Raw genomic sequence first — 230,097 nt, 5'->3', positions numbered from 1 at the left:
GGATGCCTCGTTTCGGCGGGGCATCCGATCTGGAGACGATGATGGTTCTCAAACGATCTCTGTTGTTGCCGTTAGGCCTCTTTCTCACCGCCGCGCTGGCGCTTCTCATCACGGTGCTGTTGCTGGTGCCCGAGCCGAAACAGAACGCGGCGCGGGTGCCGATCGGCGGGCCGTTCCAGTTGACCTCGCAAGAGGGCAAGCCGTTCTCGGACGAGGATTTGAAGGGCAAGCCCTTCGCGATCTTCTTCGGGTTCACCCATTGCCCGGAGGTCTGCCCGACCACGCTCTACGACCTGACCCAGGATCTCGAATCCCTGGGCAAGGATGCGGACAAGATGAGGGTGGTCTTCGTCACCGTCGATCCGGCGCAAGACACGCCGGAGCTGATGAAGACCTATCTCTCCTCCTTCGATCCGCGCATCGTCGGGCTGACCGGCTCGGATGAGGAGATCGCGGCGGTGGCGAAGGCCTACAAGGTCTATTACCGCAAGGTCCCGACCGATTCCGGTTACACCATGGACCACACGGCGACGATCTTCCTGATGGACAGTAAGGGCGACTTCTACGGCGCGTCGAACTTTCAGGAATCGGAGGATGTCCGGCGCGGAAAGCTGAAGCAGCTCATCAAGAACGGGTGAGTCCCAACCCAGCGTCATTCCGGGGCCGCGCAGCGGAGCCCGGAACCCAGAGCCGCTGAGGTGGGCGGATAGAGGACCACGGAGGCCGCCGCCTCTTATCCGGCTCCGTTGGCGTTTATGGGTTCCGGGCTCTCGCATGCTCGCCCCGGAATGACGGAGAACACCGACATGAAAAAGCCCCGGCCTTTGCGACCGGGGCTTTTCCTTTTTCGAGCCTCTGGAAGGCTTCGTTATGTCAGTAATTATAGGCCCGCTCACCATGGCTGGCGAGGTCGAGGCCTTCGCGCTCGGCTTCCTGCGTCACGCGCAAGCCCACGATCACATCGACGATCTTGAACAGGATGGCCGAGCCGATGCCGGTCCAGGCAATGGTGATCACCACCGCGATGAATTGCGTCCAGACCTGGCCGCCGATCGAGTATTCGCCCGCGCCGAGGCCGCCGAGGGAGGGGGCAGCGACGATGCCGGTGCCGATGGCGCCGACGATGCCGCCGACGCCGTGGATGCCGAACACATCGAGGGCGTCGTCATAGCCGAGCGCGTTCTTCACGGCCGTCACCGCGAAGTAGCAGACGACGCCCGCCACGAGGCCGAGCACGATGGAGCCCATCGGGCCGGAAAGACCGGCGGCGGGGGTGATCGCGACGAGGCCCGCCACCGCGCCGGAGGCGAGACCGAGAAGCGAACCCTTCCCCTTGCCGAGTGCTTCGACGGCCATCCAGGCGAGACCGGCGGCGGCAGGCGCAAGGATGGTGTTGATCACGGCGAGCGCCGCCGTGCCGGTGGCCTCCAGGTTCGAGCCCGCGTTGAAGCCGAACCAGCCGACCCAGAGCAGGCACGCGCCGACGAAGGTCAGTGTCAGCGAGTGCGGAGCCAAAAGGTCCCGGCCGTAGCCGATGCGCTTGCCGATCAGGAGTGCGCCCACAAGGCCGGCGACGCCGGAATTGATGTGGACCACCGTGCCGCCGGCAAAATCAAGCGCGCCGAGGCCGAAGAGATAGCCTTCCGAGAACCACACCATGTGGGCGACGGGGAAGTAGACGAAGGTGACCCACAACGCCGTGAACAGAAGCACCGCGCCGAACTTGATGCGTTCGGCGAAGGCGCCGACGATCAGGGCGGGCGTGATGGCCGCGAAGGTGAGCTGGAACGCCAGGAAGGCGAGTTCGGGAATCGCCACGCCCTTGGTGAAGGTGTCGGCGGTCGTCTCCGTCGTCACGCCGGCGAGGAAGGCCTTGGAGAAGCCGCCGATGAATGCGCCGACGCTGCCCGGACCGGCGGTGAAGGCGAGTGAATAGCCGTAAAAGACCCAGATGATCGCCACCAGACAGAAGATGGCGAGAACCTGGGTCAGCAGGGAGAGCATGTTCTTGGTGCGGACGAGGCCGCCATAGAACAGGGCGAGGCCCGGGATGGTCATGAGGATCACGAGGATGGTGGAGGTCAGCATCCAGGTGGTGTCGCCCTTGTTGACGGTCGCAGCGGCGGCGCCTTGCGCCAAAGCGGGGGTGAGGGCGATCAGGCTCAAACCCAATCCCCCCAAGGCGGTCGTGACACGGGTACGAAGATTCATCGGACTAAAACTCCGGAAAGACGAGGGAAGGGGTTGATCAGAGGGCGTCGACATCGGTCTCGCCCGTGCGGATGCGAACCGCCTTTTCCAGCGACAGGACGAAGATCTTGCCGTCGCCGATCTGGCCGGTGCGGGCCGCCGCCGTGATTGCATCGATCACCTGCGGAACCAGATCGGACGCGACCGCTACTTCGATTTTCAGTTTCGGCAGGAAGCTCACGGCATATTCGGCGCCGCGATAGATCTCGGTATGACCCTTCTGCCGTCCGTACCCCTTCACCTCGGTCACGGTGAGGCCGTGCACGCCGAGCGCGGTCAGCGCATCGCGGACCTCCTCGAGCTTGAACGGCTTGATGACCGCCATCACGATTTTCATGGGTTGAGCCCCCTTTGAGACGTTGCCTGGACAGGAACGTAATCCGGCCCGGAGCAACGAGTTCCACATGAACCCGCCCGGCTGGTGCGAGTGTCGGGAAGGGTAAGCAAAAGATGTGCCAAGACTTGTCTGGACGCGATTCAACATTCGCTGCCTCTTGAATGGGCAGCCGGGATTCAGCCAGAAAAGGCGCAAATGCCTAAAAATAGGGCAGGTTAATCTCGCGGCTCATCGCGCCTTCCCGTCAGGCGGCGTACGTCGCCTCAAAGCGCACTGGTTAGCGGGTTGCAGCATCCACACCCGCCTTACGGCGCGATCGACCGATCTCCGGCGGCGCAGTCCATTTTTTGCAATAACGTTCGTTGTGGCTTGGCAACAGAGCGAATTATTTGCATTCCGTAATGACAGGTGTCCTAGCGTCACAACAGCTTCGCCACGTATCCGCGTCTCCCGCTGCGGCGAGATCCGCAGCGCTGTGATTCGTTGGAGACCCTCCCAATGCCGACCTGGCGTTTTGCCCTGCTATCGACGACTGCTGCCCGCACCACGCTCGCCACAACCGTGGCCGCATTGCTCGCGATCTCCGCAACGCCTGCGGCTGCGCAGTTCGCCGGTACCAATGGGTCGAACGGTGCGAGCGCAACCCCCGGTGTCGCCGGGGCCGGTGGGGCCAGCGGAGCCTCAGGGGATGGGAGCCTCAGCGACGGCGTGGGCGGCGTCGGTGCCCATAACGGTATCGGCTCAGCCGGATCGGGTCCGGAGGGTGGACCGTCAGGGACCTCCGGTTCGGGACGCGGTGCGGGCGGAGGCCCCGACAGCGGCGGAGCTGGAGCGACGACATCGAGCGATAGTGGTGCGTATGGCGGCGGTGGCGGCGGCGGCGGAGGCCGGGGCGCGGCCATCACAACGGATTTCAACAATACGTCCACCATTGTCGGCGGCAATGGCGGCAACGGTGGCAACGGCTCCAGTTCTGGTAGCTGGGCCGGCGGTGGCGGCGGCGGCGGCGGCGGCAATGGCGTCGTTCTGGTCGCTCCCGTGCTGATCAACTCCGGCACGATCAGGGGTGGCAACGGCGGCAGCGGCGGCGTCGGAACGGGCGGCAATTATAGCCCGACAATAGATGACGGAGCAGGAGGAGCCGGCGGCAGCGGCATCCTGGTTCAGACAGGCGGCCCGGCCGCGCGCATCGAGAACAGCGGCACGATCGAAGGCGGCAACGGCGGCAACGCGACTTCGGTGCGAGGGCAAGGTGGTGTCGGCATCAAGGGCCGAGACCTCACCATCATCAACAGCGGGACGATCAACGGCGGCGGGACGGCCAATGCCATCGTTTTCACCGGAGGCGCGAACCGTCTCGAGCTTCAGGCTGGCTCCAGCATCACCGGCAATGCCGTGGTGCAAAGCGGCACGGGCGTTTTGGCGCTCGGCGGAGCGGCCAACAGCTCGTTCAACGTCTCGGCCCTTCAACCGGGCTCGCAATACCAAGGCTTCACGTCGCTCGAGAAGGCGGGCACGAGCACCTGGACGCTGACGGGCGCGACGACCAAGGCAACCCCTTGGACCCTCAGCGAGGGAACGCTGTCGGTTTCGGCCGACAACAATCTCGGCACGGGCGCGCTGACCTTCAACGGCGGCACGCTTCAAGTGACGGGTACCGGCTTCTCCTCGACCGCGCGCGCCATCAATTTGGGCGCGAACGGCGGCAGCTTCGAGATCGTCGATGCCAATCACACCCTCACCGTCAGTCAAGGCATCTCCGGCAGCGGTAGACTGACGAAGACAGGCCTCGGCACGTTGGCGCTGTCGGGTGCGAACAACTATTCCGGCGGCACGACCATTTCGGCCGGCACCCTCGTCGGGGATTCGACCAGTCTGAAGGGACCCATCGTCAACAATGGGGCCCTCGTCTTCAAGCAATCCATCGACGGAACATTCGCGGACAACATCAGCGGTAGCGGATCTCTGACCAAGGCCGGCACCGGGACCCTCACGCTCACCGGCATCAATACCTATACGGGCGGAACCAACGTGAATCGCGGCACGCTCGTGATCGCCGGCCCCGGTGCGCTGGCCAGCGGCCCCGTGACATTCAACGGTGGCGTCCTGCGCTTCTCTTATACCGGCGCGCTCGACCGGCCCATTGACGTCGGTGGGAGCGGTTTCACCGCCGATACCAACGGCAACAATCAGACGATGCAGGCCCCGCTCAGCGGCGGCGGCACGTTTACCAAGACGGGATCCGGCCTGCTCAACCTCACTGGCACAAGCACGCTCTCCGGCCAGACCACTGTCGAGGCTGGCCGGCTGGCCGTGAACGGGTCGCTGGCGAGTTCCGTGGTGACGACGCAAAGCGGGGCCACGCTCTCGGGTTCGGGTACCATCGGCGGCCTGTTCGCCCAGGGCGGCGCGACGGTTGCGCCGGGCAATTCCATCGGGACGCTCCACGTCGCGGGCAATATCGGCTTCGCAGCCGGTTCGGTTTATCAGGTTGAGGTGAACGCCGCCGGCCAATCCGACCGTATCGAGGCGACCGGTACGGCAACCCTCTCGGGCGGCACCGTGCAGGTGCTGGCAGAGAGCGGAAACTATAGCCCCTCGACCACCTACCAGATCCTGAGCGCGACGGGCGGGGTCAACGGGACTTTCGCCGACGTCAATACGGACCTGGCGTTTCTGACCCCCTCGCTCGGCTACCAGGCCAATGCGGTGATTCTGACGCTGGTGCGCAAGACGGATCCAACAGTTCCTCCCAAGCCTGATCCTACGCCTACACCTACGCCTACGCCCGTCGCGTTCAATTCGGTGGCCGTGACAGCCAACCAATGGAATACGGCGAATGGGCTCGAAGCGTTGGGCGGTGGCAACCCTCTCTTCGGTGCGGTTCTGGGGACCAATGCCTCCGGTGCCCGCCAGGCCTTCGACGCGCTCTCGGGCGAGGCACACGCCAGCGCGGCCACGACGGCCTATGGCGATGCGGCGCTGGTGCGCAACGCGCTCCTGAGCCGGCTGCGCAATGCCTCGGATTCTCAGCCGGGCGGGATTGCCCTGTGGGGTGACGGCTTCGGCTCCTGGGGCAAGCTCGGTTCGAATGGGAACGCAGCCGGTCTCGACACGTCCACGGGCGGATTCATCATTGGCGCCGACGCGTCGATCAATTCCGCCTACCGGGTCGGCATCGCCGGCGGCTTCACCCGCACGACCTTCGACATCACCGGTCGCGCGTCATCGGGCGCGAACGAGAGCGTGTTCGGCGCGGCCTACGGTTCCGCCCAATGGGATGCGATCCGGGTCAGGCTCGGCGCAGCTTACGCCTCGCATGACATCGACCTGAACCGAACCGTCGTCTTCCCCGGCTTCCGAGATGCTGTGTCGACCTCGTACGGTGGATCGACGATGCAGGCCTTCGGAGAGGTCGGGTATCGTTTCGCCTGGGGCGGGTTCCAGGTTGAGCCCTTCGCCGGAGCCTCCATCCTGCGCCTGCACACTGACCGCTTCCAGGAGAATGGCGGCGCGGCCGCGCTGACCGGATACGGCCGGACTTATGATCTGGCGACGACAACCCTGGGCGTCCGGGCAGAGGCGCGCCTGAGCGACGACATCCCGCTGACCCTTCGCGGCATGCTGGGCTGGCGCGCCGCTTATGGCGATGTGGCGCCCAGCGCCCTTCAGGCCTTCGCGGGCGGAACCTCGGCCTTCGCCGTGTCGGGCGTGCCGGTGGACCGCAATGCGCTGGTCGCGGAAGCGGGCCTCGATTGGCAGGCGACCTCCAACCTCAGCCTCGGCGTCGCCTATACGGGCCAGATCGGATCGCAGGCGCAGGATCACGCCGTGAAGGGGAACCTCACCTGGAAGTTCTAGAGCATGATCAGAACAAGCGGAAACCGGTTGTTCGCCTGGATCATGCGGCAATAAGGGATCGAGAGCTTGATCATGTTTCAAAGAGACATGACCATGCTCTCGTCTGGAATCAGGCAGAACGGTCGCGGATCAAACCTTCCTGCGCCACCGAGGCGACGAGGGTGCCGTCCTGCTTGAAGATCAGCCCGCGCGAGAAGCCGCGCGCGCCCGAGGCGTTCGGCGTGTCCTGAGCGTAGAGCAGCCATTCATCCGCCCGGAAGGGGCGGTGGAACCACAAGGCATGGTCGAGGCTCGCCGCCTGAATCACCGGCTCGAACACGGTTCGGCCATGGGGCATGAGCGAGGTGTCGAGCAGGGTCATGTCCGTGGCGTAGGCGAGCACGCATTGGTGGATGGCCGGAATGTCGGGCAGCCGACCCGTGGTGCGGATCCAGACATGGAAATTCGGGGCCATCGGATCACGCGACATATAGCGGTTGATCTCGACAGGGCGCAGCTCGATGGGGCGCTCGCGCTGGTAATAGGTGCGCATCGGCTCCGGCATCTTCGGTAGAAGATCGGCCTTCACCTCTTCTTCCGTCGGCAACTCGTCCGGGCCGGGGACCTTCGGCATCGGGGCCTGATGGTCGAAACCGGGCTCGTCGATCTGATAGGAGGCCGACATGGAGAAGATCGCCTGCCCGTGCTGGATCGCCACCACCCGCCGCGTGGTGAAGCTGCGCCCGTCGCGGATGCGGTCGACCTCGTAGATGATCGGCACCTTGGGGTCGCCCGGCAGCATGAAATAGCCGTGCAGCGAATGGGGATGCCGTCCCTCGACGGTGCGGCTCGCGGCGACCAGCGCCTGCCCGATCACCTGTCCGCCGAACACCCGCTGCCAGCCACTCTTCGGACTTTGCCCGCGAAACAGGTTCACCTCGAGCTGTTCGAGATCGAGAATCGACAGAAGGTTCGCGACGGCGCTGGACATGGGTTTCAGATCCTCCCAAGAAACGTCATCCATCGAAGAGCTGGGCCGCGAGGTCAAGCTTGACGCTGGCCGGTCGATCGCTGACACCCATCTTGTACCCTAGATTCCCCTCAGGCGGTGGATGTCGAGGAGAGAAAGCCATGAGCGTAGAACGCCCCCGCATCGTCATCGCAGGAGGTGGCCTCGCCGGCCTGTCGCTGGCCCTGGCCCTCAAGCGCGCCCTGACCGACGGCCTCGACGTCATCATGGCCGATCCGGCCCTCAAGCGCGACCCGCACGGCGACCTGCGCGCCTATGCCATCGCCGCCGCCGCGCGCCGGATGCTCGAAACGTTGAAGGTCTGGGATCAGGTCGCCGACAAGGCGCAGCCGATCCTCGACATGGTCATCACCGACAGCCGCCTGAACGATCCGGTCCGGCCGACCTTCCTGACCTTCGAGGGCGAGGTGGCCGAGGGCGAGGCCTTCGCCCACATGGTCACGGCGGGCGATCTCACCGCCGCCCTGATCGAGGCCTGCAAAGACTCGGGCGTCATCCTCAGAGCGGAAGGCGTGACAGGATTTGCGGCGCAAAGCGCGCGCATCGACGTGACGTTCAGCAACGGCGAGAGCGTTCCCGCGGCCCTTCTGGTCGCCGCCGACGGCGCGCGCTCGCGCCTGCGCGAACAGGCGGGCATCGGCTGGATCTCCTGGCCGTATCACCAGTCCGGCATCGTTGCGACCATCGCCCATGAGCGCGATCACGAGGGCAGGGCGGTCGAGCACTTCTTGCCTTCCGGCCCCTTCGCCATCCTGCCCCTGAAATCCGAAACCCTGCCCGACGGCACGGTCAAGCATCGTTCCTCCATCGTCTGGAGCGAAAAGACCGCCAATGTCCCGGCGCTGCTCGAATCCGATCCGGAGGATCGGCTCGTCGAGCTGGAGCGCCGCTTCGGGCTGCAGCTCGGGCGGATTTCCTTCGAGACCAGGCCGCAGGCCTTTCCGCTTTCCTTCGGCGTGGCGCGCTCCTTCGTGGCTGAGCGCATCGCGCTCCTGGGTGACGCGGCGCATGTCATCCACCCGATTGCCGGGCAGGGCCTTAATCTCGGCCTGCACGACGCGGCGGCTCTGGCCGAGACCATCGCCGATGCGCTGCGCCTCGGCATGGATCCCGGCGGGGCGGATGTGCTGGAGGGTTATGAGCGCGCGCGGCGCGCCGACATCACCGCCATGGGCGTCATGACCGATGGGCTGAACCGGCTGTTTTCCAACGATCTCCTGCCCGTGCGCCTGATCCGCGATCTGGGCTTGGGCCTCGTCGACCGGATGCCGGGCCTGAAGCGCTTCTTCATCCGCGAGGCGGCCGGGCTGACGGAGCGGGACGCGCCGCGGTTGCTGAAGGGCGAGGCGCTGTAGGCCCCCATGAAACAGGGTTCCCCGCAGACCCTGCTTTAGGCGAAGTAGACCTTCCGGCCGGGGGATGTAATCTTGTCCATCGGGGTCATGGATCGGATGGCGGGTTCCGCGGCGGGAGAGAAAAGACCGATGACGGGCGATTCGATGCGCTTCACCTCGGATGGGACCCCGTGATCGGCAATCTCTGCCCCCGAGAGCGAGGCCGTACCAGCCCCTCGGCTCCGGCAGGATCAGGCTCGTGGGGGGCGGTTCCTTGAGCGATCCGCGTTATCGGCCTCGGCGGCCTCGGCGGCCTCGCACGGCTCTCGTCATGCTCGCGGCGGGGGCGTGGCTCTCGGGAACCTCGGCGATCGGCGCCCATGATTGGTATCCCCCGTGGTGCTGCGACGACAAGGATTGCCGCGCGCTTTCGGAGGAAAAGGGCGAGACGGTTCGGGAGGCTCCCGACGGCTGGCACCTGTGGGATGGGCGGATCGCCGCGCGCGGGTCGGCGAAGCTGTCGCCGGACAGGAAGTTCCATCTTTGCGAGGAAGCGACCACCAGCGCCATCATCTGCTTCTTCGTGCCGCCAGGTTCGTCGTGAATCGCGTGGGTTAAGCAACGCCCGACCGCTCAAAAAAATGGCCGGAGCGAAGCCCGGCCATTCCAAATCGTGAAAAAAAAGCCTCAGCCCTTCTTCTTCGCCCGCTCGATGCCCTCGAGGATCAGGCGCTTGGCCTCGTCCGCATCGCCCCAGCGGATGATCTTGACCCACTTGCCGGGCTCCAGATCCTTGTAATGCTGGAAGAAGTGCTCGATCTGCTTGAGGGTGATCTCCGGCAGATCGGTATAGGTCTTCACCCGGTCGTAGCGCTGGGTGATGTGGGCTGAGGGGACGGCGATGATCTTCTCGTCCTCGCCCGCATTGTCTTCCATCACCAGCACGCCGACGGGGCGCACGCTCATGACCGCGCCCGCAATGATAGCGCGGGTGTTGGCGACCAGCACGTCGCAGGGGTCGCCGTCGCCGGACAGGGTGTGCGGGATGAAGCCGTAATTCCCCGGATAGCGCATGGCGGTGTAAAGGAAGCGGTCGACGAAGAGGGTGCCGGCATCCTTGTCCATCTCGTATTTGATGGGCTCGCCGCCGATCGGCACTTCGATGACGACGTTCACGTCGTCCGGCGGGTTCTTTCCAATCGCGATCGCATCAAGGCGCATAAACGTAGTCTCCGAAAAGTAGGCAAAAAAGGTCGCCGCTTCCCTAGCGCATGATCCGCTGAAGTGGCAACGGTTCGGCGGTCGGATCATGCGCAGATTCAAGCGTTTAGGGCGGGCCTCGGCGACAGGGGCCGAAAAGGCCTTTAGCGGAAGAGATAGGCGATTTTTGCCAACAATACGCCGCCGATGCGCTCTTCCACCCGCGCGACGCCCTGGCCGCCCAAACCCTCGTAGAAGGCACAGGCGCGCTCGTTGTCGGCGAGCGCCCATAGCACGATACCGTTCATTTCCCGGGCGCGCAGATCGTTGCATACGGCCTTGAAGAGCCGGCGGCCGAAGCCGAGGCCCTGATATTCCGGCAGCAGATAAAGCTCGTCGATTTCGCCTGCGGCCGGCAACGCCCGGTCGCGACAGCGCCCGTAGGAGGCATAGCCCGCGATGCCCTGCCCGATGTCCAGAACCGCCAGCGGGCGGCCCCGCGAGAGGGTGGAGCGCCACCAGCGCGTTCCCCGTCTTGCCAGCATCTTCTCCAGCGCGACGCCGGGAATGATACCCTGATAGGCTTCGCGCCAGGCGGCATCGAAGACCTTGGACAGGGCAGCGGCATCCTCCGTCTTGGCGTGACGGATACTGACGAGAAGGTCGCTCATGGCTCGGTCGGGTTCTCCGAAAAGACGGCATGGGCGCTTCGTGCGGACATGAAGCGGTGACGTTGCCGCCTCCGATCCGACGAAGCGTAACCATTGAAACAGAAGGCATTGCCCTGCGCAGCTGGCAAAATGACGCAAAGGCCGACGGGGCTGTGACGTCGTCCATTCAGTGTACGCGCGCGGCTCCTCTGGATGTTCTTCTTAATCCAGAGTTCCCACCCGGCCTCCTCGAAGTGCGCGAATGCACTTCCATAACGTTATACTGAGACTAGATACGTCATAACGATGAAAATCGATTTCCTAACCTCGATCTTTGGAAACACGCCCATGACCCGGCATATCATTAATGAAGACAACGCGATCAATGTGACTGGCGCCCCCGGCTTCTCGCTTCCCAATGGTGACGAGATCGTGATCTCGCGGTGGGGCTACATCACGGCGACCGGATCCTCGGCCAACGGAATCATGGCGGCCGGCAAGGCGTCGATTACCGTTTACGGTGCCGTCGGCAGCATCGACGACACGGCCATCTCCGCGGTGAACGGCCCGACGACGACGACGATCGGATCGGGTGGAATCGTCTATGGCAGCCTCTATGGCATGGCCCTCGGCAATGGGTCCGCCACCGTCCAGAACGGTGGAACCATCGCGAATGGGAAGAATTGGGGATGCGCCATCCTTTACAGCTCGCCCAGCTCGGCTGAGGGCCTCACGGTATTCAATTCCGGCGAGATCCTGGGCGCCACCGGCTCGGGCAATGGCGTCGGGGCGATCTGGGCCGAGGGGTTTGGCGCCGACACGGTCGTCAACACCGGCAGGATCCGCGGCAACGTTTCGCTCGGGGACGGCAACGATCTCTATTTCGGCAAGGGCGGAACCGTCGAAGGCATCATCGATCTCGGCTTCGGCGACAACCAGGCCTATGGCGGCGCGGGTTCGGAAACCTTTACCGCCTTGACCGGCAACGACACCATCGATGGCGGCGACGGCATCGACACCTTCACCATCTCTGAGGTCGCGCTGACGCTCGACCTGTCCGTGACCGGCCCTCAGAATACCGGCCTCGGCATGGACGTGATCCGCAACATCGAAAACATCGTGAGCGGTATCGGTTCGGACAAGCTGACTGGCAACGCGCTCGCCAACGTCTTCGATTCCAAAAGCGGCTTTGACACGCTCGATGGCGGCGGCGGCGACGACCAGCTGTTTGGCGGAACGGGCGATGACAAGCTCTTCGGCGGCGAGGGTAACGATACGCTCGATGGTGGGCAGGGGAATGATACCGTCGATGGCGGCGCGGGCTACGACACCGTGACCTTCCGCGACGCGGAAACGCTCAACCGGGCGGTGACGCTCGATCTGTCCAACCCGTCCTCGCCCGGCAACACCTATGGCGCCGACACTTACATCAACGTCGAGGCCTTCCTCGGAACCAAGCTCGGCGACACCTTCACCGGCGATGCGCTTGGCAATCTCTTCGATGGGGCGGCCGGCAATGACACGCTCAGAGGCGGCGGCGGCGACGACACGCTCATCGGCGGCGCGGGCGCGGACCGCATGGAGGGCGGCGTCGGCAATGACAAGTTCTATGTCGACAATGCCGGAGATGTCGTTGTCGAAATTGCGGGCGGTGGTGTGGACGAGGTCGTCGCCAGCATCAGCTATGCTCTGACCGACCAGGTGGAAAACCTGAGCGCGGCCGCGACCGGTGCGCTGACCCTCACGGGCAACGGGCTCGACAACAATATCAAGGGCAACGCCGCCAACAATGTTCTCAACGGCGGCGCAGGGGCCGACACCCTCGATGGCGGCGCGGGCGCAGACCACATGCTCGGCGGTTCGGGCAACGATACCTACCACGTGGACAATACCGGCGACGTCGTGACGGAGGTGGCCGCTGGCGATGGCCTCGATACGGTCATCGCGAGCGTCAGTTTCACGCTCGGCGCTTTCGTCGAGAACCTGACAGGTTCAGGCGCGTCGTCTCTGACCCTGACGGGCAACACGCTCGACAACGTGATCACGGGTGGTTCCGGCCATGACACGCTCTACGGCGGGCAGGGTAAGGACACGCTGACCGGCGGCGCGGGCAAGGACACCTTCGTGTTCGACACCAGAATCGACAAGACAAAGACGCAGGTCGATCTGATCACCGATTTCAACGTCAAGGACGACGGCATCTGGCTCGACAACGCGATCTTCAGGGCGCTCGGCAAGAAGGGCACTCCCGCCAATCCGGTTCAACTGAAGAAGGACGCCTTCTGGATCGGCGCGAAGGCGCACGACAAGAGTGACCGCATCATCTACGACCTCAAGAAAGGCGCGCTCTATTACGATTCCGACGGCTCCGGCAAAGCCGCCGCGATCCTGATCGCAACCTTGCCGAAGGGCCTCAAGACGCTGTCGGAGAAAGATTTCTTCGTGATCTAGAAGTTGAAGAAAGGCGCCGCAATCCGGCCCGAAGAATGGCTGCGGGCCGCATCCTTTGGACAATGCCGGAAGGATCAACCTGCCGTGGCGCATCGAGCCGCGGCTAAGTCACTTCTTTGTTCTCCGAAGGTTAGCGCAATTTTAAATTGCAGATCGCATTAGGGGAGGATCGTTCGCCTCTCGGTTAACCAACAGTCGAGCAAACGGATTGACGGAATGTTGTTGCAATTCATAGTTTGTTCAGCAATATTATTACGAAGCGTAATGTCGTAGGAGGTCCCTATGCTCAGTGATTTTCCTCAAGCCGTTCCCGGTGATGGTGAAGGCCCGCCGAACACAGCTCCCACCCAGGTCGCCTTAACTAACACCTCGGTCGTGGAAAACGTGCCTGTCGGCACGATCATTGGCTATTTTTCGGCCAAGGATAAGGAACAGCCACTCTCCAAGCTCGTATTCAGTCTGGTTGAATCCAATCCCATTCTTGAGATCGGCGGGAACGGGGCCACCGGTTACTACCTATACGTGAAAGACAATAACTATCTCGATTATGAGTCGCCATATCTGCCGTTTCACACGATCGACATTACAGTCGAATGCAGCGACGGGCTGGCTTCGACGCTGAAGAGGTTCTCGATTCAGATTCTCAACGCCAACGAACGCCCGACAGATATTCTGCTGAGCAATTTTTCGGTTGTAGAGCTCGCTTCGAATGGAGCGGTCGTTGCAGACCTTTTCGCTGTCGATCCCGAGGGGGCAAAGGACATTGCCGATATTTCGGTCGTCGATGTCGCAAATAGCGCCTTCGACGTGACAAAGGTTTGGAACGAGCTTGGCTTCTGGGACTTCCAGCTGGTCGTAAGGGATCGATCCAAGCTCGATTATGAGAAACTTCCCGGCGGCAAGATAAAAGTCAAACTCGTTGCCACCGACAAGGGCGGTCTCTCTTTCGAGAAAGAGGTTACCATCGATGTCATCGATCTTCCGGAGCCTCCTCGTGATATTCGCCTGAGCGCCACTCAGGTTCGGGAGGGGGCAAGCGGACAGTTCGTCGGCGAACTGAGCGCGGAGGCGGACTTCGGGGATGAATTCATTTTCACCCTGAAAGATGCCGCAACCAGTCCCTTCTATATCTCTTCCTATTACGACTCCGCGCTCGGAAAAACAGTTTATCAACTTTTCCTCAGGGACGGCAGCAAGATCGACTATGAAACCACGCCGGGCCATAAGATCGACATCACGGTTCTCTGCCAGAAGACGAGCGGGGGGATCGCCGTCGAGCAAAAGATCACGCTCGATATCGTCGATGTGGATGAGGCTCCGAGCCTTCAGATCACGGGCGACGAGCTGCTCAAAGACTCACCCAATGGAACGATGATCGGTACCGTCAGTGCCATCGATCCCGAGGGCGGCATCGTCAATTTTGTAATTCTCGGTGCCTATGCGGACGCTTTCAATGTCGTCCTGAACGAAGAAACCGGACAATTCGAATTGCGGGTCGAGGACGCCAGCCTGATCGACTATAGTCTCGACTTCATCGACCTTATGATTGTCGCTTCAGACCTTCAAAATCATAAAACCGAGAGATACGTCACCGTAAAAATCGTTTCCGCGACGGACGGGCCATACAATATCTCCCTGTCGAACAACACGGTCGATGAGCAGGCTCCGAACCAGACGGTCGTTGGCGTCGTCAGCGCCATGGATCGCCAGGGGGACGCGATCACCTATTCCGTCGCGGGAGCGATGGCGAACGTGTTCGAGGTGGTAAAAAACCCCACAACGGGCTTGTACGAGTTGCGCGTCAAGGACGGCAGCAAGATCGACTACGAAACAGCCGATCGTCTCCCCGTGACGATCGTCGCCGACGACGGACATGGTCACGTGAGCCGGAAGGATTTCGAGATCATCGTCAACGACGTCAACGAGGCTCCCGAGAATCTCCGTTTCATTGGCGGCGAGTTTCTGAAGGGCTCGTCGGACGGAACCGTCATCGGCATCGTCAGTGCCAAGGACCCCGAAGGGGATCCGATCACCTACACCCTCTCCGGTGCCTTGGCGGACGCGTTCAAGGTGGAGTACAATGCGGCAACGCGCGCGTTCCAGCTGAAGCTGGTGAACGCGGGGCTGATCGATTACAACTCCATCACGACGATCAACCTGACCTTGTCCGCCAATGACGGGCACGGGCATATCGTCGAAAAGCCGATCGTGCTCACCACCGTCACGCCGAATGGAGCGCCCTATAATATCTCCTTGTCGGACGATAAGGTCGCTCATCACGCCGCCGATTTCACGCTCGTCGGCGTCGTCAGCGCTATCGATCCCGAAGGGGACGACATCACTTACTCGATCGCCGGCGGAACGCTGCCGGACGCGTTTTGGATCGTCAAGAACGAGGCCTGGAATCGATACGAGTTGCGTGTCAAAGACGGCAGCAAGATCGACTATGACACGGTCTATCTCCACCAGGCCGTCGTAACGATCCTCGCCGATGACGGACACGGCCATGTCAGCCAGAAGAATTTTACGATCGGGATCGAGAAACCCGGATCGGGTGGCCCGACGGACGCTGTCTTTTCGGATGGCGGCTTTGTCGCGGAGCTTTCATCGAGCGGAACCTATGTCGGCACGCTTTCCGCGGCTGGCGCGGGAATGAGTGGTGCGCTGACATACACCCTGCTTGAGGGGACTGATGCGTTTGAACTGGATCCGACAGCGAACAACGTTCTTCTCGTGAAGAACGGCGTGAAGCTCGATTACGAGTTCGGCAGCGAGTATGCGATCAAGGTCCTGGTGAAGGACTCGGCTGGCCGTGAGCTTGTCGTGTCGACGAAGGTCGATATCCTGAACCTGTCGACGGAGATCATGCGGGTTGGCGCCGCGACGGACGACAAGATCAAGGCGACGGGCGGCAAGGATGTTCTGATCGGCGGCGAAGGCAACGACACGCTCTGGGGCGGCCTGGGTAACGATAAGTTGACGGGCGGCGGCGGCAAGGACGTGTTTGTTTTCGACACGAAGCCGAGCGACAAGAACATCGATACGATCACGGACTTCAACAAGGCGGACGACATGATCCACCTGCAGAAGGCGGGTGCGTTCACGCTGCTGACGAGGGGTGCGCTGAGTGCGGCGCAGTTCCATGTGGGAGCGGAGGCGACGGACGAGTTCCAGCGGATCATTTACGACGATACGACCGGCTTCCTGTATTACGACGCGGACGGCAGCGGCACGGATGCGAAGGCGGTTCAGTTCGCGATCCTGCAGAAGGCGCCCGATCTGTCTCACACCAACTTCCTGGTGATCTGACGCCTCGCGAGGCAATCCGCCAACAAGGCTGAGCCTGCAAAGACACCCGCGCTCACATAGCAGCGCGGGTGTTTTGCGTTGGGTCCTCATGAAAATGCTCGGCGTTAGGACGCGTGAAAAGCACGTGAGAATTAAGAAAGAGCAGCGGACGACAAACCTTGGTATGGCTCGAACGGTCGACCCGAAAGCTATTCCGGCAGGGTCTCAAAATCTCGGGCGTCATTATCACGCTTGAAGAAAAGGCTGTCCGAGCAGCCTTCTCGTGCAGTGTGCTTTGCTCCCTGCGCCGCTTCGACTGGCGTATTCCGGGCGCCGAAAGTCGTGCCAGTGGTGAGGTCGCAATTCTGGGGATGGCGCGGCGGATGTGGCCCCGACGCGAAGGGGCCTGCGAAAGGTCAAGAATGTCATGCGTACTGAAAACGAAAACCGATAGAGAGCAAGTCGATTTTCCTATTGTTCGAGTTGAAGCGCGGCTTATAACTTCCATGTACGTGATATAAATTGGTTAATTTGCGTTAAATACACGCGGTTTTGTTAACAAAAATGGGAATTTGATTCATCGTGACCCAATCATTGCATCAATATCTATAACGTAACCGCAAAATAACACTTCGCGATCTCAACGGCGGGAGTTCCTTCGGCTCTTGATTGTTACGATATGACATTGTATTTTTGCCATGAAATACCGTCCGGTGTGGACTTAGTCGCGAGAGGGGAATCGCCATGGCCTTGTTTCCGTATGTTTGGGCAAGCACAAGATTCGTTACGGATTACAGCGAAAAGACCGCCAGGATAACGGCGCTCAAGGACGGAAGGATGCTGGTCGCGAGTCAGCAGTCATATTTCTTCCTGAATGCGGACGGCACGTTTACGTCCACCCCATGGAAAAACCTCGGAAAGAATATCGAAACCGCTGCGCTCGATGGCGGTGGTTTCGCTGCGACCTGGACCGATACTTCGGGCAAAAGGAAGGGCGCCATTTTCGATTCCTCCGGGAATGCAACCTCCTTCGAGGCGACTGCCGGCCAGATCACGGGACTTACCGGCGGCGGCTTCACGATCAATGACTATTCTGCCGGCAGTCGCGTGATCTCGTATTATGATAACTCGGGGGTTCTCCAGAATCCGGGCGCGCCTCCGGCGACGGTAGGATTTATAAAGGCACCGATCATCGATACGAAGAATGGCGGCATTGCCTATCTCGCGGCCGGGAACTCGGCTGAAGGTTCGGGGACCCACATATACTTCACCAGTCCCCTCGGGACCCAAGTCTCCGCACCGAGGCTGTTGCCTCTTGCCGTTTATGACTACGAAGGCGCGGGCTTCACGCAGTTGTCCAATGGAAAATTCGCAGTTTTCAACCAGGGCAAGGTCATCATCTTGTCCTCAACTGGCGATGTGCTGACCCAGATTAATATGGCGCATGCGAGTACCGACATTACCACCAACAAAATCGTGGAGCTCGACAATGGGAACTTCGCGGTCCTCTACTCGATCCGGAGCTCCAAGGTCGTAGAAGGCGAAACCTATTACGCGTGGTACACGCAAAGCTTCGATTCGAATGGTGCGAAGGTCACCGAGAATGCCCTCGTAGCCGAGGCTCCGCGAAAGTTCGCGGGGAACCTGTCATCCCTCCACGACGGGCGATATACCGTTGATTGGATCGACTTTGATTCCAAATTCACTTACTGGGACAATGTACGCGTCTATGACGGGCGGCAGAGTCCGGTGAAATGGACCTCGGGTGCAGGCGACCCGAAGGACATGCAATATGCCGGGACCAGGTACAACGATACGCTGGATGGCGGCGATGGCAGTGACTCGCTCTATGGCGGCGAGGGCGATGACCTGCTCATATCGGGTTCTCGCGATTTCGCGGACCTCTATCACGGTGGCGAAGGTAAGGACTGGGTTCTCTACAACTGGGCGAACGTCGTTGGCGGCAAAGGATTGGTGATCAACGCCAACGACACATCCAAAAGTTCGAACGAGGCGCATAGCGACATCTATGTGGAAATCGAAGCGATCAATGGAAGTGCCGGCGCCGACACGATGTACGCGAGCACGACCATCAAAGAGATGGCCGGCGGCGCTGGCAACGACGTCATGTACGGAAGCACCGAGGCGGATACGCTCGACGGTCGGGAGGACGACGACTTCATCGACGGCGGCCAGGGTGCCGACTACCTCTATGGCGGGAGCGGTTCCGACACGCTGAAGGGCGGCGAGGGCGGCGACTATCTCAACGGAGGGGCCGGCGTTGACATTGTCAGCTATGCGGGCTCCGCGAACAAAGTCGATGCCTTCCTGGAACAGGACCCGTTTTCCGGCAAGACGAACACTTTCGATGCCCTGGGCGACACCTACGTTGAGATCGAGGGGCTGATCGGAACGGATAAGGCCGACCGCCTGGGCGGAAACTCTCTAGACAATACGCTCAATGGCGGTGCGGGTGCCGATACGCTTTACGGCGGCGCGGGCAACGACACCTATGTCATCGACGATGTCGGAGATCTCATCGTCGACAGCAGCGGCACCAGCGACACGGCCATTCTCGAGGGCGCGAAGTTTCCGGGTTTTTATACGATCAATAACGGTCTCGGCCTTGAGAACGTCATCCTCGGCGCGGGCACCGTTGCCATGCGGGTCGAGGGAAATACCCTCAACAATTACATTCGCGGCAACGATTACGCCAACACGCTTGAGGGCGGTGACGGGAACGACACCCTGGACAGCGGCGGTATCGGCAGCTCGCCGGGTGGGCAGGACATTCTCGATGGCGGCATCGGGGACGACAAATACTATGTCCGCGATTCCAAGGTCAAAATCGTCGACAGCGGCGGCGCCCAGGATTGGGTCTACATCACCAGAGGCTTGTCCTACACACTTGAAGGAGGCCTTGGCATCGAGCATCTGTCCGCTGACGGCTATTCGGTCGCCTCGGATGGGGACAAAGGCCCTGCCCTCGGAGTGGGTCTGACCGGAAACAAGCTCAATCAGACTCTCCACGGATCCGCTTACGACGACACGCTCGATGGCGGCGGCGGCAACGATTCGCTGGACGGCGGCCAGGGCAGCGATGTCTACATTATCCGCGACAGCGTTTCCTCCGTTAAAATCAACGAATTGGACGACCCTGATCCGGGGTGGGGACTCGATACGGTCCGTCTCATCAACATAAAGGATGCCAGCTATACGCTGGGCAACGGCTTTGAGACGCTCGAGGCCGGCGATGGAACCGGTCCGATCGCGCTCATCGGCAATTACCATAACAATCTCATCGTCGGTAATGAGAAGCAAAACACGCTCGACGGTGCTGGTGGCCAGGACACGCTGCGAGGCGGCGCCGGCAACGACACCTACATCGTCTACGATCGGCTGAGTTCCACGCTGGAGGAGAGCACCCTGGAGAGCGGCGGCCGCGACACGGTCAAGCTTGCCGCGAACGGCCTCTGGGATCCGGACACCAACGACTTTTCCTACGAGTTGCAGCGCGGATTCGAGGTGCTGGACGCCAGCGCTGTGAAGGTGGGGTTGGAGCTCTACGGTGTCTACGGCCAGGACGATGAGATCATCGGCACCCAGTTTGACGATTACATCGCTGGCTATACCGGCCAAGACACTTTGAGGGGCGGCAACGGGAACGATACCTACGTCGTCGAGGATGAGCGCGCACGTGTCTTCGAGAATGCGGGCGAAGGATACGACACCGTCATGGTTTGGGGGAATGGGTTCACCCTCGACGGTGGTTCCTCGGTCGAGGAGCTCACCTCCATATGGGCCTCCCATAGCGTCAACGTTAAGGGCAACGAACTCGCCCAGCGCATCGTCGGCAGCGATTATGCCGACACGATCGAAGGCGGTGGCGGCGCCGACATTCTCAGGGGTGGTAAGGGCGGTGACACCTACATCATCACCGACTCACGCGAAACCATCGAAGAGACGGACACCAGCAATCCGGCCGATATCGACACCGTCGAACTGAAGACCACTGCCTATACGCTTGCCGGGGCGGCGCGGGTCGAAGTCATCAAGGTTCATGCGGACTACATGGACACCGCGGTGTCCATCGTCGGCAGCGATTACGCCAACACGATCTACGGCAGCAACAAGAACGACATCATCAACGGCGGCAAGGGCGCCGACGAGATGCGGGGCGGCCTCGGAGACGACACCTATTATGTCGACGACCCGAATGATGTCATCATCGATGACCAGGGCTCGAACACGGTCATCGCATCCGTCGATTACAAGCTGACCAACAAGGTGACGGCGGGAACCCTCAAGGCCGATACCAACGTCACGGCCGGACTCAAGCTCACCGGCAACGGAAACGAGGATTACGTCATCGGCAGCAAGTTCGACGACGAGCTCGATGGCGGGGCCGGCGCTGTCGCCCACACCCTGATCGGCGGCGATGGTGGCGACACCTATATCGTGCGCGCCAACACCGCGAAGATCGAGGAGAAGGAAACGGGAACCGGCATCGACATCGCCAAGGTAACTCTCGCGGAGTACACGCTTGGTGGCACGGTGGCGATCGAGAGAATCGAGGCGGATGGCCGTACGGGAACAAAGGAATTCAAGCTCACGGGCAACGAATTCGCTCAGGAAATCAGCGGATTGAAGGGTAACGATACGCTCGATGGCGGTGTCAACCGCGCTGATATCACCGCCGGCGACACGCTGATCGGCGGTGACGGCAACGATACCTACTACATCCGGAATCTGCACGATCGGGTGACCGAGCTTGATGGATTGAAGGGTGGTTTCGACACGGCCATCGTGCTGGTCGACGGCTACGATATCTCCACGTTGAAGAACGTCGAGCGTATCATCTTCCGCGACAGCGAGGGGCACGATACGATCAAGACAGGCCCCGGCGACGATGTCATCGACCCGGATCACGACGCCACGATGGATGGCGGTGACGGCAACGACACCTACTACATCCGTCATAAAGGCGACGCGATCATCGAGACCACGGATGTCAGCGGCGGTTTCGACAAGGCCATCGTCTTTATCGAGAAGTTCCAACTGCAGGACACGGTCGGTGTCGAGCAGCTCGAGGTTGGCGGGGACGTCACCTTCGGCGTGCATTTGATCGGCAACAACCTGACCAACACCATCATCGGCGGCCAGGGTGACGATACGCTTGATGGCGGTGGCGTCTTCGGTCACGACGGAGCTCCCGGCACCGGCCCGGCAGGCAAGGACATTCTTCGCGGCGGCCTCGGCGATGATCTGTACATCATCAGCGATCCGACCACGGTGATCCTCGATGAGACCAATGGTCTCGATCATGGCAGGGATACCATTCGCCTCGTCAACACGGCACTCCCCACCTACACGCTCCTCGAGAACTTCGAGAATCTGCAGGCGGGCGCCGGCACGGGCGCGATCGAACTGATCGGCAACGGCGCGAGCAACGAGATCGTCGGCAACGAATTCGCCAACAAGCTCATCGGGCTCGGCGGAGACGATACGCTGGATGGCGGCATCGGCGGCAGCGACGCCGATACGCTCCAGGGCGGCATCGGCAACGACACCTATTTCATCCGCCACGAGAACGACCTGATCCAGGAGAGCCTCGACAAGGCGGACGGCACGCGTGACGTCGCCGAGGTGTATCTCCGCAAGTACAGGATCGCGGATGACCTCGGCATCGAGGTGCTCAAGGCAGGCAACATCAGCTTCGCACCGGATCCCCTCGATCCGGAATCCGACGGTGAGCCTGTCGGCGTGCACCTGATCGCGGGCGCGCACACCCAGACCATCGAGGGTGGAAATTGGAATGACATCCTCGATAGCGGCGCCCATGTCGATCCGCTGGCTGGCGTTACGCTCATCGGCGGCGGCGGCAACGATAAATACTACCTCCGCAGCGCATTGGACGATGTCGGACTCGACACCGGCGGGTGGGACATCGCCTACCTTGATAAGAGCAACTATAGCGAGACGGGGCTTGCAGATTTCATCGCGCATCTCCAGGCGCAAGGCATCGATGATATCCGCTATTTCTCCAGCAACAGCGCTCCGACGGGTATTGAGTTTTCGGATGGCGGTTCTGTAGCGGAGCTTTCGTCGAGTGGGACATATGTCGGGACGCTTGCGGCAGTGGACCCGGATACGGGCGACACGTTCACCTACACGCTTCTCAAAGGCGGGGATGCGTTTGAACTGGATCCGACAGCGAACAACGTTCTTCTCGTGAAGAACGGTGTGAAGCTCGATTACGAGTTTGGCAGCGAGTACGAGATCGAGATCCTGGTGAAGGACTCGGCAGGCCATGAGCTTGTCGTGTCGAGGAAGGTCGATATCCTGAACCTGTCGACGGAGATCATGCGGGTCGGCGCCGCGACGGACGACAAGATCAAGGCGACGGGCGGCAAGGATGTTCTGATCGGCGGCGAAGGCAACGACACGCTTTGGGGCGGCCTGGGTAACGATAAGTTGACGGGCGGCGGCGGCAAGGACGTGTTTGTTTTCGACACGAAGCCGAGCGACAAGAACATCGATACGATCACGGACTTCAACAAGGCCGACGACATGATCCACCTGCAGAAGGTGGGTGCGTTCACGCTGTTGACGAAGGGTGCGCTGAGTGCGGCGCAGTTCCATGTGGGAGCGGAGGCGACGGACGAGTTCCAGCGGATCATTTACGACGATACGACCGGCTTCCTGTATTACGACGCGGACGGCAGCGGCACGGATGCGAAGGCGGTTCAGTTCGCGATCCTGCAGAAGGCGCCCGATCTGTCTCACACCAATTTCCTGGTGATCTGACGCCTCGCGAGGCGATCCGCCAACAAGGCTGAGCCTGCAAAGACACCCGCGCTCACACAGCAGCGCGGGTGTTTTTCTTTGCGCTTTTCCAATTCAGCTCAGGAGTCTCTCCGACCCCGACTCGCTTGCATCGGCATACGACCTGCGACGTTACACGGAAGGCTCCACGCTTGGCGGCTTCCCGAAGTGGCAGTCCCTGCAAGAAGGCGAGATAGGACCCTGGCGGGACCAGCTTGAAATGGCGCTGCGCAAAACCTCACTCGGAGCTTGGCCCTGGCTGCCACGCAACGAGGGCCCATACCGGTCCGCGGCAATCGCCCCTTCGAAAGACAACTCACGAAGCGTCACGGCCTGAAATAGGACGAACTCCGATAACGTCAGTTCATGCGATATGCTGTTGCACACGGATTATAACGATGTTACGTTGCGGAGCGACAAACCACTCTATGCCTTTCGGGGGTTCTCCATGGCACGTGCATTAACGATCATCGCCTACACCGGATTCACCAATCTTGACCCTTCGGACCCACTTTGGAACAAGACGGTGAATCTGACGGAGAATCTGGAGGACAATCAAATCGTCGGGATTATCGATGGTTTTGACGTCGATCCGAATACCCTGAAATTCGAATTCCTCTATCCCACCGGCTCCCAGCCAGACCTCCCGGGCGATGCGGATGGCCGTTACAAAATCGATACGGCCGTGATCGGTGGGGTCACGAAATGGGTTGTCAAAGTCGCGGCGGGCGGCAAGGTCAACTTCAACTACGAAGACATTACGCTTCACGAAATCCGGTTCAAGGCCACGGACAAGACAACCGGCGTCTTGAAGCATGACGGAACGTACTACTTTACGATTTCGGACGTTAACGAGGCACCCGACAGTCTCACTGCCAAGAATGCGGCGGGCGGAACAAATCTTGCGTTGGACGAAAATTTGGGCGCCAACATATTCGTTGCAGATCTCTTCTCAACGGATCCGGACAGACTCGTGTCGGGCGGTGACGGCGATACCTTCTCGTACTCGATCGTTGGAAATCCGGGCAATCTGTTCAAGCTCGATGGAACCGGCAAGAAAATTCTGACGACGGGCAGTCTTGATTTCGAGGATTACGGCCTCCCGGGAAATCTCCTGAAGTCGGACGATGGCGGCCTAAGCAGGTATTACGAAGTTAAAGTGCGCGTCACTGACGGCGGCGGCGCTGTCGGGACTACGCCCTTGTTCCTGGAAAAGACTTTCAAGGTCTTCGTCAACGATAAGAATGACACGGTCAACACGCCGCCGACGAATGTGAAGTTGAACGGCGGAACGACCGCGCAGGTGGACGAGAACTCCGGGTTCAATGTGACTGTCGGGACCGTTACGGCGGACGACGACGGCGGACCGACCCATCTTCGCTACTTCATGAACGATACCCGCTTCGACATCGATGCGACGACCGGCCGAATCTTCGTCAAGAACGGGGCCAACCTCAACTTCGAGGCCGCGAACCAGTTCACGGTCGCGGTCACGGTCAAGGACCTGGATGGCGGCACTGGCGCAAATTCGGTAACCCAGAACTTCACGATCAACCTCAAAGACGTGAACGAAGCGCCGACGGACGTGACGTTCTCCAACGCTCAGACGATCCAGGCGGGATCGACGGCAATCAACTCGCAGGTTGTTCTGGCAACGGCGGTGGATCCGGATGGGCCTGCCAGCGGCTTCCGCAACAACCGCTACAAGTTTGAGAACGGCGGGGTGACGGACGGGATCTTCACGATTGATGCCGCGACGGGCCAGATCACGACCAACACGAATATCACCAACGCGCATGTGGGTTCGTATGGCCTGAAGGTCATTGCCTATGACGGCGCCCTCGTGTCCCCGACCAAGACCTTTAACGTCACCGTCGCGGCGGCAGCCAACACGGCGCCGACGAACGTGAAGTTGAACGGCGGAACGACCGCGCAGGTGGACGAGAACTCGGGGTTCAATGTGACTGTCGGGACCGTTACGGCGGACGACGACGGCGGACCGACCCATCTTCGCTACTTCATGAACGATACCCGCTTCGACATCGATGCGATGACCGGCCGGATCTTCGTCAAGAACGGGGCCAACCTCAACTTCGAGGCCACGAATCAATTCGCAGTCGCGGTCACGGTCAAAGACCTGGACGGCGGCGCTGGCGCAATGTCGACAACCCAGAACTTCACGATCAACCTCAAAGACGTGAACGAAGCGCCGACGGACGTGACGTTCTCCAGCCCGCATGTGATTCAAGCGGGATCGACGGCAATCAACTCGCAGGTGGTTCTGGCAACGGCTGTGGATCCGGATGGGCCCGCCAGCGGCTTCCGCAACAACCTCTACAAGTTCGAGAACGGGGGGGTGACGGACGGGATCTTCACGATCAACGCCACGACGGGCCAGATCACGACGAACACGAATATCACCAACGCGCATGTGGGCTCGTATGACCTGAAGGTCATTGCCTATGACGGCACCCTCGTGTCCCCGACCAAGACCTATAACGTCAATGTCGTGAGCGGAAATAAGCCGGCCCTGTCGATTGTGGCGACGGATGCGGACAAGTTCGAGGGCGACTCGGGCACGACTGAATTCCTCTTTACGGTCACTCGCAGCAGCGGAACTGGCGCTTCGAGCGTCACCTGGACGGTGGAAGGAACCGGTACGCATCCGGCCACACCTGGGGTGGATTTTGCGACGTTCACGGGCACGGTGAACTTTGCCGACGGCGAAACGTCCCAGGTCATCAAGGTCAAGGTCATCGGCGACACGGAATACGAGGGTGGTTTTGACGAAACGTTCCTTGTCCGGCTGAGCAACGCCACCAATGCAGACATCGCCGTTGCAACCGCCAACGGCACGATCCGCAACGACGACATCGATCCTGCGGCCTCGGTCATTTCCATCGCGGCCACCGATGCCGTGAAATACGAGGGCGACACGGGCTTCACGGACTTCACCTTCACAGTGACGCGGACGAACGCGACGGCGGCGGCGAGCGTGAATTGGGCAATCACCGGAGCCGTGGACGCCGCCGACGTTGAGAAGATGAGCGACGTCGTCAATTTCGCGGCCAACCAAACGACCGCCACCATCACCGTCAAGGTCAAGGGTGACAAGCTTATCGAGTCGGACGAGGCGTTCACTGTCACGCTCTCCAATGCGCTCGGGGCTCAGATCAACCCCACGAAGATCTCCGCTAACGGCAAGATCCTGAACGACGACTTCGAGACGACGCCGATCCCGAACCGCGCGCCGACCGACATCACGCTAAGCAAGTACAGCGTGGCGGAGTTGAGCGCGGCGGGCACCAGCGTCGGTTCCCTCTCGGCGCTGGACCCGGATGGCAACACGGCCTTCTCGTATAAACTCCTCAGCAGCGCCGACGATCGTTTCGAGATCGTCGGCAACGCGCTCAAGGTGAAGAAGGGCATCAAGCTCGACTTCGAGCAGGCCACGTCTCATCAGATCACGGTCGAAGCGAAGGACGGCGGCGGTCTGACCTTCACGAAGACCATGACCATCAGCGTGACGGACGTGAATCCCGAGATCACGGCCGGCAGCGCCGAGGATGACAAGATCGTCGGCGGCGTCGGTAAGGACAACCTTGGCGGCGGCCTCGGCAACGATACGCTGTCCGGTGGTCTCGGCAACGACACCCTGAGCGGCGGCGCGGGCAAGGATGTCTTCGTGTTCGACACCAAGTTGGACAAGAAGAAGAACCTCGACAAGATCACCGATTATGTCGTGAAAGATGACAGCATCTATCTCGACAATGCGATCTTCAAGAAGCTCGGCAAGAAGGGTACGCCCGACAAGCCGGTCAAGATGAACAAGGCCTTCTTCACGATTGGTGACGCCGCCAAGGACAAGGATGATTACATCATCTACAATGCCAAGAAGGGCGTCCTCTACTACGATGCGGATGGTGACGGCGCCGGCAAGGCAGTCGAAATCGCCACCCTCAAGAAGAACCTCAAGATGACGGCCGCTGAATTCTTCGTCATCTAAATCGCCCAACATTCAAAGCCCGGCCCCGGCAGCACAACTGCCGGGGCTTTTTTTTATTGCGCAGGCTACGCCGCAAGCGACGCAGGACGTGAGAGGGAATCTTCGCTTGTTGTCCTTCGCATTCGATGCCATTGCGACGGCGGTATCCTGCTTCCTCGTAGGGGGCAGGTTCTCTGTTGGACGGATGATCGCCTCAGCATTAATGGCGATCATCCGGCGCATGGCGTTTGAGTCGTAACCTTGACAGCCAGAACGGCTTTGGCGGAAGCCTTCGAGGAGAGCGGGAACGGCCAGGATGTCGCCGTTCCGGGCCGTCGCTCAGGACGCGCCGCAAGGGCCGACCCGGAGCGTCGGCGGCCGTAGGAACTCCGGTGGTCAGGCTGCTGCGGAAGCGCCCCGGAGCTCGGTCTAGGCCTCTTTTCCGTGCGGCCTGCCGGTGGGTGCTGTCGGGCATCGGGGACTGATTGTGGCCGGTCAGGTCGTCGAACGCCCGCTCCGAAACCTCGGCCTTGGCCGACGACGGAAGCGCTTGTGCAGCACCTTCCACCTCCCATGCCTGCCCGGGCAGATCGCGGTGCGGCTCTAAACCGGCTTCATCAGCACGACCTTGCGGGTAACGCCCGGCAGCGGGTCGTGTTCGATTTCGGTCCAGAGCGCGTCCTCGCCCGCTGCGGCGACGACTTCATGGGAGGCGAGAAGCTGGCACTGGGCGGTTTTCGTCGCTTGCTCGATGCGGGATGCGATGTTGACATTCTCCCCGAGCACGGTGAACTCGCGCCGGTCGTCGTCACCCACGACGCCGCAGAACACCTCGCCGGTATGGATGCCGACGCCGATCCGCAGCGGCGGATTGAAGCCGCGCTTGGCGTTCCAGCGTGCGATGAGATGCAGCAAGGTCCGGCCACAGGCGAGCGCGCGGGCGCTGTCGTCCGGGCCCGCATTCGGGACGCCGAACAGGATCAGCGCGCCATCGCCGATGAACTTGTCGATGATTCCGCCATGTTGCGCGGCCGCGCGGATGACGCGGCGGCGGAAGGACGACACGAAAACCGCGAGGCGGCTCGGGTCCATGCTCTCGCCAAGGCTCGAGGAGGCGCGGATATCGACGAAGAGAAGCGTGACCGGAATGCGCCGCCCCGCGCGCAGCGACGCGAAGGCTTGCTCGGAGAGAATCGGGGCGAGTTCGCGCGGGACATAGCGCGTGAGATTGGCGCGCAGTGTCGTCTCCCGCACCGCGCGTTCCAGCATGAGACGTCCCTGGCGCGCGACGAGGATCAGGATCAGCGCGGCGGCGAACACCATCACAACGCGGACTGTGTTGGCCTGCCAACCGAACTGACCCGAGAAATCCGCGATATTCTGGCTGACCTCGAAAGGATTCAAATACCGGCTGCCCAGCGTCAGAATTCCGAGCCCCCCGACATAGAGGAGCGCCACATAGGCCTGGAGGCGCGGGCTGTAGTGGATCGCCACCGCGGCCATGGTGATCGGGATCACCCAGATGCCGGGAGAGACGGCGAAGAACCCGCCGGGAATGCCCAGAATGACGTGGCTGTAGCCGAGATTGCCGAAAATGAGCACGGCGTCGAGGGTCGCGGTCACTCCCGGAAGCCAGGTCACGGCCAGGCGGCGCGAGGCGAGCCAGGCCCCTGCGAGACCCACAGCGCCGAGAAGGGTCAGCGTCATCTGGGCGGAGCGGATCTGGTGGGTTGCGAGCAGATCGTCCTGGGGCACGCCATCGGTTGCGACCAGAACGGCGATCAACAGAATCCCGGCGACGACGACCCGTGCCAACCCCGCGCGCCGCAAGGCAGCCACATCCGCCTCGCGGATAAGCTGTTGGGTGGTGCCGCTCAGGGACGGCGTGGTTCGCAGATTGAGGAACCAGGTCCAGAGGGCGGAAATTCGGCGGCGAAGAAACACGGGCTTTTTATCGCTTTGCGGCAGGGTTAAGAGCCTCTTCTCGATCGGCGACAGGCCCCGAATCGATCAGGCAAAGGCCATGTCACGCGATTTCGGCAGAAGAGTGCTCACGAGAGGAATGAATCGACAATGGCCACGGCGCAGCAAGCCATCGAAATCTACGTGGATGCGGATGCCTGCCCGGTCAAAGCGGAAATCTACCGCGTGGCAGAAAGACATTCCTTGAAGGTGTTCGTGGTCGCCAACAGCTTCATCAACGTGCCGCAGACGCCGCTGGTCGAGCGGGTGCTGGTGAGCGCCGCATTCGACGCGGCGGATGACTGGATCGCGGAGCGGGCGCGGCGGGGCGCCATCGTGATCACGGCCGATATTCCTCTGGCCCATCGCTGCGTGACGGCGGGCTCGGACGTGATCGGCCCGACAGGGCGGCCCTTCACCGAGGCGTCCATCGGCATGGCGCTCGCCACCCGAAATCTCATGGAGGATCTGCGCGCCATGGGCGACGTGTCCGGCGGGCCCAAGCCGTTCTCGGCCAAGGACCGCTCGACGTTCCTGTCGGCGCTCGATCTCGCGATCGTGCGTCTCAAGCGGGGGGGATTTCCTTCAACCGCGCCTTGAAGGCAGGCAGCGTTTCGGGCGTCAGCGGTCCGATATGCTTGTGTCGGATCAGGCCGTCCGGGCCGACGATGAAGGTTTCCGGCACCCCGTAGACGCCCCAATCGATGGAGACGCGGCCGTTGGAATCGGCGCCGACGGCGGCAAAGGGATTGCCGAGCGCGCCGAGGAAACGGCGGGCATTGTCGGGGTTGTCCTTCTGGTTGATGCCGACGACCCGGATCGAGGGGTCCTTCGCCAGTTCGACCAAAAGCGGATGTTCCTGACGGCAGGGCGCGCACCAGGACGCCCAGACATTTACCACCGTGACCTTGCCCTTCAAATCCTCGTTCGAGAGCCCCGGAACGGGCTTGCCGCCGGCGACAAGGCCCTCGAGGGGCGCAAGGGCGAAGGCGGGAACCGGCTTGCCGATGAGCGCGGAGGGAACCTGGGAAGGATCGCCGCCGCCGAGGCGAAAGACGAAGAGCGCGGCGAGGCCAACGAAGACCGCCCCCGGCAGCAGGAAGAGAAGGCGGCTGCGCGACTTCTCCCTCTCGCCGGCGGGGAGTGGGTCGGGGTAAGGGGAAGCATCCGCAGCTTGAGAGGGTGACTTGTCCGGCAAAACCGCCCCCTCACCCGGCGCTTTGCGCCGACCTCTCCCCATCGGGGCGAGGTGAAGCCTTGGGCCGCGATCTGCGGTTCACGCCCCGCGCTTCGAGCGCTTCGAGCGCGCGTGCTTGGGTCCGATGGTCGAGAACCGCGCGCAAGGCCAGCCCTCCCACCACGAAGGCGGTCACGGCATAGGCGGCGGCGATGAAGAAGGTGTGGGTGCTCATCAGGCGGCCTGTGCGTCGAGGCGCTCGGCCTCAAGAATCGTCAGCGTGCGCACCCGGCGGCGCAGGATTTCAGTGCGCATGCCCGACAGATGCAGCGCCACCCCGACGAGGGTGAAGGCCACGGCCATCACGAGCAAGGGCACGAGCATGGAGGGATGGATCGTCGGCCCGCCGAGGCGAAACACGGAAGCCGGCTGGTGCAGGGTATTCCACCAATCGACGGAAAACTTCACGATCGGCACGTTGACCGCGCCGACGAGGGTGAGAATCGACACCGCCCGCGCCGCCCGGTTCGGCTCCTCGATGGCGCGCCAGAGGGCCAGAATGCCGGCATAAATGAGAAACATCACCAGCATGGAGGTCAACCGGGCATCCCATTGCCAATAGGTGCCCCACATGGGCTTGCCCCAGAGCGAACCGGTGACGAGGCAGATCAGCGTGAACGCGGCGCCGATGGGCGCTGCCGCCTTCTGCGACACATCCGCCAGCGGATGCCGCCAGACCAGGGTGCCCAGCGCCGACACGGCCATGAGGGAGTAGAAAAACAGGGACAGCCACGCCGCGGGCACGTGGATATACATGATCTTGACCGTCTCGCCCTGTTGGTAATCGGCGGGAGCGACGAACCAGACCATGTAGAGGCCGGCTACGAGAAGAAGCGCCGCCAAGCCGGACACCCACGGCAAAAGCGCGCGGGACAGGCTCATGAAACGGGTCGGGTTCGCAAGATCGCGGATCATAGGCACGGTGTAACGGCCCAGCGCGCAGCCTGCAACGAGAGGATTGCCGCAATTGCGAGCTTGTGATCGGGAGGGACAAGCCCGGGGATGACAGCGCCAAGGCAACGCGCGCCACCACGATTGCGAGGATCGCCTTTAATCGGCCATGCCGGAGAGGCTATAACCTTCGCATCAATGTTGCGGAGACCGTCATGCGCGCCCTGAGCTTAAGCCTGTTCACCCTCGCGGCGTTCGCGTGCAACGCTTCGGCACAGGCGCAAGACATCTCGCTGCGCCTCCCCATCGCCTGCGAGGTCGGGCGCACCTGTTTCGTCCAGCATTATGTGGACCGGGATCCCTCGCCCGCGGCGCAGGATTACCACTGCGGCGCGCGCACATACGACACCCATGACGGCACCGATATCCGCCTGACCAGCATGGCTGCGCAGCGGGCCGGCATCGATGTCCTGGCGGCGGCGGACGGCATTGTGTTGCGCACCCGCGAGGGCGTGCCCGACATCTCGGTCAATCTGACAGATCGCGAGAAGGTCTCGCAGATCGGCTGCGGCAACGCGGCGGTCATCGATCACGGCAATGGGTGGCACACGGCCTATTGCCACATGGCAAAGGGCAGCCTCACGGTGCGCTCGGGTCAAGCGGTCAAGGCCGGCGAGAAGATTGGGCAGGTCGGCCTTTCCGGGCTGACGGAATTCCCGCACCTGCATTTCACCGTGCTCAAGGACAACAAGGCGGTGGACCCCTTCGCCTACAATGCGCCGGAAAAATCCTGCGGCGGTGGCACCGCGCTTTGGGACGACACCGCCCGGCGAGCGCTGCCCTACGAGGCGACGAATGTGCTGAACAAGGGCTTCGCTCCCGGTCCGGTGACGATGGAGGGCATCGAATCAGGCGCAGCCGAACGGGACATCCCGACGACGCGCGCACCCGCTCTCGTCGCCTTCGTGCGCGCGATCGGCCTGAAACGGGGCGACGAGCAGATTTTGGGCCTGTTCGATCCGGACGGCAAAGCGCTGGCGCAGAACAAAGCCGACCCGCTCGACGGCGACAAGGCGCAATGGTTCGTGTTCTCCGGCGTCAAACAGCCGGAGGGCGGCTTTCGCCCCGGCCTGTACCGCGCGGTCTATCGCGTGATGCGCGACGGCAAACCGGCCATCGAGCAGGCTTTTGGGATTGCGTTGAGGCCTTGAGCCCTGTCATTCCGGTCGCCTTTGGGCGAGCCCGGAACCCTTGACCGCCGACCGTCCAGAACGATCATCCTTGATGCGTCTTCTCCGGAACCACTGGTGGCTATGGGCTCCGGGCTCTCGCTATCGCTCGCCCCGGAATGACGGGGTTATGATTCCCCCGACCTGAGCGCCGCCGCCGCGCCGACCGTGCCGACGACGGCGGCGATGAGCGAAAGGGCGACGAGGATCAGGAACGGGGTCGCAAACGGCACTGTTCCACCCAAAGCCGCATTGGCTGCCGACACGCCGAAGATCAGGGTCGGGATCATGAAGGGCAGGACGAGGATCGCCAGAATCAATCCGCCCCGCCGCAAGCTCGCGGTGAGCGCGGCCCCGATGGCTCCAATGAAGGTGAGCGCGGGCGTTCCGACGAGCAACGTCACGACCATGGCGAGCATGGCGTCGGGCGTCAGAGCCACCAGAAGGCCGAGGAAGGGCGCGGCGATGGCGAGCGGCAGCCCCGTTACGAGCCAATGGGCCGCCACCTTGGCGAGCACGACGACCTCCATCGGAACAGGGGCCAGACGCAGCAAATCGAGCGAGCCATCCTCCTGGTCGGCCTGAAACAGCCGGTCGAGGCCGATCAGGGTGGCGAGCAAAGCCGCGATCCACAGGATCGCCGGGCCGATCCGCGACAGCAGATTGAGGTCGGGCCCGAGCGCGAAGGGCATCAGGGTGACGATGGTCAGGAAGAAGATGAGCCCCATCATGCCCGACCCACCGACGCGGGCGGCGAGCTTCAGATCGCGGATCAGAAGGGCGCGGAAGGACCGAATCATGAGCCTTCTCCCGCGAGGGAGGACGGAACGGGCGCACGTTCGATTCGAATTTCCTTCGCATCCTTCAAGGCGAGTGGCGCGTGGGTCGTGGCGACGATGATCCCGCCGTCCGCGCGGTGGCGCTCCATGAGCCCGAACAGCATGTCTTGGGAGGCGGCATCGAGGGCGGAGGTCGGCTCGTCGAGGAGCCAGAGCGGCCGATGCGCCACGAGCAAACGGGCGAGAGCGATTCGCCGGCGCTGTCCGGCAGAGAGGTAGCCCACCGGCAACGCCGCCGCATGCGCAAGCCCAACGGCTTCCAGCGCGGCGTGAGCCGGCAGCGCCGGATCGCCAAGGAAATCGCGAGCGAAGGTGAGGTTTTCCTCTGTCGTCAGCGCGGCCTTCAGCGCATCTCGATGGCCGATGTAATGCAGGCATTCCGGCAGGCTCCGGTCCCCGGACCTCGAGAGGCGGACCGTGCCAGAGGCGGGCTCGAGCCGTCCGGCCAGAATGTCCAGAAGCGACGACTTTCCGGCCCCGTTGCGGCCCGTCACCACAAGGGCGTCGCCGGGCGCGAGCGCGAACGAGACCGCATTGAAAATGCGGCGCTCGCCCCGGTCGCAAGCCAAATTCTGAACATCCAGACGCAAACGTGAATCCCTTGCCTTCAAACTACCCCAGAATGGTTCTAATCCGTGTAGCGGGGTCCTAGGAAATGATCTATATCACCCTCGGCTGCGCCGCGCGCCAAGGCGTCCAATCCGTCTCGCGCGCTTCTCCCCTGTCCGGGCGCCCCCGGAGCGGCGCGCGCATATCGCGCTTTCGGCCGAACAAACCGTTCGTAACCCAAATGCACGCGAGGATTCGCCGTGACGCTCTCAAACAGCTTTAACGCTCGCCAGACCCTCAAGGTCGGCGACAAGACCTACACCTATTACTCCCTCGTCGAGGCCGAGAAGAACGGCCTGACCGGAGCCTCGAAGCTGCCCTTCTCCATGAAGGTGCTGCTCGAGAACCTGCTCCGCTTCGAGGATGGCCGCACGGTCACCAAGGCCGATATCGAGGCGGTGGCCGCCTGGGTCGACAACAAGGGCAAGGACGAGAAGGAAATCGCCTATCGCCCCGCCCGCGTCCTGATGCAGGACTTCACCGGCGTGCCTGCGGTAGTGGATCTCGCCGCCATGCGCGACGCCATGAAGAACCTCGGCGGCGATCCGGAGAAGATTAACCCGCTCGTCCCCGTCGATCTCGTCATCGACCATTCGGTGATCGTCGACGAGTTCGGCACGCCGAAGGCCTTCGGCCATAATGTCGAGCTGGAATATCAACGCAACGGCGAGCGCTACCGCTTCCTCAAATGGGGCCAATCGGCGTTCGAAAACTTCTCCGTCGTGCCCCCCGGCACCGGTATCTGCCATCAGGTGAACCTCGAGTTCCTGTCGCAGACCATCTGGACCCGCAAGGAGAAGGACGGCACGGAAGTCGCCTATCCGGACACCCTCGTCGGCACCGATTCGCACACCACCATGGTCAACGGCCTCGCTGTTCTGGGCTGGGGCGTCGGCGGCATCGAGGCTGAAGCGGCCATGCTCGGCCAGCCGGTCTCCATGCTCATCCCCGAGGTCATCGGCATGAAGCTCACGGGCAAGCTCCGTGAGGGCGTGACCGCCACCGACCTCGTGCTCACCGTCACGCAGATGCTGCGCAAGAAGGGTGTGGTCGGCAAGTTCGTCGAGTTCTTCGGCCCCGGCCTCAATGACATGACGGTGGCAGACCGTGCCACCATCGGCAACATGGCCCCCGAATACGGCGCGACCTGCGGCTTCTTCCCCGTAGATACCCGCACCATCGACTACCTCAAGACCACCAGCCGCACGGATGACCGCATCGCCCTCGTCGAGGCTTACGCCAAGGCGCAAGGCATGTGGCGCACGGCCGACATGGCGGACCCGGTCTTCACCGACATGCTCGAACTCAACCTCGCCGACGTCGTGCCTTCGCTGGCTGGTCCGAAGCGTCCGCAGGATCGCGTCACCCTCGACACTTCGAAGCCCGAATTCGAGGCTGCGATGGAGAAGGAGTTCCGCAAGGCCGGCGAGCTCGCCAAGCGCGTCAAGGTTGAAGGTGCGAATTTCGATCTCGGCCACGGCGACGTGGTGATCGCGGCGATCACGTCCTGCACCAACACCTCGAACCCGAGCGTGATGATCGGCGCGGGCCTTCTTGCCCGCAATGCGGTCGCGAAGGGCCTCAAGACCAAGCCGTGGGTGAAGACTTCGCTCGCGCCCGGATCGCAGATCGTTGAAGAGTACTTCAAGAAGGCCGGTCTGCAGGACGATCTCGACGCGCTCGGCTTCAATCTCGTCGGTTTCGGCTGCACCACCTGCATCGGCAATTCGGGTCCGCTGCCGGAGAACATCTCCAAGGCGATTAACGACAACGATCTCGTCGCCGCCTCGGTCTTGTCGGGCAACCGGAACTTCGAAGGCCGCGTGAACCCGGACGTGCGGGCGAACTACCTCGCCTCGCCGCCGCTGGTCGTCGCCTACGCGCTCGCGGGCTCGCTCCAGGTCGACCTGACCAAGGAGCCGCTCGGAACGGGTTCGGACGGCAAGCCGGTGTACCTGAAGGACATCTGGCCGTCCTCGGCGGAAGTGCAGGAGTTCATCGACCGCACGGTCACGAACGAGCTGTTCAAGAGCCGCTACGCGGACGTGTTCACGGGCGACGAAAACTGGAAGAAGGTCACGGTGAAGCCGGGCCTGACCTTCGAGTGGGACATGGGTTCGACCTATGTGCAGAACCCGCCCTATTTCGAAGGCATGACGAAAGAGCCGAAGCCCGTCACGGATATCGTGAACGCGCGCATCCTCGGCCTCTTCCTCGACTCGATCACCACCGACCACATCTCGCCCGCGGGCAACATCCGCGCCAACTCGCCGGCTGGTGAATACCTGCAGGCCCATCAGGTCCGCGTCGCCGACTTCAATCAGTACGGCACCCGTCGCGGCAACCATCAGGTCATGATGCGCGGCACCTTCGCCAATATCCGCATCAAGAACCAGATGGTGAAGGACGAAAGCGCCAACGTGGTCGAGGGCGGCTACGCCATCCACCAACCGTCCGGCGAGCGCATGTGGATCTACGACGCCGCCATGCGCTACCAGAAGGAAGGCGTGCCGCTGGTCGTTCTCGCCGGCAAGGAATACGGCACCGGCTCGTCCCGCGACTGGGCGGCCAAGGGCACGAACCTCCTGGGTGTGCGCGCCGTGATCGCCGAGAGCTTCGAGCGCATCCACCGCTCGAACCTCGTCGGCATGGGCGTGGTGCCGTTCGTGTTCGAGGGCGACACTTCGTGGCAGTCCCTCGGCCTGAAAGGCAACGAGCAGGTCACGATCAAGGGCCTCGCCGGAGACCTGAAGCCCCGCCAGCGTATGGAAGCCGAAATCACCTCGGCCGACGGCAAGGTGCAGAAGGTGCCGCTGATCTGCCGCATCGATACGCTCGACGAACTGGAATACTTCCGCAACGGCGGCATTCTCCAGTACGTCCTGCGCCAGCTTGCGGCGTAAGACCCGACCAACAAAACGCCCGCTCCTCGGTGACGAGGAGCGGGCGGATCGGATAATCACAACGGGGCGTTCCAGCGATGGAGCGCCCCGTTTGTTTTGCTTAAATGACGAAGAAGCTAGCTGCTGTCAGAAGGGCTTGGTGGACAACGTGCCCGGTGGGTCGACATCCCTAAGACCTCGGCAACGGCGCCGTATTCGCGGAGTGCATTCGCGAGGTTGCGTGGGATTGCGGATCTATCGGATTCGAGCGGGATCATGGGGCCCCACGCCTAGGCCGCGATCGGCGCGACCGAAGGCTTTGCCGATTTCCGGCTGCCCTCGAAGGTGCGCGCCCGAAAGCCCGAAAGGAGCCGCCGTCATTGCCGGCCGCTGCGCAAGGTCCCTTACCGTCTCAAGATTGTGTTGTCAGGGATCAGGGGCTCCGATCAACCCAACAAAAAAGCCCCGGCAGGTTCGCTGCCGGGGCCCAAGATCGAGATAATCAGCCGCCTTAGATGACGACGAATTCGGCTGCCGTCAGAGCGGCGACCCGCGCCTTATCGCGCTTGGATCGTTTTCTAAGCCTCTTCCGCCTTCTTGCTCGCGTCATACCGCATCAACAGCGGCGTTTGCGCGATTGCGAAGACGATCGTCAGCGGCATGATACCCATAACCTTGAAGCTGACCCAGAAATCCGTGGTCTGGGTGCGCCAGACGATTTCGTTCAACGCGGCGAGCACGAAGAAGAACGCGGCCCAGCGAAGCGTGAGCTTGCGCCAACCCTCGTCGGTGAGTTCGAACACGCTATCGAGGACGATCTGGAGCAGGGGCTTGCGGAAATAGAGGCCACCGAGGAGCAGCACGCCGAACAGCGTGTTCACGATGGTGGGCTTGAGCTTGATGAAGATGTCGTTCTGCAAGGCAAGCGTCAGCCCGCCGAACACCACCACCACCACGCCCGACACCATAGGCATGATCGGCAATTTGCGGATCAGCGCGTAGTTGATGGCGAGCGCTGCGACCGTCGCCACGATGAAGAGCGCGGTCGCCGCATAGATGCGTTGGTTGTCCGCATAGCCGAACTTGTCCGCATAAGCATTGGCGAAGAAGAACAGGGCCAGCGGCCCGAGTTCGAGCGCGAGCTTGAGAAGGGGAGGGAGGCGCTTTTGATCGGTCATGCAGTCTCTTCTAACCCGGCAATGGCGCGGGCGAAATCCCTTGCCGCGAAGGGCTCCAGGTCTTCAACGCCCTCGCCAACACCGATGAAGTGGACAGGGAGCCCGAATTTCGCGGCGAGCGCCACGAGAATGCCGCCGCGCGCGGTGCCGTCGAGCTTGGTCATGACGAGGCCGGTGACGCCTGCGGCTTTCTGAAACAGCTCCACCTGGCTCATGGCGTTCTGGCCGACCGTGGCGTCGAGCACGAGAAGCGTGGCATGGGGCGCGATGGCGTCGAATTTCTTGATCACGCGGACGATCTTTTCGAGCTCCGACATGAGCCCGGCCTTGTTCTGCAACCGGCCTGCCGTGTCGATGAGCAGCACGTCGGAGCCATTCGCTTTCGCCTCCTGCAAGGCATCGTAGGCGAGGCCCGCCGCGTCGGAGCCCTGCTCGCGGGCGAGCACCGGCGCGCCGACGCGCTCACCCCAGACTTTCAGTTGCTCGATGGCGGCGGCGCGGAAAGTGTCGCCGGCGGCGAGCATCACGCTCAAGCCTTGGGCGCGGAATTTTTGCGCGAGCTTGCCGATGGTCGTGGTTTTCCCCGCGCCGTTGACGCCCACCATCAGGATGACGAAGGGCTTCTTCGAGCGATCGAGTGTCAGGGGCAGGGCCACGGGGGCGAGGGTCTTTTCCACCTCGCTCGCGAGAATGGCCTTCACCTCCTCGGGCGCGATTTCCTTGTTGTAGCGACCCGACGAGATCGCTTGCGTGATCTGCATGGCGGTCTGGACACCGAGATCGGCCTGGACCAGGGCGTCTTCGAGGTCTTCCAGCGTCGCCGCGTCGAGCTTGCGCTTGGTGAACAGGCTCGTGACGCTCTCCGACAGGGAGGAGGAGGTGCGGCGCATCCCCTGCGTGAGACGCTGCCACCAGCCGCGCGGCTCGGCAGGCGCGACTTCGGGTGCGGCGTTTTCGACCGGCTGCAGATCCGCGCCTGCCAGCTCCTCGGGGAGCTTTTGGTAGGGCGCCAGATCCGGAGACGCGGACGCGACCGTCGGCGGGACGGCGACAAGCTCCTCGGCCGCATTGGCGAGCGGAACCTCGGGCAGGGGCGCGGCGTCAGTCGATGGTTCCGCCTGACGCCCGAAGAGGCGGGACAGGAATCCGGGCTTGTCAGGCTTCGTCTCTGTCATGGGGTCTCGTCATGCCTCTTGCTTTGCTCGTCGAGCCTCGATAGCCGAGGCCTCATGAATGCGGAAGAGATAGTGTCGAAGTTGCTGTATCGCGATGCCCTGATGCTCGTGATCAACAAGCCTGCCGGTTTGCCGGTGCATCCGGGCCCGAAAGGTGGCGAGACCCTGACCCACCACCTCGATGCCTTGCGCTTCGGCCTGCCCCGGCGGCCGGAAGCCGCGCACCGGCTCGACAAGGACACTTCCGGCTGCCTGATCCTCGGCCGCCACGCCAAGGCGCTCGCGCGCCTGAACGAAATGTTCAAGCGTAACGAAATCGACAAGGTCTATTGGGCCGTGGTCGAGGGCGGGCCGGACGGTGACGAGGGCGAGATCGATCTGCCGCTCGCCCCGAAATCCCCCGATCGGGGCTGGTGGATGAAGGTCGATCCGAAGGGGCAGCCTTCCTTGACCAAGTGGCGGGTGTTGGGGCGAAGCCTCACCGCTAGCGGGCAGGGCGCTGGAAGCGCTGCGATGCCCTCTCCCCCCTTGTGGAGGAGAGCTGGAGAGGGGAGTGAGAGTGCGACCTCTCAGAATGGAGCGCCGACACCCCCACCCTTAACCCCTCCCGGCGACGGGGAGGGGAATCGGTCGCGCCTCACGCTGCTCGAACTGCGCCCCATCACGGGCCGAACCCATCAGCTTCGCGTCCATTGCGCCGCGTCCGGCTTCCCGATCCTGGGCGATCCGATCTACGGCACGGCCCCGCGCTTCGGCGGTCCCGGCCTGCACCTCCACGCTCGCGCGGTGACGGTGCCGCTCTATCCGAAGAAAGCGCCGATCACGGTGGAAGCGCCGGTGCCGGAGCATATGCGCGAGCGGGTTCAGGCCTGCGGCGTGACCCTCGGCGTCATCCCGGACGGCGTGGCCGATCCGGGATCGTCTGGAGGTTAAAAGCGGGTTCCGCTCAAGCGGGCCCCGGAATGGCGGCTTCGCTAGGCTGCCACCAGATCCCGCCCGTCATGCCCGGCAATCGTGACCGGGCGGATCTCGCCCGGCTCGACCGGCGAGGAAAAGCGCACCAGCGTAAAGCCTTCCGTCCGGCCGACGCCGCCGCGCTCGGTCAGCACGTTGCGGGGTTGGCCGACTTCCGCGTCGAGATGTTTCAGGAGAGCAATCTCGCCGCGTTCGCGTAAGCGGCGGGCGCGGTCCTTCACCACGTCGCGGGCCACTTGCGGCATGCGCGCGGCGGGCGTGCCGGGGCGGGGCGAGAAGGGGAAGACGTGCAGATGCGTCAGGCCGCATTCCTCGACGATGGCGAGGGAGCGGGAGAACATCTCCTCGGTTTCCGTCGGAAAGCCCGCGATGATGTCGGCTCCGAACACCATGTCGGTGCGAAGCTTTCGAACCGTGTCACAGAAGCGGATGGCGTCGGCGCGGGAATGGCGGCGCTTCATGCGCTTCAAAATCATGTCGTCGCCCGCCTGCAATGAGAGATGCAGATGCGGCATCAGGCGATGGTCGTTGGCGATGGCGTCGAGAAGGTCGTCATCCGCCTCGACGGAATCGATGGAGGAGATGCGTAAGCGTTCCAGCTCCGGCACATGGCGCAAAAGGCTTTTCACCAGCGCGCCGAGTCTCGGCGCACCGGGCAGATCCGCGCCGTAGCTGGTGATGTCGACGCCGGTCAGCACCACCTCGCGCGAGCCGTGCTCGACAAGGGTGCGCACCTGCTCGACCACCGCGCCCATGGGCACCGAGCGCGAATTGCCGCGCCCGTAAGGGATGATGCAGAAGGTGCAGCGATGATCGCAGCCGTTCTGCACCTGCACGAAGGCGCGCGTGTGGCCGCGCAGGCCGTCGATCAGGTGCATGGCGGTTTCCTTCACCGCCATGATGTCGTTGACGAGAATTTTTTCTGACGCGACGGTGCCGAAATCCCGCAATCCCGACCAGGTCTCGGCCTTCATCTTTTCGTGGTTGCCAACGACCTGCGCCACTTCCGGCATGGAGGCGAAGGTTTCCGGCTCGACCTGAGCCGCGCAGCCGGTGACGACGATGCGGGCGTCGGGCTTTTCGCGCGCGATGCGGCGGATCGATTGGCGCGCCTGGCGGGTCGCTTCCGCCGTCACGGCGCAGGTGTTGACGATGATGACATCGCCAAGCCCCGCCTCCTCGGCGTGACGCTGCATCGTCTCCGACTCGACGATATTGAGCCGGCAGCCGAAGGTGACGACCTCGACCGCCATCAGGCCGCGCCGGCAAACAGGGCGGGCGAGAACACGCCCTCGTGCTCGAATTCGGTCGGCCCGGTCATGAGCACATGGCCGTCACTTTCCCGCCATTCGATCAGAAGATCGCCGCCGGGAAGCGAGAGCGTCGCCTTGCGGCCGGTCAGCCCTTTTCGCGATGCCGCGACAAGCGTGGCGCAGGCGGCCGAACCGCAGGCGCGGGTCAGCCCCGCGCCGCGCTCCCAGACGCGCAGGAGAATGTGGTCAGGGCTGATGATTTGCGCGAGCGAGATATTGGCCTTTTCCGGGAACATGGCGTCGTGTTCGAACACGCGGCCAATGCGCGGCAGGTCGTAGGCCGTCGCGTCCTTGACCCAGAAAATGATGTGCGGGTTGCCCATGCTGACGGCGGAGGGCTTCGTCAGCTCCGGCGCATCGGCCATGCGGGTATCGATGTCGATGGCGCGGGTGTCGGATTGCGGATCGCGCAAGGGGATGTCGGTCCAGGCGAGGCCGGGAGACCCCATATCGACGGTGAACACCGTCTCGGAGACGCGCTCGACGGGCAGAAGCCCGGCCTTGGTTTCGAGAACGAGCCCCTTCGCCGAGGGGCGGCGCATCACCGGGTCGGCCACCATGGCCCAGGCGACGCAGCGGGTGCCGTTGCCGCAGGCGCCGGATTCGGAGCCGTCGGTGTTGTAGATCCGCATGGAGGCGTCGGTCCCCGGCGTGACGGGGTCATGCAGCACCATCAACTGGTCGAAATGCGAGCACGGATCGGCCGCGATGGCGCGCGCTTCCACGGCGCTCACGCGCAACGGCGTGCCGCGCAGATCGAGCACGGTGATCTCGTTGCCGAGACCGTTCATTTTGAGGAAACGGCGGTTCGCAAGGGCGCTCATGGGGCCGTATATGGCTCAAAATTCGCCAAATCGCGAGGGGGAAAGGACGTAGTTCGCCGCGAGCGTCCTCCACAGATCCGTTTGAGGCATCTCGCCGCTGTCAAAAAAGCCTCCTATGCTGTTCTCCAACACCGTCTTTTTTGATTCGCGGGTGAGGCATCTTTTCATGCGGCTGCGCTCTTCTTCTCTGGTTGTTCTCCTCGCCCTCTCGACCGGCTCGGCTTTCGCGCAGACGCCGCCCGCGGTGGAATCCGCGCCGCTGGCCGCGCCGGCCACACCGGCTCCGGCACCCGCCGCAGCCCCGGCTCAGGCGGCAACACCCCCGGCAACGCCCGCCCCGGCGGCTGAGCATCCCGCGCAACAGCCTCCCGTGACCCAGGCGCAGACGCCTCCGAGTCCTGCGCCGGCCGCACCCGCCGCTCCGGCCCAGCCCCAGCCGCCCGTCACCGCGCAGCCCACGCCCGCCCCGGCGGCTCCCGCGAGCCCGGCTCCTGCTCCCGTTACGGCTGCGCCTTCAACCCTGTTTCCGGGCCCGGGCGATCCGACCAATGTGGAGGAGGGCGTGCTCGTCGCGAAGCCGTCGGCGATCCTGTCCGGCACCGTGACCTGGGAGGAGGGCTTCAACACGTTGAAGAACGCCTTCCGCAAGATCGAGGATGAGCTGAAGAAGGCGGGCGTCGCGCCCAGCGGACGACCGGTGACGGTCTTCGTCCACACGGATGACAAGGGTTTCCGCTTCGACGCGATGATTCCGGTCGCGCAAGTCCCCGAGGGCAAGAGCGAGCTGACGCCTGACATCAAGTTCGGCAAGACCCCCGAGGGCAAGGCCTTCCGCTTCGTGCACAAGGATGCCTACGAGGAGATCGACGGCACCTACGAGACGATCACGGCCTATCTCGACGCCAAGGACATCGTGTCGAAGGACGCCTTCATCGAGGAATATGTGAGCGAGCTCACCGATTCCGCGGACACCAACCTGGAAGTGAACATCTACGTTCAGCCCAAGGAGTGAGACCAGGCCTCGCCGGGGCGCAGGGGCTTGAATCGGCCGCTTGAGAGACCCGCTTCCCGCAACGCGGCCGCCAGGGCTTCCGGTGGCTCCTCGACGCCCTCGTCGGTGAGGCGGAACGTGCCCCAATGGTGGCCCAGCGCCTGCTCGGCTCCGAGGATCTCAAAGGCGCGCACCGCATCTTCCGGGTTCATGTGCTGCGGCTGCATGAACCAGCGCGGCTCGTAGGCTCCGATGGGGAGATGCGCGAGACGCGGAGCGCCGAAAAGCTGCCGCACGTCGCGAAAAATCTGCCCGTCGCCGAAGCCCGTATCGCCCACATGGTAAATGACGCCGGAGGGCGTGGTGAGCACATAGGCGCACCAGAGCGCCATGCGCCGGTCGCGCAAGCCCCGCGCGGACCAGTGATAAGCGGGGGTGAAATGAGCGCGGACGCCGTTCCCGAGATCGACCGACTGTCCCCAATCCCCGGTTTCGACCTGCATCTCCGGATGGCGGGCGCGGATGATTGTGTCGTTCCCGAGCGGGGCGATGAGGCGCGGCCGGTGCTTTTTCCAGATCCGCTTTAAGGCCGCGAGGTCGAGATGGTCGTAATGGTTATGGGTGATCAGCACCGCATGGATCGGCGGCAGATCGTCGAGCGCGATGCCGGGCGGGTTGACCCGCTTCGGTCCGGCGAAGGAGAGCGGGCTTGCGCGTTTGGAAAACACCGGATCGGTGAGAATGTTGAGCCCGGCCACCTGGATCAGGAACGAGGCATGGCCGATGAGCACACTGCGCAGGCCCGATACCTCGGCCGGGGGCTTGTCCTGGAACGGGCTCGGAAAGTTTTGAGGCCAGGGCGTCGGCTTGCGCTCCTGCTGCCAGCGCAGGACCTCCTCGGGGCGCTTGTCCACCCCTTGCGCGCGGGAAAAGAACCGCATTCCGTCGAAATGGTCTGAGACTGGGCCCTTGTAATAGGGATTACTCGCGCGGGGGCGGCTGAGGGCTCTGAGGATGATGCTCTTCATGAAAAGGCAGGGTCCAAGCGAAGTTCTAAGCGTGGGGATTCAGGGGCGCTTCGACAAGGTGCTGGCAATTCATTCTCGTGTCATTGTTGCAAATCGAACCGTGGCCGGGCGACCCAGATCGGCGTTCCGGGACACGGCTGTTATATCGCCCACGAAGTGAGCTGAGTTCGGGTCCAGATTTCGGGCAGAGGCACGGTCTCGTTCGCCCTTTCCTTGACTTTGCCGTGTTTCTCTCTTACGTCCTGCCCTCAAATCTGTAGAGCGAGCCCTTTGAGCCGCCGACCAGCCCGAGAGGCTGGAGGTCAACGTCCGACAGCGCGATGCGCCCTCGGGCGCTCTTGGTCTTTGCTCTCTGTAGAGGAAATGGTGACGGATGTCGGACGACACGTTGCGGATTGAGGATGCGGTCAACGAGACCTGCCCGTGGTCGGGAAAGCCGATCGCGGCGGATTCGCTCACCCTCTATCGCGGCGCGGTCGTCGGCTTCTGCAATCCGGGTTGCCGCGACAAGTTCAGGGCCGCCGTTGACCATTTTGAGGGCGCGTTCACCCAGCGTGGCGTGCCGCCGATCGCGAAGGGAATTGAATAAGCATGTTCGACGGCCTTTCCGACAAACTTTCCGGCATTCTCAACTCTCTCACGCGCCGCGGCGCGCTGACGGAGGAGGATGTCAATGCCGCGCTTCGCGAAGTCCGCCGCGCCCTGCTCGAGGCCGACGTTGCGCTCGAGGTCGTGCGCTCGTTCACCGACAAGGTGCGCGCCCGCGCGGTCGGCGCGGAGGTCATCAAGTCGGTCTCCCCCGGCCAGCAGGTGGTCAAGATCGTCCACGACCAGCTCGTCGAGATGCTGGGCGCGGATGCGGAAGTCATCGACCTCAATGCCGCCCCGCCCGTCGCCATCCTCATGGTGGGCTTGCAGGGTTCGGGTAAGACGACGACCACCGCCAAGATCGCCAAGCGTCTGACCGACCGCGAGAAGCGGAAGGTCCTGCTTGCTTCCCTTGATACCCGCCGCCCGGCGGCCATGGAGCAGCTCGCGGTTCTGGGCAAACAGGTCGGCGTCGACACGCTGCCGATCGTCGCCGGACAATCCGCCGTGCAGATCGCCCGGCGCGCCATGGAAGCCGCGCGGCTCGGCGGCTACGACGTGGTCATGCTCGACACGGCGGGCCGCGTCACGGTCGATGAAGGCTTGATGCTGGAGGCCGCCGAGGTCAAGGCGGCCACCGACCCGCACGAGGTTCTGCTCGTCGCCGATGCGCTCACCGGCCAGGACGCGGTCAACACCGCGCGCGCCTTCGATCAGCGCCTCGGCGTCACCGGCATCGTGCTGACCCGCATGGACGGCGATGCGCGCGGCGGTGCGGCGCTCTCCATGCGCGCCGTCACGGGTAAGCCGATCAAGCTCATCGGCACGGGTGAAAAGGTCGATGCGCTGGAGGAATTCCATCCCTCGCGCGTCGCCAGCCGCATCCTCGGCATGGGCGACATCGTCTCCCTCGTCGAGAAGGCCGCGGAAAACTTCGACCAGGAGAAGGCGCTTCGCATCGCCGAGAAGATGCGCAAGGGCAAGTTCGACCTGGAGGATCTGCGCGATCAGCTGGCGCAGATGGAAAAGATCGGCGGCATCGGCGGCATGCTCGGCATGCTGCCCGGCATCGCCAAGATGAAGTCGCAGTTGGAAAACGCCAATCTCGATGACCGGGTCATCAAGCGCCAGCGCGCGATCATCGATTCCATGACCGTGCAAGAGCGCCGCAATCCCGACGTGCTGAAAGCGTCGCGCAAAAAGCGCATCGCGGCGGGCTCCGGCACCAAGGTCGAGGACGTCAACAAGCTTCTGAAAATGCATCGCCAGATGGCCGACGTCATGAAGATGATGGGTGGCGGCAAGGGCAAGGGCATGGCTGGCGCGCTCGGCAAGATGTTCGGTCTCGGTGGCGGCATGGGCGGCATGCCCCAGCCGACGCCGGAGCAGATCGAAGCGATGCAGAAGCAGATGGGCGGCGGCGGTGGCGGCCTTCCCCCGATGCCGGCGGGCCTCGGCGGCAAGGGCTCAGGGCTGCCCGGACTTCCGGGCCTTGGCGGACCGAAGATCCCCGGGTTGCCGGGCCTCGGCGGCTTCCCGTTCGGTAAGAAGAAGTAGGGTCGCCATGTCCGCTGTCATGTCCGCTGTGAACGATCAGGAAGATGCCGTCGGCGCCGAGTTGCAGCGTCTGCGCGCCTCCATCGACAACATTGATGCCGTGCTCATCCATACCCTGGCCGAGCGCTTCAAATTCACGCAAAAGGTGGGGGAGCATAAGGCCAGGCACGGCTTGCCTCCCGCCGATCCGATCCGCGAAGCGGCGCAAATCAAACGCCTGCGCTCTCTCGCTGAAACCGCGAAGCTCGATCCGGACTTCGCCGAGAAATTCCTGACTTTCATCGTCACGGAAGTTATCCGCCACCACGAAGCCATCGGCATGGCTGGCGGACAGAAACGTTAAACCTAGGAGAAACCCATGTCCCTCAAGATCCGTCTGACCCGTGGTGGCGCGAAGAAGCGCCCCTACTACCGCATCGTCGTCGCCGACGCCCGTTCGCCGCGCGATGGCCGTTTCATCGAGAAGGTCGGCACCTACGACCCGATGAAGCCGAAGGATGATGCCGGCCGCGTCGTTCTCGATGTCGAGAAGATCAAGACCTGGCTCGCCAAGGGCGCTCAGCCGACCGACCGCGTGCTGCGTTTCATCGACGCCGCCGGCCTCCTGAAGCGCACCCCGCGCAACAACCCCGAGAAGGCCGTTCCGGGCAAGAAGGCCCAGGAGCGCGCCGAGGCGAAGGCTGCTGCCGCCGCTGCTCCCGCTGAAGGCGAGGCTGCGTAAGATCGGATGAAGGGGCGGGGCCAGTACAAAAACCTCTCTCACGGGGAGAGGTCGACGCGCGAAAGCGCGGCGGGTGAGGGGCGTGCCCCCTCCGGACAGCCCTCCCCCCTCACCCGGACCTCCGGTCCGGCCTCTCCCGTCGGGAGAGGTGAAGCCACACGCGAGGATCTCGTCCTCGTCGGCGAATTCGGTCGCGCCCATGGCCTCAAAGGCGAGGTGCGGCTGAAATCCTATACGGCCGATCCGGCAGCGATTGCGGATTACAACCCGCTCACCGCCGCCGATGGCCGCTCGCTGTCCCTCAAGAATGCCCGTCAGGCTCCGGGCGGCGCCGCCGACATGCTCGTTGTGCGCGTCGAAGGCGTGTCCTCGCGCGAGGGGGCGGAGGCTCTCAATCGCGTCCAGCTTTATCTCGAGCGCGCCAAGCTTCCCGAACCTGACGAGGAAGACGAATTTCTGCTGGCCGATCTCATCGGCTTGCCCGTTCAGAATGAAACCGGCACCGTTCTCGGCACCATCATCGACGTGCCGAATTACGGCGGCGGCGATCTTTTGGAAATCGCCCCGGCGCTGACGGGCCCGACGGCGTTCCTGCCGTTCACCAAAGCGTTCGTGCCGGTTGTCGAGATCGCGCAAAAGCGCATCGTCATCGCGCCGCCGGAGGATTTCTTCGCGCCGGCGAAGGCCGCCCCTGAGGATGAATCGTGACCTTCGACGCCACGATCCTGACCCTTTACCCGGACATGTTTCCCGGCCCGCTCGGCCTGTCGCTTTCCGGCGACGCGCTGTCGCGTGGCGTGTGGAGCCTCGAGGCCAGAAACATCCGCGATCATGGGCTCGGCCGACACAAGAATGTCGATGACACGCCGGCAGGCGGAGGCGTCGGCATGGTGCTTCGCTGCGACGTGCTGGCGGCGGCCATCGACGCGTCCGTGCCGGCGGACGATCCGCGCCCGAAACTGCTCATGAGCCCGCGCGGCAAACCTCTCACGCAGGCCCGCGTGCGCGAGCTGGCGGCGGGCCCGGGAATCGTCATCGTCTGCGGCCGGTTCGAGGGCGTGGACGAGCGGGTGATCGAGGGCAGGGGCCTCGAAGAGGTCTCCATCGGCGATTATGTGCTTTCCGGCGGTGAGATGGCCGCGATGGTCGTACTCGATGCCTGCGTGCGCTTGCTCCCCGGCGTCATGGGCAAGGAAGCCTCCGGCCAGGAGGAGAGCTTCGAGACCAACCGCCTCGAATATCCGCACTACACGCGGCCCCGCGAGTGGGAGGGCCGCCCGATCCCCGACGTGCTGCTCGGCGGCAATCACGCCACCATCGAGAAATGGCGGCGCGCGGAATCGGATCGGATCACGCGGGAAAGACGGCCGGATCTGCTGGAACGATAGCGGCTCCGTTCGACATCATCGGGATGTCTCTTCGAGCCTCGTTCCATAGGACCTGAGATATTTCATCCCGGTATCGCACATGATGGTGACGATGGTGGCGTCAGGTCCCATCTGTTCGGCCAGCCGCAAAGCAGCGATGACATTGGCACCGGTGGAGGCACCCGCAAACAGGCCCTCTTCGCGCGCCAGCCGAAAAGCCATGGCGATGGCCTCTTCGGTGGAAACCCGTTCAATCCGGTTGGCGATGCCATCCTGCCAGAGCGGGACCACATAACCCGCACCGATGCCGTCGATCTTGTGGGCTCCCGGCGGGCCGCCCGACAGAACCGGCGATTCGGAGGGCTCCACGGCAACGATGTCGATCCGTTCGTCCCGGCGGCGCAGGGCCTCCGCGATTCCCCGTAGGGACGCCGCCGTTCCCACGCTCTGAACGAAGCCGTCGATCCGACCGCCCGTCTGAGCCCAGATTTCCTCCGCCATGCCGTGATAGGCGGCGAGCTGGTCTCTGTTCTTCATCTGGTCGGTCCAGAAGGAGCCGGTTTCTTCCGCGATGATGCGGGCGGCCTCGATCATACCCCGCGTCAGCTTCTCCGTCATGCGCCCGCCGTCGCTTGGCACGATGTGAAGCCTCGCTCCCAGGATGCTCATATGATCGAGCTTTTCCCGGGCGAAGGCATCCGACGTCACGATATGAAGCGGGTATCCCTTCACTGCGCAGATGAGAGACAGGGACACGCCCGTACTGCCGCCCGTGTACTCGACGACGGAGCCGCCCGGCGCGAGGCGTCCATCCGCCTCCGCCGCTTCGATCATGGCAAACGCCATGCGGTCTTTCATGCTGCCGGTGGGGTTCTCGTTTTCCAGCTTCAGCAGGATGCGGGAGCCGTTCGCGGGCACGATGTTGCGCAACGCCGTCAGAGACGTGTTGCCGATGCATTGAAGAATGTCCCGCCGCGATTCGCTCATGATGGCTGTGCCTTTTCCCGATGCGGCGCCCTGCTGTCACCGGCCGCCGGACTCCTCTCCCGAGAAGTCGCCACTCGCCTATTCCTCCCGCCCGTAAACAGCAATCCGTACATGCCGAGAGCGATGAACGCGATCGCGATCAACTGATAGGGTTGAATGGCTTCATTCAAGAACAGGACGGCAAAACCCATCGTCACAGCCGGTGAAGGTACGGTGATAGAACTGGCGAGCGATACGTCGATGTATTTCACGGCGTAGAACCAGACGATCAGCTCCAGATAATAGACAAGCCCCATGAAGAACGCGAACTTTTGAAATTCGGGATTTGTCAGGTCACTGAAAAGCACGTCCGCGCGTCCGAGCACGATATGGAGGGCAAGGAGCAAGGCCGTCGAAATCAGCACCCGTGAAAACGTCACCTGGCTCGGCGTGATCGACGTCGTGACCAGTAATTCCTTCAGGATGACATGCGCCACGCTCCACAGGAACGGAATGCCGAGCGCAAAAACCGACCAGAACGAGAAGTTCCCGATTAGCCATGTGCCGTTCGTGGTCAGATAATAGAGCGTTAGGATGATCAGAGCGGTAAAAGCCAATTCCGCCACGCTCTTTCTCCTGCCGAGGAACAGGGTCTCCCAGAGGATGGCGAAGAGCGGGTAGGCCTGAATGGCGATCGCCGCGCTGACAGCGCCCGCCTTTTCGACCGCCAGGACATACATGTAGGTCGACAGCCCGAAAATCGCGCCGGTAACCAAGGTGATCGCGAGCGTGCGCCGCCTCCTGAAGGGCGACGGGCACTGCGGCGCGGAAACGCTCCTTCCGGCCGAACGCCGTTCGTGAAGGAGCAACGGAAATGAACAGAGGAGCTGCCAGAACGAAAGGCAGCAGGCGAAGCTCAAAGCGTCGAAATTGTCCGGGCGGCCGTTCGATATGACTGGCATGACCCCAAGAATGGCCAGACAGACGAAAGACAGCCCAATGCCGAGACTGGGGCTCCTGCTTGCCATCGGAAAGATTTCTCCCTGCGGGCGCGTGGGCCAAACCCGGGCTGTCATGCGCAACGGCGTACCTGCGCGGTCAAACGGTTACCCTTTTGCCACGCTATAGCAATAGAACGGACGTCCTTTTAACAGGCAATGAAGGATCGCTTTTGTCTGGCTTAGCGCCCCGTGGCGATGCGTCGGGGATTCCCTCTCCTCCCTCGACAACCCCACAAAAACCCTGTATAGCCGCCGCCTCAACTTAAAACAGGACGCCGAAATCCAGTAAGGCTCAGGCAGCGCCCGAGACCTTGCAACGGCAGGAGTATAGACATGAATATCATTCAGACGCTCGAAAAAGAGCAGATCGAAAAGCTCGGCAAGACCATTCCGGATTTCCAGCCCGGCGACACCGTCATCGTCAACGTGAAGGTGAAGGAAGGCGACCGTAGCCGCGTGCAGGCCTATGAAGGCGTTTGCATCGCCCGTTCCGGCGCCGGCTTCCAGGAGAGCTTCACGGTCCGCAAGATCTCTTACGGCGAAGGCGTCGAGCGCGTGTTCCCGGTCTATTCGCCGATGATCGATTCCATCAAGGTCGTGCGCCGTGGCGCCGTTCGCCGCGCCAAGCTGTATTACTTGCGCGACCGTCGCGGCAAGTCGGCTCGTATCGCCGAGCGCACCGACCGCCAGCAGGACAAGTCTGCCGCTAAGTAAGCGGCACCGCATATCCTGCGAAGGTTTGAAAAGCGCGGTCCCGGCCGCGCTTTTTTGCTGTCTGGCCCAAATGTGGAGCGTAACAATTTTATTGCGCCACGTTACCTGTCAGCTATGCGATACTTTCAAAGCTCTGCGCTCTCGGGACACCTTTTCCTCGTGAGCGAGTCCCGCTAAACACCAAGTCGAACCCTCTATCGGTGGAACAGGAACAATGGCCAAAGCCCGCACCCTCTATGACAAGATCTGGGACGACCACGTCGTCGATCAGCAGGATGATGGGACGTGCCTCCTCTACATTGACCGCCACCTCGTGCATGAAGTGACGAGCCCGCAGGCCTTCGAGGGTCTGCGCAATACCGGCCGCAAGGTGCGCCAGCCGCAGAAGACGCTGGCCGTGGTCGATCACAACGTGCCGACGACGGACCGCTCCAAGGGCATCGACGATCCCGAATCCGCGACGCAGGTCGAAACCTTGGCCCAGAACGCCAAGGAATTCGGCGTCGAGTATTACAACGAACTCGATACCCGTCAGGGCATCGTGCACGTGGTCGGCCCGGAGCAAGGCTTCACCCTGCCTGGCATGACCATCGTCTGCGGCGACAGCCACACCTCGACCCACGGCGCGTTCGGCTCGCTGGCGCACGGCATCGGCACATCGGAAGTCGAGCACGTGCTCGCGACCCAGACGCTGATCCAGAAGAAGGCCAAGAATTTCCGCGTCACCGTCGACGGCAAGCTGCCCGAAGGCGTGACGGCGAAGGACATCATCCTCGCCATCATCGGTGAGACCGGCACCGCCGGCGGCACCGGCCACGTGATGGAATATGCGGGCGAAGCCATCCGCTCGCTGTCCATGGAAGGCCGCATGACGGTCTGCAACATGGCCATCGAAGGCGGCGCGCGCGCGGGCATGGTCGCTCCCGACGAGAAGACCTATGCCTACCTGAAGGACCGCCCCAAGGCCCCGAAGGGCGCGGCATGGGACGAGGCCGTGCGCTATTGGGATTCCTTGCGCACCGACGAAGGCGCGTTCTTCGACACCGAGCTCAGGCTCGATGCGGCGAACCTGCCGCCCATCGTGACCTGGGGCACGAGCCCGGAAGACGTCATCTCGGTGGCCGGCGCGGTGCCGAACCCGGACGACATCAAGGACGAGAACAAGCGTATCTCCAAGTGGCGCGCGCTGGAATATATGGGCCTCAAGCCCGGCACCAAGATCACCGACATCACGCTTGACCGCGTCTTCATCGGTTCCTGCACCAACGGCCGCATCGAAGACCTGCGCGCCGTGGCCAAGGTCGTGGAAGGCCGCCAGGTCCATCAGGCGGTGAACGCCATGATCGTGCCCGGCTCCGGCATCGTGAAGATGCAGGCCGAGGCCGAGGGTCTCGACAAGATCTTCAAGGCCGCCGGCTTCGACTGGCGTGAGCCCGGCTGCTCCATGTGCCTGGCCATGAACGCCGACCGCCTGAGCCCGCAGGAGCGCTGCGCCTCGACCTCGAACCGTAACTTCGAGGGCCGCCAGGGCTTCAAGGGCCGCACGCACCTCGTCTCCCCCGCCATGGCGGCGGCGGCGGCGATAGCGGGCCGGTTTGTCGACATTCGCCAATGGGCCTGAGGTGACCGAAACGCCGCAGGATCGCGAACGGGAATCCCGCGAGGCGCTGGAACGCGTCCAGCGGGATTCCGAGACCCTCGGCACCTCGTCCCTGTCCCGCACGAGCAACCGGCTGCGGGATCACTTTTCGGCAAAGGACGCCATCGGCGACGCGGAAGGCGGCGGCACCGACCCCATCGAATTGTGGGGCCGCCGCATCGGTCGCGCGTTGTCGGTGATCGGCTTCGTGGTCCTGGCCTATTGGCTTGCGGTGCAGCTTCGTCTCCTGTGATTCCATGACCGATCTGGCAAACCTGCAAGCTCCGTCCCTGGCGGATTTCGAGATTCTTGCGGACGCCGCCTTCCGGCGCCTGCCGGAAGAGTTTCGCGCGCTTTGCGAAGGCGTTGTCATCAAGATCGACGATTTTCCCGACGACGAGACATTGCGCGAGATGGAGTGCGAAACGCCGTTCGATCTGCTCGGCCTGTTTCGCGGCGTCGGCCTCGCGCAAACCGGCGGCATCATGCACACGGGCCAGTTTCCCAATATGGTCTGGCTCTATCGCCGTCCGATCCTCGATTACTGGGCCGAGCACGAGGATAGCCTCGGCGCGCTCGTCACCCATGTTCTGGTGCATGAGATCGGCCATCATTTCGGCCTTTCTGATGAGGACATGGAAGCCATCGAAGCCGCAGCGGGGTAATTCGCGACCAACGCCGCCGTAAAGCATGAAGGCCCCGGCAGTTTTGCTGCCGGGGCCTTCCATCGATTTGTCGTGGCGGAATGATCCGCGCTTAGATGACCATGAAGTCGGCGGCGGTCATCTTGAGGTTCTTGGAGATCGTGGCGAAGGCGACAGCCTTGCCCGCACCCGAACCGTCGGCATCGTAATAGAGGACGCCCTTCTTGTTGTCGTAGACGATGTAGTCGTCCTTATCCTTGGCCTTGTCGCCGATGGTGAAGAACTTCTTGTCGAGCTTCGCCGGGCTCGTGGGCGAGCCTTTCTTGCCGAGCTTGGTGAAGATGGCGTTGTCGAGCCAGATCGTGTCGTCCTTGACGTTGAAGTCGACGATCTTGTCGAGGTTGTTCTTCGCGTTCAGCTTGGTGTCGAACACGAACACGTCCTTGCCGGCGCCGCCGGTCAGGGTGTCGTTGCCGAGACCGCCGCTGAGCGTGTCGTTGCCGGCCCCGCCGTTGAAGTTGTCCTTGCCGGTGCCGCCGACAAGGAAGTCATCACCGACGGAACCGACCCGGTTCTCGACGGCCACGTCGCCGACATCGATCTTGAAGGTCTTCTCGAAGGTGGCCCCCTCCTTGTCTTTCACTTGCACCTTGATCGTGTGCGACTTGGCCTGCTCGTAATCGAGCTTCAGGCCGTTGGCCACCACGAGTTTGGTTCCGCTCGCGTCGAGCTTGAAGCGGCCGCCCGCATCATCGACGAGCTTGTAGGTGAAGGTCTCCTCGGCATTGGTGTCGACCGCCGACAGAGCGCCGACGAGGGTGTCGGTATCCGCCATTTCCAGCACCGACAGGCTGCCGCTCAGCTTGATATCCGTCGGGGCGCGGTTGGCCACCACGGAGATCACCGTCACGGTGCGGTTCGTGGCCGGGGTGGGGTGAGCGTCATCGGTGACCGAGATGGTGAAGGTCGTGGTGAGCCCGTCGCCCGTTATTCCGGTCGGATTGTCGGTCGGGTTGAACTTCACGGCGGCCAGGGTCGTGGCCAGATCGGCAGCCTTGCCCTTGAACGTGTAGGTCTTGACGCCGTCGGCGACCTCGGAGGGGGCGGTGCCGAAGTTTTCGAGCACGCCATTGGCGGCGGTGAACGAAATCTTGACCGTGAGGTCATCATTGTCGTCGCCGTCGTCGAAGGTGACGCCCGTGAACGGCGCCACGCTCGGGCCGTTATCCTCAGTCTGAATCCACGCCTTGGCCGCATCGACCACGACCATCGGAATCGTATTGTCCGGGTTGATCGTGACGTCGAACTTCTTCGTCACGATTCCCCCGTGGCCGTCATTCACCTTGATCCAGACGGCGTGGGTTTCCTTGACGTCGATGTCGATCCCCCCGGCGGTCGCGAGCGCGTAGACGGTATTTCCGTCGACGATTTCCGTCTTCACGACGAAGGGGCCGTCGGTTTTTTCCTCGGCGCCGGTCGCATCCGTGACGAGGGTGAATGTCAGGGTGTCACCGTTGAAGTCGTTGGCGCTCAAGGTGCCGACGGTCACCGATGCCGAATTTTCGACGATCTTGTTGTTCGAGAGGGCGACATCGGTTGGAAGATGATTGTGGGTGGTGGACACAACGTCGACGGTCTTTTCAACCTTGAGACCTTCCTTGTCCTCGACCTTGATCGTGAATCTGATCATCTCCTGCGAGCCGGCTGCGGCGGGGCGGTCGCGGGGATCGAAGGCCAATGCCTTGACCGCGGCCTGAACGAGCGCCGCGGAGCCCTTGACCGTGTAAGTTCCGGTTTCGGTATCGACAGTGCCGCCGCCGAGATTGCCGAGCGTTCCGAGGCTGGTGTCAAAGCTGATGGAAACCGTCAGTTCGTCGCCAATATCCTCATCGGAGATCGCCACGATCTCAAAGGGTTTGAAGGCGGGCGCATTGTCCGCCGTCAGGAGAGGGGCGGTCGGCACCGTCAGGACCGGCCTCTCGTTGACGTCGGTCAGCGTTACAACCACGTTTCGATAGGTGGGCTCGCCGAGGTCCGTGTTCAGGACGATGACCGCATTCACCTTATGGTCGGCAGAGGCCTCGTAGTTGAGAGAACTATGAGCTTTCAATGCGAGCTTATATTCGCCGCCTTCTGCGACAATGGTAAACAGGCTGTTCACCCCACCCTGAACGGCATAGGACACATCCGCAGGGTCCCCGGCCTGGCTGATGGTGCCGATAATGAGGGGGGTATCGCCGGAATTCACCTCAGCAATCGTGAAATCCAGGGCTCCGGCTGTCAGGAATTGGGTCGTCATTTTGAAAAGTGTTCCTTAAGGCTGCAAGGGTACAAGCAATATAATTTTATTCTATTGATGCAAGGGAATAGCGTAACAAACATGGAAAGGTTCTCGGAACCCGGCAGTCAGTGAATCGGAAACGAAGCAAAGGCCCGTCCCGATGCTGTGGCGGCTTTCGATGCTTCGCATCACGACAGGATGACTTCCGCGACCGATGAGAAAGCCGTTCGTTCACACTCCGGTGAACCCGCGCCGCTCGGGCCGCAAATCCGGAACGGCTGATTGAAGGGAGGCGTTTCCTCTTCAAGAGGATGTTCCCCATGCGTAAAGTAATCGCCACAACCCTAGCGGCCTCAGCCGTCGGAGCGGCATCCCTTCTGTTGGGTTCCACCGCACAGGTCCGAGCGCAGGCCTTGACCGAAAAATATCTGTCGGAGCTGGTTGCCCAGCCTGGCACCACTCACTCGAGCCGGAAACCACATCGGCGGGTAGTGCATCACGGGCGGCATTATGCGCACTATTATCACTATGGCTATGGGCCCGACGGGTTTGTCGAGCCGCGACCCTATGATCTCGCCGTGACGGGCTCGATCGGGCCAGCGGGGCCGGGCGTTGTTTTCGTCCCGCGACAGGGCTTCGGTGCGCCCGCACTCTGGCAACCCTGCTTCACCGACGGGCCTGCCTGCACGGCGGCCGGATACCCTAACCTGCACTATTATCGCGAGATTGAAGGGTTGGGTTACTGAGCCCGTGCGGCAAGGCACCTTTCGGCAGACAAAAGCATCCGGCGAAGCGGATTCCGCTCCGCCGGAAAGATCATGCTTTCATTGGCAGCGGTGCAGCATGAGATAGCGCGCCGGATTGCCGCGACGATGATATGTCTAGTCGCTGGGCTTCCTCTTTGCTAAGAGGCTGGCGATGACGGCAAGTTCCCGCGAAAGGGATTGAGGGTTATGGACAAGTTCACTGTGTTGGAGAGCGTCGCGGCGCCGCTGCGGATCATCAATATCGACACCGATATGATCATTCCGAAGCAGTACCTGAAGACGATCAAGCGCACGGGGCTTGGCACCGGCCTGTTCTCCGAGATGCGCTATCGCGAGGACGGTTCGGAGAACCCGGATTTCGTGCTGAATCAGCCGGCCTATCGCAACGCGAAGATCCTCGTCGCGGGCGACAATTTCGGCTGCGGCTCGTCGCGTGAGCATGCTCCGTGGGCGCTGCTCGATTTCGGCATCCGCTGCGTGATCTCCACGAGCTTCGCCGACATTTTCTACAACAACTGCTTCCAGAACGGCATTCTGCCGATCCAGGTCTCGCCTGAGGATCTGGATAAGCTCTTCGACGACGCCGATCGCGGCGCGAACGCGACGCTCACCATCGATCTCGAAAACCAGGAAATCCGTGGCCCCGATGGCGGCTCGGTCAAGTTCGACATCGACCCGTTCCGCAAGCATTGCATGCTCAACGGCCTCGATGGCATCGGCCTGACCATGGAAAAGGCTGCCTCCATCGACACCTACGAGAAGAAGCTGTCCGAGCGCGCCTGGGCTTGAGGCGCCCTGTCATCCTCGCGCCCACACCTCTCCCTCAGGGAGAGGTCGGACCTTTAGGTCCGGGTGAGGGTTACAGATATCCGGAAAGGGCGCACCGCCTTACCCTCGCTGCGCTCGACCTCTCCCCGCCGGGGAGAGGTAAGTGTCCGGCAGCCTTGAGGCTTGCAGGACGCGATGAAGAATGGACGCAGTCGCTGCCGGTTGCCCTATATTAACCAAATTCCCCGCACACTCGGGGACATGATTCGTAATCTTGCCCCCGCGATTCTCGCTCTTGCCGGGCTGGCTGCCGCGACGCCGGTATCCGCCCAGGCCGATTTCCGCTCGTGCCTGTCGGGCCTGCGCAGCCAGGCCGCTGCCAAGGGCATCTCGGGCCAGGCTTTCGATGTCGCTACCCGGGGCATCGCGCCGGACATGCAGATCCTCGAACTCATGGACAATCAGCCGGAGTTCAAGACGCCAATCTGGGATTATCTCGCCGCTCTTGTGGACGATGAGCGGGTGCAGGACGGGAAGGCCGCCATGCGCCAATGGGGCCAGGCGCTGGCGTCGGCGGAAGCCCGTTTCGGCGTCGATCGCCACGTGATCGCGGGTGTGTGGGGCGTCGAATCCAATTTCGGTAAGGATATCGGCGGGCGGCCACTCGTGCAGTCGCTCTCGACGCTTGCCTGCTACGCGCCGCGCCGCCGCGAGTACTTTACCGGCGAGCTGATGGCGACCCTCAAGATCGTGCAGGACGGTGACATCGATCCGGCGAACTTGCGCGGCTCGTGGGCGGGAGCCTTCGGTCATACCCAGTTCATGCCCTCCACCTTCCAACGCCTCGCGGTCGACGGCGACGGGGACGGGCATCGCGACATCATGACGTCGGTGCCCGATGCGGTCCATTCCACCGCCAACTTCCTCAAGAAGGCGGGCTGGGAAAACGGCCTGCCCTGGGGCTATGAGGTGCGTCTGCCGGCGAGCTTCAGCGCCAACCTCGCCGGTCGCAAGAACAAGCGCCCGCTGGCCTCCTGGGCCGCCATGGGCGTCACCCGCATCGACGGGCGTCCGCTCTCAGGCGATTATGCCGCCGGCATCATCGTCCCGGCGGGCGTGGACGGTCCGGCCTTCATCGTCACCAAGAATTTCGACGCGGTCTATTCCTACAACGCCGCCGAATCCTACGGCCTCGCCATCGCGCTCCTCGGCGACCGGATGAAGGGCCTGCCCGGCATCCGCACGGCCTGGCCGACCGACGATCCGCCGTTGTCGCGCGCCCAGCGCCGCGAGCTGCAACACCTGCTGACGTCTCGCGGTTACGATGTCGGCGAGCCGGACGGCAAGATCGGCCAGAAAACCCGCGAAGCGATCAAGGACGTGGAGCGCCGCATCGGCCTCGAACCACGCGGACGTCCTGGCGGCAAGGTGCTGGAAGCGTTGCGCGGATAGTCAGGAAAACCGCGCTTTGTCGCGGATTCAGCTTGCAAAATCAAAGTGTTCGGAGACGATATTCCTGCCGCGGACGTTGGTTCGGTTGGAGGATTGCCGATGAAACTGTTGAGGTTCGCCACGGCGCTCGGGATCTTGGCCATCGGTTCGTCCAGCGTATGGGCCAAGTCCCGGATGGAGTGGGGAACGACTTTCGATGAGAGTATAGCCGGCCTGTATTACGCCGAGCCCGAGAGTGACGAGGGCGATCTCTGGATCTCGTGCGATGCGAAGACAGGTGTGATCGACATTTATCCACCCGCGACGATCAAAGGTCTAAAGGCCGGGGAAAAAGGTTCGATCGTCCTCTCCAGCCCCGGAGGCAGCGCAACCATTGAAGGGGTGGTGTTCCTCTCCGAGCTGTACGAGACGCTACAAATCAGCGGACCGCCAAAAAGCGCGGATGATCTCATCGCCGTCTTTCGTGGGAGCGGTCGGCTCCACATTGCGGTACCCGGAAAGCGCTACTCGATTCCCCTCAACGGCCAAGCCCGGAAGGCCTTCGCCGTGTTCCGGCAGCAATGCTCGTCGCTGAAATGACATCGCATCTCACATCGTAGTCGAGCGCCGTCCGCCATGGCGCCGAGAGCTGTGTGAGTTTAAGGTCCGAGAATGTCCTGGAACACCTTTCTCCTGTTCGCCCCAGCCTGCTTCGCGATCAATCTCGCCTTCGGGCCCAACAACCTGCTGTCGCTGACCTACGGCATGCGAAGCGGCGTGCGCGTTGCGGCCGTCGCGGCGCTTGGCCGTCTTGTCGCCTTCGCACTGATGATCTTTCTTGCCGCCATCGGCCTGGGGGCGGTTCTCGCGGCGTCCGAACAGGCCTTCTCGGTCGTGAAATGGGCGGGCGCGGCCTATCTCGTCTGGCTCGGCGTCAAGATCCTGCGGGCGAGCGGCAAGGGTGAGGCGGTGGCGCGGGATACGTTCTCCCGCCAGCCGCTCGCGACCCTTGTCGCGCAGGAATTCTGGACGGCGATCGGCAATCCGAAAGCCATTCTGGTCTTCACCGCCTTCTTTCCGCAATTCATCGATCTGAACGCTTATGGCGCAAGCTTTGCGGTGATGGGCGCGACCTTTCTGCTCCTCGAGATCGTCGCGATCGTTCTCTATGCCCTGCTCGGTCGGCGCTTGGGCTCGTTCGCCCGCACGGGGCGGACCTTGACCTGGTTCAACCGCGTGTCGGGCTCCACGATGGTCGCGTTCGGCGTCGCCCTCGCATTCGCACGCCGTCCTGCGTAAGACGGGGCGGATTTTATCTAGTCCTTTGCGCTCCCCCTAACGGACGACGCGACAATCCCTTGCCAAGCGTAGCCTGTCGCGCCTAAACCCTCCCTGTCCTGGTTGGCCTTGAGGCCAGCCCTTCATTTTCTTTCGCGCCGAGCGCAAAGCCGACGCTTCAGCGATCAGGGATTCATCATGGCAACGCACAAGCTTCTCCTTCTCCCCGGTGACGGCATCGGCCCGGAGGTCATGCGCGAGGTCGAGAAGCTTGTTCGCTGGTTCAACGCCCGCGGCCTCGGCTTCGAGACCGAGACGGATCTCGTCGGCGGCGCGGCTTATGACGCCCACAAAGTGTCGATCTCCGAAGATGCGATGAAGCGCGCGCAAGCGGCCGATGCGGTGCTGTTCGGCGCGGTCGGCGGCGCGAAATGGGACAACGTGCCTTACGCGGTTCGCCCCGAAGCCGGTCTGCTGCGCCTGCGCAAGGATCTCGGCCTCTTCGCCAATTTGCGCCCGGCCATCTGCTATCCGGCGCTTGCGGACTCGTCGTCCCTCAAGCGCGAGGTGGTGGAAGGGCTCGACATCATGATCGTGCGCGAACTCACCGGCGGCGTCTATTTCGGCGAGCCGAAGGAGCTGGTGACGCTGGAGGACGGCTCGCAGCGCGCGGTCGATACGCAGCTCTACACCACGGGCGAAATCGAGCGCATCACGCGCGTCGCCTTCGACCTTGCCAAGAAGCGCCGCAACAAGGTGTCCTCGGCCGAGAAGAGCAACGTCATGAAGACCGGCGTGCTCTGGCGTCAGGTGGTGTCGAAGATCCACAAGGCGGAATTCGCCGATGTGCAGCTCGAGCATGTGCTGGCGGATAACTGCGCCATGCAGCTCGTGCGGAACCCGAAGCAGTTCGACGTGATCGTCACCGACAATCTGTTCGGCGATATTCTCTCCGACATCGCGGCGATGCTGACCGGTTCGCTCGGCATGTTGCCGTCCGCCTCGCTCGGCGCGGTCGATCCGGTGACCGGCAGCCGCAAGGCGCTCTACGAGCCGGTCCACGGCTCCGCGCCCGACATCGCGGGCAAGGGCCTTGCCAATCCGCTCGCCATGATCGGGTCGTTCGGGATGGCGCTTCGTTATTCCTTCGGCCTCCTCGACGAGGCGGACCTGCTCGACAAGGCCACCGCCAACGTGCTGGCCTCCGGCACGCGCACGAAGGACATCGCACCTCCCGGCACGAACGCCGTCGGCACCCAGGAGCTGGGCGACGCGATCGTGAAGGAGCTGAACGCTCTCTCCTAAAAAGAGAAAAGCCCCGGACATCCTCCGGGGCTTTTTTTATGTCCCGGCTAGTAACCGGGTGAGCGGCACCGATAACCGACCGGGCATTGCGCCGAGTTCGCCGTCGGGACCCAGGCCGGCTCCAGAACCTGATCGAGCTCGCAGGAATTCAGGCTGCTGACATAGCGGTCATACGTGCCCGGCCCGGTGCTCAAGACAGCCGCCCCCTCGGATGCGACCATGTGGGCCGCCTCTTCGCAGGTCATCGTGAGCGTCGACGCTTGCTGCGCCAACACGCTCGAGGCGAAGAACGCGAGTGCCGCGGCGAGCGACATCGTTCTCATCATGATTTCCCTCCCGGAACAGGATCAGGACAAGGGTTGGCGTTACGTCATGCTCAACGGAGCGACCCGGTAAAGTCGATCGGGCCGAAGGGGTTGCGGGCTCCGACATAGGGCCCGTTCGTGATGGGATCGGGTAGCACCCCTTGGCCGAAACGCTCGCGTTGCTGGGCATAGGGCGGGCTCAGCAGATAGGCCTGCGTCTGCCCATACCCGCTGACGCCGGGATAGAGTGAATCGACGGGCACCATCGTTCCGGGATTGAGATAAGAGCGGGGCGTGACCCTCAGCACGAGGGGACGTTCCCGGCGAGGTTGGGCTTCCGCGGCGACAGAAAGGGCCGTCATCGCGGCCAGCGAAGCCAAACCCAAGACAAGAGAGCGACGCATTTCAAGACCTCCAGCATTCGTGAGGTGTCGTCCTCCGCCGCGGCGCCATTCGGTATCAGCGCATTGTGAAGACAAGGCTGCTTCGTATAATTTGTTCCGCTGCCAAGCAGAGGTGAGGACGGTGCGAATGGGTGATCAACCCGGTAATGAAGTGCGGCTTCCAGAGAAGGATCGCCTCACCCTTTTGGGCGAGAAGCCGCTCGTGGCCGAGACACCCGCGGAGCTTCTCGACGACGACACGACTCCGATCCAAAGGTTTTTCATCCGCAACAACGGTCTCCTGCCGGAGCTGGCGACGGAGCCGGATGCGTGGAGCCTCACCATCAACGGTGAGGTGGAGCGCGCGCTTCGGCTGACGCTGGCCGAATTGAAGAGCCATTTCCCGGTCAAGACGTTGCGCATGGTGCTCGAATGCGGCGGCAACGGCCGCTCGTTCTTTACGCCGCGCGCGGTGGGCAATCCGTGGACCCATGGCGGCATCGGCTGCGCCGAATGGACCGGTGTTTCACTTGGCGACGTGCTGCGTCGCGCGGGCCTGAAGGACACCGGCCTCCACACCGCCCATTACGGCGCGGACCCCGATTCCTCCGGCGATCCCGACCGCCCGGCGATCTCGCGCGGCATGCCGATCGCCAAGGCGCTGGAGGAGCACACGCTTCTGGCCTGGGCCATGAACGGCGAGCCATTGCCGTTCTATCACGGCGGCCCGCTGCGCCTCGTCGTGCCTGGTTGGCCGGGGTCGTTGAGCCAGAAATGGCTGAAGCGGATCTGGGTCCGCGACCGGGAGCATGACGGCCCGGGGATGATGGGCTTGTCCTATCGGGTGCCGGTGCATCCGATTCCGCCGGGCGCTGCGGCCAATGACGTCGAACTCCGGGTCCTCGAATCGATGCCGGTGCGGAGCATCATCTCCACGCCCGCCGATGGCAGTGTCTATCCCGCAGGCACGCGGGCCATCACGGTGCGCGGCGCGGCCTGGGCCGGTGACGACGCGGTGGCGCGGGTCGATCTCTCCGTCGATGGCGGAACGACCTGGATCGCGGCGGCGATGCAGCCTCCGCGCAACCGCTACGATTGGGTGCGCTGGACCGCGACGCTCCGGTTGCCGGGCGACGGCTACTACGAAATTTCCGCGCGCGCGACGGATGCGCAAGGCCGCGCCCAGCCCGTCCGCCCCACCAACTGGAACCCGAACGGCTACGGGTGCAACGTCATGCACCAGGTCGTGGTTACGGTCGGCCCTGCGCCTTGACGCCGATCGAGGCGGTTCTCGCGGCCGGCGAACAGGCTTCCAGGCGATTGCGCTCGGCCCGGGCGAACAAGGCCTTCAGCGCCGGATAGTCGCTGCCGGCAAACGAGATCTTGTCGATGAAGCAGGTGAGCTGGGTGTCGTCCACCGCCGTGACGCTCGCCGCCCCGCAGAACCAACCGTGGAAGCCGAACCCGGCCTCCGCATCCGCGAATCGGAAGGCTTGGCAATTCTGTTCCGTCGTGGCGGCCAGCGTCACGGCGGCGGCTTCGACGGGCCCGAATTTCGTCGGCACCATCCGGCTCTGGGTGTTGCGCGCCACGGACAAGCCCGCCTCGGCGGCGCGACGGGCGAGATCGACGAAGAAGCTTCGCGCCGGTTCGGTGAAGCCGTGCATGAGGCTGATCCGGGCATAGCGGGCTTCGCCGAGCGTGCCGAGACTGAGCGTGTCCTCGCGCCCGCCGCTGGTATGCTGGCGCGCTTCGACTGTTGCGGGACCGAGGGACTTGTCGAGGCCGTAGAGGGCAGGGGAGGCGGGAATCGGCTTCCAGATCGGCGCGGGCGCGATCAGGACCGAAGGCGCGATCGTCTTGGGATCGCCGGCTTCCGCCTCCCGCTCGTCGCGTTGCGCCAGATAGGCGAGACCGGCAACCGTCAGAGAGGACAGAATCGCCATCCGCAGCCACGGCATCGGCTTGCGCCGACGCGGAAGAGGCCGCTCGTCGAGCAGGTCGTCCTCGTCCAGATCGGCATAGGTGGCCTTGGGCATCACGCTTGAACATCCCGCGCTGGCAATTTCGTGTGGGATTGTTCTACCGTAGCGCTGGCGCAGCTTCGAAAGCTTTCGCTAAGCAACGTGAATCGAACGTTACTGTCCGCCGGAAGACCTTAACGAGAAACCTTAACGAGCCCATCCGATGTCCCAGCCCCACATCCGCCTCGCCACCCCGGAGGATACGCCCGACGTCGCAGCGATGGTTCGCGCGGTGGACCTGCACTATGTCGGCCCGGATGTGGCCCAGCCCATCGAGCCGACGCGCGCCATGGTTGAGCAATCGATGCGGGAAGCGGAAGGGACGCGCTATGCCCTGGCCTATCTGGACGGGCGCGCTGTCGGTCTTGCCTGTTTTGCGATGCTGAGACCCGGCTTCAAACTCACAGGGCTGCTTTTCGTGAAGGAGCTGTTCGTCGAAAGCGACGCGCGCGGCCGAGCCATCGGCGCGGCTTTGATGCACTGGCTCGCGGAATACGCCCGCGCCCACGGCGTCACCCGCATCGATCTGACCACCGATGGCGGCAATCGGGGCGCGCAGGCGTTCTATGAGCGGCTCGGGGCCGACAGAATGGACAAGGTGTTCTACCGCTTCAATCTCTCGACCGACGTGCTGACGGGCGATTGAAAAGGGCTCAAACCGAAGAGAGCGCTTGACGACGGCTGACCTTTGGTGTGTTTCTGCTGCACCGAGCCCGAACCGGGTCTTCGGATGGACGATGGCAATGACGCTGCTCACGCACACGACGAGCAAAACGAAAACCGTCATGACGACCGTGAAAACGGTCGAGTAGCCTCGTCGTCCCCGGTCCTCTCTCCCGTCGGGGCGAGAGGCGACACCCGAAAAGGGTTCTTATATCTCCGGGGAGAGCGATAACAGGAGAAGTCCAATGGGTTACAAGGTCGCTGTCGTCGGCGCGACGGGCAATGTGGGCCGCGAGATGCTCAACATCCTCGCCGAGCGCGCTTTTCCGGCCGATGAGGTGGTGGCGCTGGCCTCCCGCCGCAGCCAGGGTGTCGAGATTTCCTACGGCGACAAGACGCTGAAGGCGAAGACGCTCGATACCTACGACTTTTCCGATGTCGATCTTTGCCTGATGTCGGCCGGCGGCGAGATTTCCAAGGAATGGTCGCCCAAGATCGCAGCGCAAGGCGCGGTGGTGATCGATAACTCGTCCGCCTGGCGCTACGACCCGGAGGTGCCGCTGGTGGTGCCGGAGGTCAACGCCGAAGCGGTGCGCCAGATGAAGAAGGGCATCATCGCCAACCCGAACTGCTCCACGGCGCAGCTTGTCGTCGCATTGAAGCCCTTGCACGATCACGCCACCATCAAGCGCGTCGTCGTTGCGACCTATCAGTCGGTTTCCGGCGCGGGCAAGGACGGCATCGACGAGCTCGACCGCCAGACCAAGGCGCTCTACTCGCTCCAGGATGTGGTCGAGAAGAAGTTTCCCAAGCGCATCGCCTTCAACCTGATCCCCCAGATCGACGTGTTCATGGAGGACGGGTACACGAAGGAGGAGTGGAAGATGATGGCGGAGACCAAGAAGATCCTGGACCCCAAGATCAAGCTCACCGCCACTTGCGTGCGCGTGCCGGTCTTCATCAGCCATTCGGAAGCGGTGAACGTGGAATTCGAGAAGCCGATTACGGCGGACGAGGCGCGCCAGATCCTGCGCTCGGCACCCGGCGTCATGGTGATCGATAAGCACGAGCCCGGCGGTTACATCACCCCGCATGAGGCTGCCGGCGAGGACGCGACCTACATCTCCCGCATCCGCGAGGACATCACGGTCGAAAACGGCCTCTCGTTCTGGTGCGTCTCCGACAACCTGCGTAAGGGTGCGGCGCTCAACGCCATCCAGATCGCCGAAGCGATGGTCAATCGCGGCTTGCTGCCGTCGAAGAAAAAGGCGGCCTGAGGCTTCCTGCCTTCGTCTCCGTATTCGTCATGGCCGGGCTTGTCCCGGCCATTTCAATTTGAAGCGCACCGGATTTGATCCAGCGCCCTAAAGCGGACCGGCTTCGCGGGCGCTGAACATCGAAACACGCTCCGGCATGTCCTCCACCGCCGGTTTGAATGCACCGGTTTCCGGGTCGCGGATCATCAACACGCCGGTCGCGACGCCGAAATAGGCGCCGTGGAGCTGAAGCTTGCCGCGTTCCGTGAGGATGCGGACGCATGGAAATGTCATCAGGTTCTTCAGGCTGTTCTCGATGGCGGCGAGTTCGAGCCGGGCCTGATACTCGGCCGCGTCGCCCGTGCGCGGGCCGATCTTTTCGGCGGCGGGCGCGATCAGGTTCATCCAGCGGCCGATGAAATCGCCGGGCGAGAGCGGAGCGCTGTCGTCGGCGAAGGCGCGGATGCCGCCGCAGCGGGCATGTCCCATCACGACGATGTGCTTCACGCGCAGGGCCTGCACGGCGAATTCCAGCGCGGCGCTGGTGCCGTGATAATCGCCCCCGGTCTCGTAAGGCGGCACGAGGTTCGCCACGTTGCGGACCACGAACAGCTCTCCGGGGCTCGCGTCGAAAATCACCTCCGGCGAGACGCGGCTGTCGCAGCAGCCCACCACCATGATTTCCGGCGATTGGCCGCGCTCGGCAAGCGATTCATAGCGTCCCTTCTCACGGGCGAAACGTTCGTCGAGGAAGCTGCGATAGCCTTCGGTCAGGCGGTCTGGAAACATGGCTGTCTCTTTCACTGGCTTGCGTCCCTTCACTAGGCCGATGCGGGGCTTATGCGCAACTTTTCCTCGATCACGCGCGGGTTCACGTGAAAAGCATCGGGTGCCGCCGAAATGGACGCACTCAGGAATATATGCAAAAGCAGATTGCGAATTTTATACCAATTTAAGTTGACGTAACATGGGGCTAACGTATGGGCCGTCTGATACTCCAATTCCTGGGCGCAGTATTCTGCCTGCTTTTCGGCCTTCTATTGGGCGCCATCTCCCAGGATTTGCCGCGCAGCGAGGTCTTGGCCCTCGTCACAAAACGCGTCGAACAACCTTCCGCCCCCTTTCTCTGCCGCCTCGACCAGCATGGGAACTTGCGGGGCCAGCTCCAAGACATCGGGATTGAGCCTGATCAATTCGACGAAATCAGGACGTTGGATGGCGAGAACATGCTCGTTGCCTTTGATGGTCACGAAATGACCGCCGTGAGATTTACGACATTCAAGTACCAGCTTCCGGCGGGAGGGTGTGTCCGATTGCTGAAGTAGATACCGCAGGCCTCATCGGGCGATACTTGAATTCCTCCGCTCGCGGCTGTCATGAACTTTCCCCCCGGGCGGGGCCATGCGATGAAGGCGGCGGTCGAGGAGAAATGCTCATGGTTGAAATGACGACAGCCATCGCCTTCGGGCTCGTCGCCCTGGGCATGGTTCTGACCCCCGGCCCGAACATGATCTACCTGATTTCCCGCTCGATCTGCCAAGGGCGCATGGCCGGGCTGGTCTCGCTCGGCGGCGTGGCGCTCGGATTTCTGTTTTACATGCTGTGCGCGGCTTTGGGCATCACGTCCCTCATCTTCGCCGTGCCTTATGCCTATGACGCCCTTCGCCTGACCGGCGCGGCCTATCTCCTCTATCTTGCCTGGCAGGCCCTGAAGCCGAACGGGCGCTCGCCCTTCCAGGTGCGGGAACTGCCGCGGGACAGCCACGCCAAGCTTTTCACCATGGGCCTGGTGACGAACCTGCTGAACCCGAAGGCCGCGATGCTCTATCTGTCGCTCCTGCCGCAATTCATCGACCCGTCGAAGGGGAACGTGCTGGCCCAATCCCTCGTGCTCGGATCCACGCAGATCGCCATCAGCCTGTCCGTCAACGCCCTGATCGCGATCACGGCGGGAACGATCGCGGCCTTTCTGGCGCGTAATCCCCGCTGGATCACGGTCCAGCGCTGGCTCATGGGCACGGTCCTCGGTGGGCTCGCTGTGCAGATGGCGGTCGAGGCGAAGAAGTAGGGCAGGCTAAGGGTCGCGTCAGGCAGCTGCGGTTTTATTGCCCAGCCTTGTCGGCTGCGGGCATACTCGTTCGTCTTCAAGGAATCCACGATGCAGATGAATCCCTATCTGATCTTCAACGGCCGGTGCGAAGAGGCATTCAAGTTCTACGCGAAATGCCTCGGCGGCGAGATCGTCGCCATGATCCCGCATCGCGGGACGCCAGCGGCCGACCATGTGCCGCCGGAATCGCTCGACACAATCCTTCATGCGCGCCTCGTTGCCGGCGGCAATGTCTTGATGGGATCCGACGCCTCGCCGGATCGTTACGAGGGAACGAAAGGCTTCTCCGTGTCGATCAACACCGAAGATCCGAGCGAGGCGGAACGCGTCTTTCACGCGCTGGCCGAAAACGGAGCGGTGCGGATGCCGATGCAGGAAACCTTCTGGGCCGTCCGTTTCGGCATGCTCGTCGACCAATTCGGCATCCCGTGGATGGTGAATTGCGAGAAGCCGGCCTGATCCGTCGAATCGCAATCTCAAGCGAGGCTTTGCACCACGCTGTCGAGCTTTGCGAGCTCCACATTCGCGCCGCAGAGAAGCACGCCGACCCGCTCGCCGGGTTTGGGCTTGTAAGCGCCTGAGGTGAGCGCGGCGAGTGCCGTTGCGCCGCCCGGTTCGGTGGCGATGCGCCAATCGCGCCAGAGTTGGGCTTGCGCCTGGCGGATCGCCTCGTCCGTGACGAGCGCGACGTGGTCCACGCTGTTGCCGCAGATCGAATAGACGAGGTCGCCCGTATTGCGCGCGCCGAGCGAATCGGCGGCGATGGAATCGACGTCCACATCGACGGGCTTTCCGGCTTCGAGGGCGGCATGGAGAGCGCGCGAGCCTTCGGGCTCGACGCCGACCACTTTCACGCGCCCCGCCCACCAGCTCGCGACGCCGCTGATCAGCCCGCCGCCGCCGACCGCGATGAGAACCGTGTCGAGGGGCGCGGCATCCGCTTCCCATTCGAGCGCGACCGTGCCCTGACCGGCGATGGTGGCATCCGCATCGAACGGATGAATGCGCAGCGCCCCGCTCTCGGCCACGTAACGGTCGCAGGCGGCTTGCGCATCCGCATAACGCGCGCCGCCGATCACCACGTCGGCCCCATGGGAGCGAATGACCGCGATTTTCGCGGGGCTTGAGATTTCCGGCACGAAGATGCGGGCTTTCAACCCAAGCTGCTTGGCCGCGTAGGCCACCGCCGCCCCGTGATTGCCGCCGGATGCCGCGGCGACGCCTGCGGCGGGCACGGGCTTCGACAACAGCGTATTGAACGCGCCCCGCGTCTTGAACGAGCCCGCATGCTGCAGAAATTCAAGCTTCAGGCTCACCGGTCCGTCATGGCCGAACGCGCCGGGCAGGGTCCAGGACGGGGTGCGGCGGACATGTGGGGCGATGCGAGCGTGGGCGGCTTCGATATGGGCGCGGGTGATGGCAGCGTTTGTCAAGGTCTTGGGCAATCCAGGCTTCGAGGGTTGAGAGGATGAGATGCGGTCAACCTCGAAGCTCCAAATAGCAGCAGGCAAACCGAATTCATCAAACTCGGGAGGGTTTGGGTAAGGCTTACCTCGTCCGGCGGCTATTTGCTCGGCAACAACCAAAGCCGCCAGTGCATCAAGCAGGTCATCCGTTTTTGCGCCACGCGGCGGCATTGAATCGGTTGTTAGATTTGGGATGCCAGCGCTGCGTAGCAGCGCACGGCGTATTTCAATACCAGATTGCGTTCTCTTCGTCTCAGAGAGAGAACGTTCTTCGTTCATCGTCCAAAATGCAAGCTCCGGATGAACCTCGTATACACGCTCACAAACATCCGGGCGTTCCCGGAGCAATGAATCGATTTGCCGAATCCGTGGGAAGATGGCTTTCGCGACAGGTGACGGAGCGAACGGTTGGAGGCCTGAGCGAGCCAGACTAATCGCGGAAGTGTAATCTTCAGCATAGATGACTGGCCGGGTGGACGTGGGGAAAACGGCATTCCGAAGCGATCCGAGTAACGGGCGTACCATCTCCTCGGCCTTTCGCCCCAGTCTGCCGACCTCCTTGGGAAGGCCAATCGGCATGTCCACCGCAATGACGATTGGAGCCTCGTCACACGCGATCAATGATATGAAGTCGGGCTCGATCCTAACTCTGATGTTTTCTGGAGAATCGAGGTCGCGCAAGACAACTATCCAGCCCCCTTTGCAACCGTCCACGCCGGCGATCCAACGCCCCATGATTCTTCTCCTGCCAGCTTGGTGCTGGCATAGAATCCCACTAAAGGTCGAGTTTATCGATACTTCTACCCCAGAGGTATTTCCATGATCCCCCTCCGTCCGCGCCGAAGCGCGCTCTACATGCCCGGTTCCAATGCCCGCGCCCTCGAGAAGGCCAGGACCCTTGCCGCCGATACTCTGATTTTCGATCTGGAGGACGCGGTCGCGCCCGAGATGAAGGCGGTGGCGCGCGAACAGGTGTGCGATGCGGTGAGGAGCGGCGACTATGGGTCGCGCGAGGTGGTGGTTCGGGTCAACGCCTTGGACACGCCTTGGGGCGAGGCCGACCTGATCGCCGCCGCGACCGCGGCGCCGGATGCGGTTCTCGTCCCAAAGGTGTCGTCGGCGGATGCGCTCGTGGCGGTCGGCACCCGCCTGCGGCGGCTCGGCGCGCCGGAGCGCACGCGGGTCTGGGCGATGATCGAGACGCCGCTCGCCATCCTCGACGCTGCTGCCATCGCAAGCGCCGCGCATGATGTGGATACGCGCCTGTCCTGCTTTGTCATGGGAACCAACGATCTCGCCAAGGACATGCGGACCCGCCTCGCGCCCGGACGCGCGACGATGCTGCCTTGGCTGATGACCGCGCTCGCCGCGGCGCGAGCCTATGGCATCGATATTCTCGACGGAGTCTACAACAGCCTCTCCGACGAGATCGGGCTTCGGGCCGAGTGCGAACAGGGCCGCGATTGCGGGTTCGACGGCAAGACCCTGATTCATCCCAACCAGATCGCGACGGCCAACGACGTGTTCGCGCCCTCCCATGCCGAGATTGATGCCGCCCGCGTGGTCATCGCCGCCTTCGAGCGGCCGGAGAACGCGGATAAGGGCGCGGTTGCCATCAATGGGCGCATGGTCGAGCGGCTTCACGCGGACATGGCGAAGCGGGTTCTGGCGTTGGCAGAGGCGATTCGGGAGCGGGAGGCGTCGGCTTAGCGGTCAGAGGGTAGCGCCGTTTCCCGGTTTGCCGCGGTCACGGGGCCGTCCCTCAATCGCTCAAAGGTCGCGCCTCTTCGGGCAGCATGATCGGGATGCCGTCGCGGATCGGATAGGCGAGCTTGGCCTGGCGGCTGATGAGTTCCTGGCGAACCGGGTCGTAATCGAGCGATTCCTTGGTCAGCGGGCAGACCAGAAGCTCCAGAAGCTTGGGGTCGATGCGGGTCGTCTCGACGGGGTGCGGAGCATCCTCGGTCATGGGTTTCATTCCTATTGCATCGTGGTGTCGGACGCCGCGCCGCCGCGGGCGAGCTCGATTTCGGTCAGCGCGATCAACACTTCGGCGCGCTTCTTGAGATTGGGAGCTTCGAGCAACGCCTGCTTCTCGCGCACGCCGAAGGGGCTCATCATGCAAAGGGCGTTGACGAGGGCCTCGTTCGGCGCTTCCTCGATGCCGCGCCAATCGACGCGCACATCCGCCGCCTCGACGAAGTCACGCAGCGCCTTCACCACGCCCGCGCGATCGACTTCGTTCTCGCCGGCGCGAGCGGTGAAATCGGCTGCGAACGGCTCGAAGGTCACGCGGCATTGGCGATAAAGCGTCGCCGCCGGTGTGTCCTGCTCGATGCGAAAGCGCGAGATGCCGACGAGCGTGATCAGGTAACGCCCGTCCCCGGTTTCCGCGAACTGGGTGATCCGGCCCGCGCAGCCCACATGGTAGAGCTTGGGCGCCAGCGCCGTGCCGCCGCCATCCGCATCCGGTTGCACCATGCCGATGACGCGGTCGCCGCGCAGCGCATCATCGACCATCGCCAGATAGCGCGGCTCGAAAATGTTGAGCGGAATCTGGCCGCGCGGCAGCAGGAGCGCACCCGGAAGAGGGAAGACCGGAATGACCGTCGGGCAATCCCCTGGCCCTCGGTAAACCGCGTTCATTCCCATTCCGATCTCCCAAGCGGTGGAGTGCTGTCACGCAAACAGGATCGAGGAGAGTCTCCGGCGTCCTGCGAGGGTCATCTCATCCATCGGGCCCCAGGCCTCGAAGAACTGGACGAGCTGCTTGCGCGCGCCGTCTTCGTTCCAATTGCGGTCGCGGCGGACGATTTCAAGGAGCTGATCGAGCGCTTCTTCACGCTTGCCGCGCGCGTTGAGCGCCACGGCGAGATCGAAGCGCGCCTGATGGTCGAGCGGGTTCGCCTCGACCTTGCGCACAAGGTCCGCCACGTCGCCGAGCGATTCGGCCTGCTCGGCGAGTTCGATGGCGGCGCGCGCGCCCAGGATCGCCGGGTCATTCGCCTTGGCCGCGGGCGTGGCGTCGAGCAGACGCTTCGCGCCTTCGAGGTCACCCACGTCCACATGCAGCTTCGCCATCGCCGCGAGGGCGGTCACATTCTCAGGTTCCTGCGCAAGCACGGCGGCGTAAAGCTCGGCCGCAGCACCCGCATCGCCATTCTCGGCGGCCTGTGCCGCCTCGGCCATCAGCTCGTCGGTGGCGGTCGGGCCGAGGGGGCCGACAAGGCGCTCGATGAAGGCCTTGATCTGGCTCTCCGGCAGCGCACCCATGAAGCCATCGACCGGCTGGCCGCGCTGGAAGGCGAAGACGGCGGGAATCGACTGTACCCCAAGCTGGCCCGCGATCTGCGGATGCTCGTCGATGTTCATTTTGACGAGCTTCACCTTGCCGCCGGCGTCACGCACCGCCTTTTCGATAACGGGGGTGAGCTGCTTGCACGGGCCGCACCAGGGCGCCCAGAAATCGACCAGCACGGGCTGCTTCATCGATTCGTTCAGCACGTCCTGACGGAACGTGGCCGTCGTCGTGTCCTTCACCAGATCGTTGGGAGAAGTCCCGGGAGAGGGGGTGTCGGCGAGCATGCGATCCTCGAATGCAATCGTGAAGGAAGGGTCCGTCCCTGGAGCATTTTTTTCCGCAAAAGTCGGTCCCGTTTTGCGAAATGAAAATGCGCCAAAAGAAGATAAGCTAGAGCCTGTTCCAATTTTGTTGGATTGGAACAGGCTCTAGATGGGAACTCAATGGTCGTCTGACAATTCTTGCGGCGGCTCGGGCAGACGCAGAATCAGCGGGTCGTGACCGGTGGAGTGCAGGAACCGCAGCAGATCCTCCCGCGACACGCCGGTCGTCATGGAATTGACGAGGGGGTGAAAGTTCACCCGCTCATGCTCCATCAGATTGGCGTCGAGAATCACCGTGACCTGGCGCTGCGTGTCGTTAGCCACCGCAAACGGCGTCACCGAGCCGGGCTCGACGCCGAGAATCGCGCGAAGCTGATCGGCGGACCCGAAGGACAGGCGGCCCGACGCACCAATCGCCTCGTGTGCGCGCTTCAGGTCGATGGGCGTCTCGTGCTTGGCGGTGATCAGGAAGAGGCGGCCCTTCTTATCCTTGACGAACAGGTTCTTCGAATGGGCTCCCGGAATCCGCTCCTTGACCGGGCGCGATTCGGCCACTGTGAAGACCGGTTCGTGCTCGACCGTCTCGGCCGGGATGCCGAGTTCGGCCAGGCGATCCAGAAGGGCTTGCGGAGAAAGGTGGGCCACGGTGCTGAAAACTCCAGATGACAATGGCTTCTAACGATCCGGCATCCGTCCCTCAAGCTTTCGTCGAAAAAGTTCTGCGGGACCCTCTTGCAATGTGAATCGATTTGGGGCACATCAGCGGCCTCGCAACGGCGCAGCGCGCCGCGGAGCGCGGGTGTAGCTCAGGGGTAGAGCACAACCTTGCCAAGGTTGGGGTCGAGGGTTCGAATCCCTTCGCCCGCTCCAATTTCTCCCTATTTGATTAGGGTTTCGGCAGGCGGCCTTCGGGCCGCCTTCGTCGTTTTTGGACCTGTGTTTGGGATGCCCGAACCGCTCCAAGGCGGCACCGCGCCATTCGCACCGACGAACGATCCTCACTCCATGCCAGCGTAGGGTTTCCCGCATCCGGAACCGGTCTCGCACAGAACCGGCTTGATAGGAGCCGCCCAGGGACACCGGGATCCGTGGTCAACCGGATCCCCCTCGTGAGCGCTTCGTTCATCCAAATCCTGGGGCGGATCTCAGAATGGGACACACGGCATGTCCGTCCGCCACCTCATGCTGATGTGCATCAGCAAATTGCCGGTCTGACAGCAGCAATTGAAGAGTTTTTGGGCAACGATTACGGCAAGCGAGGCGCGTCGAGCGGTGAATTGGTGAGGGGGCCAATGTGCTGTCGTTCAACTGTCATAGACGTGACGTCACGATCTCTTCAGATCTGAACGGAAGGCGCGCAGCTGAACAATCTTTCAACGAAACAACAGTCGGCAACGGTTGTATACAAAATCTCGGAATTGATCCGTAATTCATCGCACCCAAGTTGTCTCGCGAACCGGAGATTTCCCCACTGCGCTTGTCCGTTGAATACCAGCGATCGTGGCCTTGCCATGGAGCTAATAGTGGGCAGTTGCGCTCAGAATAAGGTGGAATTGTTATATAACAATATTATAATTAATCGATTAAGTTACGAATAGGAAGATTTTCGAAATATAATTAATATTGTGTTTACTACCATGATTCACGTTCAGGGCGCCTGATTAATGTCGTGTCATGGGGGCGCGCGCTTCTTGCGGTGATGCAAGCAGGTTATCAAAAGACCATGCGTATTCTCAACAACCTCAAACTTCTCGTAAAACTCGCGATCCCTGTCGTCTTGATGATCGCCGTTACGATAGGACTCATCACTCTAGCCAGCCGCGGCCTCGATACACTTGCAGAGAACACACATGATCTCGCCGAGGTCACCGGGGCGCGCCTCAGACTTGTTCTTGAGACGAAAATCAATGTGAACGAGGCGAACAATCAGGCAAAAAATCTCATCATCGAGACAAATTCTGAGGAGATGGCGAGTTCCGAAAAGCGCTACCGGGAGGCCGAGCAAGCAGCCCTGAAAAGCCTCGATGGCCTCATCGCGCTTGCCGACACGCCGGAGCGGCGCGCCATGAACCAGGACCTGAAGCGGACCGTCGAGGAGTTCTTTGCGGTCATGGATAAGGCTGCGGCCCTGGCGTTGAAGAATGAGAACCAGGCGGCGTACAAGATCAGCAGCACTGAAGCACGCGCCCTGCGTAACAAGGTCCAACAGTTTCTGGACGAGCGGACGGAAGCGAGTGGAAAGGCCTTCGACGCGGCTAACGCGGATGCGGCGGCCTTGGCCTCATCGACGTCCAGGACGTTGATCATTGCCTCGGTGATCGGTCTGGTGCTCGCCGTCAGCCTGCTCGGGGCCATCGCTCTCGCTGGCATTGCGCGCCCGCTCGGCGACATCACCGGCGCCATGGGCCGCCTCGCCACAGGTGATCTCACCGTCAGCGTGACCGGTGCCGAGCGCAAGGACGAGGTCGGGCAATTGGCCCGCGCTCTCCAGGTCTTCAAGGACAACGCCATCGAGGCCCGCCGTCTTGAGGCAGAGCAGGCGGCCGAAAACGAGGCCAAGATGCGCCGGGCGTTGATCCTCGATGAGCTGACCCAGAAATTCGAAGCGAATGTCTCGAGCCTGACACAGGGCCTGGCGAGCGCCGCGACCGAGATGGAAGCCACCGCGCAATCCATGAGCTCGACGGCTCAGCAAACCAACAACCAGGCGGTCAACGTCGCCAGTGCTGCCGAGCAGACTTCGGCCAATGTCCAGACGGTCGCGGCGGCGACAGAGGAACTGTCGATCTCCGTCCAGGAAATTTCGAACCAGGTCTCCCACTCGATGACAATCGCGGGCACGGCGGTCGAGGAAGCAAAACGCACCGACGGCACCGTCAAGGCGCTTGCGGCCACGGCCGAGAAGATCAACAACGTGATCACGCTCATCAACAATATCGCCGGGCAGACCAATCTTCTGGCGCTGAACGCGACGATCGAGGCGGCCCGGGCCGGTGAGGCGGGCAAGGGCTTCGCCGTGGTCGCCTCCGAGGTCAAGGAACTGGCAGGTCAAACTGCAAAGGCCACGGACGAAATCGGTCAGCAGATCGCCAAGATCATCTCGGAGACGTCGAACATCTCGACCGGGATTGCGGCAGCCATCGAGGAACAGGGGGCCGCAACGAGAGAAATCGCCCGCAACGTGAGCGAGGCGGCGCGTGGCACCGAGCAGGTCACGTTGAACATCAGTGAAGTCAAGCGCGGGGCAGGCGAGACCGGTGCTGCCGCCTCTCAGGTGCTTGGAGCCGCACAGGAGCTTGCTCGCCATTCGAGTAACCTCAGCCGGGAGGTCCAGTCGTTTCTATCGGACGTCAAGGCTGCTTAACGAAATGGAGAAGGGCGGCAGCCATGTGCTGCTGCCCTTCACCCCCTATGACAATTTCTCGATGGTCCTCGGGCTTAACCACCCGCCCCCGCCGCTTGGTGGGTTTTTCGGTTGGGCCGGCTCTTCCAGGATCCCGATTTCACGACGATCCGGTCCCGCGCGAATGGCCGTTGCCGCTACCTTTGCGTGCATGACTGGACACAGGGAGGCATCTCTTCTATTCGTCGAGAAAATGTAACTTAGAAACATTTCGGGGGTTGCGATGGCGGTTCGGACAGCGGGAACGGTTGGATATGGCGGGCACGATCTCGACTCGCTGACCTTTGAGCCCAAGCAATACATCAGCAATGCGGCGAGTGACCGGATCATCGCGGGCAATGGCCCGAACGATCTTTACGGCAACAACGGCAACGACACGCTTTACGGCAAGGGCGGCGACGACCTTCTCTGCGGCGGGGCCGGACGGGATGTTCTCTACGGTGGCAAGGGCGCGGACTATTTCTTGTTCGACCGGGCTCCCGGCGGCAACAACATCGATCGCATCATGGACTTCTCTCATAAGCAGGGCGACAGGATCCTCCTGGCTTACAAGCATTTCAACGCGGTCGATCTCGTGCTGAAAACCGACACGTTCGGACGGACCGAGAAGGATGGCCGCCTCAATCTCCCGATCGGCCATCTGGCGGAGGAGCAGTTCCGCCTCGGCCCGACAGCGCTCTCGGAAAAAGATCGGATCATCTACGACCAGACGACCGGCACGCTCTCCTATGACCGGGACGGCAGCGGCGTCGAGGCGGCCGTGACGATTGCGACCCTCAAGGCCGGAACGGCCCTTTCCTGGTCGGATTTCCTTTTCTTCTGATCCCGAAAACCGCCCGCGGTTTGCCGCTCCACGATCCGCGTGCTACCCGAAGCCGCTCATCGTGGAGCGATACATGGCCCGCAAAAGCCTCTTCCGGGGCGATACCCTTCCCTTGATCCGCCGCCTGTGGCGGGACTGGATGCGTCCGCATGCCAAGACGCTGGCGATGGTGCTCGTGCTGGTCGTCCTCGTCTCCGGGGCGACGGGCCTGTACCCGGTCCTGATCAAGGAGGCGTTCGACGCCTTCTCCGCGAAAGACCAGACGGCGATTCTGCTGGGGCCGCTCTTCGTCATCGGGGTGACCTCGGTGAAGGGCTTTTCGCTCCTGGCGCTGACGATCCTCACCAACAAGGTCGTGACGCGGATCGAGGCGGATATGCAGACGTCCCTCTACGGCCACATGATCGAGGCGGATCTCGCCCAGATCGGCCGCGAGAGCCCCGCGGCCCTGACCCAGCGCTTCACCACCGACTTCCTGTTCATCAAGGAGGCGTTGACGCGCCTCTCGACGGTTTTCCTGCGCGAGGTCACCACGATCATCGCCCTGATCGGCGCGATGCTCTGGATCGACCCGGTCCTGACGCTCGTCGCAGGCGTCACCGTGCCTTTCATTGCCCATCCCATCGGGAAGATCGGCAAGAAGCTGCGGCGCGTGGCGATTTCGACCCAGGAGCAGACCGGCCAGATGGCAAGTCTCATCAGCGAGAGCCTCGCCGGCACGCGCATTGCCAAGACCTATGGGCTCGAGGGCTATCTCAAGGGCAAGGCGGCGCACACCTTCGACGAGGTGCGCAAGCTGAAGATGAAGGCGGCCAATGCGCGCGGGCGGCTTGACCCGCTGCTCGAAGCGGGCGGGGGCTTTGCCGTGGCGGCGGTGTTGGTGCTGATCGGCCAGCGCATCGTCTCCGGCGGCAGCACGGTCGGCGATTTCACCGGCTTCGTCAGCGCCCTCATCCTGGCAGCCCAGCCGATCCGCGCGCTCGGTAACCTCAACGCCATCGTGCAGGAGGCCGCCGCCGCCCTGCAGCGCACCTTCGCCGTCATGGACGAAGCGCCGCAGATCAAGGACAAGCCCGGCGCGCGGCCGCTCGTCGTGACCGGAGGCGAGATCCGCTTCTCGAATCTGGGCTTTTCCTATCGTGACGACGCGGTCGCGCTCGACGGCATCGATCTCGTCGCGGAGGCGGGCCGCACCACGGCTCTCGTCGGACGCTCCGGATCGGGCAAATCGACGCTCCTGTCCCTCGTGCCGCGTCTTTATGACGTCACCGAGGGGGCCGTTCTCGTGGATGGGCAGGACGTGCGCGACGTGAGCCTGAAGAGCCTGCGCGCCGCCATCGCCGTGGTCAGCCAGGACGTGGTCCTCTTCGACGACACGGTGCGGGCAAATATCGCCTTCGGACGGCCGGACGCGTCCGAGGAGGACATCATCGCGGCGGCGAAGGCGGCGGCCGCCCATGAGTTCATCATGAAGATGCCGGAAGGCTACGATTCCCTCGTCGGAACCGGCGGCGGGCGTCTGTCGGGCGGCGAGCGCCAACGCGTGTCGCTGGCCCGCGCCTTCCTTAAAGATGCGCCGATCCTGCTCCTCGACGAGGCGACGAGCGCCCTCGATTCGGAATCCGAGCGCCTCGTGCAGAACGCGGTGAAAAAGCTCATGCAGGGCCGCACGACGCTGGTGATTGCCCATCGGCTCTCCACCGTGCGCGATGCGAACCGGATCGTCGTGATGGAGGCGGGGCGGATTGTCGAGATGGGCTCGCACGAGACCCTGATTGCCGAGGCCGGCACTTATGCCCGCCTCCACCGGCTGCAGCTCTCGCACGACGCGGAGCCTGCGACGCCGGCCGCATGATCCGACCGAAAAGCCGGTTTTGGCTCAGGGCTATTCCCGCCGCATGATCCGGTCGACGAGGATGTTCGACCAGAAACCGGGGCGGAACTCCCGCTCCAGGGTTTCGGGATCGTATTCGGTTTCGACCCAGGTCAGGAACGGAATGCCCTTCGCCTCGCCGTTGCGGCGGTAGGACTCGAAAAACGCATCCAGAATGCCGGTCTTCGAGAACCGGAAATGGCCGTAGCGCACTGAGAGCTGGCTTAAGGCCTCATCGACTGTCTTGCCCTCGTGGACGATCAGATAGAGAGCCGCCACGAAACCGGCTCGATCCGCGCCCGATTTGCAGTGCAAGATGGCGGGATAGGCGATGTTGTCGAAAAAGTCCTTGGTCGTCAGCAGCGTTTCCCGGCTCGGGGCCTCGCGGGAGCGCACGATGAATTCGGCGAGATGCACGCCCAGCCTGTCGCAGGCCTCTTTCTGAAGCTGCCAGGATCCGTGCTCCCGGCCGCCGCGCAGATTGATGATGGTGCGCACGCCCTCGGCCTTCAGCCGCGCGATCTGGTAGGGCGCGGGTTGGGCCGAGCGCCAGAGGCGGTCGGAAACCCGGTGCTTGTTGAGATAGACGAGGCGAAACACGCCGTGATCGACCAAAAGCATGTTCGCCCACGCGCGAACGCGACCGGCGCTGCCCTCGACGGGTTTGTCCCATCGGGCGATCCGGGCCATGCGCCGCGCATAGCGGACTTCAGGTTTGAGGAACCTGTTGATCACGTCGGTCCAATTGCGAGAGTTCGTGCAAGCGTCAGGCTCTCGAGCCTTTGCGACGCACTTATCGACGATAGGCGAGGATTAATCAATGTTTCACGAAAGCCGGTGACGCGGGGGCTCTCCGGCGTGGCCCTCAAATGACCAGAAAATGGCTCTGGGAGAGGGCAAGGCCTGCCTTGACCGTGGCGAACAGGATCTGCGCGGCGCTGCCGCTGCCATCGGGATCGTAGGAGATCGCGCCCGTCGCAGCGTCATAAATAATGCGATCGTCGCCATCCTGCGCCGTCGCCCCAACGCAGAATGCAGCGGCGGACAATGCGCCTGCCCCCAGCGCGGAAAACACCGCCTGATTGAGGTGGATCATGTCGTCCTTCACGCTGAAGTCGGTGATCGTGTCCACATTGGCGCTGGCGTCCAAGGCCGTGCTGAACACGAAGGCGTCCTTTCCGGCTCCGCCGGTCAGCCTGTCGTTGCCGAAGCCCCCGTCCAGGGTGTCGTCGCCCTTGTTGGCGATCAGAACATTGGCGACCGCGGATCCGTTGAGCCGGTCATTGCCGTCGCCGGTGACCAGATTCTCGATCGAAATCAGCACGTCCTTGCCTTGGCCGGTATTTTGAGCCTTCGTCGTGGCGAGGCTGACCTTAATATTGGTGTTTCCAAGGAAATAGGCGGTGTCGTTGCCGCTACCGCCGTTCAAGGTGTCGTTGCCGCTGCCGCCATTGAGAATGTCGTCGCCCGCGCCGCCATAGAGCTTGTCGTTTCCGGCCTCGCCCGCGAGATAGTCATTTCCGCCGTTGCCGTAGAGCCTGTCATTGCCCATCCAGCCGTAATAGGCGTTGTCTTCCGAGCCACCCCTGAGCACGTCGCCGCGCTCGCTGCCAAAGTAGGGGCTGTAATTCGAGCCGCGCGGGATGCCCGAAAATGTCGGGAAGCCCAAAGCCACGGCATGGTTATTGTAGTTCTCGGCGTAATCGACCACGAGAATCGGGCTCACGGCCTCGAGGCTGACGGCCCAAATCGATTGTTCTTTAGGAAAATCTACCATTGTCGCGGTCCGAATTAGAAAGGTCTGAGACGCCAGGCTGGGAAACGAATGGGCTTTTGGTGATACGGAAAGGCATTAGCAGGTTATAGTTACTTAATAACATTATTGATTGCAAGGATATACGGTGAGCGACAACGTCGTTGTCGCCGCGTTAGAGCAACCTGAGGTTTATGACTTGTGGTCCTCTTCGCTCAAAACGAGGGCGGCCTGGGGCTGAAGCTTAAGATCTTCCCAAGAGGAAGAACCGATCTCGCATGGTCGAGCGGGGTTCGCGTCGAGATCCCGACGCACAGGCCAAAGTCATCCTATCAGTTGCCGCGTTGCGACCTGTCGTGTAAGGGGTGCGTTTCGAGACATCCTTCTTTGACGTGAAGAGCGGCAGAAGATCGGGCTTTCAGGCCGGGCAGCGCCGCACCGTCGAGACCACGCATTTGCAGGAGAGCGGCGCTATGTCGTCCACCTATGAGACCGTCGCCGGCATCATTTCCGAGACCGCCGACATTCCGCGCGAGCAGATCACGCCGGAAAGCCATGCCATCGACGATCTCGGCATCGACTCGCTGGCCTTCCTCGACATCGCGTTTGCCATCGACAAGGCTTTCGGCATCAAGCTGCCGCTCGAGCAGTGGACGCAGGAAGTGAACGAGGGCAAGGCTCCGGCCGAGGAATATTTCGTTCTCAAGAACCTCGTGGCGCGCATCGACGCGTTGATCGCCGCGAAGGCCGCTTAAAAACACCGCGCATGTCGCACCCCGGCGGGCTGGCTTTCGAAGCCGGCTCGGAGAGGCGATCCATCAAGAGCTTGCCCTCGTGGATTCCTTGATCCTTGCTTGACCCGGCCGGGGCGACATGGGCAGGTTCACCAGGAAGTGGTTCGGGATCCGGATGCGCCTCGAATATTTTGAAATGATCGATCGGGTGACGATCCTCGACCGCGACGCGAAGCGGATCGAGGTGTCGTCGACCGTGCCGATGGAAAGTCCCGTCTTCGAGGGACATTTCCCCGGACATCCTCTCGTGCCGGGCGTCCTGCTCACCGAGACCATGGCCCAGGCCTCCGGCTATCTCGTGCTGGGCCTGATGAACTTCACCCACATGCCGTTCCTGATGGGCGTCGACAAGGCGCGCTTCCGCACCTTCGTGGGTCCGGGCACGGTTCTGACCGTCACTGCGCAGCTGGAGCACGAGGGCTCGGGCTATGCGGTGACGAAAGCCAAGATTGCCGCCGAGGGCAAGCCGATCTGCGACGCGGAGTTGCGGTTCAGGATCATGCCCTTTCCTGAAGGCATGGATGGCCTCATGCGGGCGCAGGCGCGCCGTATCGGCCTGTTGACGGAGACCGCTTGATGCGTGACGTCGTTGTAACCGGCATTGGCCTTATCTCCTGCGCGGGCGAGGGCGTGGACGCCCATCTGGCGGCCCTGACGACTTCATCCCCGCGCACGGACCTCGAAACCTTCGCGCCCTATCCGGTGCACCCGGTGGCGGCACCGGATTACGACAAGCAGATAGCCAAGAAATCCGACCAACGGCAGATGGAGCCCTGGCAGAAGCTCGGCTGCTACGCGGCGGGCCTCGCGCTCGAATCCGCCGGGGTCAAGGAGGACGCCGCCCTCAAGAGCCGCATGCACCTGATCGTGGCCGCCGGCGGCGGCGAGCGGGATTATGCGGTTGACGGGCAGATCCTCACGGGGCTTCGCGGAGCCGAAAACCCGGGCGTGTTCCTCAACGAGCGCCTAATGGGCGACCTGCGTCCGACCCTGTTTCTGGCGCAGCTCTCGAACCTTCTGGCCGGCAACATCTCCATCGTTCACGGCGTGACCGGCGCCTCGCGGACCTTCATGGGCGAGGAATCGAGCGGCGTCGACGCCCTGCGCGTGGCGCAATCGCGCATCGCCTCGGGCCAGAACGACATCTTCCTCGTGGGCGGCGCCTACAATGCCGAGCGCCCCGACGCGCTTCTGATCTACGAAATGGGCGGCTTCCTCTGGAAGAAGCCGCATCGCCCGGTCTGGGACCGCCCCGCTGACGGCGGCGGCCTCATTCTCGGCAGCGGCGCGTGCTTCCTGGTTCTGGAATCCCGCGAGCACGCCGCCACGCGTGGTGCAACGGCACTTGCTTCTGTCACCGGCATCACATCCGACCGCCATCGGCGCGGGCCGGGCAGCGTCGGGAAGAAGCTGCAGGCGCAAGCTGCCGCCCTCGGTGCAAAGCCCGATGTCGTTCTGTCCGGCGCGACCGGCGTGAAGGGTATCACGGAAGACGAACAGGCCGCCTTGAAGGATTTCGCGCCGAACGCGGCGGTCTATGCGACGGCCGATGTCATCGGCCACACCATGGAGGCGCAGGCTCCCGCAGGCGTTGCGATCGCAGCGGCGCTGATCGCGAAGGGACAGGCGTCCGACGCGCTGGTCACGTCCATCGGGCATTGGCGCGGCGAAGGGGCCGTGCGGCTCACCAAGGCGGGTTGAGGAGAACGGCATGGCTCATGACAAACAAGGCCGTCCGCTCGTTGCCGTCACCGGCATCGGCGTGGTCACCTCCATCGGCCAGGGCAAGGACGACACCTGGGCCGCGCTGACGGCGGGCAAATCCGGCATTCACCGCATCAACCGTTTCCCGGTCGATGGCCTGCGCACCACCATCGCGGGCACCATCGACAACGTTCAGGTCGATCCCTTCTGCGCGCCCATGCTCTCCGAGCGCCTCGCCGTTCTCGCGGCCGAGGAGGCGGTGGGGCAATCGGGATTGGCGACGGCCGACTTCCCGGGGGCGCTTTTCATCGCCGTGCCGCCGGTCGAGATGGAATGGCCGCAGCGCGAGGCGCTGGCCAAGGCTTCCGGCCAACAGGGCGACGTGACCTATGCCGATGTCCTGAAGGCCGCTTCCGAGGGCCGGTTCAAGGCGTGGCACGATCTCTTCATTTTCGGCACGGTCGCCGACCGGGTCGCCGACAAATTCGGCACCAAGGGTTCGCCGATCTCGCTCTCGACTGCCTGCTCGTCTGGCGCGACCGCAATCCAGCTCGGCGTCGAGGCGATCCGGCGTGGTGAAACGGATGCGGCGCTCTGCATCGGCACCGACGGCTCCGTGAACCCGGAATCGTTGATCCGCTTCTCGCTGCTCTCGGCGCTCTCGACGCAGAACGACAACCCGGACGCGGCCTCAAAACCCTTCTCGAAGAACCGCGATGGCTTCGTCATGGGCGAGGGCGGCGCGGCGCTTGTTCTGGAGAACGCGGAATCCGCCAAGGCGCGCGGCGCGACAATCCTCGGCTATGTGCTCGGCTGCGGCGAAAAGGGCGACGGCTTCCACCGCACCCGCTCCAGCCCGGACGGTGCGCCGGGCATCGCGGCGATCCGGGACGCGCTTTCCGATGCCGGCCTGTCGCCCGACGACATTGGCTATATCAACGCCCACGGCACCTCGACGCCGGAAAACGACAAGATGGAAGCCATGAGCTGCACCGCGGTGTTCGGCGAGCGCATGGCCAGCCTGCCGATTTCGTCGAACAAGTCGATGATCGGGCACACGCTGACCGCGGCGGGCGCGGTCGAGGCGGTGATGTCGCTTCTCACCATCGCGACGGGGCGCATTCCGCCGACCATCAATTACAACGTGCCGGATCCGGCGATCCCGCTCGATGTGGTGCCGAACGTGGCGCGGGATGCTTCCGTCAATTACGTGCTCTCGAACTCCTTCGGGTTCGGCGGCCAGAACACCTGCCTCGTGTTCGGGGCGGAGCCGAAGTAACGCCGACCGCTGGTCTTCAACAAACGCGCCATCCTGCGGTGCGCCCCACCTTAAATCCTCCCCATAAGGGGGAGGGCACTCTGTCGGAGCATTGATCCATGACCCGTGTTTTTGTGACAGGCGGCGGCAAGGGTGTCGGCGCGGCGATCGTGCGGGCGCTGGCCGCTTCCGGCCACGACGTGGATTTCACCTATCGCTCCTCGGGCGGCGCTGCGCTTGAGCTGGCCGATGAGCTGATGACGGCGCACCCGGGCCGCTCCATCAAGGCGCACGCGCTCGATCTCGCCAACAAGGCGGCTTTGGAGGATTTCTGCGAGAGCATCGAAGCCGAGACCTTCTTCGGTTTCGTGCACAATGCCGGCCAGCCTTACGACGCGCTTGCCGCCATGATGCAGCAGGACAAGGCCGAAGCCGCCATGCAGGTGAACTTCTGGTCCATGACTCGCATCGCCAAGACCCTGATGCGGAACATGATCCGTGCGCGGGCCGGACGCATCGTCGCCATCGGCTCCGTCGCCGCGCTCCAGGGCAACCCCGGTAACGCGGCCTACGCGGCCTCGAAAGGCGCGCTCCTGTCCTATTGCCGCACGCTCGCCATCGAGACGGCCAAGCGCGGTGTGACCGTCAACGTCATCGCTCCGGGCTTCATCGACACGGACATGATGGCCCCTTACGCCGCCTATCGCGAAAACATGGAAAAGCAGATCCCGGCCGGCCGCTTCGCCAAGCCGGAGGAAATCGCGGGGCTTGCCGCCTTCCTCATGAGCGAACCCGCCGCCTACATGACCGGCACGGTGCTCCCCCTCGACGGCGGCCTCACCTCGATGATCGGCGTGCATCGGTAAAGTCCTGCCCGTCATCCCGGCGAAGGCCGGATCCATAGCCTCTGTCGCAGCGCGATGAGGCTCCGTCGGCGGATATGGGTTCCCGCCTACGCGGGAATGACAATGTTGCGGTGCTCGCGCCTCATCCTGAACCCGACTCCAGATCGCCTCCAGCGTAAGCCATGGCACTGAGAGAGCTGCAGAGCTTGTCATCCGGCAGCCCGCGCTTTAATCGCCTTGGCTCAAGTTTCATGTCCATCCCCCGGGCTTGTCTCGGGATCTCGTTTCGAGAGGCTTCCCCGTGAAGCCCGGAAAAGACCGTCAAGGACCCCACCCCATGCGTGCCCTTCAGCTTTTCGGCGACCGTGACCTTCGCATCACCGAGATGGACGCCCCGCCGCCTCCGGGCTCCGGCGAGGTGCAGATCCGCGTGAAGGCGTTGGCGCTCAACTATCTCGATGTCTGGGGCTTTCGCGGCATGGCGTTCGCCAAGCGCAAGATGCCGCAGGCGGTGGGCGTGGAAGCCTCCGGCGAGATCGCGGCCGTGGGCGACGGCGTCACGAAATTCAAGGTCGGCGACAAGGTCACCATGTATGGCGCGGAGACCTGCGGGCACTGCAAGGCATGCCGTGAGGGGCGCGACAATCTCTGCGAGAACGTCGCCGGCATCATGGGCTTCCATATCGACGGCTTCGCGCGTGAACTGATCAACCGGCCCGAGCGTCTCGTGATCCCGGTACCGTCGAACGTGTCTTTCGAGGACGCGGCCTGCGCGCCCATCGGCTTTGGCACCGTGCAACACATGCTGTTCGACAACGCCAAGCTGGAGCCCGGTGAATCGATCCTCGTCCACGCGGGCGGCTCCGGCATCGGCACGGCGGCGATCAAGATGGCGAAGGCCATCGGCTGCGAGGTTTTCACCACCGTCGGCGACGACGAGAAGGGTGAGAAGGCCAAGGCGCTCGGCGCGGACCATGTCATCAATTACCGCACCGAGCGTTTCGAGGGCGAAGTTCGCCGCCTCACCAAGCGAAAAGGCGTCGATGTGGTGTTCGAGCATGTGGGCGTCGACACCTGGAATGGTTCGCTTCTCTGCCTCAAGCGCGGCGGGCGGCTCGTCACCTGCGGCTCGACGTCGGGCATCTCGACGACCATGAACCTGATGCAACTCTTCCAGCAGCAATACCGGATCTTCGGGTCGTTCGGCTGCAACATGCGCAACATCACGGAATCGCTCGACAAGATGGCGGGCGGCATGTCCCCGGTGATCGATTCCGTCTTCAAGCTCGACGATTTCCAAAAGGGGCTGGAACGGCTGGAAAGCCGCAAGGCTTTCGGCAAGATCGTCGTGACGTTCTAAGGGTGCTCGAAGTTCGACGACCGTCATTCCGGGGCGAGCGTTCGCGAGCGCCCGGAACCCAGAAACGCTGACCTTTTCGGAAGAAACGCAGTCTTTTCCGTATCGTCGTCTTTGGAAACGTCGGCGCTTATGGGTTCCAGTCTCCGCTTCGCGGCCCCGGAATGACAGTGGCGGGTGCCGTTATCCTTTCACCACACTCTCGATGACCTGCGCCGTCTCGGCGGCGCGGGCGTCCCAGGAATGGTCGGCGGCGATCATGCGGGCCCCGGCTGCGCCGAGCGCGTCGGCCTCAGCCTGATCGGCGATGAGGGTCCCGACCGCGCGGGCGAGCGCCTCCGGGTCGCCGGAGGGAATCACCAGACCGCCCGGCCCCTGGCGCACCAGGTCGGCCATGCCCTTGAAATCGCTGACGATCACGGGTCGGCCGCAGGCCATCATCTCGAACAGCTTGAGCGGCGTGATGCCATGCGCGGTGATCCCGCTCGGATCGACGGTGGGCACCAGCGCTGCGACCGCGCCGCGAATCAGGGCCGGAAGCTCTTCCTGCGGCACCCGGTCGAGCCACGCCACATGGGGCGGCGCGTCCATGATGCGGGCTTTCAGGCTGGGATCGACCACGGGGCCGGCGAGCAGCAGATCGACGCCTTCCGGCCACACGGGTGATTGCACCGCATCGAGCATGACCTCGACGCCGTGCCAGCGGGTCATGCCGCCGAAAAACAGCACATAAGGGAGGGTCCGCTGCGTCTTCGGCCCCTCGGGCCGGAAGCGCTCCGTGTTCGCGCCATTGCCCACATGATAGGCGCGGGTGTGTCCCGCTTCCTTGGAGCCCCATTCGACGAGTTGCGGCGTGACCGCGATGAGCGCGCTCGCCCAGCGATATTGCTGGCGCTGCATCCACGACAACACGCCCTTCAGGCGCGCGAATCGCGGATGGGTGACGAAGGCCTCCGCATAGACGCCGTTGATTTCCTGAATCGTCGGCTTGCGCAAAAGCCACGCTGCCAGGGCGATGGGGAAGGCGGCGAAATGCGAGCGGAAATAGACGATGTCGGCCCGGGGCAATCTGGTAAGCGAGCCCAGGATAACGCGGGCATAGCGGCCCAGTTGTCCCGCGAGGTTGCTGCGGGCCTCGCCGTGCTCCGCCTGCAGCGTGACGTCGTAGCCGCGTCTTGTCAGACCGTCGCAGATCTCGTGCACATGCGTCGCGGCGGCGCTGCCGGCGACGATACGCTCACAACAGATATAGAGGACGCGGTGTGTGCTCGAAGTGGTCAGGGACAATCTCGCCGCTGCAAAGGGTCCGGCGTTGTACAAACTTGCCGTCTGGACGTCGAGTGCTTCACGTTAGGTCACTGGACAATGTTGCCAGCAGGGTCTATCGCCCCTGCCAAGGATTATTGACCGTTCATGCGCATCGCCGTTCTCGATTTCCACCCCCTTGCCAGCGATTCGCGCGTGTTGCGAACGGCCGAGACCCTGCATCAGGCGGGTCACGAGGTGCTGCTGGTCGGCTACGGTCCCGCACCGAGCGGCGTGGCTTACGGCGTGGCCCTGCTGCCCGATCTGCCGTCGCCCTTCGCCATTCGCGCGGGCATTCTTCTGCGCCAGGCTCCGGCGAATTTTCTGCCTGCCTCCTCGCACGCCTTCTACTGGCTTCATGAGGGCCGCCGCCGCGCCCGCAAGATTTTGCGCGCTTTCCGCCCGGATGCGGTCCACGCCAACGATTGGAACACCCTGCCGCTGGCTCTCGACGCCAAAGCGGAATGCGGGTCGCGGATCGTTTACGACACCCACGAAATGGCAATTGCCGAATACGAGCACAGCCTGAAATGGCGCCTCGCCGCGCTTGCCCACGTCAAGACCATCGAGAAGCGCGGCATCCGCGCCGCCGATGCGGTCATTACGGTCAGCCCCGGCATCGCCCAGGCGCTGACGGAGGCGTATCCCGGCCTCGCGGTTCCGGCGGTCGTTCGTAATGTGCCGGATTCGTCTCCCGCGCCATACCGTCCGGTCGGTTCTTCCATCGCGGTTCTCTTCCACGGTCTCCTGCGCGACAATCGCGGGCTGGAGGCCGTCATCGATTCCGTTCCCCTCTGGCGCGACGAATTCCGCTTGATCCTGCGGGGATCAGGAGCTCCGAACTATCTCGATGGCCTGAAGGCCCGGGCCGAGTCGAAGGGCGTGGCGGATCGCATCCGGTTCGAACCCTCTGTTGCCCCGCGCCATGTGGTCTCACAGGCTTCCGAGGCTGATATCGGCCTTTGCATCCTGCCGGATTCAAGCCGCCACAACCGCTTCGCCCTGCCCAACAAGCTGTTCGAGTACCTGACGGCGGGTCTGGCGGTCATCACCTCGCCCCTTCCCGACATGGCTGAAATTCTGGGGCGTTATGAATGCGGCCGCCTCACGCCGGTCGACGAGGTCGCCATCGCCGACGCCCTCAACGGCCTCGACCGCCCGGCCATCGACCGGATGAAACGGCAGGCTCTTGTCGCCGCCGACGCCTTGAGCTGGACGCGGGAGCGCGAGACGCTGATCTCCGTCTACGACAAGCTGCCGCGCGCCTCCGGCTCTTGACGCGGCGCAGAAGTCGCGGAAAGAGGCGGTCTGTTTTCACGCCAGGACGAATTTGTGGCCCATCACACCCAACGCTCCCGCAGCCTTGCCTCGCGCCTGACCGAAAGCGTCATGGTCGGATTCGTGCGCGGCGTCTTCGCCGTGGCGCGGGCGCTCGGCCCGGAGCGCTCCGGGGCGGTCGGCGCGGCCCTGGCGCGGACGATCGGGCCGCTGCTTCCCGCGCACAAGACGGCGCTCGCCAATATCCGCGCGGTCTATCCGGATAAGTCGGATGCCGAAGTGCGGGCCATCGCGCGTGGCGCATGGGACAACCTCGGTCGCACGGGCGGCGAATATCCGCATCTCGGCAGATTGTTCGATTTCGACCCGGACAGCACCGTTCCCGGCCGCACGGAAGTCGACGGCATCGAGCATTTCCTAAGCCTGCGGGACGACGGCAAGCCCGGCATCATCTTCTCCGCCCATCTCGCCAATTGGGAATTGCCCGCCATCTGCGCCGCCCGGTTCGGGCTCGACGCAACGGCGGTGTTTCGGGCGCCCAATGATCCCGCCATCGCCCGCGTGCTGCACGAGATCCGCAGCGAGACCATGGGCGGTCTGGAGGCGGCGCGCCAGGGCGCGGCCTTCGCCATGCAGGGCGCTCTGGAAAAGGGCGGCCATCTCGGCATGCTCATCGACCAGCATTTCACCCGGGGTGTGCTGGTGAACTTCATGGGTCGTCCGGCGCTGGTGAACCCGATCCTGGGGAAGTTCGCGCGTCGCTTCGACTGCCCGGTCCATGGCGTTCGGGTGATTCGCCTGCCCAACCATCGCTTCCGACTCCAGCTGACCCCGCCGCTCGATCTGCCCCGCGACGCGGACGGCCAGATCGACGTGCAGGGCGCGATGCAGGCGATGACCTCCGTCGTGGAGGGCTGGGTGCGCGAAAATCCCGAGCAATGGCTGTGGATGCACCGACGCTGGCGCGTGCCCGCTCAAGGTAAAGTGAGTTCCCCTTGAGCGCGGTTTCGTGTTCCATGGCGTCATCATGGGTTCACGCCTGAAATATTATCTCGCGGCTGTCGCTGTTGCCGCCGCTGTCATGCAGCCTGCTTGGGCCGAGCCGCCGCGCGCGGTCGTCGAGCTGTTCACGAGCCAGGGCTGCTCGTCCTGCCCGCCGGCGGACGCCGTGTTGGCGGAGCTTGCGGGAAAACCCGACATCGTCGCCCTGTCCTTCCCGGTCAATTACTGGGACTATCTCGGTTGGAAGGACACGTTGGCGCATGCGGCCTTCACCGAGCGGCAGAAGTCCTATGCCCAGGCCCGCAGCGACCGGCAGGTCTATACTCCGCAGATGATCGTGAACGGCACGAAGCCCTGCATCGGCTCGGACCGGGCGCGCATCGAAAGGTCGATCCAGGAAACGACCGCGGGCCGCACGCATCTGCCTGTCGATGTGGAGCTGAAGGAGCAGAACGGCGCGGTCACGATCTCGATCGACGGGGCCGTCCAGACCGCGGCGCGCGACGCGGAGGTGTGGGTGCTTCCTGTCCTGCGCGCGAAGACCGTGCCCATCGGCAGGGGCGAGAACGGCGGCCGCACCGTGACCTATGTCAACGTGGTGCGCGGCATGACCCGCGTCGGCGAATGGCGCGGCGGCTCCGCTCGCTTCGAGGTGCCGCTTGCCGCTGCGCGCGGCGATGCGGATGGCTATGTCGTGCTGCTGCAGACCTCGACCGATGACAGGCCCGGCGTCATTCTCGGAGCCGCGAAGAGCCGCGGCCTCTGATCAGAGCACGATCACCTTGTTCGGTAATTCATCCACGTCGTCGGCTTGCGGCGGCGCGTGTTGGGCGAGCAATGCGCCCGCACGTTGAATCGCCTCGAACAGCCCGTCGCTGATCCGGCCGTTTTTGATCGCGGTGGTGAGCGCGTCGATGATCTCTTGCCAGGCCCTCGCCTCGACCCGGTCCGCGATGCCCGTATCGGCGATGATCTCGGCATGGTGCTCGGCCAGCGCGACATAGATCAGCACGCCGGTCCGTCCCCGGGTGCGGGTCAGTCCTCGGCCGATGAATTCCCGTGCCGCCGCCTCGCGGGCGCGGGTGCGCTTGATGAAGCGCGGAACGAGCGAGAAACGCCGGCTCGGCCAGGACAGAAACAGGCTGAGCAGGAACGCGACCACGAGCTGCACCGAGAAGATGCGCGCGGCGCTTAAATTCGTGATCCAGATCAACGGCCAGGGCGTGAGGAGTGCGCCGAGCAGCGCCCAGACGACCGGGATCGACCGATAATTGCTCGCCTGTTCCGCCACCACCACGACGATCTCGCCCGCCGTATGGCTCTCCGCCTCGCGGATCGCACCGGTCAGGCGGGCATGGTCTTCTGCCGAGATCATTCTACCAACTCCCCGAGGCGCCGCCGCCCCCGGACGAGCCGCCGCCGCCCGAGAACCCGCCGCCGCCGGACCATCCCCCGCCACCACTGGACCAGCCGCCGCCGCCCATCGGAATGATCCAGCCGCCGCCGCGGCGACCGCCTGAACGGACATTCGTGTTGCTGGCATTGAGCATACGGTGGATCGTGTAGACGACGACCAGGAAGAGGAGGAAGGTGATGAACGGATCGATCGGCGTGCTTTCATCCTCGCGAACTTTCGCCCGGCGTTGCCATTCCTCCGCATCGCCGGTCAGGATCGAAAGCATGGCGTCGGTGCCCGCATTGATGCCGCCGGCAAAATCGCCTTTCTGGAATTGCGGCGCGATGGCGGTGGTGATGATGACCTTGGAGAGCGCATCGGTCAGCGCGCCCTCCAGCCCGTAGCCGACCTCGATGCGCACCTTGCGCTCCTTCGGCGCGACGAGAAGCAACGCGCCGTTGTTCTTGTCCTTCTGGCCGAGTTGCCATTGGCGGTAGAGGCGGTTGCCGTAATCCTCGATCTCGTAGCCTTCGAGAGACGGTACGGTGGCGACGACCACCTGATCGCTCGTCTTGTCCTCGTAAGCCTTGAGCTTGGCCTCGAGCGCCGCCCTCTGCTCCGGCTTCAGGAGGTTGGCCGCATCGACCACGCGGCCTGAGAGCGGCGGGAAGGTTTGGGCGAGGGCAGCGAGGGGGATGAGGAGGAGAAGGAGCGCGAAGAGAAGCGCTGTGCACTTTCCCTCCCACCGGATCCCGCAAGCCGCTCCGACTTTCCGACCCTCATCCTCGATCCCTCCCGGTAAGGGGGAGGGACGCCAGCGCGTGATCGCGCCCATTCGACTAGAACTTCACCGCCGGCGGCCGTTCGGAGCCTGCGGTCGCGGTAAAGGTTTCCATGGGCTTGGCGTCGGGATAGAGGACGGCGGCGATCCAGCGGCCGGGAATGGTGCGAAGCTCGGTGTTATAGGCGCGCACGGTCTCGATATAATCGCGCCGCGCCACCGCGATGCGGTTCTCCGTGCCCTCGAGCTGCGATTGCAGGGCGAGGAAGTTGGCATTCGATTTCAGCTCCGGATACCGCTCGACGGTGGCGAGCAGCCGGCCCAATGCGCCGGAGAGCTGATTCTGCGCTTCCTGGAACTGGCGGAACTTTTCCGGGTCGGTCACGGTGGAGGCATCGACCTTGATCTGGCTCGCCTTCGCGCGGGCCTCCGTCACCTGGGTCAGCACCTCACGCTCCTGCTGCGCGAAGCCTTTCACGGTCTCGACGAGGTTCGGAACCAGATCGCTCCGGCGTTGGTATTGGTTCTGCACCTCGCTCCAGGCGGACTTGGACTTCTCTTCGAGGGTCGGCACATTGTTGATGCCGCAGGCGGAGAGGCCGAGGGCCAGACCCAGCCCTATCAGAGCGGCGCGCAGCCGATGAGGGAAAAACCTTGGCATGATCACGATCCTCGATTCACATCCGGCTGAGGCGCAAGTCCCCATGACATGGGGCAACGATCCGGTTTCGCCAAGCGGTTTTTCCGGTGATAGAGTGCCATCAACGCGCACCTCCCCCATTATTGCCACGCTTGGATGAAAGAGATGACTTTCCTGCCCGATCTCAGCACGTTGCTGACCTATTCGCTCGCCTGCACGGTCTTGTTCATCACGCCCGGGCCGGACATGAGCCTGTTTCTCGCCAAGACCATGGCGGGCGGCCGCAGGGCGGGCATCGCTTCGATGCTGGGCGCCATGACGGGATGCTGCTTCCACACCCTGCTCGCCGCGCTCGGCTTGTCGGCCCTGCTTGCCGCCTCCGTCACCGCCTTCATGGTGCTGAAAATCGTCGGCGCGCTTTATCTTTTGTGGCTCGCCATCGACGCCGTGCGGCACGGCTCGGCGCTCAACCTGAAGCAGGACGACAAGGCCGAGGTGTCGATCTGGAGGACCTTTTTCGTGGGTGTCGGGATCAACCTGACGAATCCCAAGGTCGTTTTGTTCTTCGTGACCTTCCTGCCGCAATTCGTGCAGGCGGGTGATCCGAATGCGGCGGAGAAGCTTGTCTTCCTCGGGCTTTATTTCATCGCGCTGACCGCGCCGATGGCAGCCATCATGATCCTGGGCGCGGACAAGGTAATCGCGCTGCTGCGCCGCCGCCCGAAGGTGATGCGGGCGATCGACTATTCCTTCGCCGGGCTGTTTTCGGCCTTCGCGGTGAAAATTCTGGCGACGGCGGCGCGGTAGGCTGCTTTCCCTCCACCCCTGCCGTCCCGGCAAGGGGGGGGAATCAGCGTGGCGCCTGACGGTCTGCGCCGGTGTCCCGTCCGGCGATCAGCCAATAGACGAATCCCGCCACGGCCCCCGTCAGACCGAGGACCAGGCTCACGTGCAGTTCGCCCGGTGAGGCGACGCGCGCCGAGCCACGCAGGATCCATGGCACCGCCGCCGTCAGCACGCCGGTCGCGCCCGCATACCAGAGGTAGCTGCGCGCGCGAATCACTTCGCCCACGATGGCGACGAGAAGGGCCGGGAAGACGAGGAGGGTGAAGATCAGACGCCCGACATCGGAAAGGGCGTCCGCCACGACCGATCCGGGATCGTCCGAGGAGAAGATCGCGTCGAAGAATCCCCAGAACCCGACGAACAGCGTCTCCCCGGTCAGGTTCGCCATGACCGGGTCGATGATGGAGGCAATGAAAAGAAAGAAGCTGCTGGCGCCGATGGCGATGAGGAGCGCGAACGGGATGAGGAGAAGCCAGCGGATCATGGGCTAGCTATAGCACGGGGGCTTTCAATCGTCCGCCTTATTGCAATGACCCAATAGATCCAGCCGCAGATCGCGCCGGACAACGCGGCAAGGGGCAGGAAAAAATGTTTTCCCATGAAAGGGGACGTTCCGTCGTCTTACTCCCCATCCCCCAACGCATACACCCCTTCCGCTCCGATGCCCTGTTCGAGCATCATGCGGGCGCGGGCGCGCAGCTTTTCCGTCTCGCTCTTGAGCTGGCCGCAGGCCGCCAGAATATCGCGGCCGCGCGGGGTGCGCACGGGGGAGGCGTAGCCGGCGCGATAGACGATCTCGGAGAAGCGCTCGATGCGCTCCCAATCCGAGCATTCGTATTTCGAGCCGGGCCAGGGATTGAACGGGATCAGGTTGATCTTGGCCGGAATGCCCTTGAGCAGCTGTACGAGTTTGCGCGCATCGGCATCCGAATCGTTCACGTCCTTCAGCATCACGTATTCGAACGTGATGCGGCGGGCGTTCGACAGGCCGGGATAGGCGCGGCAGGCGTCGAGAAGTTCCCTGATGTCGTATTTGCGATTGATCGGCACGAGTTCGTCGCGCAGATCATCGCGCACGGCGTGGAGCGAGATCGCCAGCATGGTGTTCGCTTCCGCGCCCAAACGCTCTATCTGCGGCACGACGCCGGAGGTGGAGACCGTGATGCGGCGGCGCGAGAGGCTGAGGCCCTCGTTGTCCGACAGGACGCTGATGGCGGCAACCACGTTGTCCGTGTTGTAGAGCGGTTCGCCCATGCCCATGAACACGATGTTGGACACGAAGCGTCCACCATCGGTCGGCAAAAGTCCCTTCTCTTGCGCACCTTCCGGCGGCGTCGCATCCGGCCAGTCGCCGATGCAATCGCGGGCGACCACGAGCTGCGCCACGATCTCGGCGGAGGTCAGGTTGCGCACAAGACGCTGCGTGCCCGTGTGGCAGAAGGAGCAGGTCAGCGTGCAGCCGACCTGGCTCGATACGCACAGCGTGCCGCGATCGACCTCGGGGATATAGACGCACTCAATCTCCGCGCCCTTGTCGAAGGGGCCGGTCGAGGGCATGCGGATCAGCCACTTGCGGGTGCCGTCCTTCGATACCTGTTCGGAGACGACCTCGGGACGGGCGAGCGTGTAGGCCTCCGAGAGCGCCGCACGTAAGGGCTTGCCTACATTGGTCATCTCGTCGAAGTGCTTCGCACCGCGGAAATAGATCCAGTGCCAGAGCTGCGCCACGCGCATCTTCTGTTCGCGCTCGGGCACCCCGATCTTGGCAAGGCTGTCCTTCAGCTCATCACGGGTCAGGCCGACGAGCGAACCGCCGCCGGGAGACGCGCCCGCGACCACATTGATCTCGGCCGTCTTCTCGATCGAGAGAGTCTCTTGCGACAGAGCCTCCTGGCCGGCAGCGCGCGCGGAATCGGTTACGGTCAGCGGGACCGCATTGGGGTTGAGCTTGGCGATGTCGAGCGCCGTCGCCATGGGAAATCACGCCTTGGTTGGAAGGGAACGAGCGGCTCGTATAGCACGATTGCGTCGGAAACGTGAGGGCTCAACGCAATTTCGTACGGGGAGGCCGCAGAGGTCGCCCGTGGGCCTTGAAACACAATGATTCTCAAAGGCGAAACGGCAGCGCTTCGCCTGAAATCACTGTTGGGCGCATTCCTTGCGCGCGCGCTCGAGCGCCGGCCCGAAGCCGTTGAGCGAATAGCGGTCGGTGAGCTGGTTGCCTCGGGCCGATTGCGCCTTCACCAGGACGTTCTGGCCCTTCGACATGGTGGCGATGGCCTGAGTCTCCTCAGCCGGGTTCTTGAGCCACGCATTCGTCGCCTTGGTCAGAAGCGCATAGGATGTGGTGCCGATGGCGGCGTTCGAGGGACCGTTGTCCTTGGCGGCAAAGCCGAGGACGAGCGCGACCTCGTTCTTCACGTTTTCCGCCGGGCGGAAGGACACGAAGAGATAGGCCGGGTCGCGGCTCAGGTTCTTCGGCAGCCGTTCCTTCGGCTGGCTCAGGGCGTAGCAGATCTTCGAGCGTCCGGACTGGGCGGTATAGACGCCCCAATCGCCGTAGGACGCCAGAAGCGCCGCGCCGCCGGGGCCCGTCGCCGCCTGAGCGGGTTTGGCTGCCGTTGCCGCCGCTGCCCCGACCGCCGCGCCCGCGGCCGCAGGCTTGGCCTTCGACGCTGCCGCCGGTTTGGCGGGCGTCTTGGCCGGAGTCTTGGCCTGCGCGACCTGAGTCCGCGCCTGAACAGGCCCGGCCCCGATAAGGAAAACGGCGGAGATGATGCCCGCGGCCAAGCCGCGCTGAAGAGATGCGAGAATCATGAAGCGAAGCCTACACACGAGATGGTTAAGAACTCTTCACCATGTCCGTTAAAGCACGATCCGCCACCGGGGTCTCCGGTTCCCGTGCGGATTGTGCCCCGACAAGGAGGACAGCTGGGGACAGCCCGGGTGAGGAGGGTCCCACCCTTCGACGCACCCGCGCTTGTGCGGGTCCGATGCGTCGAAAAGGTGGCGTGGGAGCGCGATCCATGGGGACAAAAATAAAAGAGGCCGCAACAGCGGCCTCCAGGTGCTTTGAAATGATGATTTTTGGTTCAAAGGCATAAGTGAAAAGCAAGACTCAACGTCTCACGAAAAGAACTATATAACGTATAAAATGGTGACGCAAGAAGATAAATGAGAAAATATAGCGGAATATTTCCTTAGATTCCGCAGAGGAAACAACGTCCAGTTGCCTCGACCCAAGGTTGTTTCGTGTATTCTATCGCCATTACAGGGTGCTTCCCGGTCATCGATTCTCGCGTGCGCGGAGCATGTCAGGCCTGGCTGTGCAAAGTATCCCGCGCCTTTGCGCGATGCTGCTCCGTGATCGAGCCCGAAACCTGCGCGATCGCTGCCGCCAGCACGGCCGCATCATCCGCGAAGCCGATGAGCGGCAGGATGTCGGGGATGGCGTCGGTCGGCAGCACGAAATAGGCGATCGCGCCCATGAGAATCAGTTTCACCCGTCTCGGGGTCGCCGGGTCGGTGGCGCAATAGAAAGCGGCCAAAAGCTCCTCGGCGAAGGGGATGCGGCTTCCGACCCGTTTCAGCTTGGCCCAGAACTTGCGGGTGACGCCTTCCTCATCGCGGACTGCCTGGCGCATGGCGTCCATCTCAGCCTTGCTGAAAGGCTTCGTCAATGCCTCGCTCATGCGGTCTTTCTCCTTCGACAATCTTGCAACAATCTCGTTTGTCCGCGCCGGCGTATATCTTAAAGACATCGCATCATCGCTACGCGCGAGAGGAAACCCATGAAGCTCGACGAATCTATGGCAGCCATTGTCACAGGCGGCGCATCCGGTCTCGGCGGGGCAACCGCCCGCATGCTGGCCTCTCACGGCGCGAAGGTTGCGATCTTCGACCTGAACGCAGAACGTGGCGAGGCGCTGGCAGGTGAGATCGGCGCGATCTTCTGCCTCGCGGACGTGACGGACGAGGCCTCCGTTGACGCGGCGCTCGCGAAGGCGCGCGCGGCTCATGGCGTCGAGCGTATCCTCGTCAACTGCGCCGGCATCGCGCCGGGAAAGCGCACAGTGACCAAGAAGCGTGAGACCGGCGAATTGATCGCGCACGATCTCGCCTCCTTCCGCCGCACGGTCGAGATCAACCTCATCGGCACCTTCGGCATGATCGCCAAGAGCGCCGCCGCCATGGCCGGGCTCGATCCGGTAACAGCGGATGGCGGGCGCGGCGTGATCGTCAACACGGCCTCCGTTGCCGCGCAGGATGGGCAGATCGGGCAGGCGGCCTATGCGGCTTCCAAGGGCGGCGTGCTCGGGATGACGCTCCCCGTCGCCCGCGACTTGTCGGGCTTCGGCATCCGGGTCATGACGATCATGCCGGGGCTTTTCCACACGCCGCTTTTCGAGGGCATCGCGGAGGATTATCGCAAGGCGCTGGAAGCCAACGTGCCGTTTCCCTCGCGCCTCGGACGGCCGGAGGAATATGCGCAGCTCGTCCGGAGCATCGTCGAGAACGACATGCTCAACGGCGAAGCGATCCGCCTCGACGGCGCGCTGCGCATGCAGCCGAAATGAAACTCAGGCCTCGTTGAGGCCCGCCGCGAACTGGTCCATGCGCTGCGCCATCTCGATGTCGCGGCGCGTGAGGCCGTTGGCGTCGTGGGTGGAGAGCGTCACGTCGACCTTGCGATAGACGTTAAACCATTCCGGGTGGTGGTCCATCTTCTCCGCCACCATCGCGACGCGCGTCATCCAGGCGAAGGCGGCGTTGAAATCGTCGAAGATGAAATGCTTGCGGATCGCGTCGCGACCTTCCACGAGGCTCCAGCCATCGAGACCGGCCAAAAGCTCGGCGCGTTCGGAATCACTCAAAGGCTTCATCGCGTTGCTTCCCCTGAACCGTTGACACGAGTGATGACGTTCCCGGTCGCAGTTTCAAGCCCCGACGAAGGTTAAGCAACACCCAAGAGCCGGATCAGCCCGAGGCTGATGGCGATCAAAACGAGAAGCGAGAGCGTCACCGCCAGCGTCACGCGCCCGCCAACGCGGCCGAGCACGCGCAGATCGACCCCCAGACCCAGCGCCGCCATGGAGACGACCGTCAGCATCGTCGCCGTCGGCAGAACGAGGCTCAAGACCGCATCCGGAATGACGCCCCAGGAGCGCAAAGCCGCAAGGCCCAGGAAGCCGACGATGAACCAGGGCACGAGACGCTTCAGCGACAGGCTATTTCGCGCGGCGGGCGAGCTGCGGCCCGCGATGATCGAAAGCAGAATCACCACTGGCCCGAGCATCAGCACGCGGACCAGCTTCACCAGCGTGCCGAGCTGCGTCGAGACAACGCTCACCGGCACGGTGGCCGCAAGCACCTGCGGCACAGCGTAGACGGTGAGGCCCGCGAGCACGCCGTATTGCGTCGCGGACAATCCGAGGAGCGGCACGAAGAAAGGCAGGGTCAGCACCACGATCACACCCAGAATGGCCGTGAACGCGATGGAGGAGGCGACGTCCTCGCTCTTCGCGCCGATCACGGGGGCCACCGCCGCGATGGCGGAATTGCCGCAGATCGCGTTGCCGCAGGCGACCAGCATCGACATGCGTTTCGGCAATCCGAGCAGGCGGGATAAGCCATAGCTCGCGCCGATGGTGACGGCCACGACGACCGCGATGCCGAAGATAAGCCCGGAGCCGGCTTGCATCACGGCCTGAAAGCTGATCGACGCGCCAAGCAACATCACCGCGATCTCGAGCAGGGTCTTGGCGCTGAACACGATGCCGGGAATCCAGCGCAGGCTCGGATTCCACGCGGTCCGTACGGCTGTGCCGAGCAGGATTGCGATGACGAGGGCTTCGAGATAGGGGCGGCCGCTCCAGAATTCTTCCAGATGCTGCAGGCCGATGGCGATCAGCGAGATAACAATGCACAGGGCAATGCCCGGAGCCAGTTGCGCGATGCGCTTGCCGTCCATTGTTTTCGTCCCGCTTCCTGTCGCGCTTTTTTCAGCGGCGCTCGGTGAAGACGGGCTAGTCCCCCATGGCGGATGGCGCAAGTCTCAAAACGGGCGCGGAGACAATCTCACGCTCCGAAACCATCCTCGATGACGCGCCAATCGCGCCTCAGGGCAAGGGGATCACGGTCGAGGACGAGATAGCAGCCGCCGCCCGGATGAGAGGGACGGCTTTCCTGGCCGATGGCGACGCCTTGCAGATGGGCGGTGAGCAGGCAGCCGACGCCGCCATGGGAAACGATGACGATGTCGCCGGAGGTGGGCTCGTCCCGCGCGACGGAGGTGACGGCCTTGACGATCCTGGCCTGCGCGTCGATGGCCCGCTCCCAGCCGCGCACGCTCTCATGCGGGCGTCCGAAGAATTCGGCTACGATCTCCCAGAATTCCGGTGGGGCGACGTAGCCGGTTGCCGAGCGGTCGTTTTCACCGAGATGCTCGTCGGTCCGATAGGGCAGGCCGAGGCGACCGGCGACGATCTCAGCCCCGTCCATCGCTTTGCGCTCGGTGCTGGCATAAACGGCGGAGACATTCTTGCCCGCAAGCGTCTCCGCGAAACGCTCCATACGGGCGCGCCCGATGGCGTTGAGCGGCCATTCGGGAACCGGCTGGTTCGGGTCGATGACGACTTCGGGATGGGTGACGAAGATGAGTGATGCCATGGGGTCGGTTTATGAAATACCGTATCTTTTGTCGAGCCCTAGCCTAGGGGGTAGGCCGCCTCGACGACATATGGGCCGCCGCCAACGGAATCGCGGGATGAGAACAGCACGAAGCGGCGGGCGGTGAAGATCAGTTTCCGGAAATGCCCGCGTGTGGCGAAGTAATCCGCCACGTCGATGGGCGAGGCGTCGCGCAGGCGCGCAAGGGTCACGTGGGGCGTGAACTTGCGCTTTTCCGGCGGCAGGCCGACCCGGCGCACCAGGCGCTCCTGTTCCGCCTGCAGATCGTTGATCCCGTTGGTCGCGACCGCGCGGGCAAAGACCGTGCGCGGCTTCGACCCGCCGAAGGTGTCGAGACTGTCGAGGGTGACGTTGACGGGGTCGCGCCGGCGGCTCTCGCCAAGGACCGACAGCACATCCTCGGCCATGCGCTCATCGATGTCGCCGAGGAAGCGTAAGGTGATGTGGTAGTTTTGGGGATCGATCCAGCGCGCTCCAGGGAGCCCGCCGCGATAGGTCGAGAGCTGAAGGCCGACCTCGGCCGGGATCTCGATGCCGGTGAACAGGCGTGGCATGTCGCACCTCCTGAGCCTGGCGGACTCTTCAACAAGATGATGGGGGCAGAAGGCCTGTCACCACAAGGGCCGATTGAGACGATCAACAGCCCGTTGGGCCTGAGTTTCGGTGACGCAGCAAGTTCACCCGATGCGACCTGAGTGGCCGAAAGACCCGCGACAGAGAAGCTTGGCGGAAATGGTATCTCCGGTGCTCATCGCTTTACGAGAAAGGCTTTGACACGCTCCACATACCCCGGATCAAGGCCCGCCTCGCGCTGAAGATCGCGTTCCAGATCGAGCTGAGTCGTGAGGTCGTTGGTAGCGGAGGCCTCTAGTGCTTCCTTCGTCAGTGTGACGCCGTAAGGCGGCTTCGAGGCGATGCGCGCAGCGATGTCACGGGCCTCAGGCAACAGTGCCTGATCGTCGCATGTTTTCCAGATCAATCCCCATTCAGCCGCTTGCTCAGCGGAAAGCGGCTCGCCGAGCAGCGCCACAGCTCTGGCGCGAGCGGTGCCGATCAGGCGCGGGAGGAACCAGGTGCCGCCGCAGTCAGGAACAAGGCCAAGATTCGTGAAGAGTTCGAGGAAGCGCGCCGAACGGGCAGCGATAACGATATCGCAGGCCAGCGCGATGTTTGCGCCTGCACCTGCGGCGACCCCGTTGACCGCGGCAATCACCGGGAACCGGAAGGAGCGCAGACGGCGCACGAGTGGGTTGTAGTATTGATCGAGGCTGGCTCCGAGATCCGGCGCCAATCCGTCCGGACGAATCCGATCCGCGAGATCCTGGCCTGTGCAGAATCCGCGTCCCGCGCCTGTCAATATCACAGCTCGGCAAGCCGCATCCGCTTCTGCTTCATCGAGAGCAGCCATCAATGCCTCGTGCATCGAGACGTTGAAGGCGTTCAGGCGGGAAGGGCGGTTGAGCGTCAGGACACGATAGCCCTCACCCAGTTCCGTCAATATGAGCTCGGCCGCCGCATGGTTTGGGTCTCGAAGCTCATTCGGCATAGTCGGGTCTTCTTGTATCACGGAAGGAAAGGCAGGCGATTCTTGAGGCCGCCACTCTAGCGGAGCGGGAGCGGTGAGGCGACTGAAACTGTTCCGCACAGCGGAATAGTTTTCCGCAAATTCGCTTGACCGGTCTGCCTGACAAAGGTCTTTTAGGCCCCATTCAAGAACCGCTTTTCCGCAACGAACTCCAATGTCCGTTCTTTGGTCGGCATGCTCACGGTGACGTGCAGGACAGGCTTTTCACGCGGGTCACAGAGAGGACAAGAGTCATGGGGAACACAAACGAAGCCCGTCTCACCTTAGGCATCGTCGGAGCCGGTGCCATGGGCTCAGGGATTGCCCAGGTTGCTGCCGCCGCCGGGATCAACGTGCACATCTTCGACATGCGCGCGGACGCCGCGGCCAACAGCAGGAATGACGTTGCCAAGCGCCTACGAAAGCGGGTCGATGAAGGTAAGCTCACGGCTGACGAAGCCGAGACGACCATCGCCTGCCTCAACGTGGCGGACCGGATCGAGGACCTTGCCGCTTGTGACGTCATCGTCGAGGCGATTGTCGAGAATCTCGACGTCAAGCGCGAGTTGTTCAAAGCCCTGGAAGGGATCGTCAGTGAAGAGACCATCCTCGCGTCCAACACCTCATCTCTGCCGATTGGCGCCATCGCGGCGGGGCTGAAGCACCGCCAGCGGGTCGGTGGCCTGCACTTCTTCAACCCGGTTCCTCTTATGCGGCTGGTGGAGGTCATCCCCGGTCCGGATACAACTGACGCGGTCGTCGAAACCCTCGTCGCGCTGGGCAAGCGGCTTGGGCGGGACCCCGTCGTCGTGCGGGACACGCCCGGCTTTCTCGTCAATCTCGGCGGCCGGGCCTATACCACCGAGGCGCTTGCCATCCTGCACGAGAACGTGGCGACCCCCGCACAAATCGATGCCGTCATGCGTGATTGCTGCGGCTTTCGTATGGGTCCGTTCGAATTGATGGATCTGACCGGAATTGACGTAAACTTCCCCGTGACGCGTTTCGTTCACGAGAGCTTCTTTGGCGATCCGCGCCTGCGTTCGACGCCCTATCATCGCTACCTGCTGGAGACCGGCCAGCTTGGTCGCAAAACGGGACGAGGCTTCTATCACTATGGCGAGGGAGCGCAGAAGCCCTCGGCCGACGCCGTCAGAATGGGCGCTGCCGCCGAGAAGGTTTTTCTGGTTGAGCCCAGCGACGTGCTAAAGACTTTGGCACTCGAACTGGGGGTTTCCATTCTCGACACGGATGACGGTGTTTCGCCGCTGTTGGGTGCGCCGCTTGGAGAGGACACAACCGCTTTCGCCACGCGCACGGGAAGTGACGCCCGCCGGCTGGTGGCTCTGGATCTGAGCTTCGATACATCCAAGCGGATCACCGCCATGACGGCACCAGGCTGCGATCCCGCCATTCGGCAGGCGGTCATCAATGCACTGATTGGGAGCGGCCGCGCTGTAACGGCAATTGCGGATTCTCCAGGCTTCATCGCGCAACGAATTGTAGCAATGGTGGCCAATCTCGGTTGTGAGATGGCTCAGGCGGGGCTTGCTGCTCCTCGAGATATCGACAAGGCCATGCGCCTTGGTCTCAATTACCCGCAAGGTCCGCTCGAATTCGCCCAATCGATTGGCCCGCGTCATGTCCTCGCTGTGCTGACGGCGTTGCAGTCGCTGACAGGCGACGACCGTTATCGCCCCAGTCAGTGGCTGCGTCGCCGGGCCTCGCTCGGTATTCCTGTCTGGACGGTGTGAGGGCCGCCCTACGGTCCCCACAGGGTCGTGACGGTTCCCTTCAGCGCGTCGGCGAGGCGACCCCTCATGTCAGCTTCGCTGACGCTGCCGGTGGCGATCGGTATGGTGATCGCTGCCATTTCGCCGTTGTCCTCAAGGGCGACAGCGATGCCGCCGATGCCACGCCGCCAGGCATCGCGAATGAAGGAGATGCCGAGTTCGCATGCTTCAGCGAGGTTGGCTTTGAAGGCCTCGACATTGCCGCCGCGCTTGGCGAGGTGAGCGCACACACGCGCGGCAAGCAATCGCCGGTCACGTTCTGGCATTGCAGCGAGAATCGCGATCCCCGCCGCAGACACGGCGACGGGCAGACGGCCGCCCGTCGCGAGCCGCACTGCGACAAGCTCGGAGCCCTGGACGACTTCGACAAAGGTGACATGCAGCCCGTCACGGATCACGAGGCCGACGGTCTCTCCGGTCTCTTCGGAAAGCTGCTTCAACATGGGCTTCGCCCGATCGAGCATTGTCATCCCCGCGAGTACCGGATAGCCGAGAGCCAGGTTCTTGGGGGTCAGCTCGTAAGCGCGCTTTGACTGACTGAAACGTAGGTAGCCCAGTTCCATTGCCGTGTGGGTCAACCGACTGACCGTCGAAGGCGGGAGCCCGGTGGCCCGCGAGAGCTCGCCGTTGCTCAACGGCCGCTGCGCGCGCGAGAGGGCTTCGAGAATGGCCAGACCTCTCGCGAAAGCATCGACAAACTGGCGGTCTGCACGCTCCATGACAACGTCCCAACTATTCCGCACTGCGGAAAGGCTTTTCGCAAATACCCGTTGCGAATAGCACTGCTCTCGGAGAAAGTCCACGCAACCGCCGTTACGGAAATGAATAGTTATTCACCGCGGAATAAGGGAGGAACAGGATGCTGACTGGTGACATGTTGCGTCGCTCGGCCGAGCGTTTTCCTAGGAAGCCCGCCATCCTCTGGGACGGCACGTCACTCAGTTACCGGGATCTCGACCTGGCCGCCAATCGGCTGGCGAACGCCCTGATTGATCTCGGGCTGGCGAAGGGTGGCAAGGTCGGCATCATCAGCCGCAATCGTACCGAGTATGGCATCACCTTTTTCGGCGCCGCGCGCTCGGGAGGTGTTCTGGTCAATATCTCCGTTCTTTATGCGCCCGAAGAACTGCAGTACGTGCTCGACAAGGCCGATGTTGAAATCCTGATCTTCGAGCATCCGTTCGCCGAGAAGGTCATGGCGGCGCGCGCCAATCTGCCCAGGATCAAGACGCTCATCTGCGTTGGCGGCGAGGTCGAGGGAGCGATTCCGTTCGAGGCGATCCTCGCACGCGGCTCTGAGGACCATCCCCCTGTCGACATCCATGAGGACGACCCGTTCAGCATGACGTACACGGGCGGCACAACGGGCCGCCCGAAAGGTGTTCTCACGAGCCATCGCAACCGCATGATCACGGCTCATACGGTCATGGTCGAAGAGGCGATCGATGAGCGCGATGTCGTTGGCATCGTCACGCCTCTCTTTCACGTGGCCGCGCTCAACATCATGTTCCAGCCGGCTGTTCTCGCCGGGGCGACCAGTACCTTCCTGTCGAAGTGGAACGTCGCCGATTTTGCCGCCATGGCGCGCACAACGGGTATGACGGCGGTCTTCATGGTGCCGACCCAGGCCAGCATGGTTGTCAGCGATCCGGCATTCGACGCGGCCAATTACAAGACATGGACCAAGCTCGCCTTCGCCGGTGCGCCGATGCCTGATTGGGTGCAACGGGAGCTGCTGGAGAAACTTCCAGATCTGAAGCTGACTCAAATCTACGGTCAATCCGAGGTCGGCGTGCTGACCGTCCTGCGGCATTGGTATCTGCCCGGCAAACTCGGCTCTATCGGCCGGCAAGGATACAATGTGGATGTCGCGGTCGTGGATCGTGATGGGAAACCGGTCAAGGCTGGAGAGATCGGCGAACTCGTCTCGCGCGGCGAAAACGTCATGCTTGAGTACTACAAGGAACCCGAGCAGACTGCGAACTTCTTCCGGAATGGCTGGGGCTGGACCGGCGATCTGGCGACGGTGGACGAGGAGGGCTTCGTCACTCTCGTGGACCGTTCGAAAGACATGATCATATCCGGCGGCGAGAACGTTTATCCGAAGGAAATCGAGAACGTCCTCTATGAGCACGCCGCCGTCGCGGAATCTGCGGTCTTCGGCATCCCCGACGATAAATGGGGCGAAGTGCCCGTGGCCTACATTCAGATCAAGGCCGGCATGGTGGTGAGCGAGGATGAGATCGTGGCGCATTGTGCAGAGCGTCTGGCCCGATTCAAGCGTCCTCGCGTCGTGAAATTTGTGCCGGATTTCCCCAAGACCCCTATTGGCAAGATTCAGAAGAACATCCTGCGGGAGCCCTACTGGAGAGATCGGGAGAAAAAAATATGAGCAGCCATTACGCGAATTACAGCCGACTGAAGTTCGACTGGCCAGAAGAGCGCATCCTGCGGATTACCATGGAAAATCCAGGCCGCCTCAACTCGGCCGATGCCGTCATGCATGGCGAACTGGTTCGAATCTGGCGCGACATCGACTCCGATCCCAACGTCTCGGCGGTCATTATCCGCGGTGCGGGCGAGGCATTCTCCTCGGGTGGGGATCTCGATCTCGTGAAGGAGATGACGGAAGACTTCCACACGCTCACGCGAGTGTGGAAAGAAGCTCGTGATCTGGTCTACAACCTGGTGAATTGCTCCAAGCCGATCGTTTCCGCCATGCAGGGCCCGGCTGTCGGCGCCGGCCTCGTTGCCGGTCTTTTGGCTGACATATCGATCGCCTCCCGCTCTGCTCGTATCATTGACGGACACACGCGGCTCGGCGTTGCTGCGGGCGATCACGCAGCGATCGTCTGGCCGCTTCTCTGCGGTCTCGCGAAGTCGAAATACTATCTTCTTCTTTGCGAGTCGGTGAGCGGTGAGGAAGCGGAGCGCATTGGCTTGGTGTCCTTGTGTGTCGACGACGCGCAGCTCCATGACAAGGCTCTGGAGGTGGCAAGAAAGCTTGCCGCCGGATCGCCGACCGCCATTCGCTGGACCAAGTACGCGCTGAACAATTGGCTGCGCATGGCTGGACCGACCTTCGACACATCGCTCGCGCTCGAATTCATGGGATTCAAGGGGCCGGATGTCCAGGAAGGCCTGGCCTCCCTGCGCGAAAAGCGACGTCCGAACTTCACCAAAGACTGTCCCCTCTAAGGAGATCGCTCCATGACGGAAGCGTATATCTGCGCGGGCGTGCGAACTCCGATAGGGCGCTATGGTGGCGTGCTGGCGGCCGTGCGGCCCGACGACATGGCAGGCCTTGTCCTGCGCGAACTGATGGCGCGGGTGCCCCAGCTCCCCGCTGATGCAATCGATGATGTCATCTTGGGTTGTGCCAACCAGGCCGGGGAGGACAACCGCAACGTCGCGCGGATGGCTGTTCTTTTATCTGGCCTGCCTGATACGGTACCTGGAACGACGATCAACCGGCTCTGCGGCTCCGGTCTTGATGCGGTCGGCCAGGCCGCACGGGCTATTCGGGCCGGCGAGGCCGAGGTCATCATAGCGGGTGGCGTCGAGTCGATGACACGGGCGCCCTTTGTCATGGGCAAGGCCGACACCGCGTTCTCTCGCTCCGCCGACATCTTCGACACGACGATCGGATGGCGCTTCGTCAACCCCGTCCTGAAGGGGCGGTTTGGCATCGATTCCATGCCTGAAACGGCGGAGAACCTTGCCGAGCAGTTCCAGATTTCCCGGCAGGACCAGGATGCGTTCGCCGTGCGCAGTCAGCAACGCGCCGCGCGCGCGCAACAATCGGGCCGTTTCGATCGCGAGATCGTGGCAGTCAGCGTTCCTCAAAGAAAGGGTGACCCGATCAGGGTCGAGCGCGACGAGCATCCCCGCGAGACCACCCTGGAAAAGCTCGGCCAATTGGCCACCCCGTTCCGAAAGGGGGGGAGTGTGACTGCAGGCAATGCCTCGGGCGTTAACGATGGTGCCGCGGCTATGGTCATTGCGTCGGCAGAGGCGGTCTCCGAATACGGTCTGACTCCTCTCGCCCGCGTCGCTGGCCTCGCGACGGCAGGCGTTGAGCCACGGATCATGGGCATCGGCCCGGTTCCCGCCAGTCAAAAATTGATGGCCCGTCTCGGCCTGCAGATTTCCGACATGGATGTGATCGAGCTCAACGAGGCTTTCGCGGCCCAGGCGTTGGCATGCCTGCGCCAACTCGGGCTTCCGGACGATGCCGAGCATGTAAACCCCAACGGCGGCGCCATCGCCCTCGGGCATCCCCTCGGCATGTCCGGTGCGCGCCTCGCGTTGACAGCAGCGCTGGAACTGCAACAGCGCGATGCAAAGCGGGCGTTGTGCAGCATGTGCATCGGCGTGGGGCAGGGCATTGCCCTCGTGGTGGAGAAAGCATGATGGATAACCCCGCCACTTCGGAAGTTATTCTCGAGCGCAAGAGCGCCGCCATTGCGGTGGTTCGCATCAACAGACCAAAGGTGCGCAATGCCCTCAATATGTCGGTGCGACGCAGGCTGGCGGAAATCTTCGAGAGCTTCGTGGATGATACCGCGCTACGCTGCGTGGTCCTGACCGGTGACGAGACCAGCTTCGCCGCCGGTGCCGATATTCAGGACATGGCGGAGATCAGCGCAGTTGACATGTATCTGCGTCACAATGAGCGGCTCTGGGAAGCCGTCGGTCGATGCCCGCAGCCTGTCATCGCCGCAGTGAATGGATTCGCGCTCGGCGGCGGCCTCGAACTCGCGATGCACGCGGATATCATCATTGCCGGACGCAGCGCCAAGCTCGGCCAACCTGAAGTACGCGTCGGCATCATGCCGGGCGCAGGCGGAACCCAGCGCCTGACGCGCGCGGTCGGCAAGTTCAAGGCAATGCGCCTGTGCCTCACGGGTGAGATCATTGATGCCGAAGAGGCCTGCGACATGGGCCTCGTCAGCAAGGTGGTGGCGGACGAGGCAGTCTTCGAAACAGCGATGGCGATGGCCGAGCAGTTAACCAAGCTTCCGCCAATTGCGCTTGCGCAGATCAAGGAAGTCATTCTTCACGGTCAAGACGCACCGCTCGGCGCAGCGCTCGCTCTCGAGCGAAAGGCGCTTCAGGTTCTCTTCGCCACCAACGACAAGAATGAAGGCATGCGGGCGTTCTTGGAAAAGCGGGCTCCGAACTACACGGGGGCATAAGACCCGGGAATGCAAACTCGTCGCTCTCCCTTTCGAAAGGGAGGGAGGGACGCCCAAGACAGGAAAGGGACGATCTCATGGATCTCAGGATAAGTGGCGAAACCGCACTGATACTGGGCGGCACGAAGGGCCTTGGCTTCGCCTGTGCCCGGGAGTTGAGTGCAGCCGGCGTTCGCGTCGCGGTCAATGGCCGCAATGCCGACGAGGGAGCGCATGCGGTTGCTCTGCTTGGGGATGGAGCCATCTTCGTGCAGGGAGATCTCGCTGACCCGGATCAGCCCTCGCGTCTCATCGAGGAAGCCCAGCGCCAGCTCGGACCACTTCATATCCTCGTCACGAATGCAGGCGGCCCACCGACGGGTGAGTTCACGGATCACACGGTCGAAACCTGGCGTAAGGCGTTGGAAGTCAACATGTTGTCGGCAATCCAAGCCGCGCGCCTTCTCCTGCCGGGCATGATCGAAGCCAGGTACGGCCGGATCGTGAACATCACGTCGTTTGCCGTCAAAGAACCGTACCCGAACATGGCCCTCGCCAACGGAGTACGTGCCGGATTGACGGGAGCGATGGCAACCCTAGCGCGGGAGGTTGCCGGCAAGGGCGTAACGGTCAACAACATTCTGCCTGGGCTCATGGCCACCGGCGCACTCGATCGCGTCATCAGAGCTCGCGCGACGCGCGACGGAATCACGGAGCCGGAAGCATCGGCACGCATGGCAGCATCCGTACCGGCGGGCCGTCTCGGCACGTCAGAGGATTTCGGTCCCCTGTGCGCCTTCCTCTGTTCCCGTCACGCCGATTATATCACGGCACAAAACATCGCGGTGGATGGAGGTCTCATTCGTGGCCTTCTCTGATGGATGACAACGAGCAAGTGATCTCGTAGCTCGCTGGTTTGCCGCGCTCAGCACTATCGACATGAGCGCACTTTGATAAATTTCGATCCGGGATAGAAACGCCTCAATCCTTCCGCGTAGCGGAATATTTTTTTGCACAACGGTAGTGGTTTTCTGGCAATCTCCGGGCGCAACAACAAAAATGAACGCCATCAATTCCAAGATATCGATCGGGAGGACTCTATGAAAAAACTCTGCCTCGGCATCATCGGCGCGGCCTGCTCCATTACGGCAGCTTCCGCGCAGCTATCTGACAACACCGTCAAAATCGGCGTGCTCACTGACCAGACGGGAGTATTCTCCTCTTTGGCCGGCAAGGGCTCGGTCGTTGCCGCCGAAATGGCGATTGAGGATTTCGGCACCAAGATTGGTGGCAAGAAGGTCGAGCTTGTCAGCGCCGATCATCAGAACAAGGCTGATGTGGGCACACAAATCGCCCGGCGCTGGTTCGACGCCGAGGGCGTCGACATGATCATCGATGTGCCCAACTCGTCCGTTGTGCTTGCCGTTCAAGAATTGGCGCGCGAAAAGAACCGCGTCCTTATCGTGTCTGGTGCCGGGACGGCCGATCTCACCAACAAGGCCTGTTCACCCAATGGTATCCATTGGACCTGGGACACTTATTCCGCCGCTGTGAGCACGGCCAAGGCCATTGTTCAGGAAGGCGGCAAGTCGTGGTACTTCCTGACCGCTGACTACGCATTCGGTCACACGATGAAGGCGGACGTTGCGCGTGTCGTCGAAGCGACGGGCGGAAAGGTTGTCGGATCGGTGCAGCATCCGCTCAACACGTCCGATTTTTCCTCGTTCCTGATGCGGGTTCCGAGCACGAACGCTGATGTGATCGCGCTTGCCAACGGCGGCAGCGATACGATCAACTCCCTCAAGCAGGCACAAGAGTTCGGTCTTACGCAGAAAGCAAAGATCGCGGGGCTTGCTATCTTCCTGACCGATGTCCATTCGATCGGACTTCAGACGGCGCAGGGTCTCTACCTGACGACGGGATTCTATTGGGATCGGAACGACGAAACCCGTGAATGGTCACAGCGTTTCTTCAAGCGTCACGGCGCAATGCCCACGATGTCTCAGGCCGGCGTCTACTCGGCGATCATGCATTACCTGAAGTCGATTGAGGGCGTGGGAAGCGATGCCGCCGAAAAGGTGGTTGCTCGCATGAAGGAAACCCCGGTCAACGACTTCTTCGCAAAGAATGGCAAGATCCGTGCCGATGGTCGTATGGTTCACGACATGTATCTGGCGCAGGTGAAGACGCCCGCCGAGTCGAAGGCTGCCTGGGACTATTACAAGATCCTGCGCACTGTGCCTGGCGAGGAAGCCTTCCGCCCTCTGTCGGAGAGCGAGTGCTCGCTCGTCCGCAAGTAGTCGCGGCATAGGCAGGCTTCGGCCTCTCCCAACCTGAAATCGGCGCGTGCCCTCCGGGCGCGCGCCCTCCAACGGTGTTTATGGAGCCATGGCGAACGAAATCATTCTGAGCGCATCGGGGCTTACCAAAGAGTTCAAGGGGTTTGTCGCCGTTGACGACGTCACGCTTTCCGTTCGGCGCGGCACGATTCACGCCTTAATCGGTCCCAACGGAGCCGGAAAGACAACCTGCTTCAATCTTCTTACAAAAGTTCTGAGTCCGACGGCTGGCCGTATCATCTACAACGGTCGTGACATCACAAAGATGTCGCCGGCGAACGTCGCCCGCCTCGGACTGGTTCGCTCGTTCCAGATCTCGGCGGTCTTCGGTCACATGACGGCGCTTGAGAACGTCCGGATCGCCCTTCAGCGCCGCATCCGGGGAGACTCTTTTGATTTCTGGTGCTCCGAACGCGTGCTCTCCTCTCTCCATGACGAAGCCTGGGAGTTGATCACGGCCGTGGGTCTCACGGAGTTCGCCATGATCCCGGCTCGCGAGCTTTCCTATGGACGCAAGCGTGCGCTTGAAATCGCGACAACTCTTGCCCTGGATCCCGAGATGCTTCTGCTGGATGAGCCGATGGCGGGAATGACCCAGGAAGATGTTGAGCGCGTCTCCGCACTCATTAAGGAAATTTCGCAGAAACGAACCATCCTGATGGTGGAACATAATCTCTCGGTCGTGGCATCGCTGTCCGACCGGATCACTGTCCTGACGCGAGGAAAGGTCCTGGCCGAAGGTGATTATGCAACCGTGTCGAAGGATCCTCGTGTCATCGAGGCATACATCGGGGTGCCTCATGCATAGGGTTTCCGCTGGATATACCGGGCCCATGCCGCTGCTCGCTGTAAAAGAGCTTGAGGCTTGGTACGGTGAAAGTCACGTTCTCCACGGTGTGACGTTTGATGTCCCATCCGGAGAGGTCGTAACGCTGCTTGGTCGGAATGGCGCTGGAAAGAGCACGACGCTCAAGGCCATTATCGGGATCATGCGCCGACGCAAAGGATCGATCCGTTTCTCCGGCAAGGAGACCATCGGCCTGAGTGCGCGCGCCATTGCGAGAAGCGGAATTGCGTTCTGCCCTGAGGATCGGGGAATCTACTCAAGCCTCAACGTTGAAGAAAACTTGCGGCTCCCTCCCGTCGTCCAGGATGGCGGCCTCTCTGTTGATGAGATTTTCGACATGTTCCCCAATCTTCGTGAGCGGCTGAAGAGCCCCGGTACGAAGCTATCCGGAGGTGAACAGCAGATGCTCGCCATCGGACGCATCCTGAGAACCGGTGCGAAATTCCTGCTCCTTGACGAGCCGACGGAGGGATTGGCGCCGGTCATCGTGCAACAGATCGGTCGCACGATTAAGGAATTGAAGGCACGCGGATTCACCATCGTGCTCGTGGAGCAGAATTTTCATTTCGCCTCAACCGTTGCGGACCGCCACTACGTCATGGAGCACGGTCGGGTCGTTGACATGGTTCCAAACGCTGATCTTGCGGCGAGCGCCGCGAAACTCAGCCGCTATCTTGGCGTCTAGAAAGGGGATTTCATGTTCGATCTTCTTGGCATCCCTCCTCAGGTTCTTTTCAGCCAGCTTCTGTTGGGGCTCATCAATGGCGCTTTCTACGCCATGCTCAGCCTCGGGCTGGCGGTGATCTTCGGCCTTCTCAACATCGTCAATTTCGCCCACGGCGCCCTCTACATGATGGGCGCTTTCGGTGCCTGGATGCTGCTCAACTACCTCGGTATCGGGTATTGGTGGGCGCTTCTTCTATCACCGCTCATGGTCGGATTGTTCGGTGTTCTCATCGAACGTTTACTGCTGCGATGGCTCTACGACCTTGATCATCTCTACGGCATGATCCTCACATTCGGTCTTGCGTTGGTGATCACCGGTCTCTTCCGGAACTTCTATGGCGCGACCGGCATGCCTTATACTTTGCCGCCGCTTCTCACCGGCGGGCACAATCTCGGGTTCATGTTCCTGCCGAACTCACGCGCGTTCGTGATCGCGTCCTCGCTCATCGTGTGTCTGTCGACTTGGTTCGTCATCGAAAGGACGCGTCTGGGCTCCTATCTGCGGGCAGCAACGGAAAACCCGGCGCTGACGGAAGCCTTTGGCATCAACGTCTCGCTGCTGGTCACCATGACCTATGGCTTCGGTGTGGCACTGGCAGGTTTCGCCGGCGTGCTCGCGGCTCCCATCTATTCGGTCAATCCAACCATGGGTTCCGACCTCATCATCGTTGTCTTCGCGGTGGTCGTCATCGGAGGCATGGGCTCAATCCTTGGCTCGATCATCACGGGCTTCTCCCTGGGGATCGTCGAAGGATTGACCAAGGTTTTCTGGCCGGAAGCATCAGCTACCGTCATCTTCGTGATCATGGCCATTGTCCTCATGGCAAAGCCCGCGGGCCTTTTTGGGAGAAGTTCCTGATATGCCGACTCATAGCAGCGTACCCGTCGCGGCCCCGTTCCGAAAATTGGGCATGCCGCGCTATCATCTGATGATCATGCTGGGACTGGCCGCTGTGCTCTCTGTCGCGCCATTCCTGCTTTATCCCATCCTGATGATAAAGATCCTGTGCTTTGCGCTGTTCGCCTGCTCGGTCAATCTGCTGCTCGGTTATGCCGGCCTCCTCTCGTTTGGGCACGCGGCATATTTCGGCATGTCCAGCTACGTGGCTGCGCATGCGGCTAAGGTCTGGGGGCTCTCTCCGGAACTGGCGATATTGTGCGGTGTTGGTATTGCTGTCCTGTTGGGCTGCATTTTTGGCGCGCTCGCGATCAGGCGCCAAGGCATTTACTTTGCGATGGTCACACTCGCCTTCGCACAAATGGTGTATTTCTTCGCGCTCCAGGCTCCATTCACCGGGGGAGAAGACGGCATCCAGAAAGTGCCGCGAGGCGCGCTATTCGGGCTCATCCCTCTGGCTGACGACAAGACGCTGTATTGGTTCGTCCTCGTTGTCTTCTTTGCTTGCCTGCTGGCGCTCTACCGCATCATCCATTCGCCGTTTGGGCAGGTGCTGAAGGCTATTCGGGACAATGAGGCACGGGCGGTCTCACTGGGTTATCGCGTCAATCAGTACAAATTTATCGCCTTCGTTCTGTCGGCCGCCTTGGCAGGAGTTGCCGGCGGGACCAAGGCAATCGTCTTCCAGCTGGCGACCTTGACGGACGTCTACTGGACGATGTCCGGGGAAGTGGTCCTTATGACCCTCATTGGGGGCATGTATACTTTCTTTGGACCGATCGTTGGTGCGGCCCTCGTTGTCTTGATGCAGAACTACCTCGCCTCGGTCGGCGACTGGGTTACGGTCATACAGGGTCTTGTCTTTGTCGCGTGCGTGCTGCTCTTCCGCGAAGGAATTGTTGGCTTTATTGCCTCAAAATTGAAGCGTCCCTTGTAGGATAGGGGAGGGGCCTCGCAATGAGCAGTACAGAGATCCGGCTTCTGCTGAGCCCTGCCGAGTACGTCGACAGCGATCATCCTGCGATCAGGTCATATGCCAGCGAGGCGACAGCCGGGATTGCCAGTGCAGCTGGCAAAGCCCGCCGCCTTTATGATGTGGTTCGGGATAGCATTCGATACGATCCGTATGTCGACTATACGGACCGTGAGGTTTTCCGCGCCAGTAGTGTGCTCCAGGCAGGGGCCGGGTACTGCGTGGGCAAGGCTGCCCTTTACGCCGCACTCTGCCGCGCCGTGGGACTGCCCGCGCGGGTCGGCCTGGCGGATGTGCGCAACCATCTTGCCACGCCACGCCTGATCGAGGCGGTTGGAACCGATGTCTTCGCGTTCCATGGCTACGTTGAGGTGCAATTGGAGGGCCGCTGGGTCAAGGTTACCCCGACCTTCAATTCCTCTCTTTGCGCCAAGCTGGGTGTCGCTCCATTGGATTTCGATGGAACCGGCGATGCCCTATTGCAGGCCTACGATGGCGAAGGCCGTAGGTTCATGGAGTATCTCCTGGACCACGGGAGCTTCTTTGACGTGCCAACCAAATTTCTCATGGCCGAAATGGTCCGTCTCTATCCAAATCTCAGTCAGCCAGGCGGACTGCGCGGCAACATGGAGGCCGAGGCAAGCCGTCCTTGAGGGCTGCGCAAGAACTGACGGGGTCGCCCAGTCGCGGGCCGTTTTGCAAGCTCAGTCGCAACCCTTTGCTTTCTGTCGCGTGTAGGCGAGACCTATATCGAGGTCCGAGGCCAGCTCATCCCGGCTCGCCTCGTGGCGTCCGGGATGAGGCGCGTGGTTACGGGCAGGGATTGCAATGTTCGAGGTGGATCGCGTTGATCCTCTCTTCCAGCTCCGGCGAGATCTTGAGGTTGATCGAGCCAATATCGGTTTTGAGCTGCTCCATCGAGGTCGCGCCGATGATGTTTGAATGGACGAAGGGGCGCGAATTGACGAAGGCCAGTGCCATCTGGGCCGGATCGAGGCTGAATTCGCGGGCGAGCGCGATGTATTTGCGGATCGCCGCTTCCGCCCCGGGCGTCTCGTAGCGCTGGCCGCGCTGGAAGAGAGTGGTGCGCGCTCCGGCCGGGCGGGCCCCGTCGAGATACTTGCCGGTGAGATAGCCCTGCGCGAGGGGCGAATAGGCCAGCAACCCGACATCCTCGCGCATGCTCACCTCGGCCAGCGCCACCTCATAGGTGCGGTTGAGGAGATTGTAGGCGTTCTGGACCGATTGCACCCGCGGCAGGCTCTTGGTTTCGGAGGCTTTGAGGAAGCTCATGGTGCCCCAGGCGCTCTCGTTCGAGAGGCCGAAATGGCGGATTTTCCCGGCCTTCACCAGATCGCCCATGATCGCGAGTGTTTCTTCGATGGGATGCGAATCGCCCGGCTGATGGCGATAGATCGTCGGGTTCGAGCCCCAGGGCATGGGGCGGTCGGGCCAGTGGATCTGGTAGAGGTCGATGTAGTCGGTCTGCAGGCGCTTGAGGCTGCCGTCGATAGCCTCCTCGATCTGCTTGCGGGAGAGTTCGGCGGGCGAGCCGTCCTTCCGGAACCAGTTCATCTCCGAGCGACCGACGATTTTCGTGGCGAGAATCACCTTGTCGCGGCTGCCCCGCGCTTTGAACCACGAGCCGATGATCCGCTCGGTCGAGCCCTGGGTCTCGGGCTTCGGCGGGATCGAGTAAAGTTCGGCGGTGTCGAAGAAGTTGACGCCCTGGTCGAGGGCGTAATCCATCTGCGCGTGGCCCTCGGCCTCGGTGTTCTGCTGCCCCCAGGTCATGGTGCCGAGGCAGATGAGGCTGACATTGAGATCCGTGCGGCCGAGGCGGCGGTAGTCCATGGCAAGGCTCCTCGCGGCGGGAGAGGCCGCGTTTCGGCGAAAGGAAGGCGCTGACGGGCGTCAGCGTTTGGGAAGACTGGCGAGAAAAGTCTCGACGGTGGGCAGGATGCGACCGACGATGATCTCAATTCCCCTGGCCGTCGGGTGAAGGCCATCTTGGAGGTTGAGGGCCGTCTCGCCAGCGACGCCATCCAGAAAGAAGGGATAGAGCACAAGGCCGTGCTTCTTCGCAATGTCCGGATAGAGCGAGTCGAATTTTTGCGCGTAATCCGGCCCGAGATTGCGCGAGGCGACCATGCCCGCCAGCATGACCGGGATGTTGCGGGCCTTCAATTGCTCGACGATGCCCTCGATGGCCTGGCGAGGAACGGCGGGATCGAGCCCGCGCAGCATGTCGTTGGCCCCGAGTTCCACGATCACCCCATCTATGCCGTCGGGCACCGACCAATCGAGCCGGTCGAGTCCCGCCGAGGCGGTGTCGCCGGAAACGCCTGCATTGGCCACTTCCACGTTGTAGCCCTTGGCTTTCAGGGCGCGCTCCAACGCTGCCGGGAAGGCCGCCTCGTTGGGCAGCCCATACCCGGCCGACAGACTGTCGCCGAAAGCGACGAGGCGAATCGGCGGGCCTTGGGCGTGGGCGGGTTGGAGCGGCCCGGTCAGGGCGAAGAAAACGGCCGCACACGCAAAAATGATTGCCATGAACGGGCCGGATTGGCGCTTCATCTCTATGCTTCCCATATGTGCCAAACTAAGCCGAGCGTCTCGGCGGTTTCCAACAAGATCGGATGAGCGGGCATGCAGGACAAGGCCATCGCGCTGCAAGATGTGGATTTGAGCCTTGGGCGCGGGGCTGCGCGGGTGCATATCTTGAAAGGGATTTCGCTCGACATCGCCCGGGGTGAGGCGGTCGGTCTCGTCGGCCCGTCGGGATCGGGAAAATCCACCCTTCTCATGACCATGGCAGGGTTGGAGCGCCCGGATTCGGGCCGGATCCTCGTCGAGGGCACCGATCTTGCGGCGCTCAATGAAGACGCGCTGGCGCGGTTTCGCGGACGGCGCATCGGCATCGTGTTCCAGTCCTTCCACCTCGTTCCGACCATGACCGCGCTCGAAAACGTCGCCCTGCCGCTCGAACTTGCGGGCGCGGGCGATGCCTTCGAGCGGGCGGAGGCCGAATTGCAGGCCGTGGGTCTTCGACATCGCCTGCACCATTATCCGGCCCAATTGTCCGGCGGCGAGCAGCAGCGCGTGGCGATTGCCCGCGCCATCGTGCCCAACCCCGCGATCCTGGTGGCGGACGAACCCACGGGCAATCTCGATGAGGATACCGGCCAATCGATCATCGACCTGCTTTTTGCGCTTAAACGCGACCGGGGTTCGACCCTCGTGCTTGTGACCCACGATCTCAATCTCGCCCGGCTCTGCGACCGCATGGTGCGCTTGCGCTCCGGCCATGTGGAGGTCGATGCGGCCTCGACTGCCGCCTGACCGGGAGCGTTTCCATGCACGGCACACTTCCCGCTCCTCCGCAACGGCAGCCCAAACCAACCCCCGTCCTTCCCCTCGTTTTGCGCCTTGCCCTGCGGGAGCTGCGCGGCGGGTTGAAGGGCTTTGCGATTTTCCTCGCCTGCATCGCGCTCGGCGTCGCGGCGATTGCGGGGGTCTCGTCGCTCTCGCGCTCCCTGACCGATGGCATTTCCCGCGAAGGCCGCCGCATCCTCGGCGGCGACATGGCGTTCTCCCTGCTGCAGCGGGAGGCGAATGAGGCCGAGCGGGCGTTTTTGAGCGCCAAAGGCCAAGTCAGCGCCATCGCCAGCCTTCGCGCCATGGCGGTTGCGGGTGAGAAGGGTTCCGCGCTCGTCGAGTTGAAGGCCGTCGATGGCGCCTATCCTGCTGTCGGCCAGCTTGAAACGGACCCGCAACTCGCGCCCGCCGATCTCATGGCCCAGCGCAACGGCGCGTTCGGCGCGGCGGTCGATCCGGCGCTGCTGGCGCGGCTCGATCTCAAGGTGGGCGATCGTGTCACGATCGGAGCGGCGAACGTCGAATTGCGCGCGAGCCTCGTTTCCGAGCCCGACAAGATCGCGAGCGGAATCGGTTTCGGGCCGCGCCTGATCATGTCGCAGGAGGCTTTGCGGGCAACGGGCCTGATCCAACCTGGAAGTCTGGTGCGCTGGACCTATCGGCTGACCCTGCCGCCTGCGCTCTCGACGGATGAGGCATTGGATCAGATCGAGGCCGAGGCCAATCGTGTCCTGCCGGAGGCGGGTTGGAACATCCGCACCCGCGTCAACGCGGATGCGCGGTTCGCCCGCAACATCGAGCGCTTCACGCAGTTTCTGACGTTGGTTGGCCTGACCGCGCTTCTCGTCGGCGGGGTTGGCGTCGCCAATGCGGTGCGTGGCTACGTCGACCGCAAGCGGGCCTCCATCGCCACCCTGAAGAGCCTCGGCGCGCCGGGCGGGCAGGTGGTGAGGCTTTATCTCACGCAAGTCATGCTGATCGCCGCCATCGGCGTCGGCATCGGCCTTGTCGTCGGCGGCGCGGTTCCCTTCATCGTCACCGGCCTGTTCGGCCATCTGCTGCCGATCCCGATTCATCCGACGCTCGCCTGGGGCGAGCTTGGCATCGCCGCGCTTTATGGCTTCCTTACCGCTTTAGTCTTCGCGCTGGGCCCGTTGGGCCGCGCCCATGACGTGCCGGTCTCGGGGCTTTTCCGCGACCAGATCGACCCCGAGCGGCGCTGGCCGCGCCGACGCTATGTGACAGGCCTCGTGTTGTCCGTCGCGGCGCTCGTGTTCCTCGCGGTATTCGCGGCCTATGACCGGAAAATCGCGCTGATGTTCGTCGCCGCCGCGGCCGTGTCCTTCGCGCTTCTGCGCCTCGTGGCCTCGGGCATCATGACGCTCGCGCGCCGCCTGCCGCGTCCGCGCCGGACGGCCCCGCGCCTGGCGCTTTCCAACATCCACCGTCCCGGCGCGCTGACGCCTTCGCTCGTTCTGTCGCTCGGGCTCGGCATTACGCTTCTGGTGACGCTGGCGCTCATCGACGGCAACCTGACGCGTGAACTCCAGCAAACCCTGCCGAAGAGCGCGCCGAGCTTCTTCTTCCTCGACATTCCCAATGCCCAGGCGGACGGGTTTGAAGGGTTCCTGAAAAATCAGGCGGGTACGGCGCAGATCGAGCGCGTGCCGATGATGCGGGGCCGGCTGGTGACCTTGCGCGGGCTCCCGGTCAGCCAGATCAAGGCCAACGAGGATGTGTCATGGGTGCTCGAAGGGGATCGCGGCATTACCTATGCGAAGACCGCGCCGGAAGGTTCGCGCCTCACGGCGGGGAACTGGTGGGCCGAGGATTACAAAGGAAAGCCGCTCGTCTCCTTCGACGACAAGATCGCCCAAGGGCTCGGGCTGAAGCTCGGCGACGAGGTGACGGTCAACGTGCTCGGCCGCAACATCACGGCGACCATCGCGAACCTGCGCCAGGTGGAATGGCGCTCGCTCGGGATCAATTTCGTGATGGTCTTCTCCCCCAACACCTTCGCCGGCGCGCCCCATACGCATCTCGCCACCGTCACTTTCCCGAACGGTTCCGATGCGGCGGTCGACGCCCGAATCCTGCGCAGCGCGGCGCTGGCCTATCCCATGGTGACGAGCGTGCGGGTCAAGGATGCGCTCGATGCGGTCAACGATGTGGTCTCGCAGCTCATCACGGCCATTCGCGGGGCGAGTTCCATTGCGCTCGTTGCCAGCCTTCTGGTGCTCGCCGGCGCTCTCGCGGCGGGGCACCGGGCGCGGCTCTACGATGCGGTGGTGTTGAAGACGCTGGGCGCAACCCGCGCCCGCCTGCTCTCGGCCTATGCCCTGGAATACGGGCTCCTGGGTCTGGCGACGGCGTTGTTCGGCCTGCTCGCGGGCACTCTTGCGGCTTACCTCATCATCACGCGGGTCATGAACCTGAGCTTTGCCTTAGATTTATCGGGCGCGCTGACCGCTTCGGCGTTGGCGGTTCTCGTGACCGTGGGGCTTGGATTGATGGGAACCTGGCGGATCCTGAGTCAAAAACCGGCGTTATACTTGAGAAATCTTTAACGTTTGGGTGCGCTGCGAGGCGTTACAAGAGAGCGTCCGGACATGGAGCGGGACGCTTCATCTTGAGAGTTCTTGTTAAGCTCGCCCAAAGCTTTGCTTTGCCTCTTGCAGAAGCGGTGGCGACCTCTCATATTTGGATCGTCGCCACAGATGGGGCGATTGAAGGCTAACTTCCCGGCCTTTCGAGGCAAATTCAACGGGACACTGGGAGAAAGGACTCCGATGCAACCGTATGAGCAAAACCAATACGCCTCTGGCACCGGCTTTGCCCGGACGGCAGCACAGGTCGATCAAGGCCTGCGCGCCTTCATGCTCGGCGTCTACAACAACATGGTCCTGGGCCTGGCGATTTCAGCCCTGGTCGCCCTTGGCGTGAACAAGCTCGCCACCACGAGTGATCCGGCGCAGGCCGTCACCCGCATGGGCGGCGTTTACCTGACCGAGTTCGGCCGCACGCTTTACGGCACGCCCCTGATGTGGGTCGTGGCGCTGGCGCCGCTGGCTTTCATCTTCTTCTTCTCGTTCCGCATGGACCGGATGACGGCAGCCGCGGCGCGCACCACCTTCTTCGCCTTCGCGGCGGTGATGGGCGCTTCGCTCTCGACGCTTCTCATCCGTTATACGGGCGCGAGCGTCGTGCAGGTGTTCTTCATCACGGCGGCGGCCTTCGGCTCGCTGTCGCTGTGGGGCTACACCACCAACCGCAGCCTGTCGGGCATGGGCTCGTTCCTGATCATGGGCGTGGTCGGCCTGATCATCGCCTCGCTCGCCAATTTCTTTTTCCAGTCGAGCGCTCTGCAGTTCGGCATCTCGGTGATCGGCGTTCTGATCTTCGCGGGTCTCACGGCTTATGACACGCAGAAGCTCAAGGAGATGTATCTCTACGGGAACTACGACACCGAGGCGGCCGCCAAGGTGTCGGTTTACGGTGCGCTGCAGCTTTATCTGGACTTCATCAACATGTTCCAGTTCCTGCTGTCGCTCTTGGGGAACCGCAACCAGTAAGCAACGCCATTACTGAAAATCATCGAGCCCCGGCCCAAAGCCGGGGCTTTTTGTTGCGTCGCCTCGTGCGGAAAACTAGCACAATAGGCGCATGAGCCTCCTGATCCGCCCGTCGCTGGAATCCGACATTCCGACCATCGCCGCCATCTATGCCCATGCGGTCACGCATGGCACGGCCTCGTTCGAGCTCGATCCGCCCGACGAGGCGGAAATGGCCCGCCGCCGCCAGGCCCTCCTTGAGGGTGGCTATCCCTATCTGGTCGCGGAGCGTGACGGCGCGGTTCTCGGCTATGCCTATGCGGGCCCCTACCGGCCCCGTCCGGCCTATCGTTCGACGGTCGAGGATTCGATCTACATTGCGCCGAAGGCCCAGCGCGAGGGCTTGGGCCGCAAGCTTCTGGCGGCGTTGATCGAGGCATGCGAGGCGCGGGATTTCCGGCTCATGGTCGCGGTGATCGGCGACGAGGAATCCCACGGTTCCATCGCAGTGCACGCAAGCCTCGGCTTCGAGCCGGCGGGCATCCTGAAAGGCGTCGGCTACAAACACGGCCGCTGGCTCTCCACCGTCCTGATGCAGCGCTCTCTCGGCCCCGGCATGACACAGCCGCCGACACGCCCCCTTTCGCGGAATAAATCTCCATGACCAAATGGATGCGCAAGCCGAGCGGCCATCTCTGGCATAACCCCGATTTCATGAAACTGTGGGCGGCGCAGAGCCTGTCGGCGGTCGGCACCCGCTTCACCCGCGAGGGGTTGCCGATGATCGCGGCCCTGACGCTCGACGCCTCGGCGACCGATCTCGGATTTCTGGTGGCCCTCAGCACGTTGCCCGGTGTGATCCTGAGCCCGTTCGTCGGCAGCTGGATCGACCGCACCCGCCGTCGTCGGGTGCTGATCATGGCCGATCTCGTGCGCGCCGCGGTGCTCGCCAGTCTGCCGGCCATGGCCTGGTTCAATGCCATCACCATTGGCCAGATCATGGTGGTCGCGACGGTGGTCGCCCTGTTTTCCATGGTCTTCCAGACCGCCGACAACGCCTATCTGCCGACGGTGGTCGAGCGCGAACAGCTTCTGGAAGGCAATGCGAAGCTTGCGACCACGGACGCGGTTGCGGAAATCGCCGGTCCCGCGCTCGCAGGCGTTTTCATTCAGATTCTGACAGCGCCCTTCGCCATTCTCTTCGATGCGTTGTCGTATCTGTGGTCGGCGGTATTGCTCGGTACGATCAAACGGCCCGAGCCGCCGCTCGTCTCCGGCGACCGCGCGCCCGATCTCCGGCGCGAGACGGCTGAGGGCCTGCGGTTCGTCTTCGGGCATCCGGTCTTGCGGCCTTTGACGCTCTGCATCGCGACATTGACGTTCTTTCTGTGCTTCTTCTCACCGCTCTATGTTCTCTATGCGGTGCGCGATCTCGGCATCCAGCCGGGCTTGCTCGGCTTCATCGTGGCCCTGGGCGGCATCAGCGCCTTGATCGGCGCGCGTTATGCCGAGAAGGCGGGCGCTCGGTTTTCCCAACGCGGCCTCCTGATGAGCATGATGATCGGCTACGGTCTCGTGGCCTGTCTCATTCCGCTGGCCCAGGGTCCGCTTTGGCTCAAAGTCGCGCTGCTGTGCATTCCGCAGCTCCTCGGCGATGGCCTGTACGTGGTCTTCTACACCAACGCTGTGGCGCTTCGGCAGAAGGTGACGCCCGACGCCATGCGCGGCCGCGAGGCCGGAACGCTGCATCTTCTGACCGGTGGATTGGGACTGGTCGCGGCCTTGGTTGCCGGGACGGCGGCCGATCAGGTCGGCATCAAGCCCGTTCTGTGGGCGGCCGGGCTGGGCGTGATCGCGTCGAGCCTTTGGCTGCTGCAAATGCCGAAGGAGCGTGCGGTTTAGAGCCCATTTCCAAACGTCTGCGGAAGATGCCCTAGTTCGATACCACCTTCAGGCGCTTGTCGAGCACGCGAATCACCCGGTCGAGTTCGTGGCCACGCTTGAGGATGAGGCCGCTTGCGACGACGACCGAATAGGCGCCCTGTTTGCGGGCGAGTTTCGGGTCTTTCTCGATGCGATAGAGCGGCACCTCGGAGGTGCGCCGGTAGATGGAGAAGATCGCCTTGTCGGGCGTGAAATCGATGGCGTAGTCGCGCCATTCTCCTTCCGCGACCATGCGCCCGTAAAGGTTCAGGATGACCTGCAACTCTCCTCGGTCGAAGGACACCCGTTTCGGCGCGGCGGGGAAAGGGACGATGTGGGCCGAACCCTGCGCCACGCCGCCGCGCAACGGCTCTGCGATGTCACCTTCGCTCATGACCCCTCCCCGAGACCATTCATCTCCGATTGTCATGATGGGCCCGTCCGGCGGCCCGTTCAACCCCAATGCGTCCCCGCTGTTCACAGCCCTGTTAGCCGGATCTTATTGTTGCCGTATTCGTGCCGCGTGGTGGCCCCACTGGATGACGATAACATCATCGTTGCCTCGACGGCCCGGCTCATCGTTTGATTCGGACACGTCAGCCCCCCAGCCCGCCGGGTCATTTGGTAGGCCGGGCCAATTTTAAGTCGAGGTTTAGACCGCCCCCCAAAGGGCGGTCTTTTTCTTTCAAAACCCCGTCAGTACGATTTTGCCGCGCGCCTTCCCGCTTTCGATGAAGGCATGTGCCCGCTTGAGATTCGTCGCGTTGATCGTGCCGAAGGTCTCGGAAAGCGTGGTGCGGATCGTGCCCGCATCGACCAGCCGGGCGACCTCGTTGAGAATGTCGTGCTGACGTTGCATGTCGGCGGTCTGGAAGATCGAGCGCGTGAACATGGATTCCCAGTGCAGCGAGACGCTCTTGCCCTTGAGCAGGCCGATGTCGAGGGTGCCGGGATCGTCGATGAGCGCGAAGCGGCCCTGCGGCGCGATGATGGCGGCGATTTCCGCGAAATGCGCCTGCGTTTGCGTGATCGAGAACACGAAGGCGGGCGCACCGATTCCGAGCGCATTCACCTGCGGTGCGATCGGTTGAGAGTGGTCTATGACGTGATGGGCTCCGAGCGCCGTCACCCATTCCTTCGTCTCCGGCCGCGAGGCGGTGGTGATGATTGTGAGATCCGTCAACTGGCGCGCCAGCTGGATCGCCATGGAGCCGACGCCGCCCGCGCCGCCGACGATCAGAATCGCCTTCGCCGCGCCGGGAACCGGGCGCTTGATGTCCAGCCGGTCGAACAGAGTTTCAAAGGCCGTCAGACTGGTCAGCGGCAAGGCCGCCGCTTGGGGAAAATCGATGGTTTTCGGCTTGAGGCCGACGATGCGTTCGTCAACGAGATGGTATTCGGCGTTTGTGCCGGGACGATTCAACGTGCCCGCATAGAACACCGCATCGCCCGGCTTGAACAGGGAGGCATGCGGCCCGGCCGCCGTGACAATTCCCGCCGCATCGAAGCCCAGCACTCGCGCCGCGCCTGCTTCGGGCTGTGCGCGCAAGCGCACCTTCACATCGACCGGATTGACCGAAATCGCCTTGATCTCGACCAGAAGATCGTGACCCTTCGGCTCAGGGCGCGGCAGATCGAGATCGATCAGGGAAGCGTCTACGTCGATGGGAAGGGAAGTTTTATAGCCGACGGCGCGCATGGCCTGTCTCCTCGTTGCTGGTGGAGACCAGATTGAGAATATCAATTCTTGTTGCAAGAACGCACTTTAAACGCACATAGTGTCGAAAAGGATACTGTGATGCCGCGTAAAGTCGCGAAACCCCCAACCTGCGCCGGATGCTCCGTGGAGGCCACGCTCAACCTGATCGATGGCAAGTGGAAGATCGTCGTTCTCTACAAGCTTCTCGTCGGTGGAACGCTCCGCTTCAACGAGATCCGGCGTCTGATCCCGGCCGTGACCCAACGCATGCTGACCAACCAGCTGCGCGAACTTGAGGCGGACGGCCTTGTCATCCGCAAAGTCTATCCAGTGGTTCCGCCGCGAGTCGAATACAGCCTGTCGGAGCGTGGCCGCAGTCTTGAACCTGTGATCATGGCGCTTAAGTCGTGGGGCGACATGAATCTGTCGTCGGAGCGGGCTCAGGCAGCGTAAAACGTTGTGCACTGCAGCGGTTTGCCGCTTCAATGTGCAGAATCGTAGGCTGTTGTTGCTTCCGTGCGAGGTCTGTGCGAACGGTCCCCGCAACGATCATAAGCGAGGATGTGCGCATGAAACTGGAAACGCCAACCAGTGGAAGCGAACTGACGGCGGAAGCCGTCGCTGTGCTGGAAACCGGGCATAAGGCCATTCCTTCGACCTTTGTGCACGACCTTTTCGGACGCGTTCCGCCCGAGGATCTTGCATCCTATTCACCCCAGGCTCTCGCGGATCTTGCCGCCGGTGCGTATGAGCACCTCAAGGCGCCGCGCAGCAGCGGCGGAGAGGATCTGCGCCTCGTCGATGTAGAGGTCGAGCGCGACGGTCGCCGTCGCGATGTGACGGTGCTCGAAGTCGTCAACGACAATATGCCGTTCCTGCTCGATTCGACGCTCGCCGAGATCGTCGACGAAGGATACGAGCCACTTCTTGTGGCGCATCCGATTCTTGCGGTGGAGCGGGATGCGGCGGGCGCGCTGATCCGCCTCGTCGGCGAGGCCACCGCCTCCTCGCGGGTTGGCGTGAAGCGCGAAAGCTTCATTCACATTCATCTGCCGCGCATCGACGACGAGCAAACCCGCATTCGGCTGACCGAAGCGATGCGGCGTGTGCACAAGGATGTGTCGCTCGCGGTCCACGACTGGCCCGGCATGCGCGCCCGCGTCACCGAACTCGTGCAGAATTATCGCCTGCATTCGCCGCCGTTGCCGGAAGACGAGGTGAAGGAAGCGGTCGCATTCCTCGACTGGATTGCGCAAGACAATTTCACTTTCCTCGGTCTGCGCGAATACCGGCTCCCGTCCGGTGATGCCGCCGCCGATCCGGTGGAAGGGTCGGGCCTCGGCCTGTTGCGCGATCCGTCCGTGCGCGTGCTGCGCCGCGGTCGCGAACTTGTGGCGATGACTCAGGAAATCCGCGACTTCCTGGCCCGCCCCCAGGCGCTCATCATCACCAAGGCGAACGTCAAGTCCCGCGTGCACCGCCGCGCCCATCTCGATTATATCGGCGTGAAGCTGTTCGACGGCGATGGCCGTTTGCAGGGCGAGTTGCGCATCGTCGGCCTGTTCACCGCGAGCGCCTACACCAACACCACGGCGGAAGTGCCCTATCTGCGCCACAAGGTGGCGAAGGTCATCGCCCGCGCCGGGTTCGACCCCGCGAGTTACGCGGGCCGCGCGCTCCTCAACGTGCTCGAGAGCTATCCGCGCGACGAGCTGTTCCAGATCGATGAAGAAACGCTCTATCGTTTTGCCATCGATGTCATGAATCTTTCCGAGCGTCCGCGCGTGCGGGCGCTGGCGCGTGTCGACGAATTCGACCGTTTCGTCTCGGTTCTCGTCTTCGTGCCGAAGGACCGCTACGACACGGATGCCCGCCGCCGCATCGGCGAGTTCCTGGCAAGCATCTATGAAGGCCGCGTCTCCGCGTCTTATCCGGCCTATCCGGAAGGACCGCTGGCGCGCACGCATTTCATCATCGGCCGCGACGAGGGCAAGACTCCGCAGGTGGCCCGTGAAACCCTCGAAAAGGGAATCGCGACCATCGTGCGCACCTGGGCCGATGCGCTGCGCGATCAGCTCGACGACACCGTCGGCGGGCAGCGCGCTCGCTCGCTCGCGGCACGCTACGCCGACGCCTTCAGCGCGGCCTATCGTGAGGCTTTCGGGGCCGAGCAGGCCATCGTCGATGTGGGCATTCTGGAGCAGCTCTCCGAAGCCCGTCCCCGCGCCGTCGATCTCTATCGGCGCGAGGGCGACGATGACACGCGCGTGCATCTCAAGGTCTTCTCGCGCAACACGGCGTTGCCGCTCTCCGAGCGCGTTCCGCTGTTGGAGAAGCTCGGTTTCCGCGTCGTGAACGAGCGAACCTATCGCGTGGCCCTGGCCAGTGCCTCGGGCATGGAGCGCGTGTGGCTCTACGACATGACGCTGGAGCGCGCCTCCGGCGGGCCGATCAACATCGATGAGATCCAGCATCTGATCGAGGCCGCCTTGCTGGCCCTGTTCCGGGGCCTTGCCGAGTCGGATGGATTCAATCGCCTCGTGCTGGAGGCCGGGCTTGGATGGCGCGACGTGGCCATGGTGCGCGCACTCGGGCGCTACTTGCGTCAGGTGCCGGTCGCCTATGCGCAGGATTACCTTGCCGACACGCTCGCCCGTCACAGCGCCATCGCCGTCAAGATCGTCGAATTGTTCTACGCGCGCTTCGATCCGCGCATGAGCGAGGCGAAGCACGCGTCGTCCCAAGCGGAGATCCGCGCCGACATCGAAGAGCGCCTGAAGAACGTCACCAGCCTCGACGATGACCGCATCTTGCGCCGCTTCATCAACCTCATCGAGGCGGCGATCCGCACCAATTTCTTCCAGCTCGAAGACAACGGCCTGCCGCGCCAGACCATCGCCTTCAAGTTCGAATGCGCCAAGGTGGACGGCCTGCCGCTGCCGAAGCCGCTCTATGAGATCTTCGTGTATTCGCCTCGCGTTGAAGGCGTGCATCTGCGCTACGGCAAGGTGGCGCGTGGAGGGCTTCGCTGGTCCGACCGTCCTCAGGATTTCCGCACGGAGGTCCTGGGTCTCGTCAAGGCACAGCAGGTCAAGAACGCGGTCATCGTGCCGGTCGGCGCGAAGGGCGGTTTCGTGCCCAAGCAATTGCCCCCGGCGAGCGATCGCCAGGCATGGCTTGCGGAAGGCACCGAGAGCTACCGCATCTTCGTGCGCACGCTCTTGCAGCTCACCGACAACATCGTCGGCGATCACATCGTGCCGCCGCCGGACACGGTGCGCCACGACGGGGACGACCCGTATCTCGTGGTCGCGGCCGACAAGGGCACGGCGACGTTCTCCGATACGGCGAACAAGCTTTCCGCCGAGAAGGGCCATTGGCTCGGCGATGCCTTCGCCTCCGGCGGCAGCCAGGGCTACGATCACAAGGGCATGGGCATCACCGCTCGCGGCGCGTGGGAGGCGGTAAAGCGCCACTTCCGCGAAATGGATATCGACATCCAGTCCGAGCCGGTCACGGTGGCGGGCGTGGGCGACATGTCGGGCGACGTGTTCGGCAACGGCATGCTTTTGTCGCGCAGCCTCAAGCTCGTCGCCGCCTTCGACCATCGCGACATCTTCCTCGATCCGAATCCGGAGCCGGAAGCCGCCTTCAAGGAGCGCGAGCGCCTGTTCAAGCTGCCTCGTTCGAGCTGGCAGGATTACGACAAAGCCCTTCTCTCGAAGGGCGGCGGAATCTTCCCGCGCAGCGCGAAATCAATCGTGTTGTCGGACGAGGTTCGCGCACTTCTCGGCCTGGACAAGGCCGAGACGACTCCGGCGGAGGTGATGAGCGCGATCCTGAAGGCTCAGGTGGGCCTGCTCTGGTTCGGCGGCATCGGCACCTATATTCGCGCCTCCACGGAAACCGACGAGCAGGTCGGCGACCGCGCCAACGACGCGATCCGCATTGCCGGCGCGGACATTCGCGCCAAGGTGGTCGGCGAGGGCGCCAATCTCGGCTGCACCCAACGCGGGCGCATCGAGGCCGCGCGGGCGGGCGTGCGCATCAACACGGATGCCATCGACAATTCGGCGGGCGTGAACACATCCGACCTGGAAGTGAACATCAAGATCGCGCTGACCGTGCCCGAGCGCGACGGCCGCCTCAGCCAGGACGCGCGCAACGCGCTCCTCGTCGACATGACAAACGATGTCGGCAAGCTCGTCTTGCGCAACAACTATCTGCAGACGCTGGCGCTCTCGCTCTCCGAGCGGCGCGGCACCGGCGATCTCGGCTTCGCGCGCCGGTTGATGCATATGCTCGAAGCCCAAGGCCGTCTCAACCGCGCCGTGGAATATCTGCCCGACGACGCGACCCTGACGGAGCGTGCCCGCCGGGGCGAGGCTTTGACGCGGCCGGAACTCGCCGTGCTTCTGGCCTATGCCAAGCTCTCCCTGCACGATGAGCTTCTGGCGAGCCCGGTGCCGGACGATCCGTATCTGGCAAAAGAGCTCGAGCGCTATTTCCCCGTTCAGATGCTCGAGCGTTTCCCCGATGCCGTCGCGGGCCATCGCCTGCGCCGCGAGATCATCGCGACACAGCTCGCCAACGCGATCATCAATCGCGGCGGCGCGACCATGGTGGCGCGTCTCGTGGACCAGACCGGCGCGGATGCGCCGACGATCGCCGCGGCCTATGCGGCGACCCGCGACTCCTTCGGGCTCGCCGACCTCAACCTCGCCATCGACGATCTCGATGGTGTCGTGCCGGGACAATTGCAGCTGCGCCTCTACGGCGATCTGCAGGAATTGCTCATGAACCGGATCGTCTGGTTCATCCGCAACGTCGATTTCTCCACCGCTTCCCTCGACACGATCATCGGCACTTATCAGGCCGGGATCGCGGAGATCGAGCGCGCGCTTCCGCACACCCTGTCGTCCGAGGAGCGGGTGGCGTGGGAGGCCCGCGCGAAGGCGCTTTCCGACCAGGGGGTGCCGGAGGCTCTGGCGCGTCGCCTCGCGGCTCTGCCGGATCTCGTCGCAGCGCCCGACATCGTCCTGACGGCGCAGAAGACGGGCAAACCCGTGCAGGACATCGCGCGGACGCATTTCGCCCTCGAGACCGCCTTCCGTCTGGGTTCCCTCACGGGCGCGGCACGCGAGATCAGCGTCAGCGATTACTTCGACCGGCTGGCGCTCGACCGGGCCATCGACGGCATCGCCTCCGCTCACCGCAACCTGACCGCGGAAGTGTCCGCGCAGAACCTGTCGGGAGCCGAGGCAGTCCAGGCCTGGAGCGAGCGGCGTGGCGCGGACGTCAACCGGATCAGAAGCGCGGTCGACAACATCGTGTCGTCCGGTCTGACGTTGTCGAAAGTCACCGTGGCGGCGAGCCTTCTCGGCGATCTCGCAAGAGGTTGATCGTGAACGCAACATCACTGGCGCGCTCTTGCCGTCCCCAGCAACAGGGAACCAAGGAGTGCGCCGGTTGAACGCTGCATCCCCTTCGACGGCATTGTCCCCGGCCGGGGATGACGCTGGAGCGGCGGCCGGAACCGCGCCGCGCCGGGCCATTCTGGGCTGGCTGATGTTCGATTGGGCCTGCCAGCCCTTCTTCACTCTCGTCACCACCTTCGTCTTCGCGCCCTATTTTGCGGCGGCGCTCGCGCCCGATCCGGTCGCCGGACAAAGCCTGTGGGGGTTCGCCACCGCGGCTGCGGGGCTGGTGCTGGCTTTTCTCTCGCCCATCCTCGGCTCCATCGCGGATGCGACGGGCCCGAAGAAACCGTGGATCGCCTCCTGCGGCCTGGTTCTCTTCGTCAGTTCCTTCGCCCTCTGGTATGCCGCGCCGGGCGGGGCCCACGCCATTCCCGTTGCGCTTGTCGGCTTTGCTGTCGGCACGGTGGCGGTTGAGGTCGCGGCGGTGTTCAACAACGCCATGATCCCGCATCTCGTGCCCCCCGAGCGGTTCGGGCGGCTCTCCGGCACCGGCTGGGCCATCGGCTATCTCGGCGGGCTCGTCTCGCTGGTGATCGTGCTCGGCTTCCTTGCCGCCGATAGCGAGACGGGCAAGACCTTCTTCGGGATTCACCCGCTCTTCGGGCTCGACCCGGCCATGCGCGAGGGCGACCGCATCACCGGGCCCTTGTCGGCCGTATGGTTCCTCATCTTCATCCTGCCGCTCTTCCTCTTCACAACGGACATCGCGCGCTCGACGCTTCGTGTCCGCGATGCGGTGAAGAAGGGCTTCTTGCAGGTGAAAAGCACCATCGCCGATGCGCGTCGACATGAGAGCGTCGGCCGGTTCCTGCTCGCCAACATGGTCTATCAGGACGCGCTCGTTGCGCTCTTCGCCTTCGGCGGAATTTACGGAGCGGGCGTGTTCGGCTGGGAGGCGACCGAGCTCGGTGTCTTCGGCATTCTCCTGACGGTTACCGGAACCATCGGCGCGTTGATCGGCGGGCGGCTCGACGATGCCTTCGGGGCAAAGCCCGTGATCCTCGGCGCGATTGTGGTTCTGGCCTGCGTTTGCCTCGGCGTGCTCTCGCTCGGCCGCGATCACATCTTCTTCGTCATTGCGACGGCGCCGCCGTCCGGCGGCCTCTATGGCAGCGTGCCGGAAAAGATGTTTTTGGCGCTCGGCCTCGTCATCGGCGCGGTCGCGGGGCCGTTGCAGGCCTCTTCACGGAGCATGTTGGCGCGGCTCGTTCCGGCGCGTGAGGCGGGACGCTATTTCGGGCTTTTGGCCCTGTCGGGAAAAGTCACGTCCTTCCTCGCGCCGCTCGCGGTCGCGACGGCGACCTGGCTCTTCGATACGCAGGCCGCAGGCCCCGCCGTGCTGATTGCGTTCTTTGGCGTCGGCGGGTTGCTGCTCAGGGGCGTGAAGCGGGTGTGAGGCGCAGACCCTTCTGTCACCTCTCCCCGGTGGGGAGAGGTCGAGCGAAGCGAGGGTGAGGGCATGCAGGTCGATCCGGATAGGACGTAACCCCTCACCCCAACCCTCTCCCCGAGGGAGAGGGGGACTGTCGCGCTTGTCAGTGCCTGAAGTGGCGATACCCCGTGAACACCATCGCGAGTCCGGCCTCATCGGCGGCTTTGATCACTTCCTCGTCGCGCATGGAGCCGCCGGGTTGGATCACGGCGGTCGCGCCGGCTTCCGCTGCTGCGAGGAGGCCGTCGGCGAAGGGGAAGAAGGCGTCTGAGGCGACGACGGAGCCCTTGGCGAGGGTCTCAGGCAGGCCTGCGGCCTTCGCAGCCTCGGCAGCCTTCCAGGCGGCGATGCGGGAGGAATCGACGCGGCTCATCTGGCCCGCGCCGATGCCGACCGTCGCAAGATCCCTGGCGTAGACGATGGCATTCGACTTCACGTGCTTGGCGACGCGGAAAGCGAAGCGCAGGTCTTCCAACTCGCGATCCGACGGCGCCCGCTTCGTCACGACTTTCAGGTCCATGGCGTCGACGACCGCGTTGTCGCGGGATTGCGCCAGGAAACCGCCCGCGACGGTGCGAAGGGTCAGGCCTTCCTGGCGCGGATCGGGCAGGCCGCCGGCGAGAAGCAGGCGCAGGTTCTTCTTCGCCGCGACGATGGCGATGGCTTCCTCGCTCGCATCGGGCGCGATGATGACTTCGGTGAAGATCTCGACGATGGCGCGCGCGGCCTCCGCATCGAGCGGACGGTTCATGGCGACGATGCCGCCGAAGGCCGAAACGGGATCGCAACGCAGCGCTTTCTCATAGGCTTCGCGCAAAGTCGTGCCTTGGGCCACGCCGCAGGGGTTGGCATGTTTGACGATGACGATGGCGGCGGAGCGCTCGGGCGCGAATTCCGCCACCGCCTCATAGGCCGCATCGGTGTCGTTGATGTTGTTGTAGGAGAGCTGCTTGCCCTGCACCTGACGCGTGGTGGCGACACCGGGGCGCCGTTCGGGCGTGCGGTAGAACGCGGCGGATTGGTGCGGGTTCTCGCCGTAGCGAAGCACTTCTGCAATCGAGCCGCCGAGCGCGCGGAAGGGCGGGGATTCCTCGCCGAGTTCGTTCGCGAACCAGTTCGAAATCGCAGCATCGTAGGCGGCGGTGCGGGCATAGGCTTTCTGCGCCAGGCGGCGGCGCAGCGCGAGGCTTACCGAACCGTCATTTTCTGAAAGCTCGTCGAGCACGGCGGCATAGTCGGCCCCGTCCACCACCACGGCCACGTCGCCGTGGTTCTTCGCGGCGGCGCGGATCATCGCGGGTCCGCCGATATCGATGTTCTCGATGCAATCGTCATAAGGCTTGTTGGCCGCGATCGTCGCCTCGAAGGGGTAGAGGTTCACCACCAGAAGATCGATCTGCACGATGCCGTGTGCGAGCATCGCCGCTTGATGCTCCGGATTGTCGCGGATGCTCAAAAGGCCGCCATGGACGGCGGGATGGAGCGTCTTCACGCGACCGTCCATCATCTCCGGGAAACCCGTGAGGTCGCTTACGTCCTTCACCGGCAGGCCCGCCTCGCGCAGCGTCTTGTGCGTGCCGCCGGTGGAGACCAGCTCGATGCCGCGCTGGGACAGTGCGCGGGCGAAGTCGACGAGACCCGTCTTGTCGGACACGGAAAGAAGGGCGCGCGTCACGCGCTTCAGATCGCTCGGCATGGCGGCTGCTCCATGGAAGGGTTAGAGCATGATCAGGACAAGTGGAAACCGGTTGTCCGTCAGGATCATGCGGCATCAACGAATGAGAACCTGCTCATGTTTCAAAGAGACATGAGCAGGTTTCTCGATAGCGGGCGCGATAGCACGGGACGGCGGGGATGGAAACCGCATCCCGCCTTGCTGTAACTGGGTTTCAGATCAGTTCCGACCCGGGCGTGCCCGCTTGTGGATCGGGGCTGTAGGCGCGCGCCAGACGTTCAAAACGCCACCGTATCGAGGGCGTCTCGGCGGGTTTGAAGGCCAGGACGATCTGTTCCGCGCGGCGCATGCCGTCGGGCGCTGCCAGAAACACGCTGTCCTCGACGAAGGCCGCGCCGGCACTCACGGTGAATTGCCAGGCTTCCCGGTTCGGCAGAAGCAGCATGACCACGCGCCCGCCTTGGGCCCGACTCGTCTTGACGCCGGGCGCGAGGTGGAAGCGGATGATGGCCTCGCAGGTTTTCGTCTCGACCCCCTCGCCCCAGAACACGTCCTCGCCTTCCAGCGCCTCGCCCTTGGGCGAAAGCATCCAGCGCCGCTCATGGGTCAGGCCGAAGCGGGCCAGGTAACCGTCATGGCTCGCGTTGAGTGTCTGGGCGTGCTCGCGCTCGCCGCGCTCCGCCGTCACGTTGTCCGGCCCGCTGATGACAACGGGTCCGATCCGCCCGAGGATCCAGCGCGCCGCCGCCCGGTCGAGCGCATGGCCTTTGACGGCGACCATCTGACAGGACGAGATGTCGTCGAGGGAGGTGGTGGAATGGGCGACCGTCGAGCGCGAGGCTTGCAGAATGGCGTCGCCGGCGATGCGGGGCGTACCGCAATTGACCACGATGCGTTGCGTGCCGCTGGAAAACTCGAACGACAGGCAGCCCGCGCCGGCCTCGGAGGAGAGCAATCGCGGCGGCGGCCCGCCCACATCGGCGACCAGCAGGGAGCGCCCCGCTTCCAGCCGCTCGTAGCCGGAATAGGGCGCGTGATGGATCGGCTGGCTGCGCATGTCGTCATAGGTCAGAAGCGTCGCCAGATGGTCCGCCGCCGTCACGCCCATGCCGTTGAAGTGAGACAATGTGCCGTCCCCGTGCCGAAACAGGCGCACCATCGGCAGCATCCGGTCGATGGCGTGCAGCAGCGCCTCCGGCGTATCGACCTCGCGGCTCGCGAACATCTGGCGCAGGGGCAGAAGATCGAACAGGAGATCGACGATGACACGCGGGTTGCGGCTGGCATGTCCGCCATCGGAGAGAATCTGGCGGTCGAGCTCGCGCACCAGAAGGCGGCTCGCGCGCTTCAGGGTCTTATCCAGACCCTCGCAGCACAGGCCCGCATAGCACAAAGCGATGGCGGCCATGAGCTGGTCATAGGGCAGCGCGCCCGCGCGCACATGGCGCTCGAGGTCCCGGATGCCTTGCCCGAGGATCCGCAGGAAGCGTTGATAGAAGGCGTGGTCCGCCCCCTCCAGGATCAACGGCGACTGGCTGATGAAGGAAATCAGCCGCCGCGCCACGACCTGCGTGTGGCAGGCGATCTTCCGGTCGCCGAGCTTCGAGGTCACGAATTCGTCGACGAGGGAGCGGGCATTGGCCTGGGCGAGCGCGGTTCCGGCGGCGCGCAGGTGGCGCAGCCATCCGAAGCCGTAAAGCGATTCACCCCAGGCGCGGCTCGGAGGCGTGAAGCCGAAAGGCGAGCGCCCGCTCGTGGTGATGGCGCGGCCCGCGAAAGAGAAGAAGCCGGAATAGATGTCGGTGGCGATGGTCGGATCGGCGGTGCGCAGATCCTGAGGCGCAAAGAGTAGACGCGTCGGAACAGGGGTGCCGAGGAACACCTTGGACGCGCTCCAGGCCAGGCCGCCACGCAAAGCACGACCGCTCTCGCGTAAGGCGAGGCGATATAGCCGCCAACGATCCGGCCCCCAATCCAAGCGTGGCGCTCCTTTTGTCATGCTGAATCCGACGACAGCTTAGAGAAGGAGTCCTCGCTATCCGGTTAACAAAAGGTAAGCGCGGCCGGATAAATCGCAATGGATGGACAGAAAGGACCGCCTTTTGATAGGTGGTCATTAATGAAAAGTTATCTCGTATCTTTATCCCGAGATCTTCTCGTCAATCTCGGCATCGGCTTTGGCGTGCGCGGATGGCCCTTGCGCGAAATGATGGTCGAACAGCGCGTCCCGTCACTCCACGCTCCGTACGAAGCGCGCGGCGAAAAAGCCATCGAGGCCGCTGCGGTCGTGGTCCGGGAGCGTGAGGTGGCAGGGCAGGGTGCGCAGGTCTCCGGCGGGCGTGAGCCACTCGGCCATGCCGCCGATCTCGGCGGGCGTGATCGGGTCGCGCTTCATGTGCGGATGGCGATTGAGAAAAGCCTCGGCCTGCTGCTCGCCTTCCTCGGCTTCGAGCGAGCAGGTGCAATAGACCAGGCGTCCGCCGGGTTTCAAAAGACTCGCGGATTTGTCGAGCAGGCGGGACTGGAGGGCGGCGAGCTTGCGCATGTCCTGCTCGTCCTTGGTCCAGGCCACATCGGGATGGCGGCGGATGGTGCCGGTCGCCGAGCAGGGGGCGTCGAGCAAAATGGCGTCGAAGGGCTCCTCATCGAGCTTTTCGGCGGGGATGGCGAGGGTGGCGACGGTCAAGTTGAGACGGGCGAGATTTTCCTCCAGCCGTTCCAGGCGCTTGGCCGAGCGGTCGACCGCCAAAACCTCCGCTCCGGCGGCGGCGAGTTGCGCCGTCTTGCCGCCGGGGGCGGCGCAGAGATCGGCGATTCGCTCGCCCGCCTGCGGACGTAAGAGGCGCGCGGGCAGGGCGGCGGCGGCGTCCTGCACCCACCACGCGCCTTCATCATAGCCCGGCAGATCGCGGATCGCGGTGCGTTCGGTCAAGCGGATGCTGCCGGTCGGCAGCAAGATGCCGCCGAGACGCTCGGCCCAGCCCGCCGCATTGTCCTTTGTTGTGAGATCGACCGAAGCCATCGTGCGATGCGCCTCGGCGATCTGTCTGGCGAGCGGTTCGCCGTAATGGGAGACCCAGCCCTCTTCGAGCCATGTCGGCGTGTCGATCCAAGGATCGTTCGCGGACAGGATTGCGTCGCGTTCGCGCGCCACCCGGCGCAAAACGGCGTTGATGAGGCCGCCCGCATGTTTGAGCCGGTGATCGCCTTGCGCCAGCTGTACGGCGGTGTCGACGGCGGCATGGTCCGGCACGTCGAGATAGAGAATCTGCGCCGCGCCGATGGCGAGAAGATGCAACAGCCGTTCGTCGCGCGCGCCCTTGTCGAGCCGGTCGCGCAACGCCTGGCCGATGGTGCCGAGCCGGCGGAAGGCGACGATGGCGATGGCGCGGGCCAAGGCTTCATCGCGGGAGGAGAGATTTTCGGTCTGTCCCAGCTCGTCGAGCACGTCGTCGAGCGGAACGCGGCGCTTCAGGGTTTCGGTGACGGCGTTCCAGGCGAGGCGGCGCGCGCCGAGACCGGCTTGTTCTTGAGATTGATCCACGTCTTAGCCCCAGGGTCCGCGGCGGGAGGTGGCGTTCCACGGGCCGGCCGAAGGCGCGCCCGAGAAAGCGCCGGGGGCGGTGGCGCCCATCGCTTGCGCGAGTGATTGAAGGGCGGCGATCCGGTTTTCCGTCGCCGGGTGAGTCGAGAAGAGATTGTCCATGCCGTGGCCTGAAAGGGGATTGATGATGAAAAGCGGCGCGGTCGCCGGGTGGCTTTCCGCATCCGCGTTGGGAATATGCGCCACGCCGCCCGCGATTTTGGCCAGCGCCGAGGCCAGCGCCAGGGGCGTTCCGGAGATCTCCGCACCGATCCGGTCGGCTTCATACTCCCGCGAACGGCTGATCGCCATCTGGATGATCATGGCCGCAAGCGGCGCGATGATGGCGGTCAGAATCGCCGCAACCGGGCTTGGCCTGTCGCTGCCGCGGCCGCCGAAGAACAGGCCGAATTGCGCGATGGAGGAAATCGCACCCGCGATCGTCGCGCTGACCGTCATGGTGAGGGTGTCGCGGTTCTTGATATGCGCCAATTCGTGCGCCATCACGCCTGCCAGCTCATCGCGGGAGAGGGTCTGCAGAATACCGGTGGTCGCCGCCACCGCCGCGTTTTCCGGGTTGCGCCCCGTGGCGAAGGCGTTCGGCTGCGGGTTGTCGATGAGGTAGACCTTGGGCATCGGCAGTCCGGCGCGCCGCGCCAGCTCCCGCACCATGGCGAACAATTCGGGGGCGGAGCGCTCGTCCACCTCGACCGCATGGTGGGCGGCCAAGGCCAAACGGTCCGAGTTCCAATAGGCGAAAGCGTTGGTCACCACAGCGAGGCCGAGCGCGATCATCATGCCCGATGCGCCGCCGAGCAGGTAGCCGACAACGCCGAACAGGGCGGTCAGGGCCGCCAGCAGCATCCCGGTCTTGACGGTGTTCATCGCGGTCTCCACCTCGTGTTGATCCCTGCACGAGGCTATGTGGGTAGGGTTTGGCCCTCTCCCAAGAGCCTGCGAGGGCACTCGCAAGAGTTTCGGGGAACTGGCATAAGGCGCTTCATGAGCACGAACGACATATCGAGCACAAGCCTCCCCAACGGAATCGCGAGCCTCCCCAACGGAATCGAAGGGGCGGCCCCCGGTAAGGAACTATCTCCCGCCGCCAAGCGGGCGCTGGAGGAAGCGGCCCAGCGCCGCCTCGCAATCGACGCCCGCGCGGCGGATCTGGCACAGCAGAAAGAGCACCGGGGTCGCGGCGGGTTGGAGCCCGTCCGCTACGAGGATTGGGAAGTCAAAGGCCTAGCGAGCGACTTTTAGCGGTTTTCCGGGGAAACCGGGCGTTGTACCGTCAGAATGTGCCTCGGAGCGTTGTTTCCCGGTTGAGCCCCGCTTAGTCTTCCCGAAACGGGAGGTTGCATGAGCGGCTCGGCACGTCTGGAGATTTTTCGGGGTCTCCTCAGCGAAGCGCAACACGCGCTCGATCTGCCCTTCGGATTCGAGCTCTGGGACGGTTCGACCGTACCGCGCGATCTGCCGTCCTATGCCATGCGCATCGTCGTCAAGCGCGAGAACGTGATCGCCAGCCTCCTGCGGCGTCCGACCCTCGACACGGTGATCAACGCTTACGTGTCCGGCCTGCTCGACCTCAAGAACGGCACGATCTTCGATCTCGCCGACCAGCGCCCGCGCGGCAAGATCGCCCGCCGTCTGAGGGGCGTGAGCAAGCTCAAGGCGCTGAAGGCCGTCTACCATTTCCTGCGCGCGCCCGCTGACATGCCGCGTCCCCTCGACCGCGTGAAGGACAAGCCGGATGCGCGGGACGGGCAGCCGAAAACCAACAAAGAGAACGTCGCCTATCACTACGACGTGTCGAATGCGTTCTATCAGCTCTTTCTCGACCCGGAGATGGTCTACACCTGCGCCTACTTCACCGAATGGCACGACGATCTCGCCCGCGCGCAATTCGACAAGCTCGACATGATCTGCCGCAAGCTGCGGCTCAAACCCGGCGAGCGGCTCCTCGACATCGGCTGCGGCTGGGGCGCGCTGATCTGCCATGCGGCGCAGCATTACGGCGTCAAGGCGACCGGCGTGACGCTCGCCGAAGAGCAGGCGAAGCTGGCGCGAGACAAGATTGCGCGGCTGGGCTTGCAAGAGCGTGTCGAAGTGGTGGTGAAGGATTTCACCCAGATGGAGGGTGAGTTCGACAAGATCTCCTCCATCGGCATGTTCGAGCATGTGGGCATCGCCAACCACCCGAAATATTTCCGGTCCGTGCACCGCCTGCTCAGGCCGCGCGGGCTTTACCTGCATCACACCATCGCGCGGCGCGCGAAACGCTCCGACAAGGCGTTTCGCAAGCTCAAAGCCGAATACAAGGCGCTGACACGCTACATCTTCCCCGGCGGCGAACTCGATCATCTCGGCATGTCGGTGGCGAACCTGGAGCGTCACGGCTTCGAGGTGCACGACGTGGAAAGCTGGCGCGAGCATTATCAGCGCACCACGCGCCTGTGGTGGGATAACCTCAACGCCCGCCGCGCGGAAGCCGAGGCGCTGGTGGGCCGCGAAAAAACCCGCATGTGGCTGCTCTATCTCGCAGGCTGCTCGCTTGCCTTCGAGCGCGCGGCGGTGGGCGTGAATCAGACTCTGGCTTCGAAGCGCACACGCGGCCCCGCTGGGCTGCCGCCGTCGCGGGCGGATTTGTATCGGTGAGTCGGAATGCGCGCCGGTTCATCGCCGCTTGAACTCTACGCCATCCTGCGCCGCTGTTGGTCGGTCGAGACGAGCAGCAAATGGCGCCCTGACAATCCCACGCGCGGACAATGCAGCGTCACCTCGCTCGTTGTTCAGGATGTGTCGGGCGGCGATCTTCTGAAGACCGCCATCGGCGAAGGGTGGCACTTCTACAATCAGATCGGCGCAAAGCGGTGGGATCTGACCGTGAGCCAATTTGCGACGCCCATCGGCTACGACGATCTGCCGGCCAGTCGCGAAGAGGTTTTCGCGGATACGGGCATCAAGAACTATGAACTGCTCAGGGAGGGCGTTCTCAGAGCGTCTAAGTGAGAGCCCTTTCCGGCTTGATCGAACCGACCAGCGCTTCAGAAATCTCCCATTCGCAGTTTTATCTCAAACTTGCTTGCCGCCTCGTGGCTCAATGATTCAGCGCTCCACCACCACCCGCGTCCCCACCCCGACCTGCTCGAAGAGGTCCATGATGTCCTCGTTGAACATGCGGATGCAGCCGTAGGACGCGTAGGTGCCGATGGAACTCGGGCGGTTGGTGCCGTGGATGGCGTATTGACCGCGGTCGAGGGTGAGCGCGCGCGCGCCCATGGGGTTGTTCGGTGCGCCGCCGGGAATGACGTCTGGGAGTTTCGGATTGTCGCGCCGCACCTCATCGGGCGGTGACCAGGCAGGCCGGACGTATTTTCCGTCGACCCTTGCCTCGCCGAACCATTGCTTGCCGAGACGGCCTACGGCGACCTTGTAGCGGAGGGCGGTCCCATCGCCGCGCACGAAGTAAAGACTTCGCTCCGCGGTCTTGATCACGATCGTGCCGGGCATCGCGCCCATGGAGAACGGAACGACTTCGCGAGCAATCGCGCCTGCGGACCAGAGACTGCTCAAGCCGATGATGACGGCGAAGGCGGTCTTCGACATGTCCCAACCCTCCTGCAAGAGCTGCGCAGGGGTGAGACGCAAAGCGAAGGCTGAAGGTTCCTAGACCAGAAGAGTTAGAGGATTGTCATGATATGCGGGAACCGGTTCCGCGTAAGGAACGTGGGCTTCAGATCACCGGGTCCCAAGCCATCATGCCGTCGGTCTTCGCCTGCGGCACCGCGCGCGGCGCGCGATTCGTCATGCGCGCGTAAAGCCGCTTCACGGTCGCGCTTGCCGTTGTCACACATAGGAAGGGCAGGAAGGCATGAACCAACGCCGCGAAGCCTGCCGCGATGAGCGGTCCGGCAAAGCTCAACGCGACGCCCATGTGCTCGAAATAGGATTCGCCAACGGAGTCAGGGTGCTCGGTGAACAGGCGTTTCAGGGACATGGGAGGCTCCTCTTGAACACCGACATTGTATGGCCGACGCATTGCCGGCTCAAGTATCGAAGGTGGCTTCAGTCGCCGATGGGCCTGCTGCCGATGCTCTCGGCAAAACGGATGAGGTAGCCGTCGGGATCCTGAACGAGAAATTCGCGCGATCCGTTTTCCATCAATTGATCGCCGATCCGATACCAGGCTTCGGAGGGCTCCCGAAAGAGCGGCCAGCCTGCATCTGCGAGGGCCTTCAGCATCGGGTCGAGGTTTCGCGCCGCGATCTGAAAGTTCACGCCTCGGCCGAAGGGGGCTTCCAATGTGCCGGTTTGCCAGTTCCCGTTGATCTGGCAGAGCATGATCTGCGCGCCTTCGCGCTGGAGATAGGCGAATTTGGCTTTCGGCCTGTCATAGGCCACTTCGAAGCCAAGCAGATCGCACCAGAACCAAAGGCTCTTTTCGATATCGGTGACATCGAGCTCGGGCACGAGCGGATTGAAGCCCCCTTGAGGCCCGCCGCCCCGGCCGCTGGCCGCATTCCTTTGGACCTGGTCGAGTTGCATCGAGATCCGCCTCTAAACCGTCATGGCCGGGCAAGGCCCGGCCATGAGCAGGAGTCTGTTCCGACCAAGCTTACGCGGCTTGTGTCCGCTTGTTCTGGCGGTTCGTCACCAGATCGTCGACCACGCCCGGATCGGCGAGCGTCGAGGTGTCGCCGAGATTGCCGAACTCGTCCTCGGCGATCTTGCGCAGGATTCGGCGCATGATCTTGCCGGAGCGGGTTTTGGGCAGGCCCGGCGCGAACTGGATCAGGTCCGGCGAGGCGATCGGGCCGATTTCCTTGCGGACCCAGGCGACGAGTTCCTTGCGCAGGTCCTCGGAGGGCTGCTCGCCCGCCATCAGGGTAACATAGGCGTAGATGCCCTGGCCCTTGATGTCGTGCGGATAGCCGACGACGGCGGCCTCCGACACTTTCGGATGCGCGACGAGGGCGGATTCGACCTCCGCCGTGCCCATGCGGTGGCCGGAGACGTTGAGCACGTCGTCGACGCGGCCCGTGATCCAGTAATAGCCATCCGTGTCGCGGCGGCAGCCGTCGCCGGTAAAATACTTGCCCGGGTAGGTCGAGAAGTAGGTCTGGATGAAGCGCTCATGATCGCCGTAGATCGTACGCATCTGGCCAGGCCAGGAATCCGCGATGACGAGATTGCCCTCGCACGCGCCGTCCAGCACCTTTCCGTCCGCGTCCATCACCTGCGGCTTGACGCCGAAGAAGGGCCGCGTGGCCGAGCCGGGCTTGAGCCTGGTCGCGCCGGGAAGCGGCGTGATGAGAATGCCGCCGGTCTCCGTCTGCCACCAGGTATCGACGATGGGGCAGCGGTTGTCGCCGACCACGCGATAGTACCATTCCCAGGCTTCCGGATTGATCGGCTCGCCGACGGAACCGAGAAGACGCAGCGACTTGCGCGAGGTCTTCCGCACCGGCTCCTCGCCCGCCTGCATCAGCGAGCGGATGGCGGTCGGTGCGGTGTAGAAGATGTTGACGTTGTGCTTGTCGATCACGTCCCAGAAACGGGAGATCGTGGGATAGGTCGGCACACCCTCGAACATCAGCGTCGTCGCGCCGTTCGCCAGCGGTCCGTAGAGAATGTAGGAGTGGCCCGTCACCCAGCCCACATCCGCCGTGCACCAGTAGATGTCGCCGTCGTGATAATCGAAGACGTATTGATGCGTCATCGCCGTGTAGACGAGGTAGCCGCCCGTGGTGTGCAGCACGCCCTTCGGCTTGCCCGTCGAGCCCGAGGTGTAGAGGATGAACAGCGGATCTTCCGCGTTCATCTCCTCGACCGGGCATTCGTCGGTCACCTGCTTGGCAGCCTCATCGTAATAGACGTCGCGGCCAGGAACCATGTTCACGGGAGCGCCGGTCCGGCGCACGACGAGCACATGATCGACGCCGCCGACGCGCTCGATGGCGGCGTCCACGTTCACTTTCAGCGGCACTTTGCGGCCACCGCGCAAGCCCTCGTCCGCGGTGACGACGAAGGCCGATTTCGCATCCTCGATGCGCCCGGCGAGGGAATCCGGCGAGAAGCCGCCGAACACCACCGAATGGATCGCTCCCAGCCGCGCACAGGCGAGCATGGCGTACGCTGCTTCCGGAATCATCGGCAGATAGATCGTCACCCGGTCGCCCTTCGAGACGCCGCGATTGCGCATGATGTTGGCCATGCGGCACACTTCCGCGTGCAGCTCGCGGTAGGTGATCTTTTTCGACTCCGAGGGATCGTCGCCTTCCCAGATGATCGCGACCTGATCGCCGCGGGTCTCGAGATGCCGGTCGATGCAGTTATAGGCGACGTTGGTGGTGCCGTCCTCGAACCAGCGGATGTTGACGTTCTCCGGGCCGAAATTGGTGTTCTTCACCAACGTGAAGGGCTTGAACCAATTGATACGCTTGGCCTCTTCCGCCCAGAACCCGTTCGGGTCCTTCACGGACGCTTCGTACTTCGCCCGATATCCGGCGTCATCGAGGTAGGCGCGGCGCTGCCATTCGGGCGATACCTCGTAGATCTTCTCTGCCATGGCGTTTCTCCCAGACTTTTGTACCTAGTTGGTTTTAGCTTTACGGAAAGAGCGGGGCTACGGGCAAGCGCGCGCCGATCGCACTTTGGTCGTTAGTCGTGAGGCATCATCGACCGAACGCGCCGATGATCGCGCCCTGGATCAGCAGAACCGCGAGCCAGTGGCCCGCATCGATGACGGTCAGCATCGGCCGCGCGCCGCCAAAGCCGTGGTTGACGGCCATGGTGGTGAGCACGAAGCCGAGCCAGGCGAGGAACCCCGCCGTCACGCCATTCGCGACCGTGACCGGCCCGGCGTGCCAGATGATGCCCGAGAGCACCACCGCCATGACGATCTCGGCGAGAAAGGAAACGATGAGGGGGATCGGCGAGGGCTTGCCCGAGGGGCCCATCAGCTCGTCCTTCGTCTTGCCGAGCGCGGCCATCCAGGGCTTGGCGAGTACCATGTACCAGACCGAGCCGACCAGCCAGGCCGCGATCGCGGCGAGGAGAATGGCCCAGAGATTGGTCGTTGCGAACACGTGAAAGCCCTCCGCGTCTTGTTGCCCGGCGAATTACAACCCGCCCATCTTGCAGATGAGCGCCCATTCCTCGGCGGTGACCGGCTGCACCGAGAGGCGCGAATTATTGACGAGGATCATGTCCTTGAGCCTGGGCTCGGCCTTGATTTCCTCGAGCGTGACGGGGCGCTTGAACGGTTTGACGGCCTTGATGTCGACCATGCCGAACTTGCCGCTCTCATCCGTGTGGTCGGGGTAATATTCCTTGATCACCTCGACGATGCCGACAATCGCCTTGCCCTCGTTCGAATGGTAGAAAAAACCCTTCTCGCCCTTCTTCATGGCCATGAGGTTCTGCTTGGCGACATGGTTGCGCACGCCGCTCCAGAACGTGCCCTTGTCGCCTTGCGCAACCTGTTGGTCCCAGGACCAGACGGAGGGTTCGGATTTGTAGAGCCAATGGGCCATGCGTGTCTCTCTAGTGTTCGGACCTGATCGGACGGTTCATCAACGTGTCGACGGCCTGATCGAGAGTCCAGGCGCCGTTTAAGATCTGCTCGACCGCCTCCGCGATGGGCATGTCCACATGCCGCGCACGCGCCAGAGCGGTAAGCGCGCTTGCGGTCGCGGCCCCTTCGACCAGCTTGCCTCCGGCCGCCTCCTGCGGCGAGAGCCCCTGGCCCAGGCGCATGCCGAAGGCGAAGTTGCGGGATTGGGCGGAGGAGCAGGTCAGCACGAGATCGCCGAGGCCCGAGAGCCCCATCAGCGTTTCCGCCTGCCCGCCATAGGCGCGGGCGAAACGCAGCAGTTCCGCGAAGCCCCGCGCGACGAGGGCGGCCTTGGCGCTTTCGCCGAGCCCGCGCCCCACCACCGCGCCGCAGGCGATGGCCAGCACGTTCTTCGCCGCGCCGCCGATCTCGACGCCGCGCACATCGGTGATGTGATAGACGCGGAAGGTCGAGCCGGAGAGGGCGGTGGCGATATCCTCGGCCAGGGCCCCGTTCTCGCAGGCAAGCGTCACGGCGGTCGGCAGGCCGCGCGCGACGTCATGGGCGAAGCTCGGGCCCGACAGGATTGCCAGAGGTGCGCCCGGCCGGACCTCGGTCACGATGTCGCTCAGGAAGGCATTCGAGCCGCGTTCGATGCCTTTGGCGCAGAGCACGAGAGGCGTTTGAGCCGGAAGCACGGCCGCAAGCGCCGCTGTCATCTCCCGCGTCGTCTGCGCCGGGGTGACGAGCAGGACGGCCTGCGTATCCGCAAGATCGGGCAGATCGGCGGTGAACCGGATCCGGCCATGCAGGCGCACGCCGGGCAGGAAGCGCTCGTTCGTCCGGGTTGCGGTCAGCGTCGTCGCCTGGTCGGGATCGCGCATCCATAAGACCACGTCGTTCCCGGCCAAGGCGGCGGCATTGGCGAGCGCTGTGCCCCAAGCTCCGGCTCCCGCAATGCCGATCACGCGCATGGAACGGACCTATGAATTGTCGGCGAGAAATGCCTGACGGGAGATTCGGTAAAGGACGTGCCTTTGCAAGGGGTGCCCTTCCTCGATGGCCGGGTGGGCGAAATCGGCAGCCGGATCATAGGTCATCCCGAGTTTTGCCATGACGCGGCGAGAGGGCTCATTCTGTACGGCGGTATAGGCCACGATCTCGGCCAAGTCCGTCCGCTCGAAGACATCGCGCAATGAGGCCTTTGCCGCTTCCACCGCGTAGCCTTTGCCCCAATAGGGCTGATCGAGCCGCCAGCCGATTTCGACAGCCGGCGTGAAGGGCAATTCGCGCACGATGCGCCAGATGCCGACGAAGCCGATGAAATCGGCCACTCCCGGCACTTCCACCGCCCAGGGCCCGAATCCGTCGAGGCCGAAGCGGTCGTCGAGCCATTGCGCCTCTGCGTCGCTTTCCGCGCGGCTGCGCATCTTATGGAAGAAACGCATCACATGGGCGTCGGCGTTGAGCCGCGCATAACCTGGCCTATCGTTCTCGCGCCAGCGGCGCAGGATCAGGCGCTCGGTGCGGATCTCGGCGGGGCAGGGGCGCATCAGGCTTTGGCTCCGGCTTCGTCGCGGCTGGTATCGAGGGGCCAGCGGGCGCGGGCGGGCGCGGAAATGTCGTCGATCAGGCCGAGCCGCAGGCGCTCCAGCCCCGCCCAGGCGATCATCGCGCCGTTATCGCCGCACAGATGCAGTGGCGGCGCGATCATGCGAAGACCCGTCTCGACCGCGAGGCGCTGCAGGCCGGAGCGCACCGCCTGGTTGGCGGAAACGCCGCCCGCCACCACGAGGGCGGTCGGATGGCCCGCGATGTCGCGGAAGGCGCGAAGCGCCACGCGGGTGCGGTCGACCACCACATCGACGACGGCCGCCTGGAAGCTGGCGCAGAGATCGGCCACGTCGCTCTGGGTCAGCGGCGCGATGCGCTCCGCTTCCAGCCGCACGGCGGTCTTGAGGCCGGAGAGGGAGAAATTCGGTTCAGCGCGACCCTGCATGGGCCGGGGCAGGTTGAAGCGCTCCGGGTTGCCCTTGGCGGCTTCCTTTTCCACATGTGGCCCGCCGGGATAGGGCAGTCCCAACAGCTTCGCCACCTTGTCGAAGGCCTCGCCGATGGCGTCGTCGATGGTCGTGCCGATGCGCACGTAATCGCCGACGCCGCGCACCGCGACGAGCTGCGTGTGGCCACCGGAGGCGAGAAGCAGGAGATAGGGGAAGCCGACGCCGTCGGTGAGGCGCGCGGTCAGCGCATGGGCTTCGAGGTGGTTCACCGCCATCAGCGGCTTGCGGGTGACCAGCGCCATCGCCTTGGCGGTGGTGAGGCCGACCAGCACGCCGCCGATCAGGCCAGGGCCGGCGGCGGCGGCAATGCCGTCGATGTCCTTGATGGTGCAGCCGGCCTTTTTCAGCGCCCGCGCGATCAGGCGGTCGATCACCTCCACATGGGCGCGAGCGGCGATCTCCGGCACAACGCCGCCATAGGCGGCATGTTCGGCGATCTGGCTCAAGACCTCGTTGGAGAGGATTTCGCCACGTCCGTCGAAGCCGATGCCGACCACGGCGGCGGCGGTCTCGTCACAGGTCGTCTCAATCCCGAGAATGCGCATGATCGTTTATATAAGGCGTCGTTGGAGCTGATCTTTCGGGCTTTGCGGCCCGCCTGTCCTCCCCCTATAGTCCGCCGCGCCGTACAAGATCAAACGCCGATCGCGGTTCGTTTAGGAGAACACAAGAAGAATGGCCGAATCATCCGCCCTGGTCATTGGCACGCGCGGCAGTCCCTTAGCGCTGGCCCAGGCTCACGAGACGCAAAACCGGCTGATTGCCGCCCATGGCTGGACGCTCGAGCAATTGCCCCTGGCGCTGATCAAGACGACGGGCGACACCATCCAGGACCGGGCGCTCTCGGAAGCGGGCGGCAAGGGTCTCTTCACCAAGGAGCTCGATATCGGGCTTCTCGACGGCTCGCTCGACCTCGCCGTCCATTCCGCCAAGGACCTGCCGACGGTTCTGCCCGAGGGCATCGTGATCGCCGGTTATCTGCCGCGCGAGGATGTGCGCGACGCCTTCATCAGCCGCCGTTTCAAAAGCCTTCAGGATCTGCCGCCCGGCGCCGTCGTCGGCTCCGCCTCGTTGCGGCGCCAGGCGGAAGTGCGCCGCCTGCGGCCGGATCTCAAGGTCACGCTGCTTCGCGGCAACGTGCAGACCCGGCTCGACAAGCTCGAGCGCGGCGAGGTCGACGGCACTCTGCTCGCCATGGCGGGCCTGCGGCGGCTCGGCCTGACGGAGCACGTCACCACGATCCTTGAGACGGACGATTTCCTGCCCGCCGTCGGGCAGGGGGCCATCGCCATCGCCATCCGCGCCGACGACGAGCGGGCGCAAAAGGCGGTCGCGCCGATCATCGATGCGCCGACCGGCGTGGCGCTGGCGGCGGAACGGGCGTTCCTGACCGTGCTTGACGGCTCATGCCGCACGCCCATCGCGGGCCATGCGCGGATGATCGGCTCCGAGCTTGAGATTCGCGGCCTCGTGATGCGGCCCGACGGCTCGGAAAGCCTCGAGGTTGTCCGGCGCGGCGCGCCTTCCGATGCCGCTGCCCTCGGCCGGGAAGCCGGGCTCGACCTTCGCGCGCGGATGCCCGCCGGGTTCACCGATTCCTGATGATGCGCATTCTCGTCACCCGCTCGCAGGACGACGCCGAGCGCACCAGCCAACGCCTCGTCGCTCGCGGCCATGAGGCGCTCGTCGCTCCCACTACCCGGATCGTGCCGACCGGCGAGCCTCTGCCGCGCGATTCATGGGATGCGCTCATCGTCACCAGCGCCCACGCCATCGATGCGTTGGCACTGGTCGAGGACAAGCGGATCCCCGTCTTTGCCGTTGGGCCGCACACTGCCTCCGCCGTGCGGGAGGCGGGCTTTTCTTCGATTGTTGTGGCGGACGGGGACGCGAAATCGCTCTCCGCTCTCATCCGCGGCACGTTGAGCCACGGCTTGCGGCTGCTCCATGTCACGGCCCGCCATCACAAAGCTGAACCGGCGGCCTCGTTGCGGGCGGCCGGGTTTTTCGTTGTGCAATGGGAGGCCTACGAGGCGCAGGCTATCGAGGCCCTGCCGCTTGCCGCGCGGGAGGCGCTTTCCGCTGGCCAAATCGGAGCAGCGCTCCATTATTCCCGGCGAAGCGTGGACATCTTCCTGCGGCTTGCGGAACAGGCCGGGCTCACCTCCACCCTTCGATCCTTTCCGCATCTCTGCCTGTCGGCTGATGTGGCGGGACCGTTCGAAGGGCTCGGGATGACGACCCTTTGCGCCTCACAGCCCGACGAGGATTCGATCCTCGCTTTGCTTGACCGCCGGTCGTGACGCTTGTGACCGGTTCCTTTACCATCTGCGGTTAACGAGGAACCGAAACCAGGAGCATTTTCGCAGAAGCGGGAACCGGCTCTGCGCGAGACAGATGCGGCGAAATAAGAGTTTCTAGGGCCCTTTCCGGTTCAATCGGATCGGAAAGGGGAGCATGATTCAGAACAGCGGAATCCGGTTTTCTGATAAAATCATGCGGCGCTAGCACTCAAGCTTGCCACATCTCTATCTCAGAGTGCTCCATCGAGATGACCGCCAAGAGGGACCCGTGACCGATTCATCCGATCCCAAAGCCCCGAATTCCTCCCGCAAGAAGACGACGCGGGAGCCGGCGACCATCGACCTCAAGGCGACCATCATCGACGACGGCGCGCGGCCTGACGAAAAGACCGCCGCCGAGGCGGAGCGGGTTGCCGACGAGGCCGTATCGCAGCCGGAAGAGACGTTTGATTCGGGGGCCGGGACGGATTCCATCGCGTCGGGCGGCCCGTTCCAGGCGGCCCCGCCGCCAGCCCCACCCGCGCGGGACCATCAAGTCCCGGCCCTGATCGGCGCGGGCCTTGTCGGCGGCCTCATCGGCGCCGGTCTGGTCTATGGGCTCCAGGTTTGGCGCGGGCCTGCCGGGCTCGATGATTCGCGCCTGGTCCAACTGGAGCAGCGGGTCGGAGTTTTGAGCCAAACGGGCAACCTTCAGGCGCTGGATGGCCGGATCAAGGCGCTTGAGACCGGCCGAACGGTGCTCGATCAGCGCGTGCAGGTCGCGCAAACAGCGGCGGAAAAAGCAGCGGCTCGCGCTGAAGAAGCCCTGAATCGCCCGCTTGCGCCGATCCAGGCCCCGCAGAACGAGGCCGCGCTGACCGACCTGTCCAACCGCGTTTCCTCGTTGGAGAATCAGGTCAATTCCGAAAATGAGAGGGTCGCGAGCGCGACGCAAGGTCTGGATCGCCGGCTGGCCGATCAGGGGCAGGCGTTCGCGGCCTTGTCGCAGAAATTTGCCGAGGGCCCGCAGGCTGCGGCCCAAGCGGGAATTCGCGTCGTTCTGGCCGAGCGGCTGAACGATTCCGTGCGCGCCGGCACCTCTTATGCCGACGTCTTGGCTACTTTGAAGAAAGTGGATGGCGATGCCGCCCGCCTCGCCCCGCTCGAACCCTTCGCGGAACGCGGTGCTCCGACCGCCACCGCGCTGGCGCAAAGCTTCAAGCCCGTGAGCGCCGACATCCTGCGTGAGGACCGCGCCGCCGCCGGCAGCTGGACGGACCGCCTGATGCGCATGGCCGACCGCATCGTCACGATTCGGCCTGTCGATCAGCCGGGCTCCACGAGCGTTCCGAGCCTCGTCGCCCGGATCGAGCAGGCCTTGGCGCGCGGGGATGTGGTGGATGCAGCGGCAGCCTGGGATGCCCTGCCCGAACCGGCGCGACGGATGTCCGAAAAATGGGGCATCCTGGTCAAGAACCGCGCGGCAGCTGAAAAAGCGGCCTCGGCCGTCGCTTCCGATGCGCTCGCGGCGCTTAATCGTACGGCGCAGTAAAAGGATCAGGCCAGCATGTGGCGCACTCTCGTCTTCATCGGTCTTCTCTGCGTCGCGGCTTTCGGCGCGGTCTGGCTCGCCGACCGGCCTGGCACGGTGCTCGTCACCTTCGGCGGCTACGAAATGCAGACTTCCGTCGCGGTTGCCGCTGTCGCGCTGGTCGGCCTTGCGCTGGCGCTGACGCTGCTCTGGTCGGTCGTGACGACCATTTTGGGCCTGCCCTCCCGCCTGACCTTCGCGTCGCGGGCGCGCCGTCGGGCGCGCGGTTATCAGGCCGTGTCGCGCGGCATGGTGGCCGTCGGCGCGGGCGACACCATCGCCGCGCGCCGCTATGCGGGGGAGGCCGAGCGCCTGCTCGGCCATGAGCCGCTGGCGCTGCTTCTCAAAGCCCAGGCGGCGCAAGTGTCCGGCAACCGCGCGGGGGCGGAGGCGGCTTTCACCCAAATGATCGATCGGGACGAGACGCGGGTTCTGGGCCTGCGCGGTCTTTTCGTCGAAGCGCGCCGCCGGGGCGATGCTGCCGCAGCCCGCGAATATGCCGCCGAGGCCATCCGGCTCGCACCTGCCGCCTCTTGGGCGAGCGATGCGGTGCTCGAAGCGCGCTGCGCCGACCGCGACTGGCGCGGGGCGTTGGACGCCATCGAGCGCCGGGCGTCTCTCGGCCTTGTCGACAAGGCAACGGCGAAGCGGCATCGGGCGGTTCTTCTCACCGCCGATGCCCTCGATCGGGTCGAGCATGATCCTGATGGCGCGCTCTATAGCGCGCAGGAGGCGGTAAAACTCGCGCCGACCCTGATTCCGGCGGCGGCGCTGGCAGGGCGGCTTCTGTCGCACAAAGGCGAGCTGCGCCGCGCCGCCAAGGTGGTGGAAACCGCCTGGCGCAGCCAGCCGCATCCGGATCTGGCGGAGGTCTATCTCAATCTGCGGCCCGGCGATTCGGCCCTCGACCGGCTCAAGCGCGCCGACACCCTGCAGAAGCTCTCGGATGGCGCGCCGGAAGGCCGCCTCGCGGTCGCCCGCGCCGCTCTCGAATCGCGCGAATTCGCCCGCGCCCGCGCGGCGCTGGAACCTCTCATCGCAGAGCGCCCGACCATGCGGGTCTGCCTCCTCATGTCCGATCTGGAGCAGGCCGAGCATGGCGCGACCGGCAAGGGCCGGGAGTGGCTCGCCCGCGCCACCCGCGCGCCGCGCGATCCGGCCTGGATCGCGGACGGCGTCGTGTCCGAGCAATGGGCTCCCATCTCGCCTGTCACCGGGCGTCTCGATGCCTTCGTCTGGCAGGCCCCGCCCGACGTGCTCGTCGCGCCTGAGCTCGCCATGAGCGACGACGTGACCGCCGACCTCCACGAGGAGCAGAAAGTCATTCCGATCATATCGTTGGAGCCGGCTCCCGCCCTTCGGGAGGAGCTCGCTCCGGCGCTCCCCAAGGCGGCCGAACCGCCCGTGACGGTGAAGGCGGTGCAACCCGTTCCGCCCCAACCGGAGCCGGTCGTTTTCCCCGCAAGCCCACCGGATGTTGCCCCGCCGGAAGAGACGCCGCCCACCCGCCGCAGCCTTTTTCGCTAGAAGGATGCACATCTGCGCCCCGGCATCCCTTGCCAAGCGCCGGGCTTGAGGTTATGAGGTCGCCCTCTTCGATCGCACGATCGTGACGCCGCAATAGCTCAGCTGGTAGAGCACCTCATTCGTAATGAGGGGGTCGGGGGTTCGAATCCCTCTTGCGGCACCATTCTTCCCTTAGAAAATAGGGTTTTCTTGGCTTGCTGCGGCTTTCGAGGCCTGCCGCCGGCCCGGATGACCCCCACGGGAAGAGTTGGGGCCGTACGATCCAAGGATCAGATTGGGGCCATAGCTCAGTTGGGAGAGCGCTTGAATGGCATTCAAGAGGTCGGCGGTTCGATTCCGCCTGGCTCCACCAATCTGATGAAACGATGGAGCGCGGGTGTAGCTCAGGGGTAGAGCACAACCTTGCCAAGGTTGGGGTCGAGGGTTCGAATCCCTTCGCCCGCTCCAATTTCTCCTCGGGGAAATTCATCGATATTCAAGCGTCTCATGGCCGTTGACCGCGACCTGTTGCGGGTCGCCCATAGCGCCGAGTGGGTCGCTCGTTCGTCAAGGACGATTGCCGGCCTCGGCGCAGAGCTGCCGCAGGCTCTCGATCAAGGGCGGCGGCTCGGGGGCACCGGCCTCACGCCGCAGTTTCGTGACATCCGCCAGCATGGCTGGGATCTCCCCGGGCGGGAGTGGGCGGTCGCTGTTGTCGAAGAGGTCTTCGCGACCTGTTAGTTGCGCCAGGAGGCCGGCTATTTCGCTGATGCGGACGGATTGGCCGCTCGCCAGGTTGACCGGGCCCGTGACGTTCGCCGCGACGAGTGAGGTCAGTGCGCCACCCGCATGCTGGACGGGGATGTAGTCACGGATGGCCGCGCCCGCGCGCAGCTCCACCTTTTGTCCCGATCGAAGCGATGCCAGAATCGAGGCGACAAGTTTGCCGGACGGCTCATTTGCGCCGAACAGATGGAACATCCGGGCCCAGGCAAAGCTCACGCCCTCGTCCGCAAACAACGCCTCGAGATGAGCGGCGGTGACCGCCTTCGCGCGTCCATAAAGGGTCGCTGGGGCGAGCGCGTCGCTTTCGCGCCGTGGGGAGCTGCCGCCATCGGACCAGTCGTATTCGGCGCAGGTGCCGACCCCGACGAAACGTTCCACGCCGTGCCGGGCGGCGAGGCGGCCGAGGGTGAGAGTTGCGGCGACCCAGTCGAGATTTTCCGGCGCGGTCCAGAATCGGCCGTGTTCCGCAAACCAGGCCAGATGAAGCACGTGGGACGGGCGTAGCGCCGCAAGCAGGGTGTCGATTGCTGCGGCATCCATCAGGTCGATCTGGTGATGGGCCTCGAAAGGTCCCTCCGGCGTGCGTCTGCCGAGTGTATGAACGCTGAAGCCGCGCGCCTGCAGAGGCGCGAGGACGCAAGCCCCGATGAACCCGGAGGCGCCCGTCACAAGGATGCGCGGTGCCGCCATTCTCAGCCCTCGAACCCGGGCCAGGCGAGATCCCGCTCGCCCACGAGGGATGGCGCGAGGGGCCACGCGATGGCGAAAGCCGGATCGTCGAAACGCGCGCCGCGCGCTGCAACCGGAGCATAGGCGGCATCGATTGCGTAGGCGATTTCCGTCTCGTCTTCGAGGGTGATGAAGCCGTGGGCGAAACCTGCCGGAATGAACAGCGACAGGCGATTCTCAGCCGAGAGTTCGAGCCCGAACCACTTTCGATAAGTTGGCGAATCCGCGCGCAGATCCACGGCCACATCGAACATCGCTCCGCGCGTGACTCGCACGAGCTTCGCCTCGCCGTGCGGAGCCTCTTGCCAATGCAGGCCGCGCAAGGTGCCGGCGATGCGGTTGAAGGATGTGCTCATCTGCAGAGGCGTGAAATCGATCCCCGCCGCCGCGAAGGTCTCGCGGCAATAGGTCCGGGCGAAAAGACCGCGCTTGTCCGCGTGAGGTTCGGGCCGCAGCAGGCGGACTCCCGGCAGAGAGGTGGCCTCCAGGATCACGGCGAATTCTCGTGAATGCTCAATGAGGGGATCGCCGTGACGAAGCGGCCCTTCCATCCCTTGGCCGAGAGGTTGCGCATGATCTCGGGTGCGATGTTCCAGGGCAGGATGACGATGTCGTCGGGCTGCGCCGCCAACAGGGCGTCCGGCGACACGATGGGTATGCGGCTTCCGGGCAGGAGGCGGCCCTGCTTCAACGGGTTGGCATCCGCCACGAGAGCGATGTCGTCTGCCGTCGCGCCGACAGCGTTGAGGAAGGTGTTGCCCTTTGCCGCCGCGCCATAGGCGGCGACTTTGCGGCCCGCGGCGCGGCTTTCGTCGAGATAGGTCCTGAAGGCGTCGAGCACAGCCCGCACGCGCGGCTCGAAGCCGTCATAGAACGAGGGGCTGTCGAGACCCGCCGCCGCTTCCTCGGCGCGGATCGCCTCGAGCATCGGGGAGGGGTGAAGCGAGGATTCGGCTCGACGGGCGAACAGGCGCAAAGATCCGCCATGGGTGGGAAGACGCTCGACGTCGACAATCGCAAGCCCATGCCGGTTCAGCACGCGCTCGGCCGCGAGCAGGGACCAATAGGCGTAGTGCTCGTGATAGATCGTGTCGAACTGCACGTTCTCTACCAGCCGCACGAGATGAGGCGCTTCAATCGAAACGATGCCGTGATCGCCCGCGAGCAGAGAAAGGCCCGCGACGAAATCCTCCACATCCGGAACATGCGCCAGAACGTTGTTGGCGATGATGAGGTCGGGCGCGCGGTTTCGCTCGCGCAGGATTGCTGCGGCGGCCTCGCGACCGAAGAAGCGCGTCTCGGTCGGAATACCCGCCGCCACCGCGATGGCGGCCACATTGGCGGCAGGTTCGATGCCGAGGCAGGGGATTCCTGCCGCGACGAAGTTCCGCAAGAGATAGCCGTCGTTCGAGGCCACCTCGACGACGAAGCTTTCGGCATCGAGCCCGAGGCGCTGGATCATGGTTTCGCTGAAGGCGCGTGCATGCGCGAGCCATCCGGCGGACACGGATGACAGATAGGCGTAGTCGCTGAAGATCGCCCCCGCATCGACCACGTGATCGAGTTGGGCCAGCTTGCAACGCTCGCAGACCCGCACGTTCAGCGGGAAGACCGGATCGGGTCTGTCGCGTTCTTCCATCGCAACATAGCTGTTGGCCACCGGCTGCGCGCCAAGATCGCAGAACGGTATCGACAATGCGCCGCTACATGCCCGACAGGATGTGATGGCCCGCCCTTTCAGAATCGTCATGGAGTGATCGCCCTTTCGATGGCGCGTTCGGACAGGCCGCGCAGTGTTTCGCCCTTGAGCCAAGCTTCATACCATGCCGCTGTCTCGGTAAAGATGGCGTCGCCCTTGAGGCGAGGCTCCCATCGAAGCGACTGCCGGGCGAGCGATGCGTCGATGGCAAGGCGCGGCGCTTCCGCATAGACGGCTTGCGGATCAGCCTGTCGCCATTCAACAGGGCGGCCGCGCACGCGCCCCAAGGTGCCAAGCACGTCGCGGACGCTCATCTCGCGATCCTCAGGTCCGAAATTAACCGCGCGCGGGGTCTCGGGGGAGCGAAGGGTGAGATCCTCGGCGAGGAGAAGATAGCCGCAGAGAACATCGAGCACGTGCTGGAAGGGGCGCGTCGCGTCGGGGCGGCGGATCAGGAGCGGTTGTCCCGCGCGCTCGGCCCGGAACAGGTCGGGGATCAATCGATCCTCGCCGAAATCGCCGCCGCCGATCACGTTGCCGGCGCGCGCCGTCGCAAGCGGCGGGAGAGCGCCCGCGAACGAATGGGCGTAGGATGCGACCGCGATCTCGCAGGCCGCCTTCGACGCGCTGTAAGGGTCGCCGCCTCCGAGCGGATCCGTCTCACGAAAGGCTTGGCCCGTCCCGTCATTGCGATAGACCTTGTCGCTCGTGACGATCACAGCCGCGGCGAGGCTGTCCATCTGCGCCCGCAAGGCTTCGAGCAGGTTGATCGTGCCGGTGACGTTCGTGGCGAAGGTGCCCGCCGGGTCGCGATAACCACGGCCGACCACGGCTTGAGCGGCGAGATGCAGGACGATCTCGGGATTAGCCTCGCGCACCGCCGCCGCGACCGCACTCGTATCCCGCAGATCGCCGAGCTGACTTTGCTGAAGATGGTCGGCGACGCCGAGCAAATCGAAGGCCGTCGGACCCGGCTCTTGAGGAAGAGCGAAACCGGAGACATTCGCGCCAAGACCGGAGAGGAGAAGACAGAGCCAGGAGCCTTTGAAGCCGGTATGACCCGTGACCAGCACGCGACGATTGCGCCAGAGGTCCGGTGCCGGCCGCCGCGAATCGCGCGGCGTCGTCCTCACCAGATCTTCCATGGCGCTGCCCCGCTCCTCCAGAGCTCTTCCAGATGCAGCTTGTCGCGCAGGGTGTCCATGGGCTGCCAGAACCCAGGATGGTCATAGGCGCACAATTGCCCATCGGCGGCGAGGCTCTCCAGCGGCTCCTTCTCGAAAACCGTTGCGTCGCCGGGGATGCGTTCCAGCACGGTCGGTGAGAGCACGAAGAAGCCCCCGTTGATGGCGCCGCCGTCTCCAAGCGGCTTTTCCATGAACGCCGTCACGCGCTCGCCCGTCCGGGCAAGCGCCCCGAATCGTCCGGGCGGGGCCACGGCCGTCACGGTGGCGAGCCGCCCATGGGTGCGATGAAAGGCGAGAAGCGCGGTGACGTCGACATCGCCGACCCCGTCGCCGTAGGTGAGGCAAAAGGGTTCTGTCGGATCGAGATAACGCGCCACTCGCTTCAACCGGCCGCCGGTCTGGGTGTCGTCGCCGGTGTCGATCAGGGTCACGCGCCAGGGCTCCGCCGCGTTGCGGTGATAGCTCACCGCGCCGGAGTTGAGATCGACCGAGACGTCCGCTTCATGCAGGTGGTAATTGACGAAGAATTCCTTGATCAGGAAGCCCATGTAACCGAGGCAGATCACGAAATCGGTGACGCCGTGGGCGGCATAGATCTTCATGATATGCCAAAGGATCGGCCTGCGCCCGATCTCGACCATGGGCTTGGGCCGGGCGCTTGTTTCCTCCGCGAGCCGGGTGCCCCGCCCGCCCGCCAGAATCACGGCTGTCGTCATGGACGCGGCTCCTCCATCCAACGCACCACGGCTTCCTGAAAGTCGTGCACGAAAAGGTCAGGCCTGCCGAGGGGATGCGACCGCAGACGCTCCCGCATGGTGCGCCGCAATTCGGTGCGCCAGGCGGTATCCTTGGCGATCTCGACCGCTTTCGCGATGTAGGCCTCGCGGGAGGTGACGCAGAGATCGCCCAAGCCCGCGTTGTTCAGGTTCGAGTGGGACAAACGCTCGAAAAAAGCCTCGCCGAGCAGGCTCACCACCGGTACGCCCATCCATAAGGTTTCGCAGGTCGTGGTGCCGCCCGTTTGAGGGAAGGTATCGAGCGCCACGTCGATCGCGTTGTAATGCGGCAGATGCGTCCCGCGCACCGGCATGTAGCTCACCCGGTCCGCTTCGATCCCGTGCTCCGCGAACAGGCGCTCGATATTGGCGCGGAACGACGGCACCGCGCCTTCCGGCCGCACGAACAGGAAGCGCGACCCCGGCACCGCGCGCAGGATCGCGGCCCAGGTTTCGATGCAGGTGGGATTGTACTTGTAGGGGTTGTTCATGGTGCCGAAGGTCACGCGGCCTTCGCGCTCTTCCGGCGTCGTCGGCTCGATTCCGGGCAGCGGTCCGAAGCCCGGCTGTTCGAACGCCACCCAGCTATGGGCCAGCTCCAGGGGCTTTTCGATCAACAGGGCCGGATCGGGCGGCGTGATGAAAGGGTCGGTCAGGATTTTGTCGATGGTGCCGATGCCGGCGGAATGCGGGTAACCGAGCCAGCTCGCCTGACGCGGCGCCGGACGCCAGGCCATCGTGCGGATCTTGTTCATGTCCGTCGAGCCGCCGAGCTCGAACAGCACGTCGAGTTGGTCGTCGGCGATGAGCTGCGCCGCGTCGCGATCGGAAATGGTGGGATGCAAACGGAACACATCCGCCAGTTCGCTCAATCGTTGCTGCACTCCATCCTCGGGTTTCGTGTTCCAGGAGTAGCAGTAGAATTCGAACCGGCTTCGATCGTAGCCGACGATCAACGGGGCTGCGAAATAGGCCACTGGATGATGGCGCAGGTCGGACGACATGAACCCGACGCGGATCTTGGCGCGTCCAGTGATGGCCGGGGCTGTGCGAAGCGGCGTCTGAGCCGCACGCTTCTCGGAGGACTGACCCCAGATGCGATGCCAGGAAACCAGGTGCCGTCGCTGTTCCGGTGTCTGGATCTGCCCCATCAGATGGTGAAGCGCGGTCTCCTGGTTCGTCCTTGCCCAATAGGCGCCGAGTTCCTCAAAGGACCCGAGGCGCTCCGCGCCCGCGTAATCGGCGGATCGGATCATGATATTGCGCAAGATCCGTGCGTCGGGAAGCAGGTTGCCTCCCAAGGCTTTGCGCCGGTGAGCAAGCTCATAGGCCTGAGCGATATTCTTCGGTTCCTCGGGCCCGCGCGTGCGGTCGAGAGACTCGGCGTATTCGGCGATGATGTCCTCATCGTCCGGCGCGAGGGCAAGGGCTCTCGCAAAACACTCGTTCGCTTTATCTCTGTCGAAACGCGTCAGGGTTCGCCCGAGCTGGTAATGCAGCACGGCATCGTCCGGGGTCGCGACGATCAATTTCTGCAGCCATGCGACGACCTCTTCGAAGCGCCCGTTGCGGCGCAGGGCGGCGAGCCTGGATGTCATCAACTGCTCGGTCAGGCCGATTCGGGCGATGGCCTGGTCGAGCGTGGCGAGCGCCGTCTCGAACTGGTTGGTTTCCTCCAGCACGTTGGCGAGGCTGATCCAGGGCATCGGATCGTTCGGCGCCAACTGTCGCGCCAATTCGAAAAGGCGACGCGCCCGCTCGAGATCGCCCGCATAGAAATGCCCCATGCCAAGCAATCGCTGGTAGTCGCTCGATCTCGGCATCTGCCTCACGATGCGCGAGAAGGCCTCGATCGCCCGCGGCCCGTCGTGCAGGTCGAGATACACATTTCCCGCATTGGCGATCGGCATGATGCTTTTCGAATCGAGCTTGCCGGCCTCGCGGAAGCAGGCGAGCGCTTCCTCGTAGCGGCTCAACCGGCGAAAGAGGATGCCGCGCAGGTTCGTCAGCGTGAAATCCTTCTTCAAACGCGCCAGCCCCTCGGCGCTCCAATGCAACGCATCCTCGTATCGGCCGAGTTCGTAGAGAAGAATGCACAGCTCGCCATGCACGCCTCTCGGCAGAGCGGCGCGATGGCTCTTATTCTGCTCAATGGCTTGGATCAGGAGATCGGCGGCCTCGGATTTGCGACCCTCGGTTTTCAAGCGTTGCGCGGCAACGAGAAGTTCCTGGATCGATGCTGTCGGTCCCTGAGACAAAGACGCCCCCCCGATTCGTGTCGTGTTTAGATTTTAGCTCATTACGTTATTACGGTATCAATTGTTTGGGCGCGATGCCAATAGACATCTTCGCGTCGATCGCGATTTGAGGCGACATGATTGCGACTCGCGTGTTGCGCCTCGCGAATCCCGAGAGAGAACAGCGGCGTTCTTTCGGATCTGTTTGTTGAGCAGCGCTCGCGGGAGGTTAGATCGCGTGATCGGTCTCGTGCGACAGCGAGATCGGCAATCTTCGCCTTGGTTTTCAGTGCTGAAGGAATCGCGATGGCGCGCTGTTCCGTCTGTGCAGCCGATACCTTGCAGAGAACGATGTCAGGACAGTCTCGCGCAGCCGTTCACGCGCCGTGCCGTGTCGGCCTCGGATACGCGGGATCGGTGATCCGCGCATCGCGAATCCGACAGCTCGGCTCGACCCTTACAGAACCACGATTCCCGCATGCTTGGCCTTGGCGTCGGGCTCCACATGGATTGTGATCTGCGCGCCGTCGACCTGATCTTTCAGCGCCCGCTCCAGCCGGTCGCAGATGTCGTGAGCGTCCGTGACGCTCATGGCGCCGGGGACGACCAGGTGGAAGTCGATGAAGGTCAGTTTTCCCGCGTGGCGGGTGCGCAGGTCGTGGGCCTCGATGGCGCCTTCCGCATTGCTGGAAATCGCCTCGCGGACGCGGGCCAGGACGGCCTCGGGAACGGCCTCGTCCATCAGGCCGCTCAAGCTTTCCTTCATCAGATCCCAGCCGGACCAGAGGATGTTGAGGGCGACGAGCGCGGCGAGCAGGGGGTCGAGCTGGTACCAGCCTGTGAGCGGAACCAGGAGCAGGCCCGCCAGAACCCCGACCGAGGTCACCACGTCCGTCAGCAGGTGCCGCCCATCGGCGGTGATCGCGGGGGAGCGGAGCTTGCGGCCCTGCCGGATCAGCACCCAGGACCAGATCGCGTTGATGAAGCTCGCAAGGGCGTTGATCGCGAGGCCTTCGAGAGGCGCATCGAGCGCCTTCGGCGACAGGAACCCGAAATATGCCTCCCGCAAGATCGTCAGGGCTGCGACGATGATCAGGACGCCTTCGAGCACCGCCGAGAAATATTCGACCTTGTGGTGGCCGTAAGGATGGTTGGCGTCGGCGGGCCGCGCGCTCAGCCGCACGGCGAGGAACGCCGCGATCGCCGTGACCACGTTGATGATGCTCTCGAGCGCATCTGAATAGAGCGCGATACTGCCCGTGATGTAATAGGCAGCGTATTTCAGGACGAGAACAATCGTTCCAATGAAAATGCTGCCAATGGCAAGTTTTTGGATCTTGTCCATCGAGTCACACAAAATACGGGCGGCAGGGAGTTGCGGAGGCGACCTTATAGAGTGTGGCGCCGAACCTGCAAGCCTTTGTTTATATTTGCAAATAGCTCGCAACAGCACTGGGAATCCGATGAATCCCCGCTCCTGGAGGCACCTTACGTCGTCTCCGGGAACCGTGCGGTCAGGCGTGCGTAATACGCCGAGAGTGACGGAGCGAGGATCTTGCAGCGTTCGACCATCTCCGTCGCTTCGCCGAAGTGTCCGGCGCGCAAATGGGCGAGAAGGCGCGGGTGCAGGTTCCGGAGCTCGGCGATGTCCGGATCGGCGCGGTTCTCAGCGGGGGCGACAACGGTGAAGATCGCGGATTCGGTCGCCCGTCCGCGCACGGCGATCCGATCCAGCTCGATCAGAACATAATGCTCGCGCACGGCCTCGGCCGTGGTGGGACCGAGAATCAGCGATACGCCGTATTCCTTCGACAGGCTTTCCAACCGCGACGCGAGATTCACGGAGTCGCCAAGCGCTGTATAATCATAGCGCCAGCGCGAGCCCACATTGCCGACGACGCAATCGCCCGTGTTGATGCCGACCCCAACCGCGAAGACGGGCGCATCGTCGCCCTGTTCCTTGCGCAAGGTCTCGTTCAGCGCAGTCACCGCATCCATCATACGCAGCGAGGCGCGCACGGAGCGCACGGCGTGATCCGGTGTCGGCAGCGGCGCGTTCCAGAACGCCATCACGCAGTCGCCCATATATTTGTCGATGGTGCCGCCCTCGTTGAGGATGGCCTCCGAGAGCGGATCGAGCAGGCGGTTGATGAGGCTCGTCAGCCGCTCGGGCGAATCCTTGAGCTTTTCGGACAAGGTCGTGAAGCCGCGCACGTCGCAGAACAGGATCGAGAGATTGCGACGCTCCCCGCCAAGCTTGAGCGCGCCCGGATCGCGCGCGAGCTGCGCCACGAGTTCCGGCGAAAGATAACGGGAGAACGCAGTCGATACGGCTTGGCGCATCTGCCGCTCGCGGGCGAAGTCGAGACCAAAGCGCGCGCCGAAGACCGTCAGCGTCGCGGCGATGGGCAGCGCAGGCGCGACCCAGATGCGGCCGAAGCGCAGAAGAGCCCAGGCTCCGAGGATGAAGAACGCGACCGTGGCGAAGGCCGCCAATCCCGTCCGCCAGGAGATCCCGCGCCGGCACAGGGCAGCTGCCGACAAGGCCGCCGCGAGGATCAATCCGGCTATCGCGAGGCGGGGGGCGGGCAGGGCGTAAAGGCCGTGGCGGAGGTTGTCGAGGATCGTTGCATGCACCTCGACCCCGGCGGTGAGGCTTTCCGTCCTTAAGGTATAGGCGGTCGGGAAACTGTCGGGCGCGCCGCTATCGGGCGACGTGGCGGCCTTCAGGCTCAGGCCCACCAGCACGATCTGGTCCTTGAACCGGCCCGGTGGCAGAAAATTCTCAGGGTCGAGGGCCTGATAATAGGAGACCGTCGGGTAGGTGCGGAAGGGTCCGAAATACTGGATCAGGGCGCCCTCGGGAGGCGGGGTGACGGGGTGACCGCTCAGGCGCAAGGTTTCCGCCGCGAAGCTGTCGGGCAAGGTCGGCATGCGGCGCAAGTAGGCATCGCCGTCGAGATCGACCGAGGTCACGCCGGGGTGCGCGCCGGCATCGAGAAAGGGATCGATGGGATTGACGCGGGTCGTCTGAATGCCCTGGTCGAGCGGGGTCGTGACGTCGTCCGCCGCCAGCACCACGTCGGGACCGAGGGCGTTCGCCAATTTGGCATCCTCTTCGCCCTCCGAGGGTTCGGCGAAGATGATGTCGAAGGCGATCACCTTCGCGCCCGCCGCGCGCAGACTTGCAACGAGCTTCGCGTGCAGATCCCGCGGCCAGGGCCAGCGCTGCCCGATTTCGGAGAAGGACGGCTCGTCGATAGCGACGACCACCGCGCCCGGATGCGGAGGAAGCGGAGGGCCGACGATGGAGAACAGGTCGTAGAGCCGCATCTCCACAAGATGAAACGGCTTGAGGAACGATACCGGGATCAGCAGGGCAGCGATCAGCCCTGCCATGGCGAAGTGACGCCAGGGGGAGAACCCCGTTTCCGCGGATCCCGGCTCGTTCCCGCTCATACGTTAGAACCGCGCCTTCATGGTCGCGGCAAAGGTCCGCCCGGTGCCCCGGATACCCGGCGCGAGTTCGTAATCCTGATCGAGCAGATTCAGGAAGGTCAGGCCGAGGAGGAGGCGACGGTCCGGCGTTTCCCAGGTGATCGAGGCATCGGCGGTCCAGTAATCGTCGAGTTTCAGGCCCGCCAGATTTCCCTTGCGGTCACCGACGAAGGTGGCGGCAACGGCGATCTTGAGCCGGCTCGGATCGGCGAAAGTAATGCCCGCGCGCGCGAAGCGTCCCGAGAGGAAGGGAATGTCGGCGCCGAGCGTATCGCCGGAGCGCACGTCGCTCGACAGGGTGCCGACCGTACCGAACACGCCGAAGCCGTGGCCGAGCCAGACATTCGCCGTCGCGGACAGCCGCTCGATATGGCCCTTCTCGATCGCGATGCTGTCGAATGTATTCACGACGGGAATATCGAGGCCGCGCACATCCTGCCGCTGATATTCCACGGCGGTGAAGACATGTGGGCTCCATTCGGCATCCCAGCGCAAAGCCATCGTGTCGGTCCGGCCGCCGAGGGAGATCGGCAGATTGTTGGGAACGAGTCCGACGGTCGTCACGGGCGAGAGCGTGAAGTTCAACGGCAGCAGACCGTCGCGGCGATAGGCGGCGCGCAGCCATTGTCCGTCGAGAGGCGACACGCCGATGCCGATGCGAGGGGCGATTGAATTCTCCGAGGGCCGCGATTCGATATCGACGAAATCTCCCTCCACGCCGGCTTGTATCTCGAAGCGGTCCGAGGGACGCCAGAACGCATCCGCGAAGAGACGGGCCGCCTGGAATGTGGAATCCGGTCGCTCATCGATGACGTTGCTGTCGAATGCGCCGGTCGCCGCGTTGTAGGTCCGCGAAGTGCCGGAGGTCCATCCGAGAGTTCGGCCGGTCTGTCCCTCGATCCCATAGCGAACGGTGAAATCGCCGAAGCCGAGCGTGTGGCCCAACGCGGCCACCAATCCTTCATTCCGGTTACGCTGCCATTGCTCCGCTGATACGAAGAGCGGGAAGAGATCCGCGCTGACCGCATTGGAGTATCGCCGGTCGATGCCTCGCGTGGCATAGACCGCGCCGGTCAGCACGTTGCGATCGCCGAAGCTGTGGCTCCAGCCCGCGCCCGCCTGCATCGAGGTGAGGTCCTGCGTGCCCGCGAAGAAGCGGGTTCGCGTATCGAATTTCGCCAGTCCAGGCTCCACCGAGGATGCCGCGCCGAAGATCAGGAACCGATCCGCCGCCGAGGGCGCGGTGCCGATAAAGAAGGAAGCGTTGCTGGCGTTTTCCCGGTCGAGGGAGGTGTCGCCGTCGAAGAGGGCGCGGGCCGCCGACAGCGAAAACGAGGTCGGAACCGGTTCGTTCGAAAAGCCCTGAACGCTCGCATCCGCCTCCCAGCCGATGCGGTTGTTGCGGACGAGCACGCTCCCACCGAATTCGGTGTCGATGAAGGGGCGGCGCAAGAGATCGACGCGCCCGATGCGGCTCGAGACCGCGAGCGGGTCGAAGAACAACCCTTGGATCATGAGCGTATAGGTCGTCAGGTCGATATCGTCGCCTTGCGCCGAGGAGATCGTGGGCCGCGTGGCGAAAATGCTGGGGCGGCGCGCGGCCGCTTCGTCGAAATAGCTCGATGCGGTGAAGGGATCGAACACCCGGTCGCCGTAATAGCGCGCCCATTCGTCGAGATTCAGGAAACGATAGGCTTGCGCGGGATAGGAGCCCGCCTCGCGGTTGACCGCAAGACCGGCGAAATCGCCGCCCCGCTGCCGGTAACGGCGCACCGCCTCGCGCGCGCTGACGATGGCTTGATCGGCTTGATACTGGTCGAGGGCGATCGCCGTGCGCGTGACCGAGACGACGGGATCGTTCGGATCGAGCCGGTCGGCATTGTCGAGGGCCTGGTCGGCGAGTTCGACGTCACCGTTCTGGTAATAGGCGATGGCTGTCAGCAGGAGCCCCTGCGAATAGGCCGGGTTCGCCGTGGAGCCTGCCAGAATGGCCTCGAGCCCCTTCGCGGTTTCGCCCTTCTGGAGAAGATAGCGGCCAAGCGCGATAGAGCCGACGCTGAAGGCTGGATCGATAGCGAGCGCCTTGTCGATCAGCGCGCCCGCTTCATCGACGCGGCTCTGGTCGAGTAGCAGGATCGCAAGATTGGCATAGGGGACGGGGCTTTCAGGATCTTCCGCGATGGCCCGTCGAAAGGCTTCTTCCGCTGCGAGCGTCCGGTCCTTGCTCGACTCGAAAAGGCCGATCCCGTTCCAGAGGTCGGTATTGCCGGGCGCGACGATCGTGGCGCGGCGCAGCTCCGCGAGCCCGCCTTCGACCTCGCCATCGATATCGGCCTTGATTGAGCCGTAGGTCAGGATGACATTCGGGTCGTCCGGATCGATCCGGCGCGCCCGTTCGATAGCGGCGCGCATCTCCTCGCGGCGGTTGAGGGCCAGAGCGAGCTGCGCGGAGAGGACGGCGATGCGGGCATTGTTCGGAAAGCGCTTCTCAGCCGCCTTGATAACCTTGGAGGCCGCGTTCAGGTCCTCCCGGAAGGCGACGATATAGGCATGGGCCAGGGCCGCTTCCGGCTCACGCGGATCGAGCGGCGGCTCGGGATAGACCCGCTTCGGGTCGGCCAGCGACTGCGCGATGTAGCGCCCATAGGCCGCGTTGATGCGCCGCTTGGAATCGAGGCCGCCACGTTCGGCGCCCGCGAACAGGGTCGCCGCCTCGCGCCAGCGCCGTTGTGCGCCTGCGAGCGTGCCTTCCACCACATCGGCGCGGGCTCGCTGCGTCGGGTTGAGGGAAAGGCGGCGCGCCTCGGCGAGCGCCTTGGCGGCGACGGCGCGGCCATCGAAATAGGAGGCGATTTCAGCAAGGCTGAGCCAATCCTCGACTTTGCGCCGCTCGGCTGGGATCGCCTCGATCCGCGCCCGCTCGGCGCGGAGCGCAGGACCCGTCAGCGGGGAGAGCGAAATCGACGTGAAGACATCGCGCAGCGTGAGATAGAACAGCATCTGCTCGCGATCGTCGGAATTCACGAGCACGAACTTCGTCGGCGCCTGTCCGATGGCGGCGACCGCGCCTTCACCCTGCCGGACGGTGACCGCGCCTTGCGCGTTCTTCAGTTCGACCGTGCCTTCGAGCACGACGAGCGCGGTTTTTCCGGACGCATCGACGGTCAGAGACCAGTCCGTGCCGCGGATGGCCGCCACCGCAGCCGGAGTCTTGACATCGACGCCGGTGCCCCCGCGCGCCGCCCGCGCCCAGAGATTGCCGGACTGCAGATCCAGATGGGTGGTCGCGTTGTTGGCTCCGGCCACGTCGTTCACGGTCAGCGTCGAATTGCGCCCGACGCGGATCTGGGTCTGATCGGCGAACAGGATCGCGAGGTTGCCGATGGCGTTAGTGCGCAGCACGTCGCCGCCGATGACGTCCTGCTTCACTTCCGCCGGGCGCCACCGCTCTTCGCGCACGAACCGCAGCTCCTCACCGCCCTTGGTGGCGACGATGGAACCAGCCGCCGAAGCTGGTCTCGGCACGGGCGACTGGGCATGCGCTCCCGTCAAACAAAGCGCGACGGCGCTCGTCGTGACAAAAAACCGGAGAGAGCGAGAGGTCATAGGAAAATCGGCAAGAAAGTTACAACGTGTCCAAAGGTCAGCGGGACCTTAGCAGGGATCGGGTAACTTTAAAGCCGATTCAGCACTCAACCATGTGTTTCACAACACAGCGCGGAACTCGCGCCCGATTTATTCACGGGTTATTGCCACGCGCCAGGAGGAGTTTTTGCTTCAGATCATGCTGGGCGAAAGGTTTTTGCAGGACGGGCCGGTCGCGGAAGGCGTCGCGGATGCCGGCGCTGCCGTAACCGGTCGAGAACACGAAGGGGATCGAGCGCTCAGCCAGCGCCTCGGCGACGGGGTAGATCGGCTCTCCGGCGACATTCACATCGAGAATGGCGAGGTCGACCTTTTCGCGCGCCAGAGTGTCGAGGGCAGCGGAGAGGCGGGCCGCCGGGCCGACCACCTCGCAACCGAAATCGAGCAGCATGTCCTCCAGCAGAAGGGAGATCGCCGCTTCGTCCTCCACGACAAGGATACGCAAACCGTTGAGGCCGCTCGCTACGCTTTCGGTCACAGCTTTACTCTCTTTCACGCGAGGATGCCGCAGGTTTTGTCACGGCGCCGAGAATCATCCGCTTGTACCATTCCCCTGCGCCACGACAAAAGTCGGGCAGGGCCGAATGATCGAGCGGATTCTCATCACCTTTGATTGTATGCAAGAATATACCACCGACAAAGCTATGGAAAAAGCCTAGTTTGGTTGCGGGCTGATTGGCCGGCATCAGACTTTCGCTGGAATCATTGAACGAATTCTTTCTCTTTCGGATGATAGCCCTCTGGGCAGGCCTGTTATTGTGGATGAGCGCCTGCGTCATCGGGTCGGGACCGCGGATGGCATCCCGCCAGGAACGGATCTCGTCCGCCGCCTCTTGCGGAGATGACATGGTGTCCTGAATAATCGGCGCATGTCCCTGATTTCTTGCCTCACCGATCTTTTCCATCGGCCCGTCAGCTCCGGTTACAATGAGCATCTGACCGTCGCGGCTTTGTTGACGCTCGTCGTCCATGCCGATGGGCGGGTGCTTCAGGTCGAGGCGGAGGGCCTGCGCAGTCTGCTCCGTTCGCGGTTCGGTCTCGGCGAGGATGAGGTCGAGCATTTGCTCGCGCATGCGGGTGAGATCGAAGAGACCCTAGATCCCTCCACAACCCTCATCGACCGCATTCTGCATGATGTCCGCTTCAAGGATCGGCCTGCACTGCTTAAGCTGGCTTATCGGATCGCCGCCATCGACGGCGTCGTGCACGATTTCGAGGATGACCTGATCTGGCGCACCGGGCGTCTGCTCGGCTTTTCCGAAAGCGATCTCACCGCGATCAAGGCCGCTGCCTTGACCAATCTCACGTCCGGTCGGGCCGATGGCTGATGACGGACTGAAGGCGCCGATCCTTATCGTTCTGCACCAGGAACATTCGACGCCGGGCCGGGTCGGGCGCCTGCTCTCCGAGCGCGGCTTTGCCCTCGACATCCGCCGTCCCCGTTTCGGCGATCCTTTGCCGGAGACCCTCGCGGAACACACTGGCGCGATCATCTTCGGCGGGCCGATGAGCGCCAACGATCCGGAGGATTTCATCAAGGCCGAAATCGACTGGATCGGCGTGCCTCTCAAGGAGGAGAAGCCTTATCTCGGCCTCTGTCTCGGCGCGCAGATGATGGCGAAGCATCTCGGCGCGAAAGTGTGGGAGCATCCCGACGGCAAGGCGGAGATCGGCTATTATCCTTTGCTTCCCACGCAGGCCGGCGAGGCGCTGAGCGAGCGCTGGGGCATCTCCTGGCCGAGCCACGTCTATCACTGGCATCGGGAGGGTTTCGATTGCCCCACAGGCGCGGAGACCTTGGCGACCGGCGACGATTTTCCAACCCAGGCCATTCGCGTTGGCGATGCGGCCTATGGCCTCCAGTTTCACCCCGAGGTCACGCACGCCATGATCTGCCGCTGGACCGTCAAGGCGGCTGAGCGCCTCTCAACTCCCGGCGCGCAGGACCGCATGCGCCAGATCGAGGGGCGCTTCATGTACGATCCGCATGTGTCGCGCTGGCTCGATCTTTTCCTCGACCATTGGCTGGATACCGATTGACGCTCATGTCGCGTCGAACTCGAATGGCGATACGCCGCGCTTCATCTCGTCCACGACCAGGGCATGCATCAGCGGCGGCGCGGCGCGCTGGGGGCATCCCACGCGCTCGCAGAGGCGACAATTGATGCCGATCAGGGTCGGCTCGGGCGAGGACAGATCGAGCCCGCGCGCATAGACGAGGCGGTGGGCGTATTTGAGCTCGCAACCGAGCCCCACGACCAATTGCGGATCGGGCGTGCCCCACGGGTTGAAGGCCCGCCTGACCGAACGCGCAACGGAGAACCAGCGCGAGGTGTCGGGCAGTTCGATAATCTGCGTCACCACCTGCCCCGGCGTCTTGAAGGTGGCATGCACGTTCCACAACGGACAGGTGCCGCCGAATTGCGAGAACGGGAAGCGGCCCGAGGAAAAGCGCTTGGAGACATTCCCCGCCGAGTCGACGCGTAGCAGGAAGAACGGGATGCCGCGCGCACCGGGACGGGCCAGTGTGGTGAGGCGATGGGCGACCTGCTCGAAGCTCGCGCCGAAGCGCGCGCCCAGCACTTCCACGTCATAGCCGAGCGCCTCCGCCGCCGCGTGGAACTTGCCATAGGGCATCATCAGCGCGCCCGCGAAATAATTGCCGAACGAGACCCGCAGGAGCCGCCGCGCCGGGCCGTCCACGGGTTCGAGCCGCGCGGCGAGCGCATCCATGACGTCGCGCATTTCCGTGAAGGCGAGCTGATAGGCCGCCTGAAAGGTGCGCCCGGACGGTTCGACCATTTCGGAAATGAGCAACTGGCGGCGGTGGTGGTCGTAGCGGCGCAGCGTATCCGACATGACGTCGATGGGCATGATGCGCACGCGGATGCCGTGCTTCGCATGCAGGCGCTCGGCGATGGCAAAGAAGGGCTCGTGCCCGCTCAGCTGCAGGTCGGAGGCGAGGGTCTCAGCGGCCTCGTCGAGTTCCGGAAAGTGGTTCTTGGCCTCCTGGATCAGGTCACGGACCCGGTCGACCGGGTTGTCCTGCGGCGCGTCCTCGGCCCGGTCCCGGTCGCGCACACTCGGCATCCGCGCGTCGGTCGCACCGCGCATGGAAAGATAGGCCCGGTAGAGCCGGTTGACGGCATCGACGAGGGTGGGCGCGCTCTCCACCGTCTCGCGTAGTTCGAGACGCGAGACCGGCGCGCTGCGGAACAGCGGATCCGCGAAAACCTCGTCCAGCTCGGAGATGGAGCGCTCATGATCGTCGGTGGCGAATTCGCGCGGGTCGAGGGAATAGGCATGGGCGAGGCGGATCAGAACCTGCGCCGTGATGGGCCGCTGGTTGCGCTCCATCAGGTTGAGATAGCTCGGCGACAACCCCAGCTCCTCGGCCATGCGGGCCTGGCTGAGATTACGCTCACGCCTCAGGCGTTTCAGACGCGGGCCGACAAAGAGTTTCCTGCTCTCATCCATTTGTAAATTACTTTACAGTTTTACAGAATAAGGTCTGTCGTTATGTGACAACGCGACTTTTCTTCCAAATTCTCCCGTTGAATCCAGTGCAGCCTTTGTAAATATGACAGACAGCTGCCCTGCCAACACCAAGACATTGGGGCTCGCAGCCGTCTTTTGTCAACGGATGTAAACGGAAGAAACGATAATGACCGCACACACCAAGCCGTCCTCGTTCGAAACCCTGATCCCCTCGGCGCCCGCCGGGCGGTTCGACGGCATCCGTCGGCCCTATTCGGTCGAAGACGTACTCCGGTTGCGCGGTTCTTTCCCGATCGCCCATACGCTGGCCGAGCACGGCGCGCTTCGGTTGTGGCAGCTCCTGCAGGAGCGCCCCTACATCCATTCGCTCGGTGCGATGACCGGCAACCAGGCCATGCAGATGGCCCGCGCGGGTCTCGAGGCGATCTATTTGTCCGGATGGCAGGTCGCGGCGGATTCGAACGTTGCCGGTGCCATGTATCCCGACCAATCGCTCTATCCGGCCAATTCCGGCCCGGAACTCTGCCGCCGCATCAACCGCACCCTGCAGCGCGCCGACCAGATCGAGCATGCGGAAGGCGGCGCGAAGCGGGACTGGTTCCTGCCCATCGTCGCGGATGCGGAAGCAGGCTTCGGCGGCCCGCTCAACACCTTCGAGATCATGAAGGCCTATATCGAAGCCGGCGCGGCGGGCGTCCATTTCGAGGATCAGCTCGCCTCGGAGAAGAAGTGCGGCCATCTCGGCGGCAAGGTGCTGATCCCGACTTCGGCGCATGAGCGCAATCTCGTCGCGGCGCGACTTGCCGCCGACGTCATGGGCACCCCGACCCTCATCATGGCCCGCACGGACGCGGAATCGGCCAAGCTCATCACCTCCGACGTGGACGAGCGCGACCGGCCCTTCATCGAGCCCGACAGCCGTACACCGGAAGGCTTCTTCCGCCTCAAGGATGGCACCGGCCTTGACCATTGCATAGCGCGCGGCCTCGCTTACGCGGAATATGCCGACCTGTTGTGGTGGGAGACCTCGCATCCCGATCTCGACGACGCGCGGGCTTTCGCTGAAGCCGTTCACAAGCGTTATCCGGGCAAGCTTCTGGCCTATAATTGCTCGCCCTCGTTCAATTGGAAAAAGAAGCTCGACGACGCCACCATCGCCAAGTTCCAGCGTGAGCTGGGGGCCATGGGCTACAAGTTCCAGTTCGTGACGCTTGCCGGCTTCCATCAGCTCAATTTCGGCATGTTCGATCTGGCGAGCGGCTATCGCGACCGTGGCATGGGCGCCTATTCGGAACTCCAGGTCCGCGAGTTCGACGCCGAGGCCGATGGCTACACCGCAACGCGCCATCAGCGCGAAGTCGGAACCGGCTATTTCGACCAGGTCTCGGTGGTGATCACGGGCGGCAAGTCCTCGACCACCGCCATGGGCGACTCGACTGAGACCGCCCAGTTCCAGACCAAGAAGCTGCAAGCTGCCGAGTGATCCTCGAGCCCTGTCAAAAACGGAGAACCAACATGAACAAGTCCCGCTTTTGGGTGGTTGGAGGCGAATACACCTCCACCGATTTCGAAACCCTGATCCAGGGTACGGAACGGGTCGTGGGCCCGTTCGAGACCCGCGGCGATGCTGAGCGCACCTGGCGCGTCCTGTCGGAAGACCACCGGCCGCAGGCCCAAGTGCGCTTCACCATCGCGCACGAGCATTTGACGATGAATGCCTGACCATCGCGTTCAAGGCCATTCGACCCGCCGCTGGCCTTCGGGCTGTCGGCGGGTTTCGTGCCTGTGATCGCCTCGGGATAAAATTTATCCGGCGTGAGACAAACTTCTTGCGCCTCTGCCTCTGCCCCTCGGCGGCGCGTGACCTAGAACAGGCTGTTCAGTCGTCGCTGTTGGAGAGGGTTCTCAATGAAAGCCGCCCTGAAATCCCTGACTGTCGCGCTGGCCCTTGGCTTGGCCGCTGCGACCACCGCCAAGGCCGATGTGGTTGTCTCCTCCAAGATCGATACGGAGGGCTCGGTTCTCGGCAACATCATCCTTTTGACGCTCAACGCCAACGGCATCAAGACGCAGGACCGGATCCAGCTCGGTGCGACGCCGGTGGTGCGCAAGGCCATCGCGGCGGGCGAGATCGATATCTATCCCGAATATACCGGCAATGCGGGATTCTTCTTCAACAAGGCCGACGATCCGGTCTGGAAGGACGCCAAGAAGGGCTTCGAGGCGGCCAAGATGCTGGACTACGACGCCAACAAGATCGTCTGGCTTAACCCGTCGCCCGCCAACAACACCTGGGCCATTGCGCTGCGCAAGGATGTGGTCGAGCCGAACAAACTCGTGACCCTGTCCGATTTCGGCAAATGGGTGTCGGGCGGCGGCAAGGTGAAGCTTGCCGCCTCGGCCGAGTTCGTCAATTCGGCGGCGGCTTTGCCGGCCTTCCAGGCGGCCTATGGCTTCAGCATGAAGCCCGAGCAGCTCATCGTGCTCTCCGGTGGCGATACCGCGGCGACGATCAAGGCGGCCGCCGAAAAGACCAACGACGTCAACGCCGCCATGGTCTATGGCACCGATGGCGGCATCGCCCCGTCCGGCCTTGTGGTGTTGCAGGACGACAAGGGCGTGCAGCCCGTCTATGCCCCGGCTCCGATCATTCGCGAAGCGGCGCTGAAAGAGAATCCGAAGATCGCCGAGGTCCTGAAACCCGTCTTCGAATCCCTCGACTTGACCACGTTGCAAGGCCTGAATGCCCGTGTTCAGGTGGGCGGCGAGGCGGCGAAGGTGGTTGCGGCGGATTACCTGAAGTCCAGGGGCTTCGTGAAGTGACCTGACGCCCTGAATGGGGTTGCGGAGAGAAGCCAGGCCGATTGTGAACGCGATCTCTCCTCATACCAGCGCGCCGCGTGTGGCATCAGCCGGCGCGGCCGTTTCTCTGGACCGGCTCGGCGGCGTCGTCGCCGTGCTCATCGGTGTGGCGCTGTTCGTCGCACCCTTCGTCACCTATCGCGCCAACCGGATCGTGGCGGGCGAAGCGCGCATGTTGCTCGACGCCTTGCCTATGGCGATGGCGGTCGGCGTCATGAGCGTCGCACTCGGTGTGGCGCTCGTGGCGGCAACCATACGCCAGCCGATCCTGCGGCTCTCCGCAGCCGCGCTGGGATTGGCGGTCATCTTCCTCGCCGTCGGTCGCGCGCCCGGTTTCGTGACGCCCCCCGGCAACACTTTCGCGCGGGTCTCTCCTGCTTTCGGCTTCTGGCTGCTGACGCTCGCCTTCGCCCTGCTGGTCGCGGATTCCATCACGCGCCTGCGCCTTGGGCCCTTTGCGAGACTCGCGGCGCTCGCGGTCGCCGCCGCTGCCATGGCGATGCTGCTTCTCTCCGGCGCGTGGGATGGTCTGTCGCTCCTGAAAGAATACGCGACGCGGGCGGACAGCTTTTGGCGCGAGGCGCGCCAGCACCTCTTTCTCGCCCTCGGTTCGCTTGCGGCGGCGACGCTCGTCGGCCTGCCGCTCGGCATGGTCTGCTACCGGGTCCCGCGCATCAAGACCGCCATCCTCCAGGTGCTCAACATCATCCAGACGATTCCGAGCATCGCGCTCTTCGGCATTCTCATGGTGCCGTTGAGCATTCTGTCGGCGAAGGTGCCGCTTGCCGCCGCGCTCGGCATCCACGGCATCGGCGCCGCGCCCGCCTTCGTAGCGCTGTTCCTTTATTCCCTGCTGCCGGTTGTCGCCAACACGGTCGTGGGTCTCGAACAGGTGCCGGCTTCCGTGGTCGATGCGGCGCGCGGCATGGGGCTCTCCAAGCGCCAGCGGCTGTTTCAGGTCGAGCTGCCGCTCGCCTTTCCCATCATCCTCACCGGCATCCGCATCGTGCTCGTGCAAAATCTCGGGCTTGCGACGGTGGCCGCCTTGATCGGAGGAGGGGGCTTCGGCACCTTCGTCTTTCAGGGCATCGGCCAGACCGCCATCGACCTCGTGCTGCTCGGCGCGATCCCGACGGTGGCGCTGTCCTTCATGGCGGCGGTGATCCTCGATGCGGCCATCGATCTCGCGAGGGGACCGTCCCGTGATTGAGATCGAGCATCTGACCAAGCGATTTGGCGAAACGATCGTTGTCGACGACGTCTCGCTCACGGTGGACGAGGGCACGATCGCGGTTTTCGTCGGCACATCGGGTGCCGGTAAATCGACCTTGCTGCGCATGATCAACCGGCTCATCGAGCCGAGTTCCGGCCGCGTGCTGATCGACGGTCAGGACACCATGGCGATCCCGGAGGACGATCTGAGGCATCGCATCGGCTACGTCATTCAGGGGTATGGCCTTTTTCCGCATCGAACGGTGATCGAGAACATCGCCACCGTGCCCCGCCTGCTGGGCTGGGACGCGAAACGGATCGCGGCCCGCGTCGAGGAATTGCTCGATCTGTTCCAGCTCGACTCGGCTGAGTTCGCAGCGAAATATCCGCATGAATTGTCGGGCGGCCAACAGCAACGCGTCGGCGTGGCGCGGGCGTTGGCGGCGAAGCCCGCGCTTCTGTTGATGGACGAGCCTTTCGGCGCGCTCGATCCGGTCATCCGCCACAAGGCGCAGGAGGACCTGCTGGCGATCCAGCGCCGTTTGGGCACGACCATCATGCTCGTCACCCACGACATGGACGAGGCGTTTCATCTCGGCGATCGGATCGCGGTGATGGATCAGGCACGCCTGTTGCAATATGCGACGCCCGCCGAGTTGCTGACGCGCCCGGCGGAAGAATTCGTCGAGCGTCTCGTCGGCACCGCCGAGCGCCCCTTCCGCCTGCTGTCGCTGGCGCGGGTGAAGGACGCCATCGAGCCCGGTCCGTCGCAAGGCGAGCCGTTGCCGGTCTCCGCCACGTTGCGCGAGGCGCTGTCGCAACTGGTCTGGACCGGGCGGGAGAGCCTTCCCGTCACTGACGCAAGCGGCGCGATCCTCGGGCGCATCAGCATCGATGGCATTCTTGCCCATGGGCGGCAGCCCGCATGAGAGCCGGACCCGTCCTTTGGCGGCTGGCCGCCCTGGTCCTCCTCCTGGTCTTCATCACGAAGCCGCAGCTGTTCGCCTTCGTCTTCGAGCCGTTGACCATCAATAACGCGCCGGCGATCTACAATCAGGGCAGCCTGTTTTCCCTGACGCTGGCGCATCTCGGCACGGTCTTCAGCGCGGCCTTGGCGAGCACCATCATCGCCGTGACGCTCGGCATCTTCGTCACGCGGCCGTCCGGCCTCGAATTCCTGGCCCTGTCGCGCAGCCTCGTCAATATCGGCCAGACCTTCCCGCCCATCGCGGTTCTGGCCATCGCCGTGCCGCTCGTCGGGTTTGGGGAAAAGCCGACTTTGATCGCGCTGTTTCTCTACGGCCTGTTGCCGATCTTCGAGAATACGCTGAGCGGTCTTACGCAAGTGTCGCCGCTGACTTTGGAAGCGGCCAAGGGCATGGGCATGAGCCCGCGCCGCCGCTTGATCGAGGTGGAGTTGCCGCTCGCCCTGCCGGTGATCCTCGCCGGCATCCGGCTGTCGGTGGTCATCAATCTTGGCACCGCCACCATCGGCTCGACGGTGGCGGCGAAGGGGCTCGGCGAGGTCATCATCGCCGGGCTGCAATCGAACAACATGGCCTTCATTCTGCAGGGCGGCCTGGTGGTCGCCCTGCTTGCTGTCCTGATCAGCGATGCGCTGATGAGCGTGGAGCGGTTTGCGGCGCGCAAACTCGGCCAAGCGCCGTCATAATCAGCCCTCGCGGAACTCCACCATCGGCTCGTCATAGATCGCGGTGCGCAGCACGTTGTCGCCACGCACATAGCCGCGATACATCCCCGAGCAGTTGAAGGGCAGCGACACCGCGCCCGTGTGATCGACGGCGATGATGCCGCCCGAGCCGCCCGCGGGTGCGAGCATATCCATCACCACGGCGCGCGAGGCTTCTTCCAGCGACTTGCCCGCATAGCGCATCAACGACGCGATCTCGTGGCCTGCCGCATAGCGAATGAAGATCTCGCCATGGCCGGTGCCCGACACCGCGCAGGTTGCGTTGTCGGCCCAGGTGCCCGCGCCGATGACCGGGCTGTCGCCCACGCGGCCAGGGGCCTTCGCGGTCATTCCGCCGGTCGAGGTCGCCGCCGCGAGGTGGCCGTTGCGGTCCCGCGCCACCGCGCCGACGGTGCCGTGCTTGCGGGATTCGTCCTGATCCTCAGATCCGCTGTTGCGCATCGCAAGCGTTTCCTGCAGGGCGTTCCAGCGTGCATCGGTGTAGAAATACGACGCTTCCTCGAAGGCCAGTCCACGCTCGCGGCAGAATTTCAGCGCGCTGTCGCCGATGAGAAACACGTGGCCGGAATGCTCCATCACGGCGCGTGCCGCGAGGATCGGGTTGCGCGGGCCGCAAATGCCCGCGATGGCGCCCGCCGCGCGGTCGCGCCCGTCCATGATTGCCGCGTCCATCTCCTGCTTGCCGGCGGAGGTATAAACCGCGCCGCGTCCGGCGTTGAACAGGGGCTCGTCCTCGAGCGCCATCACGGCGGCGGTGACCGCGTCGAGCGCAGCACCCCCATCGGCGAGCACCGCGCGACCGGCTTCAAGCGAGCGGCGCAGACCTGCGTGATAAGCGGCCTCACGCTCGGGCGTCATCTTGCTGCGCAGAATCGTGCCCGCGCCACCGTGGATGGCGAGAACGAAATCGTTTTGTGTGCTGGTCATGGCTCTCAGGCTTTTGTTGAACGAAGGTGGTTGAGGGCGTCGGCGAGGCCGGGGCGATGATGGCCCGAACGTCCGGTCATGGGACCGGCGGCAATGAGGGCGTCGAGCACGGCTTCCTGTGTGGTATCGGCCATGGCCTCGAACAAAAGATCGATGCGGTTCTCGTTCAGAACGCGCTGGTCCACCAACGCGGCCTTCTCGTCGTGGAACAGGATGTTGGCGGTCGAGAACCCGAGCGCGATGTCGCCGCTGCCGTGGCCCCAGAAGGAGCCGAGGCGCGCAAGGCCGACGCCGGAGCGACGGATGACGCGCTGGAGCTGGCGGTCGCTCAAGGGAATGTCGGTCGCGGCGATGATGATGATCGAGCCCTTCTCGGTCGCTGCGGGCTCCGCCATCGCGGGCGTCACGACTGTCCCGTCCGGCAGGCGCAAGTCTCCGGGGCGGCCGAAATTGGCCAGAACCAGCACTCCGAAATGGAAGATTTTGCCGTCGAGATCGAGCACGCGCGAGGCGGTGCCGATGCCGCCCTTGAAACCGAAGGTGCTCATGCCGCAGCCTGCGCCGACCGCGCCCACGGCGACATCGGCGGAGGCGGCCTTGAGCGCGGCTTGCGCATGGTCCTCGGTGATCGCGAGAGCTTGAATATCGTTGAGAAAGCCGTCGTTGCACTCGAACACGACCGGGTTCACGGTCGCGGTCTCGCGACCGATGTCCGGGTTGTGCGCGATGGCGTGGCGCACGAGCGCGGTCGCGCAGGTGCCGACCGAGAGGGTGTTGGTGAGGAGAAGCGGCGTCTCGATGACGCCCAGTTCCTCGACCTGGACCAGGCCGGTGCTCTTGCCGAACCCGTTCAAAACATGAACGGCGGCGACGGGTTTTTCGCGATAGAGATTACCGCCATGGGGCAATATGGCGGTCACCCCGGTGCGGAGTTCATCGCGATTGAGCGTGACATGGCCGACGCGCACGCCCGGTACGTCGGTGATGCTGTTCCTGGGGCCCGCCGGCAGCTTGCCGCAGGCAAGCCCCGCATCCCGTGCACGAAGGCTTTTGCTCATCAGGGGCATTCCGCTTTCACGAAAGCCGCGATCTCCGCATGGGTGGCGATCCACACATCCGAGCGCCGGGTGATTTCTTCCAGCAGCTTTTCCAGAATCCAGATGCGCGAGCGATAACCGGTCACGTGCGGATGCATGGTGAGAAGGAAGAGCCCACCTTCTTCATAAGCGCGCTCGAATTCGCGCAAGAAGATGTCGAAGACGGCCGTCGGCGGCGTGTGCGGGCGCAAGCCGTTGAAACGGTGCATGTTGAAATAGACCGCGTCGTCGCGGATCCATTCCACCGGCAATTCGACGATGCCGGTCGGCTCGCCCTTTTCCACCAGCTCATACGGGTCGTCATCGGCCATCAGGGACGAATCGTAAAGCAGTCCGAGTTCGCGCTCGATGCGAAGCGTGTCCGGGCTGAAATCCCAGGAGGGTGTGCGCATGCCGACGGGACGCGTGCCGGTGACCTGTTCCAGCGTATCGGCGGCGCGGAACATCAGGTCGCGCTCGACCTCGTAAGGCAGCTGGCTGTTGAGTTCGTGGATCCAGCCATGGATGCCGACCTCATGGCCCTCGGCGACGACGCGCTTCTGCTCGTCCGGATAGAGGAGTGCCGCGACGGCGGGGACGAAGAAAGTCGCCTTCGCATTGTGCTTGGCGAGCGCATTCAGAATGCGCGGAACGCCCTGGCGGTTGCCGTACTGGCCCTGCGACATGCGGCCAATGGATTTGCCGCCGTCGCGCAACTCGTTGGTCTCATGGTCCGAATCGAAGGAGAGCGCCACGGCACAGCGCGCGCCATTCTTCCATTTCGCGGGCTTCATGGAGCGGCCGGCGCGGACATGGTCGACCTTGGTGCGCCACGTCTCCTCCGGCCAGGTCCAGGGCTGGGCGTTTACGTCGTTCATAACTTCTTCCTGACAATGAAAACTTGATGAAAAGGGGGCGCTTTTAAGAACGCCCGCCATCCACGGAAATGATCTGGCCGGAGACCCAGGACGCTGCGTCCGAGACCAAGAACATCACCATCTCGGCAATATCCTGCGGGTGGCCCAGGCGGCGGGTGTGGATGCTCTCCACCAGCCGCGCCTGACCCTCCGGTCCATAGCTCTCCCATTGGCGTTGCGTGGCCGGATTCGAGAGAACGAAGCCCGGCGCGACGCTGTTCACGGTGATGCCGAAGGGGCCGAGCTCGAAGCTCAGTTGCTTCGTCAGGCCGACAAGTGCGTGCTTCGAGGCGGTGTAGGCCTGAATGCCGGTGAGAGAGGGGCGCAGGCCCGCGCCGGAGGAGATGTTGACGATCCGGCCCGATTTCTGCCGCTTCATGTGCGGCGCAACCGCCTGAGAGCACCAGAAGGCGCCGTGCACATTGGCCTCGAACAGCACGAGCCAATCCTGCTCCGCGACGTCCTCGATGGGCTTTGCCACCTGGCCGCGCACGCCACCGGCGCAATTGACCAGAATGTCGATGCCGCCAAGGGCATCGGCCATCTCGTTCATGGCGCGCGAGACGGCAGCGCGGTCGGCGAGGTCGAGGGTGCGGGTGGCTTTCGCGCCCGCCTCGGATGCGGTGCGGAGGCCCTGCTCGTCGAGATCGAGCGCCCAGACCTGCGCGCCCTCGGCGGCGAGAGCCTGGACGATGGTGCGCCCGATGCCCTGGGCCGCGCCGGTGACCACGACGCGGCGGTTGGTGAAGTCGAGTTTCATGTGTTCAGCAACAGATCGAGAGTGGCCCAGGATTGCTCACGCCGCCCGTCCTCGATGTCGTGGATCAGGTCGACGAGCTTGCCGATGGTCGGCGTTGCGATTCCGGATTCAGCGGCGAGCGTGCCGATAATCGCGATCTGCGCATCGACCTCGGTCTTGCGCTTGCGCACCGCCAGATCGCGCCAGATGCCGGAATGGGTTTTGGCCGTGTGGCGGTTGAACTCCGCCATGGCGGCGACCGAGCTGCGCGCTGCTTCTGTTTCGGCACCGGGCTTGAAAGCCTCGGGATCGAAGCCGTTGAAGCCGAGCGGCGAGACGCCCCGCTTCTGGGCCACCGCCATGACCTCGCGGCCAAGAGCGTGGAAGACCGGGAAGTGACGCTCGGAAGCGAGGTTCTCCGACATGGAGGCCGGCGTCAGAGCGGTCGCGAACAGCATCGCGCCGTAACCGAGCTTGCCCCAGAGATAGCCCCAGATATTGTCGGTGAGCACCGCGTTCGGCTCGAAGATCGACAGCAGGCGATGATAGTCCTCGATCTCGGGCGTGGTCACGCCATCGAGCGCGCCGATGGCGACCGCAGCGCGGTTGCCGAAGAGAATGCGCCCCGGCTCCAGCCAATCCGCGCCGAAATTGACGAAGCAGCCGATCGTCCGTTCCGCACCGATCTCCTCCGCGATCACGAGCTCGTTGAGTCCGTTCTGCGCGGAGAGCACGGTGCCGTCATCGGCAAGATGCGGTTTCAAAGCGCGCACCGCATCGCGGGTGTGATGTGCCTTGACCGCGAGGATGATGCGCTTGAATTGGCCCTTCACCCCCTCCGGCGTCGTCGCGCGCACGGCCTGCGTGAAAGTCTCGACCGGCCCCTCGATGGCAAGCCCATCGCGGTTCATGGCCTCCACATGCGGCTCGACGATGTCGACGAGAAGCACGTCCTCGCCCGCGCGGGCAAAGTAAGCGCCGAGGGTGCCGCCGATGGCGCCGGCACCCCAGATCAGAATCGTGTTCTCGTTCATTACCAGGTCTCGATCAGCGCGCGGGTTTCCGCGATTGCGACGTCCCAGATGGCGTGCATGTCCTCGTCAGGGCGCTGGAAGCGTCCGCCGAAATTGCCGTCGGTCAGAATCTCGCGCACGCCTTCAGGTCCGAAGGTGCGCATGCGCTCCAGATCGACCATGGGCTTCTGGACGTCGGGCTGTTCGATGCCGGGCAGGCGCGTCCAGGGGAAGTTTTCCATCCACGAGGCGTGCGAGGCGACGGGGTCGATTTCCTTGACCTTCTCGAAGGTGCGGGGCGCATTCCACCAGTTGTGGAAGCGCACGCGACAATCGGAATTCTTGTCCATCCATTCGATCGCCGCCGTCTGGCCGGGCGAATTGCCGCCATGGCCGTTGACGAACAGGATGCGACGAAAGCCGGTGCGGCGCAGCGAGTCGAGAATGTCGGTGATGACGCGCAGATAGGTTTCCGCCTTCAGGGTGACGGTGCCGGGATAGGCCATGAAATAGGGCGTGATGCCATAGGCCTGCACGGGGAAGACCGGCACGCCGACGGGCGCTGCTGCTTCCACCGCGACGCGTTCGGCGAGAATGCTGTCGACCGACAGGCTCAAATAGGCGTGCTGCTCGGTGCAGCCGAGCGGCACAACGGCGCGGTCATCCGTCTTCAGGTACTCTTCGACCTGAAACCAGTTCATCTCGCTGATCTTCATAAAGACTTTTCCTCTTGTCTGACATTTGACGAGCGCAACCGCTCGATCACGGGCAGCAACGTGGCGCGGATCGCATGCGGATCCGGCACGTAGCGGAATTCCATCGCCTGCCGGTCTGGCGGCAGGAGCTGTTTGACCTTCGTCTCCGCGCCGCTGGCGTAGATGGCGACATCGACCTGGGCGAGAAACGCCTCAAGATCGGGAGCGGTCAGAAGGCGGACATCGACATCGGACACATGCGGCGCAAAACGCAGCACGCCGGGTTTCATCAACGCCATGAATTCAGGGAAGACCGACACGATGCCGACGCGCGCCATCGGATCGATCAGCGCCAGTCGCGCGCGTGTTTCCTCGGCCGGAATGAAGCTCAGGCCCAAAACGGGAATCCCCCCGGGAATCAGGTGCTCGACCTCGCCGCGGCGATGGGCGAGGGTCACGCAGACATCGCAGGGCTGCGGAAAGGCCTCACCCGCCTGCAACGCGTCGACGGTCGTCACGGCGATGGTGTCGCCTGACCCGAGATACTCCTGAATCCGGTCGGCGTATTGCTGCGTCGTGTCGATGAAATTGCCGACCATGACGAGGCGAAGCGGCCGTGTCTGCGTGCGGCCGCGCGCGGCCCGCGCATTGACCAGCGAGGAGACGACCGAGGGAGCGAGTCCCAATTCCTCGGCCTCGTTGAACAGCATCTCGATGCGACGCTGGATCTTGCGCATGGCGGTCGAGCGCAGACCGTCTCCGGTATTCCCATCGCCCACATAGGTGCCGGCGCCCGGCTTGGCTTCGATCAGACCGGCCTCGCGCAGTTCCCGATAGACCGTGGCGACGGTCATGTTGGCGATGCCCGCGTGTTCGGCGAGTTCGCGCACGGAGGGGAGCCGCTGCCCACTCGGCAATTCACCCAACGCGATCCCGAATTCGATCAGCCCGCGCAATTGAATGCCCAGTGGCACCGGCAGCGTGCGATCGAGCGCGCCGGCGAGGCTGTTCAGAATGCGCTGTTCGGGCGTCTGTTCTGTTTCATTATAACAGATGCCGTGAGAATCGTCAGTGGGTGATGGCGTTTTGGGCACGATGGAGTTGACTTTAATGAATTTACTGACCTACCGTTCTAATCGATAAGAACACCTTGGACGAAAAGATCGGTTCTTAGCAAGAGGGGATATCTCATGAAACTTAATTTCAAGCTTGGCGGGGCGCTGGCGGCGGCTCTGCTCCTCGGCACGGCGCTTGGCGGCGCGGTGTCGGCGCAGACACTGACCATGGGCGTCCGCGCCGGTCCGGACTCGATCGACCCGCATTGGTCGACCCTCGGCAGCCAGGCTGAGACCCTCCGCCACGTCTTCGACACGCTCGTGATGGCGGATGAGAACCTGAACATGAAGCCGGGTCTCGCGACCTCTTGGAAGCCGGTCGATGACACGACCTGGGAATTCAAGATCCGCGAAGGCGTGAAATTCCACGACGGTTCCGAGTTGACCGCCGAGGACGTGAAATTCTCCATCGACCGCATCCCCGTGGTGACCGGGCCGATGAGCATGACGATCTACACCAAGCAGGTGAAAGAGACGAAGGTCGTCGACAAATACACCCTGCACGTGATCACGAAGGTGGCCGCGCCGACCCTGCCGAACGACTTCATTCGTCTTTTCGTCGTGTCGAAGTCCGTCGGCATGGATGCCCGCAACGAGCAGTTCAATTCGGGCAAGGCCGCCATCGGCACCGGTCCGTACAAGTTCGTCTCGTGGGAGCCGAAGGGTGACTTCGTCGTCGAGCGCTTCGACGGCTACTGGGGCGAGAAGCAGCCTTGGGCGAAGGTGATCCGTAAGGAAATCCCGAACGATCCGGCTCGCATGGCCGCGCTGAAATCCGGTCAGGTCGATCTCGTCAACTACGTGCCCGCCACCGACTACGCATCGATGCAGAAGGACAAGTCGGTCGACACCTTCGTCGCCGACTCGGTGTACTTCTTCGATCTCTACCCGAACCAGAAGGAAACCCTGCCGAAGCCTGTGAAGGTCGACGGCAAGGAAATCACCGCTAACCCGTTGCGCGACCCGCGGGTCCGCGAAGCGATGGATCTTGCCATCGACCGCAAGACGCTCGTCCGCGTCGTGCTCGAGGGCCTGGGCCGTCCGGCCAACCAGCTGATGCCGACGCACTTCTTCGGCGGCAGCAAGAACCTGCCGGAGCGCGCTTACGATGTCGCCAAGTCCAAGAAGCTCCTGGCCGACGCGGGTTATCCGAACGGCTTCGAGATCGACTTCTTCTGCACCAACAACCGTCTGCCGGGCGATGGCGCGATGTGCGAGGCTCTCTCCCAGATGTGGGCGCGCGCAGGCCTGAAGGTCAACGCAAACGCGCTCAACGGCACCGTGTTCTTCCCGGCGCAGCAGAAGGGTGAATTCCCGATGTGGATGAGCGGCTGGGGCACGCTGACGGGTGAGGCGAGCTACACCTACGGCTCGCTCGTGCACACGGCGGATCCGAGCACGGGTCTCGGCGCGTTCAACAAGCAGGGCTATTCCAATCCGGAAGTGGACAAGCTGCTTCAGGAAGGCAGCCGCACCATGGATGACACCAAGCGTCGCGCCCTGTTCGAGAAGGCGACCGAGATCTCCATGAACGACCGCGCGCTGATCCCGATGGTTCAGCTCCAGACGGTCTGGGCGGCGAAAAAGGGAGCGCTTACGATCCCCGCACGCGTCGACCAGGAAACGCTGGCTTACGAAATCAAGCCGAAGAGCTGATCGTTCGACAAAAAAGATGCCGGCCGGGACTATCCCGGTCGGCCTCCTTCCGGAGCGGTTTCACCACGATCCCGCTCCGGCTCGTTTCTTGAACCCCTTCCAGACGGCAGCCACGTTGCGCTCCGCCTGGAAATGTTTTTTCAACCCCATGCATGAGTGAGCATGATCGGTTTTCTTATCCAGCGCGTCTTGCAGGCGCTTATGGTCATCGTCGCGATGTCGGTCCTCGTGTTCCTCGGCGTTTACGCCATCGGGAACCCGATCGACGTGATGATCGACCCTGCTTCCGACCAGGCGCTGCGTGAGGCCCTGATTCACCGCTATGGCCTCGATCGACCGCTGATCGAGCAATACTTCGTGTTCATGAACAACATGCTGCACGGGGATTTTGGTGAATCCTTCATCTATCGCCTGCCCGTGATCGGCCTGATCTGGTCGCGCTTTCCCGCGACGCTGGAACTGGCGCTGACCGCAATGATGATCGCAACCTGCCTTGGCATCCCGCTCGGGTTGTGGGCGGGGTACAAGCCGGATTCATGGTCTGCGAAGGCCATCATGACCTTCTCGGTTCTCGGTTTCAGCGTGCCGACCTTCTGGGTCGGGCTTCTCCTCATCATGACATTCGCCGTCGAACTCGGCTGGCTGCCTTCCGGCGGACGCGGGCCGGTGTCGAATGTGTTCGGCCTGAAACTGTCCATCGGCTCGCTCGAAGGCTGGAGCTACATCATCCTGCCAGCTTTCAACCTCGCTCTGTTCAAGCTCGGGCTCCTGATCCGTCTCACCCGCGCTGGCACGATTGAGGTCATGAGTTCCGATTACGTGCGCTTCGCCCGCGCGCAAGGATTGTCGGAGGGCAAAGTTGTCGGACTGCATGTGCTGAAGAACATCTCGATTCCCATCGTCACCGTGTTCGGTCTCGAACTCGGCTCGACCCTGGCTTTCGCGGTCGTGACCGAGACCGTGTTCAACTGGCCCGGCATGGGCAAACTCATCATCGATTCCATCACTGTGCTCGACCGGCCCGTGATGGTCGCTTACCTCATTCTCGTCGTGTTTCTGTTCGTTCTCATCAACCTCGTGGTCGACCTGGTTTATGGCCAGCTCGATCCGCGCATTCGCGTGAAGGCCGCGTCATGAGCGCCCCTGTTGAAACCCGCTGGGGCCGGCTCGCCAATTTCTGGACGGATTTCCGCCAGAACCCGGTGGCGGTCGCAGCCCTTATTGTCATCGTCTCCGTCATTTTGATGGCGATCTTCGCGCCGCTGGTAGCGCCGCAGGACCCGTACAATCAGAAGACTTTGGATCTCTTCGACGCCCGTTTGCCGCCGGGTGAGATCGGATCCGGGGGCTACGTCCATTGGCTCGGTACCGATGCCGCCGGGCGCGACCTGTTTTCCGCCATTCTCTATGGCCTGCGGACGAGCCTCATCATCGGCATGCTCGCGGGAACCTTCGCCCTCGTGCTCGGCGCGACGGTGGGGCTGATCGCGGCCTATTACGGCGGCCGCACCGAGGCGCTGATCATGCGCGTCATCGATTTGCAGCTCTCGCTGCCCGCGATTTTGCTGGCGCTGGTGCTGGTGGCGATGCTCGGTCAAGGATTGCCGCAGCTCGTCGCTGCGCTGGTTGCCGCGCAATACGCCTATTTCGCGCGCACGACCCATGGCGCGGCGAGCGCCGAGCGGGGCAAGGACTACATCGAGGCCGCGCTCTCGACGCCCTTGCCCGCGCGCCGGGTGCTGTTCCGGCATTTGCTTCCGAATGCGTTGCCGCCGTTGCTTGTGGTCGCGACGGTGCAGGTGGCCAATTCCATTGCGCTTGAAGCGACGTTGTCGTTCCTCGGCCTCGGATTGCCGCTGACCAAGCCTTCGCTGGGCTCGCTCATCTCCAATGGATTCCAGTTTCTGCTCTCGGGCCGCTACTGGATCTCGATCTATCCCGGCATCGCGCTGATGTTGACGGTGGTTGCCATCAACCTCGTCGGCGATCAGGTTCGCCACGTCCTGAACCCGAGGCGCAGCCGATGAGTGACGCTATTCTTCGTGTCAACAATCTCCAGACCCAATTCCAGACCCGTAATGGGGTGCTCAAGGCCGTCGATGGGGTGAGCTTCGAGGTCGGTCGCGGCCGCATCCTCGGCCTCGTCGGCGAATCCGGCTCGGGCAAGAGCGTCACCGGCTATTCGATCCTCGGCCTGATCGAGGCTCCCGGCGAGGTCGCGGGTGGCGAGGTGCTGCTGAAAGGCCAGGATCTCACGCGTCTCAAGGGCGAGGCCATGCGTCGCGTCCGCGGTGCGCAGATCGCCATGGTCTTCCAGGACCCGATGATGACCCTGAACCCGGTCCTCAAGATCGGGACGCAGATGATCGCCGCCGTGCGCGCTCACGACAAGGTTTCCCGCAAGGTGGCCTGGGGCAGGGCGCGCGATGCGCTCGCCAAGGTCGGCATCCCCAGCCCCGAAGAGCGTCTCGACGCCTATCCGCATCAGCTCTCCGGCGGCATGCGCCAGCGCGTGGCGATTGCGATCGCGCTTCTGCACAGTCCGGCGGTGATTATCGCGGACGAACCGACGACCGCGCTCGACGTGTCGATCCAGGGGCAGATCCTCGCCGAGGTGCGCCGCCTCGCGGATGAAACCGGAACGGCTTTCGTGTGGGTCACGCACGATCTCGCGGTCGTCTCCAGCCTCGCCGACGATATCTGCGTCATGTATGCGGGCCGCGTCGTCGAGACAGGCGCTGCGGCGGATGTCATCGCCTCGCCTCGTCATCCTTATACGGCGGGTCTTCTCGCGTCGGTTCCGGCCGAGCATGAGCCCGGCGAACGCCTGCCGCAGGTTCCCGGTTCGACGCCGTCGCTTGCGGACCTTCCGCCCGGATGCGCCTTCGCGCCCCGTTGCTTCAAGGCGGGCCCCGCCTGCACGACCACGCCGCCCGTCCAGACTTTCGCGGATGGGCGCTCCGCCCTTTGCCATTATCCGATTGAGCCCGTTTCATGTCAGCCGCTCTCCTCGACATCGACCACGTATCGAAGCGCTTCGTAAAGCGTCCGAGCCTCGGCGAGCGCATCGCGGGCCTTTTGGGCGCGGGGCGCAAGACCGAGATCGTGCGCGCCGTCAGCGACGTGAGCCTCACCGTGCGCAAGGGTGAGGTCGTCGGCCTCGTCGGCGAATCCGGTTGCGGCAAGTCCACCCTCGGGCGGATCATCGCCGGCATCTATGCGCCCAGCGACGGCAAGGTGTTGTTCGGCAATGCCCCCGTTGCGAAAGAGCAGGGGCGGCGGACCGAGAAGCTGACGACACAAGTCCAGATGGTGCATCAGGATCCCTTCGCCAGCCTCAATCCACGCATGCGCATCGGCGACACGGTGGCCGAAGGCCCGGTGACTCACAACATCGTCAAGGCGCGCGACGCCGATGCCTATGTGGCTGACATGCTGGGCCGCGTCGGACTCGATCCGAGCTATCGCCGACGCTTCCCGCACCAGTTCTCCGGCGGCCAGCGCCAGCGCATCGCCATCGCCCGCGCGCTCGCGATGAAGCCGGATCTGCTCGTGCTCGATGAGCCGGTGGCGTCCCTCGACGTGTCGATCCAGGCGCAGGTGCTCAACCTGTTCATGGATCTGCGGCAGGACCTCGACCTGACGGCGATCTTCATCAGCCACGATCTCGGCGTGGTGCGCCATGTGTCGGACCGGGTCGCGATCATGTATCTCGGCCGCATCGTCGAGTTGGCCCCGACGGCGGAACTCTATGCGGCGCCGAACCATCCCTATACGAAGGCGCTGTTCGAGAGCGTTCCGCGCGTCGGCGTGGGCCGCAAGGATTTCCGCCCCATCGCGGGTGAGATTCCTTCGCCGCTTCATCCGCCGAACGGCTGCCATTTCCACCCGCGTTGTCCCCTCGCGGGACCGCGTTGCAAGCGCGAAGCCCCCGCGCTCAGCGCCATCGGCCCCGGGCGCGCCTCGGCCTGCCATCTCAATGGCGGCGGAACAGACTGACCAGAAGAGATACGATCATGAACCAGGAAGCCTCTCTCGCGGCGCTCAAGGAGCGCATCGCCGCCGTTAATGACGTGCTCAACGCCACGTCGCTCCTGACCTGGGATTCCCGCACCATGATGCCCGCCGGAGGGGCCGAGACGCGCGGAAACCAGATCGCGACCTTGACCCGCGTCGCGCGCGACCTTCTGCTTGCGCCGGAAACCGAAAAGGCGCTCGAGGCGGCCGAGCGAGCGGTCGAATCCTTGCCGGAGAACGAGGCCGAGCGCCGCCTCGTCTCCCAGACCCGTCATGCGGTGGAGCATCACCGGCGCGTGCCGGCGTCCCTCATTCAGGAACGCGCTTCCCTTCGCACGGTGGCGCAAGCCGCGTGGATCGAAGGCCGGTCGAAGAGCGATTTTTCGATCTTTTCGCCGCATCTGAAAAAGACGGTCGAGTTGGCGCGGGCCTACGCGGATTGCATCGGCTGGACCGAGCATCCCTATGACGCCATGGTCTCGATCTACGAGCCGGGCGAGACGGCGGCGAGCCTGAAAGGGCTGTTCGCAACGCTGCGGGCAGGTCTTCTGCCGATCCTCGCCGCAGCTCGCTCCCGCCCCGCGCCCCGGTCCGACTTCCTGTTCCGGGATTTTTCGGAGGAAGGGCAGCGCGCCTTTGGCCTGACCGTGGCGGAAAAGCTCGGTTACGATTTCAAGCGCGGTCGCCTCGACACCACCGTGCACCCGTTCGAGGTGTCGTTCACGCGTAACGACGTGCGCATCACCACCCGCTACACCCGCAACTATCTGCCTGCCTCCATCTTCGGAACGGCGCATGAGACCGGCCACGCGCTCTATGAGCAGGGCGTTGATCCGGCCTATACGCGCACGACGCTCGCCACCGATCTGGTCGGGCTCTACGCGGTCGGCGGCACGAGCTTCGGGGCGCACGAATCCCAGTCGCGCCTGTGGGAAAACCACGTGGTGCGCAGCCCGATGTTCTGGCAGCTGCACTTCCCCGAACTGCAGAAGCAGTTCCCGACCGAACTCGGCGATGTGAGCGCGGAAGAGTTTTATCGCGCCGTTACCCGCGTCGAGCCCGGTTTCATTCGCGTCGAAGCGGATGAGCTGACCTATGATTTCCACATCATGCTGCGCGTCGACATCGAATGCGCGCTCATGGACGGCTCGCTCGCTGTCGCGGATCTGCCTTCAGCCTGGAACGCGGCCATCAAGCGCGACCTCGATCTCGATGTGCCCAACGATTCACGCGGCGTCTTGCAGGATGTGCATTGGTCGACGGGCTATATCGGCTCGTTCCCGACCTATACGGTCGGCAACGTCATGGCGGCGCAGATGATGGAAACGCTGCGTCAGGATCGCGCGCTCGATGCGGCCATCGAGGCCGGTGACTATACGGGTCTCGCCGAGGCGCTGCGCACCAAGATCTGGTGCCATGGCCGTCGCTTCAACCGCGACGAGCTGTTGGTGCGGGAAACCGGACGTGGCCTCGATCCCGCGCCCTACCTTGCCTACCTCAGCGCCAAGTACGCGGCCTGAGACCGGGCTTTAGCCCAGCGCCTCATGGCCCCGGGCTTCCCGCGCCAGATGGACGAGCACCGGCCGCAGATCCGCCGGGCTCGTCAGACGATGCGGAAAGACGAGGCGCAGGATCTTGTCGCCTAAGCCAAGCTGCACGCCCTCCGGATCGATGCCGATCAGCTTCCAAGCGCCGGCAGGCGCGCCGCATAGCTTGGTGGCGTAGAGGGCGACAGCTTCCCTGTGATCCGTATTCATGTGCTCGACGGCTTCCGCTTCCATATCCGAGAAGCCGTCAAAGCCGGTCATGTCCGTCAAGATATCGGCTTTGGTCATGCGATAGGACCGGCCGAACCCTCCATTGAGGCTCGCGGACGTCACGTTGAGCCGCCAGAACGCGAAGTCGGGAAAGTCCACGTAGAGGGCCGCTTTCGGATGCTGCGTCAGATACCGCCGCCGGACGCCCTGGGCCTCCCGCGATCCGGGCTCGAGACGCGTTGCATCGGCAAGCAGCGTCAGACGGGGATGGGCCAGTGGATCGCCCTTGCCGATGTCCGAGAGCAACAGGGAGCAGCGCTCATCCGCCTCCAGCAGCCTGGTATGGGTGGAGAGCTGCGACGTGAGAATGATGGGCGACCCGTCGAGGTCGCTCCCGACGGCCACGAGACTGGCGAAAGGAAACCCGCTCTCGCCATCGTTGGTCGCAAGCGCGCCGGATCGCGCGGTCCGCATCAACTGCTTGGCAAGCAGGCGGGCCTCGTCGTCGACCGGCAGGATCGGGTCTTTCCGCATATCGTCTCATCCACCTGTTGCGAGATCAGAGTCGCTCTTTTCTAACGCCTTGCGGGCCAATTCGTCACGCAGGTGCGCGAAGCGTGCAAGCCGGCCGCTTTTCCAGCCGCGGCCCGAAGGCTTGACAGCACCGTGCCCGTCAGGTGCTAACCTGCTGCGATGAAGCGCGGGTTGTCGCCCGCCTCGATTGCGGAATCATCATGGCCCCGGTTCGCGACAAGCTTGAAGACATTCTCGCGCGATTGACCGCGCGCGCCGCCGACGAATGCGTTTTCGTGCGCCTTTATGCCGATGCCGCGCGGTCGGCCGCGGATGCCGCCGATGCACGCAGGCGCGATGGCGTCAGTCTCGGACCTCTCGACGGAAGCATCGTCTCGATCAAGGATCTGTTCGACGTGGCCGGAGAGGCCACCACGGCAGGGTCGATCGTGTTGCGCGACGCGCCGCCCGCGTCGCGGGACGCAACGATCGTTCGCCGCTTGCGTCAGGCGGGCGCGGTGATCCTCGGCAAGACGAACATGGTCGAGTTCGCCTTTTCCGGAATCGGCCTCAATCCGCATTACGGCACGCCCGGCAATGCGGCAGATCCCGCCCGCGTTCCGGGTGGGTCGTCCTCCGGGGCTGGCGTGTCGGTCGCTGAGGGCACGAGCGAGATTGCAATTGGTAGCGACACGGGTGGTTCCGTGCGTATCCCGGCGGCGTTCAACGGTGTCGTCGGGTTCAAACCGACCGCGCATCGTGTGCCGTTGGACGGAGTCTTCCCCCTTTCCTACACCCTCGATTCCATCGGTCCGCTCGCCGCGACCGTGCAGGATTGCGCCTGGGCCGATGCGATCATGGCAGGCGACGAGGCGCGAACCCTGACCCCCTATCCTCTCGCCGGTCTGCGCATCGGGGTTCCGCATGGGCGTCTGTTCACCGAGACCGAGCCGATGGTCGCAGAAGCCTTCGAGGCGAGCCTGCGGCGTCTGTCGCAGGCCGGCGCGCAGATCATCGCGCTTCCTATCGACGATCTCCTCCAGGCCATGGCGGATGCGACCGCGCGGGCCTCGATTGCCTCCATCGAAGCGTCCGAGATTCACGCGGATTGGATCGAGGCGAAAGCCCACATGATCGATCCACTCGTGCGCGGTTCGATCGCGCGTGCGGGGAGGGTGCCGTCGCCGGTCTATATTCGGGCGTTGCGTCGGCGAAAGGCGCTCGTTACCGCCATGGACGAGCGGCTCGCGCCCATCGACGTTCTCGCGTTGCCGGCAACCGCGATCTCCGCGCCGCTGACCGCGCCGTTGATGGCGGATGAGGAACTCTACGACAGGACGGATTGGCTGATCTTGCGCAACCCCATGTTCGCCAACCAGTTCGATCTGACCGCCATTTCGCTGCCGATCCCTGCTTGTGCGCTCCCGGTCGGGTTCATGCTCGTGGCGCGCCATGGTCACGATCAGCGGCTGCTCGACATCTCCGCGAGTGTGGAGAAGGAACTGACCCGCTGACGGGTGAGCTTGAAAAGGCGCAGCGCATTCTGCGCTAGATCAAAGCGCGGCTGCGATTGGCGGGCGATGAAGGGGCTCCTTCCATGAAGGTGCGCCCATGCAGCCGAACGCTTCCGACCCTTTTTGGCGCCGCTCCACCGAGGCGAGCTTTGCGGCTCTCCGATGCAGCGCGCAGGGGTTGTCGAGCGCGGAGGCCGCCCGGCGGCTGGCCGAGACAGGGTCGAACGTGGCGGTCGAGCCTGTCCGCCTCAGGCTCCTGGCCAAGATCGGCCGCCGCCTGATCGAGCCGCTAATCGCCATTCTGATCGTCGCGGCGCTGATTTCGGGGGCCACGGGCGACTGGGCGAGCTTCGTCATCATCCTGACCATTCTCAGCCTGTCCATCGCGCTTGACGTAATCCAGGAGCACCGTGCCGAGGTCACCGCCGAAGCCCTCAAGCGTTCGGTCGCCGTCCGTTCGCAGGTCCGTCGCGATGGAAAAACCATCGGCCTCGCGGTCGAGGATATCGTGCCGGGGGATGTGGTCGAGCTGCGTGCGGGCGATCTCGTGCCGGCGGACGGCATCGTGCTCGACAGCCGGGCCGCGCACACCAACGAGGCGCTTCTGACCGGCGAAGCGTTCCCTGTCGAGAAGCGGCCGGGACCCTGCGATGCCGAGGCGACGGCCGACGCCTTCAACGCGCTGTTCGGGGGCACCGCTTTGGTGAGCGGAGACGCGACCATGCTCGTGGTCGCAACCGGAGCGCGGACGCGCTTCGGCGGCATCGCGGCGGCGCTGCGATCCGCGGAGCCGCCGACGGCCTTCGAGAGGGGGCTGCACGCGCTCGGGGTGCTGATCCTGCGCATGACGGCGTTTCTCGTGCTGCTCGTCCTTTTGGCGAACCTCGCGCTTCATCGCCCGGTCCTCGAATCCTTCCTCTTCGCCGTCGCGCTCGCCGTCGGGCTCACGCCGGAACTCCTGCCCATGATCATGACCGTGACCCTGTCGCGCGGAGCGGTGCGCATGGCCGCACGCAAGGTGGTGGTGAAACGGCTCGCCGCCATCCACGACCTCGGCGCGATGGACATTCTCTGCACCGACAAGACCGGCACGCTGACCGAAGCCCGCATCGCGCTGGTCGGGCATCCCGGCTGCGACGGCGTCGATTCCGAACGGGTGCTCGAACTCGCGACCGTGAACTCTCGCTTCGAGAGCGGCGTCAGAAGCGCCCTCGACGACGCCATCATCGCCCATGGCGATGACATGCCGCTCACGTCGTGGAAGCGGATCGCCGACGTCCCGTTCGACTTCGAGCGTCGGCGTGTGTCCGTGCTGGCGGAGAAGGACGGGCGACCGCTTCTCATCGTGAAGGGCGCGCCGGAAGAGGTTCTGGCGCTGTCCACGCAAGTCGACCTCGGGACAGGCGCGCCCGTGGCCCTCGATGACGCGAAACGGGCGAGCCTGACGCGTCTTTATGACGACAAGGCCGGGCAGGGCTTGCGCTCCCTCGGCATCGCCTGGCGCGAGATGCCGCCCGAGCGCCTACGGCCAGGCGTGGAGGACGAGGCCAATCTCGTCTTCGCAGGCTACTGCGTCTTCGTCGATCCGCCAAAGCCATCGGCGGCCTCGGCCATCGCGCGGTTGGAGGAGGTCGGCGTCAGGGTCAAGATCGTCTCGGGTGATGCCGCGCCGGTCCTGCACCATATCGTCGAGACGCTTGGCATCCCGGCCAAGGGCCTGCTGACCGGCGCGGAAATTTCCGAGCTTACCGATACGGCGCTCGCCTTGCGCGTCGAGGAGACGGATCTCTTCGCGCGGGTCGCGCCCGACCAGAAGACCCGCATCGTGCGCGCGTTGCAGCTGCGCGGGCATACGGTCGGATTCATCGGTGACGGGATCAACGATGCCCCCGCCATCAAGGCCGCCGATGCCGGGTTGTCGGTGGATGGAGCCTCCGACGTCGCCCGGGCCGCCGCCGACCTGATCCTGCTGGAGCACGATCTCGGCGTGGTCGCGGATGGCGTCGCGGAGGGGCGCTACACTTACGCCAACATCATGAAATACGTTCGCATGGGCACCTCATCGAATTTTGGCAACATGCTCTCCATGGCGATCGCCTCGATGTTCCTGCCCTTCCTTCCGCTCACGCCGATCCAGGTTCTGTTGAACAACCTGATCTACGACATGAGCGAGACCGGCATTCCGTTCGACAATGTCGACGAGCAGAAGGTCGCCCGGCCTCACAACTGGGACATGAACAGCGTGCTGCGATTTTCGCTGATCATGGGACCGCTCTCATCCATCTTCGACATCGCGACATTCATCGTCCTCATTCTCGGCTTCGGCGCGGCGGCCGCGGAGTTCCGGACAGCCTGGTTCGTGGAATCCATGGCGACGCAGATTCTCGTCGTCTTCCTCATCCGAACGGCCTTGCCGGTCTGGAAGAGCCGACCGAACCGCGTGCTTGTCATCATCTCGCTGACGGCGCTCGCCGTCGCCAACCTCATCGCTCTCACGCCGATCGGGCTGAAGCTGGGATTCGGCGCGGTGCTCTGGCCGATCCTGGCGATCATCCTTCTGCTGGTCGTGGGCTATCTCATCGCCGCGGAGGCCTTGAAGCGTTTCGCGCTTGGGGCGGAGCAGGCGTGAGTTGGGGAGTGAGGCATCCGTTCGGATCACGTCATCTGAGCCCGCAATGCCTCAGCCTTCCGGCCAGGCCAAATTCCATTCGTCCGGTATTGCTCTGTCGGCGTATATCGGCACTCTCGGGGCCATAGGCGCATCAGCGGCTGGGCGCCTATGGTTCGGGAATGCGCGAAGGAGATGGCTGGATGAGTGAGCCCACGGACGATGGTCTCTACCGTGATCCGGATTTGGCGCAGTTCTACGATGCGGCGAACACATGGGGCGTTGATTTCGATTATTGCATGGCCCTTGCGACGGATGCGGCATCCGTTCTCGACCTGGGTTGCGGCACAGGCGAGCTAGCGACCGCGCTTGCGCAGAACCGGGCGGTGACGGGCGTCGACCCTGCGGCGGCGATGCTCGACATTGCGCGAAAGCGGCCGGGTGGCCATGAGGTCACCTGGGTCCAGGCCGATGCCCGCTCGGTTCGTCTTGATGACCGCTTCGACCTTGTTCTTCTGACAGGGCATGTGTTTCAGGTCTTTCTCACCGGCAAGGATCAGAAAGCGGCGCTCTCGACGATCGCCGCGCACCTGAAGCCGAACGGACGGTTCATCTTCGATAGTCGAAATCCCGTGCTCAGGACGTGGGAAAACCGGAACCGGCGCAATAGCCTGCATCAACTCGATCATCCCCAGCTCGGCAGGATCGAAGCCTGGAATGAGCCTTCATTTGACGAAACCACCAGCATCCTGACCTATGAAAACGGCTATCGGGTCCTCGATACAGGCAAGGTCTTTTCGGCATCGGCGCAGATCCGCTACACGCCGCAAGACGAACTCGCCGACATGATCGAGTCCGCCGGGCTCGTAGTCGAGAAATGGCTCGGCGGCTGGGAGGGTAATCCCTATCATCCAATGGCCGAGGAGATCATCCCGTTTGGCCGTCTCGCTTGAATGTCTTCTTGTAGCGCTGAGCGCTCGGGCGTGAATGAGGGGATCGACCGGAGGATACCGATCCGAGGGAGGCGGTCGCGCAGGGGATCCGCTAGAAACCGCGTCTGTTCCCCCAGGCCAGGACGTGCAGTTGCGGCAGGACCGTCGCCGCATACCACCGATCCGCCGTCACCTTGTCGACAAGCCAGCGGAAGCCCCGCATCACATCATCGATGTTGGCCTCCTCGCTGCCTGGGCCGGTATGGGTTACCAGCGGAGCGGGATTTCCGACCTGGAGATAAACCGGCAGAGTCGGATAGCGACACGCCGCAAACCGGGCATAAGCATAGTCGTCCTCGTCGAACACAACCACCTTGAGGGCGCAGTGTGGTCCGCCTGCCGCTGCCGAGATGCAATCGTCCAGAGCCTGCCAGTCGGTTGTCATCTCTGAAGATGGTGGCTTCGGGCTCAGCATGAGCCAGTCGAGCGCCGCAAACCAGGGCTGGGGCACGCTGCCCTGGGTTTCCAGGGCAAACGTGTGTCCCTTCCGGTGGCCCTGTTCGATGAGCGGTGCCAGCGGCTGAAGCGCGGGATTGCCGCCGGACAGCGACACGAGCACCGGCGTGGAGCCGGCCAAGTGCTCGACCTGCGCCAGGATTGCGGCTGGACTCATCAGAGTCCATTCCTCGCGAAACTCAGGCAGCACTGCGTAGAGCGTATCGCACCAGCTGCAGCGATAATCGCAGCCGCCGGTGCGCACGAATACTGTCGGCCGTCCGATCAACGGGCCTTCTCCCTGGACCGTCGGACCGAAGATTTCGCTGATGCGGATGCTCCCCTTCATGGACGGTATTCCGCCCATGTTTTCGGGGTCTCGCTGACGCGCACGGCTGCAACCTCCGGCCAGCGCGCCCGGCACCAGTCGTAGAGCCATTTGGCGATGACCTCGCTGGTCGTCCGGTCATGTCCAAAGACCTCGTTGAGGTGGCGATGGTCGAGAGTGTCGTCGATGAACTCCTTGAGCGCCGAGAACTCACGGTAGTCGCGGACAAAGCCGACCGGATCGAGCTCGGCGGATTGCAGCACGATCTCCACTTCGTAGTTATGGCCGTGGAGCCGGGCACAAGGATGATGCGCCGGCAGGCCCCCGATCATGTGCGAGGCCGAGAACGAAAATCGCTTGGCGATGGTGTACATGGCCGCGCCTATGACGATTGTCTGGCTTGGTGCTCCCGACACGCCTCGATCCAGTAGTCCGGATCCCCGTAAGGCGTTGGGTCATCCTGGCCGGCGAGATGAAAGGCCTCGCGCCGCTCGACGCAGGTGCCGCAGCGCCCGCAATGAACATCGCCGCCCTGGTAGCAGGACCAGGTTTCGGCGAAGGGAACGCCAAGCCGTGCTCCTTCGCGGACGATGTCGGCTTTGCTCAGCCGGACGAACGGCGTGTAGAGGGCGATCTTCGCCAGCCCCTCGAGCGCATGGCGCTGCATCGTCTCGAAGGCCTCGATGAAATCCGGCCGACAATCGGGGTAGATGAAGTGGTCGCCGCCATGGACCGCGGCTGCGACCGCATCGGCCTCATCCGCTGCTGCCATGCCGAAGGCAATCGCCAGCATGATGGCATTGCGGTTGGGCACGACGGTAATCCGCATCGTGTCCTTGGCATAATGCCCCTCCGGGACGGGTTCGCCGCTGGTCAGCGCCGATCCGGTGAGGCAGCGTCCGACCGCCGAGATATCGACAATATCGTGGGGCACGCCGAGGCGCGAGGCACATGCCCGTGCAGCGTCCAGCTCCTTCCTGTGCCGTTGACCATAGTCGAAGGACACGAGGCGCGTGAGAGTGCGCTCAGCGGCGACCTTGTAGGCGAGGGTGACGGAGTCCAACCCGCCGGAACAGACGACAATAGTCTTCACCTGGGCTCCTTGTTTTGACCGGGTAGGCTGCGACCGGATCGGCTCACGTGCCGATGAACGTCGAGCGGATCACACCCCGAAAAGGGCGCTGTCCGCAAAGCGGAAGGAGTAGCGTTCCATCCGCTTTCCGGCGCACAAAGCCCCCGTCTCGTGCGCTTGTCAACGCGCCGCAGCCGGAAAAAACGTCGCGCTGGGAGGGTATTTCGTCAGGGACGAGCGCAGATTGAGGACGCAGCGGTGCCAGTACCCGTAACAGCCTTGGTTGGCGAACCGGCTCGAATTGATGCGGTCCCATGCCGACCAAACGTTGCACGTTAACGAGAGCGAAGATCGCCTTCTCGCGCCAACCGGCTGAGGCATGAGCCTACGGGAATGAAAGCCTGCCCGGGCAGCCATGCATGGCGGGTTTGGCTGTTGTTCGAGAGCCATTCCGTGGCATTCAGGCCTCTTCCGCCTGCGCGGCCCATGGCGTAAGGACGCGGCAAATCAACTGGGATCCCGTACACGCATGATTCGTCTCGAAAACATCGGCAAGCAGAATGGCAAGCAGATCGTGTTCATCGAGGCGTCTGCGGCGCTCCAGAAGGGGGAGAAGATCGGTCTCGTCGGCCCCAATGGAGCCGGCAAGACGACGCTCTTTCGGATGATCACGGGACAGGAGCAGCCCGACGAGGGCCAGGTGGCCGTCGATCGGGGCGTGACCATCGGCTATTTCAGCCAGGATGTCGGCGACATGTCCGGCCACAGCGCCGTGTCCGAAGTGATGAACGGCGCTGGCCCGGTGAGTGTCGTAGCCGCCGAGCTGAGGGAGCTGGAGGCCGCCATGGCCGATCCGGAGCGCGCGGACGACATGGACGAGATCGTCGAGCGCTACGGCGAGGTCCAGGGGCGTTTCGAGGAGCTGGACGGCTACGCTCTGGACGGTCGCGCGCGCGAGGTGCTTGCGGGCCTCGGCTTCAGCCAGGAGATGATGGACGGCGACGTGGGCGCCCTGTCCGGCGGTTGGAAGATGCGCGTCGCGCTCGCCCGAATCCTCCTCATGCGCCCTGACGCCATGCTCCTCGACGAGCCGAGCAACCACCTCGACCTGGAGAGCCTCATCTGGCTGGAGGGGTTCCTGAAGGGCTACGAGGGCGCGCTGCTCATGACCTCGCACGACCGCGAGTTCATGAACCGCATCGTCACCAAGGTGGTGGAGATCAACGCGGGCGCGCTGACGGCCTATTCGGGTGATTACGAATTCTACGAGCAGCAGCGCGCGCTGAACGAGAAGCAGCAGCAGGCTCAGTTCGAACGTCAGCAGGCGATGCTCGCCAAGGAGATCAACTTCATCGAACGCTTCAAGGCGCGCGCCTCGCACGCCGCCCAGGTGCAGAGCCGCGTGAAGAAGCTGGAGAAGATCGACCGGGTGGAGCCGCCCAAGCGTCGCCAGACGGTTGTGTTCGAGTTCCAGCCCGCACCTCGTTCGGGCGAGGACGTTGTCAGCCTGAAGAACGTGCACAAACGCTATGGCAGCCGGAGCATCTACGAGGGCCTGGATTTTCAGGTCCGCCGCAAGGAGCGCTGGTGCATCATGGGCATCAACGGCGCGGGTAAGTCGACGCTGTTGAAGCTGGTGACGGGCGCCACGCACCCGGACGACGGGACGGTTGCCTTAGGGGGCAGCGTGAAAATGGGCTACTTCGCGCAGCACGCCATGGAAGTGCTGGACGGCGAGCGCACGGTGTTCCAGTCGCTGGAAGATGCGTTTCCCCAGGCGGGACAGGGCTCGCTGCGCGCGCTCGCCGGCTGCTTCGGGTTCTCCGGCGACGATGTCGAGAAAAGATGCCGGGTCCTGTCGGGGGGAGAGAAGGCGCGGCTGGTCATGGCAAAAATGCTCTATGATCCGCCGAACTTCCTCGTGCTGGACGAGCCCACGAACCACCTGGACATGGCGACGAAGGAAATGCTCATCACTGCGTTGGCGCAATACGAGGGCACGATGCTGTTCGTCTCGCACGACCGGCACTTCCTGGCCGCTTTGTCCAATCGGGTTTTGGAACTGACGCCCGAGGGCATTCATAAATACGGCGGCGGCTATACGGAATACGTGGCGCGCACGGGTCAAGAGGCGCCCGGCCTGCGGAGCTGATCCGCGAAGCGAGGCCCAGATCCTGTGATCGAGAGGCCACGTCGAGGATGCTAATAGGTCCTCCCCATTCTCTATCCTAAAACGTAACTCCGAAAATGCCGGGCTGAAAAAAGAAAGAGGGCGCTCCCGCGCCCTCTGTTTGTATCGCTTCTCATGTGAGAAGAGTCCAAAGCGCGGCTCATAGCGGAGCCGCATGCTCGCTCTATGCCGCCCGGACGCTCTGGAGAAAGTCCTCGATCTCGTCGCTGAGCGTCGATGAGTTGCGCGCGAGTTCTCCCGCCGCGGACAGCACCTGTGAGGCGGCTGAACCCGAGTAGGTCGCTGCACCCTGAACCTGGACAATGTTCTCCGTTACCTCCTGCGTGCCACGCGCTGCCTCGCTGACATTGCGGGCGATTTCCTGCGTGGCCGCTTGCTGTTCCTCGACAGCAGCGGCAACGCACACAGCAATCTGATGCACCTCCTCGATAGTGAGACCAATCTCCTGGATCGCCTCAACCATGTCTTTGGTCGCCTCCTGAATCTGGTTGATTTGAGCGGAGATTTCCTCAGTGGCCTTTGAGGTTTGGTTTGCAAGTTCCTTGACTTCGGAGGCAACGACAGCGAAGCCCTTGCCAGCCTCGCCAGCCCGAGCCGCCTCAATCGTTGCGTTCAACGCCAACAGGTTCGTCTGACTTGCAATGGTGTTGATCAGCGCAACAACATCGCCAATCTTCTGCGCTCCCTGCGCCAAAGCCTCCACTCGGCTATTCGTCCTACGCGAACTCTCAACGGCTTTCGCCGCTGCCTTCGAGGTTTGGGTCACCTGCGATCCGATCTCGTTCGACGACGCAGCCAACTCCTCCGTAGCGGTGGCGACTGCCTGGACGTTAGCCGAGGTTTGCTCCGCCGCCGCCGCAACCGAGTTTGTCTGCTGATTGGTTTGCTCCGCGGTGGATGACATTGCGCGCGCGGTGGTCTCCATCTGCTGGGCAGCTACCGACAGATGCTGTACCAAACCGCCGACGCTCTCTTCGAACTTCCGGGCAAGGGCCATCATGTCGGCCTTGCGCCGCTCAGCCATCTGCTTCTCCGTATTCGCCTGTGCCTGACGAAGCTCGTCTGCCTCCTGCATTGCACTGGCAAAGACCTGAGTTGCCTTCCAGATGTCGCCGATCTCGTCCTTGCTGTGCCTGACGTGGGGCAGGTTGTAGTCGCCCGAGGCGAGTCTTTGGATCGCTCCTGTGACCCCTTGGAGCGGTCGAGCGATTTGCCTGTGGCCGACGAGCCAACCGATCAGGAGCGCGATGAGAGTGCCGCCGAGCGTAATTGACGCGAGTTGTTTCAGGCGCTGGTCATAGAGCGCTAGCGCTCCTTTTTCGACTGCCTCGACTTGCTCGCTGCCGCGTTTGGTCAGGGTGTCGATGCTGGTCTGGAATGCCTTCCGGTTCGCCCGGTTGGCCTCGTTGTTGCCTTGTGCATTGGCGGCTTCTGGCGACACGTCGGCCCCGAGGCGAGCCGTCTCGTTCCTGAATGCTTTGAAGTCTGCGGCATCGCGGACCACCGCATCGAACAACGCCCTGTCATCGCGTGGGACCAGAGCCTCCCACTGTTTCAGGAGGGCGTCGATGTCATTGAGGGCCGATAGGAGGCCATCTCCAAACTTCCGAGCCTCCTTCGTGTCCTTGGAGGCATAGATGCCACGTGCCTCCATGACGACATGGGTCACCAGCCGATTGAGGCGCTCGCCGTAAAGTGCGCGGGTTGCCGCCGCCTTCACCTCCTCAACAGCTCCATTGTAGGTGCGCAAGGTGCTCATACCGACACCAGCGATGACAATGGCGACTAAGCTGAGCACCCCCACGAGCGCAAAAATCTTTGTCTTTATCTTCACTTCGTTTCCCCCTGCCCAAGATCACGACGGGCCAGGGGGGCCGCAATGGGGGACTTGAAGTTACTGAGGAGTTAAGCGCGGCAGAATTCGCCTGCCAGATGCTTTTCGATCACGATGTGGGTTCTGGCTTGCGTAGGCATTATTATTTTTGGTGTCTCGCACGGCTCCCGGCCCGAATTCCGGGGGTGGTGGTAGGTGGGACGGTAGGGAGAGCTTCGATCTTGGGGCGCGGTTACTTGTCTGGGTAACTCTGGTCCGACCTGTTCCAAAAGCCCCTCCGGATTTGCGTCTCTGAACGTCTTGTTTTTCCGTCATTTCGGAGGCGCTTCCAGATGTGGCCGGAACCATATGTTTTTCGATCTGTCGGATTCAAGTCCTATGAGCCGACGAGGGCATGCTCATCGATCTCACCGTTACCAAAGCTTGGATATCGCACGGACCCGCTACGAGGGAGGGAGCGATGTTCTTACTCTGTCGAAGTCACCGGGCGACGTCGGCTCGGTCGAATGGTGGCAATCGGATCACGGGAGAAAGGGCGACCGGGACGGATTGGTCGATCTTGCCTTGTGGGAGGTTAAGCCTTAAGGCAGAAACACAAGGTTTCACAGCCGCTTGAAGGCTTGGTGGAGCTGAGGGGATTCGAACCCCTGACCTCTGCAGTGCGATTGCAGCGCTCTCCCATCTGAGCTACAGCCCCGGTCGTTTTCATGACCAAGCGGCGGCGTTTTTAGGCCCGAGGGGTTTGGTCTGTCAATCGGCGTCATACGGCCCTTCGCATATCTTTTGCGCGAGGAAGGCCGGTTCCGCCTTATTCCTGGGTTGTTCCCGTCCGTCAGGAACGCTACATGAGCAACGCCCGGTCCTGACGAGTTTCCCATGCGCGCTCTGCTCGAAGTTATCCTGCTCGCTCTTAATCTCTATGTGTACCTGATCGTCGGCTCCGCGATCCTGAGCTGGCTTGTGGCCTTCAATGTGGTCAACACCCGCAACGATTTCGTCCGGGCGATCTGGAATTTCCTGGATGCTGTGACGGAGCCCGCCCTGCGGCCGATCCGGAGGATCCTGCCGAATCTCGGCGGCGTCGATATTTCCCCCGTGATCCTGATCCTGATCATCATCTTCATCCAGAAGCTGATCGGCGATTACCTCATGCCGGTGGCGTTCTAGGGCGACAGGCTTTGCCCTGGCGTCCCCGTCCCGATGGACTTGAGGTCCGCGTCCGCGTGACGCCACGGGGTGGACGGGACGCCATCGATGGGGTCGATGTCCTGTCTGACGGCAAGCGCGTGCTGAAGGTCCGCGTCCGGGCCGTTCCGGAGGACGGGGCGGCCAATGAGGGCGTCCGGCGGCTTCTGGCCAAGGCGTTGAAAGTTCCGGCTTCCGCGGTGAGCCTCGAGGCGGGAGCCACCGCCCGGTTGAAGACGTTTTTAATCTTGGGTGATGCGGGGCTCCTCGCCGCGCAGCTCGCCGCTTTGACAGGACAGGATTGATGAGCGCCACGATCATTGACGGAAAAGCCTATGCCGCCGGCCTGCGGACCCGGATCGCGGAGGCGGTGTCGGGCTTTGCGCGCCAGGGCGTGGTTCCGGGGCTCGCCGTCGTGCTGGTGGGCGAGGATCCGGCAAGCCAGATCTATGTGCGCAACAAGGCCCGGCAGACGATGGAAGTCGGCATGAGCTCCTTCGAGCACGTGCTGCCGGCGTCGACCAGCGAGGCGGCGCTTTTGGGCCTCGTCGCCAAGCTCAATGCCGACCCGGCGGTGGACGGTATTCTGGTGCAGCTGCCCTTGCCGAAGCAGATCGACGCCCAGAAGGTGATCGAGGCCATCGATCCGGCCAAGGACGTGGATGGCTTTCACCCCATCAATGCGGGCAAGCTGATGACCGGCGTGCCGGGCTTCGTCTCCTGCACGCCGCTCGGCTGCCTTCTGCTCGTTCAATCCGTGCGTCGGGAACTCGCCGGCCTCGATGCCGTCGTCGTCGGGCGCTCCAACATCGTCGGCAAGCCCATGGCGCAGCTTCTGGTCGGCCAGAGCTGCACGGTGACGGTGGCTCATTCGAGAACCCGGGACCTTCCGGAGGTGTGCCGCCGCGCGGACATCCTCGTTGCCGCCGTCGGCCGACCGGAGATGGTGCGCGGCGATTGGATCAAACCCGGCGCCATCGTGATCGATGTGGGTATCAACCGCGTGCCCAACCCGGCGGCGGGGGAGGGCAAGACCAAGGTGGTCGGAGATGTGGCCTTTGCTGAGGCGGCCAGCGTTGCCTCTGCCATCACGCCGGTTCCAGGCGGCGTTGGGCCGATGACCATTGCCTGCCTGTTGCGCAACACGCTGCAGGCGGCTTGCGTCCGGCGGGGTCTGGAAATGCCGCCGGTGGATATGGCGCGGGGCTGACCCATCACGGTCTTTGCCGCAAGTGCTCCACAAGCTGACGCGCTGACGGCGGAAGATCGCCCAAGGAACGGATGCAGAGGGTGAGGTCGCGTGCGGCCCAGGGGTCCTCGAGTTCCACGGCCGTGATCGCCATCGTGTGGGCGGCGCGCTGCGCGGTGGTCTCGGGCACGATGCCGAGCCCGACGCCCGCCTCGACCATGCGGCAGACGGCATCGAAGCTGCGGAGTTGTACGCGCAGGCGAAGCGGCAGGCCGATCCGCGCGGCCTTCGCGGCGAGAAAGCGTTGCAAGGCGCTCGCCCGGTCGAGGCCGACGAGATTGTGCTCCAGAACCTCGGCAAAGGTGGCCCGGCGAGCCGCCGCCAGGGGATGCCCCGGTGGCGTTACCAGCACAAACCGGTCGCTGCGGAAGGGGTAGGTTTCCAGCCGTCCCGTATCGACGGTGCCCGCGACGATGCCGATGTCGCCGACCCCTTCGGCGATCAGCCCGACGATCTCGTCGCTGAGGCGCTCCTCCAGATCGATGCTCACCTGCGGATGCCCGGCGAGGAACGCGCTCAGTGCCTCGGGCAGGAACTCGGTCAGCGCATTGGTGTTGGACAGAATGCGGATCTGGCCCGCGAGACCGCCGGTAAAGGAGCTGAGATCCTCGCGCAGACGCTCGGCTTGGGCGAGCAGGGCGCGGGCGTGCTGGAGCAGGGTCCGGCCGGCAGGCGTCAGCACCACGCCCTGGCGGTTCCGGAGGAGGAGCGGCGCGCCGAGGGACTTTTCCATGTTGCGGATGCGGGTGCTGGCGGCGGCGAGCGCCAGATGCGCGCGTTCCGCTCCATGGGTGATGCTGCCGGCCTCGACCACATGGCGAAAAAGGCTCAGGTCGGTCAGATCGAATTGCATGCGGCTCCCTTCGTCTTTCGCGAAGGTAGATAAGAATTATTAAAGATTGTCCAGAGTATGTCCCTGAGGCAAACTTCGCTGCTGACGAAGTGTGCCTGATGTAACCATCTCTTGCAGAAGGCGCATTGCGGTGCCTCCCCGCATCAGATACGAACCGTTCTAAATTACGCGCGACTTGCGCCGCCGATCAGGAGCGAACGCCATGGCTGAGGCGAAAGAGGCCCAAAGGCCCTTGTCCCCCCATCTTCAGATTTACCGAGTGACCTGGACGATGGCCATGTCCGTCTTTCACAGGGCGACCGGCACGGCCCTGTATTTCGGCTTCGCCCTGTTCGCGGTCTGGCTCGTGGCGCTCGCCACCGGCCCGCGGGTGTTCAATGCGGTGCAATGGTTCTTCGGCTCGCCCCTCGGGCTCTTGATCCTGTTCGGCTACACCTGGGTGCTGATGCACCACCTGCTCGGCGGCATCCGCCACTTCATCTGGGATTTCGGTTACGGCATGGGCGACGAGCGCATGGCGTTGGCCCGTCTCACCCTGATCGGCTCGATCGCGCTGACGCTGGCGATCTGGGTCGCCGCCTTCACCTTCCTCTGAGGAGAGACGCCATGGCCGACAAAAACGTTTCCATGCGCACGCCGCTCTCCCGCGTGAAGGGGCTCGGCGCCTCCGGGCACGGTGTGGAGCATTGGTGGCTCCAGCGCCTGACGGCGGCGGCGAACGTGCCGCTCATGATCGCCTTCGCCTTCATCGTCGCGGCGCTGGCCGGCAGTTCCTATGTGGAGGCGTTGGCGCTCATCTCGCATCCGCTCGTGGCGATCATCCTCATTCTCGCGGTCGTGTCGGTCGCCAACCACATGCGCCTCGGCATGCAGGTCATCATCGAGGATTACGTGCACGGCAGCGCGGCGCGCGTCGTCGCGATCATCGCGAACAACTTCTACACGGTCGCCGTCGCGGTCGCCTGTCTTTATGCGATCCTGAAGGTCAGCCTCGGCCGGATTCTGTTTTAAGGAACTTTCATCATGGCCCAAGGAACCAACGGCAACGCCTATAAGGTCATCGATCACACCTTCGATGTGGTGGTGGTGGGCGCGGGCGGCGCGGGGCTTCGCGCTACCGTCGGCTGCTCACAGGCTGGTCTTCGCACCGCCTGCATCTCGAAGGTGTTTCCGACTCGCTCGCACACGGTCGCGGCGCAAGGCGGCATTTCCGCCTCGCTCGGCAATATGGGGCCGGACGATTGGCGCTGGCACATGTACGACACCGTCAAGGGGTCGGATTGGCTCGGCGATCAGGACGCCATCGAATATCTCTGCCGCAATGCGCCGGCCGCCGTCTATGAGCTGGAACATTGGGGCGTGCCGTTCTCCCGCACGGAAGAGGGCAAGATCTATCAGCGCCCCTTCGGCGGCATGACCACTGATTACGGTAAGGGCACCGCCCAGCGCACCTGCGCCGCCGCCGACCGCACCGGTCACGCGATCCTGCACACGCTCTACGGCGAGGCGCTGCGCAACCAGACCAACTTCTTCATCGAATACTTCGCCCTCGATCTGATGATGAACGATGAAGGCCGCTGCGTCGGCGTCGTCGCGCTCGATATGACGACGGGTGAGATCCACCGCTTCCGTGCGCATATGACCATCCTGGCGACCGGCGGCTACGGACGTGCGTATTTCTCGGCCACCTCGGCCCATACCTGCACAGGCGACGGCAACGCCATGGTGCTGCGCGCCGGCCTGCCGCTGCAGGACATGGAGTTCGTGCAGTTCCACCCGACCGGCATCTACGGCGCGGGCTGCCTCATCACGGAAGGCGCGCGCGGCGAAGGCGGTTATCTCACCAATTCGGAAGGCGAGCGCTTCATGGAGCGCTACGCGCCGTCCGCGAAGGACCTTGCTTCCCGCGACGTGGTTTCCCGCGCGATGACCATGGAAATCCGTGGCGGGCGCGGTGTGGGCAAGAACAAGGACCACATCTATCTCCACCTCGATCACCTCGATCCGAAGATCCTGCACGAGCGCCTGCCCGGCATCTCGGAAAGCGCGAAGATCTTCGCCGGCGTCGATGTGACCAAGGAGCCGATCCCGGTTCTGCCGACCGTGCACTACAACATGGGCGGCATCCCGACGAACTATCACGGCGAAGTGCTGACCCTGAAGGACGGCAACCCGGACACGGTGGTGCCCGGCCTGATGGCGCTCGGCGAAGCGGCCTGCGTGTCGGTGCACGGCGCGAACCGCCTCGGCTCCAACTCGCTCATCGACCTCGTGGTGTTCGGCCGCGCGGCGGGCCTGCGCTGCGCCGAGATCATGACGCCGAACGAGAAGCATTCCGACGTGCCGAAGGGCGCGGACGAACTCGCGCTCTCGCGCCTCGACAAGTTCCGCTATGCCAACGGCTCGACGCCGACGGCGGAATTGCGGCTTGAGATGCAGAAGACCATGCAGAACAACTGCGCCGTCTTCCGCACCGGCGAGGTTCTGGCCGAGGGCAAGGAACTGATCCACAAGGTCTGGAACGCTTCCGCCGACATCAAGGTCACGGATCGTTCGCTGATCTGGAACACGGACCTGATGGAGACGCTGGAATTCGACAACCTGATCGGTCAGGCGGTCGTCACCATGGAAGGTGCGCTCAACCGTCAGGAATCGCGCGGCGCGCATGCCCGCGAGGATTTCCCGGATCGCGACGACAAGACCTGGATGAAGCACACGCTGTCCTGGCTCGATGACACCTCCCACAAGGCGACCCTCGATTACCGGCCGGTGCACACCTACACCATGTCGAATGAGATCCAGTACATCGAGCCGAAGGCTCGGGTGTACTAAGGAAGAGCTCAACAATGGCCCAGTTCACGCTTCCCAAGAATTCGCAATACACCGAAGGCAAGGCTTGGCCGAAGCCTTCGGGTAAGAACGTCACGGCGTTCCGCATCTATCGCTGGAACCCGGATGACGGCGCGAAGCCGCGCATCGACACCTATTATGTCGATCGTGATGATTGCGGCCCGATGGTGCTCGACGCGCTCATCTGGATCAAGAACAAGGTCGACTCGACCCTGACCTTCCGTCGCTCCTGCCGCGAAGGCATTTGCGGCTCCTGCGCCATGAACATCATGGGGCAGAACACGCTGGCCTGCACCCTCGGCATCGACGAGTGCAACGGCGACACGGTGAAGATCTATCCGCTGCCGCACATGCCGGTGCTGAAGGATCTGGTGCCGGACCTCACGAACTTCTTCGCGCAGCATGCCGCAGTCGAGCCCTGGCTTCACACCGAGACGCCGCAGCCGGAGAAGGAATGGCGTCAGTCGCCGGAAGAGCGCTCGAAGCTCGATGGCCTCTACGAGTGCATTCTCTGCGCCTGCTGCTCGACCTCCTGCCCGAGCTATTGGTGGAACGGCGACAAGTTCCTCGGCCCGGCGGCTCTGCTCCAGGCCTATCGCTGGCTCATCGACAGCCGCGACGAATCGACGGGCGAGCGTCTCGACGCGCTGCACGATCCGTTCAAGCTCTATCGCTGCCATACCATCATGAACTGCACCAATGCCTGCCCGAAGGGCCTGAACCCGGCAAAAGCCATTGCCGAGATCAAGAAGATGATGGTCGAACGCGTGGTGTGACGCTCAGCTGCAACACCTGCTCAAAAAGGCGCTTCGTGCGCCTTTTTTTGTTGGTGCAGGGCCGATAGGTTCTGGGCGGGTCAGCGGTTGCACTAGGCACGAATTCCAACCTGTGCTTGGAACGACTTGCGCCCGACGGCATTCTCTCGCTGAATACGGCCAAGCATGATGAGGACGATGATGAAGACCCCCTTCTGGATCATGACCGCGACGCTTTGCTCCGCGCTGGCGCTTGGCGCATGTTCCTCGTCCTCGCGGTTCGGTGGATCGCCGTTCCGCAGCGCGGCGGCCGCGCCCGTGGCTCCCGAGCCTGTCGAGGCGGTGCCCTCGGGGCCGATCATGTCCGAACCCCTTCCGCCGCTTGCCGGTCAGCCCCTGCCGCCCGTCGCGGGCGCGCCCATGTCCGGCTCGCCCGGCCTGCAGGCTCCCGGCGCCGGAACCGACATCGCGTCCCTGCCGCCGCAATCGGCGGCTCCCGCGCCTGTCGCTCCTGCCGCGCCCGCGAGCCGCACCTCCATGGTCGGCAATTGGACCGCTAAGGATGCCGCCGGCGGCACCTGCAAGGTCCAGCTTTCGAGCTCCCCCGCGCTCGATCTCTACCGGGCTTCCGCCTCCGGCTGCGCCAGCCAGGACCTGACCAAGGTCAATGCCTGGGATTACCGGGACGGCGAGGTCTATCTCTATCAGCAGGGCGGCGCGGTGGCCGCGCGCCTGCGTGGATCATCGAGCTCGCTCACCGGCGTTCTCGCAAAATCCGGCGCGCCGTTGTCGTTGGCGCGATAAGCCGTTTGCGCTTGGGCGGCGAGGGCGGTATCGATCATGCCGTGATCGATCCTCAACTCCACATGCCGAAATCCATCACCGCTCGTTACGACGCCCTTGTCGCTGACGGGACCATCGAGCGCGATGCCGCGCAGATGGTGCTCTTGAAGCAGCTCGAAACGCTGGCGGAAGGTTTGCGCGGTTTTCGCCTGGCGCGGAAAACCAGCGCACTCGGCTGGCTCTTCAGCAAACGAAATCCCGCAGCCCCGAAAGGACTCTATGTCTGGGGTTCCGTCGGGCGCGGCAAGACCATGCTGATGGACCTATTCTTCGAGGCGCTGCCGGTGCAGCGCAAACGTCGGGTCCATTTCCACGCCTTCATGGCCGATGTGCATGAGCGTATTCATCAATGGCGTCAGCAATTGAAGAATGGCGTGGTGAAAGGCGACGATCCCATCGGTCCCGTGGCGGAGGCGCTCGCCCAAGAAGCCTGGGTTCTCTGTTTCGACGAATTCACCGTCACCGACATCGCCGATGCGATGATCTTGGGGCGTCTCTTCACGGCGTTGTTCGCGCAAGGCGTCGTGGTCGTCGCGACCTCGAATGTGGACCCCGACCGGCTCTATGAAGGCGGGCTCAACCGCACGCTGTTCCTGCCGTTCATCGTGCTTTTGAAAGAGCGCATGAGCGTGATGAAGCTTGATGCGCGCACGGATTTCCGTCTCGAAAAACTCGCGGGAAGCCCGGTTTTCTACACACCGGCCAATGCGCATTCGCATGAGGCCCTGACCCACGCCTTCCAGAACCTCTCCGGGCGGCGGCATGGGGAGTCCATGACCCTCACGGTCAAGGGCCATCCGGTCGAGGTCCCGCAAGCGGCGGGTGGTGTCGCGCGGTTCACCTTCGAGGACCTGTGCTCAAAGCCGCTCGGCGCGTCGGATTATCTGATGATCGCCGAGGAGTTCCACACGGTCATCGTGGAAGACATTCCCCGCATGGATTTCGAGCGCCGCAACGAGGCCAAGCGCTTTATTCTGCTCATCGACGCGCTCTACGATTCCCACGTGAAGCTCCTGGCCTCCGCCGAGGCCGAGGCGACGGAGCTCTATAGAGCCGACACGGGCCGGGAAGCGTTCGAGTTCGACCGCACCGTGTCGCGGCTCATCGAGATGCGGTCGGAGGAGTATCTTGCTCTGCCGCATGGACCGGCCGATTCAGCCGCGTCCGGGCTGGCAACAGGGCTTGTGGAAACATGAAGCGGCCCCGCGGCGGTTCCTCGCGCTTCGCGGAAGCAACTGCTCCGGCCGATACTCGCCTTCTCGCTATCGCCGCCGATCACCTGAAACGGTTCGGCCCCCGGCAGGTCACGGTGGTCAGCATCGCCGATGCGGCGGGGATGACCCACGCCAATGTCTACCGCTATTTCGCCTCCAAGGCCGCCCTGATCGATGCGGTGGCCGGGCAATGGCTGCGGAGTCTGGAGGCCCTGATCGCCGAGATCGCCGATTCACCGGATCCGGCGGATGACAAGCTCGATCGCCTGCTCCAGGCCTGGGCCCGCACCCAGCGCGAGCTCCTGATCGAGGACCGCAACCTTTTCGATGTCTATTGCGCTGCGACGGAGACTTCCCGCGCGCTCATTCGCAAACACCGCTCCCGGATGCGGCAATTGATCGAGCGGGTGCTCGACGAGGGCATCAACACGGCCAAGTTCGACCCGCGCGACCGGGAACGCGCCCTGTCGTTCATCAGCGATGCGGCCTATCGGTTCATCAATCCCATCGCGATCCGGCTTGATGCGGAGGTGCCGCAGGACATCCTGGACCAGCGGCTTGGGGCTGTCGTGCGGGTCATCCTGCGGGCGCTCGCCAATGGCAGCGTCTAGTTTTAGTTACAAAATTAAAAATTTGTAACATGAAATTGTCGAGCCGGCTCGGCGATCTAAAGCGCTGAAAACAGGCGGCTATTTCAACTTGTCGCAGGTCAGGGTCGGTCACCGGGGGCGCAAACCCTTGCTGTTTAACCTTTCGCTGACTTGAAGCATGCATATTTCTGAGTCACACAGCGGCACCTCAAAAAGGCTCGCGCCTTACCCAACACCCAAGGATAAATCCATGGCTCGTCATAAGATCGCGCTCATCGGTGCTGGCCAGATCGGCGGTACGCTCGCCCATCTCGTCGGCTTGAAGGAACTCGGCGACGTCGTTCTGTTCGACATCGCGGAGGGGATTCCCCAGGGCAAAGGTCTCGATATTGCCGAGTCGGCTCCGGTTGACGGGTTCGATGCGAAGTATCAGGGCGCGAACGATTACGCGGATATCGCGGGCGCTGACGTCATCATCGTCACCGCTGGCGTGCCGCGTAAGCCCGGCATGAGCCGCGACGACCTGCTCGGCATCAACCTCAAGGTCATGGAAGCGGTCGGCAACGGCATCAAGCAATATGCCCCGAACGCCTTCGTCATCTGCATCACCAACCCGCTCGACGCGATGGTGTGGGCGCTGCAGAAGTTCTCCGGCCTGGCTCCTGAAAAGATCGTCGGCATGGCCGGCGTGCTCGACTCGGCCCGCTTCCGCCACTTCCTTGCGGAAGAGTTCAACGTTTCGGTCGAGGACGTGACCGCCTTCGTGCTCGGCGGCCACGGCGACGACATGGTTCCGCTGGTGCGCTACTCCACGGTTGCCGGTGTTCCGCTGCCGGACCTCGTCAAGATGGGCTGGACCACCCAAGAGAAACTCGACGCCATGGTCGAGCGTACCCGTAAGGGCGGCGGCGAGATCGTCAACCTGCTCAAGACCGGCTCGGCTTTCTATGCGCCGGCCGCGTCCGCTATCGCGATGGCCGAGAGCTATCTCCGCGACAAGAAGCGCGTTCTGCCGTGCGCCGCCTATCTCACGGGGCAATATGGTATCAAGGACATGTTCGTCGGCGTTCCGATCGTGATCGGCTCGAACGGCGTCGAGCGCATCGTCGAGGTTTCGTTCTCGGGCGATGAAAAGGCGATGTTCGAGAAGTCGGTGGCTTCCGTGCAGGGCCTCGTGGACGCCTGCAAGCAGATCAACCCGGCTTTGGCATAAATCACCATCGTCTGGCCGTCCCCGGGCCTGGTCCGGGGATCATCCGGCCATCAACGCCTTTAAACCGCCACGCCAATAAGGCGTGGATCCCCGGACCAAATCCGGGGATGACGCGGAGAAAATTTGTATGAACATCCATGAATACCAAGGCAAAGCCGTCCTGAAAGAGTTCGGCCTGCCGGTCTCGAACGGCAAGGCCATCTTCTCCGCCTCCGAGGCGGAAGCGGCTGCCAAGGAACTCGGCGGTCCGCTCTGGGTCGTGAAGTCCCAGATCCACGCGGGCGGTCGCGGCAAGGGCAAGTTCAAGGAAGCCGCTGCCGGTGAAAAAGGCGGCGTGCGCCTCGCCAAGTCCATCGATGAGGTGAAGCAGTTTGCGCAGCAGATGCTGGGCAACACGCTGGTCACGATCCAGACCGGCGAAGCCGGCAAGCAGGTCAACCGCCTCTACATCGAAGACGGCTCGGACATCGAGCGCGAGCTTTATCTCTCCATGCTCGTCGACCGCGCCACGGGCCGTGTCGCTTTCGTCGTTTCGACGGAAGGCGGCATGGATATCGAGCAGGTCGCGCACGATACCCCTGAGAAGATCCTGACCTTCTCCGTCGATCCCGCGACCGGCGTGATGCCCCATCACGGCCGCACCGTGGCGAAGGCGCTCGGACTTGCCGGCCCGCTCGCCAAGGAAGCGGAAGACGTGGTGACCAAGCTCTACAAGGCCTTCATCGCGAAGGACATGGAGATGCTCGAGATCAACCCGCTCATCGTCACCAAGGACGGGCATCTCAAGTGCCTCGATGCGAAGATTTCCTTCGACTCGAACGCGCTCTATCGCCATCCCGAGATCGTCGCGCTTCGCGACATCACGGAAGAGGACGCGAAGGAGATCGAGGCCTCGAAGCACGATCTCGCCTACATCGCCCTCGACGGCACCATTGGCTGCATGGTCAACGGCGCTGGCCTTGCGATGGCGACCCTCGACATCATCAAGCTCTACGGCGAAGAGCCGGCGAACTTCCTCGATGTGGGCGGCGGCGCTTCGGAAGAAAAAGTGACGGCGGCGTTCAAGATCATCACCGCCGATCCGCAGGTGAAGGGTATCCTCGTCAACATCTTCGGCGGCATCATGAAGTGCGACGTCATCGCGCGCGGCGTTCTCGCGGCGGTGAAGGCGGTGGGCCTGCAAGTTCCGCTGGTCGTACGTCTTGAGGGCACGAACGTCGAAGAAGGCAAGAAGATCATCCGCGAATCCGGCCTCAACGTGATTCCGGCGGACGACCTCGACGACGCGGCGCAGAAGATCGTGAACGCGGTTCGCGGCGGAAAGTAAGAGGCTTCAGATGTCCATTCTCATCGACAAGAACACCAAGGTCATCTGCCAGGGCTTCACCGGCAAGAACGGCACCTTCCATTCCGAGCAGGCCATTGCCTACGGCACCAAGATGGTCGGCGGCACCTCGCCCGGCAAAGGCGGCTCGACGCATCTCAACCTTCCCGTCTTCGACACGGTGATGGAAGCGCGTGAGAAGACCGGCGCGGATGCGTCCGTCGTGTACGTTCCGCCTCCGGGCGCGGCGGATGCGATCTGCGAGGCGATCCAGGCGGAAATCCCGCTCATCGTCTGCATCACGGAAGGCATTCCGGTGCTCGACATGGTGCGCGTGAAGCGCGCTCTCGAAGGTTCGAAGTCGCGCCTCATCGGCCCGAACTGCCCCGGCATCGTGACGGCGGGTGAATCGAAGATCGGCATCATGCCGGCCAACATCTTCAAGCCCGGCTCGGTCGGCATCGTGTCGCGCTCCGGCACGCTGACCTATGAGGCCGTGTTCCAGACCACCAACGAGGGCCTCGGCCAGACCACGGCGGTCGGCATCGGCGGCGACCCGGTCAAGGGCACCGAGTTCATCGAGATGCTCGACATGTTCCTCTCCGATCCCAAGACCGAGTCGATCGTCATGATCGGCGAGATCGGCGGCTCGGCGGAAGAAGAGGCAGCCGACTTCATCGCCCGCGAGGCCAAGAAGGGCCGCAAGAAGCCGATGGTCGGCTTCATTGCTGGCCGCACGGCTCCTCCCGGACGCCGCATGGGCCATGCCGGCGCCATCATTTCCGGCGGCAAGGGCGGCGCGGAAGACAAGATCGCGGCTATGGAGGCAGCGGGCATCCGCGTGTCGCCATCCCCGGCGCGCCTTGGAAAAACCTTGGTTGAGGTTCTGAAAGGCCGATAAAGCCACCGGCCGCCCCGGAAGGCTGGGGCGGCCATTTGTACCATTTGGATTGAGCATTGCCATGGCACGCCAAGACGCCAACGAGACTTTCCTGAACACCGCTTTCCTCTATGGGGCGAACGCCTCCTATATCGAGGATCTTTATGCCCGCTATGAAGAGAACCCCGCCTCGGTCGATCCCGAGTGGCAGGCGTTCTTCGGCGCGTTGAAAGACGACAAGCAGGCCGTGCTGGAGAATGCGCGTGGCGCGTCCTGGGAGAAGCCCAACTGGCCGATCCCGGCAAACGGCGAACTCATCTCCGCGCTCGATGGCAATTGGGCCCAGGTCGAGAAGGCCGTCGGCGACAAGATCAAGGCGAAGGCTGCGGCCAAGGCCCCCGAAATCAGCCAGGAGCAGGTGCTGCAGGCGACCCGCGATTCCGTGCGCGCGATCATGCTGATCCGCGCCTATCGCGTGCGCGGTCACCTTCACGCCAAGCTCGATCCGCTCGACATCAATCCGCGTCCGAGCGACGAGGAATTGCATCCGTCCCATTACGGCTTCACGGAAGCGGACTGGGACCGCAAGATCTTCCTCGACAACGTGCTCGGCCTCGAATTCGGCACGATCCGCGAGATCGTCGCCATTCTCGAGCGCACCTATTGCCAGACGCTCGGCGTCGAGTTCATGCACATCTCAGACCCGGTGGAAAAAGCCTGGATCCAGGAGCGCATCGAGGGGCCGGACAAGGAAATCACCTTCACCCGTGAGGGCAAGCGCGCGATCCTCAACAAGATCGTCGAGGCGGAAGGCTTCGAGAAGTTCCTCGACCTGAAATACACCGGTACCAAGCGCTTCGGCTTGGACGGCAGCGAGTCGCTCATCCCGGCGCTGGAGCAGATCATCAAGCGCGGCGGCAATCTCGGCTGCCAGGAAATCGTGCTCGGCATGGCCCACCGCGGCCGTCTGAATGTGCTGACCCAGGTCATGGGCAAGCCGCACCGTGCGCTGTTCCACGAGTTCAAGGGCGGCTCGTTCGCCCCCGACGACGTGGAAGGCTCGGGCGACGTGAAGTATCACCTCGGCGCATCCTCGGATCGCACCTTCGACGGCAACAACGTCCACCTGTCGCTGACCGCCAACCCCTCGCACCTCGAAATCGTCGACCCGGTGGTGCTCGGCAAGGTTCGCGCCAAGCAAGACCAGCATGGTTGCGCGCCTGACAATCGCACGGCGGTGATGCCGCTCCTCATCCATGGCGATGCGGCTTTCGCAGGGCAGGGCGTCGTGGCGGAGTGCCTTGGTCTCTCCGGCCTGCGCGGTCACCGCACCGGCGGCTCGATCCATTTCATCATCAACAACCAGATCGGCTTCACCACCGATCCGCGCTTCTCGCGCTCCTCGCCCTATCCGTCGGATGTGGCGAAGATGGTCGAAGCGCCGATCTTCCACGTGAACGGCGACGATCCGGAGGCGGTGGTGTTCGCGGCCAAGGTCGCGACCGAGTATCGCCAGAAGTTCCAGAAGCCCGTCGTGGTGGACATGTTCTGCTACCGCCGCTTCGGCCACAACGAGGGCGACGAGCCCGCGTTCACCCAGCCGCTGATGTACCGCACCATCCGGTCGCATCCGTCGATCCTGGAAATCTATTCCAAGAAGCTGCTCGCGGAAGGCACGGTCACCGAGGCCGAGATCGAAGAGATGAAGAACGCCTGGCGCTCGAAGCTCGACGCCGAGTTCGACATCGCCTCGAACTACAAGCCCAATAAGGCTGACTGGCTCGACGGCCGCTGGGCCGGCCTCAAAGCCGTGCGCGAGGATGCGGACGATCCGCGTCGCGGTCAGACCGGCGTGTCGGTTGCGACCTTGCAGACCATCGCGAAGGCGCTCACCACCGTGCCGGAAGGTTTCCACCTCCACCGCACGATCCAGCGCTTCCTCGACAACCGCAAGAAGATGATGGAGACCGGCGAGGGCCTCGATTGGGCCATGGCCGAGGCTTTGTCCTTCGGCTCGCTTCTGGTCGAGGGTCATCGCGTTCGCCTGTCCGGGCAGGACGTGGAGCGCGGCACCTTCTCGCAGCGCCACACGGTGCTGACCGACCAGGAGAACGAGGAGCGCTACACCCCCCTCAACCACATCAGCGAGAATCAGGGTCGCTACGAGGTCATCAACTCGATGCTCTCGGAAGAGGCGGTGCTGGGCTTCGAGTACGGCTACACCCTCTCCGAGCCCAACGCGCTGACCCTGTGGGAAGCGCAGTTCGGCGACTTCGCCAACGGCGCGCAGGTGGTGTTCGACCAGTTCATCTCCAGCGGTGAACGCAAGTGGCTGCGCATGTCGGGCCTCGTATGCCTGCTGCCGCACGGCTATGAGGGCCAGGGACCGGAGCACTCCTCCGCTCGTCTCGAGCGCTGGCTGCAGATGTGCGCGGAAGACAATATGCAGGTTGCCTATTGCACCACGCCGTCGAACTACTTCCACATCCTGCGCCGTCAGCTGAAGCGCGAGTTCCGCAAGCCGCTGATCCTGATGACGCCGAAGTCGCTGTTGCGCCACAAGCGCGCCGTGTCGCCGCTTGCGGCGATCTCGGAAGGCACCTCGTTCCACCGCGTTCTCGGGGACGATGCCCAGCGCCTGGCGGACGGTATCAAGCTCGTCAAGGACGACAAGATCCGGCGCGTCGTGATCTGCACGGGCAAGGTCTATTACGACCTGTTCGAGGAGCGTGAGAAGCGCGGCATCGACGATGTGTATCTCATGCGCGTCGAGCAGCTCTATCCGTTCCCGGCAAAGTCGCTCGCGGCGGAACTCGCCCGCTTCAAGAAGGCCGACGTGGTGTGGTGTCAGGAAGAGCCCAAGAACATGGGTTCCTGGACCTTCGTCGAGCCCTATCTCGAATGGGTGCTCAAGACCGCAGGCTCCAAGGTGGACCGTCCCCGCTATGTGGGCCGCGCCGCCTCCGCCGCGACCGCGACCGGCCTGATGTCGAAGCATCTGGCGCAATTGCAGGCTTTCCTCGACGAGGCTTTCGCGGCTTAACTATCCGCGAAAGACTTTATCCTTATCCTTGGGCCGAGGCCCCGAAAACGACAAGACGAACATGGCGACCGAAATCCGCGTACCCACCCTTGGCGAATCCGTCTCAGAGGCCACCATCGGCCGCTGGTTCAAGAAGCCCGGCGATCCCGTGAAGGCCGACGAGCCCCTGGTGGAGCTCGAGACGGACAAGGTGACCCTCGAGGTCAACGCACCCGCGAGCGGCACGCTCGGCGACATCATCGCCAAGGACGGCGAGACGGTGGCCCCCGGCGCGCTGCTCGGCTCGGTCGTCGAAGGTGGTGCGGCTGCTGCTGCAGCCCCCGCGCCCAAGGCTGAAGCGCCGAAGGCTGCACCCGCTCCTGCGGCCGCCGCTGCGGTGGCCAAGGAACCCGGTCCGGCTGTCGGCCGGATCGCTGCTGAGAGCGGCATCTCGTCCGCGAACGTCGCGGGCACGGGCAAGGACGGTCGTGTGACGAAGGGCGACATGCTCGCCGCCATCGCGTCCGGTGCCGCCGCCGCTGCCCCGGCGCCTGTCGCCCCGGTTCAAGTCCGTGCGCCCTCCGCCCCGGCCGATGCGTCGCGCGAAGAGCGCGTGAAGATGACCAAGCTGCGCCAGACCATCGCGCGCCGCCTGAAGGACGCCCAGAACACCGCCGCCATGCTCACCACGTTCAACGACGTGGACATGAGCGCGGTCATGAACTTGCGCGCCCAGTACAAGGACGTGTTCGAGAAGAAGCACGGCACCAAGCTCGGCTTCATGGGCTTCTTCACCAAGGCGGTGATCCAGGCGTTGAAGGAGATCCCGGCGGTCAATGCCGAGATCGACGGTCAGGACCTCGTCTATAAGAACTACTACAACATCGGCGTCGCGGTCGGCACGGAGAAGGGCCTCGTGGTTCCGGTCGTGCGCGACGCGGACCTGCTTTCGGTTGCCGGTATCGAGAAGACCATCGCCGATTTCGGCCGCCGCGCCCGTGACGGCAAGCTCTCCATCGACGAGATGCAGGGCGGCACCTTCACGATCACCAATGGCGGCATCTACGGCTCGCTCATGTCGACGCCGATCCTCAATGCGCCGCAATCCGGCATTCTCGGCATGCACCGCATCGAGGAACGTCCGGTTGTCCGCAACGGTCAGATCGTCGTGCGCCCGATGATGTATCTCGCGCTGTCTTATGATCACCGCATCGTCGACGGCAAGGAAGCCGTGACCTTCCTGGTGCGCGTCAAGGAAGCGCTTGAGGATCCGGCGCGTCTCGTTCTCGATCTGTAAGTTTTTCAACATGACTGTCATGGCCGGGCTCGTCCCGGCCATCTCGATCGGAAAGGCTAAGGCTCTCCGTATCGCGATCACCGGGACAGGCCCGGTGATGACAGAGCGAGGGTAAGTCAATGTCCTACGATCTCATCGTCATCGGCACCGGCCCCGGCGGCTATGTGTGCGCCATCCGCGCCGCGCAGCTCGGGCTTCAAGTGGCTGTCGTCGAAAAGCGCAAGACCCATGGCGGCACTTGCCTGAATGTGGGCTGCATTCCGTCCAAGGCCCTGCTGCACGCCTCCCACGCCTTCGAGGATGCGAACACGCATTTCGACAAGCTCGGAATCAGCGTCGGCACGCCGAAGATGGACGTGAAGAAGATGCAGGCCTTCAAGCAGGAAGGCGTCGACGGCAACACCAAGGGCGTCGAGTTCCTGCTCAAGAAGAACAAGGTCGATGTGTTCTTCGGCTTGGGCCGCATCGCGGCTGCCGGTCAGGTCGAAGTGACCGCTGACGACGGCACGAACCAGGTTCTGCAGACCAAGAACATCGTCATCGCCACCGGTTCGGATGTCGCGCGCCTTCCGGGCGTCGAGATCGACGAGAAGGTTGTGGTGTCCTCCACCGGTGCGCTGGAACTGGAAAGCGTGCCGAAGCGCCTCGTCGTCATCGGCGCTGGCGTCATCGGCCTCGAACTCGGTTCGGTGTGGCGCCGTCTCGGCTCCGAGGTGATCGTGGTCGAATATCTCGACCGCATCCTGCCAGGCATGGATGGCGACGTCGCCAAGAACTTCCAGCGCATGCTCGGAAAGCAGGGTTTCCAGTTCAAGCTCGGCTCGAAGGTCACGAAGGTCGAGAAGAAGGGTAAGGGCGCGACCCTCACCGTCGAGCCCGCCGCTGGCGGCGCTTCGGAGACCATCGAGGCCGATGTGGTGCTCGTCGCCATCGGCCGCGTGCCCTACACACAGGGTCTCGGTCTCGACGAGATCGGCGTGCAGAAGGATGCGAAAGGCCGCATTCAGACCGATGCTCATTTCTCCACCAACGTCACCGGCATCTACGCCATCGGCGATGTGATCGCGGGCCCGATGCTCGCGCACAAGGCCGAGGACGAGGGTGTCGCGGTGGCGGAGATTCTCGCCGGCAAGGCGGGCCACGTGAATTACGACGTGATCCCGGGCGTGGTCTACACCGCGCCGGAAGTCGCCTCCGTCGGCAAGACCGAAGAGGAACTGAAGGCTGCGGGCATCGCCTACAATGTCGGCAAGTTCCCCTTCATGGCCAATGGACGCGCGAAGTCCATCGGCCTGACCGAGGGCTTCGTGAAGATTTTGGCCGATGCCGCGACCGACAAGGTGCTCGGCGTCCACATCGTCGGCGCGAACGCGGGCGAGTTGATCCACGAGGCGGTCATCGCCATGGAATTCGGCGGCTCGTCGGAAGACATCGCCCGCTCCTGCCACGCGCATCCGACGCTGGCCGAAGCGGTGAAGGAAGCCGCGATGGCGGTGGAGAAGCGCGCGATCCATATGTGATCTTGCGCTGCTCTGTCGGAGCCTATCGGACATGGCCGGGTTCGCCCGGCCATTTTCTTTTTTGCATCGCCTTTACCAGGGGAAGCGCGTGCCGGAACCACGCCGCAATTCCCTCCCCACAAGAGGGAGGAGAGCGCGTTGCGCAGGATCGTGGCGGGGTCACTCGCCGAGGCGAGGCCACCTTCTGGTGCAAGGGGAGAGGGATCCTACCGTCGCGCCCTCGGATGGGCCGCTTCGAACGCATCCATCAATCGTGTTGCGTCCACCTTCGTGTAGAGCTGCGTCGTCGAGAGCGAGGCGTGGCCCAGAAGTTCCTGGATACCGCGCAGATCCCCGCCGCGCGCCAGAAGATGCGTGGCGAAGGAATGGCGCAAGGCATGCGGCGTCGCGCTGTCCGGTAAACCGAGCGCGCCGCGCAATTCCTCCACCGCGAGCTGGATGATGCGTGGTGAGAGCGGGCCGCCCCGCGCGCCGACGAAGAGCGGGCCTTCCGGCGGCACCGTATAGGGACAGAGGTGGAGATATTCCTCCACCGCGCGCTGGATCGCAGGAATCACCGGCACGCTGCGCTGCTTTTCGCCCTTCCCGGTCACCGTGATCGAGTCCGTGCCATGGATCGGGGCATCCCGCCGCTGAAGGCCGAGCGCTTCTGAAATACGCAGCCCCGCGCCGTAGAGCAGCGACAGGACGGCAGCGTCCCGCGCCAGAATCCAAGGTTTGCGGTTCTCGCCCGCGCGCACTTCCGAATCGGTGACTGCGACGGCGGAAGAGGCGGAGAGGGGACGCGGCAGGTTCTTCTCCACCTTCGGCGAGCGAATCGCGGCGAACGCGGAGGCCGTGCCATGGCCCTCGCGCTCCAGATGGCGCGCGAAGGAGCGCAGGGCCGCGAGTTGGCGCATGAGAGAACGGCTTCCCACCGACACCATTCGTCGCGCCGCGAGGAAGGAGCGGATGTCGAGAGGCTTGAGGCCCAGAATCGCCTTCACGCTCGGCGGCTCGCCCAGGTGGCCGGTGAGAAAGGTCAGGAACTGGCGTAAGTCCCGGGCATAGGCCTCGACCGTCTTCGCGGAGAGCCGGCGCTCCTTGGCGAGCGAGGTCAGCCATTGCATCGCCTCGCGGCGCGTGTCCTCCGCGCCGGGCAGGGCGAGATCAAGGGGCGACGCGGGCTTTAGTGAACTCATGGCACAAGTATCGGCGGCTTGCCGTTTCAAAAGCGTGAAGGGCGGTGTGATAGTGGCCGCCCAACCGGTGCAGGAACAGATTCGATGACTGATTCGACCCACCGCCTTCCAAGCAATGCGGGTTATGCGGAAAACGCCGATTCCCTGGTCCTGCGCTACGAGAGCATCTCGTTCGAGGATATCTACGGAGCCCTCGCCGCCTTCGTGCCGGAGGGCGGGCAGGCCATCGATGTCGGCGCGGGCACGGGGCGCGATGCGGCGGCGCTTGCCGCGCGGGGCTTTTCGGTCGTCGCCGTTGAGCCGACTGCCGAAATGCGGGCGCATGGCCAGCGCCTCCATTCCGAGCCCGCCATCACCTGGTGCGACGACCTGCTGCCGGACCTGTCCCGCGTAAGGGCGCTCGGCATCGAGGCGGATTTCGTCCTCATGACGGCGGTGTGGATGCATCTCACTGAGGAGGAGCGGCAGCGTGCGCTGCCGAATGTCACGTCTCTCCTCAAGCCGGGAGGACGCCTGCTGATGAGCATCCGCAAGGGACCCGTACCGGCCGGCGCGCGGATGTTCGAGGTTCCCATCGAGCCCTTCATCGAGGCGGCGCGGGCGGAGGGCCTTGAGCTTCTCAAGATGATGAGATCCGAGGACATGCACGCACGCCCCGGCGTGAGCTGGACGAAGCTCGCTTTTGAAAAGACAAAACGGACGTAACTCGTCTATCAATCGCCCGTCATTCCTCATACCTGTCCTCAGATGGTTTCCAAGATCGCCGACGTCCTCATCCCGCTCGCGCTGGACACGGCCTATAGCTACGCGGTGCCCGAGAGCCTCGACCTGAAAGAGGGCGACGTGGTCCAGGTGCCGCTTGCCAATCGTGAGGTGGCCGGCGTGGTCTGGGCCTTGCGCGAGGGGCATGGCGGCAATTTCAAGTCGGTGGCCGATCTCATTCCCGGCCCGCGCCTGTCGCCCAACATGCGGAAATTCCTGGAATGGATCGCCTGGTACACCCTCGCGCCGAAGGGCTCGACCCTCGCCATGGGGCTGAAACTCCCGGATGGCGAGCGGGCGGAAATGGTGCGCGTCGGGGTGAGGCTTGCCGGGGCGCTGCCCAAGCGCATGACTCCCGCGCGCCAACGCGTCGTCGAGGCGGCGCAGGATGGGCTGGTGCGCCTGAAGCGTGAACTGGCCCAGGAAGCCGGGGTCAGCGTCGGCGTTATCGATGGACTGGTCGATGAAGGCACGTTCGAGACGGTCGCACTTCTACCCGAGCCCGCCGCCGAGACGCCCGATCCGGATTTCGGGCAGGCCGGTCTTTCCGAGGACCAGCGCGCCGCTGCAGCTGCCCTCGTCGCCTCGATGGCCGAGAAACCAGCTCCCGTGACTCTGCTCGAAGGCGTGACCGGGTCCGGCAAGACGGAGGTGTATTTCGAGGCGGTGGCGGAGGCGGTGCGGCAGGGGCGCCAGGCCCTCATCCTCATGCCCGAAATCGCGCTAACGGCCCAATTCCTTGACCGATTCGCCGCCCGCTTCGGGGTAAAGCCCGCCACCTGGCATTCCGGCGTGTCGGGGCGAAAGCGCGAGCGGCTTTATGCCGGTATCGCCTCGGGCGAGGTGAAGGTGGTGGCGGGCGCGCGCTCGGCCCTGTTCCTGCCTTATGCCGATCTTGGCCTGATCGTGGTCGATGAAGAGCACGAAAGCGCCTACAAGCAGGATGACGGGGTGCATTACCACGCCCGCGACATGGCCGTAGTGCGCGGGCGGATCGAGAATGCGCCGGTCATCCTCGCCTCCGCGACGCCCTCCATCGAAAGCCGGGTCAATGTGGAGCGTGGGCGCTACCGCCACGTGGAACTGCCGGAGCGCTTCGGCGGGCGGCAGATGCCGCAGATCCGGCCCGTCGATCTGAAGCGCGAGACGATTCCACGCGGGCGCTGGCTGTCGCCGACCCTGGTTTCCGCCATGGGCGAGACCTTGGAGCGCGGCGAGCAGGCGCTGCTCTTCCTCAACCGGCGCGGCTATGCGCCGCTGACGTTGTGCGGGTCCTGCGCGCATCGCTACGAATGCCCCAATTGCTCTGCCTGGCTGGTGGAGCACCGCTTCCGCCGGTCGCTTGTCTGCCACCATTGCGGCCATGTGGAGCGGACGCCCCATGCCTGCATCTCCTGCGGCAGCGTCGATTCGCTGGTTTCGTGCGGGCCGGGCGTCGAGCGAATCGCGGAAGAGGCGGCGGAATTATTCCCCGATAAGCGGCGCATCGTCCTCTCCAGCGACTTTCCGGGCGGTACCGAGCGCCTGCGGACCGAGCTTGCCGCCATCGCGGCGGGCGAGTTCGACATCGTCATCGGCACGCAATTGGTGGCCAAGGGGCATAATTTCCCGCTCATGACGCTGGTTGGCGTGCTCGATGCGGATATTGGCCTGACCTCCGGCGATCCCCGCGCTGCCGAGCGCACCTTCCAGCTGCTCCAGCAGGTCACAGGGCGAGCGGGGCGCGGCGAAAAGCCCGGCCGCGCGCTCGTCCAGACATGGCAGCCGGATCATCCGGTCATCTCGGCGCTGGTCTCGGGCGATGCGGAACGATTCTACCGGGAGGAAACCCGCGTGCGCGAAATGGCGGGCCTGCCGCCCTTCGGACGGCTCGCGGCGCTGATCGTCTCGGCCACCGAGCGCGAGGACGCCGAGGGGCATGCCCGCGCCATGGCGAAATGCGCCGAGCCGCCTCCCGGCGTCACGGTGCTCGGCCCCGCCGAAGCTCCTCTCGCGCTGATCCGGGGGCGCTATCGCTACCGCCTCTTGGTGAAGACCGAACGCGAGGTCGATCTTCAGGGCTATCTGCGCGGCTGGATCGCCCGGTGCCCGAAAACCCGAGGCAATACACGGGTTTCCATCGACGTCGACCCACAAAGCTTTTTATGACGCATCAAGGTTCAAGGAAAACATGCCGAAAATCGTCCACTGCATCCGGCACGGGCAATCGACTTTCAACGCCCAATACGCGCTCACCGGAACCGATCCGCTGCATTTTGACGCCACGCTGTCCGATCTGGGCCATCAGCAGGTCGCCGAGACGGCGCCGAAGGTGCGGGACACGGCTTATGAGCTGATCGTGACCTCGCCGCTGACGCGCGCCATCCAGACGACCCTGGGTATTTTCAAGAATCACCCCTCCGCTTCTCAGATCCGGGTCGAGGGGCTGCACCGGGAGCGTTTGGAGAACAGTTGCGATGTCGGCCGCGCTCCAGCCATGCTCATCAGGGATTTTCCCGGCCTCGCCTTTGACCACCTCGAAGATGTGTGGTGGCACAAGGACGGCGAGCCGGACGAGCGCGGCTTCGTCGTCGAGCCGCCGGAAACCGTGATCACGCGGGCGGCATTGTTCCGCGAATGGCTATCCGCCCGACCCGAGCGTTTGATCGCGGTCGTCGGTCACGGCACGTTTTTCTACCACCTGACCGGCCAGCGCCTGCAGAATTGCGAGATCGCCACCCTGGAGATGTGACGGCGCTTAACCGTGACTCGGGGCTTTGGGCGAATTGTTGGCAGGAGCTTGGTCCGGCTCGCCTTGCACATGCGAAAAACCCATGCTAGTGCACCCCCGCCTGACGAGCGGAGACCATTTCCGCTCCAGGCTCATTTCCACAGACCTGACGGGGTTCCCTAAAGCCTTAATTTAAGGCTCTGCCGGTTTGAACCCCGTAAGACTTGAGAGAGACGTTGACGTGGCGCAAAGCGGTTCGCAAGAAGGACCCCTCCTGTCGGGTGTAGCCCTCCGTTACGCCTCGGCGCTGTTCGAGCTCGCTCATGAAGCGAAGTCGGTTGACGCCGTCGCTGGCGATCTCGGCCGCTTCGATGATCTCATTCAGGGCAGCACCGACCTGCAGCGCCTGATCCGCAACCCCATCTTCACGGCGGAAGAGCAGTCGGCGGCGATCAACGCCCTTCTCGACAAGGCGGGCATTTCGGGCCTCGCCGGCAATTTCATCCGCCTGGTTGCTTCCAAGCGCCGTCTCTTCGCGCTTCCGGACATGATCCGTGCCTATCGCGATCTCGTCTCCGACGCGAAGGGCATCGTGCGGGCCCAGGTTGTTCTGGCGGAGCAGCCCTCGGATCAAATTCTCAACGAAATCAAGGCGGCGCTGCGCGACGTCGCCAAGGCTGATGTCGCCATCGACGTCAAAATCGACCCGAGCCTCATCGGCGGCCTCATCGTGAAGATGGGTTCCCGCATGGTGGATGCCTCGGTGCGCACCAAACTCAATTCCATTCGTCTAGCGATGAAAGAGGTCCGCTGATGGACATTCGAGCCGCTGAGATCTCCGCGATCCTCAAAGAGCAGATCAAGAACTTCGGCACCGAGGCTGAAGTCACCGAAGTCGGTCAGGTCCTGTCCGTCGGCGACGGTATCGCCCGTTGCTACGGCCTCGACAATGTCCAGGCCGGTGAAATGGTCGAGTTCGAGAGCGGCGTGCGCGGCATGGCCCTCAACCTCGAGACCGATAACGTCGGCGTCGTGATCTTCGGCTCCGACCGTGAGATCGCCGAAGGCCAGACCGTGAAGCGCACGGGCGCCATCGTGGACGTGCCGGTCGGCAAGGGTCTGCTCGGCCGCGTCGTCGACGCGCTCGGCAATCCCATCGACGGCAAGGGCCCGATCGTGTCGACCGAGCGTCGCCGCGTGGACGTCAAGGCTCCGGGCATCATTCCGCGTAAGTCGGTGCATGAGCCGATGGCGACGGGCCTCAAGTCCATCGACGCCCTCATCCCGGTCGGCCGTGGCCAGCGTGAGCTGATCATCGGTGACCGCCAGACCGGCAAGACCGCGATCGCGCTCGACACCATTCTGAACCAGAAGCCGCTGAACCAGGGCAACGACGAGAGCCAGAAGCTCTACTGCGTCTACGTCGCCATCGGTCAGAAGCGCTCGACGGTTGCCCAGTTCGTGAAGGTTCTCGAAGAGAACGGCGCTCTGGAATACTCGATCATCGTCGCGGCTACCGCCTCGGACGCTGCTCCGATGCAGTTCCTGGCGCCGTTTACCGGTTGCGCCATGGGCGAATTCTTCCGCGACAACGGCATGCATGCCGTGATCACCTATGACGACCTGTCCAAGCAGGCCGTCGCCTACCGTCAGATGTCGCTGCTTCTGCGCCGTCCGCCGGGCCGCGAGGCTTATCCGGGCGACGTGTTCTATCTCCATTCGCGTCTGCTCGAGCGCGCTGCGAAGCTCAACGACTCGCAAGGGTCGGGCTCGCTCACCGCTCTGCCGGTCATCGAGACGCAGGCCAACGACGTGTCGGCCTACATCCCGACCAACGTGATCTCGATCACCGACGGCCAGATCTTCCTCGAGACGGACCTGTTCTACCAGGGCATTCGCCCGGCGGTGAACGTCGGTCTCTCGGTGTCGCGCGTGGGCTCCTCGGCCCAGACGAAGGCGATGAAGAAGGTCGCCGGCAAGATCAAGGGCGAGCTGGCGCAGTACCGCGAAATGGCGGCCTTCGCGCAGTTCGGCTCGGATCTCGACGCCACGACGCAGCGCCTCCTGAACCGTGGCTCGCGCCTCACCGAACTCCTGAAGCAGCCGCAATTCTCGCCGCTGAAGATGGAAGAGCAGGTCGGGGTGATCTACGCCGGCGTGAACGGCTATCTCGATGCGCTGCCGCTGAACCGCGTGCGCGCCTTCGAAGACGGCCTGCTCAGCCTGCTCCGCGGCAAGCATGTCGATATCCTTGAGGCCATCCGGTCCTCGAAGGATCTGTCGAGCGACACGGAAGCGAAGCTCAAGGACGTCGTCCAGTCCTTCGCCAAGTCGTTCTCGTAAGGTCGTTGTCGTTCAGATCGTTCCGGGTTTCCGGAGAGGGTAGGGCTGCTCGATGCCGAGCTTAAAAGACCTTCGCAACCGCATCGCCTCGGTCAAGGCGACGCAGAAGATCACCAAGGCCATGCAAATGGTGGCTGCCGCGAAACTGCGCCGTGCGCAGAGCGCGGCGGAAGCCGCGCGTCCTTACGCGGAACGCATGTCGGTGGTGCTCGGCAATCTCGCTTCCGGCGTCACCGTCGGTCCCGAGACGCCGCGTCTTCTCGCCGGCACCGGCTCCGATCGGGTTCAGCTCCTGGTGGTTTGCACCGCAGAGCGCGGCCTCTGCGGCGCATTCAACTCCTCGATTGCGCGTCTGGCGCGCGATCATGCCAACCGGCTCCTCGCCGAGGGCAAGACGGTCAAGATCATCTGCGTCGGCAAGAAGGGCTACGACATCCTGCGTCGTCAGTTCGCCGAACAGATCATCGAGCTCGTCGATCTTCGCGCGGCACGCCAGATCGGCTTCGAACACGCCGACATGATCGCCCAGAAGGTGCTCACGCTGTTCGAGCAGGGCGAATTCGACGTGGCGACCCTGTTCTACTCGCGCTTCCGCTCGGTGATCGCGCAGGTCCCGACGGCGCATCAGATCGTGCCCGCCCAGCTCGAAGCCTCCGGCGCCGCATCGGACGCGGTCTACGAGTACGAGCCTGACGAGGGCGATATTCTGACGACCCTCCTGCCGCGCAACCTGACCGTTCAGGTTTTTCGTGCGTTGCTGGAAAACGCCGCGTCCGAACAGGGCGCGCGCATGAGCGCCATGGACAGTGCGACCCGCAACGCGGGTGAAATGATCAAGAAGCAGACGATGACCTACAACCGGTCGCGTCAGGCGATGATCACCAAGGAATTGATCGAAATCATCTCGGGCGCCGAGGCGCTCTGACGACATCCGAGAGGAGCCATTGATGGCCAATACCGCCAACACCGCCGGCAAGGCCGGCCACATCACGCAGGTCATCGGCGCGGTCGTCGACGTGAAGTTCGACGGTCACCTGCCCGAGATTCTGAACGCGCTCGAGACCACGAACAACGGCGCTCGCATGGTGCTCGAAGTGGCGCAGCAGCTCGGTGAGAACACCGTCCGCTGCATCGCCATGGACACCTCCGAGGGTCTTGTTCGCGGCCAGAGGGTCACCGACACCGGTGCGCCGATCTCGGTGCCCGTCGGCGCGGCCACTCTCGGCCGTATCATGAACGTCATCGGAGAGCCGGTGGACGAAGCCGGCCCGATCGTCGGTGAAAGCCTCCGCGCCATCCACCAGCCGGCTCCGTCCTATGCCGAGCAGTCCACCGAGGGTCAGATCCTCGTCACCGGCATCAAGGTCGTCGACCTGCTCGCTCCTTACGCGAAGGGCGGTAAGATCGGCCTGTTCGGCGGCGCGGGCGTCGGCAAGACCGTGCTCATCATGGAGCTGATCAACAACGTCGCGAAGGCGCACGGCGGTTACTCCGTGTTCGCCGGCGTCGGCGAGCGTACCCGCGAGGGTAACGACCTCTATCACGAGATGATCGAGTCGAAGGTGAACGTGGATCCGCGCGAGTCCGGCTCGGCTGTCGGTTCCAAGTGCGCTCTCGTCTACGGTCAGATGAACGAGCCTCCGGGCGCCCGCGCTCGCGTCGCGCTCACCGGCCTGACGGTCGCTGAAAACTTCCGCGACCAGGGCCAGGACGTGCTGTTCTTCGTCGACAACATCTTCCGCTTCACGCAGGCGGGTTCGGAAGTGTCGGCGCTGCTCGGCCGTATTCCGTCAGCCGTGGGCTATCAGCCGACGCTCGCGACCGACATGGGCGCGCTGCAGGAGCGCATCACCACCACCACCAAGGGTTCGATTACCTCGGTGCAGGCCATTTACGTGCCTGCCGACGACTTGACCGACCCGGCTCCGGCCACCTCCTTCGCGCACTTGGACGCCACGACCGTGTTGTCGCGTTCGATCGCGGAAAAGGGCATCTATCCGGCGGTGGACCCGCTCGACTCGACCTCGCGCATGCTGTCCGCTGCCATCGTCGGCGAGGAGCACTACAACATCGCCCGTCAGGTCCAGCAGGTGCTGCAGC

Annotated in this window: 206 protein-coding genes, 5 tRNA genes and 1 pseudogene (1 of these 212 only partly in view); 121 read left to right on the top strand and 91 right to left on the bottom strand. The window is 63.6% G+C overall.

Features of this window, described 5'->3' with window-relative positions:
- The first annotated feature begins 38 nt into the window (after positions 1–38).
- Positions 39–638 carry an SCO family protein gene (locus tag I2H38_RS06705; RefSeq protein WP_324617356.1) on the top strand — a complete coding sequence of 200 codons (600 nt, stop codon included), beginning with the start codon at positions 39–41 and terminating at the stop codon, positions 636–638.
- Between the two features lie 235 nt (positions 639–873).
- On the opposite strand, the gene I2H38_RS06700 is transcribed toward I2H38_RS06705, so the two are convergent.
- Together I2H38_RS06700 and I2H38_RS06695 are read right to left on the bottom strand one after the other, a co-directional pair.
- Positions 874–2,211 (bottom strand): ammonium transporter, encoded by a 1,338-nt coding sequence (locus I2H38_RS06700; RefSeq protein ID WP_196271043.1) that lies wholly within the window; start codon positions 2,209–2,211, stop codon positions 874–876.
- Between the two features lie 37 nt (positions 2,212–2,248).
- Complete coding sequence (locus I2H38_RS06695; protein WP_196271042.1) at positions 2,249–2,587, bottom strand: P-II family nitrogen regulator; 339 nt, start codon at positions 2,585–2,587, stop codon at positions 2,249–2,251.
- Between the two features lie 498 nt (positions 2,588–3,085).
- Between I2H38_RS06695 and I2H38_RS06690 the strand changes: the two genes are divergently transcribed.
- The gene (locus I2H38_RS06690; RefSeq protein ID WP_196271041.1) at positions 3,086–6,448 is read left to right on the top strand and encodes an autotransporter outer membrane beta-barrel domain-containing protein; all 3,363 of its coding nucleotides are present in this window, start codon (positions 3,086–3,088) and stop codon (positions 6,446–6,448) included.
- 109 nt (positions 6,449–6,557) lie between these two features.
- On the opposite strand, the gene tesB is transcribed toward I2H38_RS06690, so the two are convergent.
- Entirely contained in the window at positions 6,558–7,418 is an 861-nt protein-coding gene (gene tesB / locus I2H38_RS06685; RefSeq protein WP_196271040.1) for an acyl-CoA thioesterase II, read from the bottom strand.
- Between the two features lie 140 nt (positions 7,419–7,558).
- Between tesB and I2H38_RS06680 the strand changes: the two genes are divergently transcribed.
- Together I2H38_RS06680 and I2H38_RS06675 are read left to right on the top strand one after the other, a co-directional pair.
- Entirely contained in the window at positions 7,559–8,812 is a 1,254-nt protein-coding gene (locus tag I2H38_RS06680) for a ubiquinone biosynthesis hydroxylase (RefSeq protein WP_196271039.1), read from the top strand.
- A 238-nt stretch (positions 8,813–9,050) separates the two neighbouring features.
- On the top strand, positions 9,051–9,395 hold the full coding sequence (locus I2H38_RS06675; RefSeq protein ID WP_196271038.1) for a hypothetical protein: 345 nt from the start codon (positions 9,051–9,053) through the stop codon (positions 9,393–9,395).
- A gap of 83 nt (positions 9,396–9,478) precedes the next feature.
- Here I2H38_RS06675 and ppa read toward each other — a convergent pair whose 3' ends face one another.
- Positions 9,479–10,012: an inorganic diphosphatase gene (gene ppa / locus I2H38_RS06670; RefSeq protein ID WP_196271037.1), complete on the bottom strand. Its 534-nt coding sequence runs from the start codon at positions 10,010–10,012 to the stop codon at positions 9,479–9,481.
- Positions 10,013–10,155: 143 nt separating this feature from the next.
- Positions 10,156–10,662, bottom strand: a complete 507-nt coding sequence (locus tag I2H38_RS06665) for a GNAT family N-acetyltransferase (RefSeq protein ID WP_196271036.1) — start codon at positions 10,660–10,662, stop codon at positions 10,156–10,158.
- Between the two features lie 327 nt (positions 10,663–10,989).
- Here I2H38_RS06665 and I2H38_RS21380 point away from each other — a divergent pair, with 327 nt between their 5' ends.
- The 4 genes from I2H38_RS21380 to I2H38_RS21370 all read left to right on the top strand — a co-directional run bounded on the left by I2H38_RS21380 (position 10,990) and on the right by I2H38_RS21370 (position 27,211).
- Positions 10,990–13,092, top strand: a complete 2,103-nt coding sequence (locus I2H38_RS21380; protein WP_196271035.1) for a calcium-binding protein — start codon at positions 10,990–10,992, stop codon at positions 13,090–13,092.
- A gap of 282 nt (positions 13,093–13,374) precedes the next feature.
- Positions 13,375–16,401, top strand: coding sequence for a M10 family metallopeptidase C-terminal domain-containing protein (locus I2H38_RS21375; RefSeq protein WP_324617355.1), 3,027 nt, complete (start codon positions 13,375–13,377; stop codon positions 16,399–16,401).
- Between the two features lie 816 nt (positions 16,402–17,217).
- Positions 17,218–23,187, top strand: coding sequence for a cadherin domain-containing protein (locus I2H38_RS06650; RefSeq protein ID WP_196271034.1), 5,970 nt, complete (start codon positions 17,218–17,220; stop codon positions 23,185–23,187).
- A gap of 466 nt (positions 23,188–23,653) precedes the next feature.
- Positions 23,654–27,211 (top strand): cadherin domain-containing protein, encoded by a 3,558-nt coding sequence (locus I2H38_RS21370; RefSeq protein ID WP_196271033.1) that lies wholly within the window; start codon positions 23,654–23,656, stop codon positions 27,209–27,211.
- Positions 27,212–27,793: 582 nt separating this feature from the next.
- Here I2H38_RS21370 and I2H38_RS21365 read toward each other — a convergent pair.
- Entirely contained in the window at positions 27,794–29,134 is a 1,341-nt protein-coding gene (locus I2H38_RS21365) for an adenylate/guanylate cyclase domain-containing protein (protein WP_196271032.1), read from the bottom strand.
- Positions 29,135–29,263: 129 nt separating this feature from the next.
- Here I2H38_RS21365 and I2H38_RS06635 point away from each other — a divergent pair, with 129 nt between their 5' ends.
- Positions 29,264–29,752, top strand: a complete 489-nt coding sequence (locus I2H38_RS06635; RefSeq protein ID WP_196271031.1) for a YaiI/YqxD family protein — start codon at positions 29,264–29,266, stop codon at positions 29,750–29,752.
- On the opposite strand, the gene I2H38_RS06630 is transcribed toward I2H38_RS06635, so the two are convergent.
- The 3 genes from I2H38_RS06630 to I2H38_RS06620 all read right to left on the bottom strand — a co-directional run bounded on the left by I2H38_RS06630 (position 29,718) and on the right by I2H38_RS06620 (position 31,304).
- Positions 29,718–30,251, bottom strand: a complete 534-nt coding sequence (locus I2H38_RS06630) for a DsbE family thiol:disulfide interchange protein (RefSeq protein ID WP_229426610.1) — start codon at positions 30,249–30,251, stop codon at positions 29,718–29,720. The two genes, I2H38_RS06635 and I2H38_RS06630, sit on opposite strands and share 35 nt — an antisense overlap.
- 109 nt (positions 30,252–30,360) lie before the next feature.
- Positions 30,361–30,564: a heme exporter protein CcmD gene (gene ccmD / locus I2H38_RS06625; RefSeq protein WP_196271029.1), complete on the bottom strand. Its 204-nt coding sequence runs from the start codon at positions 30,562–30,564 to the stop codon at positions 30,361–30,363.
- The gene (locus tag I2H38_RS06620; protein WP_196271028.1) at positions 30,564–31,304 is read right to left on the bottom strand and encodes a heme ABC transporter permease; all 741 of its coding nucleotides are present in this window, start codon (positions 31,302–31,304) and stop codon (positions 30,564–30,566) included. The genes ccmD and I2H38_RS06620 overlap by 1 nt, the downstream gene beginning before the upstream one ends.
- A gap of 191 nt (positions 31,305–31,495) precedes the next feature.
- On the opposite strand from I2H38_RS06620, the gene I2H38_RS06615 reads away from it, so the two are divergent.
- Positions 31,496–32,491 carry a M23 family metallopeptidase gene (locus I2H38_RS06615; protein WP_196271027.1) on the top strand — a complete coding sequence of 332 codons (996 nt, stop codon included), beginning with the start codon at positions 31,496–31,498 and terminating at the stop codon, positions 32,489–32,491.
- 146 nt (positions 32,492–32,637) lie between these two features.
- Here the strand turns inward: I2H38_RS06615 and ccmB are convergent, their stop codons facing one another.
- Positions 32,638–33,309, bottom strand: coding sequence for a heme exporter protein CcmB (ccmB, locus tag I2H38_RS06610; RefSeq protein ID WP_196271026.1), 672 nt, complete (start codon positions 33,307–33,309; stop codon positions 32,638–32,640).
- Positions 33,306–33,938 carry a heme ABC exporter ATP-binding protein CcmA gene (ccmA, locus tag I2H38_RS06605; protein ID WP_196271025.1) on the bottom strand — a complete coding sequence of 211 codons (633 nt, stop codon included), beginning with the start codon at positions 33,936–33,938 and terminating at the stop codon, positions 33,306–33,308. The genes ccmB and ccmA overlap by 4 nt, the downstream gene beginning before the upstream one ends.
- 219 nt (positions 33,939–34,157) lie before the next feature.
- On the opposite strand from ccmA, the gene acnA reads away from it, so the two are divergent.
- Positions 34,158–36,860: an aconitate hydratase AcnA gene (gene acnA / locus I2H38_RS06600; protein WP_196271024.1), complete on the top strand. Its 2,703-nt coding sequence runs from the start codon at positions 34,158–34,160 to the stop codon at positions 36,858–36,860.
- A 557-nt stretch (positions 36,861–37,417) separates the two neighbouring features.
- Here acnA and I2H38_RS06595 read toward each other — a convergent pair.
- Positions 37,418–38,017 (bottom strand): septation protein A, encoded by a 600-nt coding sequence (locus tag I2H38_RS06595; RefSeq protein WP_196271023.1) that lies wholly within the window; start codon positions 38,015–38,017, stop codon positions 37,418–37,420.
- Positions 38,014–39,192 (bottom strand): signal recognition particle-docking protein FtsY, encoded by a 1,179-nt coding sequence (ftsY, locus tag I2H38_RS06590; RefSeq protein WP_196271022.1) that lies wholly within the window; start codon positions 39,190–39,192, stop codon positions 38,014–38,016. The genes I2H38_RS06595 and ftsY overlap by 4 nt, the downstream gene beginning before the upstream one ends.
- Positions 39,193–39,246: 54 nt before the next feature.
- On the opposite strand from ftsY, the gene I2H38_RS06585 reads away from it, so the two are divergent.
- On the top strand, positions 39,247–40,125 hold the full coding sequence (locus tag I2H38_RS06585; protein ID WP_196271021.1) for an RluA family pseudouridine synthase: 879 nt from the start codon (positions 39,247–39,249) through the stop codon (positions 40,123–40,125).
- 41 nt (positions 40,126–40,166) lie between these two features.
- Here the strand turns inward: I2H38_RS06585 and mtaB are convergent, their stop codons facing one another.
- Positions 40,167–41,420 (bottom strand): tRNA (N(6)-L-threonylcarbamoyladenosine(37)-C(2))-methylthiotransferase MtaB, encoded by a 1,254-nt coding sequence (mtaB, locus tag I2H38_RS06580; protein ID WP_196271020.1) that lies wholly within the window; start codon positions 41,418–41,420, stop codon positions 40,167–40,169.
- On the bottom strand, positions 41,420–42,304 hold the full coding sequence (gene dapF / locus I2H38_RS06575) for a diaminopimelate epimerase (protein ID WP_196271019.1): 885 nt from the start codon (positions 42,302–42,304) through the stop codon (positions 41,420–41,422). The genes mtaB and dapF overlap by 1 nt, the downstream gene beginning before the upstream one ends.
- 166 nt (positions 42,305–42,470) lie before the next feature.
- Between dapF and I2H38_RS06570 the strand changes: the two genes are divergently transcribed.
- Positions 42,471–43,316, top strand: a complete 846-nt coding sequence (locus tag I2H38_RS06570; RefSeq protein ID WP_196271018.1) for a GyrI-like domain-containing protein — start codon at positions 42,471–42,473, stop codon at positions 43,314–43,316.
- On the opposite strand, the gene I2H38_RS06565 is transcribed toward I2H38_RS06570, so the two are convergent.
- Positions 43,301–44,323: an MBL fold metallo-hydrolase gene (locus I2H38_RS06565; RefSeq protein WP_196271017.1), complete on the bottom strand. Its 1,023-nt coding sequence runs from the start codon at positions 44,321–44,323 to the stop codon at positions 43,301–43,303. The two genes, I2H38_RS06570 and I2H38_RS06565, sit on opposite strands and share 16 nt — an antisense overlap.
- Positions 44,324–44,696: 373 nt before the next feature.
- On the opposite strand from I2H38_RS06565, the gene I2H38_RS06560 reads away from it, so the two are divergent.
- From I2H38_RS06560 to trmD, 6 genes are read left to right on the top strand one after another with little or no spacing between them, the layout of a single operon-like run.
- Positions 44,697–44,912, top strand: a complete 216-nt coding sequence (locus tag I2H38_RS06560; protein WP_196271016.1) for an eL24 family ribosomal protein — start codon at positions 44,697–44,699, stop codon at positions 44,910–44,912.
- 2 nt (positions 44,913–44,914) lie between these two features.
- Entirely contained in the window at positions 44,915–46,468 is a 1,554-nt protein-coding gene (ffh, locus tag I2H38_RS06555) for a signal recognition particle protein (protein WP_196271015.1), read from the top strand.
- Between the two features lie 7 nt (positions 46,469–46,475).
- Positions 46,476–46,811, top strand: coding sequence for a chorismate mutase (locus I2H38_RS06550; protein ID WP_196271014.1), 336 nt, complete (start codon positions 46,476–46,478; stop codon positions 46,809–46,811).
- 15 nt (positions 46,812–46,826) lie between these two features.
- Positions 46,827–47,189, top strand: a complete 363-nt coding sequence (gene rpsP / locus I2H38_RS06545; RefSeq protein ID WP_196271013.1) for a 30S ribosomal protein S16 — start codon at positions 46,827–46,829, stop codon at positions 47,187–47,189.
- Positions 47,190–47,195: 6 nt separating this feature from the next.
- The gene (rimM, locus tag I2H38_RS06540) at positions 47,196–47,897 is read left to right on the top strand and encodes a ribosome maturation factor RimM (RefSeq protein ID WP_196271012.1); all 702 of its coding nucleotides are present in this window, start codon (positions 47,196–47,198) and stop codon (positions 47,895–47,897) included.
- Positions 47,894–48,577 carry a tRNA (guanosine(37)-N1)-methyltransferase TrmD gene (trmD, locus tag I2H38_RS06535; protein ID WP_196271011.1) on the top strand — a complete coding sequence of 228 codons (684 nt, stop codon included), beginning with the start codon at positions 47,894–47,896 and terminating at the stop codon, positions 48,575–48,577. The genes rimM and trmD overlap by 4 nt, the downstream gene beginning before the upstream one ends.
- A gap of 15 nt (positions 48,578–48,592) precedes the next feature.
- Here the strand turns inward: trmD and I2H38_RS06530 are convergent, their stop codons facing one another.
- Both I2H38_RS06530 and I2H38_RS06525 read right to left on the bottom strand, forming a co-directional pair.
- On the bottom strand, positions 48,593–49,543 hold the full coding sequence (locus I2H38_RS06530; RefSeq protein ID WP_196271010.1) for a PLP-dependent cysteine synthase family protein: 951 nt from the start codon (positions 49,541–49,543) through the stop codon (positions 48,593–48,595).
- Complete coding sequence (locus I2H38_RS06525) at positions 49,540–50,550, bottom strand: DMT family transporter (RefSeq protein WP_196271009.1); 1,011 nt, start codon at positions 50,548–50,550, stop codon at positions 49,540–49,542. The genes I2H38_RS06530 and I2H38_RS06525 overlap by 4 nt, the downstream gene beginning before the upstream one ends.
- Before the next feature lie 306 nt (positions 50,551–50,856).
- Here I2H38_RS06525 and rplS point away from each other — a divergent pair, with 306 nt between their 5' ends.
- The 4 genes from rplS (at position 50,857) to I2H38_RS06505 (ending at position 53,541) form a co-directional block, all read left to right on the top strand.
- Positions 50,857–51,237: a 50S ribosomal protein L19 gene (gene rplS / locus I2H38_RS06520; RefSeq protein WP_196271008.1), complete on the top strand. Its 381-nt coding sequence runs from the start codon at positions 50,857–50,859 to the stop codon at positions 51,235–51,237.
- A 214-nt stretch (positions 51,238–51,451) separates the two neighbouring features.
- The gene (gene leuC / locus I2H38_RS06515) at positions 51,452–52,858 is read left to right on the top strand and encodes a 3-isopropylmalate dehydratase large subunit (protein ID WP_196271007.1); all 1,407 of its coding nucleotides are present in this window, start codon (positions 51,452–51,454) and stop codon (positions 52,856–52,858) included.
- A gap of 1 nt (position 52,859) precedes the next feature.
- Positions 52,860–53,129: a hypothetical protein gene (locus I2H38_RS06510; RefSeq protein ID WP_196271006.1), complete on the top strand. Its 270-nt coding sequence runs from the start codon at positions 52,860–52,862 to the stop codon at positions 53,127–53,129.
- A 4-nt stretch (positions 53,130–53,133) separates the two neighbouring features.
- Positions 53,134–53,541, top strand: coding sequence for a metallopeptidase family protein (locus tag I2H38_RS06505; RefSeq protein ID WP_196271005.1), 408 nt, complete (start codon positions 53,134–53,136; stop codon positions 53,539–53,541).
- 91 nt (positions 53,542–53,632) lie between these two features.
- Here the strand turns inward: I2H38_RS06505 and I2H38_RS21360 are convergent, their stop codons facing one another.
- Entirely contained in the window at positions 53,633–55,819 is a 2,187-nt protein-coding gene (locus tag I2H38_RS21360; protein ID WP_196271004.1) for a hypothetical protein, read from the bottom strand.
- Positions 55,820–56,121: 302 nt separating this feature from the next.
- Between I2H38_RS21360 and I2H38_RS06495 the strand changes: the two genes are divergently transcribed.
- From I2H38_RS06495 to leuB, 6 genes are all read left to right on the top strand, one after another.
- A complete protein-coding gene (locus tag I2H38_RS06495) occupies positions 56,122–56,547 on the top strand; it encodes a hypothetical protein (protein WP_196271003.1) in 426 nt (141 codons plus the stop codon).
- 207 nt (positions 56,548–56,754) lie between these two features.
- Positions 56,755–57,357, top strand: coding sequence for a 3-isopropylmalate dehydratase small subunit (gene leuD / locus I2H38_RS06490; RefSeq protein ID WP_196271002.1), 603 nt, complete (start codon positions 56,755–56,757; stop codon positions 57,355–57,357).
- Between the two features lie 240 nt (positions 57,358–57,597).
- Entirely contained in the window at positions 57,598–58,788 is a 1,191-nt protein-coding gene (locus tag I2H38_RS06485; protein ID WP_196271001.1) for a lytic murein transglycosylase, read from the top strand.
- Positions 58,789–58,833: 45 nt separating this feature from the next.
- Entirely contained in the window at positions 58,834–59,367 is a 534-nt protein-coding gene (locus tag I2H38_RS06480; protein WP_196271000.1) for a hypothetical protein, read from the top strand.
- Between the two features lie 72 nt (positions 59,368–59,439).
- The gene (locus I2H38_RS06475) at positions 59,440–60,066 is read left to right on the top strand and encodes a LysE family translocator (protein ID WP_196270999.1); all 627 of its coding nucleotides are present in this window, start codon (positions 59,440–59,442) and stop codon (positions 60,064–60,066) included.
- Between the two features lie 177 nt (positions 60,067–60,243).
- A complete protein-coding gene (leuB, locus tag I2H38_RS06470) occupies positions 60,244–61,350 on the top strand; it encodes a 3-isopropylmalate dehydrogenase (RefSeq protein ID WP_196270998.1) in 1,107 nt (368 codons plus the stop codon).
- A gap of 47 nt (positions 61,351–61,397) precedes the next feature.
- Here leuB and I2H38_RS06465 read toward each other — a convergent pair whose 3' ends face one another.
- Both I2H38_RS06465 and I2H38_RS06460 read right to left on the bottom strand, forming a co-directional pair.
- Complete coding sequence (locus I2H38_RS06465) at positions 61,398–61,676, bottom strand: hypothetical protein (protein WP_196270997.1); 279 nt, start codon at positions 61,674–61,676, stop codon at positions 61,398–61,400.
- 50 nt (positions 61,677–61,726) lie between these two features.
- The gene (locus I2H38_RS06460; RefSeq protein ID WP_196270996.1) at positions 61,727–62,059 is read right to left on the bottom strand and encodes a hypothetical protein; all 333 of its coding nucleotides are present in this window, start codon (positions 62,057–62,059) and stop codon (positions 61,727–61,729) included.
- Between the two features lie 127 nt (positions 62,060–62,186).
- Here I2H38_RS06460 and I2H38_RS06455 point away from each other — a divergent pair, with 127 nt between their 5' ends.
- On the top strand, positions 62,187–63,311 hold the full coding sequence (locus I2H38_RS06455; protein ID WP_196270995.1) for a sulfite oxidase: 1,125 nt from the start codon (positions 62,187–62,189) through the stop codon (positions 63,309–63,311).
- Here I2H38_RS06455 and I2H38_RS06450 read toward each other — a convergent pair.
- Entirely contained in the window at positions 63,289–64,080 is a 792-nt protein-coding gene (locus I2H38_RS06450) for a hypothetical protein (RefSeq protein ID WP_196270994.1), read from the bottom strand. The genes I2H38_RS06455 and I2H38_RS06450 overlap by 23 nt on opposite strands.
- A 145-nt stretch (positions 64,081–64,225) precedes the next feature.
- Between I2H38_RS06450 and I2H38_RS06445 the strand changes: the two genes are divergently transcribed.
- Positions 64,226–64,708 carry a GNAT family N-acetyltransferase gene (locus I2H38_RS06445; RefSeq protein WP_196270993.1) on the top strand — a complete coding sequence of 161 codons (483 nt, stop codon included), beginning with the start codon at positions 64,226–64,228 and terminating at the stop codon, positions 64,706–64,708.
- Between the two features lie 262 nt (positions 64,709–64,970).
- Positions 64,971–66,002, top strand: coding sequence for an aspartate-semialdehyde dehydrogenase (locus I2H38_RS06440; protein WP_196270992.1), 1,032 nt, complete (start codon positions 64,971–64,973; stop codon positions 66,000–66,002).
- 87 nt (positions 66,003–66,089) lie between these two features.
- Here I2H38_RS06440 and I2H38_RS06435 read toward each other — a convergent pair whose 3' ends face one another.
- A complete protein-coding gene (locus tag I2H38_RS06435; RefSeq protein WP_196270991.1) occupies positions 66,090–66,770 on the bottom strand; it encodes a carbonic anhydrase in 681 nt (226 codons plus the stop codon).
- A 248-nt stretch (positions 66,771–67,018) separates the two neighbouring features.
- Positions 67,019–67,231 (bottom strand): hypothetical protein, encoded by a 213-nt coding sequence (locus I2H38_RS06430; protein WP_196270990.1) that lies wholly within the window; start codon positions 67,229–67,231, stop codon positions 67,019–67,021.
- A 185-nt stretch (positions 67,232–67,416) separates the two neighbouring features.
- Between I2H38_RS06430 and I2H38_RS06425 the strand changes: the two genes are divergently transcribed.
- Both I2H38_RS06425 and I2H38_RS06420 read left to right on the top strand, forming a co-directional pair.
- Complete coding sequence (locus I2H38_RS06425; protein ID WP_196270989.1) at positions 67,417–68,049, top strand: LysE family translocator; 633 nt, start codon at positions 67,417–67,419, stop codon at positions 68,047–68,049.
- Positions 68,050–68,139: 90 nt separating this feature from the next.
- Positions 68,140–68,550, top strand: a complete 411-nt coding sequence (locus I2H38_RS06420) for a VOC family protein (RefSeq protein ID WP_196270988.1) — start codon at positions 68,140–68,142, stop codon at positions 68,548–68,550.
- 17 nt (positions 68,551–68,567) lie between these two features.
- On the opposite strand, the gene I2H38_RS06415 is transcribed toward I2H38_RS06420, so the two are convergent.
- Together I2H38_RS06415 and I2H38_RS20670 are read right to left on the bottom strand one after the other, a co-directional pair.
- Positions 68,568–69,524 carry a threonine/serine dehydratase gene (locus I2H38_RS06415; protein WP_229426608.1) on the bottom strand — a complete coding sequence of 319 codons (957 nt, stop codon included), beginning with the start codon at positions 69,522–69,524 and terminating at the stop codon, positions 68,568–68,570.
- 105 nt (positions 69,525–69,629) lie between these two features.
- Positions 69,630–70,292 (bottom strand): annotated as a pseudogene (locus tag I2H38_RS20670) (DUF429 domain-containing protein); the annotation flags it as partial.
- Positions 70,293–70,376: 84 nt separating this feature from the next.
- Here I2H38_RS20670 and I2H38_RS06410 point away from each other — a divergent pair.
- Positions 70,377–71,267 (top strand): HpcH/HpaI aldolase/citrate lyase family protein, encoded by an 891-nt coding sequence (locus I2H38_RS06410; protein WP_196270987.1) that lies wholly within the window; start codon positions 70,377–70,379, stop codon positions 71,265–71,267.
- A gap of 52 nt (positions 71,268–71,319) precedes the next feature.
- Here I2H38_RS06410 and I2H38_RS06405 read toward each other — a convergent pair whose 3' ends face one another.
- The 4 genes from I2H38_RS06405 to I2H38_RS06390 form a co-directional block, all read right to left on the bottom strand.
- Positions 71,320–71,526: a Trm112 family protein gene (locus I2H38_RS06405; RefSeq protein WP_196270986.1), complete on the bottom strand. Its 207-nt coding sequence runs from the start codon at positions 71,524–71,526 to the stop codon at positions 71,320–71,322.
- Between the two features lie 11 nt (positions 71,527–71,537).
- Positions 71,538–72,209 carry an LON peptidase substrate-binding domain-containing protein gene (locus tag I2H38_RS06400; RefSeq protein ID WP_196270985.1) on the bottom strand — a complete coding sequence of 224 codons (672 nt, stop codon included), beginning with the start codon at positions 72,207–72,209 and terminating at the stop codon, positions 71,538–71,540.
- 27 nt (positions 72,210–72,236) lie between these two features.
- Entirely contained in the window at positions 72,237–73,142 is a 906-nt protein-coding gene (gene trxA / locus I2H38_RS06395) for a thioredoxin (RefSeq protein ID WP_196270984.1), read from the bottom strand.
- Positions 73,143–73,298: 156 nt separating this feature from the next.
- Positions 73,299–73,826: a prolyl-tRNA synthetase associated domain-containing protein gene (locus tag I2H38_RS06390; protein WP_196270983.1), complete on the bottom strand. Its 528-nt coding sequence runs from the start codon at positions 73,824–73,826 to the stop codon at positions 73,299–73,301.
- Between the two features lie 150 nt (positions 73,827–73,976).
- Here I2H38_RS06390 and I2H38_RS06385 point away from each other — a divergent pair.
- The 4 genes from I2H38_RS06385 to I2H38_RS06370 all read left to right on the top strand — a co-directional run bounded on the left by I2H38_RS06385 (position 73,977) and on the right by I2H38_RS06370 (position 79,262).
- A tRNA-Gly gene (locus I2H38_RS06385) sits at positions 73,977–74,051 on the top strand.
- A gap of 853 nt (positions 74,052–74,904) precedes the next feature.
- Complete coding sequence (locus tag I2H38_RS06380) at positions 74,905–76,545, top strand: methyl-accepting chemotaxis protein (protein ID WP_196270982.1); 1,641 nt, start codon at positions 74,905–74,907, stop codon at positions 76,543–76,545.
- Positions 76,546–76,807: 262 nt separating this feature from the next.
- Positions 76,808–77,407, top strand: coding sequence for a calcium-binding protein (locus I2H38_RS06375; protein ID WP_196270981.1), 600 nt, complete (start codon positions 76,808–76,810; stop codon positions 77,405–77,407).
- Positions 77,408–77,480: 73 nt separating this feature from the next.
- Positions 77,481–79,262 (top strand): ABC transporter ATP-binding protein, encoded by a 1,782-nt coding sequence (locus tag I2H38_RS06370; RefSeq protein ID WP_196270980.1) that lies wholly within the window; start codon positions 77,481–77,483, stop codon positions 79,260–79,262.
- A 30-nt stretch (positions 79,263–79,292) separates the two neighbouring features.
- On the opposite strand, the gene I2H38_RS06365 is transcribed toward I2H38_RS06370, so the two are convergent.
- The gene (locus I2H38_RS06365; protein WP_196270979.1) at positions 79,293–80,015 is read right to left on the bottom strand and encodes a fused DSP-PTPase phosphatase/NAD kinase-like protein; all 723 of its coding nucleotides are present in this window, start codon (positions 80,013–80,015) and stop codon (positions 79,293–79,295) included.
- Positions 80,016–80,145: 130 nt separating this feature from the next.
- On the bottom strand, positions 80,146–81,057 hold the full coding sequence (locus I2H38_RS06360; protein WP_196270978.1) for a M10 family metallopeptidase C-terminal domain-containing protein: 912 nt from the start codon (positions 81,055–81,057) through the stop codon (positions 80,146–80,148).
- 449 nt (positions 81,058–81,506) lie between these two features.
- On the opposite strand from I2H38_RS06360, the gene I2H38_RS06355 reads away from it, so the two are divergent.
- From I2H38_RS06355 to I2H38_RS06330, 6 genes are all read left to right on the top strand, one after another.
- Positions 81,507–81,788, top strand: a complete 282-nt coding sequence (locus I2H38_RS06355; protein WP_196271335.1) for an acyl carrier protein — start codon at positions 81,507–81,509, stop codon at positions 81,786–81,788.
- A 154-nt stretch (positions 81,789–81,942) separates the two neighbouring features.
- A complete protein-coding gene (locus I2H38_RS06350) occupies positions 81,943–82,404 on the top strand; it encodes a 3-hydroxyacyl-ACP dehydratase FabZ family protein (RefSeq protein ID WP_196271334.1) in 462 nt (153 codons plus the stop codon).
- The gene (locus tag I2H38_RS06345; protein WP_196270977.1) at positions 82,404–83,528 is read left to right on the top strand and encodes a beta-ketoacyl-ACP synthase; all 1,125 of its coding nucleotides are present in this window, start codon (positions 82,404–82,406) and stop codon (positions 83,526–83,528) included. Before I2H38_RS06350 ends, I2H38_RS06345 begins: the two co-directional genes overlap by 1 nt.
- Before the next feature lie 10 nt (positions 83,529–83,538).
- On the top strand, positions 83,539–84,810 hold the full coding sequence (locus I2H38_RS06340) for a beta-ketoacyl-ACP synthase (RefSeq protein WP_196270976.1): 1,272 nt from the start codon (positions 83,539–83,541) through the stop codon (positions 84,808–84,810).
- Between the two features lie 98 nt (positions 84,811–84,908).
- Positions 84,909–85,655 carry an SDR family NAD(P)-dependent oxidoreductase gene (locus I2H38_RS06335; protein ID WP_196270975.1) on the top strand — a complete coding sequence of 249 codons (747 nt, stop codon included), beginning with the start codon at positions 84,909–84,911 and terminating at the stop codon, positions 85,653–85,655.
- Positions 85,656–85,971: 316 nt separating this feature from the next.
- Complete coding sequence (locus I2H38_RS06330) at positions 85,972–86,994, top strand: zinc-binding dehydrogenase (RefSeq protein WP_196270974.1); 1,023 nt, start codon at positions 85,972–85,974, stop codon at positions 86,992–86,994.
- A 180-nt stretch (positions 86,995–87,174) separates the two neighbouring features.
- Here the strand turns inward: I2H38_RS06330 and I2H38_RS06325 are convergent, their stop codons facing one another.
- Positions 87,175–88,278, bottom strand: coding sequence for a glycosyltransferase family 4 protein (locus I2H38_RS06325; protein ID WP_196270973.1), 1,104 nt, complete (start codon positions 88,276–88,278; stop codon positions 87,175–87,177).
- Between the two features lie 126 nt (positions 88,279–88,404).
- Here I2H38_RS06325 and I2H38_RS06320 point away from each other — a divergent pair, with 126 nt between their 5' ends.
- The 3 genes from I2H38_RS06320 to I2H38_RS06310 are packed head-to-tail and all read left to right on the top strand — an operon-like array spanning position 88,405 to position 91,342.
- Positions 88,405–89,574 (top strand): glycosyltransferase family 4 protein, encoded by a 1,170-nt coding sequence (locus I2H38_RS06320; protein WP_196270972.1) that lies wholly within the window; start codon positions 88,405–88,407, stop codon positions 89,572–89,574.
- A gap of 54 nt (positions 89,575–89,628) precedes the next feature.
- Complete coding sequence (locus I2H38_RS06315) at positions 89,629–90,573, top strand: lipid A biosynthesis lauroyl acyltransferase (protein ID WP_324617354.1); 945 nt, start codon at positions 89,629–89,631, stop codon at positions 90,571–90,573.
- Positions 90,574–90,601: 28 nt separating this feature from the next.
- Complete coding sequence (locus tag I2H38_RS06310) at positions 90,602–91,342, top strand: DUF1223 domain-containing protein (protein WP_196270971.1); 741 nt, start codon at positions 90,602–90,604, stop codon at positions 91,340–91,342.
- Here the strand turns inward: I2H38_RS06310 and I2H38_RS06305 are convergent, their stop codons facing one another.
- From I2H38_RS06305 to I2H38_RS06295, 3 genes are read right to left on the bottom strand one after another with little or no spacing between them, the layout of a single operon-like run.
- Positions 91,343–91,951, bottom strand: coding sequence for a TPM domain-containing protein (locus I2H38_RS06305; RefSeq protein ID WP_196270970.1), 609 nt, complete (start codon positions 91,949–91,951; stop codon positions 91,343–91,345).
- Between the two features lies 1 nt (position 91,952).
- The gene (locus I2H38_RS06300; protein ID WP_196270969.1) at positions 91,953–92,807 is read right to left on the bottom strand and encodes a TPM domain-containing protein; all 855 of its coding nucleotides are present in this window, start codon (positions 92,805–92,807) and stop codon (positions 91,953–91,955) included.
- A gap of 4 nt (positions 92,808–92,811) precedes the next feature.
- On the bottom strand, positions 92,812–93,414 hold the full coding sequence (locus tag I2H38_RS06295; protein ID WP_196270968.1) for a LemA family protein: 603 nt from the start codon (positions 93,412–93,414) through the stop codon (positions 92,812–92,814).
- A 144-nt stretch (positions 93,415–93,558) separates the two neighbouring features.
- Between I2H38_RS06295 and I2H38_RS06290 the strand changes: the two genes are divergently transcribed.
- Entirely contained in the window at positions 93,559–94,200 is a 642-nt protein-coding gene (locus I2H38_RS06290) for a LysE family translocator (protein WP_196270967.1), read from the top strand.
- A 43-nt stretch (positions 94,201–94,243) separates the two neighbouring features.
- Here the strand turns inward: I2H38_RS06290 and I2H38_RS06285 are convergent, their stop codons facing one another.
- The 4 genes from I2H38_RS06285 to I2H38_RS06270 form a co-directional block, all read right to left on the bottom strand.
- Entirely contained in the window at positions 94,244–94,723 is a 480-nt protein-coding gene (locus I2H38_RS06285; RefSeq protein WP_196270966.1) for a hypothetical protein, read from the bottom strand.
- Between the two features lie 137 nt (positions 94,724–94,860).
- On the bottom strand, positions 94,861–96,213 hold the full coding sequence (rlmN, locus tag I2H38_RS06280) for a 23S rRNA (adenine(2503)-C(2))-methyltransferase RlmN (RefSeq protein ID WP_196270965.1): 1,353 nt from the start codon (positions 96,211–96,213) through the stop codon (positions 94,861–94,863).
- 165 nt (positions 96,214–96,378) lie between these two features.
- The gene (locus tag I2H38_RS06275; protein ID WP_196270964.1) at positions 96,379–97,056 is read right to left on the bottom strand and encodes an invasion associated locus B family protein; all 678 of its coding nucleotides are present in this window, start codon (positions 97,054–97,056) and stop codon (positions 96,379–96,381) included.
- A gap of 497 nt (positions 97,057–97,553) precedes the next feature.
- Complete coding sequence (locus I2H38_RS06270) at positions 97,554–97,892, bottom strand: YkvA family protein (protein WP_229426606.1); 339 nt, start codon at positions 97,890–97,892, stop codon at positions 97,554–97,556.
- A gap of 138 nt (positions 97,893–98,030) precedes the next feature.
- Between I2H38_RS06270 and I2H38_RS06265 the strand changes: the two genes are divergently transcribed.
- Entirely contained in the window at positions 98,031–98,816 is a 786-nt protein-coding gene (locus I2H38_RS06265) for an SDR family NAD(P)-dependent oxidoreductase (protein WP_196270962.1), read from the top strand.
- A gap of 3 nt (positions 98,817–98,819) precedes the next feature.
- Here the strand turns inward: I2H38_RS06265 and I2H38_RS06260 are convergent, their stop codons facing one another.
- The 5 genes from I2H38_RS06260 to paaG all read right to left on the bottom strand — a co-directional run bounded on the left by I2H38_RS06260 (position 98,820) and on the right by paaG (position 102,475).
- Positions 98,820–99,122: a 4a-hydroxytetrahydrobiopterin dehydratase gene (locus tag I2H38_RS06260; RefSeq protein WP_196270961.1), complete on the bottom strand. Its 303-nt coding sequence runs from the start codon at positions 99,120–99,122 to the stop codon at positions 98,820–98,822.
- Positions 99,123–99,193: 71 nt separating this feature from the next.
- Positions 99,194–100,210, bottom strand: coding sequence for a YeiH family protein (locus I2H38_RS06255; protein ID WP_196270960.1), 1,017 nt, complete (start codon positions 100,208–100,210; stop codon positions 99,194–99,196).
- Positions 100,211–100,317: 107 nt separating this feature from the next.
- On the bottom strand, positions 100,318–100,908 hold the full coding sequence (locus tag I2H38_RS06250) for a histidine phosphatase family protein (protein ID WP_196270959.1): 591 nt from the start codon (positions 100,906–100,908) through the stop codon (positions 100,318–100,320).
- Positions 100,909–100,946: 38 nt separating this feature from the next.
- On the bottom strand, positions 100,947–101,483 hold the full coding sequence (gene thpR, locus I2H38_RS06245; protein ID WP_196270958.1) for an RNA 2',3'-cyclic phosphodiesterase: 537 nt from the start codon (positions 101,481–101,483) through the stop codon (positions 100,947–100,949).
- Between the two features lie 194 nt (positions 101,484–101,677).
- Positions 101,678–102,475, bottom strand: coding sequence for a 2-(1,2-epoxy-1,2-dihydrophenyl)acetyl-CoA isomerase PaaG (gene paaG / locus I2H38_RS06240; RefSeq protein ID WP_196270957.1), 798 nt, complete (start codon positions 102,473–102,475; stop codon positions 101,678–101,680).
- Positions 102,476–102,747: 272 nt separating this feature from the next.
- Between paaG and I2H38_RS06235 the strand changes: the two genes are divergently transcribed.
- The gene (locus tag I2H38_RS06235) at positions 102,748–104,247 is read left to right on the top strand and encodes a 3-hydroxyacyl-CoA dehydrogenase (RefSeq protein WP_196270956.1); all 1,500 of its coding nucleotides are present in this window, start codon (positions 102,748–102,750) and stop codon (positions 104,245–104,247) included.
- A gap of 8 nt (positions 104,248–104,255) precedes the next feature.
- Here the strand turns inward: I2H38_RS06235 and I2H38_RS06230 are convergent, their stop codons facing one another.
- Positions 104,256–105,005 (bottom strand): IclR family transcriptional regulator, encoded by a 750-nt coding sequence (locus I2H38_RS06230; protein WP_196270955.1) that lies wholly within the window; start codon positions 105,003–105,005, stop codon positions 104,256–104,258.
- A gap of 140 nt (positions 105,006–105,145) precedes the next feature.
- Between I2H38_RS06230 and I2H38_RS06225 the strand changes: the two genes are divergently transcribed.
- The 11 genes from I2H38_RS06225 (at position 105,146) to I2H38_RS06175 (ending at position 115,899) form a co-directional block, all read left to right on the top strand.
- Entirely contained in the window at positions 105,146–106,678 is a 1,533-nt protein-coding gene (locus I2H38_RS06225; protein ID WP_196270954.1) for a class I adenylate-forming enzyme family protein, read from the top strand.
- Positions 106,675–107,484, top strand: coding sequence for an enoyl-CoA hydratase/isomerase family protein (locus I2H38_RS06220; RefSeq protein ID WP_196270953.1), 810 nt, complete (start codon positions 106,675–106,677; stop codon positions 107,482–107,484). The genes I2H38_RS06225 and I2H38_RS06220 overlap by 4 nt, the downstream gene beginning before the upstream one ends.
- 12 nt (positions 107,485–107,496) lie before the next feature.
- On the top strand, positions 107,497–108,699 hold the full coding sequence (gene pcaF / locus I2H38_RS06215; RefSeq protein WP_196270952.1) for a 3-oxoadipyl-CoA thiolase: 1,203 nt from the start codon (positions 107,497–107,499) through the stop codon (positions 108,697–108,699).
- Positions 108,699–109,484, top strand: a complete 786-nt coding sequence (locus tag I2H38_RS06210; protein WP_196271332.1) for an enoyl-CoA hydratase-related protein — start codon at positions 108,699–108,701, stop codon at positions 109,482–109,484. Before pcaF ends, I2H38_RS06210 begins: the two co-directional genes overlap by 1 nt.
- Before the next feature lie 77 nt (positions 109,485–109,561).
- On the top strand, positions 109,562–110,341 hold the full coding sequence (locus I2H38_RS06205) for an SDR family oxidoreductase (RefSeq protein ID WP_196270951.1): 780 nt from the start codon (positions 109,562–109,564) through the stop codon (positions 110,339–110,341).
- Between the two features lie 222 nt (positions 110,342–110,563).
- Positions 110,564–111,763 (top strand): ABC transporter substrate-binding protein, encoded by a 1,200-nt coding sequence (locus tag I2H38_RS06200; RefSeq protein ID WP_196270950.1) that lies wholly within the window; start codon positions 110,564–110,566, stop codon positions 111,761–111,763.
- Positions 111,764–111,851: 88 nt separating this feature from the next.
- On the top strand, positions 111,852–112,610 hold the full coding sequence (locus I2H38_RS06195) for an ABC transporter ATP-binding protein (protein WP_196270949.1): 759 nt from the start codon (positions 111,852–111,854) through the stop codon (positions 112,608–112,610).
- 25 nt (positions 112,611–112,635) lie between these two features.
- Positions 112,636–113,334, top strand: a complete 699-nt coding sequence (locus I2H38_RS06190) for an ABC transporter ATP-binding protein (protein WP_229426571.1) — start codon at positions 112,636–112,638, stop codon at positions 113,332–113,334.
- Positions 113,335–113,346: 12 nt separating this feature from the next.
- Positions 113,347–114,234: a branched-chain amino acid ABC transporter permease gene (locus I2H38_RS06185; protein ID WP_196270947.1), complete on the top strand. Its 888-nt coding sequence runs from the start codon at positions 113,347–113,349 to the stop codon at positions 114,232–114,234.
- 52 nt (positions 114,235–114,286) lie between these two features.
- Entirely contained in the window at positions 114,287–115,210 is a 924-nt protein-coding gene (locus I2H38_RS06180; protein WP_229426570.1) for a branched-chain amino acid ABC transporter permease, read from the top strand.
- A gap of 20 nt (positions 115,211–115,230) precedes the next feature.
- Complete coding sequence (locus tag I2H38_RS06175) at positions 115,231–115,899, top strand: transglutaminase-like domain-containing protein (protein ID WP_196270945.1); 669 nt, start codon at positions 115,231–115,233, stop codon at positions 115,897–115,899.
- A gap of 157 nt (positions 115,900–116,056) precedes the next feature.
- On the opposite strand, the gene I2H38_RS06170 is transcribed toward I2H38_RS06175, so the two are convergent.
- Positions 116,057–117,100, bottom strand: a complete 1,044-nt coding sequence (locus I2H38_RS06170) for an aldo/keto reductase (protein ID WP_196270944.1) — start codon at positions 117,098–117,100, stop codon at positions 116,057–116,059.
- A gap of 60 nt (positions 117,101–117,160) precedes the next feature.
- On the bottom strand, positions 117,161–117,823 hold the full coding sequence (locus I2H38_RS06165; RefSeq protein WP_196270943.1) for an arylesterase: 663 nt from the start codon (positions 117,821–117,823) through the stop codon (positions 117,161–117,163).
- A gap of 72 nt (positions 117,824–117,895) precedes the next feature.
- Between I2H38_RS06165 and I2H38_RS06160 the strand changes: the two genes are divergently transcribed.
- From I2H38_RS06160 to I2H38_RS06140, 5 genes are all read left to right on the top strand, one after another.
- Positions 117,896–118,588, top strand: coding sequence for an ABC transporter ATP-binding protein (locus I2H38_RS06160; protein ID WP_196270942.1), 693 nt, complete (start codon positions 117,896–117,898; stop codon positions 118,586–118,588).
- A gap of 14 nt (positions 118,589–118,602) precedes the next feature.
- Positions 118,603–121,191: an ABC transporter permease gene (locus tag I2H38_RS06155; protein ID WP_196270941.1), complete on the top strand. Its 2,589-nt coding sequence runs from the start codon at positions 118,603–118,605 to the stop codon at positions 121,189–121,191.
- Positions 121,192–121,413: 222 nt separating this feature from the next.
- Entirely contained in the window at positions 121,414–122,196 is a 783-nt protein-coding gene (locus I2H38_RS06150; protein WP_196270940.1) for a Bax inhibitor-1/YccA family protein, read from the top strand.
- A 91-nt stretch (positions 122,197–122,287) separates the two neighbouring features.
- Positions 122,288–122,839, top strand: coding sequence for a GNAT family N-acetyltransferase (locus tag I2H38_RS06145; protein WP_196270939.1), 552 nt, complete (start codon positions 122,288–122,290; stop codon positions 122,837–122,839).
- Positions 122,836–124,077, top strand: a complete 1,242-nt coding sequence (locus tag I2H38_RS06140) for an MFS transporter (protein WP_196270938.1) — start codon at positions 122,836–122,838, stop codon at positions 124,075–124,077. Before I2H38_RS06145 ends, I2H38_RS06140 begins: the two co-directional genes overlap by 4 nt.
- Positions 124,078–124,108: 31 nt before the next feature.
- On the opposite strand, the gene I2H38_RS06135 is transcribed toward I2H38_RS06140, so the two are convergent.
- Both I2H38_RS06135 and I2H38_RS06130 read right to left on the bottom strand, forming a co-directional pair.
- Positions 124,109–124,492, bottom strand: a complete 384-nt coding sequence (locus tag I2H38_RS06135) for a DUF2794 domain-containing protein (RefSeq protein WP_196270937.1) — start codon at positions 124,490–124,492, stop codon at positions 124,109–124,111.
- Between the two features lie 291 nt (positions 124,493–124,783).
- Entirely contained in the window at positions 124,784–125,797 is a 1,014-nt protein-coding gene (locus I2H38_RS06130) for a zinc-binding alcohol dehydrogenase family protein (protein ID WP_196270936.1), read from the bottom strand.
- Between the two features lie 99 nt (positions 125,798–125,896).
- Here I2H38_RS06130 and I2H38_RS06125 point away from each other — a divergent pair, with 99 nt between their 5' ends.
- The 3 genes from I2H38_RS06125 to I2H38_RS06115 all read left to right on the top strand — a co-directional run bounded on the left by I2H38_RS06125 (position 125,897) and on the right by I2H38_RS06115 (position 132,673).
- A complete protein-coding gene (locus tag I2H38_RS06125; RefSeq protein WP_196270935.1) occupies positions 125,897–126,250 on the top strand; it encodes a winged helix-turn-helix transcriptional regulator in 354 nt (117 codons plus the stop codon).
- 116 nt (positions 126,251–126,366) lie between these two features.
- Positions 126,367–131,199: an NAD-glutamate dehydrogenase gene (locus I2H38_RS06120; RefSeq protein WP_196270934.1), complete on the top strand. Its 4,833-nt coding sequence runs from the start codon at positions 126,367–126,369 to the stop codon at positions 131,197–131,199.
- A gap of 94 nt (positions 131,200–131,293) precedes the next feature.
- Positions 131,294–132,673 carry an MFS transporter gene (locus I2H38_RS06115; protein ID WP_407664044.1) on the top strand — a complete coding sequence of 460 codons (1,380 nt, stop codon included), beginning with the start codon at positions 131,294–131,296 and terminating at the stop codon, positions 132,671–132,673.
- Between the two features lie 139 nt (positions 132,674–132,812).
- Here I2H38_RS06115 and purH read toward each other — a convergent pair whose 3' ends face one another.
- The 4 genes from purH to htpX all read right to left on the bottom strand — a co-directional run bounded on the left by purH (position 132,813) and on the right by htpX (position 138,852).
- Positions 132,813–134,405 carry a bifunctional phosphoribosylaminoimidazolecarboxamide formyltransferase/IMP cyclohydrolase gene (gene purH, locus I2H38_RS06110; protein ID WP_196270933.1) on the bottom strand — a complete coding sequence of 531 codons (1,593 nt, stop codon included), beginning with the start codon at positions 134,403–134,405 and terminating at the stop codon, positions 132,813–132,815.
- 193 nt (positions 134,406–134,598) lie between these two features.
- Complete coding sequence (locus tag I2H38_RS06105; RefSeq protein WP_229426569.1) at positions 134,599–136,383, bottom strand: heparinase II/III family protein; 1,785 nt, start codon at positions 136,381–136,383, stop codon at positions 134,599–134,601.
- Positions 136,384–136,614: 231 nt separating this feature from the next.
- Positions 136,615–137,928: an RsmB/NOP family class I SAM-dependent RNA methyltransferase gene (locus tag I2H38_RS06100; protein ID WP_196270931.1), complete on the bottom strand. Its 1,314-nt coding sequence runs from the start codon at positions 137,926–137,928 to the stop codon at positions 136,615–136,617.
- A 3-nt stretch (positions 137,929–137,931) separates the two neighbouring features.
- On the bottom strand, positions 137,932–138,852 hold the full coding sequence (gene htpX / locus I2H38_RS06095; RefSeq protein WP_196270930.1) for a zinc metalloprotease HtpX: 921 nt from the start codon (positions 138,850–138,852) through the stop codon (positions 137,932–137,934).
- Between the two features lie 117 nt (positions 138,853–138,969).
- Between htpX and I2H38_RS06090 the strand changes: the two genes are divergently transcribed.
- From I2H38_RS06090 to I2H38_RS06080, 3 genes are all read left to right on the top strand, one after another.
- The gene (locus I2H38_RS06090; protein ID WP_196270929.1) at positions 138,970–139,227 is read left to right on the top strand and encodes a DUF1674 domain-containing protein; all 258 of its coding nucleotides are present in this window, start codon (positions 138,970–138,972) and stop codon (positions 139,225–139,227) included.
- A gap of 99 nt (positions 139,228–139,326) precedes the next feature.
- Positions 139,327–140,625 (top strand): class I SAM-dependent methyltransferase, encoded by a 1,299-nt coding sequence (locus tag I2H38_RS06085; protein ID WP_196270928.1) that lies wholly within the window; start codon positions 139,327–139,329, stop codon positions 140,623–140,625.
- A gap of 6 nt (positions 140,626–140,631) precedes the next feature.
- Positions 140,632–140,979, top strand: a complete 348-nt coding sequence (locus I2H38_RS06080) for a YunG family protein (protein ID WP_196270927.1) — start codon at positions 140,632–140,634, stop codon at positions 140,977–140,979.
- A gap of 96 nt (positions 140,980–141,075) precedes the next feature.
- Here the strand turns inward: I2H38_RS06080 and I2H38_RS06075 are convergent, their stop codons facing one another.
- The 9 genes from I2H38_RS06075 to tsaD form a co-directional block, all read right to left on the bottom strand.
- The gene (locus I2H38_RS06075; RefSeq protein WP_196270926.1) at positions 141,076–141,576 is read right to left on the bottom strand and encodes a L,D-transpeptidase; all 501 of its coding nucleotides are present in this window, start codon (positions 141,574–141,576) and stop codon (positions 141,076–141,078) included.
- Positions 141,577–141,703: 127 nt separating this feature from the next.
- Entirely contained in the window at positions 141,704–141,967 is a 264-nt protein-coding gene (locus I2H38_RS06070) for a DUF6356 family protein (RefSeq protein ID WP_196270925.1), read from the bottom strand.
- Between the two features lie 68 nt (positions 141,968–142,035).
- Complete coding sequence (locus I2H38_RS06065; RefSeq protein WP_196270924.1) at positions 142,036–142,515, bottom strand: bleomycin resistance protein; 480 nt, start codon at positions 142,513–142,515, stop codon at positions 142,036–142,038.
- A 70-nt stretch (positions 142,516–142,585) separates the two neighbouring features.
- Positions 142,586–144,538 carry an acetate--CoA ligase gene (gene acs, locus I2H38_RS06060; protein ID WP_196270923.1) on the bottom strand — a complete coding sequence of 651 codons (1,953 nt, stop codon included), beginning with the start codon at positions 144,536–144,538 and terminating at the stop codon, positions 142,586–142,588.
- A 106-nt stretch (positions 144,539–144,644) separates the two neighbouring features.
- The gene (locus I2H38_RS06055) at positions 144,645–145,058 is read right to left on the bottom strand and encodes a DUF1761 domain-containing protein (RefSeq protein ID WP_196270922.1); all 414 of its coding nucleotides are present in this window, start codon (positions 145,056–145,058) and stop codon (positions 144,645–144,647) included.
- A gap of 33 nt (positions 145,059–145,091) precedes the next feature.
- Positions 145,092–145,505, bottom strand: coding sequence for an EVE domain-containing protein (locus I2H38_RS06050; protein ID WP_196270921.1), 414 nt, complete (start codon positions 145,503–145,505; stop codon positions 145,092–145,094).
- A gap of 10 nt (positions 145,506–145,515) precedes the next feature.
- Positions 145,516–146,499 carry an NAD(P)H-dependent glycerol-3-phosphate dehydrogenase gene (locus tag I2H38_RS06045; protein WP_196270920.1) on the bottom strand — a complete coding sequence of 328 codons (984 nt, stop codon included), beginning with the start codon at positions 146,497–146,499 and terminating at the stop codon, positions 145,516–145,518.
- Positions 146,500–146,508: 9 nt separating this feature from the next.
- Complete coding sequence (locus I2H38_RS06040) at positions 146,509–147,078, bottom strand: GNAT family N-acetyltransferase (RefSeq protein ID WP_196270919.1); 570 nt, start codon at positions 147,076–147,078, stop codon at positions 146,509–146,511.
- Positions 147,078–148,133: a tRNA (adenosine(37)-N6)-threonylcarbamoyltransferase complex transferase subunit TsaD gene (tsaD, locus tag I2H38_RS06035; protein ID WP_196270918.1), complete on the bottom strand. Its 1,056-nt coding sequence runs from the start codon at positions 148,131–148,133 to the stop codon at positions 147,078–147,080. The genes I2H38_RS06040 and tsaD overlap by 1 nt, the downstream gene beginning before the upstream one ends.
- Positions 148,134–148,263: 130 nt before the next feature.
- Between tsaD and hemC the strand changes: the two genes are divergently transcribed.
- The 7 genes from hemC to I2H38_RS06000 all read left to right on the top strand — a co-directional run bounded on the left by hemC (position 148,264) and on the right by I2H38_RS06000 (position 153,435).
- Complete coding sequence (hemC, locus tag I2H38_RS06030; RefSeq protein WP_196270917.1) at positions 148,264–149,190, top strand: hydroxymethylbilane synthase; 927 nt, start codon at positions 148,264–148,266, stop codon at positions 149,188–149,190.
- Positions 149,190–149,891: a uroporphyrinogen-III synthase gene (locus I2H38_RS06025; RefSeq protein WP_196270916.1), complete on the top strand. Its 702-nt coding sequence runs from the start codon at positions 149,190–149,192 to the stop codon at positions 149,889–149,891. The genes hemC and I2H38_RS06025 overlap by 1 nt, the downstream gene beginning before the upstream one ends.
- Positions 149,892–150,159: 268 nt before the next feature.
- Complete coding sequence (locus I2H38_RS06020) at positions 150,160–151,422, top strand: COG4223 family protein (RefSeq protein ID WP_196270915.1); 1,263 nt, start codon at positions 150,160–150,162, stop codon at positions 151,420–151,422.
- A 15-nt stretch (positions 151,423–151,437) separates the two neighbouring features.
- Entirely contained in the window at positions 151,438–152,988 is a 1,551-nt protein-coding gene (locus I2H38_RS06015; RefSeq protein ID WP_196270914.1) for a heme biosynthesis protein HemY, read from the top strand.
- A gap of 87 nt (positions 152,989–153,075) precedes the next feature.
- Positions 153,076–153,151, top strand: a tRNA-Thr gene (locus tag I2H38_RS06010).
- Between the two features lie 113 nt (positions 153,152–153,264).
- Positions 153,265–153,340 (top strand) — tRNA-Ala (locus I2H38_RS06005).
- A 20-nt stretch (positions 153,341–153,360) separates the two neighbouring features.
- Positions 153,361–153,435: transfer RNA gene (locus I2H38_RS06000), tRNA-Gly, on the top strand.
- A 99-nt stretch (positions 153,436–153,534) separates the two neighbouring features.
- Here I2H38_RS06000 and I2H38_RS05995 read toward each other — a convergent pair.
- The 11 genes from I2H38_RS05995 to I2H38_RS05945 form a co-directional block, all read right to left on the bottom strand.
- On the bottom strand, positions 153,535–154,443 hold the full coding sequence (locus I2H38_RS05995) for an NAD-dependent epimerase/dehydratase family protein (RefSeq protein ID WP_196270913.1): 909 nt from the start codon (positions 154,441–154,443) through the stop codon (positions 153,535–153,537).
- Between the two features lie 2 nt (positions 154,444–154,445).
- Positions 154,446–154,976, bottom strand: coding sequence for a dTDP-4-dehydrorhamnose 3,5-epimerase (gene rfbC / locus I2H38_RS05990; RefSeq protein ID WP_324617352.1), 531 nt, complete (start codon positions 154,974–154,976; stop codon positions 154,446–154,448).
- Positions 154,973–156,232, bottom strand: coding sequence for a class I SAM-dependent methyltransferase (locus I2H38_RS05985; RefSeq protein WP_196270911.1), 1,260 nt, complete (start codon positions 156,230–156,232; stop codon positions 154,973–154,975). Before I2H38_RS05985 ends, rfbC begins: the two co-directional genes overlap by 4 nt.
- On the bottom strand, positions 156,229–157,326 hold the full coding sequence (gene rfbG, locus I2H38_RS05980; protein ID WP_196270910.1) for a CDP-glucose 4,6-dehydratase: 1,098 nt from the start codon (positions 157,324–157,326) through the stop codon (positions 156,229–156,231). The genes I2H38_RS05985 and rfbG overlap by 4 nt, the downstream gene beginning before the upstream one ends.
- Positions 157,311–158,084, bottom strand: a complete 774-nt coding sequence (gene rfbF / locus I2H38_RS05975; protein ID WP_196270909.1) for a glucose-1-phosphate cytidylyltransferase — start codon at positions 158,082–158,084, stop codon at positions 157,311–157,313. Before rfbF ends, rfbG begins: the two co-directional genes overlap by 16 nt.
- Entirely contained in the window at positions 158,081–160,402 is a 2,322-nt protein-coding gene (locus I2H38_RS05970) for an O-linked N-acetylglucosamine transferase, SPINDLY family protein (RefSeq protein WP_196270908.1), read from the bottom strand. The genes rfbF and I2H38_RS05970 overlap by 4 nt, the downstream gene beginning before the upstream one ends.
- Before the next feature lie 436 nt (positions 160,403–160,838).
- Entirely contained in the window at positions 160,839–161,726 is an 888-nt protein-coding gene (locus tag I2H38_RS05965) for a cation diffusion facilitator family transporter (protein ID WP_196270907.1), read from the bottom strand.
- A 143-nt stretch (positions 161,727–161,869) separates the two neighbouring features.
- Positions 161,870–163,780, bottom strand: a complete 1,911-nt coding sequence (locus tag I2H38_RS05960) for a CHASE2 domain-containing protein (RefSeq protein ID WP_196271330.1) — start codon at positions 163,778–163,780, stop codon at positions 161,870–161,872.
- A gap of 63 nt (positions 163,781–163,843) precedes the next feature.
- Positions 163,844–167,404, bottom strand: coding sequence for a FecR domain-containing protein (locus I2H38_RS05955; RefSeq protein ID WP_196270906.1), 3,561 nt, complete (start codon positions 167,402–167,404; stop codon positions 163,844–163,846).
- A 214-nt stretch (positions 167,405–167,618) separates the two neighbouring features.
- Positions 167,619–168,002 carry a response regulator gene (locus tag I2H38_RS05950; protein WP_196270905.1) on the bottom strand — a complete coding sequence of 128 codons (384 nt, stop codon included), beginning with the start codon at positions 168,000–168,002 and terminating at the stop codon, positions 167,619–167,621.
- A gap of 4 nt (positions 168,003–168,006) precedes the next feature.
- A complete protein-coding gene (locus I2H38_RS05945; RefSeq protein ID WP_196270904.1) occupies positions 168,007–168,429 on the bottom strand; it encodes a hypothetical protein in 423 nt (140 codons plus the stop codon).
- Between I2H38_RS05945 and I2H38_RS05940 the strand changes: the two genes are divergently transcribed.
- Positions 168,394–168,852, top strand: coding sequence for a tellurite resistance TerB family protein (locus I2H38_RS05940; RefSeq protein WP_196270903.1), 459 nt, complete (start codon positions 168,394–168,396; stop codon positions 168,850–168,852). The genes I2H38_RS05945 and I2H38_RS05940 overlap by 36 nt on opposite strands.
- Positions 168,845–169,564 carry a glutamine amidotransferase gene (locus I2H38_RS05935; protein WP_196270902.1) on the top strand — a complete coding sequence of 240 codons (720 nt, stop codon included), beginning with the start codon at positions 168,845–168,847 and terminating at the stop codon, positions 169,562–169,564. Before I2H38_RS05940 ends, I2H38_RS05935 begins: the two co-directional genes overlap by 8 nt.
- Before the next feature lie 3 nt (positions 169,565–169,567).
- Here the strand turns inward: I2H38_RS05935 and I2H38_RS05930 are convergent, their stop codons facing one another.
- The gene (locus I2H38_RS05930) at positions 169,568–171,001 is read right to left on the bottom strand and encodes a helix-turn-helix domain-containing protein (protein ID WP_196270901.1); all 1,434 of its coding nucleotides are present in this window, start codon (positions 170,999–171,001) and stop codon (positions 169,568–169,570) included.
- A 187-nt stretch (positions 171,002–171,188) separates the two neighbouring features.
- Between I2H38_RS05930 and aceA the strand changes: the two genes are divergently transcribed.
- The 6 genes from aceA to I2H38_RS05900 all read left to right on the top strand — a co-directional run bounded on the left by aceA (position 171,189) and on the right by I2H38_RS05900 (position 176,768).
- Positions 171,189–172,505, top strand: coding sequence for an isocitrate lyase (gene aceA, locus I2H38_RS05925; RefSeq protein WP_196270900.1), 1,317 nt, complete (start codon positions 171,189–171,191; stop codon positions 172,503–172,505).
- Positions 172,506–172,537: 32 nt separating this feature from the next.
- The gene (locus tag I2H38_RS05920; protein ID WP_196270899.1) at positions 172,538–172,744 is read left to right on the top strand and encodes a DUF4170 domain-containing protein; all 207 of its coding nucleotides are present in this window, start codon (positions 172,538–172,540) and stop codon (positions 172,742–172,744) included.
- Between the two features lie 186 nt (positions 172,745–172,930).
- Complete coding sequence (osmF, locus tag I2H38_RS05915; RefSeq protein WP_196270898.1) at positions 172,931–173,845, top strand: glycine betaine ABC transporter substrate-binding protein OsmF; 915 nt, start codon at positions 172,931–172,933, stop codon at positions 173,843–173,845.
- 52 nt (positions 173,846–173,897) lie between these two features.
- Positions 173,898–175,094 (top strand): ABC transporter permease, encoded by a 1,197-nt coding sequence (locus I2H38_RS05910; RefSeq protein WP_324617364.1) that lies wholly within the window; start codon positions 173,898–173,900, stop codon positions 175,092–175,094.
- Positions 175,087–176,025 (top strand): ABC transporter ATP-binding protein, encoded by a 939-nt coding sequence (locus I2H38_RS05905; protein ID WP_196270896.1) that lies wholly within the window; start codon positions 175,087–175,089, stop codon positions 176,023–176,025. The genes I2H38_RS05910 and I2H38_RS05905 overlap by 8 nt, the downstream gene beginning before the upstream one ends.
- On the top strand, positions 176,022–176,768 hold the full coding sequence (locus I2H38_RS05900) for an ABC transporter permease (RefSeq protein ID WP_196270895.1): 747 nt from the start codon (positions 176,022–176,024) through the stop codon (positions 176,766–176,768). The genes I2H38_RS05905 and I2H38_RS05900 overlap by 4 nt, the downstream gene beginning before the upstream one ends.
- Here the strand turns inward: I2H38_RS05900 and I2H38_RS05895 are convergent, their stop codons facing one another.
- The 7 genes from I2H38_RS05895 to I2H38_RS05865 are packed head-to-tail and all read right to left on the bottom strand — an operon-like array spanning position 176,769 to position 183,268.
- Positions 176,769–177,734, bottom strand: coding sequence for an isoaspartyl peptidase/L-asparaginase family protein (locus I2H38_RS05895; protein ID WP_196270894.1), 966 nt, complete (start codon positions 177,732–177,734; stop codon positions 176,769–176,771).
- Between the two features lie 5 nt (positions 177,735–177,739).
- Positions 177,740–178,792, bottom strand: coding sequence for a DmpA family aminopeptidase (locus I2H38_RS05890; protein WP_196270893.1), 1,053 nt, complete (start codon positions 178,790–178,792; stop codon positions 177,740–177,742).
- A complete protein-coding gene (locus tag I2H38_RS05885) occupies positions 178,792–179,688 on the bottom strand; it encodes a polysaccharide deacetylase family protein (RefSeq protein WP_196270892.1) in 897 nt (298 codons plus the stop codon). Before I2H38_RS05885 ends, I2H38_RS05890 begins: the two co-directional genes overlap by 1 nt.
- A 43-nt stretch (positions 179,689–179,731) precedes the next feature.
- On the bottom strand, positions 179,732–180,487 hold the full coding sequence (locus I2H38_RS05880) for an SDR family NAD(P)-dependent oxidoreductase (protein ID WP_196270891.1): 756 nt from the start codon (positions 180,485–180,487) through the stop codon (positions 179,732–179,734).
- On the bottom strand, positions 180,484–181,500 hold the full coding sequence (locus I2H38_RS05875) for a ketopantoate reductase family protein (protein ID WP_196270890.1): 1,017 nt from the start codon (positions 181,498–181,500) through the stop codon (positions 180,484–180,486). Before I2H38_RS05875 ends, I2H38_RS05880 begins: the two co-directional genes overlap by 4 nt.
- Complete coding sequence (locus I2H38_RS05870; protein ID WP_196270889.1) at positions 181,500–182,195, bottom strand: creatininase family protein; 696 nt, start codon at positions 182,193–182,195, stop codon at positions 181,500–181,502. Before I2H38_RS05870 ends, I2H38_RS05875 begins: the two co-directional genes overlap by 1 nt.
- Positions 182,192–183,268, bottom strand: a complete 1,077-nt coding sequence (locus I2H38_RS05865; RefSeq protein ID WP_196270888.1) for a GntR family transcriptional regulator — start codon at positions 183,266–183,268, stop codon at positions 182,192–182,194. The genes I2H38_RS05870 and I2H38_RS05865 overlap by 4 nt, the downstream gene beginning before the upstream one ends.
- A 96-nt stretch (positions 183,269–183,364) precedes the next feature.
- Between I2H38_RS05865 and I2H38_RS05860 the strand changes: the two genes are divergently transcribed.
- From I2H38_RS05860 to I2H38_RS05835, 6 genes are all read left to right on the top strand, one after another.
- Positions 183,365–184,945 carry an ABC transporter substrate-binding protein gene (locus tag I2H38_RS05860; protein WP_196270887.1) on the top strand — a complete coding sequence of 527 codons (1,581 nt, stop codon included), beginning with the start codon at positions 183,365–183,367 and terminating at the stop codon, positions 184,943–184,945.
- 162 nt (positions 184,946–185,107) lie between these two features.
- Entirely contained in the window at positions 185,108–186,082 is a 975-nt protein-coding gene (locus I2H38_RS05855; RefSeq protein ID WP_196270886.1) for an ABC transporter permease, read from the top strand.
- Positions 186,079–186,972: an ABC transporter permease gene (locus I2H38_RS05850; protein ID WP_196270885.1), complete on the top strand. Its 894-nt coding sequence runs from the start codon at positions 186,079–186,081 to the stop codon at positions 186,970–186,972. Before I2H38_RS05855 ends, I2H38_RS05850 begins: the two co-directional genes overlap by 4 nt.
- A complete protein-coding gene (locus tag I2H38_RS05845) occupies positions 186,969–187,988 on the top strand; it encodes an ABC transporter ATP-binding protein (protein WP_196270884.1) in 1,020 nt (339 codons plus the stop codon). Before I2H38_RS05850 ends, I2H38_RS05845 begins: the two co-directional genes overlap by 4 nt.
- A complete protein-coding gene (locus I2H38_RS05840) occupies positions 187,940–188,944 on the top strand; it encodes an ABC transporter ATP-binding protein (RefSeq protein ID WP_196270883.1) in 1,005 nt (334 codons plus the stop codon). Before I2H38_RS05845 ends, I2H38_RS05840 begins: the two co-directional genes overlap by 49 nt.
- A 17-nt stretch (positions 188,945–188,961) precedes the next feature.
- On the top strand, positions 188,962–190,482 hold the full coding sequence (locus tag I2H38_RS05835) for a carboxypeptidase M32 (protein ID WP_196270882.1): 1,521 nt from the start codon (positions 188,962–188,964) through the stop codon (positions 190,480–190,482).
- A 9-nt stretch (positions 190,483–190,491) separates the two neighbouring features.
- Here the strand turns inward: I2H38_RS05835 and I2H38_RS05830 are convergent, their stop codons facing one another.
- A complete protein-coding gene (locus I2H38_RS05830; protein WP_196270881.1) occupies positions 190,492–191,253 on the bottom strand; it encodes a HugZ family pyridoxamine 5'-phosphate oxidase in 762 nt (253 codons plus the stop codon).
- Between the two features lie 200 nt (positions 191,254–191,453).
- Here I2H38_RS05830 and I2H38_RS05825 point away from each other — a divergent pair, with 200 nt between their 5' ends.
- The 3 genes from I2H38_RS05825 (at position 191,454) to I2H38_RS05815 (ending at position 196,307) form a co-directional block, all read left to right on the top strand.
- Entirely contained in the window at positions 191,454–192,746 is a 1,293-nt protein-coding gene (locus tag I2H38_RS05825; protein ID WP_196270880.1) for an amidase, read from the top strand.
- 97 nt (positions 192,747–192,843) lie between these two features.
- Positions 192,844–195,375, top strand: coding sequence for a magnesium-translocating P-type ATPase (mgtA, locus tag I2H38_RS05820; RefSeq protein ID WP_196270879.1), 2,532 nt, complete (start codon positions 192,844–192,846; stop codon positions 195,373–195,375).
- Positions 195,376–195,557: 182 nt separating this feature from the next.
- Complete coding sequence (locus I2H38_RS05815) at positions 195,558–196,307, top strand: class I SAM-dependent methyltransferase (protein WP_196270878.1); 750 nt, start codon at positions 195,558–195,560, stop codon at positions 196,305–196,307.
- A 91-nt stretch (positions 196,308–196,398) separates the two neighbouring features.
- Here the strand turns inward: I2H38_RS05815 and queE are convergent, their stop codons facing one another.
- The 3 genes from queE to queC are packed head-to-tail and all read right to left on the bottom strand — an operon-like array spanning position 196,399 to position 198,202.
- Positions 196,399–197,148: a 7-carboxy-7-deazaguanine synthase QueE gene (gene queE, locus I2H38_RS05810; protein ID WP_196270877.1), complete on the bottom strand. Its 750-nt coding sequence runs from the start codon at positions 197,146–197,148 to the stop codon at positions 196,399–196,401.
- A complete protein-coding gene (locus tag I2H38_RS05805; RefSeq protein ID WP_196271329.1) occupies positions 197,127–197,483 on the bottom strand; it encodes a 6-pyruvoyl trahydropterin synthase family protein in 357 nt (118 codons plus the stop codon). Before I2H38_RS05805 ends, queE begins: the two co-directional genes overlap by 22 nt.
- Positions 197,484–197,491: 8 nt before the next feature.
- Complete coding sequence (gene queC / locus I2H38_RS05800; RefSeq protein WP_196270876.1) at positions 197,492–198,202, bottom strand: 7-cyano-7-deazaguanine synthase QueC; 711 nt, start codon at positions 198,200–198,202, stop codon at positions 197,492–197,494.
- Between the two features lie 508 nt (positions 198,203–198,710).
- On the opposite strand from queC, the gene I2H38_RS05795 reads away from it, so the two are divergent.
- Positions 198,711–200,333: an ABC-F family ATP-binding cassette domain-containing protein gene (locus tag I2H38_RS05795; RefSeq protein WP_196270875.1), complete on the top strand. Its 1,623-nt coding sequence runs from the start codon at positions 198,711–198,713 to the stop codon at positions 200,331–200,333.
- A gap of 202 nt (positions 200,334–200,535) precedes the next feature.
- On the opposite strand, the gene I2H38_RS05790 is transcribed toward I2H38_RS05795, so the two are convergent.
- Positions 200,536–202,206 carry a methyl-accepting chemotaxis protein gene (locus tag I2H38_RS05790; protein ID WP_196270874.1) on the bottom strand — a complete coding sequence of 557 codons (1,671 nt, stop codon included), beginning with the start codon at positions 202,204–202,206 and terminating at the stop codon, positions 200,536–200,538.
- Between the two features lie 621 nt (positions 202,207–202,827).
- A tRNA-Ala gene (locus I2H38_RS05785) sits at positions 202,828–202,903 on the bottom strand.
- Between the two features lie 179 nt (positions 202,904–203,082).
- On the opposite strand from I2H38_RS05785, the gene I2H38_RS05780 reads away from it, so the two are divergent.
- Genes I2H38_RS05780 through folD form a run of 3 tightly spaced genes read left to right on the top strand, consistent with a single transcriptional unit; the run spans position 203,083 to position 204,601 of the window.
- Complete coding sequence (locus I2H38_RS05780; protein WP_196270873.1) at positions 203,083–203,373, top strand: YggT family protein; 291 nt, start codon at positions 203,083–203,085, stop codon at positions 203,371–203,373.
- 11 nt (positions 203,374–203,384) lie between these two features.
- The gene (locus I2H38_RS05775) at positions 203,385–203,696 is read left to right on the top strand and encodes a DUF167 family protein (protein ID WP_196270872.1); all 312 of its coding nucleotides are present in this window, start codon (positions 203,385–203,387) and stop codon (positions 203,694–203,696) included.
- Positions 203,696–204,601, top strand: coding sequence for a bifunctional methylenetetrahydrofolate dehydrogenase/methenyltetrahydrofolate cyclohydrolase FolD (gene folD / locus I2H38_RS05770; RefSeq protein WP_196270871.1), 906 nt, complete (start codon positions 203,696–203,698; stop codon positions 204,599–204,601). Before I2H38_RS05775 ends, folD begins: the two co-directional genes overlap by 1 nt.
- A gap of 4 nt (positions 204,602–204,605) precedes the next feature.
- On the opposite strand, the gene I2H38_RS05765 is transcribed toward folD, so the two are convergent.
- Complete coding sequence (locus tag I2H38_RS05765) at positions 204,606–205,493, bottom strand: LysR substrate-binding domain-containing protein (protein WP_196270870.1); 888 nt, start codon at positions 205,491–205,493, stop codon at positions 204,606–204,608.
- A 202-nt stretch (positions 205,494–205,695) separates the two neighbouring features.
- On the opposite strand from I2H38_RS05765, the gene sdhC reads away from it, so the two are divergent.
- Genes sdhC through I2H38_RS05745 form a run of 4 tightly spaced genes read left to right on the top strand, consistent with a single transcriptional unit; the run spans position 205,696 to position 209,119 of the window.
- Complete coding sequence (sdhC, locus tag I2H38_RS05760; RefSeq protein WP_196270869.1) at positions 205,696–206,088, top strand: succinate dehydrogenase, cytochrome b556 subunit; 393 nt, start codon at positions 205,696–205,698, stop codon at positions 206,086–206,088.
- An 11-nt stretch (positions 206,089–206,099) separates the two neighbouring features.
- Positions 206,100–206,504, top strand: a complete 405-nt coding sequence (gene sdhD / locus I2H38_RS05755) for a succinate dehydrogenase, hydrophobic membrane anchor protein (RefSeq protein ID WP_196270868.1) — start codon at positions 206,100–206,102, stop codon at positions 206,502–206,504.
- A 9-nt stretch (positions 206,505–206,513) separates the two neighbouring features.
- Entirely contained in the window at positions 206,514–208,325 is a 1,812-nt protein-coding gene (sdhA, locus tag I2H38_RS05750) for a succinate dehydrogenase flavoprotein subunit (protein ID WP_196271328.1), read from the top strand.
- Between the two features lie 14 nt (positions 208,326–208,339).
- On the top strand, positions 208,340–209,119 hold the full coding sequence (locus I2H38_RS05745) for a succinate dehydrogenase iron-sulfur subunit (protein ID WP_196270867.1): 780 nt from the start codon (positions 208,340–208,342) through the stop codon (positions 209,117–209,119).
- Positions 209,120–209,211: 92 nt separating this feature from the next.
- Here I2H38_RS05745 and I2H38_RS20850 read toward each other — a convergent pair whose 3' ends face one another.
- The gene (locus I2H38_RS20850) at positions 209,212–209,460 is read right to left on the bottom strand and encodes a hypothetical protein (protein ID WP_229426618.1); all 249 of its coding nucleotides are present in this window, start codon (positions 209,458–209,460) and stop codon (positions 209,212–209,214) included.
- Here I2H38_RS20850 and I2H38_RS05740 point away from each other — a divergent pair.
- From I2H38_RS05740 to lpdA, 9 genes are all read left to right on the top strand, one after another.
- Positions 209,459–209,902 (top strand): AprI/Inh family metalloprotease inhibitor, encoded by a 444-nt coding sequence (locus tag I2H38_RS05740; protein ID WP_324617351.1) that lies wholly within the window; start codon positions 209,459–209,461, stop codon positions 209,900–209,902. The genes I2H38_RS20850 and I2H38_RS05740 overlap by 2 nt on opposite strands.
- 62 nt (positions 209,903–209,964) lie before the next feature.
- A complete protein-coding gene (gene zapE / locus I2H38_RS05735; RefSeq protein WP_196271326.1) occupies positions 209,965–211,137 on the top strand; it encodes a cell division protein ZapE in 1,173 nt (390 codons plus the stop codon).
- Positions 211,134–211,766, top strand: a complete 633-nt coding sequence (locus I2H38_RS05730; RefSeq protein ID WP_196270866.1) for a TetR/AcrR family transcriptional regulator — start codon at positions 211,134–211,136, stop codon at positions 211,764–211,766. Before zapE ends, I2H38_RS05730 begins: the two co-directional genes overlap by 4 nt.
- Positions 211,767–211,995: 229 nt before the next feature.
- Positions 211,996–212,958, top strand: coding sequence for a malate dehydrogenase (gene mdh / locus I2H38_RS05725; RefSeq protein ID WP_196270865.1), 963 nt, complete (start codon positions 211,996–211,998; stop codon positions 212,956–212,958).
- Positions 212,959–213,085: 127 nt separating this feature from the next.
- Positions 213,086–214,285 carry an ADP-forming succinate--CoA ligase subunit beta gene (sucC, locus tag I2H38_RS05720; RefSeq protein WP_196270864.1) on the top strand — a complete coding sequence of 400 codons (1,200 nt, stop codon included), beginning with the start codon at positions 213,086–213,088 and terminating at the stop codon, positions 214,283–214,285.
- A 10-nt stretch (positions 214,286–214,295) separates the two neighbouring features.
- Entirely contained in the window at positions 214,296–215,183 is an 888-nt protein-coding gene (gene sucD, locus I2H38_RS05715; protein WP_196270863.1) for a succinate--CoA ligase subunit alpha, read from the top strand.
- Between the two features lie 61 nt (positions 215,184–215,244).
- The gene (locus I2H38_RS05710; RefSeq protein WP_196270862.1) at positions 215,245–218,205 is read left to right on the top strand and encodes a 2-oxoglutarate dehydrogenase E1 component; all 2,961 of its coding nucleotides are present in this window, start codon (positions 215,245–215,247) and stop codon (positions 218,203–218,205) included.
- A gap of 61 nt (positions 218,206–218,266) precedes the next feature.
- A complete protein-coding gene (odhB, locus tag I2H38_RS05705) occupies positions 218,267–219,481 on the top strand; it encodes a 2-oxoglutarate dehydrogenase complex dihydrolipoyllysine-residue succinyltransferase (protein WP_196270861.1) in 1,215 nt (404 codons plus the stop codon).
- A 119-nt stretch (positions 219,482–219,600) separates the two neighbouring features.
- Positions 219,601–221,001 carry a dihydrolipoyl dehydrogenase gene (gene lpdA / locus I2H38_RS05700; RefSeq protein WP_196270860.1) on the top strand — a complete coding sequence of 467 codons (1,401 nt, stop codon included), beginning with the start codon at positions 219,601–219,603 and terminating at the stop codon, positions 220,999–221,001.
- 206 nt (positions 221,002–221,207) lie between these two features.
- Here lpdA and I2H38_RS05695 read toward each other — a convergent pair whose 3' ends face one another.
- A complete protein-coding gene (locus I2H38_RS05695) occupies positions 221,208–222,182 on the bottom strand; it encodes a tyrosine recombinase XerC (protein ID WP_196270859.1) in 975 nt (324 codons plus the stop codon).
- Between the two features lie 84 nt (positions 222,183–222,266).
- On the opposite strand from I2H38_RS05695, the gene I2H38_RS05690 reads away from it, so the two are divergent.
- The 7 genes from I2H38_RS05690 to atpD form a co-directional block, all read left to right on the top strand.
- Positions 222,267–222,887 carry a class I SAM-dependent methyltransferase gene (locus I2H38_RS05690; protein WP_196270858.1) on the top strand — a complete coding sequence of 207 codons (621 nt, stop codon included), beginning with the start codon at positions 222,267–222,269 and terminating at the stop codon, positions 222,885–222,887.
- Positions 222,888–222,929: 42 nt separating this feature from the next.
- Complete coding sequence (locus I2H38_RS05685; RefSeq protein WP_196270857.1) at positions 222,930–225,092, top strand: primosomal protein N'; 2,163 nt, start codon at positions 222,930–222,932, stop codon at positions 225,090–225,092.
- A 22-nt stretch (positions 225,093–225,114) separates the two neighbouring features.
- Positions 225,115–225,675 (top strand): histidine phosphatase family protein, encoded by a 561-nt coding sequence (locus I2H38_RS05680; RefSeq protein WP_196270856.1) that lies wholly within the window; start codon positions 225,115–225,117, stop codon positions 225,673–225,675.
- Positions 225,676–225,895: 220 nt separating this feature from the next.
- Positions 225,896–226,468, top strand: a complete 573-nt coding sequence (locus I2H38_RS05675; RefSeq protein ID WP_196270855.1) for a F0F1 ATP synthase subunit delta — start codon at positions 225,896–225,898, stop codon at positions 226,466–226,468.
- Positions 226,468–227,997: a F0F1 ATP synthase subunit alpha gene (atpA, locus tag I2H38_RS05670; RefSeq protein WP_196270854.1), complete on the top strand. Its 1,530-nt coding sequence runs from the start codon at positions 226,468–226,470 to the stop codon at positions 227,995–227,997. Before I2H38_RS05675 ends, atpA begins: the two co-directional genes overlap by 1 nt.
- A gap of 52 nt (positions 227,998–228,049) precedes the next feature.
- The gene (locus I2H38_RS05665; RefSeq protein ID WP_196270853.1) at positions 228,050–228,922 is read left to right on the top strand and encodes a F0F1 ATP synthase subunit gamma; all 873 of its coding nucleotides are present in this window, start codon (positions 228,050–228,052) and stop codon (positions 228,920–228,922) included.
- A 22-nt stretch (positions 228,923–228,944) separates the two neighbouring features.
- A protein-coding gene (gene atpD, locus I2H38_RS05660) for a F0F1 ATP synthase subunit beta (RefSeq protein WP_196270852.1) crosses the window boundary here: on the top strand, positions 228,945–230,097 show its 5' portion. It continues 299 nt past the right edge of the window; only the first 1,153 of its 1,452 coding nucleotides appear in the window; its start codon is at positions 228,945–228,947; the stop codon falls past the right edge of the window.

The sequence above is a fragment of the Microvirga alba genome, from assembly GCF_015694465.1.
Lineage (GTDB): Bacteria > Pseudomonadota > Alphaproteobacteria > Rhizobiales > Beijerinckiaceae > Microvirga > Microvirga alba.
Note: the sequence above shows the minus strand (reverse complement) of the source record. Positions and strands in the feature narration are given on the sequence as shown.

Bases quoted from the DNA above. Each gene is read 5' to 3' on its own strand.
- I2H38_RS06705 (WP_324617356.1), top strand. From the start codon at position 39: ATGATGGTTCTCAAACGATCTCTGTTGTTGCCGTTAGGCCTCTTTCTC.
- I2H38_RS06700 (WP_196271043.1), bottom strand. From the start codon at position 2,211: ATGAATCTTCGTACCCGTGTCACGACCGCCTTGGGGGGATTGGGTTTG.
- I2H38_RS06695 (WP_196271042.1), bottom strand. From the start codon at position 2,587: ATGAAAATCGTGATGGCGGTCATCAAGCCGTTCAAGCTCGAGGAGGTC.
- I2H38_RS06690 (WP_196271041.1), top strand. From the start codon at position 3,086: ATGCCGACCTGGCGTTTTGCCCTGCTATCGACGACTGCTGCCCGCACC.
- tesB (WP_196271040.1), bottom strand. From the start codon at position 7,418: ATGTCCAGCGCCGTCGCGAACCTTCTGTCGATTCTCGATCTCGAACAG.
- I2H38_RS06680 (WP_196271039.1), top strand. From the start codon at position 7,559: ATGAGCGTAGAACGCCCCCGCATCGTCATCGCAGGAGGTGGCCTCGCC.
- ppa (WP_196271037.1), bottom strand. From the start codon at position 10,012: ATGCGCCTTGATGCGATCGCGATTGGAAAGAACCCGCCGGACGACGTG.
- I2H38_RS06665 (WP_196271036.1), bottom strand. From the start codon at position 10,662: ATGAGCGACCTTCTCGTCAGTATCCGTCACGCCAAGACGGAGGATGCC.
- I2H38_RS21380 (WP_196271035.1), top strand. From the start codon at position 10,990: ATGACCCGGCATATCATTAATGAAGACAACGCGATCAATGTGACTGGC.
- I2H38_RS21375 (WP_324617355.1), top strand. From the start codon at position 13,375: ATGCTCAGTGATTTTCCTCAAGCCGTTCCCGGTGATGGTGAAGGCCCG.
- I2H38_RS06650 (WP_196271034.1), top strand. From the start codon at position 17,218: ATGCTGGTCGCGAGTCAGCAGTCATATTTCTTCCTGAATGCGGACGGC.
- I2H38_RS21370 (WP_196271033.1), top strand. From the start codon at position 23,654: ATGGCACGTGCATTAACGATCATCGCCTACACCGGATTCACCAATCTT.
- I2H38_RS06635 (WP_196271031.1), top strand. From the start codon at position 29,264: ATGGCCACGGCGCAGCAAGCCATCGAAATCTACGTGGATGCGGATGCC.
- ccmD (WP_196271029.1), bottom strand. From the start codon at position 30,564: ATGAGCACCCACACCTTCTTCATCGCCGCCGCCTATGCCGTGACCGCC.
- I2H38_RS06620 (WP_196271028.1), bottom strand. From the start codon at position 31,304: ATGATCCGCGATCTTGCGAACCCGACCCGTTTCATGAGCCTGTCCCGC.
- I2H38_RS06615 (WP_196271027.1), top strand. From the start codon at position 31,496: ATGCGCGCCCTGAGCTTAAGCCTGTTCACCCTCGCGGCGTTCGCGTGC.
- ccmB (WP_196271026.1), bottom strand. From the start codon at position 33,309: ATGATTCGGTCCTTCCGCGCCCTTCTGATCCGCGATCTGAAGCTCGCC.
- I2H38_RS06595 (WP_196271023.1), bottom strand. From the start codon at position 38,017: ATGACCGATCAAAAGCGCCTCCCTCCCCTTCTCAAGCTCGCGCTCGAA.
- ftsY (WP_196271022.1), bottom strand. From the start codon at position 39,192: ATGACAGAGACGAAGCCTGACAAGCCCGGATTCCTGTCCCGCCTCTTC.
- I2H38_RS06585 (WP_196271021.1), top strand. From the start codon at position 39,247: ATGAATGCGGAAGAGATAGTGTCGAAGTTGCTGTATCGCGATGCCCTG.
- mtaB (WP_196271020.1), bottom strand. From the start codon at position 41,420: ATGGCGGTCGAGGTCGTCACCTTCGGCTGCCGGCTCAATATCGTCGAG.
- dapF (WP_196271019.1), bottom strand. From the start codon at position 42,304: ATGAGCGCCCTTGCGAACCGCCGTTTCCTCAAAATGAACGGTCTCGGC.
- I2H38_RS06570 (WP_196271018.1), top strand. From the start codon at position 42,471: ATGCGGCTGCGCTCTTCTTCTCTGGTTGTTCTCCTCGCCCTCTCGACC.
- I2H38_RS06565 (WP_196271017.1), bottom strand. From the start codon at position 44,323: ATGAAGAGCATCATCCTCAGAGCCCTCAGCCGCCCCCGCGCGAGTAAT.
- I2H38_RS06560 (WP_196271016.1), top strand. From the start codon at position 44,697: ATGTCGGACGACACGTTGCGGATTGAGGATGCGGTCAACGAGACCTGC.
- ffh (WP_196271015.1), top strand. From the start codon at position 44,915: ATGTTCGACGGCCTTTCCGACAAACTTTCCGGCATTCTCAACTCTCTC.
- I2H38_RS06550 (WP_196271014.1), top strand. From the start codon at position 46,476: ATGTCCGCTGTCATGTCCGCTGTGAACGATCAGGAAGATGCCGTCGGC.
- rpsP (WP_196271013.1), top strand. From the start codon at position 46,827: ATGTCCCTCAAGATCCGTCTGACCCGTGGTGGCGCGAAGAAGCGCCCC.
- rimM (WP_196271012.1), top strand. From the start codon at position 47,196: ATGAAGGGGCGGGGCCAGTACAAAAACCTCTCTCACGGGGAGAGGTCG.
- I2H38_RS06530 (WP_196271010.1), bottom strand. From the start codon at position 49,543: ATGAGCGAATCGCGGCGGGACATTCTTCAATGCATCGGCAACACGTCT.
- I2H38_RS06525 (WP_196271009.1), bottom strand. From the start codon at position 50,550: ATGGCAAGCAGGAGCCCCAGTCTCGGCATTGGGCTGTCTTTCGTCTGT.
- rplS (WP_196271008.1), top strand. From the start codon at position 50,857: ATGAATATCATTCAGACGCTCGAAAAAGAGCAGATCGAAAAGCTCGGC.
- leuC (WP_196271007.1), top strand. From the start codon at position 51,452: ATGGCCAAAGCCCGCACCCTCTATGACAAGATCTGGGACGACCACGTC.
- I2H38_RS06505 (WP_196271005.1), top strand. From the start codon at position 53,134: ATGACCGATCTGGCAAACCTGCAAGCTCCGTCCCTGGCGGATTTCGAG.
- I2H38_RS21360 (WP_196271004.1), bottom strand. From the start codon at position 55,819: ATGACGACCCAATTCCTGACAGCCGGAGCCCTGGATTTCACGATTGCT.
- I2H38_RS06495 (WP_196271003.1), top strand. From the start codon at position 56,122: ATGCGTAAAGTAATCGCCACAACCCTAGCGGCCTCAGCCGTCGGAGCG.
- leuD (WP_196271002.1), top strand. From the start codon at position 56,755: ATGGACAAGTTCACTGTGTTGGAGAGCGTCGCGGCGCCGCTGCGGATC.
- I2H38_RS06485 (WP_196271001.1), top strand. From the start codon at position 57,598: ATGATTCGTAATCTTGCCCCCGCGATTCTCGCTCTTGCCGGGCTGGCT.
- I2H38_RS06475 (WP_196270999.1), top strand. From the start codon at position 59,440: ATGTCCTGGAACACCTTTCTCCTGTTCGCCCCAGCCTGCTTCGCGATC.
- leuB (WP_196270998.1), top strand. From the start codon at position 60,244: ATGGCAACGCACAAGCTTCTCCTTCTCCCCGGTGACGGCATCGGCCCG.
- I2H38_RS06465 (WP_196270997.1), bottom strand. From the start codon at position 61,676: ATGATGAGAACGATGTCGCTCGCCGCGGCACTCGCGTTCTTCGCCTCG.
- I2H38_RS06460 (WP_196270996.1), bottom strand. From the start codon at position 62,059: ATGCGTCGCTCTCTTGTCTTGGGTTTGGCTTCGCTGGCCGCGATGACG.
- I2H38_RS06455 (WP_196270995.1), top strand. From the start codon at position 62,187: ATGGGTGATCAACCCGGTAATGAAGTGCGGCTTCCAGAGAAGGATCGC.
- I2H38_RS06445 (WP_196270993.1), top strand. From the start codon at position 64,226: ATGTCCCAGCCCCACATCCGCCTCGCCACCCCGGAGGATACGCCCGAC.
- I2H38_RS06440 (WP_196270992.1), top strand. From the start codon at position 64,971: ATGGGTTACAAGGTCGCTGTCGTCGGCGCGACGGGCAATGTGGGCCGC.
- I2H38_RS06435 (WP_196270991.1), bottom strand. From the start codon at position 66,770: ATGTTTCCAGACCGCCTGACCGAAGGCTATCGCAGCTTCCTCGACGAA.
- I2H38_RS06425 (WP_196270989.1), top strand. From the start codon at position 67,417: ATGGTTGAAATGACGACAGCCATCGCCTTCGGGCTCGTCGCCCTGGGC.
- I2H38_RS06420 (WP_196270988.1), top strand. From the start codon at position 68,140: ATGCAGATGAATCCCTATCTGATCTTCAACGGCCGGTGCGAAGAGGCA.
- I2H38_RS06410 (WP_196270987.1), top strand. From the start codon at position 70,377: ATGATCCCCCTCCGTCCGCGCCGAAGCGCGCTCTACATGCCCGGTTCC.
- I2H38_RS06405 (WP_196270986.1), bottom strand. From the start codon at position 71,526: ATGACCGAGGATGCTCCGCACCCCGTCGAGACGACCCGCATCGACCCC.
- I2H38_RS06400 (WP_196270985.1), bottom strand. From the start codon at position 72,209: ATGGGAATGAACGCGGTTTACCGAGGGCCAGGGGATTGCCCGACGGTC.
- trxA (WP_196270984.1), bottom strand. From the start codon at position 73,142: ATGCTCGCCGACACCCCCTCTCCCGGGACTTCTCCCAACGATCTGGTG.
- I2H38_RS06380 (WP_196270982.1), top strand. From the start codon at position 74,905: ATGCGTATTCTCAACAACCTCAAACTTCTCGTAAAACTCGCGATCCCT.
- I2H38_RS06375 (WP_196270981.1), top strand. From the start codon at position 76,808: ATGGCGGTTCGGACAGCGGGAACGGTTGGATATGGCGGGCACGATCTC.
- I2H38_RS06370 (WP_196270980.1), top strand. From the start codon at position 77,481: ATGGCCCGCAAAAGCCTCTTCCGGGGCGATACCCTTCCCTTGATCCGC.
- I2H38_RS06360 (WP_196270978.1), bottom strand. From the start codon at position 81,057: ATGGTAGATTTTCCTAAAGAACAATCGATTTGGGCCGTCAGCCTCGAG.
- I2H38_RS06355 (WP_196271335.1), top strand. From the start codon at position 81,507: ATGTCGTCCACCTATGAGACCGTCGCCGGCATCATTTCCGAGACCGCC.
- I2H38_RS06350 (WP_196271334.1), top strand. From the start codon at position 81,943: ATGCGCCTCGAATATTTTGAAATGATCGATCGGGTGACGATCCTCGAC.
- I2H38_RS06345 (WP_196270977.1), top strand. From the start codon at position 82,404: ATGCGTGACGTCGTTGTAACCGGCATTGGCCTTATCTCCTGCGCGGGC.
- I2H38_RS06340 (WP_196270976.1), top strand. From the start codon at position 83,539: ATGGCTCATGACAAACAAGGCCGTCCGCTCGTTGCCGTCACCGGCATC.
- I2H38_RS06335 (WP_196270975.1), top strand. From the start codon at position 84,909: ATGACCCGTGTTTTTGTGACAGGCGGCGGCAAGGGTGTCGGCGCGGCG.
- I2H38_RS06330 (WP_196270974.1), top strand. From the start codon at position 85,972: ATGCGTGCCCTTCAGCTTTTCGGCGACCGTGACCTTCGCATCACCGAG.
- I2H38_RS06320 (WP_196270972.1), top strand. From the start codon at position 88,405: ATGCGCATCGCCGTTCTCGATTTCCACCCCCTTGCCAGCGATTCGCGC.
- I2H38_RS06310 (WP_196270971.1), top strand. From the start codon at position 90,602: ATGGGTTCACGCCTGAAATATTATCTCGCGGCTGTCGCTGTTGCCGCC.
- I2H38_RS06305 (WP_196270970.1), bottom strand. From the start codon at position 91,951: ATGATCTCGGCAGAAGACCATGCCCGCCTGACCGGTGCGATCCGCGAG.
- I2H38_RS06300 (WP_196270969.1), bottom strand. From the start codon at position 92,807: ATGGGCGCGATCACGCGCTGGCGTCCCTCCCCCTTACCGGGAGGGATC.
- I2H38_RS06295 (WP_196270968.1), bottom strand. From the start codon at position 93,414: ATGCCAAGGTTTTTCCCTCATCGGCTGCGCGCCGCTCTGATAGGGCTG.
- I2H38_RS06290 (WP_196270967.1), top strand. From the start codon at position 93,559: ATGACTTTCCTGCCCGATCTCAGCACGTTGCTGACCTATTCGCTCGCC.
- I2H38_RS06285 (WP_196270966.1), bottom strand. From the start codon at position 94,723: ATGATCCGCTGGCTTCTCCTCATCCCGTTCGCGCTCCTCATCGCCATC.
- rlmN (WP_196270965.1), bottom strand. From the start codon at position 96,213: ATGGCGACGGCGCTCGACATCGCCAAGCTCAACCCCAATGCGGTCCCG.
- I2H38_RS06275 (WP_196270964.1), bottom strand. From the start codon at position 97,056: ATGATTCTCGCATCTCTTCAGCGCGGCTTGGCCGCGGGCATCATCTCC.
- I2H38_RS06270 (WP_229426606.1), bottom strand. From the start codon at position 97,892: ATGGACGCCATGCGCCAGGCAGTCCGCGATGAGGAAGGCGTCACCCGC.
- I2H38_RS06265 (WP_196270962.1), top strand. From the start codon at position 98,031: ATGAAGCTCGACGAATCTATGGCAGCCATTGTCACAGGCGGCGCATCC.
- I2H38_RS06260 (WP_196270961.1), bottom strand. From the start codon at position 99,122: ATGAAGCCTTTGAGTGATTCCGAACGCGCCGAGCTTTTGGCCGGTCTC.
- I2H38_RS06255 (WP_196270960.1), bottom strand. From the start codon at position 100,210: ATGGACGGCAAGCGCATCGCGCAACTGGCTCCGGGCATTGCCCTGTGC.
- I2H38_RS06250 (WP_196270959.1), bottom strand. From the start codon at position 100,908: ATGGCATCACTCATCTTCGTCACCCATCCCGAAGTCGTCATCGACCCG.
- thpR (WP_196270958.1), bottom strand. From the start codon at position 101,483: ATGCCACGCCTGTTCACCGGCATCGAGATCCCGGCCGAGGTCGGCCTT.
- paaG (WP_196270957.1), bottom strand. From the start codon at position 102,475: ATGCCGAATGAGCTTCGAGACCCAAACCATGCGGCGGCCGAGCTCATA.
- I2H38_RS06235 (WP_196270956.1), top strand. From the start codon at position 102,748: ATGGGGAACACAAACGAAGCCCGTCTCACCTTAGGCATCGTCGGAGCC.
- I2H38_RS06230 (WP_196270955.1), bottom strand. From the start codon at position 105,005: ATGGAGCGTGCAGACCGCCAGTTTGTCGATGCTTTCGCGAGAGGTCTG.
- I2H38_RS06225 (WP_196270954.1), top strand. From the start codon at position 105,146: ATGCTGACTGGTGACATGTTGCGTCGCTCGGCCGAGCGTTTTCCTAGG.
- I2H38_RS06220 (WP_196270953.1), top strand. From the start codon at position 106,675: ATGAGCAGCCATTACGCGAATTACAGCCGACTGAAGTTCGACTGGCCA.
- pcaF (WP_196270952.1), top strand. From the start codon at position 107,497: ATGACGGAAGCGTATATCTGCGCGGGCGTGCGAACTCCGATAGGGCGC.
- I2H38_RS06210 (WP_196271332.1), top strand. From the start codon at position 108,699: ATGGATAACCCCGCCACTTCGGAAGTTATTCTCGAGCGCAAGAGCGCC.
- I2H38_RS06205 (WP_196270951.1), top strand. From the start codon at position 109,562: ATGGATCTCAGGATAAGTGGCGAAACCGCACTGATACTGGGCGGCACG.
- I2H38_RS06200 (WP_196270950.1), top strand. From the start codon at position 110,564: ATGAAAAAACTCTGCCTCGGCATCATCGGCGCGGCCTGCTCCATTACG.
- I2H38_RS06195 (WP_196270949.1), top strand. From the start codon at position 111,852: ATGGCGAACGAAATCATTCTGAGCGCATCGGGGCTTACCAAAGAGTTC.
- I2H38_RS06190 (WP_229426571.1), top strand. From the start codon at position 112,636: ATGCCGCTGCTCGCTGTAAAAGAGCTTGAGGCTTGGTACGGTGAAAGT.
- I2H38_RS06185 (WP_196270947.1), top strand. From the start codon at position 113,347: ATGTTCGATCTTCTTGGCATCCCTCCTCAGGTTCTTTTCAGCCAGCTT.
- I2H38_RS06180 (WP_229426570.1), top strand. From the start codon at position 114,287: ATGCCGCGCTATCATCTGATGATCATGCTGGGACTGGCCGCTGTGCTC.
- I2H38_RS06175 (WP_196270945.1), top strand. From the start codon at position 115,231: ATGAGCAGTACAGAGATCCGGCTTCTGCTGAGCCCTGCCGAGTACGTC.
- I2H38_RS06170 (WP_196270944.1), bottom strand. From the start codon at position 117,100: ATGGACTACCGCCGCCTCGGCCGCACGGATCTCAATGTCAGCCTCATC.
- I2H38_RS06165 (WP_196270943.1), bottom strand. From the start codon at position 117,823: ATGAAGCGCCAATCCGGCCCGTTCATGGCAATCATTTTTGCGTGTGCG.
- I2H38_RS06160 (WP_196270942.1), top strand. From the start codon at position 117,896: ATGCAGGACAAGGCCATCGCGCTGCAAGATGTGGATTTGAGCCTTGGG.
- I2H38_RS06155 (WP_196270941.1), top strand. From the start codon at position 118,603: ATGCACGGCACACTTCCCGCTCCTCCGCAACGGCAGCCCAAACCAACC.
- I2H38_RS06150 (WP_196270940.1), top strand. From the start codon at position 121,414: ATGCAACCGTATGAGCAAAACCAATACGCCTCTGGCACCGGCTTTGCC.
- I2H38_RS06145 (WP_196270939.1), top strand. From the start codon at position 122,288: ATGAGCCTCCTGATCCGCCCGTCGCTGGAATCCGACATTCCGACCATC.
- I2H38_RS06140 (WP_196270938.1), top strand. From the start codon at position 122,836: ATGACCAAATGGATGCGCAAGCCGAGCGGCCATCTCTGGCATAACCCC.
- I2H38_RS06135 (WP_196270937.1), bottom strand. From the start codon at position 124,492: ATGAGCGAAGGTGACATCGCAGAGCCGTTGCGCGGCGGCGTGGCGCAG.
- I2H38_RS06130 (WP_196270936.1), bottom strand. From the start codon at position 125,797: ATGCGCGCCGTCGGCTATAAAACTTCCCTTCCCATCGACGTAGACGCT.
- I2H38_RS06125 (WP_196270935.1), top strand. From the start codon at position 125,897: ATGCCGCGTAAAGTCGCGAAACCCCCAACCTGCGCCGGATGCTCCGTG.
- I2H38_RS06120 (WP_196270934.1), top strand. From the start codon at position 126,367: ATGAAACTGGAAACGCCAACCAGTGGAAGCGAACTGACGGCGGAAGCC.
- purH (WP_196270933.1), bottom strand. From the start codon at position 134,405: ATGCCGAGCGATCTGAAGCGCGTGACGCGCGCCCTTCTTTCCGTGTCC.
- I2H38_RS06105 (WP_229426569.1), bottom strand. From the start codon at position 136,383: ATGACAAAAGGAGCGCCACGCTTGGATTGGGGGCCGGATCGTTGGCGG.
- htpX (WP_196270930.1), bottom strand. From the start codon at position 138,852: ATGAACACCGTCAAGACCGGGATGCTGCTGGCGGCCCTGACCGCCCTG.
- I2H38_RS06090 (WP_196270929.1), top strand. From the start codon at position 138,970: ATGAGCACGAACGACATATCGAGCACAAGCCTCCCCAACGGAATCGCG.
- I2H38_RS06085 (WP_196270928.1), top strand. From the start codon at position 139,327: ATGAGCGGCTCGGCACGTCTGGAGATTTTTCGGGGTCTCCTCAGCGAA.
- I2H38_RS06080 (WP_196270927.1), top strand. From the start codon at position 140,632: ATGCGCGCCGGTTCATCGCCGCTTGAACTCTACGCCATCCTGCGCCGC.
- I2H38_RS06075 (WP_196270926.1), bottom strand. From the start codon at position 141,576: ATGTCGAAGACCGCCTTCGCCGTCATCATCGGCTTGAGCAGTCTCTGG.
- I2H38_RS06070 (WP_196270925.1), bottom strand. From the start codon at position 141,967: ATGTCCCTGAAACGCCTGTTCACCGAGCACCCTGACTCCGTTGGCGAA.
- I2H38_RS06065 (WP_196270924.1), bottom strand. From the start codon at position 142,515: ATGCAACTCGACCAGGTCCAAAGGAATGCGGCCAGCGGCCGGGGCGGC.
- acs (WP_196270923.1), bottom strand. From the start codon at position 144,538: ATGGCAGAGAAGATCTACGAGGTATCGCCCGAATGGCAGCGCCGCGCC.
- I2H38_RS06050 (WP_196270921.1), bottom strand. From the start codon at position 145,505: ATGGCCCATTGGCTCTACAAATCCGAACCCTCCGTCTGGTCCTGGGAC.
- I2H38_RS06045 (WP_196270920.1), bottom strand. From the start codon at position 146,499: ATGCGCGTGATCGGCATTGCGGGAGCCGGAGCTTGGGGCACAGCGCTC.
- I2H38_RS06040 (WP_196270919.1), bottom strand. From the start codon at position 147,078: ATGCGCCCCTGCCCCGCCGAGATCCGCACCGAGCGCCTGATCCTGCGC.
- tsaD (WP_196270918.1), bottom strand. From the start codon at position 148,133: ATGCGCATTCTCGGGATTGAGACGACCTGTGACGAGACCGCCGCCGCC.
- hemC (WP_196270917.1), top strand. From the start codon at position 148,264: ATGGCCGAATCATCCGCCCTGGTCATTGGCACGCGCGGCAGTCCCTTA.
- I2H38_RS06025 (WP_196270916.1), top strand. From the start codon at position 149,190: ATGATGCGCATTCTCGTCACCCGCTCGCAGGACGACGCCGAGCGCACC.
- I2H38_RS06015 (WP_196270914.1), top strand. From the start codon at position 151,438: ATGTGGCGCACTCTCGTCTTCATCGGTCTTCTCTGCGTCGCGGCTTTC.
- I2H38_RS05995 (WP_196270913.1), bottom strand. From the start codon at position 154,443: ATGGCGGCACCGCGCATCCTTGTGACGGGCGCCTCCGGGTTCATCGGG.
- I2H38_RS05985 (WP_196270911.1), bottom strand. From the start codon at position 156,232: ATGACGATTCTGAAAGGGCGGGCCATCACATCCTGTCGGGCATGTAGC.
- rfbG (WP_196270910.1), bottom strand. From the start codon at position 157,326: ATGGAAGATCTGGTGAGGACGACGCCGCGCGATTCGCGGCGGCCGGCA.
- rfbF (WP_196270909.1), bottom strand. From the start codon at position 158,084: ATGACGACAGCCGTGATTCTGGCGGGCGGGCGGGGCACCCGGCTCGCG.
- I2H38_RS05965 (WP_196270907.1), bottom strand. From the start codon at position 161,726: ATGGACAAGATCCAAAAACTTGCCATTGGCAGCATTTTCATTGGAACG.
- I2H38_RS05960 (WP_196271330.1), bottom strand. From the start codon at position 163,780: ATGGCAGGGCTGATCGCTGCCCTGCTGATCCCGGTATCGTTCCTCAAG.
- I2H38_RS05940 (WP_196270903.1), top strand. From the start codon at position 168,394: ATGTCCCTGATTTCTTGCCTCACCGATCTTTTCCATCGGCCCGTCAGC.
- I2H38_RS05945 (WP_196270904.1), bottom strand. From the start codon at position 168,429: ATGGAAAAGATCGGTGAGGCAAGAAATCAGGGACATGCGCCGATTATT.
- I2H38_RS05935 (WP_196270902.1), top strand. From the start codon at position 168,845: ATGGCTGATGACGGACTGAAGGCGCCGATCCTTATCGTTCTGCACCAG.
- I2H38_RS05930 (WP_196270901.1), bottom strand. From the start codon at position 171,001: ATGGATGAGAGCAGGAAACTCTTTGTCGGCCCGCGTCTGAAACGCCTG.
- aceA (WP_196270900.1), top strand. From the start codon at position 171,189: ATGACCGCACACACCAAGCCGTCCTCGTTCGAAACCCTGATCCCCTCG.
- I2H38_RS05920 (WP_196270899.1), top strand. From the start codon at position 172,538: ATGAACAAGTCCCGCTTTTGGGTGGTTGGAGGCGAATACACCTCCACC.
- osmF (WP_196270898.1), top strand. From the start codon at position 172,931: ATGAAAGCCGCCCTGAAATCCCTGACTGTCGCGCTGGCCCTTGGCTTG.
- I2H38_RS05900 (WP_196270895.1), top strand. From the start codon at position 176,022: ATGAGAGCCGGACCCGTCCTTTGGCGGCTGGCCGCCCTGGTCCTCCTC.
- I2H38_RS05895 (WP_196270894.1), bottom strand. From the start codon at position 177,734: ATGACCAGCACACAAAACGATTTCGTTCTCGCCATCCACGGTGGCGCG.
- I2H38_RS05890 (WP_196270893.1), bottom strand. From the start codon at position 178,792: ATGAGCAAAAGCCTTCGTGCACGGGATGCGGGGCTTGCCTGCGGCAAG.
- I2H38_RS05885 (WP_196270892.1), bottom strand. From the start codon at position 179,688: ATGAACGACGTAAACGCCCAGCCCTGGACCTGGCCGGAGGAGACGTGG.
- I2H38_RS05880 (WP_196270891.1), bottom strand. From the start codon at position 180,487: ATGAAACTCGACTTCACCAACCGCCGCGTCGTGGTCACCGGCGCGGCC.
- I2H38_RS05875 (WP_196270890.1), bottom strand. From the start codon at position 181,500: ATGAACGAGAACACGATTCTGATCTGGGGTGCCGGCGCCATCGGCGGC.
- I2H38_RS05870 (WP_196270889.1), bottom strand. From the start codon at position 182,195: ATGAAGATCAGCGAGATGAACTGGTTTCAGGTCGAAGAGTACCTGAAG.
- I2H38_RS05860 (WP_196270887.1), top strand. From the start codon at position 183,365: ATGAAACTTAATTTCAAGCTTGGCGGGGCGCTGGCGGCGGCTCTGCTC.
- I2H38_RS05855 (WP_196270886.1), top strand. From the start codon at position 185,108: ATGATCGGTTTTCTTATCCAGCGCGTCTTGCAGGCGCTTATGGTCATC.
- I2H38_RS05850 (WP_196270885.1), top strand. From the start codon at position 186,079: ATGAGCGCCCCTGTTGAAACCCGCTGGGGCCGGCTCGCCAATTTCTGG.
- I2H38_RS05845 (WP_196270884.1), top strand. From the start codon at position 186,969: ATGAGTGACGCTATTCTTCGTGTCAACAATCTCCAGACCCAATTCCAG.
- I2H38_RS05840 (WP_196270883.1), top strand. From the start codon at position 187,940: ATGTCAGCCGCTCTCCTCGACATCGACCACGTATCGAAGCGCTTCGTA.
- I2H38_RS05835 (WP_196270882.1), top strand. From the start codon at position 188,962: ATGAACCAGGAAGCCTCTCTCGCGGCGCTCAAGGAGCGCATCGCCGCC.
- I2H38_RS05830 (WP_196270881.1), bottom strand. From the start codon at position 191,253: ATGCGGAAAGACCCGATCCTGCCGGTCGACGACGAGGCCCGCCTGCTT.
- I2H38_RS05825 (WP_196270880.1), top strand. From the start codon at position 191,454: ATGGCCCCGGTTCGCGACAAGCTTGAAGACATTCTCGCGCGATTGACC.
- mgtA (WP_196270879.1), top strand. From the start codon at position 192,844: ATGCAGCCGAACGCTTCCGACCCTTTTTGGCGCCGCTCCACCGAGGCG.
- I2H38_RS05815 (WP_196270878.1), top strand. From the start codon at position 195,558: ATGAGTGAGCCCACGGACGATGGTCTCTACCGTGATCCGGATTTGGCG.
- queE (WP_196270877.1), bottom strand. From the start codon at position 197,148: ATGGGCGGAATACCGTCCATGAAGGGGAGCATCCGCATCAGCGAAATC.
- I2H38_RS05805 (WP_196271329.1), bottom strand. From the start codon at position 197,483: ATGTACACCATCGCCAAGCGATTTTCGTTCTCGGCCTCGCACATGATC.
- I2H38_RS05795 (WP_196270875.1), top strand. From the start codon at position 198,711: ATGATTCGTCTCGAAAACATCGGCAAGCAGAATGGCAAGCAGATCGTG.
- I2H38_RS05780 (WP_196270873.1), top strand. From the start codon at position 203,083: ATGCGCGCTCTGCTCGAAGTTATCCTGCTCGCTCTTAATCTCTATGTG.
- folD (WP_196270871.1), top strand. From the start codon at position 203,696: ATGAGCGCCACGATCATTGACGGAAAAGCCTATGCCGCCGGCCTGCGG.
- I2H38_RS05765 (WP_196270870.1), bottom strand. From the start codon at position 205,493: ATGCAATTCGATCTGACCGACCTGAGCCTTTTTCGCCATGTGGTCGAG.
- sdhC (WP_196270869.1), top strand. From the start codon at position 205,696: ATGGCTGAGGCGAAAGAGGCCCAAAGGCCCTTGTCCCCCCATCTTCAG.
- sdhD (WP_196270868.1), top strand. From the start codon at position 206,100: ATGGCCGACAAAAACGTTTCCATGCGCACGCCGCTCTCCCGCGTGAAG.
- I2H38_RS05745 (WP_196270867.1), top strand. From the start codon at position 208,340: ATGGCCCAGTTCACGCTTCCCAAGAATTCGCAATACACCGAAGGCAAG.
- I2H38_RS05740 (WP_324617351.1), top strand. From the start codon at position 209,459: ATGTCCGAACCCCTTCCGCCGCTTGCCGGTCAGCCCCTGCCGCCCGTC.
- I2H38_RS20850 (WP_229426618.1), bottom strand. From the start codon at position 209,460: ATGATCGGCCCCGAGGGCACCGCCTCGACAGGCTCGGGAGCCACGGGC.
- zapE (WP_196271326.1), top strand. From the start codon at position 209,965: ATGCCGAAATCCATCACCGCTCGTTACGACGCCCTTGTCGCTGACGGG.
- I2H38_RS05730 (WP_196270866.1), top strand. From the start codon at position 211,134: ATGAAGCGGCCCCGCGGCGGTTCCTCGCGCTTCGCGGAAGCAACTGCT.
- mdh (WP_196270865.1), top strand. From the start codon at position 211,996: ATGGCTCGTCATAAGATCGCGCTCATCGGTGCTGGCCAGATCGGCGGT.
- sucC (WP_196270864.1), top strand. From the start codon at position 213,086: ATGAACATCCATGAATACCAAGGCAAAGCCGTCCTGAAAGAGTTCGGC.
- sucD (WP_196270863.1), top strand. From the start codon at position 214,296: ATGTCCATTCTCATCGACAAGAACACCAAGGTCATCTGCCAGGGCTTC.
- I2H38_RS05710 (WP_196270862.1), top strand. From the start codon at position 215,245: ATGGCACGCCAAGACGCCAACGAGACTTTCCTGAACACCGCTTTCCTC.
- odhB (WP_196270861.1), top strand. From the start codon at position 218,267: ATGGCGACCGAAATCCGCGTACCCACCCTTGGCGAATCCGTCTCAGAG.
- lpdA (WP_196270860.1), top strand. From the start codon at position 219,601: ATGTCCTACGATCTCATCGTCATCGGCACCGGCCCCGGCGGCTATGTG.
- I2H38_RS05695 (WP_196270859.1), bottom strand. From the start codon at position 222,182: ATGAGTTCACTAAAGCCCGCGTCGCCCCTTGATCTCGCCCTGCCCGGC.
- I2H38_RS05690 (WP_196270858.1), top strand. From the start codon at position 222,267: ATGACTGATTCGACCCACCGCCTTCCAAGCAATGCGGGTTATGCGGAA.
- I2H38_RS05685 (WP_196270857.1), top strand. From the start codon at position 222,930: ATGGTTTCCAAGATCGCCGACGTCCTCATCCCGCTCGCGCTGGACACG.
- I2H38_RS05680 (WP_196270856.1), top strand. From the start codon at position 225,115: ATGCCGAAAATCGTCCACTGCATCCGGCACGGGCAATCGACTTTCAAC.
- atpA (WP_196270854.1), top strand. From the start codon at position 226,468: ATGGACATTCGAGCCGCTGAGATCTCCGCGATCCTCAAAGAGCAGATC.
- I2H38_RS05665 (WP_196270853.1), top strand. From the start codon at position 228,050: ATGCCGAGCTTAAAAGACCTTCGCAACCGCATCGCCTCGGTCAAGGCG.